Raw genomic sequence first — 230,686 nt, forward strand, 5'->3', positions numbered from 1 at the left:
ATTCATTTTCAAGAAAAAGGGAAATGCAGAATTTAATGGTATTTCACAATAATTTCATAACGCTACATAAGGTTGTAAATACAAAAAGTGTAGGCAAAATCACTAAATGATTTGCCTACACTCTTTTTTATAGTTTACTAGATTATTTAACAAATATTAATTCTACGGAGAGGTTTAGGAGGATAACCGTATGAAGTAAAGCGAACATTAAACCTTGCTTATCTAATTTTTTCATTAAAATTCTATCCATATTAACCACCCCATCAAAATATTTTTTCTAACTTGTGTCAATTATATGACAATTTCATTCAAATTGCAAATAATTTTGAAATTTTTGTGAATTATTTATTGTAGGATGGAGTTTTCCGCATCCATGCATTATTTTTTCAAATCTGTACATATTACGAAGTGTAATGTTGTATCACATTTTTTAGTCATCTAAAAAGGAGTTGAGCAATTATGATGAGTTTTATTTGGTATTTAATCATCGGTGGGATCCTCGGTTGGTTAGCCGGTGTCATTATTGGTAGAGATGTTCCTGGCGGTATTATTGGGAATATTATTGCAGGGATTATTGGATCTTGGATTGGAAGTGCGATTCTTGGGAACTGGGGCTGGCAAGTTTCTGATTTCTATGTCTTCCCTGCCCTTCTTGGAGCAATCGCTTTAATCTTTATCGTTAGTCTTGTGATGCGATCAATGAAAAAATCAACTTCATAAAAGTAAAAAGAAATCAACGTGCCTTTTTCAAGGTGTTGATTTCTTTTATTTTACTTCATCAATCGTTTTTGATTCGTCGGTTGCGAGGATTAATTGTTCTAATTCATCACTAACATCTTCGTATAAATGGTAGTAATACAAAATATCATCTACATACTCTTCACTATGGTTGTAATTATAAATTGCTTTCTTTAATTCCCCTTTGGACACGCCTGCTTTTGCTAAGTAATTGGCCGCACTAAAAATGGCATCTTCAATATCATAAGGATCTGCAATGCCGTCTTGATTGGCATCTACCCCATACCCGCCATATTTTTTAATGATTTTCGGGTTTGTTTTTTCTTCCTCAGGTATTTCTCCTTCTCCCAAACCACTACACGTTGGATGACCCCAACCGACAAAGGTACACGGCATAAATTGCATATGCCCTTCAGCACCTACTGGAGAAACAAGAGTCTTCATTGTTGAAAATCTTGTTTCAATACGGTGATGCGCTGCAAGCAATGTCCAAGGAACACCATATTTTTCTTCTGCTGCCATATATATTGGGATATATTCTTCAGGTATTTTCAAATCTAAATTTTCCTGCACGATATCCATTTCACTTTGCACAAGGTCGCTAATAAACGGGAGACTTTTTAATTCTTGCCAAGCTAAAAAGGCAAAGAAATAAATCGTAATCGATGCAGGGATTAATAATAGAATTAAAAATAATTTCACCCCAGGACTAATGAGAGGTTTTTTTTGCTTCTTTTTTGCCATTTTTTCCACCTAAGTCTAAAATAGTTACAAGGTATCATAGTTATCAATACCATAAAGTTTTATACTAATTAATTATACATCAAGGAGTGAAATTAGATGTGGAAAGATTTTAAAGAGTTTGCGATGAAAGGTAATATACTAGATTTAGCTATTGCGGTTGTTATTGGTGGCGCATTCGGTAGCATCGTTACTTCCCTAGTAGAAAATATCATTATGCCTCTTGTCGGTATGCTTACAGGTGGAATAGATTTAACGAAAAGTTTCGTATTCGGTCCAGAAGATAGTTTAAAATTAGGCGTATTTTTACAATCAATTATTGATTTCTTAATTATTTCCTTCTCTATTTTTATGGCATTACGAATCTTAACTAAATTAAATCGTAAAAAGAAAGAAGAAGTTGCTGCTGCAGAACCTGCTCCAGAAATCGATACAAAAGAAGAACTTTTAAAAGAAATTCGTGATTTACTAAAAAATCAACAATCTTAAGGGAAAAAGTGTTTAATCTTCGTGATTAAGCGCTTTTTATTTATGTTTAAGAGACTTATTTTATTGGAATGTTCACTTTTCCCCTTTTCTACTGTTGTTTTCACTAAATTAACATGTTAAATTGTATAAATAATCGAATCATTCAATATGTTTCGGCACATTGTATTATACGAGAGAAAGAGTGAGACTATTGACAAAAGCTATTGAAACGAAATTAGTTCAATTAGGAAATTTAAGCGATCCAAAAACAGGTGCAGTAAATCCTCCAATTTATATGTCTACAGCTTACAAACATGCTGGAATTGGACAATCTACGGGTTACGATTATACGCGAACAAAAAACCCAACGCGCGAAATTTTAGAAAAAGGGATTGCCGATTTAGAAAATGGCGATGCAGGCTTTGCGTGTAGTTCAGGTATGGCAGCAGTACAACTAGTTCTATCTTTATTTAAACCAGGCGATGAAATTATTGTTCCTGATGATATTTATGGTGGTACATATCGTCTATTAAAATCCTTTAGCGAAGTATACAATATCAACCCTGTTTATTTTTCAAAACCAGAAGATATTGATGGCTTAGTCAATGAAAATACGAAAGCAATATTCTTAGAAACTCCTACAAATCCATTAATGCTAGAATTCGATCTAGACCAATTCAATGATATTTGTAAAAAACATAATCTACTTTATATTGTGGATAACACGTTCTATACACCTTATTTCCAACGTCCAATTGAACATGGTGCGGATATCGTTCTTCACAGTGCAACAAAATATATTGCAGGTCATAACGATGTATTAGCTGGCCTTGTAATTGCAAAAGGACAAGAATTAAGTGATAAATTAGCATTTAACCATAATGGCATGGGCTTAGTGCTTTCACCAATGGATAGCTGGTTAGTTATTCGAGGGTTAAAAACATTACATTTACGTTTAAAACAACACGATGCAAACGCGAAAAAAGTTGCTGCGTATCTTGAAAGTGAACCACTTGTGACAGATGTATTATATACAGGTAAAGGTGGTATGCTTTCTTTCCGCGTGAAAGATCCGAATATGGTAGACCCATTCTTACAAAAAATGCAATTAATCACATTTGCTGAAAGTCTAGGTGGCGTAGAAAGCTTCATTACGTACCCTGCAACACAAACACACGCAGATATACCATATGAAGAACGTATTGCTCGGGGTGTAGACGACCGCCTTCTACGTTTCTCTGTTGGTATCGAAGAAGCAGAAGATATTATTGCAGATTTACAACAAGTATTTGATCAGTTGCGAAAAGAGTTTTAATCAATACCTATTATCATAAGGCTTAATTAATAGGATAGATGTACAAGGTGTTATACCTGTGCACATCTATCCTTTTTGTCTGACCTCATTTTTGCGAGTAGATCTTTTCTTAAATGAGTGGATGCTTAATAAAATAAAAGGAATTGGCAGAAGGATGATCATATATGCGTAGATCGCATACAATTGTTCAATTCGAAAATAATCACTGGATAAGTAAAAGGTACTAAAAAATACCACCAAAACAAATCCTGTGAACCAACTTCCTTTCCCCCATTTAGAGGTGATCTTTGTCGTTGTTAGATCATACGCAATTCGAAAATAAAGACTACATCGTATATAAGAGCCTAACGCCATTAAAAGTAAACCATAGATATCAAAGCGGTCTACAAAACCTAAACTAACAATTCGCACCGCCTCTAATGCGGGATAGATAAAATTATCAGCCTGACCTAATCCGAAAATCGTAATACTCCCAGTCATGGTTGAAAACATCATTAATGCGTTTAATAAGATGCCTATACTCCATAATAAAAACATTCCCTTTTCACGAATATTTTGGATAGGAACACATAAAAGAAGCAATAATTCATTCCAAATACTAATTAGTAGCAATGCTCCCCATATAATTGGTTCTATTCCAAATTCAAACATAGGAAGAAGCTGACTCCATTCTTTCATTCGAGTATCCAAAAATGTAACAGTATGTCCAGAAATCATGGCAATGATGGATAAAATACCTGCAGTTAAAGCAATTCTTTTGATTCCCTTTATGGCTGCATAGACAAATGCAATTAAAAACCAAACCATCAACGCCCATCGTGGTGTTTCTGGCAAAAATGAAATGTAGATAAAGTCAATAACCAAAACAAAAGAGAAAATGGTTAAAAATAAAAAATAGAAAATGAAAACTATTGTGAGCACTGTTCCGAAAAATTTCCCTAATATACTTCGAAATATATCGGAAATTTCTCCTTTTGGATACTTAACACGTAACCGATAAATAGCGATAGCAATCAAAAATGCTACTGGCAGAGATATAAGGATAGAGATCCAGCTATCTCTCCCAGCCACATCAAGCATTAATGGGAGGATGACGACATGCCCCATAATCGGAAGCGTCATTATTAATAAAAAGAGGGTCTCCCATTTCGTTAGCATATTTTATAATCTCCTTCGTTTTACCTCATCTTTGGAAAGGGTATTTAGGTTTTTTATGATCTCTTTCTACACTTTTATTGATCAGACCTTTATGCGTAATCGTAGTATGGACATCAACGCTAATTTCTGCAGTAGAAAAAATCTCATTCCATTCGGCTTGTATTGTCTTCCATTCCTTAGGATATTTTCGATAGGTTTCAATCCCTACTCCCGAAATATCCGTTTTTAATTCTTCCTGTAGCTTTTTTAAGGTTTGTTGCACGATATCTTCAATATGCTTAGAAAATAACTTTTCAACCTTACTGATCCATTCTTCATCGATATTTGATGTCGTCATATTATCAGCCAAGTTACCTTCAACATCTACTTTTACTTTTGCCTTAAGGTGTTTTCCCTGTAAGGTTGGAAGGATTTCTGTGTTCGATTTGTTGACCTCTATGGATACTTTATCTTGATCATTCCAAGTTACTGTTGTAGTTCCACCTTTTGCTTTGTTCAACAGAATATTTAGTCCAACTGTTTCCTTTGTATCAAGTCTTCCAACCATTTTGTTCGTATTAATCACAGCCGTACCTTCGATTGAGGTAATGAGTTTATCGTTTTGTTCTTTTGTTTGAATGATTGGCAAATACGCATTCGGAACGGGTCCCTCCAACAACTTAAAAAACTCAAATATTTTTACAGAAGTAAATTCAGGGTTATACTCCATTTGTTCCAATGCCGAAATTATTTCTGCTGACGAAAGATTTTCATAAAGCGTAGAAGTACTTAAGATATCGATTGGATTCGTCTTAGTAATAAAAATATTACTATTTAAACGAAACATTTGGTTCCGTCTTCCTTCGTCAAGAAGTCTAATAAAATCTTGCTTTGCTAATTCTTCGCTGATGAGCCATGCCCGCGCATGATTAAAATAGAGGCGTCGCTTTGCATCTTGTATTAATCCACGAGCTCCAGATATTAATGAATCCGCTTTTTTTTCTAAAACAATCGTTTGTACATTTCCCCCTCCTAAACTCCCCTGTTCATTTGATCCAGTTGGTTTGATAATTTCCACACTGATCATTAATTCGTCTTCTGCTTTGTCCAACCCAATTCCATGGACTAGTGCAGATTTATCGATTTCGTGACTACTCCAACAGCCTGATAATAAAAGAAGCGTTAAAATCATAAATGAACATCTTCGCATTTATTTATCACCAGTCTTTGGTAAGCTTTTTATATTGGTCGAACGTTGATTGGGTATACTTTTTAATCGTTGTTTTTTCCACCTTAACGGCAAACGGATTAGTGAATCTTTCCAATCTTTGAAATATAAAGGAGCAAATGGCGCCATGTATGGAACCCCTAATGAGGTTAAAGACGTCATATGCGTTAAAATAACTAGCAATGCAACAATTAATCCATAACTTCCAAATATACTACTAGCAATAAATAATCCGATTCTAAGCAACGCCGTCACATCGGCTATGGATGTAATAATAAAAGCTGAAATGTAGGATATCGATACAACCACAATCGTGGGTGCGCCAACAAGACCAGCTGAAACAGAGACTTGTCCAAGAATCAGGGCACCAATAATACTTAATGCTGAACCAACCTGTTGGGGTAATCGAACACCCGCTTCTCGTACAACTTCAAACATTAAAATCATCATGATCACTTCCATTGTTAAAGGAAATGGAACGGTTTCCCTTGCTTGAATGATTGGAATAATCATTTCTGAAGGGATCATCTCTTTATGGAAATTGATTGCTGTCACATATAAGGCTGGTAAAGTGATACTTATTAAAAATGAAATAAAGCGCATCAGTCGAATGAAGGAACTATAATACGGACGAGAACTGTAATCTTCTACACTTTTTATATTTTCTAAAAACAAAGCTGGGATGAATAAGCCTACAGGATCTCCATTTACTAAAATGATAATTCTACCTTCCATTAATAATGCTGCCGCTTTATCCGGGCGCTCTGTATTGCCAATGGTCGGAAAGATGGAAAATGGATGGTCTTCAATAAATTGTTCAATTTCCCCTGAATTTTTGATTTCATCCACTTTGATTTCATTGATTCTTTGTTTGACCTTTTCAACTAACTTGGGATCTGCAATGCTTTCCACATAGGCAATTGAAATATCGGTTTGACTATATTCACCCACGATCATTTTTTCAAATTTTAATGAGGGATGTGGTATTCTTCTTCTAATGAGTGCAATATTATTCGATAAGGATTCTATAAAGCCTTCATGGGAGCCTCTCACGGATCGTTCAGACTGTGATTCAGCAATTGCACGAACCTCATATCCATGTGCAACTAACATTAAACCTTCGTTAAAACCATCTATCAAAAGTAAAGTATTTCCCTTCAGGATTTGGAATATAGCTTTCTCAATATTATTTTCTTTTTTTATATTTTGAATCGAAATCTTTTTCTTTACTTGTTCCAATAATTCTCCTTTAGAACATTCAAAAGATTCATCTGATAGTGGTTCTAATACATTATTACGAATAGCATCTTCATTGATTATGCCATCTACTAAAACTAATATGGCTTTCAAAGTATTCCCCGTATGTAGTGAAATAAGAAAATGATGAAATACAACATCTTCACTTAAATCTAATTGTTTCTTTAATTGTTTTTCATTGTGATCAAGATCGAAGGAAAAAGTAGGCGATGGATGAACCTGTACTTCATCTATCTTTTTAGGTTTATTCATTTTACTAAAAAAGGATTTATTTTTTAGAAAGCTCATCTTTTACACCCTAGAAAATTTATTTGTTAAGGCTCTAACAATCGTTAGTATGTGCAGATATGGAAATCTATATATTTCTAAAATATCCCTATATATACAAAAAAACGAGAATGCACGATGCAATCTCGTTTTTTTCTTGATTAATGATGACCTGGCTCAGAGATTTCGCTTAAGGCTTCTCCTGCTTCGTTGATGTAAATGTTTTCTTTTGCTAAGTCACCAATTGCAACGATTCCACAGATTTCGCCATTTTCCACAATTGGGATACGACGGATTTGGTGTTGCGCCATTATGCGTGCACATTCATGCACATCTGTATTGGAATCACAAGTAATGACATCTGTTGTCATTGCGTCATGACAGTGTACTTTGTTACTGTCTTTTCCATCTGCTACGCAGTTTAACACGATATCACGGTCTGTAATAATCCCTACAACTTTTTTCCCTTCACATACAGGAACAGAACCGCAGTCAACGTCTCGCATAATTTGCGCAGCTCGTGTTAATGAATCATGTGGTGTACATACTTGAATATTTCTTGTCATAATGTCAGATACAGTTCTCATTTACATCATTCCTCCAATCAAATTCATCTCTCTTATTGTTGCTAATTTCATGAATTTTATTCCGAATAAAAAAACTGTTAATTAGCAAAATACTAATTAACAGTTTTCATCATTATTTTAATCTTTCTTCAATTAACGTTTCCATGTCAATGGCGATTGTATCAAATGGTACGCCTTCTTCTGATTCAGAATAGCCCGTATAGTTTTTCACGGCTACGCCATTTTCATCCACTAAATAAAAAGTCGAAGCATGAAGAACTTGATCCCCATTTTCCGGCATTTTTACGATGGTTTTAAACGAATTTAATCCGAACTGTTCAATCCAGGCTTGATCATAGTTTGTCACTAAATGCCATTTCGACTCATCCGGAACTGTATATCGGCTTAAGTATTCCGAAAGCACTTCAGGTGTGTCCCTTTTTGGATCAACTGAGAAGCCCACAATATTATAGTCTTCCACACCCCGTTCTTTTAGCTCTTCTTGAATGACTGTCATATTGTAAGTCATTGGCTGACAAATCGTTGTACAGTTCGTAAAAATAAACATGGCAAGCCAAGGTTTCCCTTTTAAACTATCCAGGGTTACGGTTTCCCCTCGATGATCCGTAACTGTAAAATCGGCAATTTCATACTCAGTATCTGCTTTAAATTTATAATTGCTACATGCGCCTAGAATGGTTGCGATCACAAGTATGCCGATAAGTCCCATTATCTTTTTCATTACGTCAACTCCCTTTTCCTCTTTCATCTTATCGAAAAGGGTTCGTTTTCACAACCTTTGAAGATGACACATCTGGAACAAATTTGTGAAGTGAAGTTTCACAATCTTATCTTTCCCCAATGGAAACAAGGGCAGTATGAATTGCTTCAAGTTTTGATTCAATTCGGTGTAACAAATAAAAGGACACCACCATTGGAAAGCCAATCTCTTGAAGGAGCATCACCCATTCCTCCATCCATTTTCCCTCCTCTTAGATAAAAAGTCGGCAACCAATACGGTTGCCGACTTTTCTTTAGACTAAATCAAATTCAGTAATAGTGCGAGCGACCATTCTTGCTTGATTGATTGCTGTCAACGCGTGGCCATCCTTATGAAACACATTTTGATTAATCACCGTTGTCATCGCAGTAGCAATTTCCGCAGGTGTTAAATTAGATTTCGGATTATTAATTGATAACGTCACCTGCTTCCCATTATCCGTATCAAATTTTAATTCCAATACTTGTGTCAAAGCCACTCTCCTCCTTTAAAATTATTGATTTACCGTTTCCGTAACAATTCTTTTCATGTCGTTTAATGGATCCTGACAAAGACTGGCAATGGCTTGTACAACTGCGAAAAGTTGTTCTGGTTGGACATTGGGACGCACGTTTTGATAAGTTTTCGAACTAAAAATTGGCTTACCAAACTCATCCATCCCTGTTTCAAATACTAGTTTTAAAGAAGCACTCTCAAAAGTATATGCTGCCATTTTCTCCCTCCTTTCATAACGATATATGCCTTTTTTCGAAGCAAAAAGAGACATTACTAGTGAAAACTTTTTTCGTTCAATTTATAATGGAAGTTAGTATGTCATAATGAGGTGAACGTTTTGCTACAAGGTTGGTTTTTATGGTTTATACTTTTTTGGGTTGTCGTACTTGTTTCTTTAATGGCCATTGGCGGATTTTTCATGTTTCGCAAATTTTTAAAGTCATTACCTAAACAAGATGGCCGATCCGATTTAGATTGGCAAAATCTATACATTGAAAAAACCGTCCATTTATGGGGCGAAAAAGAAAAAGAATTGTTAAACGAACTAGTAAGCCCCGTGCCAGAATTGTTCCGACAGGTGGCAAAGGAGAAAATTGCGGGGAAAATTGGTGAAATAGCCTTAAAAGAAAAGGCGAAAGCGATTAATCACGATATAATTATCAAAGGATATATTCAAGCAACCCCAAAACGTGATCATAAATTCCTAAGAAAAAAACTAGATGAATTAAATATTGATGTTACGCCATATGAGCATTATTTTGAGTAACTCACTACTTTAAAACGGGTCCGTCTAAAAAAGACGGGCCTTTTTAATTGCTAATTTCAAACATCACAAGAAGCGAATTATTATGATAAAAAAGTATTTTAAATACCTCATATACTTCTATAAATCAAGAAAATACATGAATTGAACCACATTTATACTGGGAAAAATATCAAAATTATAGTATTATTTAACTAATAATTTTACATGCATTTCTTTTCGAACTTTTCTTCGGACATCATCCAGAGCCCAATGAATATAACGACAATAATGGAATCGATCCGCTACAATAATTGGTTTGGCGAAGGCTTGATGGATCGCTGCTTTAAAGCTACCATTCATATCCATCACTACGATTTCCACATCTTGTTCGTATTTTTGGAGTTATGTTTTTATCGTTTGGAGTCGGCGATTTGGCAGAATATCAATGGGTTCATGTGTTTCCGCATTCGCTATAATAAGCTGATATTTTCCGGCATCTGTATCTGACTTATATTCGTCAATGGCAATCGCCTTTGGTAAACGGAATCCTTCTGGTAACGCTGCTTTTACTTGTTTGATAAATCTTCGAATGATTGTTGAAACGGAAGTACCAAGTGTCATTGCCGCATCTTTAAAAGTTTTTGATTGAACAGATTGAATAATCATCGCTTGATTCACTTCTTTAGAAAAACGTTGATAACGCTCGACAAATGGAGCTTTTTCGGCAAAACGCTTCCCGCAAGTGCATCGATAACGGCGACATCTATACATCAATTTAGTTAAACGTCCCCAAAACGATAGATGACCAATTTTCCGTGTTCGATAATCATGTACTTTTAACGTTTTTACACCACATGCTGGGCAACTATGTTCTTTTAGAGGCATCGAAACATAGACTAAAATACGATTTTCTTGTTCGATAATTTCCTCAATATTTACACCTTTTAATCCTGGTAATTCCATGTTAAAATTCATACAGCACAACTCACTTTTTTCTACTTGTTTCTAGTCAATTCAAGTATAGAAAAATAGATGATGTTGTGCATTTTCTTTTTCAAAAATTGTAGGAAAACCCCAACAATTAATATAGAACCGAAATTATATAAAGGTTAAGTTTGATAATTGATGGAGGATCTATTTAGAATAGAAATGACAATTTTTCATAAACCCCATTTACGCATAAAGGCTGTGCAGCAATTCCACTGCACAGCCCTACTTTCCTCACACCATCGCAAGGGTTTTCTCTATTTTTTTATATTGAATATACATGGCAATTCTCCATGGCCATAACATAGAGAATGCTAGAATCCAAAACATGCCGCCTAATTCTCCTACATTAAAGGAGTCTGAGAGAATCACTTTTGCTAAAACTCGAATTACTAATAACCCGACTAAAATGAAGAAAAATGCTTTGGAACGTTTCATATAAATTTCTTTATCTCGTACTTCGAATTTAGATGTTGCAATTAACACGAATGAAAAAACTATCCCTGCTAGTACTGCTTCTAATATTTGCATCGGTGGAACTCGAAATTGCTCAAAAATAAACATGAGCCCCCCAGTCGACATGGCAAATGGAGGTATCAGTATTTTCTTAGCGTTTACAGGTTTCTTTTGGGAACGTACACGAACGAACATGACAAATACACCCATAAACACCGCCATGACCGTTGAACCGATAATTAAATAATGAGAAGGTATATTAGCAATCATCGAAAGTCCCCTCCTCTTTCAATTCTACATTATAATAAAATAACGTATTGATGATACCTCATTTATAAAATAAATTCCATATTAAGCCTTCAACTTATTAAAAAAATCCTACTCTTCGAAGAATAACTTCGAAAGTAGGATACTTTTTACATACCGTATATGCCTAGAATATTATTTACAACCATTTTAAGTTGATTCGGTTCAAAAGGTTTTGTAATAAAATCCTTTGCCCCCGCCTCGATGGCATCAACGATTATTCTTTGTTGCCCGAGTGCTGTAATCATAATGATGTTTGCATCGGGAAACTCTGGAATTATCTGTTTTACTGCATCTAACCCAGACATGACAGGCATTGTAACATCCATTGTTACAAGATCGGGTTGAAGTTCTCGATATAGCTCCACAGCTTCTTTTCCATTTGCTGCTTCTCCTACAACTTCAAATCCCCACTCTTTAAACATATTTCCAACCGCTACTCGCATAAAAAGCGTATCATCTACTACTAATACTCTAGGCATCAATCATTCCCCTTTTAAAGACATGCATCATTTATTCTTATCAATGAATGTTTTATTGCGATTAGAATCCAGTAAATCCATTAAAGATAGGTAATAAGAAACGTGTAATGTATTCTAATCCATTGAAGAATAATAGAATACCTACCGCAATCATAATGTACCCGCCGATTTTAACAATTTTTTGGCTGTGCTTGCGTATCCATCCTAATTTTGAAATAAAGAACGATAGAATGAAGAATGGTATTGCAAAACCAAAATAATAAGCAAGCATATACATCATACCTGAACCAGGATTTGAACCTGCAAGTAAGATAATCGACCCTAAAATCGGACCTGTACAAGGTGTCCAACCAGCTGCAAACGCTAACCCAATTAGTAAGGAACCAAAATATCCAGAAGGTCGATTTTTGAATTGGAATTTATGATCTTTCATTAAAAAATCAATTTGAAGTAGCCCTACAATCATTAGTCCAAAAACAACGATTAATATAGCACCGATTTGACGGAGTAAATCTTGATAATTAAAGAAAAAGTCCTTTGCTATTGATGTACCAAACCCAATCGCAATAAAAATAATTGAAAACCCAATTAAGAAAAATAAGGTATGTAAAATTGCTCTTTTCTGTAACATGCCTTTTTCATTTTTCAGCTCGTCGTAACTCATACCTGTAATATATGAAAGAAAGGCTGGATAGAGCGGAAGTGTGCAGGGTGAAATAAAACTTAAAAAGCCTGCACCTAAAGCTAAAAAGACATTAATATCTGTATTCATGGTGATATTAGCTCCTTATAATTAATGTCTTCATCGTACCAAAATAATTGAAACAATGTGTAGAATTGGCTTGTGAAATTTTATTGACAAAAATGTGTTGCGAATGTGAAATTCTAATTCTAGTATAACATATTTCCTAAGTTTTGGGTGGAAAAGATTACTATATGCCTACGAAAGATTCTTCCCTTCCATACCGAATATTCCAAATCGGTTCGAATCGATTAATAATCGCATTTCTTAAATTCTTCATTTGATTTAAATCCGTCATTGGACATATTTTAAATTGTATTTTTGCCTTTGGATAAATCTCTGTAATTTTAGAATTAATATGGCAATGTGTTGCTGTCCCATCTTTAAAACAACACTTAGGTGAAATGTTTCCGATATGTTGATTAAACCTTAGTCTAAAGGCATTAGCACAAACGCCAGTAAATACAAGTTCATCATCCGCTACAATCGTATATACACCTGTTTTATTTAATAATGTTTCATTCCCTGTGACCACAAAATGTGAATAAGTTAAATCCCCATATTTATTTAAAAATAGTTGGTAGAATGAATCCCCTTTGTATTTTAAATCGTATAAAGCTTGCCCAGCAGGTACGTCTAAATACTGTTCATACTTGCCTTGGAACTGACTTTTTAACCCCTCATACCTACGATGGCGAAGTAATTCTCGCATCGTTTTTTTATCAAATCTTGCAAAAGTATCCTTGATCCCCGTTTCAAGGAACTCTACATCTAGCTTATAAAAGCCAAATTCTCTATCCCCTAATTTTACGTACATTTGTACGCTCCCCCTTGCTACTATAAAAATATATTAATGTTACATAACATATTTATATTCTACAAAAACAATCAGAATCCTCTTGAAAAACGATAGAATTTTCTATTAAATTTCAATATTTGCTACTTTATGTTCGATGTTATGTCGTTTCCTCGATTCGACTATGGTTGAAACGGTAAAAATAAGAATCGCTAACCAAATGAAACTAAAAGAAATGAATTCTATCGTAGAAAAGGTTTCATGATATAAAACTATGCCAAAGATTAATAGAGTTGTTGGTGTAATATACTGAATAAACCCGATTAAATATTGTGGCAGTAACTTGGCCCCCTTCGAAAAAAGAACAAGAGGAATTGCCGTCACTACCCCAGCTAGTATTAATAAAATATCCGTTTGCCAGGATACATGGAGGAAGGACATTTGATTAGTTGACATAATATAAATATAGTAAATTAACGCAAAGGGTAAAATAAATAATGTTTCAATGGCTAAACCTCTAGTAGCATCCAAGGTAATTTTCTTTTTCAATGCACCATATGTTGCAAAACTAAAAGCAAGTAGCATTGCGACCCATGGAATGTTCCCATAACTCACCGTTAACACAATGACTCCAATAAACGCAACAATAACTGCGACAAGTTGCATTTTCGATAAACGCTCTTTAAAGAAGAGCATCCCGAACACCACGGTAATTAGCGGATTGATATAATAGCCTAGGCTCGTCTCAATCACATGACCATTATTTACAGCGAAAATATAAATAAACCAATTACATGAAATCGCAAAGGATGCAGCTAAAAGGGCCAAAAAGACCTTTTTGTTCTTCCATATCGTTTTCAAATCTTCTATTAATAAATTCTTATGTTTGAGTATTAAAATAAATACCGTTGTAAAGACGAATGACCAAATAACCCTACTTAATAAAATCTCCATGCTATCTACTTGGTCTAATAGTCTCCAATAGAGCGGGAACAACCCCCATATTCCATATGCTCCAAATGCATAGAGAATGCCCTTTTGTTCATTCTTCATTAAGACACCTTCTTTATTTAAGTTAAAACACATTATAGTATTCTAAAAATTAGAAGTAAATGTATTTTTCTTCGATAATAAGTTAGTAGTAAAATAATAAACCATTTGAAAAGAATACGAGACTGAGAAAAAAACAAAAAATCAACCTTCCTAAGTGAAAAAGTTGATTTTTTGATATAAGAAGTTGATTTCCAATACTATCATTACTCAATCTTTTCAAAAACTCAGTTTTATTTCTCTCCTGCACATATATTATTCCACAATACCATTCTGCAATAGATACATTTTATGATATAAACCCTTTTGTGCAAGCAGTTCTTGGTGATTGCCTCTTTCTACGATTTCACCCTTATGCATCACTAAAATTTGCTCTGCATCTTGGATCGTTGATAAGCGGTGCGCGATGGCGATTGTTGTTCTGCCCTTTCTCATTTTTTCCAAGGAACTTTGAATGGCAACTTCTGTTTCGGTATCAATAGAAGCCGTTGCTTCATCTAACACAAGCACTTTGGGATTCGTTGCAATAGTCCGCGCAAATGCAATCAGCTGTCTTTGCCCACTGGATAACGTAGACCCTCTTTCCGTTACTTTCTGGTTATATTTATCTGGTAGTTGCTCAATAAATTGATCTGCTTGCACAAATTGAGCAGCAGATACCACATCACGATCTGTTAACTGTTGATCGTACAAACGGATATTGCTTTCAATCGTTCCATAAAAGAGAAACGGATCTTGCAGAACTAGCCCAAGTTTTTTCCTCAGTTCACGTTTACTATAGGACTTAATAGAATGTCCATCAATTAAAATATCCCCCTGCTCAAATTCGTAAAATCGCATTAACAGATTAATAATGGAACTTTTCCCACTACCTGTTGAACCAACTAGGGCTACCGTTTCCCCTGGATTCACTGTAAAACTAATATTTTTTAATACAGGAGTCTTCCCATCGTAACTAAAGGTCACATTTTTAAATTCAATATAGCCATCTTGTATTTCGTAAGTTGTTTGTTGTTGTGCTGGTTCGATTTCCTCTTCATCAATTAGTGCAAATACCCTTGACGCAGCCACAATTGCTTGTTGAAACATCGCTAATTGTTCCATCATTTGATTAATTGGTTCAAAAAATCGATTAATGTAGGACACAAAGGCAAAAATAACACCAACTTCAATCGCCGTATCAAAGGATGAGATTCCAAAATACGTTAACAATAACACCACGGCAACAAAATAAATTAAATCAATAACTGGCCTTAACAAAAGACTATTTAATTTTGTATTGTTCATTGCCGCCACATAATGGTCCTCATTAATTTGGTCGAATTCATCGTTGAAACGCCCTTCTTGACGAAAGGCTTGAATAATCCCCATCCCCGATAAACTTTCCGATAATTTTGCGTTTAGTTGACTTAACTTTTCACGCATGGTCATATAGACGACCGAACTATATTTTCGATAAATATAAATTACTAGGATAATGAGTGGCAAAATTAGTAATGCGAAACTTGCTAACAATGGATTTAATAAAAACATCGCAACATACATGCCTATAATTAAAAAGGCCGCTTGCACAAAGGCACTTAAAACAGAAACAAATAAATCTTTGATTGCCTCTGTATCGTTCGTGGCTCTAGAAACGATGGATCCTGCTGGCGTATTATCGAAGTAACGCATACCTAAGCGATGAATTTTCGAGAACACATCGATTCGAAGTTGCCCGATAATTTTGAGGGCGATTTCTTGGAATTTCACTAATTGAAAATAAGAAATAAACACATTCACAACTTGGATGGTGAAATATGATACTGCTAGAAACACAATCGGTTTCGTTTCAAAGTTTAATACCGCTACATGATTATCTAAAAATACTTTTATGATATAAGGACCTAGCACATCCCCAGTGACCGTTAAGACAAGTAAAAATAAGGCTAAAAAGGCTGATTTTTTATGGGGTCTTAAATAGGATAATAATCGGAAAAGTATCCTTCTTTGTTCTTTATTTGAGAAGGTTGGTTGATTATTCATCAGCCGCTCCCCCCTTTTCTACTAAACGTTCTAACTGTTGTAGTTGGTACATTTCATAATATTTGCCTTTTAACGCCATCAATTGTTCATGGGTGCCTTGCTCAACAATTGTCCCTTCTTCCAACACAAGGATGAGATGTGCATGTTCAATCGCACTTAATCGATGGGAGGTAATAATCGTTGTTGCCTCTTGTCTCTCTTCCTTCAATGCTTGTAGGATTGCTTCTTCCGTTTTCGCATCAACTGCAGAGAGAGAATCATCTAAAATGAGTAATTCTGGATTCGTTAACAATGCACGTGCAATGGAAATCCGTTGTTTTTGCCCCCCTGATAGTGATACGCCCCTCTCCCCGACAATCGTTTGATAACCATCAGAAAAGGCTAAAATATCTTGATGAATGTTTGCTAACTTTGCAACATGCTCCACTCTTTCTTTATTAGCATCGATATTTGAAAAGGCAATATTGTTATAAATCGTGGTTGAAAATAAAAAATGCTCCTGAGGCACATAGCCAATTGCCTCTTTTAAGCGGTTCATTTTATAGTCATCAATTTTATGTTGGCCGAAATAAATTCCCCCTTTATAACCTTCAAATTCTCGTAGTAATAGTTTTAAAATAGCGGTCTTCCCTGCTCCCGTTTTTCCGACAATTCCAAGGGTTTGACCTTGCTTTAATGTAAAATGAACATTTTTCAAAGATGATTTTTGTTCGCCAGGAAACTTAAACTCATCCACATTAAACACAATATCCCCTGCTGGACGAATATCAAGGGCACCTTCTTTGTCGTCTATTTCTACTGGAGTCGATAACAGCTGTTGAATCCGATCATAAGAAGCAAGTCCGCGCTCTAAAATATTAAACAATAGTCCAAAAGCAAGCATTGGCCACACGAGTAAACCTAAATACGTATTAAAAGCTACTAAATCACCAATTGTCATTTGGCCATCTACAATAAATTTCGCCCCAAACCCTAAACTAAGCAAAAAACTAATACCTACTATTAAACTGATGGTGGGGTCAAATAACGAATCAATTCGGGCAACTTTCATATTTTTTGACACGACGTTTTCAGATAATCTTGTAAAATCGTCAATGTCTTCTTCATGTTGTCCAAAGGTTTTAATTACTTTAATCCCCGATATACTTTCTTGCGTTTTATCGTTTAAATCGGAAAAGGCAGCTTGCGCAACGCCAAAGCGTTCGTGCAATAGTTTCCCGTAGTAACTTGTAGATAACGCCATAAAGGGCATTGGAATAAGTGCAATGAGTGTTAAACGCCAATCAATCGTAATAGCCATGGCAAGGATCACAAATCCCCCCGTTACGATGGAGTCAAATAGCATTAATACTCCGCCACCTGCTGTTTGTTGGACAGCTGACACATCATTTGTTGCGTGGGCCATTAAATCTCCAATTCGACGTTCTTGATAAAAGGATGAACTCATCTTCGTAAAGTGACGGAATAATTTTTCCCTCAAGATCTTTGCTAAATAATTGGAAGATCCAAAAATCATCATTCTCCAATAATATCGCATCACATACATCGCTAGGGCGACTGCGATGATGATGGCTAGCCATTTCAGTAACGATTGTACCGTTAACGTTTGTGAGCCAATCTCATCTATGACGTATCCAATAATTTTTGGTGGAATCAGTATCAATATTCCGACAATTGTTAGCATAAGAATCCCAATGATATATTCTTTTTTCCTCTCTTTAAAGAACCAATTTAACCGCAAAAAAACTTTCATGTAATCACCTTCTTCGGCTTTCAGTGAATTTGGAAAATTCAGTATAGCCAACCTATTTTAGCAAATATTGAATGGAACAGCCAAGCAATACATTTCAAATCTCGAATTAAATTTACCATTTTTTGATTCATATGATTCTATTAATTTACGTGGTAATCTTACTTTAGAATAACAAATGCGAGGGGAACTCAATGCAACGTAGACTTTTTTATACAACATGCGCGATTGCTGCCATTGTAGCGCCAATTTCAGTCCAATCTGCAGATGCAGCGACAACGAATTTTAATGACATCTCGAACTACCCCGAAGAAACACAACAAGAGATTTTAAATTTAGTAGAGTTAGGAATCATTAAAGGAACTTCACCAACAACCTTCTCACCAAAAGAATCCATTATCCGTGGACAAGTGGTCAAAATGCTTGGACGTTTTTTAGTCAATAGTGGCATATCAAGCATTCCTACTGATTGGGAAAGAAAACAATATTTCACCGACCTTTCTGTAAACAGTAAAGACCGAGAATTATTACAATACGCTGCCGTTGTAAAATCTTCAGGCGTATTTATCGGAAAACCAGATGGCTCTTTAGCAAGTTCCGAAAAAATTACACGGGAAAATATGGCCCTTGTACTCGACCGCGCAACTGAAGCCATGCGTGGAAAATCAGTAGTTGAGCTAGCCAACTATGAAGAAGGAAATATAGAAGACATATCACGTGCAAGAACGGAAACGCGAGATGCAGTGAATGCCCTAAATGTATTAGGCATATCCAACGTGACAAGCTTCAACCCTAAAGGCAATGTGTTAAGGGTACATTTTGCATCGTTCTTGACAAGAGCAATCCCTCTTATGACAGAGAAAACAATTGAATCAACGTTTACACTAAATGCACAAGATTATGGATTCTTAAGCTTTTCTGAAATAACAAACATAGACGATACTTCATTAGATGTTGACTTCTCCCCTTCTCAAATTACGATTTCTGGTGAATTTACACAAAATGAAGTGAACACATTTATTGATTGGATAGATATCAAAGGAACAGATTTATTCGGAAACGAACGATTTGTAAGTTTTGATTTTGTTTTAAACGAAGAAACTCAATTGAAGCTATTCAACGAGAAAAACAGTTCAGAAAATATCCCAGCCCAAGCATTCTTGATGGATTCATTTATTAATGTAATGGTGACATCAGCCAATCGTGAACCAGTATCATCGAATGTGAAAAGTAACGTTTATGCCATTAAAAAAGATACTGAAAATGAAATTATGGAATTGACGTTTACAGGCTTGCGAAATAACAAAACCGTTACGGAAACAGTACAGTATTATGTTGACTTTGCTGGAAATATCGTATTCAATCAAAAGGCAAATAACCATTCCTTAAATTATAATTATTACATAGCAAATAGTGGAGATGTTGTTTTTGATGGGCACCCTGTAGAAGAACAAACATTCTACTATATTCCAGTTTCATCGAATGAAAATTGGACTTTTACGGCTTTTCAAGACGCAACAACAATTGAAGAGATTTTAGCATTCTTTAAAACAAACGGAACGAAAGCTCATTTCGATTTTGATCAAAGTGAATATGTCCTTGTGATAGATGGGAACAAAAATGTTTACGGTGTGTTAGATCTTTCAAAGGAAAACGGTTTCTTTGAAAAATATACTTTTGAATTACAAGCACCAGCAAACATAACGATTAAAGAAATGTATGCGTTCGGTAATGTGATATTAAAACAACAACCGCACGGCACCATCTTAGCCACTGTTACTGGTGAAGAAGTAGAAGGCACTATCGTATTAATTATTGATGGAGCTGGAAATGAACATTACTTTGAAATTGCAAAAACAGCTAATGGCTTTGAATTGATGCCTTATAATGTGGAGCTATTCTATAAATAAGTTCAGAAACAAAAATATGAAAAAAACGAGATTGTAGGATATACATTCTCGTTTTTTGGTTCTATATTAATTGTTGGGGTTTTCCTACAATTTTTGAAAAAGAAAATGCACAACATCATCTATTTTTCTATACTTGAATTGACTAGAAACAAGTAGAAAAAAGTGAGTTGTGCAGTATGAATTTTAACATGGAATTACCAGGATTAAAAGGTGTAAATATTGAGGATATCATCGAACAAGAAAATCGTATTTTAGTCTATGTTTCGATGCCTCTAAAAGAACATAGTTGTCCAACATGTGGTGAAAAAACGTCAAAAGTACATGATTATCGAACACGGAAAATTGGGCATCTATCGTTTTGGGGACGTTTAACAAAATTGATGTATAGATGTCGCCGTTATCGATGCACTTGCGGGAAGCGTTTTGCCGAAAAAGCTCCATTTGTCGAGCGTTATCAACGTTTTTCTAAAGAAGTGAATCAAGCGATGATTATTCAATCTGTTCAATCAAAAACTTTTAAAGATGCGGCAATGACACTTGGTACATCTATTTCAACAATCATTCGAAGATTTATCAAACAAGCAAAAGCAGCGTTACCAGAAGGATTCCGTTTACCAAAGGCGATTGCCATTGACGAATATAAGGCAGATACAGATGCCGGAAAATATCAGCTTATTATAGCGAATGCGGAAACACATGAACCCATTGATATTCTGCCAAATCGCCGACTCCAAACGATAAAAACATACCTCCAAAAATACGGACAAGATGTGGAAATCGTAGTGATGGATATGAATGGTAGCTTTAAAGCAGCGGTCCATCAAGCCTTGGCCAAACCAATTATTGTAGCGGATCGATTCCATTATTGTCGTTATATTCATTGGGCTCTGGATGATGTCCGAAGAAAAGTTCAAAAAGAAATGCATGCCTATGATCGTAAAAAGTGTAAGCGAATGCGATTTGTTTTACATAAAAATTCTGCCAAACTATCAGATGATGAGCGTTGGTATTTAAATCGCTATCTAAGTTTATCACCTGAATTGAAAAAGGCATATGAATTAAAAGAAGCGTATAAACAGTGGTTTACACAAGCGAAAGAAGAAAACAATATTCAGAAGATTAAAGAGGGGTTAGAAGCATTTTACCGCAAGGTAGAAGAAGCAAGTATCCCTTCATTTAAAAAACGTATCCAAACACTAAAAAACTGGCAAATAGAAATCTTGAACAGTTTTGTATTTGATTATTCAAATGGCTTTTTAGAAGGAATTAATAATAAAACAAAAGTGCTCAAGCGAAATGCTTATGGATTCCACAAATATGAGCACTTTAAAGCAAAAATTTTATTAGGTCACATGTATAAAAAAATAGGGTTGCATGTTGGATAAGAGAGCGAAGCGAGCCGCGACCTGCCATCTATTCCTTACTCGCTACGCTTCGGAAGAAATAGATGGCAGGAAAGTTACCGTACAAATAGATTTTCTTGTTCTCTCATGTCTTACCCCAACATTTGACAAAGGACCCGTTTTTTTACTATTTTCTTTTATCCCAGCCTACTTCCCTTTGAATGAAAAAGATTGCAAACAAACTCTATCTTCTAGAATTTGTCTACAATCTAATGTTTTACGTTGTTACTTTTAATACCGTTTTAATTTTTTGGATAATGCCACCACTACTATACGTTAATACGCTTCGTTTGTAGAATGAAAGGCTTAACATGTACACAACTACAACCGTAGTAATCAGTACGACAATTGATAGGATCGGCTCGATTGGTGAAATGTCGGTAGCTCCAATACGCATCGGCATGACCATTCCTGATGTTAACGGAATGTAAGAGAACACTTTAATTAATAATGTGTCTGGGTTGCCCATTCCTGAAAGCATTACATAAAAGCCGATTAACGGAATCATGATAGCTGGTGTCATTACTTGAGAAGCTTCTTCCGGTTTGGAAACAAGGGAACCGAACAATGCCCCAATAATGAGATATAAGAAAATTGTTAGGAACAAGAACCCTAAAATATATAATACAAACCCAAAGGAAAGTTCATTAATGGTTGATTGAACAAACTCAAGCTTTTCCCCGCTATCCGTAAATCCAAGGTAAGCAAATAATACTGCGATTATAATACCTATTTGAGTTAGTGCTACTAAGAACACGCCAAAGATTTTCGATTGTAAATGGGTACTTGGTTTTACACTTACCAGTAACATCTCTAATGCACGAGAGCCTTTTTCGTTTGCTACATCCGTTGTAATCATAGATAAAAAGGCCATGATGAAGAAATAAATTACAATCCCCGCTACATAAGAAGCAAACATGCCCGCTTCTTTTTGATCTTCACTTTTTCCATCAGCTACCTCTTCATTTAAATTCGTCATTGTAATAATTGGTTCAGAATTTAAAATTTGGTCTGCTTCTTGCGCCGTTAAATTCAGTTGACCAATGCCGTAAATTTTCCCAGCATATTGAAGAAGGGATGAAATAGCAGATTGATCATTTAATTTCAGTGGCGTATACGTTGCAATATCTGCGCTCAAATTGTTATTTTCTTCTGTCACATGGATAACAGCATCTAGTTTTTCTTCTTTCAGCTGTTCATATAATGCTACCATTTCGCTATTTGGGAATGAATAATTTACATCTTCACTGGATGCAAAAATCGGTTCCAAATCAACGGCTGTTTCATTGACGATTGCCACTTCAATTGCTTCCTCATCCACAAAAATTGCTTTAATGTCAGACCAAAACATTACCACCGTAATTATCCCTATGTACAATAAGGTCATCAGAATAAATGTTTTGGAGCGTATTTTTTGGAAATAGAGTTGTTTTAATAGTATCGAAAATTTACGCAAGATCCCCACCTACCTTATCTTTAAAGATTTCATCGAGGGATAAATAATCTAAACTAAATTTCTCAATATAATTCCCATTTGAAACAAAGTCGAATATTGGTTTTGCATAGGATTCATCGACCAACGTAATAACCACTTCATCTCGTTCTCTTTTAATCTCTTTTATCCCTGACAATCTAGAAAATTCTTCTACAGGTAGCTCCGTGCGAATCGTCAATTTCGTCTTCCCATATTGTTTTTTCAAATCTAGCAAACTTCCGGAGAATAGTGATACCCCGCGCTTTAATAAACATAGATGGTCACATAATTCTTCTACATTATCCATTTGGTGACTGGAAAATAGAATTGTCATACCCTTTTCTTTTAACAACAAAATCGCATTTTTTAATAAATCACGATTCACAGGGTCAAGCCCACTAAATGGTTCGTCTAAAATTAAAAACTTTGGTTTGTGGATGAAACTTGCAATTAATTGAACCTTTTGCTGATTCCCTTTTGATAACGTTTCAGCCTTTGCATTTCGTTTTTCCTCTAAGTCAAAACGTTGAATCCAGAAATCTATTTCCTTTTTCAATTCAGAACGATTCATGCCGCGAAGCTGACCAAAGAAAAATAGTTGTTCTTCTACTTTCATTTGTGGAAATATCCCGCGCTCTTCTGGTAAATAGCCAAGCCAATCACGGTTCACCTTTTTAATCGGAACTCCATCCCACGTAATTGTTCCTGAAGTTTGGTCTTGTAAATCTAAAATCATTCGGAAAGTGGTCGTTTTTCCCGCACCATTTTGACCAATCAATCCAAATATTTCCCCTTTGCCAATGGTGAAATTCAAGTCATTTACGGCTGTGAAATCTTTATATTTCTTCACCACATGTTGCAATGATAATGTCATAGCCCTTCTCCCTTCTAATCATTAAATAGATCTAAATTCTTTTTCAATTGACCTATTTTCTTTCCTACTTTTACTAATGGGATGAAAAGTAAAATGGCTGCTAAGAGGTTTAAACTGCCAAGAATCACTCGGAAAACAGATTCTTCTCCAATATTTGAAATGGTAAAATAGAAATTTAATAGGAAGAAAAAGAAGAACCATAAAAAGATGCGTTTCATATACGCTAATTTTGATGATGTATCACTATAAAGCTCAAATGGACCATCTGCAGTTGCTTTTCTGAAATACGCCCACATTCCACGAGTTTTCACAAGTTCCACACCTGATTGTTGCAAAAATTCGAGGTAATCTTTAACTTGCCCTTTTGCTCCTAAACTACTTACCATCTCATTACGGTAAATGTATTGCCCTGGTGCACCTTTTTCAAATTTATAATAGCCAATATTAAAATCCGTTAAGTGCCATCCTTCTTTTGCCATTTCATTTACCCATTTTTCCTCTTTTTCATAATCTAAAAAGAAACGAAATCTTGAACACTTTTCATTCATTTTTCACTACCCCCTGTTATACGGATACCATTGTCAAAAAGTTCCCTTAATCTTAAAATTTCGTATTCAATTACTTCTTTGCCTTGTTCTGTAATGATATATTCCTTTTTCCGCCCATCTTCTTCAAAGGCTTTAATCCATCCACGATCGAGCAAGGTTTTAATTGCCCCATAAATGGTACCAGCTCCTAATTTCACGCGACCATTCGTCATTTCTTCCGTAAATTGAATCATGCCGTAACCGTGTCGTGGTTCATATAAAGAAAGCAAAATATAATAAACGCCTTCTGTTAACGGTGCAAGCTCTTGTTTCATGAAAATTCACCCCATTTTTATATCGACGTATAATATAATGACTAACGATATATCGTCTATTGATATATATAATATATCAACAGACGATATAAATAGCAAGATGTAAATTGTAAAAAAATGAAAAAACCGGTAATCATATGGTGATTACCGATTTTTTATGTTCTATATTTTTTTCGTATCCAAATAAGGAGCAGAGTTAAAACGATGTAAATAATAATGACAACTACCAATGTTATCATTCGTTCTGCATCCGACCCATCAGCAAATAACACCGGACCTAAACCAAAAAATGTCACCGCTGCATACAGAACAAGAAAAAGGATGGAGATGATCCACTTCATGCACTATCCTCCTAAGGTTAGGCTTTCTATATTACATGCTCGTTTTGTCTCGAATGATTTTAAAACTGCCGATACCTTTTGCAAGGACCTTGCCATCACCAGTATAAATTTCTCCTTCTGCTTGTGTAATGCGGTAGCCAAGTTGGACAATTCGCCCTGTTGCGTAAACTGTCCCAGCAGAAATTGGAGCTAAATAGTTAATATTTAAGTTAATCGTTGCACAGCTAGCCTGCGTTTTTGCCCGAATAAACATTGCAAGCACTTGGTCAATCATGGAAGCATAGATTCCACCATGTAAAGTATCATTGCTGTTTAGAAAGTCTTCACGTATATCAAGCTTTAAAATAACTCGATCTTCTTCAAATGCGATGATATCAAAGCCGATATATTTGAAAAACGGCATTTCCTCAAAGCTTTTTTGAATGTCTAGTATTGTTGTTCCCATGATGTCACCTCAAAAATTATCATAAAAAATTTTAACCTGCAATTTTAGTTGGCTGCAACGTTTCCTTTAAAAATGAATTGACTGCAACAATTGTTTTCTCAATTTCTTCCGAAAAGACTTCATTTTTCGTAAAGAAACTATGAACAAGACCCTTCGCAACTAATTGATTGACTGGTACATTGGCATTTTTTAATTTTTCCCCATATGCAATCCCTTCATCACGTAACACATCATTTTCAGCCACAATAATCATTGCTGAAGGAAGACCTGTCACATCCCTTGCTTTTAATGGTGCTACATAAGGATGTTCTTTTTCTTCTTTGTTATTTAAATAATATTTCCCAAACCATTGCATATCTTTTCGTTCAAGTCCAAATCCTTCTGCAAATTCTTGGTATGAAGCTGTATCATAGCCTAAATCCGTCACTGGATATAGTAAAATTTGTGAAGCAATCGCTGGACCTTGTAAATCTTTCGCCACGAGTGTTACAACAGTAGCAAGATTCGCACCGGCGCTATCTCCCATCACGGAAATTTGATGTTTTATTCCATTAATTAATTTTGCATTTTCAACAGTCCATAAAAATGCATCATAGGCATCATGAACTGGAGTTGGATATTTAAATTCAGGAGCAAGTCGATAATCAACAGATACAACAACGGATTTCGTAATAGCTGCTAATTGTTTGCAAGAGCGATCACTTGTTTCAATGCTATTGATTACCCATCCTCCCCCGTGATAATAAATGATGACAGGAAAAGGACCTTCTCCAACTGGTGTATAAATTCGTATTTTTATTTTGCTTCCATCACGTACTTCAATGTATTCATCTTTTATATTCGCAATTTCAACTGTATTTTGATCATCTTTTACTAAACTTGATGCTCGTAAATCACGTACTTCTTCTGGTGTCATAGTATGGATTGATGGTTGTTTATTAACAGTTTCTAAATATTGACTTGTTTTTAACAATAAATTTGGCAAACCAATCACTTCCCAATGTTTTGAATTCTTATAGATTTAGTATGTTTTAATACTAACTGATTCACTCGGAATTAGCAAGGGAGAAAAAAAGATTTAGTAAAAAATCATGAAATCCAGAATATTATATACTTTTTTGGCGATTTTTGGGTAATTCACTCTACTTGTGATTATTGCTAGAAAATAAAAAATTATGAATTACTCAATAGGCATCTACCTTTTATTTAGTAATTAGACCGATTTTCCTCACAATCTTTCTAATAATAGGTAAACCAACTAACTCTACTATTATTTATTTCATATTTTATTAATGCAACAAATATTAACTAAGGAGGAGAAATTATGCGCAGAAAAAATTGCGGTTGCGGTAGCAGAAAGCCTATCTACTGTCCACCAAACGTACATCCAACACAAGTTGCACCAGCACGCGTATCACCTACTCAAGAAGTAGTTAAAACAAACGTATTCCATACAGTGGTGCCTCACGTTCATCCTACTCACACTCGTACAGTTAATCGTCATTATATTCATAACCAACACTACTTCCCACAAACACAATCTGTTGAGAATGAATATATTCAAACTCAAAGCAACAATCGAGGCAATGTATCCCCAATGGGTCAAGGTCCTATGAGCCAAGTTAGCCCTATGAGTCAAGGTCCTATGGGTCATGGGCATGGTTGCGGTTGCCGCCCTTGTCGTAGAAGAAGAGGGTGGTAATAAAAAAATTACCTACCGTTTTTGACGGTAGGTAGTTTTTTTGTTATATAAGGATCGGGTTAGCTCCTCGACAACTTCAGAATAGTCTTCAAGGACAAAAAGCGCCCTTTTGCCGATTATTCCAGTTGTTGTCGGAGCTAAACGAACGCGCTCCGCTTTTCTTTTGTCTAGCTCCGCGCGTTAGCTCCTCGTCAACTTCAGAATCGTCTTCAAGGGCATAAAGCGCCCTTTTGCCGATTCTTCCAGTTGTTGTCGGAGCTGAACGAACGCGCTCCGCTTTTCTTTTGTCTAGCTGCGAACGCTAGCTCTTTCGGTCACTTCAACTTCCTCCTACGCGTGTAAACACGCTTGTCGGAAGTCTCCGCAGTACAAGGATGTACAAGTGCCGACAATGCCACGTGATGTGGCGTTTTTCTCGGCCAGTTTCTTTCACGGCTGAACGAACGCGCTCCGCTTTTCTTATTAAACTCGTTTTAGTTTTTCGTATTCTAACTGCAATGCTTCAATACGTTTTCTTCCTTCTTCACGGTTGCGGATGGTTTCGACTTGGATTTGTTTTGTTTCTTGAATTCCAGACATGATGGTTTGCCATGTTTTTTCTATTGTTTCAATTTTTATGCTCGGGTTTCCAGCTGAGCGTGCAATGTTTACGCTGTTTTGACGGATATTTTCCGCATTACGAATGAGCATTTCATTCGTCCGTTTATCTAGTTCATTCATTGAATCTGCCACTAATTTTTGGCGTTGAATTGTCACCGCATGGATTAGCCCTTGTTTGAAAATCGGAATCGTTGTCACAAAGGCAGAATTAATCTTCCCAATTAAATGGTTGTTCCCTTGTTGAATCATACGAATTTGTGGGGCTGCTTGGAACGAAACTTGTTGAGCCATTTCTAAATCATAGCGGCGTTGTTCTAACAACTCGATTGTACGGTTCAACGATTCTAGCTCCATAATCGCCTCTTGATCGCCTTCATTCGCTCTTTGATCTAAAATAGGAATTTGAGGTCGCAGTTGATCTAACTTTACTTCAATGGCAGCCACATGCTCACTTAAACTTTGGAAATAGTTTAAGTTTTGCTCATACATTTGCTCTAATTCCATTGTATTTTTCTTCATTTCCAACTCATATTTTGTGATTTCGTTATAGATCACATCTACTTCTTTATTCATCGTGTCGTATTTGGATAAAATCCGTTCCAGTTGCTCTTTCCCTTTATTGAACAACTTTTTCAAAAAGCCGCCCTTTTTCTCTTCTTTGAAATCTTGTGGGTCAAAGCGGTCCATAATTTTATTCAAATGGTTAATCAGTTCACTCGATTTTTCCAGCTTACTAGACTTAATGGAAGCCAACATGCGATCTGAAAACTTGGATATCGCAGTTGCCGTTTCCTTCCCAAATTCCAGAACAGCAATTTGATTTTTATGGTCAATTTTTTCTGCCAACGCTTGTACTTGTGGCTCTTCTTTTAACATTAATTGACGTTTTTTTATTTGTGACATTTCCTCTTGGGATACAAGTTGTACAGGTTGAGGAACTGGTTCTAATGTTGTACTCATTGGTTCAGTTTTTTTTGCATCTAAATCATCGAATAATGGATTTTTTATATCAGACATGAAAATCCTCCGTTCATTCTATTTCTAAATATTGTTATCTTCATCTTATACATAATTCACACATTCGGTCTATATAAAAACATACGAATTAAACAGTAAAAAAGTTTCAGTCAAAAAATAAAAAGCCGCAAACTAATCAGCGGCTTCCAAAAAATTTATTTTTTCGATTTTAACAATTGATTCGATAACAATAATCCAATTCCGCCAACTGCGATAAACAGTAATGCCCGTACTAACAAACTTAAATTTCCTAAATCGATAAAGATTAATTTACAAATTGCAACGCCAAGTATGGTATACCCAAACACGCGAACAATTTTTAATTTACGCTTTGTACTCATCCAAAGTGAGATCGTTGCCGTAACAAACAATAAAATCGTTTTCGTTGCAACAATAGCGATGTAATCAATATATCCGTCGTAAATGAGTTGGTTCAACACACCATAAATCACAAACATGGTGCCAAGGATTCCAAGCATTAGTAACCCATCAATATTAATTTTTAATCCTCGTATCCACTTGTTATATAAATAGCCTTCCTCATAAACATCTGACAGAATACCGATAATGACACACGCATAAACGATTCGAACGATTAGATTCAACCACATCTCCATCCCATCAACATAATGGGTTGGAAGAAGATTTAACGTAACGATTCCAAACGTAACAATGAGAACGTATCGTAAAATCCGTCCAACGATTCGTTCTGGAAGGAAAAACGATCCAAGCATCACAATAACTAATACTAAACATGAAAAATACGGGAACCCATATTCTGAAAAATAAGTACCATCGAATTTCACAATATAAATAAAGAAATATAGTACGATAATTATTGGGTAGAAATCATCAACAAAAGTGATAGCACTTTTCCCAATTGATTTCCCTTTTATATAAGCAAATATCACAACTAAATAAATTAAGATTAATAGATAATTTAAATGTTCGACACTCCAAAATGGTTCTACATCATTAATTAGAATATGTCCTAGAATCAATATCATAAATAATAGACTATACGTAATTTTCATTAGCATCGCACCGAGTCGTACCGCTAACATAATTCCTATAAACGTAGATAGTGGTAAGAGGATATTACCTAGTTCCGGTGATAGCTCTAACGCAAGTAACATGTTGAAAAATGCCAATAAAGCCAGTGTTCCAACCACATCGACAATTCGTTTTTCTCCCCGCTTATGGATGTAAAACGCGAAACTACCATAAATAATGGCTAATACAATAAATGCAATAAAAGAATACTCTGGAATAAAGTGAATCAATAAAAGTGTCAGCCCACTTAAACTAAACAACATTCCTTCATGTAATGCTCTGAATTTACCCGCTTCAAAAGTCTTCAACCAAACCGCAAGTAATACCGCATTTAAGATGACATAACTAATAAAATAGTAAACTTCCCCTTGTTCATTCAAACTATAAATGATTTGTAGTGCAATGATGGAAAAGAAATAGGCCACATATAGCGCCACTCTTTGACGATGTTTGATAAATACCCATTGCATTGCACCAAATAAGAGTAATACGTATAAAAGAATTATGACATTATTAAATTCCATGTACTCCAGTAAATAAGGTAGCAATAATGAAGTGAAAATAATAAACACTGATAACACTTCATTTTTCTTGAAGTAAGATATGATAATTCCGTACGCAATATAAAGTATCGCTATGAATAACGCAACATATAACCCGATTACTTCATACAAGATGGCCCCTGCAGCTGTCGTCAGACTTCCAATCATAAACGATCCACCGTATAACACAACGGTCAACACTTGTGAGCTATCCTGTTTCCTTTTTTCAATTAATGTAGCTATCACGATTAATCCAATGGAAAGGAAGTATGCCAAAATAATTTTAATCGTATTGGAGAATAATCCATAATCACTGATCAGCTTTAATCCCCATAAAACACCTAGGACAAGAATGAGCATAAAGATTTTTGGTAATGCCCAAACAACCATTTCCTCAAAACTACGAGACTTTTTCGGAGGCGTTTCTGGTTTCTCTTGTACTACTGGTTTTAAAATGGTTTTGGGTGATTCCTGCTTATCCCCCCGTTCTTGAGCAGCAGCCTTATTCAGTTTTACTAAATGGTTTTCACTCGTTCCATTTTCGATGACCTGTTTGTTCTGCCTTAGCTCATTCAGTTCAAAACGAAGCGCACGTACTTCTTCCTCTAAACGGGCTATTCGCTTTTCGGTTTCTTGATCCATTATCGAAACCCCTTTTTCTTTTATTTGTACCTATTACTATTTTATTTTAATTTTGCCAAATATAATGTAGTACTAAAAAGCTATTTAAATACAAAATGCCCCGGAAGTATCACTACTTCCGAGGCATTTTTTAAATATTACTTAAAGTAATGTGCACCAACGATAATTAGTAGAATGAATAATACGACAATTAATACAAAATCAGTGTTGTGTCCTTTAGAATAGCCACCATGTGAATTACAATACATGATTTACTCCCCCTTTATACGAGATATTACAATTTATGTTTTTTCACTATAAAGAACAGGGACAAATGACTTAGTTTTTCTTACTACATGACAGAAAATTCTATGAAGACTTCTCATAAAATTTAAATGCATCCATTCCGAGTTTCCCCGAAATGGATGCCCCTTTTAAACATTAACAGTATTTTCCGCCACCATTGAAGTTATAGTAAGCACCAATGATAATTAAAAGAATGAATAGTACTACTAGTAAAGCAAAACCATTCCCTTGACCATATCCATAGTCATTTCCACAGTAACCCATACATAAAACCTCCTCTCTTTGAATACATTGTTAATTTATGATTCTTTCTGAAGGGGGTAGGGGACAAAAGTTTAGTTTTTGTAAAGTTTATTATTTCGAATAATGAGTGCTTTCGTTTCTTCCTTAATAACTACCTCCTGTTACTAATAAATGCAAATGCTCATTTTTGACGTATGACAAATGTTTATTTTTTATTTGCTTTTTGAAAAAATAAAAAGAACCGTAGTTTAATAGTAGGTTCCTCTGTTCTATTCAGTTCCTTACTACAACCAATCTTTCACATAGGCAACTAAGCCAATAACGGCTCCAATTGAAGCACCTAAAAACCCATAGATTATAAGATTATTTGAAGTCTTCTTTTCATTCTTTGTACCATTCATCCGAACCACCTCAATACATATACGAAAAATTTAGGTTTATGTTTCATTTTTTACTAGTAGAGATAAACATAGATGCATCTTGGTTCATAAAAATGTTTTGACCATGGAAAAATGTCTTTATTTGAATTGAATGAAATCCAACCTCTACTAAGATACTTTTTAGTTCATCATGGGCAAATCCATTGTGCACTTTGGGATGGTTTATTTTTTCATTCTTATCAAAATCCACGATGATGAGCTGTCCACCCTCATTTAGGATGTGAAACAATTGTTGTAAAATGATTTTCGTATTAGGAATGTGCAGTAGGACAAGGGACATTAATATAATATCTGCCTTTAATTCCGGTGTTTCTTGCGTAAAATCTGAATAAAGTACCTTTGCATTGGATATTCCCCTGCGCGAAATTTTCCCTTGAGCCACATCTAGCATTTGTTTTGATGAATCAACTAACAATACTGATTCAACCAGATCTGATATTTGTAAACTAACAAGACCTGTACCACTTCCATAATCGATGAAAGATTTGGACCCGCAATTTTGTAATTCCGCTCTAACTTCCTCTGCAATCACATTCGCTAAAGCGATTCTATCTTTTGTGTCATATCGTTTTGCCATTTCTTCAAAAACGTTCTGTTCCATACCCATCCCCCAATTATTTAATAAAGAAATGGTACCACACAAAGTTTAAAGGATACTAAAAAATCCCCACGTTTTTGTAGGGATTGTTGAATTACTCATTTTCCAATACTGCTGCGCTTAGTACGTCCTCATAATCTTCATCATAAACAATGTTATAGATTTTCCACGTATCATCTGCAGTTTTCTTTAGATATGCTGTTCCTGACATATCAACTGTCATGTCAAAATTCATATCTGGTGCTGTCATCACAACTTGAACTTTAAGATTATCGATTTTCACTTCAGCAAAACGTTTATTGAGTGTAGTCACTGTGCTTGTATGTTCACCTACTTGTTTTGCTGTAATAGTACCTTCAAATTCCTCAGAATCTTCTTGTAGTGTCAGCGTATCAAGTGAAAGTGCTAGATAGTAACCCATTGTTGTTTTACGATATAACGTTTTTAACCCATTAATATCTTGTTGATCCGTTAATAAAAACTCTTCCGTAATATTACTGTTCACAACTTGAGTAACGACTGATTCGTCTTCAGCTGTACCAAGTTCTAAATGCAATGCACGGTCAATCATTAATACAGCTTGTGAACGCTTCGCAAAATCATTTGGCTTAAATTCTGTACCATACCCTTTTATGATGCCAACTCCTGCAGCTTTGGCAATTGCTTCATGTGCAGAGTTTTTCGTTGTTACATCTTTGAACGTTTTCATTGGTGCCGAGAAATCAACGGTTGGTTCAAAAGCACGGTAGATCATTGAAGCCATTTGAGCACGGGTAATTTTCTCATTTGGTTTAAATTTGCCATCAGGTTTACCAATAATAATCCCATTGCTAGTGGCAGTTTGTACATAATCATAATACCAATCACTTGATTTTACGTCTGGGAATGATTTTGTAATGTCACCGGGTTTTAAATTCATGGCGTTTACTAAAATTTTTGTAAATTGCGCACGCGTAATCGTATTACCAGGCTTTACAAGAATCGAAGTATATTCATAGATTTCTCCATCTTCTTCATAAACTTCTGTTTCCTCATAACCTTCAATAATATCAGTATACAAAAAGCGTTCAAGCTGATTGTACGCCTCATGATCTTCATAAACATCTTCCATAAAATATTGGTCGATGGATTTGTCTGCGGCAAACGCAGGAGAGACGGAAAAAATTCCGAACGAAAGTATTAGAATGAATAAAATACGTACTAATTTCAAATGGTTTAACACCTTTCCATATAATTTATCTTACTCGAGAATCTTACTCGAAATATAGATAAATGAATATAACAAAAAATATGGAAAGTATGGGAGTTTGCTAGAAGAAAAATTAGCTTAGAACTTCGCTTTTATTTATTCGATGAATACCGTTTTAACGCTATTTTCTACTGAGTTTCGTCTTCATGAGCCTTATGAATACCATTTTAATGCTCTTCTCATCTAAGTTTTGCTAACATGAACGCTTTGAAGGTCGTTCTTCCCAATTCCAGCCGGGTTTTTTTCTTCACCTGGCTTATGAAGACAATTCTCGCTGTTTTCATCGATGTTTTGTCCTTCATCAGGCATATGAAGACCATTTCTTGCCAATTTTAACTGAGTTTTGTCCTTCATCAAGCTTATGAAGACCACTTCTTACCAATTTTAACTGAGTTTTGTCCTTCATCAGGCTTATGAAGACCATTTCTCGCCAATTCCAGCCTCGTTTTGTCCTTCAGCAAGCTTATGAAGACCATTTCTCGCCAATTCCAGCCTCGTTTTGTCCTTCATCAAGCTTATGAAGTCCATTTCTTACCAATTTCACCGAAGTTTTGTCCTTCATCGCAGTTGCCCAACTAAAAACCCAGTTCCAAATCCAATTCCCCGCGCGCTCACCATCACTAAATACCCCTACTCCCCCTCAATCACAAATTCAAATCTCGTATCAAATTGAAATTCCCCATCACGAAATGTTCGCTCAACAAACGTGACTTTATTTTCATTATCCACTAATACAACAGTCGAATTCCTTGTTCCATAGTTCGGCATTTTGATAAACATCGCAGAAAGTCGACGTTCCAGTTCTAGTCCCACCCCTGTATCCGGTAACAGGTGGTCTTCTGCGATTTCAGAATCTGCCACAATCCTAAATAAATCTTCAACATTAATATCAGTGTTTTGCGAAACGTACTCTTCCAACTTCGACTTAGCTTTCTCCACTTTCGGCCAAGGTGTATTTAACGAGCAATTACTCAGGCTATGAGTGCCCGGTTGGATCGTATTCACTTCATCTAAGCGATTATTATAGTGAACAAATTCCCCTCCGTCCCAAAGCAATACATTATATCCACCATATAATGATCGATTTGCTCTTAGATTTTCAATAAACGCACCTATATCCTCACTACCTGTTAAAAAGTTCGTGACGATTTCTCCCCTCGATTTCGGTTTTGCCCCTTCTTTTGGATCGCGGAAATTTGTCACCGCTGCAAATCGCCCATTTTTTGCGATTCCTAGCCATGTCCCCATTTGCAATAAATCACGCCCAGCTAATATAGACGGTTGATCATCCCAAAAATGCGCGGCTTTTGTTGGACGTGAATAGGCTTCATCACGATTAGCTACAAGTATGAATGGATATTTTGGATGTAGATTGTAATGAACGTTAATTAAACACATAAACATTCCCCTTAGTCATTATTTTTAGCATCTAATTTTTCTACGATTTCTCGCAAAATGGCATTCCGTTCCCTCTGTGCTGAAACAATACTTACCATAAACCAGATTATAAATAGTGCGGGAATTACATAAAAAATAAACGCTATGATCATATCCAAATAAGTTACCCCCAATTTCATTTTTCTTTAAAAAACGAACAACCATTAAAAATTTACTATCCACTTAAAAAAATGAAACCAAAATACGAACAATTGAGTTATAATAGTTTTAATCATTCGTGATAATAGATTCTTATTATCTAAAATTGTATCAATTTCTCCCGAAAAAAGTAAAAATAAAATCGAAATATCAAATAATTCATCATTTTTTAAATTTTTACGAGCGAAATGGTAGAAAAGGGTATATAATCAATCTATATTACATCTTCAAGGAGTGTTCGATTTGAGTACAACAACAAAACGTGCCTATAACTTTAATGCAGGTCCATCTGCTTTACCATTAGAAGTTTTAGAAAAGGCACAACAAGAATTAGTGAATTTTAATAATACTGGTATGGCTTTAATGGAAATGAGCCACCGTAGTAAAGATTATGAAGCTGTACATAACGATGCAGTTGCTCGCTTAAAAGCTTTATTTGCGATTCCAGATAACTATGAAGTATTGTTCCTACAAGGTGGAGCTAGCCTTCAATTCACAATGATTCCAATGAACTTCTTAACACCAGAAACAACTGCTAGCTACGTGTTAACTGGTTCTTGGTCTGAAAAAGCTTTAAAAGAAGCTAAACTTTTTGGACAAACTGCTCAAGCTGCTTCAACAAAAGAAAATAACTATCGTAATATTCCTTCTCTTGAAGAAATCAAATTTAACGATACTGATGCATATGTACACATCACTTCAAACAACACAATTTACGGTACACAATGGAAAGAGTTCCCTACTACAGGTGAAGTGACATTAGTTGCCGATATGTCTAGTGATATTTTATCTAGACCAGTGGATGTAAGTAAATTCGGTATTATCTATGCTGGTGCACAAAAGAACCTAGGTCCATCTGGTGTGACTGTAGTCATTATCCGTAAAGACTTACTTGAAAAAGCGAACACTAACATTCCGACAATGTTAAAATATACAACGCATGCTGATGCAAACTCTTTATACAACACTCCTCCAACGTTTGGTATTTATATGTTAGGTGAAGTTTTAAAATGGGTTGAAAATAAAGGCGGATTAGAAGCTATCGAAAAACAAAACGAAGAAAAAGCAAAAGTAATTTACGATGCTATCGATAACAGTAACGGCTTCTATTACGGTCATGCAACACCTGAATCTCGTTCATTAATGAACATCACATTCCGCGTTGCTGATGAAGAGTTAGAGAAAAAATTCCTTGCTGAAGCAAAAGAAGCTGGATTCGTTGGACTAAACGGTCACCGTTCAGTTGGTGGTTGCCGTGCATCTACTTACAACGCAGTACCATTCGAAGCTTGTCAAGCACTTGCAAACTTCATGGTTGAATTCCAAAAAAATAACCAAAAGTAAAATGAAAACACCTTGTCTCTTTTGAGGCAAGGTGTTTTATTTCGATTCGTTAGCTCACCATCAATTTACGTAGCAATGTAATAAAAAAGAAGAGAAATCCCACCCAAGATTTCTCTTCTCACAGTTTTATAATTTTTTAGCCATGTCTTCAATTTCTTCTGCAAAGTCCGTTAAATGCTGAATCGTTTGCGAAATTTCATTAATACTTGAAGTTTGATTGTCCGCAATTTCTAATGTTTCTTTAACGATTGTCGCAACTTGACTTACTTTCACTTTTAATTGGTCGAGTAAATTGCGAATTTCGTTAACAGAATCTGCACTTTGGTCTGCTAATTTTGTAATCTCTTTTGCAACAACACTAAATCCTCTTCCGTATTCACCTGAACGAGCAGCTTCAATACCTGCGTTGAAACCTAAGATTCTCGTATTTTTTGCAACAGAGTTAATCATTTCTAATATTTTCGTTGTATTCTCAACTTGCATGCTCATTTCACTTTGGGCTTCTGTTAAATGTTTGATATATGTACTAAATTCACTAGCGGATTCCGCTAATTGTTCAGTAGAAGCCGATATCTCTTCAGAAGAAGCTGCAAAGTGCTCCGCAACCTGCAATAATTTTGATTGATTTTTTGTACTTTTACTAACCGCAATTGCCCCGATTACTTCCCCGCGATCTCCGTGAATTGGTACTATCATTGCTTGAAACGGATCACCGTATAATTCTGCAGGAACGTTTACAGTTTTTACTTTATTTGTACGAATGACCTCCATAATTGGTTCGTGACTCTCAAGTTTTCTACCTTTTGAACTTTGAACGGCAATTTCTTTCGATAATAGTTGTTCAATTACTGTTTCGCCATCTGTAATGGAAATGTCGACATCTTCTGTAAACAGTTGTTTAATTGTTGGTGCTTGTTTTACGAACCATTGTAATGTTTCATGTACTTCTGTTTTTGTCTCTAAACTCATTAAAAATTCCCCTCTCAAATCAACCTGAACAACCTATTCGCTAATATTATAACACCAATATCGTTTCCAGAAACTCTCATTTTGGTAATATTTTTTGAAAAATTTCCCCTTTCTTCTCCACAAAAAAGCGCCTCCTCTAATGAAGAGACACTCATAGACCTATATTGAGGAATGGATATAACCTTTTATATCATCACGCATTTGATTAACATTGAATAATAATCCAGGGCAACTTTTCGTTACTCCATCAAGTTCACGATGACCGATTACTTGGTGCGGCTCCAAATTATACAATCTCATAATGTGATGACATAATTGAAGGAACGAGGAAAATTGCGATGATGTTGGAAGTTCAATATCAAAGTCTCCTGTTAAACAAATCCCGATTGAATTTCGATTATGCCCATATGCATGAGCACCTACGTGAAACCCTCGTCCTTCAACGATTGTCCCATCTTTTTCTATAAAGAAATTATAGCCAATACCACTCCACCCACGAACTTTTTGATGAAATTCATGACATTCTTCAGCATTCATTTGTGTTCGAGATGTGTGATGAACGATGATTTTCTGTACTTCATCTAAATCTTCTAATGGTTCAATAAAATAAAAATTTTTCTTCACAATTTTCAAATTTAATTCACACCTAAAAGTCAAATTTGCAGTCTTCATACGCCAATTTCTTAAGTTTTATACATTCTAGCATTATTGTAGATTTCTTAAAACCAATTCGTTTATCAAAGGCTTTATTCAAACCGTTTATTCTCGATTTAATCTCTATCGCTTTTTCCATAAAGTCAATTGCAAGAATGGTTTCATTTCTCAATGCATAAATCAGTGCTTTATTATGCAAAATATCCCCAACTCTTATATGGTTTTCGCCGTAATAATTTTTATAATATTCCTCTACTTCATCTAAAATACTGATTGCCTTCTCAAAATGTTTATCTTTAGCTGTTAAAATCGCTAAATATGTTTGTGCTTTATGCCATTCTAACTTTTGTGAAGATAGATGCTCTTTTATAATGGTTAACACTTCATCAATTAACTCTGTTGCTAACTCATATTTCCCCATCTCTTGATAACAGCTGATTAGATTATTTTTCGCTAGAACAATCTTTTCATAATTCATGTTTACTTGACTTAAACGAATTTCTAATGATCGTTTATAGAGCTCTTCTGCTTTTTCATAATCACCGTTATCTTGATATAGTTTTGCCAATCCATTTGCAGATAATGCAACTGCTATATTATCCCCTTCCCCACATAGTCTTTCTCGGATATCCAGAGATTTAATGTATAACTCTTCTGAACGGTCCTTCTTACCTTGTCGATGATATAAAGTGGCTAGTCCATAATAAGATTTCGCAGTATATAAATGGTTTTCACCGTAGTAATTTAATCGTAATTGTAGTGCTTCTTTGAACAAACGTTCAGCTTCATCATAGTTAAGTAATTCCCACATATGAACATAGGCTAAATCATAAATTAAAATCGGTAAGTACTCCAATTTAATTTCATCTTTAGACTTCTCCAAATCATCAATTAACGTTTCAAGCATTGGCAAAGTTAAATAGTTTTTTCCACTATTTAAGAATTTTTCATCTAATTTACGGAACCAATCAATAAATTCTTTTTTATTAAATTCTTTCATTCCAACTAATTGATAACCGTGATAGAACGCTTCATGTAATATAGAACTAGCATAATTAGGGTCAGAATAAATTAAATCTTTATGTAATTGATTCTTAAAATACATATGTAAGAAATTATGTCCTTTAGACAGTTTTTCTTCAGATTGCGTATGTTTTAAACATTTACGCATAAGTTGGTGCATCTCCCATTGATTTTCACCTATTTCACGAATGAAAGAAAATTGTGTGATATTCTGATGGTTTTCTTCATTCATAAAAATTCTAAAATTCGAAACGACTGCATGAAACAATGAGATATTCCATGTATTTGCTAAAGCTAAGTATTCTAATAATTGTTTTTCAGAGTTTGTTATATATAACAATAATCGCTTCACTAATTTTTGTGGTGTTTTTTGATCAATAAAGTCACTCACTTCTGGTTTTCGACCGGAATCTTTGATTTGTTTATATAAATCAATTGCTAACGTAATACTAAATGGATGTCCACCAGAGTTTTCATAAATAACATGTTGAATTTCAGAATCCCCTACACCCAGTGAGGAACATAAATGAAATGTCTCTGTATCACTTAAGTTATCTAATGGAATTGGAATAATTAGATCTTTCCATTCATCTTCATATTGAATCCAATCAAGGGGTTCGCGCCCTGTAATAACCCAAACAGAATATGGCATTGCTTCAACAAGAATACGAATCCAATGATCCACATCATAATGCTCTCTTTTTTCTTCCCATAAAGCCTCATACGCGTCTAAGAAAAAGATAAAATGACTGTGATGTTTTTCAATATAAGCACGAATATCTTCAGCAAAAATATATGGCAACAGTTCGAATAGTTCTATGTTATCCATATTCTTAAAATCTTCAATCATCTCTCTTCGGGACGCATTTAATAGTTTGTCCATTCTACGGTATACAAGTTCAATAATTTTTGGAATCGAAATCATCGTAACCCCTGAAGTTGCAGAAATGATTTCCATAATAATCGAACTTTCCTCGATAAATGGAATCGATTTTTCATTAATAACCGTTTTAGGATCGATATTTTTCAAATAGATGACATAGGCGATATCAAAAAGCGTAAATGGCATTTTATATTTTTTCCCTAGCTCTTGTCTCATGAAAATTAGAGCTTCTTCCATTGTGCGATGCTTCTTAATTTCAAAATTAATCGATGTAAAACGATACTTTGACAACGGGTTGATTCTTCTTTGTAATTCCTTTGAAAATTCAGTCTTCCCTACACCACCAATTCCGTAATAAGAAAAGATGCGATGGTCTTCAAAGTCATGCATGGATAATTCCTGCATAAATTCAGACACTTCATATTCTCTTCCGACAAATCTTGCTTTCTTCTTTTTGTCTAACATTGCTTTTAAACTAGACATACGACCTCCAAAATATACAATAATTGGAATTATTGTTTTATCATAGCATAATTTTCCTTTTTTCTTCTTCATAAAAAACTGCCCTTGATTGAAATCAAGAGCAGTTTCATTAATTAATATGCGCGGCCGAACCAAACTGTGTGTTGTGCTTCTTTGCCACAGTTAATGCATGTATGTTTTTTCGTTGGTGGGTTGAATGGAATGTTACGTGTTGTGAATTTTGTTTCTTCTTTCACGTTTGATTCACATGCATCATCTCCACACCATCCAGCAAGTACCCAACCAGGGATTGTGCCGTTTTGTTCAGATGTAGCTAAATGTTCGTGTAATTGAGCTAATGAATCGATATGTGTATGAGAGTTTGCATCACGGAACGCTTTTGCTTTGTCGTAAAGACGTGTTTGCATCACTTCAAGTTCTTTTTCGATAGCTTCTACAACTTCACCAAGTGCTACTGTTTGTTTATCTTGTTCGTCACGAGCTTTTAATAATACTTGGTTGTTTTCTAAGTCACGTGGTCCAAGTTCAATGCGTACTGGTACACCTTTTAATTCCCATTCATTGAATTTGTATCCTGTTGATTGATCAGAATCATCAAGACGTACACGAATGCCTTTTGCTTTTAATGCAGCAAAGATTTCGTCTAATTTTTCAATGATTGCTGGGTTCTTTTTCCATGGACCAACAGGGATTAATACAACTTGGGTTGGTGCGATTTTTGGTGGTAATACAAGACCTTGCTCATCACCATGTACCATGATAACAGAACCGATTAAACGAGTTGACGTTCCCCAAGATGTTGTATGAACGTGAACGTGTTTGTTTTCTTTGTTTAAATATTTAATATCAAAAGCTTCTGCAAACTTTGTACCTAAGTAGTGAGAAGTTCCGGCTTGCACTGCTTTACCGTCTTTCATCATCGCTTCGATTGAATACGTATCAACCGCACCAGCGAAACGTTCAGATGGAGTTTTTTGACCATCATAAACAGGAATTGCAAGGAATCCTTCAACAACTTCTTTGTATATATTTAACATTTGCATTGTTTCTTTACGTGCATCTTCTTCATCAACGTGAGCTGTATGCCCTTCTTGCCATAAAAACTCAGACGTACGGATGAATGGAAGAGTTTTCTTCTCCCAACGGAAAACGTTTGCCCATTGGTTAATTAATACTGGAAGGTCGCGGTAACTTTTAATCCAGTCTGAATACAAATGACCAATCATTGTTTCAGAAGTTGGACGTAATGCAAGGCGTTCTTCTAATTTCTCCCCTGCTGCTTCTGTTACCCATGGAAGTTCTGGTGAGAAACCTTCAATATGATCTTTTTCTTTTTGGAAGAAAGATTCAGGAATTAACATTGGGAAGTACGCATTACGGTGTCCAGTTTCTTTAAAACGACGGTCCATCTCGCCTTGGATGTGTTCCCATAACTCATAGCCGTCTGGTTTAAAGGCGATACAACCACGTACTGGTGTATAATCCATTAAATCAGCTTTTTGAATTGTGTCGATGTACCATTTTGAAAAATCATTTGTTTGTTGAGACATTCAATTTCCTCCTAAATATATTACAACTTGACGGATCCGTTCTAAACGGTAGATTCGAGCTCGCCTCGTGATATTCTTTCTTATTATTTGGATTCATTTTCCTAAAATAAACATAAAAACCAAATAAAAAGCACAAAGAGCCCTCATATTAAGGACGCCTCTGTGCGAATAAACGTGGTACCACCTTAGTTCGGTAATAAAAAATATTACCCTCCTACGTTAGTAACGATAACGACTCGGCAAGTTTTTGCTCGCATCTCCGTGATAGGTTTCAATAAGAAGTGGTGATATAGCTCTCAGCAACTGCTACATTTTCTGTGTCACAATTCTTATTTACTTGGTCACATCATTGATTCCATATTTCTTATAATGTATCAAAAAAACGGAATAAATTCAATGATTGTGGTAATTTTTCTAAGTCTTATTTCAAACTGAAAATTCCAAATCAACCAAATATTAAAAATTATTTTTATTTAGAGAAATTCCTCTAAATGGTCCTATAATCTATTTAGCATTTAATCGAAAATTTAAGGAGGAATATTCTTGAAAACATCCATACGATGGAGAATTATTGCCATTGTACTAGTCATTATTGTGCTTGGACTAGGATTACTTTCATCAATTAGTTCATACATAATTTCATCCAAGTCTGAAGAAAGTGTCATTGAATCGAGTGAAGTGGTTGTAACAGGATTATCCAACAACATTACAACATTCTTAAATGGATATGAAAATAGTTTATTAAAACTAGCAAATTCACCTGACACAATAGAATTTTATAAAAAATCTTCTACATACAACGATGCACAAGATCGAATCTATCGTGCTGGATTAGCAGACTACTTATCAATTTACAAAGCCGCTTCAGGAATTTATTTTTCAACGGGCGACTATACCATCATTGAACCCCATTTTGAAGGGATAAACGATATCGACATTAAATCACGAGATTGGTATAAAAATGCGATTGATAACGAAGGTCAATTCGTCTGGTCTGAACCATATATCGACTCAGTATCAAATCATTATGCCATCACAGGTTCTGTTACTGTAAAAGATGGTAATCAAGTAATCGGTGTACTTGGTGTCGACATTCAATTAGAACAATTAACGGAAATGGTTTCATCAACAAAACTTGGTTATAATGGCTATCCACTGATTGTTGATGAGAAAGGTACAGCTTTAGTGCACCCTACCCAATCCGGGGAAAACTTACAATCATTAAACTATGTCAATAAAATGTTAAGTGATACGGTGACGACGAATCATTTCAATGACGAAATCGATGAAAAAGAATCCGTAATCGTCTTTAATAAAATTCCTGACCTTGGTTGGTACGTGGGAGCTGTATATGATGTCAAAGAAGTACAAGGGTTAGCGCGGGATATGGTACAAGTTATAATTCTCATTGCCGTTACAATATTAATCATTACCTTTGTCATTCTTTATTTCTTAATTACAAGAACATTAAAACCGATTCATCATCTCGGTGAATTAATGGAAGAGGTCGCGCAAGGTGATTTAACCGTTCAAATTGATATCAATTCAAAAGATGAAATTGGTCAACTTGCCAACTACTTTAATGCCATGGTGCAACAAATGAAATCGATTCTTACGATTGTTCAAGAATCATCTAACCATGTAGAAGAACGCTCACAGCAACTAAGTGCATTAGCAGAAGAAACAAGTGCATCAAGTAATGAAGTGGCAAAGGCTGTCAATGACATTGCTATTGGTGCAACGAGTTCATCTGAAAATGCCGATGCCGTCATGGAATCCTCTGTAAAACTTGGAGATAGAATTAATGGCATGCAGCAACAATCCAATGCCCTTCATGATATTACAATCCAAGCTGGTAAATTGAATATTATCGGGGAAGAAAAAATGGAGAACTTGCTAGACTCCTTTGACCTATCAAAACAAGATTTATTAAATATGGCGCAAGCTGTTCAAACATTAGAAGTAAAAGTAGAAGCAATTGGTTCCGTTATGAATACAATTTCTGAAATCTCCTCTCAAACGAATTTATTAGCTTTAAATGCGAGTATTGAAGCTGCTCGTGCGGGAGAACATGGGAAAGGATTTGCGGTAGTAGCTGAAGAAGTTCGTAAATTAGCAGAACAATCGAAAGTCGCAACGGAACAAGTAAAAACGACGATTCAAGAACTTCAATCAGAAGCCCAAGTGGTGACATCACAAATGAGTGAAATGCAAACGACTTTCCAAAATCAAGGTGTCGTTGTGGAAGAAACCGGTATCCTATTTGGCAATTTAACGGAATTAGTAAACAACATGGAAGAAACCTTTAAAAATGTATCAACCGAAATTGAAGGCATTATTAAATACAAAGATCGAGTTGTCGCTACGATTCAACAAATGACCATCACAGCGCAATCAAGTGCCGCTGCTTGTGAAGAAGTGAGTGCATCTAGTGACGAACAACTACATGCTATTCAATCCGTTGCCCTTGCATCGGAAGAACTAAACAGCTTAAGTACAGAACTATCCATTGCTGCAAGTAAATTTAAATTATAAACAAGAAAGCCACGTGTTGTTGTTCACAACCGTGGCTTCTTATCTTCATCTGTATTCCCATTTTGAGAATTGAACAGCTTGCCGATTTTTTCTTCTAAGAAGTTGGAACGTTCAAATATAACGGAACGTAAGTATTCCATTTGACGGACAATCTTTTCGATTAACCCTCCGTTATTTTCCACATGCTCAACAACGGTTTGTTGGGATTGTTCAATTTGAGCAATCTTTGCTAGCAGTTGCTCGTTTATTTCGATTTGTTTATCTAATTTCCCTTGCATAACATCATTATTCATTACCAATTCTTCAATTCGTTTTAGCATGGCATTGTTCAACACTTCAAATTCATGTAATAAATCAACAATACTATGCTGTTCATCCGCAATTACATCGACCCTTGTCACCACTTCTCGCTGTGAAAAGGAAATGCCATTGACTTCTCCGGTTAAGCTTTGTTCCAATTGTTGATTGATGCCATTGACTTCTCGGAATAGATTTTGTTGTAACTGGTTAATGATGTTTACATTTTCTTGCAAGTTGTTTTGTGATTGATTAATCGTATTGACTTCTTGCATTAAGTCTTGTTGGGATTGTGTAATGCCCGTTACTTCTTGAATCAGATTTTGCTGTGATTCGCTCATGGCATCAATATTTTCTTGCAATGTATTTTGTGATTCATTAATCGTACTTACTTCTTGGATTAAGTCTTGTTGGGATTGTGTAATGCCCGTTACTTCTTGAAGTAGATTTTCTTGGGATTGATTAATAGTCTCTACATTTTCTTGCAAAGTATTATGCAATTGACTTATCGTATTGACCTCTTGAAACAAGTTTTGTTGGGATTGCGTAATGCCATTGACTTCTTGGAGGAGATTTTGTTGGGATTGGTTAATAGTGTCTACATTTTGCGTCAAGTTCACTTGCGATTGACTAATTGCAGTTACTTCTTGAGATAAGGTTTGTTGGGTTTGCGTAATGCCGTTTACTTCTTGAAATAAATTTTGTCGATTCTGTTGCTCATTATTCCAAACTTCTTGAAAAGTTGTATTTTGATTTTCGATAGTATTTAACATATTCATTGCTTGCTGTTCGAGTTGTTGTTGTAGTTGTCCCCACTGTCTCGTTTGCTGTAAATTCCACTGTACTTGTGTATTAAGATTACGAGAAACAGTTTGCTTTAATTCTTCACTTAACTTCAATTGCTGTTCTAAAAATTCTGCCATTGAATCCCTTCGAAACTCAGCTTGATTCGGTGCAAAAAGTTTATTTGAATTTCTAAACACTTCTGGGTGCTCCTCATTATTAATATATAACCCCATTATGAATACACCCCCTTTGTCGCCTTAATAGTTTATGCGAGAAAAGGTAAAGGGGGTACACGGGTCTAAATATCAGTCTTGCTTGATCTGAGCATTCAGTTCCTTTTTCATCAGTTCAATATTTTGTTCGTGACAACTTTGAAGTTCACTTAAATAGTTATAACCTTGGAGAAGATTTTGACTATCCTTCCCTTTTTCAATCGCTTCACGTAATTCCTTAATATATGTCAACGAAACCATTTTACGAAACTTTATCTCTTCCACAATATCTGTAATATGACCATGACCTGGTATTAAATAGTCAATCAGATGGCGTTTTAAAATGGCATCCGTTTTAAGTAAAGTCGCTTCATATTTTGAGCTACTATCGTAAATAAAAGGAAATTCAATGTCTGACAAATAATCGCCTGTAATCCAAATGCCCAATGGTTCGATGATGCAGTAAATTCCATCGTTTGTGTGCCCTTCTGCTTGATAAAACGTTAAAAAGGTATCACCAATTGTAACAAACTGCCCATCTTCATTTATCTCAATATCTACGGACGGATATAGGATTGGATGTGGTCGGTCAAGGTAGTACTGGTCATCAAATTTTCTCATTTGTTTCACAATATCTTCTATATCTTCTCTTTGTGCAAAAGCACTACTTGCAATGACGGTTGCATCTTGGAAAGCTCCATAACCAATGACATGATCCCAATCAGAATGGGTGAAAATGACATAGATTGGTCGGTTGTCTCTGATGCTATCTACATGTGCGCGGATTGCTTCAACTTCAAAGGGTAATAGATTCGGATCTACCACAATGATACAATCATTTGTTTGAATGACTGTAGAAGTTGTTTTATATAAAAGACTTTGGAAAACTGTGAAATTACTATTTTGATATTGAATCAATATATTTCACTCCAATCCACTTATTCTTAAATATTTTACCCGAAATAATAGAAAATGTATAACTTCAATATCTTGAAAATTATGTACACTTTTGCCGAATACACGCATTTATTAAGGTTAATCGTTTATTTAAGTGAAAAACTCTATTAATAACGGGCAAATTTCTATTAGCTAGCTGTTTTACTCTATTATATTCATATAACTTTTAAATACTTGAGTCATTTCTATTATTTTTTTATACGTTTTCTATTAATTTCTCATAAATTTTGATTAATCCTTCTAAAATTTCTATTCAATTTAAAAATCCAGTATCCTTGACTAATTCAAGAATACTGGACCTAGACTACTCTTTTAATCGAAACATTTTTACAGAAATTTCAAGTTCCTCTGCCATTTTTGTAGATTCAACAGAGCGATGTGAAATATCATGAATACTTGCCGTTGTTTCTTGGGCTGCAGCTGAAATGCCCTTCAATGTATCTTCAATTTCGTGAATTGATCGCGTTAACTCATGAATCATTTCAACGATTGTATCAGATTTCTCTGTTTCAGAAGATAATAAGTTAGAAATATTTTTAATATCATGAACCGTTTCAGAAACCGCATTCGAAATATTGTGAAGTGCATTCGCCGTTAATTGAACCGTTTGTGTACCTTTTTCAATAAACTTCCCATTTTCACTGGAAGAAATCATGACATTGCCAATGCGTTCCATAATATCTTTTACTAGTTTCTCAACTTCTGTTACTTCTTTGTTCGATTGTTCTGCAAGTTTACGTACTTCTTCGGCAACAACAGCAAATCCTTTTCCATGCTCCCCTGCTCTAGCCGCTTCAATGGATGCATTTAAAGCCAGTAAATTTGTTTGGGAAGCAATCGATGAAATTGCTTCAGTTATCGTTTGAATTCTCGTAGCAGACTCGACTAAATGTTGAATCGTATTGCTTACTTCTTGGGAACCAGTACGGATTTTTTCCATATCCGCGCTAATTTCTTGTGCACGTTTTTCCCCTTCAATGGCAATTTTCATTGTTTCATTCGAATTAACTACCGTTTGATCAGCTCGAGCTTTCATACTTTGTAGATTATCCGCTAAGGACGTTAAGACATTCGATGCATTATCTGCATTATGCATTCCATCTCGCATCGCACCTGTTACATCTTCTATATGATCTGCTACCGATTGAACAGCCGAATTCATTTCTGTTAATGTACTTGCGGTTTCTGTTGCATTCGTTGTTAATTGATTAGAAGTCGAACGCATTGTCGAGATGATAGATTGTAAATTAGATGCTGTTTGATTTAACGTTCTAGATAAATCCGCGATTTCGTCTTTCCCTTTAATCGTTGTTTCAGAAACTGATAAATTTCCGTCAGCTAATCGTTTTGCTTGTTCGATTAATTGTGAAATTAGTTTTGTTTTACGATAAATTAATAATCCAGTAATCATTGAAGCTACTAACATTGGAATAATACTAATTAAAATTCCTTGACTAACGACTTCCCACGTTCTTTCTGTTACGATATCTGCATCAAAATCGATGACATTGATGGCGATAATTTCTTTAGATGGGTCGTGGTCTTTATAAATTGGTGCATAACCCGATAAACGTTCCATCCCTGCGTAATCATAAGGTTCTGAAAAAGTTGGGTGGCCCATTTCTAACAACATCGAAATTGCTTTTTGGTCTACGTGGAATTCATCACCAATATTAATCCCTTTTTCTTTTAAGTTATTATCAAGGGCGATGACGTTCCCATTTAAATCTAAGATATATTGCGTTTCAAAAATTTCTTTATGATCGATTGTCCAATTTAATTGTTCACTAATACTTTCTTTTGCTGCCATATCATTATTTAGTGCACGATCTAACACAGTCGGATCAATTAATCCTGTTGTGATATTGGCACAACCATATGCTTCAACACCAGCAGCTTCGTACAATTTATCGTACGCAGTATAATATGTAGCGGCAGAAGTAATTGCAAGCATAACTACTAAAATACCTGCAATGATTGTTCCTAATTTAAACGTTAAAGTCTGAAAAAATTTCATTTCTCGTACCACCTTCTAAAAGAACCCCTGTTATATTAAAAAACTCTAATCTATCATACTATGAAAAGAAGTATCGAGAAAGAATGTTTGGATATTTCTCCAGAATTTTATAATAAATTTGTCATCTATTTGTCAAGGTTGCGTCTGAAATACATTTGAGACGAAACCTTTGTGACTGTCGCTTCGCTTTCGTCACAGATATATTGCGACGAGGATGGTGACATTTTAATGTGACCACCACAGGAGCAGATTCTTTGAAAAGAGGATGGTGATATTCTAATGTGACCGCCACAGAAGCACACTTTCCGAAACAATGATAGTTACATCTTGATGTAAAAGCATGACAAAGGGCTATGCAGATAACCTACCTTCTACACAGCCCTACTAATTTAATCTTTAAAATCTCTCATCCGGTCTAATATTAAACCGTCCGACTTATCGTTCTCACCAACGACAAAATCTTTCATATATTGCTTTAAATATTGTCCAAAATTTGTTTGGTGATTTAGTAGAAGTTCATCTACATAATGGGCACCTTTTGGAATATCATCTAGCAACAGCACCGATAAAGAGGCATAAATTCCACAGGCTACTTGAAAATACGTAGCATTCATTTGAAACTTATCAAAAATCTCTATATTTGTTAAAACATTGTACATGTACTGTTCCTTATCTGGATACACCATTAAAACCCCACATAAATCTTCCCCTACTAATTCTCCATCAAGGGGATTCAACACCTTCATTTCGAAGTCCCAAATTTTATCAACATCATCGATATTGGAACGAATGAGTTTCGTTGTGTGTTCATTCACTTTGTAAATAAACCCACTTTCCAAATTCAATAATTTCCCTAATGTGTAGACTTCCTCATGGGGCATTAAACAACCGTAAAACTTGATATCTCCCAATCTCACTTTGAATTCAAGATCGTAAACATTTTCATAAAGGAATAGCGGAGTTTGACCCTTCATAAACATCGGGTAGCTTAGAATGGCTTCATCGAGGAAACATTCAGGGGACCAAGTAGTATAAACTACATTTTCTTTTGCCAGAGTTTTATCTTTGAAAAATGAATTATCGTGTTCCACTATGAAACATGCTAATGGTGTTTCATTAGTTGGCTTATTTTTAAACAATTCTGTCGCCATCCATTGCACAACTCCTGGATTCATCCCAGAGCAAAGAATGGCTTTTGAATTTGTAATGAGATGTCGTTTACCTTCAATCCAGTTCAATCGTTCAATAAGACCAAATCCAGCAAATTGATCTTCATTTTCATCGATATACGGATTTTCCAAGGCAGAGTTTACATAACTAATCCCTAAACTGTTACAGGCTTTCATCATTTCAACTGTATCAGCCCAAGAAACATCGATAACCAAGGATGTTTTCGTATTCTTGAGATGTTGAATGAACTTATCTTTATCACTTAAATCTAGTTGATGAAATACAAACCTCTGTTTTAAATTAGGGAAAAGTTGAAAGTAGAGTTGTTTGTCCACTGACTTCATATCTATCAAATGAAGTTGGCAATTGGTGATGATTGGATGAATTGGGTCTGTTACATCTACAGCGGATTTGTTCAAAATAGCGAGTATTGCTTTGGCAACACCACCTGCGCTACCTAAAAGAGTAAGAACACTAGTACGATTTGTCATATGATTCACCTCGCCTTCTACTTAAAGCATATGAAGTTTAATAGAGTATGCTTAGGTAGAAAACTATTAGGGATATGATTAGCGCCTAGTCAAAAAATAATATTATGGACTTGGGTTAAAATCCAAGTAAAAATACAACGGCACTCATGAATGTTTAGCTCATGAGTGCCGATTTAGAGGTTGGGACATAAGTGGATCGTTTCAACTTTTACTTGTAGTTTTTAGTAATTAAAATATTATAGTAGTATTTTTTAGTTGTTCGAAGAGGAGGCCACGACTCCTGCGGGAACCGCACTAGCCGAAAATCCATTTTTGCCGGGCAATTGCCGGCAAAAATTAGTTGAGGCAGTGCCCGCGGAAAGCGTTGGCCGGAACGGAGAACAACGTTTTTATAGAAATCACTATTCCCTAACCTTGATAGTTTATTTTAATAGATTAATCGTTTCTCTACGGTCCGCGCTTTGACAAATGGCTGAAATTACTGCAACCCCATCAGCCCCAGCAGCAAGTACCTCAGATGCATTTTCTGTCGTAATACCGCCAATGCCGACAATCGGGAAATCTTGATAATCTCTTCTTGCTTTGGATAAAAACGACACGCCCGCAGCAGGTTTTGCATCGGCTTTTGATTGTGTTTCATAAATCGGACCAATGCCTACATAATCTGCCCCACCTTCCACAGCTACCTTCATTTCCTCGTCATTATGAACAGAAACGCCAACAATTTTCCCATTAAATTGTTCTCGAATTTGAGCTATTGGTGCGTCATCTTGTCCAACGTGAACGCCATCCGCATTTATCTTCAGTGCTAATTGCACATTGTCATTAATAATAAATGGGACGTTATATTCTTTACATAATGCTTGGCAAGCATGGGCAAATTTTTCTAGGGACTCGCCAGTTAAGGCATTTGCTCCTTTTTCTCGTAATTGAAAGAATGTAATACCTGACTTCAGTGCATCTTCCAAGACGACTAATGGCTCATCCTTACAATTTTCTGTACCCATAATAAAATACACCGCTAAATCACTACGCTTCACTTACCGTCACCTCATAATCTTGATATGTTTGATAAGCAAAATGATTTGTTGGACCGTGACCATGTCCTAAATTCAATGGATGTTCAATGGCAAGTTGGACAAATTTTTTCCCTTCAACGATAGCTTCTTGTAAAGAAAATCCTCTACCTAAAAATGCCGTAATCGCAGCGGAAAACGTGCATCCTGTTCCGTGGGTATGTTTAGTATAGATTCGTTTACTTTGCATTTTAAATGAACTGCCATTCGCAAGGAACACTGTATCTGTCGCAAATTCGTCATTTTCAAGGTGGCCACCCTTCATCACGACACATTGCAAACCTTTTTCTAGAATACATTCTGCAGCAGCTTGAATATCCGATTGTGTCTTGATTGTCATCCCAGTAATCACTTCAGCTTCAGGAATGTTTGGCGTTAGTACCGTAGCAATCGGCAACAATTTTGTTTTAAGTGCATGTACTGCCTCTTGTTGCAATAAACTCGCGCCACCTTTTGCTATCATCACAGGATCCACGACAACTTGAACTTCCTTATTTTGGATTTCTCCGGCTACTCTTTCAATGATGTCAGCTGAAAACAACATTCCTGTTTTTAACGCCTTTACATCAAAGTCATTGAAAACTGAAGAAAGCTGTTGTGTGACAAATTCAGGTGTTGTCGGAAAAATTCCATCTACCCCGAGCGTATTTTGAGCCGTTAATGCTGTAATCACAGACGTTCCAAATACTTTTAACTCTTGGAAAGTTTTTAAGTCGGCTTGAATGCCTGCTCCTCCACCACTATCAGAACCCGCAATTGTCATTACAACGTCCATTTCGATACACTCCTAGAAATTAAATGTAATTGATTTAAGATATTTTCTTGGAATGAACCAAGAAGAAGCTGGAAACTGACACCATCTGCAACACGTTTGTAGTCGGATAAGGTTGCTTTTAGATTTGATATTGGATCCCCTTCAAGAGATAGTGTTGCAGCACAAATGGCACTTAATAAGCAGCCTGTTCCTGTTACTTGTGTCATTAATACATGTCCACCAGAAATCCAATGTTCCGATTCACCATCTGTTAAATAATCAGACGGCCCAGTAACAATCACCATACAATTGTATTTTGAAGCAACTTCCTTAGCCGCCGCTTGAACGTCGATTTCACCTTCTCCACTATCTACACCCTTCGCTTGCCAACTTACTCCAGCAATCGCAGCAAGTTCACCAGGGTTACAACGGATTAATTGAATATCAACTTCTTCTAAAATTTTGGCCACAGCTTGCTTACGGAATGAAGTTGCCCCGACCCCGACAGGATCTAGTACAACTGGAATATTCAATTCATTAGCCTTTTTCCCAGCTTTAAGCATAGATTCTAGCGTTCTAGTATTTAACGTTCCAATATTTATTAAGAACGCATTCGCAATTGAGACCATCTCTTCCACTTCTTCTACTTCGTCAGCCATCACAGGAGATGCCCCAATCGCCAATAATCCGTTTGCTGTGAAATTCGCTACTACATAATTTGTAATACAATGTACGAGTGGATTTTTTTGACGGATTTTATACAAAGCCATATTCTTTTACCTCCTGCTCCCAATTTTCTAATGTCCACGGCATTTCCCAAAACTTCCATTCATAATAACAGCTTTTTAAGAAGTGGGATTTATAAATGTGAACTTTTTCTGGGTGTAATTCTGCATATCGATTCATCATTGCTTTTTGATTTTCAACGGATTCTTTAAACTCGGGATTACTATACATGGCAATCCACTCTTCATATAACTTAACGCCTGGTTTAGCATCTTTATATTTTTCACCAATTTCCTGATACAGCCATGGACATGGGAACATTGCCGCAAATGCTTCTGCCACGTCTCCGTTATGCACAGCATTATACATATGACTTACATAGTTATAAGCAGCTGGAGCTGGTTCAAATTGTTCGATTTCCTCTTCGGATACTTCTAATTCGTTAAAAACTGTACGATGCAACTCAAGTTCTGCTTCATTGATAAAACGCGCGGAATTTAAAAAGTAAGTAATTTCATCATTTGTATCTGCTTTTGAAGCCGCAATGGCTAATATTTTCGTATAATGCTTTAAATAATAAGCATCTTGTAATATATAATACTTAAATTTCTCAATTGGTAGAGAACCGTCTACAATCCCTCTAACAAATGGATGGTTGAAGCTTCCTTCCCAATACAAATCAGTTTCTTTACGAACTTCTTCACAAAATGTCATCTTTCTTCCTCCTCTAATGGACGTAGGAAAACAAAAAGCGCCCTACTCATACGATGACTGAGTGGGCGCCTATCTTCCTAAATTGCTCCCTACATCGAATTACAGTTAGTTAGCAATTAGAGATATTTGGCAAAGAAAATGCCCTCCAAAAAATGGAGCGCTTAACATGTACAGGTAATAATAAGCATAATAAAAACTATGCTAAAATTGTACTTGCTCCCTACGATCGTATTAACGAACAGGTTCTAAGGGTCAGGTTTTAACCTTCTCAGGCACGAGTGCCCCCCCTGCAAATATTCTAATTATTTCTCATTCTAGCATAGTTTTCTTATTATTCAAGTTTGATTTATATTATTTAAATTACAGATTCATTACGTTCGGAAATAGCTTAGTTTTCGTGCTGAAATTGAGCTTATTTGTTCGGGAAATACACTTTTTTGTTCGGGTAATAGTCCATCTGGTTTGGGAAATTTACTCTTTCGTGCGGGTAATAATCCGTCTTGTTCGGAAAATCCCCCGTTTCGTGCGGGAAATAAACCAAACCTTCCCCCCACATCACTTTTTCAAACAATGCATCGCTTCTTCCGCCTCATCCCACGGAACAGAATAGCCTTTCCCCTTTGCACAAAAAATACTGGATGACGTATATTCTGGATCTGCCTCTTTCCGATAGCCAATCTTTTCAATCACTTCATCGGCATTGTGACAAAGATCGTATCCGTCAAATTGAAGAGACAGTGCACCCTTACCATTCGTATATGCCGAAAAAATTGTACTATAATTCATAAATGTTGAAACAGGCGCCCTTCCAATGATGGTCACTTGGTTTTCCGTCATTTCTGGAGCTTCAAAGGTACCACTTGCTTGTTGAATGTCCGTCATCATCCGTCCTAAATGGGTCAAATCTGCCTTCATCTTAAAGCGATAATACGGCTCTAATAAAACATTCTCCGCCTGTTCAAGACCTTGACGAAGTGCACGGAAAGTGGCTTCACGGAAATCTCCACCTTCTGTATGCTTATTATGAGCACGCCCCGTCAGCAACGTAAAACGAATATCTGTAATCGGATATCCGGTAAGTAATCCATGATGGTCGCGTTCAAACAAATGCTTCTCGATTAACCGTTGATACCCAATCGATAAATCATCGGCATGGCAAGCATTTTCAAAAACAATCCCACTACCTCTAGGAGCTGGCTCCATTTTCAAATGAACTTCAGCGTAATGCTTCAAAGGTTCAAAATGCCCATAACCGGTTACCGTAGTTTGAATCGTTTCCATATATAAAATTTTCGGATCTTCGAAAGTGATATCCATGTTAAAACGTTCTTTCGCCACTTCAACTAATACTTCTAGTTGAATAACACCCATGACGTGGACATGAATATCCTGAAATTTTTCGCTCCATACCACACGTAAAGTAGGTTCTTCTGCCTCTAACATGCGGAAATAGCGTAAAACTTCTTTAATATGTTCTGTTCCGGAATATACTACTTTTGCTTGCAACGTTGGCACAAGTTCAAATTCATCTCGAGCAAAATCTCCACCAAGAACATCTCCAATTTTCGCTGAAGACAATCCTTTTACTGCAAAGATTTCACCCGCTTCAACTTGTTGTGCTGTCTCGAATTTATTCCCGTTATAAAGTCGGATTTCCGTAACTTTTTCAGTCTCTTCTCCCACATTAATTTCATCTCGTACATGTAATGTGCCGGACACAGCTTTAATAAAGGTAATTCGTTGATTTTGTTCATCGTGACGAATTTTATAAACTTTCCCTTGAAACGGACCATTCTTGTCATAACTTGTATCCGTTAAAATTGATAGTTGTTCGAAAAATTCCTTCACACCAATATCTTTTAACGCTGAACCTGCCATGCTAATAAATGCCTGCTCGTTTTGAATCATGTCCTTTAATTTAGAAAAGAAAGCTAAAGAATCAACTTCCCCTTCCATATACTGCTCTAGTAGCTCTTCATCGCGTTCTGCAATCCATTCCAGAACATTTTCCGGTAACGAGTTTTCAGTTAACGTCTCCGTTATCAAAAGAGCATCTTGTGAAAATTCTTTGCGGATTTCCATCATTACGTTATCAACGCTAGCACCATCACGGTCAATTTTATTAATAAAAATAAACGTTGGAACGTGGTGTTGTCGTAACAAGTGCCAAACGGTTTCTGTATGCCCTTCAATGCCATCTACTGCACTAATTATTAAAATGGCATAATCCATCACACTGATGGCACGTTCCATTTCAGGGGAGAAGTCGACATGTCCTGGTGTATCAATTAAAGTATAAGTATCGCCATTAAAGTGGATGCGTCCTTGCTCAGCAAAAATGGTAATCCCCCGTCTCCGCTCAATACTATGATTATCTAAATAAGCATCTTTGTGATCCACTCGTCCTCGTTCTTTAATACTTTGTGTATGGTAAAGGAGCTGCTCTGAAAAGGTAGTTTTACCAGCATCGACATGAGCAAGTACCCCAATCGTTTTAAACATAAAAATCCTCATTTCTTCTATTTCATATAGTTTATTGTAACAAGGATTCCATATGTGGGAAATCAACAAGTTAGTAGACATAATATAATTATCTATTAATCTTCAAATTAAAATATATACAAAACGAAACGTATCGTTTTATAATTGAGTAAACTTTCCAATTTTGAGAGGATACCATAATGAAAATTTCCAAATTAGATACAGGAATTGGTGCAGTACAATGGTTTATTTTTTTACTCGCCAATTGTTTAACCATCCCGATTATTGTTGGGCAATTGTTTCAACTTTCACCAGAAGACATCTCCGGGTTAATGCAAAGAACATTTTTTATTGTTGGCCTCTCTAGTTTATTATCCGGGTATTTCGGACACCGCCTCCCTATTTCAGATGGCCCTGCCGGTATTTGGCTTGCGGTCTTCACTTTAATGGGGCAAGTGGCAATGATTGAGGGGATAACAAACCTCAGCAATTCTTTACAGTTATTAGAAGGTTCGATGTTACTAGCGGGAATCATTTTATTGATAGTTAGCATTACCGGTTGGATGGAAAAATTACTTTCCTACTTTACACCATTAGTCAATGGCGTTTACTTAACTATCCTTGGTTTTCAATTATGCGGGATATTTTTAGAAGGAATGTTTGATGTAAAACCAACGTCAATATCAATCGAAATGGGCGTAGTTCTTCTTTCGTTCAGTACGTTTCTCCTTGTTCTTTATCTTGGTGTTTGGGGAAAAGGTTGGTTAAAAAGTTATGCGGTACTCATTGGCATTGTGATTGGTTCTATATTTTTTGTTATTTTTTATGGGTCTCATCCATTTCCGAAAAAAGACGCAATTTTTTCCTTACCAGAAGTTTTTGCTTGGGGAACCCCTAAAATCGATGGGAGTATGATTGTTTCGGCAATACTCGTAGCCATCGTGTTAATCTTAAGTATTATTGCAAGTATCGCAGCAATGAAACATGTATTAAGTATGCAAAGTGCAAATGGTACTCGTAAGGAAGGGACTCTAAAAAGTTCCGGTTTGATTAGCGGAGTTAACACTATCCTGTCAGCTGTTTTCTCTGTGGTCGGGGTTGTTCCTTATACAGTAACGGCCAGTTTTGTTCTATTAACAGGACAAAACCGTATGAAACCTTATTTTATTGCGAGTTTCTTGCTGGCATTTATCGCATTCTTCCCTGCAATCTATTCGTTTTTTGCAATGTTACCTGGCCCGATTGCAAATGGTGCAATGCTTGCTTCCTATACAACGATGGCGGGAATTGGTATAAGTACGGTATTAAAAGAACCCCTCGATCAAAGACGACTAACGATTTTGAGTATTTCTTTATCTTTAGGAATTGGTGTCATGTTTTTACCGGAAGTTGTCATTTCAGCATTTCCTGGAGTTTTACAATATGTAATTAGCAATGGCGTGATGGTAGGATTACTAACTGCTCTAATTTTTGAACACGTTTGGAAGACGAGTGAGGTGTGAAGATGAAAGTTGGAAGACCGCGAAGTGAAGCAGCCAAAAAAGCGATATTACAAGCAGTTATTCAATTACTAGAAGAAACTTCCTATTCTGATTTAACAATTGAATCCATCGCGAATGTTGCTGGCGTAGGAAAAGCAACTATTTATCGTTGGTGGACTCATAAAACCTTTTTAGTACTGGATGCCTTTTTATTAACGGTGGAAACAAATTTAAAATTCCATGAAAATACAACATTCCGAGAAAATTTTAGACAACATTTAAACACCCTTTCAGCCATGCTAAACAGTTCTTTAGGGCGAACGATTGTCTCATTAGTTGCTGAAAGTGGAGCCGATTCCGAATTAGCGAACAAATTTACTACGGAATATTTAAAACCTCGCCGAGAGCAATCACGGAAGCTGTTACAAACAGCAATTGACAATGGTGAAATACAACCCTCTATCAATTTAGATATTGTCTTAGATATGTTTTATGGTCCTGTTTACTTTCGAATATTAATTTATAAAAAGGATGTTGATTCTACTTATATCGACTCTTTAATTGAGCAAGTGATGAAAGGAATCACTTCAATGTACTAAGAATTTGTTGTATCGGGGTTTTCCCTGATGCAACTTTTATTGTTTTACGAATGGTTGCGTCATTTTCTAAACAAGCTAAAATAAATTGTGCAATATCTTCTTTTGAAGTTTCTTTATTCTTTATGTTAGAACCAATTTCAACCAACCCTGTTCCCTTTTTATCAACAAGAGTACCAGATTTAATAATTGTAAAATGACTTCCCGATAACTTTAGCCATTTTTCAATATAATATTTTTTCACGAAAGTTGATCGAAAATAAAGTGGTAATGCTTGGGTTTCAAACGTACTAACATAAATGATTCGTGAAACACCTGCATAGATTGCTGCATCCACCAGTTTTAACATTTCATCTATTTCAGTCAGTGTCTCCTTGTTCTTTTCATCAAGGCTACCAGTAATTACAAGGGCATCAATATTTCTGAGTAGCTTTAGAATTTTTGTCAATTTTTGGTTCAGGTCGAATGTTAATGTTTCAACTCCCATATCAGTAAAATACGCCTTTTGCACACCATTATTGACTAAAGCAACAGCCGAATGATCGTTGCTTTCAACTATGTATTTAATCAAGTACCTCCCTAATTGACCATTTGCACCAACAATGAGAATGTTCAATTGCCGCACAACCTTTCTGTCATTTTAAAAAGGGCTGTGTTAACTCTTTAACACAGCCAGGAATCATTTAAGTCAGAGGTTCGTTTTTCATTCTTTGAATTTGATGTTTACGACGCTCATTTTTTTCTTGTAAATTTTCTAACTCTTCTTCCCCAGCAAACTCCATGCTGATTTCGGCTTCACGCATATTATCCAATGTATTTTCAATCATTTCTTCTTTACTCACAAATTTTTTCGGTCTGCCAGCAATTTTTTGTGGGTTTTGTTTCATCCTAAAAACCTCCCTAAAATCATTTTCAAAATACAATTTTAGTTTGGTATTGTTTATAACATTTATACTTAAACAGAATTTTTTCGAGGGAAATGTGAATAATAAAGTGGCATAACTTTTGTGAGGAGGATTCATCAATGAATATTCAAAGAGCCCAAGAAATAACACAGTCCGGAGAAATTCCAAATATTATATTTAATGGTAAACGAGTTTATATTCAACATGTAGATCCAGACAAAAAGACAGCTCGTATCTATCCCCTTGATGATCCTGAAAAAGAACAAGAAGTATCGGTAACTGACTTAATTGAGCACTAAAAAATTAGGAGAAGGACTTTCAAAATCCTTCTCCTTTTAAATCATTAAAATCTCTCGAATATCATCCACGGTTAAAGTTGCCTCTCCTGGTTCGACAATACTAGAAATTAAATCTTTCTTCTTATTTTGTAGCTCATTAATTTTTTCTTCGATAGTTCCCTTAGCAATCATTTTAATGACTTGCACTACATTCTTTTGCCCCATTCGATAAGCTCGATCGGTTGCTTGTTGTTCAACGGCAGGATTCCACCATAAATCATACAAAATAACTGTATCTGCCCCCGTAAGATTAAGCCCGGTACCTCCTGCTTTTAATGAAATCAAGAATACATCTCGCTCCCCTTCATTAAATCGATGACAAAGTTCTACTCGTTCTTCTGAAGGAGTTTGTCCATCAAGATAAAAGTAGTTTTGCCCATTATTCGTTAATTCTCTCCCAATCATTTGAAGCATTTTTGTAAATTGGGAAAAAATTAAAACACGTCTACCCGACAATCGAGATTCTTCAAGGATTTGTAGGAGCTGTTCATATTTAGCAGAACTTCCTTGATAGCCATCTACAAACAGAGCTGGATGACAACAAACTTGTCGCAACCGTGTAATTCCAGCTAATATGCGAATGCGACTTTGCTGAAACGTATCTTGATTCAGGTGCTTCAACGCATCATATCGTAATCTTGATAACAGTGCGGCATACAGCTTTTTTTGCTCTACTTCTAGCTCTGATAAAACAATCGTTTCCTCTTTTCCAGGTAACTCCGTGAGCACATCATTTTTTGTTCGGCGAAGTAAAAAAGGTCGAATTCTCCGCGCAATATACTTTCGTGGCAAATTACTAAAATCCTCTAACTTTTGGAACAAATGTGGAAACACAACATGGTAAATGGCCCAAAGTTCTTCCAATGAATTTTCGATAGGCGTGCCAGTAAGCCCGAAACGGTTCGTAGCCTGGATACTTTTTACTACTTTAAAGGTCTGTGTCATTGGATTTTTAAAGTTTTGAGCTTCATCATAAAACACCGTATGGAAATTCTGCTTTTCATACCACTTACGATCTCGTCTAAGTAATGGATATGAAGTAATCACAACATCAATGTTCTCAAGTTCCTTTTGAAGTTGTTCCCGTTCATCCTTTTTTCCATCGAGAATGATTGCTTGAAATTCGGGTGCAAATTTCGAAAGTTCACCGAGCCAGTTATAGGTTAAAGAAGATGGACAAACGATGAGTACTGGTTGTCCTGTTTTGCGAATGCTCTCAAGCTCTGAAACAATAAACGTAATACTTTGTAACGTTTTGCCAAGCCCCATATCATCAGCTAAAACGCCGCCAAATCCGTAATGAGCCAAAGCCTTCATCCATTTGTACCCATGTTTTTGATAATCCCTTAAAATCCTATTTAGACTTTCTGGCACTGCAAAATCTAGTTTCTCTGGATGAAGTAATTGGTCAACAAAGTCCCGAAAAGACTGCTCTGCCGTAAAAACATCACTTTCTTCAATCAAATCCAAAAACTTTAAACTTTCCGTTATGGGCATGTTAAACATTGCCCAATAGTCTGTCTCTTGTTCAGGAATGGTATTTAAAAAACGATGAATTTCTTCCATTTCTTTCGTTTCTAACGATAAAAGTGAGCCATTTGGCAAACGGTAATATTTTTGTTTAAATTTTAATGCTTTTAATATTTCTTGGATTTGCTTATCTTTAATGCCATCCATTTCAAACTTAAATTCAAGCCAATCCGTCCGTTCTTTTTGAACCTTTACACGAATTTTAGGAAAAACATGTTCCTTTACAATCCGTGTCCGAACTGCAGTCGTCATGTAAATTTGTGTGAGCGGATGTAATTTTGGAAGAACATGATATAAAAAATGATATTCTAGTTCTTCATTTTGCATATAATAGCCGCCTTCTGTAATCGTAAAGCCACTTTCTTTCATGATTGAAAGAATTTCTTCTTCCTTCTTCAAATCTCTCAAAATCATTTGTGGAAATTCACGATTTTCCAACGGCTGAATCATAATATTTTCATAATGAAACTCAATACTTGCAAGCAAACGATTTTTTAAGCGATCCAAATACAATTTCGCAACAAGAGGTGTTTTCCCTATCTCAGCTTGAACCGCGCTCGATATTTGAAATTCCCCTATCCGATTTATTTTGGGAACCACATTAGTTAGAAAATACTCCAGTTGATTTTTTTCGATAACAAGTTGATCATTAGGAATCAATTTCACTAACTCTGTGAAACGTTCAAAATCCTCTTTTTGTAATATATATAAATTCCCGTACTGTAACACGCAGCCATAACTATGAAAAACGGTTAAAGCCTCATATCCCTTTACGCTCAAACAATAGTTTTCTTTTGTTTTATCAAGCTGAAACAAAATAGGAAGGGGGCCATCGATGACAGATATCGGCTGATGCTGAAGTGAAAAAATCGAAGTGTTTTTTATTAAAGGAAGCAAACGATCAAAGGAGGATGGCGGAATCATAACCACATAAGGATTTTCAAAGTCAATTTCATCCTTAATGATCTGATGTAATATTGATAATACTTCATCAACTTCCTTCGAAAAATAGTGAATCGTTGGGTCATATGTAAAATGTGAAGCAATGTGAAACACTTCTCTTTGTAACAATTCCCGTACATTAATAGCAAACCCATCAATGAACATCTCTAATGCAAAGAAAGTATCGTTCCCCTTACGAATCAGCTTCAATATAAACTGTCCATCTAATTGTTCCCTTGTCTCAAAAAATTGTTGATGTCCCCTTTTTTGTTTCGGTCTCTTTTCAAAAAGAGACATAAATTGATAGGTTACATCATGTTGCTGTTCTTTTAAGGCAATTAACGTAGCTGCAACATGTTGACAAGCTTTTTTGAAAGTTAATAAGGATGAACAACTACAACTTGATTGGATATTCCCATTTTTGTTTTGTAATGTGACATGGAAATCCTCCACCCCATGAACAACCGATTCACAAAAATCCGTCTCATTTTTTAAGATCTGCACTTTGTTTCCACGAAAAAAAGAATCCCCTTTTTTATAGGAGACGGTACCACACAGTTCAATAATTCGTTTTTGAGTAATTGTTACTTCCATGAATTCCGCCCCCCTTCCATTTAATCGTGATTTAATGCAACAGCAGATTTAACTAATGAGGAAAAAATGTCTTTTTGAATATCTTGCAAACTGTTTATTTGTATATGTCTCATTAATTTTCCTGTACCTTGTAAAAAGTGACCCCACTCTTTATTTTTCAGTTCAATTCCTCGATGAAAACCTAAATTTACATGGGTTTTCGCCGGTTGGATATAACAGACAAGTCCGTTATATGTATAGTTTGGCATAGACCATTTAAATTCTTCCTTTAAATAAGGCGAAGAATCTAAAATGATTTTGCGTAATTCAACCGTAATCTCCTGTACTTCCTCAGGTAAATTATCGATGAACTGATCCACAATTTCAATTGTCCGTACTTTGTTTATCATTAAACTTCTCCTTTAGAAAGTAATTTCATTATATGAAAAAAGCGATTACTACCCATTGTAATCGCTTTTTAAGTTATTACCCAGTATTTATCTTTATTTTTCTAAGAAAACTTTATTCTACTTTTTAGGTACAATGTTTGCTCAATACTATTAACATTAAAACAATCACACTTTCACAATACTACAATATTTGATTGTAATAAACAATTATTCATCTTAAAAAAAAGCATTTCTCAAAACTGAAAAATGCTTTCGACTCTTATTGCAGTTCGATTTGTCCCGTAATATCCACACCCTTTAATGCTTGTGTAGCAAGACGATCTGCTTCTTCGTTTTGTTTCCGTGGCACTAGCTCAAATTCTGGTGTAATGCCTAGGGACTTTAATTTTTCATCAATGCGATCCGCCCAACTTGCTAATTCCTTTTCATACGCTGGCCATTCCCCACTCATTTGATTAATGACTACCTGGGAATCACCAATAAACTTCACTTTTTGATGGTGAACATCTAATAAATCCAATTCCACAACGCTTAAATGTAATGCAGCATATTCTGCCTCGTTATTCGAAACCAAACCTTGAGCTGGAGCGTTGCGGCGTAGTCTGTAGGATTTCCCATTTTGTTCGTAATAAATTACCACACCAAGGCCAGAAAAACTCGTTTGTATATCAAAACCACCGTCAAAATAAACACGTACATTATGCGGTTCTGTTTCCACTTCTTTAATATATTTCTTTAATTCCTTCGCCATCCACGTACTATCGTATTGGTCAATAAACGTTATATTTTTTACACGTCCGGTTTTTTCAAGATCTTCTGCAATCGCTAATGCATGAGCAGGTGGCATTTCATCAGAGCGAAATACTGTTTCTACTCCATTTTTCGATTTATAAGTCCATTCAATTGTTATATTCATGGAAGGTCCTCCTTTTGGTTCCACGTTTCATACCTTTAAGTATAACCTCCCCCATGTCGAGATAGTACGTAAATTTAATCGCTCCCTGATATCTTTGTATAAAGCCAATCGCTTGCTTGGCTTGAAATAAATCGTTCAAATGAACTTCTGTTATATAAATAAATATCTTTTAAAAGATGATGAACATTCTTCCACGTTAAAATACTAACACCACTTAACCGAGTAATTTCCGTAGTACGATGAGGCAGTTCTTGTAAGATGGATTTCTCGGATTCACGATATTGGTTGACTAAAATTTGTCCATAAGGCGTATAGAAAGTATCTAAAAATAACAAAGAAAAATAAAAATCTCGTTGTTTTGTATATTGCAATCCAACATCGATGTTTCGAATGATTGGATTGTTTTGTTGAGTATTCATTCGAATATCGCTTTTATATTTTGCTAGCATACACCAAACGAAATCATTCGTTTCAATAATGATATCTATTTCATAATCCAATTCTGGTATTGAAATATCTCGTGGAGGGGGTACACGTTTCCATAAATGAATTTCAAGTCCATCTACAGTATATGGAAAGTCTAATTCAAATGCTTTTTTAAAGAGTTGCTTTACCCAAAGATGCGGATTAATTTGTCGTAAACTTCGAAAAACATTCCAAACCATTGCATCTTCCATACTTTCACTACCGTCATGTCGAAATCTCCTTGTCCCCCATTGGACAATTTGCGGATCATATTTATCAATGATCAGTGTGTTTCGAAATTGATTGATAGCATCCCGATTCGTTTTCAACTAATCTCATTCCCCCTCCCTTACTATTCATTATACGCACCTAAAATCTTGAAATACGAAATTGAATGGAAAAGATGAAACTTTCAAAACCTAACTAACGTAAAAGAAGTAACTAAAAAATAAGAGGAGTAACTATACTTGGAAACTAAAGAGCAGCTTTCATCATATTTACTGGAAATCGAAAAGTGGGAAAAAGACCAAAAAGGGTTATTTTTTTGGGAAAAGCTTGGCCGACTACCCTTTAAGCTATTAGATAAAATCACACCGAAATTTATTCAAGAAAAAATCGGAGTCCTAGTCAATGAACTGGGTAGCTACATTCAAACGGGCGGAAAATATTTAATAAGTGAACAAGCTATGTTGAAAAAAATTGAAAAGAAGACTTCCGTACCAATTGAAACCCTCGAGGATGTTGGGAATTTACCAATTGAAAGTATGATATCATTAAGCACAAACTTGCAGAGTAATCGTGCGAAATTTGCAACGGTACAAGGTGCTTCAACAGGTTTTGGCGGGTTATTTACGTTAGCTATTGATATCCCCGTAATTCTTGGAATAGCTTTAAAAACATTACAAGAAATTGCGATTATCCATGGCTATGACCCAAATGAAAAAGAAGAACGAGTGTTTATCGTAAAATGTTTGCAATTTGCATCTGCAGATATCGTTGGGAAAGAAGCCATTTTAAAGGAACTTTCAATGAAAAATGATAAGAAAGATAAATCACAGGATATGATTAGTCAGTTAAAAGGTTGGCAAGAAGTGTTCTTTACTTACCGAGATCATTTTGGATGGAAAAAGTTATTCCAAATGGTTCCGATTGCGGGCATGATTTTTGGAGCAATTGCCAATAAAGGTATGATTGAAGATGTATCAGAGGCGGGTATCATGCTTTACCGTAAACGCCGCATTTATGATAAAATGCACCAATTAGACGAGGCAATATACGAATAAAAAAAGTAGGGGCAGTCATTGTGGCCGCCCCTTACATTTTTCGTTTATTCCGTTCAGAAACAATAAGCATCACTAAGAAAATTACTACAAAAAGGTAAGCAAACACATCTCCAAATCTTGTATAAAACGTTTGCTTCTCTAAAGTAAACGTACCTCCTACGATATATTGACGTGTATTCACATCACTCATCGCAGTCATTTCCCCATATGGTGTGATAACTTGAGCAATCCCTGAAGTGGAACCAGAACCAATGGCAAGATGATTTTCTACCGCGCGGAATACGGCATCACTTGCTGCGAAATATGGAAATCGTTTATCTCCATAAAAATCATCATCAGCCGGAATCATCGCGAGTTGAGCACCGTTTTTTGCATAGTTTCTTAAAATCGTTGGATCATGGCGGTCCCAACATACGGCAAGGGCTACTTTTCCTAAAGGAGTTTCGTACACGGTATAATCTCTTGGACCTGGAGAAAATCCGTAACTTTCTTCACCCCATAGTGTAAAGATTTTTGGTGTTTTCCCAATTTCTTCCCCATTCGCCCCTACCATATAGGCTGTATCATACATCGTGTTCTTTGTTTCCCAAACTGTATCTGCAATTAGGTTCGTATTTAATGATTTTGCTAAAGCCCGATATTGATTAATGAGCTCCGTATCGTTTAAGTTTACAAATTCATTTTCTCCCCACACGATAAAATCAGCATGTTTTTCTTCAATAATTTTTTTGGATAAGTCTTGATTAATCTCAAATATTTTTTCTTTCATTTCGTATGTATCTGCTAAATATCCATCCCCTGCTGTTTGCCCACTCCCTAATGCAAGGACTTCTTCGTCTTGATTCACAAGGTCGACTGTTGCACCAATTGTAAAGGGTTGTTCTTTTAGCTCTTTATCATTTTCATTCATGATAACTGTACCTATGATGAAATTTACGATGGGCAATGCTAATAAAGAATACGTGAAAATTCGAATATTTTTAGACGAAAATTGATTTTTTATGATTTCAGCAATAACAACGTTCGTTAATAAAATCAAGAATGACAAACCAATAAACCCTGTTACAGATAAAATTTGCAAAGTTTCGGGAATCATCCATTGTGATTTAGAGATAACCTCAATCCACCATGTTTTTGTAAATGGAATTATTGTTTTCAGCCATTCAAAAACACTAAATGTAATCGGCATGGCAAATATCCCGTACCAGCGATTGATTCGAGTTTGCATATCTAGACCCATCTTTAAAAAAGCACCGTAGAAAAGTCCAGCACCAATCATAATGAGGTAGCCCCAACCTGAAAAAATCGCGGGATACCAAATATGTGTACCAAATGACCAAATAATACAGGTCACATTGATTAAGAGATATTGTTGCAGAGAGGATTTGTTTTTTAATGCAATCAATAAAGGAACTAACCCAAACCATGCTAAAATACCAACATTATAGCTCGGCATACTTAAAAACATGAGTATACCCGAACAGATGGCTAATAAATAAGAAAATACTAAACTTCTCATTGTTCATTCCTTTCGGCAAATCTTTAGGTTAATTTTTACATAAATATCCTTATTTTACTAGAAAAAATTAAAGGAAAAAGCGAACTTCGGTTCAATTCACGAAGTTCGCTTTATAAGGAAGGTTTTTCTTATTGTCTAGCTACGAACGCTAGCTCCTTGACAACTTCAGAATCATCTTCAAGGGCAAAAAGCGCCCTTATGACGATTCCTCCAGTTGTTGTCGGAGCTGGGCGAGCGTTCTTCGCTTTTCTTATTGTCTAGCTGCGAACCTAGCTCTTTCGGACACTTCAACTTCCTCCGTCGCGTGTAGACACACTCGTCGGTAGTCTCCGAAGTACACGGAAGTACGAGTGCCGACAATGCCACGTGATGGGGCGTTTTTGTCGGCCAGTGCCTTCAAGAGCTGGGCAAGCGTTCTTCGCTTTTCTAATGAAACACGATCGTTTTATTACCTTCCACAATAACACGGTTTTCTAAATGCCATTTAACCGCTCTTGCTAGTACACGGCGTTCAATTTTACTACCGATCTTCTTTAATGTTTCTACATCATCACGGTGGTCTACTCGCTCTACGTCTTGTTCGATGATTGGCCCTTCATCTAAATCATTTGTTACATAGTGTGAAGTTGCCCCGATTAGTTTTACACCACGTTTATGTGCGCGGTCATACGGTTTTGCACCAATAAATGCTGGTAAGAATGAATGGTGAATGTTTATAATACGATTTTCAAAATGACCAACAAAGTCCGGTGTTAAGATTTGCATATATCTTGCTAAAATTAATAAATCTACATTATATTCTTCCATTAACTGAATTTGTTTTGCTTCCACTTCTTTACGAATATCCTTATTTGCTGGGATGTAGTAGAACGGAATTCCATATGACTCTACAATTGGTCTAGCATCTTCATGGTTACTAATCACAACAACAATATCTGTATCTAAGTCACCATTTTGCCATTCCCACAGTAACTCACGTAAACAGTGCAATTCTTTAGATACGTAAATAGCTGTACGTTGACGTTCTTTACGATAATAGAAATCATATGTCATATCATAGTCCTTAGCGATTTGAACGAACTCTTCTTCCATTTCTTTAGCTTTTGCTTGAAGGTTATCACAGTGATATTCCAAGCGAATGAAGAACTTTCCATTTTCTGGGTCACTTGAATATTGGCTTGACTCAATGATGTTTGCATTATGTTTATATAAAAATGTTGATAATACAGAAACAATCCCTGGTTTATCAGGACATTTTACTAATAAAATTGCGCGGTTATCTAATTTAGAATCTTTATTTTTTAATGCGATATTTCCTTGCTCAAGTTGCATTACAAATTACACTCCTAATCTCTATTTCTAATAGATTTAATTATCTATTATTTTCTGACAATGAGCAACATTTTTCCGTAGTAAATTATTGCTACATAATTAATATGTAAAGTTCTCATATTAACATCAGCGAAAGGAGATGACAATATGAACAATAAAAAGGATTTTGACGAATACTCAAATTACGATGACCGTCAACTTCATAATAATAAAGCAGAACAAAAAATTGGTCGTACGAAAGAAGAGTTTGGAGCAGAACAGAATATTCAAGCTCAAAAACAATCATCGAAAAAGAGAAATTATTAATATTGTGGAAGTCAAGTTTGATATACATCAAATTGGCTTCCATTTTTAATTCCGTTCACAAATCGTTCGATAGTGCTTAATTCTTATTTTTAATTAATAACAAAAATATTGAAAATGATATTTATGCATTAATAAGAGAAATTTTGATTTAAATAGATATTTTTTATTTGTTTAATTTTACCAATAACTAGTTCTAATTATTTATTTATTTTATTTGTGTCATTAAATTGAATAAAATGTGAACAATTTACGAACTTTATGTTACAATGTTGTTAACAATAGAAGCGAACTTAAGGAGGTTTACTACATGTATAAATTTTTTATCACCCTATGTGCAACGATTCTAACAATTGGATTAACACTTTTTGGATTAAGCTTTTTCACTGAAATTTCCCATTGGATTGGTATCGAAATGGTAAAAGGTAGTGTATTCCTCTTCATTATTGGAATGTTCATCGTTATGATGGAAAATGACTTTATGAAAGAAAATGGACGAGCATAATAGTTATTTCAAGTAGGTTCTCAAAAATAGAATCTACTTATTTTTTTTGAAAAAAATAAAAAGCACCATATCAAAGTGCTCTTAAAGAAACTATATCGAACTAATCGGGTGAAAAACATTAATGACAAATTGAACTTTACTTTCCGCTAACGCAAGCGCCCTAACCAAACATGCATGTTGAGCAGTTAAAGCAAGTTCTGAATTTGCAGGGACAACTTCTTCAACAATCACTTCAGAATCATCTTCAATACTTACTAACACATCATTTTCTGATAAATTCCGTGCAATGATGGTCATTAATATTGGTGAACGCATTGGAGTTTCAGGTGCAGCATAAATGAGCGTATAATCTTGGCGAATGGTTGAATCATCTAACTCAATTTCAATCTCTACTTCTTGTTCACCATTATCCATTGATTCATCTTCATCTTCTAATTCATCCACCTCATCATCAACTTCTTCGATGATAACTTCTTCTATTATTAATTTTTGTGCTGCTCCAACAATTGCATTTACACAAAAAGTTTGGCTTATGATCAGTGAATTATGATCACGAATAACCTCACTTTCGATTTGTTGTTTACAGTCTTTTTCTAAATTTTCTTTTGAAGATTGCTGCTCACCCATATTTATAGCCCCCCTTCCTCTAATAAATGAAAAGAGCGCTAATGTTGTGAGGGCAAATGAATTAAATGGCATTTAGAACAACTGGATTCAAAAGCATGTCTTTGATAAAGCTGCACAAAATATTAATACGGAGGTGAATGGCAATGAAAAAGCACGGAAGAAACTCTGTTCGTAAAATGAAAAAACCGAAAAAGAAAAATAATCGTGAAGAAATTTCACAAGAATTAAACTTTGAAAAAGCGCTTAAGAAAATTGAATATCAAGACAATAAGATTAATGATTAGTTTGGAATATTTTTGGAATCTTATACATGAAAAAAGCCCACGAGTTTTCGCGGGCTTTTAATTATTTTATTAGTCCAAGATGATTTAATGGCCACACTCGAACATCTACTGTTCCTAACACTTGCTCTTCAGAGACAAATCCAACATTCGGGTCACGGCTATCTCTACTGTATCGGCGATTATCCCCTAATACAAAAAAGTGTCCGTCCGGTACAACGGTTTCGTTCAACGTTTCTTCCAAAGTAAAGTCCTGTGTTAACGTCCCATTATCAATTAATTCATCTTTATATTTATCTAAATATGGTTCATCATATTTTTTCCCGTTTACATAAAGTACATCGTCTTTATAAGCGATATGGTCACCAGGTAGACCAATAATACGTTTAATATAGTTATCTTCTTCAGTGGCTTTAAAAACAATCACATCGAATCGATTATACTCTGTTAACTTTGGTCCAATTTTATTGACCACAACCTTGTCTCCATCTTCAAAAGTTGGCATCATTGAAGCACCCTGAACTTCTGTTGGCATAAACAAGAAAAATGGAACTGCCCACGCGATTACAATACCGATAAGTATCGCTTTTATCCATTCCATTAATTCATTTTTTTTCGTTTCTTTTTCCAATACTAACCACCTCAAATTCTTTGTCCTAATTATTTACGTTTAGGATGCGTAAAAGTTCCAATTAATTCTATATATATTTTAAAGCAAACTTGTTAAGGATGATATTAAATACTTTGCATTTTCTAAAAATAAAAAGGAAACCCAGTATTTCGGGTTTCCCATTTGATTTCACTTACCTATTTTTTTGTTCATTTGTACACTAATTATTGTTGTGTACCACGTAATTGACTTTCCGCCATTTGTACAAGGCGTTTTGTGATTTCCCCACCTACAGAACCGTTTGCACGTGAAGATGTATCCGGTCCAAGTTGTACTCCAAATTCTGATGCAATTTCATACTTCATTTGATCCAATGCGTTTTGCGCACCTGCTACTAATAACTTATTATTGTTATTGCTGCTTGCCATATTGATTGCCTCCTTTAGAGTATTTTTTTCACTGATTGGTTTATCAGTGTGAGTTTAGATTGGTTTAAAATCGAAAAATTAAACATAGAAATTTTTGGCACGCAAAAAAGACCCTCACTATCATTATGAGCGCCGATTAAATCAAAACCATATGTATGAACATATACTACTTCAAAATATCATCATGTGCAAGTAATATGCTTTTAAAAAATGACCTCCAATCAATGAAAAAATGAATTTGATAGGCGATTATCTGTTATATATCAGATAAACCCATCATATATTTGTTATATAATAATTAGGAGGTTATAAATTAAATGATAACTGAAAAAGAACGTCAAAACATGGTACATTTCTTAGTAACTTACTTTGGAGTAAATCCTAATGAACTTATAACAATAACTGATCGTATGTTAGAAAAAACATATGAATTTGCATATCAAAGATTGGAAATGGAAAATCAATTATAACGGAAGTGTCTGAAACTTTCTTTGAGGCACTCACCAATCATCTCAGATAAATTTTTAACGATATGAGAAGAGGGCTGTTCAGTTCTACCTACTGAACAGCCCTTTTTGACCTTATTTGATATTCGGTAATGGTTGAGAATTATATACTCGAGAGTTTTCTGGAACAGATTGCGTTAACCAAATATTCCCACCGATTACTGAGTTTTTGCCTATTGTTGTATCTCCACCAAGAATCGTTGCGCCTGCGTAAATAACAACATTGTCTTCAATATTTGGATGGCGTTTAATACCTTTAATCGGATTTCCATGTTCATCTAATGGGAAACTTTTCGCACCTAATGTTACACCTTGATAGATTTTCACATTTTTACCGATTGTACAAGTCTCGCCAATTACAACACCTGTACCGTGGTCAATAAAGAAATATTCGCCAATAGAAGCACCGGGATGAATATCGATCCCTGTTAATCGATGCGCATATTCATTCATGATTCTAGGAATAATAGGTACATTTAAATTATATAACTCGTGTGCAATTCTATGTATGCTTATTGCTTGAATTGACGGATAGCTATAAAGAATTTCTTCTGTAGAAGTTGTTGCTGGATCTCCATTATAAGCTGCTTGAATATCTGTTTGTAACATTCTACGTATTTCAGGGAATTTTTTAATCAAACTAATAACTATCTCTTCAGCTTTTCGTTTACTATCTGCTTCATTTAGCGAACTTTCATTAGCAAGGACTTTTTCGATTAACTCACTTAAATCAATTGAAGATTTTCTCAAATTATTACCAATGCTAATATTTATTTTTGTTTCGTCACTTGAATATTTATCACATAAACATGGGAAAAGAGCAGAACGGAAATTTTGCAAAATTTTATAAATTGTTTCTTGCCCTTCAAACCCAATCGATTTTTCAATTGAGAAATAATTATTATGAACATCAATTAGTTCACTTGCAATATTTGGAACTTCACTATTTAGCCATTCTTTTAACTTCACTATTGCTTCCCCCTTTATAAATTCTTATTTTACCAAATAACTTTCCCTTTTCAATTATTTTAAAACTTAGTTTAAAAGATTTTGAATAATTTAGCTAATTTTCTGATTTCAATAAGAAGAATTACTAGACATAAATATGTAAGTTGTATTCTTTTTCAAATAAAAAACGCAACCTTAAAAATTCTGAAAAGGTTGCGCAAAGTAATTTATCGTTTTTTTCCTCTTGCTCTATCTGCTCGTTTAAAATCTTTTTGGTATAATACTTCTTGTGTTTTTGTTAACTGGTTATCTTGCACTGTTAACTGTTGATGTGGCTGTTTGTTTTTCAACTTCAACACTCCTCTTAATATAGAATCAAGTTTAGTGTTCCCTTTTCACCTTCCGCTATGCAGATCAAAAAGTTTGGGAAATAAATTGTCGACTACAAAAAAGTTTTCGCCAGCATATTTCATTTCCCACCAAAATACGTCAAAACATACCCCAATTAGCTAAACAAAAATTCCTGTCTTTTTCTATTTCCCATTGAAAAATACCATTAAATGCACCCGTGATAACAATTTTAATATTTTTGTAATATTTGAAATAAAACGACAACATTTTTATTTTCGATGATTTATAATACAAACATCAACTACCGATTGATAAACCATATTGAGAAGAGAAGGAGTATATATGATTAATTTCATTATTAAAAAAACACTTATACTACAAATCGAACTCAAAAGAAAAAGTATGTACAAAAAGGCAAACTTGTTAGGTTTCACTCACCCAGATGTGGTGAATTTTAGTCAGGAATTGGATACGTTACTAAATAAATATAGCAAGATCGTTTAGTTTTAATATGGCGTCTTGATAATTTTTAGACGCCTCCTTTTTATTAAGTGGCAGAAAACCAATAATACTGCTACAATCATAAGTTGAAGTATCGTGTAATTTAAAGGAGAACTACAACTTAATGAATATTGTCTTAACAACGCTTAATGCGAAATATATCCATACAAACTTAGCCCTTCGTTGTTTAAAAGCTGCTGCTCAACCTGAGTTTGACCCAACTATCGTGGAATATACAATTAAAGATCCTGCTTTCAATATTGTTTCAGATTTATATCAATACAAACCAGATGTAATTGGCTTTAGCTGCTACATTTGGAATATTGAAGAAACGATTCGTGTCATTCGAATGCTTCGTGCCGTTTCACCAAACATCAAAATTGTACTTGGTGGGCCTGAAGTTTCATACGATGTCCATGAATGGTTGCGACGTGTTGAAGAAATCGACTTCATCGTTATGGGTGAAGGAGAATTCTCATTCAAAAAATTATTAGAGCATTTACAAGGTGATATTCCGCTAGAGGAAGTTCCTGGGATTTGCTACTTACAAGATGGACAAGTTAAAATCCATGCCCAACCCGCAAAAATTGACCTACGTGAGCTACCGAGTCCATTCCGTTTTAAAGAAGACCTCCCTCACCTAGGGAAACGAATTCAATATATCGAAACAAGTCGCGGGTGTCCGTTCAGTTGTCAATTTTGCCTTTCTTCTATTGAAGTAGGCGTTCGTTACTTTAATCGTGAAAAAATTAAAGATGATATCCGTTATTTAATGGCAAATGGTGCAAAAACAATCAAATTCGTGGACCGTACTTTTAACATTAGCCGTAGCTATGCGATGGAAATGTTCCAATTCTTAATCGATGAGCACGTACCAGGTGTTGTATTCCAATTTGAAATTACAGCAGACATCATGCGCCCAGAAGTTATTCAATTTTTAAATGACAATGCACCAAAAGGACTTTTCCGATTTGAAATTGGTGTTCAATCGACAAATGATTTAACAAACGAACTTGTTAAACGTCGCCAAAACTTCGAAAAATTAAAACGTACTGTAACAATGGTGAAAGAAGGCGGCAAAATCGATCAACATTTAGATTTAATTGCTGGCCTTCCTGAAGAGGACTATAACAGTTTCCGTCAAACGTTCAACGATGTATTTGCGATGCGACCAGAAGAATTACAACTTGGATTTTTAAAATTGTTGCGTGGAACTGGACTTCGAATTGAAGCTGAAAAGTACGGTTATACGTATGTAGATGTTGCGCCATATGAAATTTTTGCAAACAATGTTTTAACCTTTGATGAAATTATTCGAATAAAACATGCTGAGGATGTTCTTGAAAAGTATTGGAATGACCATCGTATGGACAATACGGTTGAATATTTAGTGACAGAAGGCTTTGAAACCCCATTTGATTTCTTCCAAAATTTTGGTACGTATTGGGAAGAAAAAGGTTGGTCTCGTATCGGGCATCAATTAGAGGATTTATTTAGAAGGCTTGAGGAGTTTTTAGCAACGCAGTCACATATTAATCTGCCTGTTGTACGAAGTTTGATGCAGCTGGATTATTTAGCAAGACAGCAATTCCAACCGCGTAAATTGTGGTGGGATGAACGCGTTTCATCAAGTGAGCAAAAGGAGATATTCACTATGTTAAAAGAGAATCCTCTTTTAGCTGGTGAAGAGTATGCAGAGTTGAATGTGACGGAGAAAGATTTTTATAAGCATTCATTACTTGTTCCATTTGCGATTGATTATGCTAAGTTTGCAAATGGTGAGATTGTGGAAAGTAAAGGGATTTTATTAACGTATTTCCGTAATGGCAAAACTCCTATATTTGCTACGTTGCAGTTGAAACCTTAGTTATTTTAATATTTATTCAAATATAGTACGTATAGTTTAGTGAGAGGACTTCGCACACAAGCCGCAGAGCCAACTTGTTGTTGTCTCTACGACTTGTCACTGTGCTTTTGTAGAGTCCTCTCACTTTAATATTTTGGCTACTAAAAGTTCTGGATTTTTTGCGCGGCTTACAGTGGTAGGCCGCGTTTTCTAATTTAATAGCCACCCAAAATTTTACTTAAATATTAAAAGTGAATCCCTCGGCAAAATTTTTATTAAAATAAATTCAAAAATGGTTCGTACTGTTTTGTGAGAGGACTTCGCACACAAGCCGCAGAGCCAACTTGTTGTTGTCTCTACGACTTGTCACTGTGCTTTTGTAGAGTCCTCTCACTTTAATATTTTGCATACTAAAACTTCGGGATTTTTTGCGCGGCTTACAGTGGTAGGCCGCGTTTTCTAATTTTATTTGCCTCATAAATTTTTGCTTAATTATTTAAAGTGAATCCCTCCGCAAAATTTTTATTAAAATAAAATTCAAAAATGGTTCGTACTGTTTTGTGAGAGGACTTCGCACACAAGCCGCAGAGCCAAATTGTTGTTGTCTCTACTACTTGTCTTTGTGCTTTTGTAGAGTCCTCTCACTTTAATATTTTGGCTACTAATTCTTCTGGATTTTTGCGCGGCTTACAGTGGTAGGCCGCGTTTTCTAATTTTATTTGCCTCATAAATTTTTGCTTAATTATTTAAAGTGAATCCCTCCGCAAAATTTTTATTAAAATAAATTCAAAAATTGTTTGCACTGTTTAGTGAGAGGACTTCGCACACAAACCGCAGAGCCAACTTGTTGTTGTCTCTACGACTTGGCACTGTGCTTTTGTAGAGTCCTCTCACTTAAAATTATACCTACTAAATTTTCTGGATTTTTTGCGCGGCTTACGTGGTAGACCGCGTTTTCTAATTTTTTTGCCTCTCAAAATTTTGCTTAATTATTTAAAGTGAATCCCCCCGCAAAATTTTTATTAAAATAAATTCAAAAATTGTTTGCACTGTTTAGTGAGAGGACTTCGCACAACAAGCCGCAGAGCCAACTTGTTGTTGTCTCTACGACTTGTCACTGTGCTTTTGTAGAGTCCTCTCACTTTAATATACTGGCTACTACATTTTCTGGATTTTTTGCGCGGCTTACAGTGGTAGGCCGCGTTTTTAATCTAATAAGCTTCTTAAAATAAAAAAATGTACAATTCACTTTTGATTAGAATTGTACATAATAAATATTCTTTTGCCATTACTAAGAACGTGGGATTAGCATGACTGCTACCCCTACTAAGCAAATGGCTGCACCGATCCAGTCGAATAGGTCTGGGGTTTTTTTATCGATTCCCCATCCCCATAATATTGACAACACGATAAAGACACCGCCATAAGCTGCGTAGACTCGACCGAAAGATGGGAATGTTTGGAACGTAGCAACTACACCGTAAATTGCGAGTGCTAGTCCACCAAATACTCCCCAATAAAATGGTTTGCCTTCTCGTAACCATAGCCAAATTAAATAACCGCCACCAATTTCAGCGACGCCAGCTAAAATAAATAAAATTGCTGCATACATCAACAAATACACTTCCTCTTAGTACTTTTCATTTAGCGTACATGAAATGCATTAAGTGGAGAAGTGTTTATTATTTTTTACTGGTACTAATGGCCATATTTTGACTTCTGCCCTTTTGGAAAAATGCAATATTGGCTTATACATTAGTGGATCAATTTTATATTTTGATAGTAAACTGTTCTCATGAAATTCTGCATTTGCCTCATAAATCACCCATGATGGATGGACTATATTGCATTGAAATATTTTCCCTTTATTCAATGTGTAAAAACAATATCTTTCAAGCAACCATTCCTCCAACGATCCTTTTTTTGGATTAAATGGTTTTTTCTTATGAACATAATGACATGATAACTGCTCACCTTCAAACCTTATCCCGTCAACGCCCTTCCACATTTTTAGATTTTCCTGCATATATGGTAAACGAAAAAAAGGTCTCGCCAGTTTTGGAGCAAGAAAATTCCCGGCACCCAGATAAAAGAAATAAATACCCGGTTTGTCTTTTCCTTTTATATAGGTACGTAGATTATACCCTGGAAATTCACTTGTCCCAGGAATTGGTGGCAACCCTTTTCCACGTAAATCTCGAATATAATAAGGTACAATAGACACCCACCCTACCCCATCATAGGTATCTAACGCAAGTTCACAAGGAATCAACGGTTCGAGAACTTCTTTTCTTACAGGGTAATGGATGAATAAAGAGTTTTCCCAAGTTTGTTTCATAATCCATGGTATTTTCGGCAACTGCAACTTACGACTATTGTATACGTTACGCTCTATCACCCTACGTCCCTCACTTTAGCATTAATACTACACATTTTTGCCAAAAACTACGGAACAATACAAGTGATTTCGAATTCATAATATATCAAAAAACCACGAAAAACTCGTGGTCTATTGTTTGAGCTATTCAAAATGTTTCTTCTTCACCATAACCTAAAACTACCACTTTCGTTTTCGTTTGATTAGATAGGTAATCTTTTAATTCTTTATCTTTTTCAATCATATTTCCAACAACTGGGAAAGCTTGGAGCAATCCATTTAATATGTCTTTGGAAATGGCTGATTGTTCACTCGGGAATGTGTGACTTGGAATAACGTAGTCAACATCGAGTAATTTTTCCACTGCATATGCTGCTTCTCTTGGACCCATTGTAAATTGTCCTGATGAAGAAAGTATTGCAATGGATGGTTGATATAGATCTTGAATCAATTTCATATCGGACATAATCATTGTGTCGCCTGAATGATAAACTGTTCGATCTCCTGTAAATTCGAGTACATATCCAGCAGATTCTCCTGCATAAATCGGCATCCCTTCCAATTCACCATAACTTGAAGAATGTCTAGCTTGTACCATTGTTGCTCTCATATCATCAAAATCAAAACTTCCTCCAAAGTTTAATGGATAAACATTATTAAATCCTTTTTTACCTAAAATTAACGCCAATTCATATTGGGCTAAAACTAAGCAATCTGGGTTTGCCTTTCGTAATTTATCTAAACCACTACTATGATCAAAGTGACCATGTGTCAATAATACCCCTTTGATGGTGGATAAAAATTCTTCTGTCTGGTACTCACTTGGACAACCTGGATTCATGTCAAAGAAAGGATCGATTAAATAACGATTCCCCTTTTTACTTGTTAACACATACATTGCATGACCTAATCGTAATATTTTCACTTTAATCCCCCGAATCCCTTAGATTATTTTGAGTGATAGATTTTTTTCACTGAATTCTCTTTTGCTTTTCGGTACCTCTATCCTAGTGAAAATCATATAAGGATATCTGCCCAGATAAATTTATGTTGCTTATTTGAAAAAAATAACAATTAATTAAATCTCACTTCTTTTTGGTTAAATTGGAGAAAAAGAGCAAGTACTGCTCATTCGATTGCAGAATCTTAATCAAACTGTACAAAATAAAAAAGGACCACAATTTTGGAGACAATAAGAGGTATAATAAACGTACATTGTTACTAGGAACGAGGAAAGTTTGTGAAAGAATATTATTACGATAAATTATTGAAGATTAATACACGTCAAAAAAAAGTGGAAGTTAATCATTCTGTGTATTACCACCCATATGAACCTACACCCTACAGTGCGTTAGAAGAATTATTTAAACACTATCCAATAAAAAGCAGTGATACATTAGTAGATTTTGGGTGTGGGAAAGGACGTTTAAATTTTTTTACGAACTATTTATTCCATGCATCGTGTATCGGAATTGAAATGAATCAGAAATTTTTAGATGATGCATTCGATAATTTAAAAAATTATCAATATCATGCTGGGCAAATTCAGTTTGTTAATTGCTATGCTGAAAAATATAAAATCGAAGCTGAACATAATAAGTTTTATTTTTTCAACCCATTTACAGTTCAAGTGTTTATGAAAGTGGTGAATAATATTTTACGATCCGTAGAAGCTGCTCCACGTGAAATTGACATCATTTTATATTACGCTTCCGATGACTATCGATATTTTTTAGAGACCAGCACGAACTTCGAACTAGTACAAGAAGTGCCCTTGCCGGTTTTATATGATAAAAACCCTTTTGAACGATTTTTAATATATCGTTTGAACCAATTTTAGACAAAAGAAAAACCGTTTCCTTTAGTTAAGTGTTACCAGCACCTAACGGAAACGGTTGTTCGTTCGAATCACTTGTATTCTATATATTATTATAGAGTAATATATTAATATTTGCAAGTTCTTTTTCAAAAAAATTTTATTGTGCTATAATTCATAATTAGGCATCCTTCTTGGTTGTCTATTTTTTATTTCTGTTAAGGATATACTAACCTTAAGGAGGCTGGAAATATGGAATTAAACAATGTATATATTGAACTTTGTGATAAAGAGACAGAGGAAACATTATCAAAACCAGATGCTTCATTTTTAAGTAAACCAATCACTTATTTAAAGGAACACCAAAATGAATTTCTTTATATCGAATCATCATCCTTTGAGACATTTAAAACAGATTCACTATCCCTTGAAGTCGATGATGTTTTTAAAACGTATATGGTGTTACTTGGCTTAAAAGTCCAAAAAAAGCATGCATCTACTATTAAATCATTCTTAAATGAAAACTTGCATGGAGGAGAAATTAAAAATTTCAGCGCAATGTTTTCTGGAGATGAAGGATTATGGGATTTAAACATTCCAATAGATATGATAGAAGATTTCCAAGAGACGATGACAATTGAAGAAACACTGTCTATCACATCTAATTTTATGACTAAATTATTATCTGCCCTTGAGCAAAACAACTAGAATTGAGGAGAAACGACCTGAACATACAGAAGAAACCTACTTACATTTATACCTATGTACACCATCATGATGAACATGATCTTTGTAGAATGGAGATGCGTTCATTTTTCGGTTTCGATACCCAAGCAAATTTTCTAATTAGTGATATAAAGGTTGACCCAAGTCGTAGCCCTTTCATTGAGGAACGACTTGAAGTTTTATTTGAAAGTAACGAACTTGGCGAAATTTCAAACTTTGCTAAAACTGTTCAAGTAAGTTCCACTTTTAAAGTAATCAATTTAAACAAATTTGATATTGGGGATACAAAAAAAATCCCCCATCCAGAACGTCGAAAAATAGAACGCGAAGTGGGATTGAATATAGATGGTGAACCTGAACTAGATCATCCTGATAAAATTTTTGGTATTCTTTTATTAGAACAAAGATGGTATTTTGGAATTTATGAAAAAAGTGAATCGGTTTGGCGTCAACACGTACATAAGCCCAATAGTTATTCCACAGCTCTAAATACTCGCGTAGCTCGAGCTGTTGCCAATATTGCTGCTCCAAAACCTGAGAATCTTCGAATAATCGACCCTTGTTGTGGAATTGGTACGGTTGTCGTTGAAGGCCTTTCAATGGGAATGAACATTGTTGGACGAGATATCAGTCCCCTAGTTTGTGTTGGGGCAAGGGAAAATATTAGCTATTTCGGTCTTGAAAGCAACATTACGAAGGGGCCGATTGCAGAAGTAACTGAACATTATGATGTTGCCATAGTAGACTTACCCTATAATATTTATTCACATATAACGGATGATGAACAATTCGATTTAATCCAAAACGCTCGCCGTATAGCGGATAAAGTCGTATTTGTAACGGTCGAACCAATCGATGAATTTGTTATTAAAGCAGGTTTTATTATTAAAGATCGTTGTATTGCTAAAAAAATGCAATTTGAACGACAAATATTGTTATGCCAATAATCCAAGCTCCCATTTTTGGGGGCTTTTTTATTTTAGTAAAACTAAAAAACCGAAAACAATGTAAAATTGCTTTCGGTTAACTTTTATTCTTGTGGTGCAGTATTTGCTTGTTTTTCTTTTTCAGCTGTGTTTAAACACCATACGAAATTATCCCATGCTGAGAACCAACCAACAAAGATTTCAGATGAATCATCCCAGCGTACATCAAATTTCTTTTGACCATCTACGTCAATTAAATACAATTCTAATGTTGGATCTGCTTTACTTACAGCAAGTCTCATTCCATTTTTTAATTCTTCTTCTGTAAAAACAACATCTGCTACAGAACGTACTTGTGCTTGTTCAAATACCGGTTTGTTTGTAATTCTGTAATTCATATTAAACCTCCAATAAAACTGTCGTGTAAAAGGATAAAACCTGTCCTTCTTTTGTACCATCATAGATATATAAAAAGTATACCCTATAATCACTGAGCAATGAAAACAACCATAAAAAATGTTGTTACGTTAACCCAATCATTTAATTACTGCCTTTTTAACTATACCTATTAATCTACAATTTTTCTACACTGTATTCTAAATATTTTTCGATTTATTAATTATATCAAAATAAGGTTTCAACACAATTATTTTAACTTAATAAATTTGCGTGATTATAGCTGGTTTTATCTTGATTAAGATGCGGGAAGTCAGAAATGTTATAAATCAAAGTGTCGGATAATATGTAATTTTCAATAAGATTCAATTGTGTACTTCCAATGAGAGGCAACAAAAAAGATTTAATATTTATACAAAATTTCAGATTAATCTCATTTTTTATCTATACACTTAGTGGGCAAAGGAGGAACTTGTATGTTAAAAAAAACAGTAATCTTAATGCTTTTCTTGCTTGGAGGTAATTTTTTCAGTCAGTATTTTGTCAATGCTGATGCAGATGATCATCACAAACACGAAAGATACAAAGAACATAAACACTATGAGGATTTCGATGATTATGAAGACCATGAAGATTACGATGATGATCATCATGATTATGAAGAATATTACGATTACTACGAAATTCCTATACAAAATAGCACCTGGAATATTTGGTTAAGAGAAACGTCCATCACAAAAGGCGAACTTCCCTTTACAGAAGCTAGAAAAGTTTTACTAAAGTGTGAAAACAGTTCGGATGAATTACTTTCCTATGTTATACCAAGTGAAAATGAATTGTTCGTAGCAGGACAAGATATTGCACGTTTATTAGGCGCAGAATCAAGATTTTATCCGACTAGTCAAATATTAGAGCTGACGACTATTGATACTGAATTGATCTTCCGTTCAGGTACAAACGTAGCGTATGAAAATAATATAAAAACACCTATTCCAGCAAAAGCATTTTACATGAATCAAGACCTTTATCTTCCTATAAGCGTGATATCCAATGGACTTGGATTTATTGCTGAATGGCAAGACGATACTTTAATCTTTAAAAAATTCAATAACTAGAGGTGACAGAAATGAATGATGATAAAAAGGCTAAATGGATAGTTGGCTCATCCGGTGTCGTGCTATCTGCTATCTTATTAACACAAATAAGCAATACTACTGAAAATACTGAGACAAAAATAACCACTTTCAATGAAAACCAACTAGAAAATATGTCATCACGAGAAAAACAACTAGCTCAATTAGATTGGTCCAATTTTGAAATAGTCATTCCGTCACAATCATTTCAAAGTGAAAGAAAAACGAAGAAATCGTAGAAGGAGTTGGTACAGTGGATACATTAACTTTACAGGTAATGAATACAGAATTTTACATCTCTCTTTCGTCTAACTCAAATACACGATGGAAGGATCATGTCACTAATTGGCTTCAAACAATAGAAAAACAATGGTCTAGATTTGACGATAATAATGAATTATCAAAGATAAACAAATTACGTATTGGTGACACTTTAACAATATCAGAAGATTTATACGATTGTTTATACAAAGCACATTGTTACTATCGTTTAACAGATGGATTATTTTCACCATATTTAAAAAAACAGATAGAATCTCATGGATATCAAAAATCCTTTCCATTTCAAAAAGTGGATAAAACTTCTGAAAAATTTGAGAAGCCCCTTCTTAACCCAATCATTTTCTTGCCGAATAAAAGGATTTTAAAAATCACAAATGAGGAAATTGACTTAGGAGGCTTTGCAAAAGGATATATCGTTGAAAAAGTGGCAAATTGGTTAAAGTACAATATTTCACAAGAATTTGGAATTGTCGATGGTGGTGGAGATATGAAGTTATGGTCCAACTGTGAAAAAGAATGGATTATTGGGATTTCGGACCCATTCAAAGAAGACGAGGAAATCACTTCTATTAAAATTAAAAACGGAGCGATTGCCACTTCTAATCGAGTATATCGAAGTTGGCAGATGAACGGAAAACAAAAGCATCATTTATTGAACGGTCAAACTGGAGAAATAGCAATATCCCCAATCGTACAAGCAACAGTTGTCACAAATAGCCTTTCGGATGCTGAAGTAGCTGTAAAACTTTGTTTTCTCCAGAACAATTTAGAACACCAACATTGGTTGGAAAAACATCACATTTTATCCGCTCGATTTATTATTAGTGAAAATGAACAACCAGTTTGGATTACACCTAGGGGGAAAACATATGTTCATTAGTAATTGGGAATGGATAAGACTACTTGGATTTTTAGCCTATTTTAATTTTACTATTTCAATCGTATTTGGACTTCTTAGAAAATCAACAATTATAAAAAAGAATAAAAATTTAGTTTTTCATATTCATCAAGTTGCTTCTTGGATGGGTTTATTCACTCTAATAGGCCACATGTTACTGTTAATACTTGATAAATTTGAGCCATTCACAATTGGCGAACTCCTAATACCGTTTAAAGCTGATTATGAGACTGTTTTTTCAACGTTGGGTACCATAGCTTTCTATCTATTTTTATTTGTTATTTTCAATTCAGATTTATGGATACGAAAATTAGGATTTTCATTATGGAAAAAGTCTCATTTCCTCGTATTCCCAGCTTGGATATTCTCTTTACTTCATAGCATTTTTCTTGGAACAGATTCAGAACGTCCAATGATTACTGTTTTCTACGGAATTTCGGTATGTGCCGTTGTTTTACTGTTACTTTTAAGAGCATTTTCACATCAAAGATTATCTACGCATAGAGAAAAAGGCGTGTCCTAATTTTTTAGGATACGCCTTTTTCAAATGGCAATCGAATAGAGAAGGTTGAACCTTTTCCTAATTCACTCTCAACCGTAATTTTTCCTCCGTGAAGTTCAGTAATTGCATTAGCAATCGACAACCCTAAGCCTGTTCCATCACGTTTACGCACTTCATCACTTCGATAAAATCGGTCAAATATGTTCGGTAATTCTTCCTTACTAATTCCTACCCCTGTGTCTTTCACAGAAATAACAATGTAGTCATCATTATTTTTCTTCAATGATAAGGTTATTTCTCCCTCTTCTGTGTATCGAGATGCATTATCTAAAAGTATATAAACCAGTTGTTGTATTTGTGTGCGATCGCATTCAAATTCGATACCCTTTTCAATCGTACATTGAAGTCTGATTGAATCTGGAAGAGTTCTCTCAAATTTTGAACCAATTGAAGTTAGTAATTCAGAAAGTTGAATGATTTCCTTTTGATTAGACCAATTTTTTTGATCATACCTTGCCAAAAATAATAGTTTTTCCAGTAATTCCTTCATTAATATAGATTCATGTTTTAAATCTTCAACTAGCTCCTTTCCAAAACTACTTAAATTCTCCCCTTCATCTTCGTCCAAAATGTCCAATGAACTGTAAAAGATACTTAAAGGAGTACGTAATTCGTGGGAAGCATCTGAAACAAACTTCATTTGCTTGTCAAAAGACTTTCTAATCGGAATCATAGCTTTTCCCGCCATAAAGTAACTGAGGAATGCAATAAAAATTGAAAAAATAACAGTTAAAACAATCAATAACAAAACCATATTCTTTATGAAATGATATTGTGAAGTAATGTTCTTTCCTAAGATCATATAGCCATCAATCTTCTGTTTGTTTGATATAGGCTTTGACAATAATAAAAATTGTTGTCCTTCAAACTTTACTCTATTAATTTGACTATCCTTTATAACTTCAGTACCATAAATTTTTTCAATTTCACGAGATAATCCTTGATAAGACTCATCACCATGGACTAATTGATGGTCTGGTGTATAAATGTAATAAAAGTAAGTACGATTTGGTTCGTAGAATAATTTAAACTGATCATTGAAATGCTTGTATAAATCATGTTTTTGTTCATGATAATAACTCTCTAATTCCTCAATTTGCCCCTGCTTTACTAAATGGACAATTGAAAAGTAAAGTATCAGAATAAAGAAAAGAAAAAATAAGAAAAAACAACTAGCATAAAATAATGATAATTTTTTTCGTGTTTGATTAAACATTGTCTTCTCTCACTCGATAACCGATGCCACGCACATTTTGAATAATGGAACATTTACGGTCCTTATCTATTTTTCTTCTTACTAATTTTACGAGGGCATCGAGGGCGTTATCCGAAATTTCAGCTTCGAAGCCCCAAACATGTGAATAAATTTGTTCCCGCGTTAAGACATGCCCTTTATTAATGAACAAGTATTCTAATAGAAGAAACTCATTTTTTGTTAACGGAATTTCCTCGTCTCCCCTTTTTACTATCCGAGAATTTAGTTGCAATACCAAATCCCCAATAACAATCGTATTTTCAACGGGTTTATCCTTTCTCCGAAGAACTGCCCGCATTCTCGCTAATAATTCCTCTGTTTTGAAGGGCTTAATGATATAGTCATCTGCTCCAGCGTCCAATCCTTCGATAATATTTTGGCAGCTATCCTTTGCAGTAAGCATTAAGATTCCACCTGAAAACCCGTTTTCCCTAAGTTTTTTACAAACTTCGATACCCGATAATTGTGGCATCATCCAATCTAGAATTAATAAATCATAATCCTCAAATAGCGTATATTCATAAGCTTCTTGTCCATTATCAACAGCATCCACTTGGTGGTATTGTTTCTTAATCATATGAACCATATTTTTTTGTAACCGTTGATCATCTTCTGCTAAAAGTATTTTCATACAACATCCTACTTTCGTGATTGCTTAGATAGTCTTATTATAGGTTATTTTTTCCATTAACTAATCAAGTATTTTTGTAAAATAATTAAAAAAAGCAAGAACAATTTCAGAGTATTTTCAGTTTCCATGTGAACGTTAAAAATAAAAAAGGAGTTATGATTATGCCATTACATCCATTAGTTGTTCATTTTCCAATTGCTTTACTTTTTGTTGCTGCCATTATCGAAGTAGTAAATGTTTTTGTTAAGAAAGAAACATTGAACAAATTTGGCACATTATTAATGATTATAGGGATTGTTACAGGTGTTGGAAGTTATTTAAGTGGTGAGAATGCTGAACATTTTGCAAAAAATGCTTGGGGAAAATCCGTTCACGAAACAATTGAACTGCACGAATTTTATGCAGGGTTATCGTTATTAGTATTTTTTATCCTTTTATTATTAAAGTTGATTTTCAAACATTCAATACTTAAAGAGATTAAGTGGTCAAAAGGTGCGATAATAAAAGGAGTTTCTTCTATATTAATAGTACTGCTTTGTATTTTTGGGATAACTGCTTTAATCATAACAGGACATCTAGGAGGAAAAGTTGTCTATAATCAACCTTCTCAATCAATTGAAGTAAATTTTCAAAATGAATAATAATAAAAATACCCGATTAGTTCATCAACACTAAGCGGGTATTTTTTCTTTCTAGAATCAAGTTCCTCGAATTATCACACAAATTCTAAAAAAAACTTATTTTTCTTTATTAAATATGTTATTCTAGTATAAGTAAATAGATTTTCTCGTTTATTATACTACATATAACCTTTTCATTCGCCAAAACCCTTGCCATTTTGTATAAATTCCCCTTAACTCAGTATCTACTTCCATTTCTACCAAGGAATTTCCACAAAAACTCATTATATTCGAATACCTTTCTATGAATAAATCAAGTATAAAGCCTTACTATTTTCCAAACTAATGAATAATTTGTGAAACCGCTTTTATTTGCGACAACTTTATATCTTTTTTATGAACAAATTGTGAATTAAACACTATATTCATAGTGGAAATATGTCTATCTTACATGAAGTTATATAAAATAAATTAGCATAAAGGTTTTCGAGAACGGTCTTACATGACGAATTTGCTCGAGACAAGAAAGGAGCATCTTTATGAAAAGAAAGTGGTCACTATTAGCTTCACTTACAGCACTTGTAGTTTTTCTAACAGGATGTGAACCATTATTAGTTTTAGATCCTAAAGGTCCACAAGCGGCACGACAAGCTAGTGACATAATGCTGTCAATTTATATTATGGCAGGAATTGTAATCGTTGTTATGGCAATTTTAGTGTATGTTTTATGGAAATATCGCGCTTCAAAATTACCTGCAGATTATGAACCGCCTCATGTAGAAGGGAACATTTGGGTAGAAGCAATTTGTGTAGGTATCCCTGTAATAATAGTTGCCGTTCTATCATTTGTATCGGTAAAAAGTAACTATATTGTAGAATCCACTCCACAAGGATATGAAGATCAAGAACCACTAGTTGTTTATGCTTCATCATCTGATTGGAAATGGCACTTTAGCTACCCTGAACAAGGAATTGAAACAGTAAACTATCTTTACATTCCAGCAGATCGTCCAATCGAATTTAAGCTTTACTCATTTGGATCAATCACAAGTTTTTGGATTCCACAACTTGGTGGACAAAAATATGCAATGGCTGACATGGTTACGACATTACATTTAGCAGCGGACGCACCTGGTGAATTTGTAGGTCGAAATGCAAACTTCAGCGGTAAAGGTTTTGCTGAAAATACATTTAACGTAACAGCAATGACTCAAGCAGATTTTGACGAGTGGGTTGAAGAAGTACATGAAACAGCAGACCCAATAACAGAAGATGAATTTGAAACATTATTAGAACCTGGTCACCTTGGTCAAATGACATTCACAGGAACACATTTAGACTTTAGTCCTGCTCCTGAACATAACCATCATTCAGAAGAAGATTCATCTGAACATGACCAACACGAAACTCACGAAACACACGAAGAAACAGATCATGCTCATCACTAATTTTTCGTTACGAGATTTATAGATTAGTAATTTCTCTTGAAAGGAGATATAAGGAATGGAATTCTTTCAACGATTCGCCATACCTCATCCAAGTCCAGCGATTTACGCTTCAATGGTTGCTATTGCATTAGTTTCAATTGGGATTGTTGTTGGTTTAACATATTTCAAAAAATGGGGTTACTTATGGCGTGAGTGGTTAACGACTGTTGACCATAAGAAAATCGGGATTATGTATTTACTTTCTGCGATTCTCATGCTTTTCCGTGGTGGCGCAGATGCCATTATGATGCGTGCTCAGTTAGCTACACCTGAAGCTAAACTGTTAGATGCACAACACTATAACGAAATCTTTACAACTCACGGGGTTGTTATGATTATCTTCATGGCGATGCCTTTTATCTTCGCCTTCATGAACTTAATCGTTCCATTACAAATTGGGGCACGTGACGTAGCGTTCCCTCGTTTAAATGCACTAAGCTTCTGGCTATTCTTCTTTGGTGCAATGTTATTTAATATTTCATTCGTTGTCGGTGGTTCTCCTGACGCTGGTTGGACTTCTTACTTCCCTCTTGCTGGGAATGATTTCAGTACTTCCGTTGGTACGAACTACTACATGATTGCGATTCAAATTTCTGGTATCGGTTCCTTAATGACTGGTATTAATATGATTACGACAATTTTAAAAATGCGTGCTCCTGGCATGAAATTAATGCAAATGCCGATGTTCACGTGGTCTGCGTTTATCGCAAACGTAATTATCGTATTCGCCTTCCCTGTATTAACAGTTGCGTTAATCATGGGTACAACTGACCGTTTATTCGGTACAAACTTCTTTACTACTGGTAACGGTGGTATGGACATGCTTTGGGCAAACTTCTTCTGGGTTTGGGGACATCCAGAGGTATATATCTTAATCTTGCCTGCATTCGGTTTATATAGTGAAATTATTTCAACGTTCTCAAGCCGAAACCTTTATGGTTATAAATCAATGGTTGCATCGATGGTTATTATCTCCCTACTATCATTCTTAGTATGGACTCACCATTTCTTCACAATGGGTCAAGGTGCACTTACAAACAGTATTTTCTCTATTACAACAATGGCTATCTCTGTTCCTACAGGGGTTAAGATATTCAACTGGCTATTTACAATGTGGAAAGGGAAAATTCGCTTTACCGTTCCAATGCTTTACTCAATCGGATTTATCCCACTATTCGTAATTGGTGGGGTTACAGGGGTAATGCTTGCGATGTCTGCTGCGGACTATCAATACCATAATACAATGTTCTTGGTAGCTCACTTCCACAACGCAATTATTCCTGGTGTAGTATTCGCGATGTTAGCTGGTTTAACATACTACTGGCCAAAATTCTTCGGCTTTATGTTAAATGAAAAAATCGGTAAATCGACTTTCTGGTTATTATCAATCGGTTTCGTACTTGCCTTCTTCCCAATGTATATCACTGGTTTAGACGGTCAAGCGCGTCGTATGTACACATATTCTGAAGCAACAGGTTTCGGTCCATTAAATATGGTTTCATTCTTTGGTGCTGGTTTAATGGCACTTGGTTTCGTAACAATCGTATGGAACATCTACTATAGTTTCAAAAACTCACCACGTGATATTGGTAGTGACCCATGGGACGCTCGCTCTTTAGAATGGGCAACTCATACTCCAGTTCCTGTTTATAACTTTGCTAGAATGCCACAAGTTAATTCAAGTGAAGCATTCTGGGATTCAAAGAAAAAAGGACACCAATTATTCAAAGGTGAATATCAAGAAATTCATATGCCGAATAACAGCGGTGTACCGTTTGTAATGAGTGCTATTTTCTTTGTTGCTGGTTTCTCATTTGTCTTTGCATTATGGGTACCTGCAGTAATCGCATTAATCGGAATTTTCATCTGTATGGGTCTACGTTCATTCGAATTAGATCACGGATACCATATCCATGTTGAAGAAATCGAAGAAACGGAAAAAAAATTGGGAGGTGCTAAATAATGAAGATCGATCACTCACAACCTTTAGAATATAGCACTGATCAAAATCAATTAAATATTTTAGGCTTCTGGATATTCCTTGGTGCCGAAATTATGCTGTTTGCTACACTTTTCACAGCCTATTTCACATTAGCAGGTCGTACGGGTTCTGGCCCTACTCCTGCTGACATGTTTGAAATTACACCGGTATTAATTGAAACATTTGTGCTTTTAACAAGTAGTTTCACGATTAGTCTTGGAATTCATGCAATGAGACTTGGTCGTAAAAATGCGATGCTTGCATTTTTCGGTATTACCCTTCTTCTTGGTTTAGGATTCCTTGGAGTAGAGATTTATGAATTTATGCACTACTACCACATTGGTGCAACATATCAAACTAGTGCATTTACATCTGCTTTAATGACAACATTAGGTACGCACGGTGCCCACGTAACTTTAGGGTTATTCTGGGGAACATTCATTATCATTCAAGTAATCAAACGTGGATTAACACCACAAAATGCAAATAAAGCATTTATTTTCTCACTGTATTGGCATTTCTTAGACGTTGTTTGGATTTTCATCTTCAGCTTCGTCTATCTGAAAGGAATGATGTAATATGAAAGAATTATTCCCTGCTAAACAGGTGATGGGCTTTGTCTTTTCACTCGTTCTAACTGTAGTTGCCCTATTAGTGTATTACACTGATATGTCCTTTACAGTAGGTATGACAGTTTTATTAGTAACCGCTTTTGTTCAAGCATTTTTACAGCTAGTTGTGTTCATGCATGCTGGCGAATCAAAAGATGGCCGTTCCATCTATACAACTATTTTCTACGGTGCAATCATTGCAATCGTTACTGTATTTGGATCATTACTAATCTTAATTTGGGATATGTAAAACCAAATGCGAAAGCGACCTCGAGATACTGAGTGCTGTAGCTAGATATAAAAACTAAAAAGAGCCGGACTAATTCGTCTGGCTCTTTTTTCATCTCCAAAAATACCTAAGTCTTCTCAACTCTTCTCTTACTACTCTCATGTTCAAACAACTGCATAAATAAACCGAACATATATAGAAATATCCCGCTTTTGACTAATTCAATCCCAAACCATATTGAAACGCTTACAAAGAAACTTAAAACAAGAAGCACAACCCCAGCAATGGCAACAGTTGCAGCAAGGTATCTAAAATAATTGAACATCTTCGGTCACTCCCTGTTTTGCTCGTTTTTGGATTGTCTAGCTTTCTATTAATATATGAGAGTTGTTCACAAAAAAGTCACAACTTTAAGGTAAATTATTTTACTTCAATAAACTCCCCTTCTAATTAAAATATCCGCAACTCATTAAGTTTACATAATATTATTATTTAACAAAATGTATATTTTTTTAGAAAAAGAAAAAACTACTGCTGATTAATTATGTTTCCTAACCTTTATCAAATTATCAATAATTGGAGGAATATATTTTGACTATGATGAAAGAAGTTCCTGAATCTAAAGTGGAAGCTCCAATAACTGCGAACGCAAATGAAAATCCCTATGAAATTGTAAAGTCCCTTCTAAAAAATTCCGTCGAAGCATTGGGATTAACAGAGGATGTATATCGATTACTTGAAAAACCTATTCGTGTATTAGAAGTATCCATCCCTGTAAGAATGGATGATGGAACAATCAAAAACTTTACGGGCTATCGCTCCCACCATTCGGACATTCTGGGCCCTGCTAAAGGTGGAATCCGTTTCCATCCAGAAGTAAACATTGATGAAGTCAAGGCACTTTCCATGTGGATGTCTCTGAAATCCGCTATTCTAGGTCTACCTTTTGGTGGTGGTAAAGGTGGCGTGATTGTTGACCCAAGAGAATTATCAAAGTGTGAATTGGAAAACTTAAGCCGTGGCTATATCCGGGCCATCACACCAATCATTGGTCCAGAAAAGGATATTCCGGCTCCTGATGTGAATACAAACCCACAAATTATGGGTTGGATGCTCGATGAATATGATCGTTTGCGTGGATATAATGTACCTGGTTTTATTACAGGAAAACCAATTATAGTTGGTGGTTCACAGGGTCGTGTTGAAGCAACTGGACGTGGCGTAGTGATTTCCATTGCAGAAGCTGCGAAAAAGTTAAATATTCCATTAGAAAGTGCAATTGCTGCTATCCAAGGATTTGGAAATGTGGGTAGTATGACTGCAAAATTCCTACATGAGCTTGGAGTTAAAATTATAGCAATTACCGATGTTAAAGGCGGTATCTATAATGAAAACGGCATTGATATACCTAGCTTGAGACAACATGTCGCTGAAACAAAATCCGTTGTCGATTTCCCTGGTGCAGAAAGCTTCGACAGTGATAAATTGTTTGGTTTACCAGTTGATTTCTTAGTTCCAGCTGCATTGGAAAATCAAATTACAGAAAAAACTGCTCCTCAAATACAAGCAAAAGTTGTTGCTGAAGCTGCGAATGGACCGACTACCCCAGAAGGTGATCGGATTTTAAATGAAAAAGGAATTTTCGTCATTCCTGATATTCTATGTAACTCTGGTGGTGTAACGGTTTCTTATTTTGAATGGGTTCAAAACAATATGGGTTATTATTGGAAAGAAGAAGAAGTAAATACAAAATTAGAAGAAAAAATGATTTATGCTTTTGAAGACGTACACAAAATGCATGAGGAAAAGCAAGTGAATATGCGTGAAGCTGCATATATCGTAGGCGTTGGACGAATTGCAGAAGCCTTCCAAGCTCGTGGTTGGATTAATGATTGGTCGATGCCATTTAAATGTAAAGCTTAAAGTTAATAAGCATTCGCGTAATTGAGCGCGAATGCTTTACTTATTTTTGAGCAAGTTCTAATATTATATCGGCCGCTTTATTCACACCACCAGCATTTCTGAAATTTTCCGAAAGCCTAACAGCATTCTCTTTGTATTTTTCGTTTGCGAAAATTTCCTCTACCGCGCTAACAAAATGTTTCTCACCAATTCCTTTTAAATAAACTCCTGCTCCAAGCTCTTCCACCCTTTTTGCTACGAGCTGTTGTTCGCTATGGAACGGATATAAAATCATTGGCACTCCGAAATACAAACTTTCATTTACACTATTCATTCCACAATGTGTAACGAAAACATCTGCCCTTTGTAAAACTTCAATTTGATTTACTCGATTTTTCACGGTGAAGTGGTCAGGAAGGTTTCCGAGTGAGGCAATGTTCGTTTGTTCTCCAACAGACATTATAATTTCATAGCTACTATTAGAAAAAGCTTGAATACATTTTAAGTAGAAATTTTCATTTTGATTAAGTACAGTACCTAAAGATATATAGACAACCTTCTTATTCTTTTTTGGAATCATCTTTTCAGTAAATTCAATAGATGGACCTACAAAATTAAACTTTTCAGAAAAAGTCTCTGCCATAGGTTGAAAATCTTTCGTAGTATAAACGATGGTATTCGTATTATTATCATTTTCAATTAGGGAGACAAAATTATCGACTTCATACCCGTGACTTCTTAGTAATTGTATTTTTTTATTAATCTTTGGCATCCCAAAAATCATGTTAAATATTTCTTTTATTCCTCGTTTCATTAATTTAGCTGTATGTTTATTAAATGCAAAAGAAGTCGTTGAGCAAATATAAGGAATGTTTAACTTTTTGGCAAATAGTTTCCCCCAAACACATAACGAATCACTAACCATACAATCTGGCTGTAGCTCTTTTAATTCAGCACACACTTTTTGATCCATTGCAATAGTAGTATCTACAAGCATCTCTATCAAAGATGTAAAATCTTTTCCTGCTTTTTTAGCAATTTCTTGTTCTGTGATTGGTGGTAAAAATTCATCACATGAAACAAACTTTGCTCCCGCGCCTTCGATTTTCGTTTGAAACTCGTTGAAGGAATAATAGCAAACCTCATTACCTCTTTTCACTAAATCAGCAACAACCGGTATTGTTGGGTTTGTATGACCATGGGCTGGAATCGAAAAAAATACTATTTTACTCATCTACATCCCCTTCTGCTTTTGTGTTTCGAACTATTTCAGCAAATTCTAGAATTTGTTCGCTTTTTAAAATAGCAAGTCCCATTGTTTCATCTTCACCCAACACAATTAATTTATCACCTGGTTTGATGCGATAGCGTTCCCTCGCCTGTTTAGGAATGACAATTTGCCCGCGCTCTCCAACCTTTACAACTCCGAAAAAGTGCTTTCCCTTAGGTCCTAAATGTTGTATTTCTTCTTCCGACATATCCCTCGATAATTCATCTAATGTAATCTGAAATAGATCAGCTAGTAATTTACACTTTTCAATATCAGGTAAAGCTTCTTCACTTTCCCACTTTGCAATCGTTTGGCGAGATACATTTACTTTTTCGGCAAGCATCTCCTGACTTAGTTTACGTTTTTTACGCAATAATCGTATATTCATACCAATCATGTCGATGACAACTCCTTATATTGCTTACTATATAAAACTTTCCCTTGAATTTCTATCAAGATTCAAATACATTTTATGTTAAAAATCGTGGCAAAATGAAATACATAAATTTCTTAATTTACGGAGAAGATGTACTTAATAGAAAGGAGAAGCAAATATGGATGATAAAAATACACTGTTTAAAATGTATGCCATGTTAAATTCCATGCAAAGCCAACTAAACCAATGTAAATCCTATTTAGAAAATATTATGGAAGAAAAAGGTTTTGACTTTAGCACCATTTTGGAAGATTATGATGTGTTTGCGCCTCAAGAGGATGATCAAATTCACTAATCCTATAATGTGCTGTAGAAATACAGCACGTACTTTTAAAGGGAAATTAATTAATTTCATACTATATATTGGTGAAAGTCCTATTAAATAGTTTAATAAATACATATGATAAGCTTAAATGGACTTTTGTAAGAGATTACCACAGGAAAAGGAGGGTTGCGAATGTACTACTTCTATCAACCGCAGTATTTTCACTCTCCATATCACCCAATGGCTTATCGACCAATACTACAAAGACCAAATATGAATCATAGATTTGTACAACAACCAATGAATCAACCCAATCCAAGAAATCAACAAAACCCAGGAAATCAAAATCCATATCCCGAAGTAGACCCAAATCAGTTATACGATTCCGCAAACGAAACAAAAAAATTAATGAAAGATGCTAGTATAGTGCTTGAAAGACTATCTTCATCGAAAGATTTTGATAAACAATTAATGGACCACGCACAACAATCTCAAAGTGAAGAAGTGAAAAAATTAATTAAATCGATTGGCATCGAATCGGATGTAGATATTCTTTATACACCAGATAGTTTACGATTAGAATTTATATCCCAAATTGCAGATTCCGACTGCTGTAAACTATCCATTGTTCTAAAATGGCGATAAATGATAAAAGCAACTAACTCTTTTAGGTAATTGGTTAGTTGCTTTAGTTAGTTTTTGAGTCTTTCGGTTAACTTGAGATTGAATACCATTTCTCCTTAATTACACTTAATTTTTTGCATTCATCACTAGAATGAATACCATTTTCACTTCTATTTTTACTGATTTACGTATTCATCACTAGTATGAATTCATTTTTTCACTGTTTTCCCTCAAAATTTTGCATTCATCACTAAAGTGAATACCATTTTCCCTTTGATTTACACTGATTTTTGTATTCATCACTGGTATGAATACATTTTTTCACTTATTCCCCTTAAAATTTTGCATTCATCACTAAAGTGAATACCATTTTCCCTTTGATTTACACTGATTTTTGTATTCATCACAGGTATGAATACATTCTTTCACTTATTCCCCTTAAAATTTTGCATTCATCACTAAAGTGAATACAATTTTTACTTCAATTTCCACTTATTTTTGTATTCTTTGCTTGTATGAATACAATCCCTCTTTAAACTCCCTCTAAATTTCGTATTTTATCCGCTTAATCCACACAAATAATAAAAAGCGCTAATCTTTAAAAGATTAACGCTCTCATAAATCCTAAATTAAACCGATTCAGACTTTGGATCTTGTCGAAGTTTCCAGTTGCCTAAACCTACAATCAGTACAAAAAATACAATCGAAATAAAACTTGAAAGTGCCATTACTAAGCCCATGGCGATGGCAGGATTTCCACCGATTCCTGTCAACGGTGCAACTGTTCCAGCAATCACATATTGAAGAACTCCGATTAACGCTGCAGCACTTCCAGCAATTTTCCCCTGGTTTTGTAATGCTAATGATTGACCCGTTGTACTCACAATACCAATACTCGCTACCGCTAATAATAATGGTGGCAATATGAATACTAAACTAGCTTTTAATATAAGTAACAACAGTAAGACACTCGATGAAACGAATGCTAGTAAGATACCTGTTACTAATAATTTTGATTCCCCAAAACGTCCAGCGACTCTACCCGTAACTTGTGCTGCAATTGAAATGCTCACGCCATTTGCAGCAAAAATGAGACTGAATGTTTGAGGACTTGTTCCATAAACCTCTTGCAATACAAAAGAAGAACCAGAAATATACGCAAATAATAATCCAAAAACACATGCTAACGGTAGTGCGTATCCGATAAAACTACGGTCTAAGAATAATTGTTTAAATGTGATGAATGTCTTTTTAACTCCACCTTCAGTTCGTAATTCTTCAGAATGGGATTCTGGTAAACTCGTTAGAACTAAGATAAACATCACTACACCAATGACACTTAAAATAATAAACACAGCATTCCAAGGAGCTAAAAGTAAAATAATCCCACCTAAAATCGGTGCAAGAATTGGCGCAACACCATTCACTAACGCTAACAATGAGAAGAATTTCGTCAATTCGATACCAGAATAAATATCCCGAACAATCGCACGGGATAGAACAACCCCCGCAGCACCAGAGAATCCTTGAATAAATCGTAGTAAAATGAAGCCCCAAATCGACGTTGAAAATGCACATAATAATGAAGCAATACTATAAATAATTAAACCGATTAGTAAAGGCTTTCGTCTTCCACGTACATCACTTAAAGGCCCAATAATTAATTGTCCCGATGCCATTCCAACTACAAAAAAGGTTAAACTCAGTTGTACAAGGGATGGCGTTGTGTTAAATTGTTCTGCTATAAGTGGAAGAGCAGGTAAATACATATCTATCGATAATGGTGCAAATGCAGCCAATGAACCTAAAATTGCCGCTAGTTTTAACCGTTTCGTTTTAATTGGTTGATGATCCACAGAATCCATTCTTTAAACCTCCTTCAAAACAATCAATTAAGTTGATTGATTAAGTTTCTAATAACCTCAGATTTATCTAATTGCTTACTATCACAATATTGATGTAGTTTGTTGTATGTATCTTCATCTAACCGAACATGAATGGAATGCTTTAACTTCTCACACTCTGGCTTTTTTGGTCGACCTCTTCTAATTTTTCTTACTCCTTCTTCATCGCGCCAAACTGTTATTAAAACAAAGCCATCTTCTTCAATCGATTGTTGAAAATTATTTTCTTCCCATAGTTTTAAAGCTTCATTGATTCGTTGATTGATAAATTGTACTCTTTCCTCCCCTTCCAATCCCCGATTTTTTGCTTTTTGATTCATCTTTTTTTGAATATAATCTTTATATTCCTCAAAAGAAGTAAAAGTTAGCTCCTTCATATTCATCCTCACTAATTTTTGTTCTACAAAAAATAATAAGAAACTTTTTGTTAATTAGCAATCTTATTTTTGCAAAATTCAAACTTTCATATTTTTAATAAAAAAATTAGAAAAGCATTTTAATATACAAACAGATAGATTTTTTATACGATAACAGTGGATTGAACAAAGGGAGGAAAAAAGATGAATACGAATAACTTACTCTCACCTTTTACATTGCCAAATGGCGTTGAATTAAAAAATCGTATTATTATGGCTCCAATGACAAACTGGTCCTCTAATCCAGATGGAACAGTAACAGAAGATGAAGTGAAGTATTATGCACGACGTTCAAGTGGGGTTAGTATGGTAATTACAGCTTGTACGAATGTCACAGCTAACGGCAAAGGATTCCATGGTGAGTTTGCTGGAGATCGGGATGAAATGATTCCTAGTCTACGAAAAATAGCAAATGCTATTAAAGAGCAAGGGGCAAAAGCTGTTCTTCAAATTTTCCATGGTGGAAGATTATGTCCACCTGAGCTTGTTCCAAATAATGAAATTGTTAGTGCAAGTAATATCCCTGCTGAAGGTTCTTCTAATATTCCAAGAGCTTTAACAGAGTCGGAAGTAGAAGAAATTATCGAAGCATTTGGTGAAACGACTCGCCGCGCAATTGAAGCAGGTTATGATGGCGTTGAAATTCATGGTGCAAACGGCTATCTAGTTCAACAGTTTTTCTCACCTCATTCTAATCGACGAGAAGATCGATTTGGGGGAAGCCTGGAAAACCGAATGACGTTCCCTTTAGCGCTTGTTGATAAAGTAAAGAGTGTCGTGAACCAATATGCAGATTCATCCTTTATAGTTGGCTATCGTTTTTCTCCTGAAGAAAAGGAAACTCCAGGAATTACAATGGCAGATACCCTTAAACTGGTAGACGCTTTAGCGGATAAAGGCCTTACGTATTTACATGTTTCCTTACATCACTTCTTCTCTACTGCAAAACGAGGCATCAATGATACATCGAAAAAACGTATTGAATATCTTCTAGAAACAATAAATGATAGGGTTCCATTAATCGGCGTTGGTAAAATTCAAACTGCGGATGATGCCCAAAAAGCACTAGATACTGGTGTTCCACTTGTAGCCCTTGGAAGAGAACTCATCATTGATCCAGATTGGGTACAAAAAGTGGCAGAAGGAAAAGAAAATGAAATTATTACGAAATTGAATAAAGACATGCAAAAGCAACTTGTCATTCCAGATCCTTTCTGGAAAGTCATCATGAATACACCAGGTTGGTTCCCTATTGCATAAATGCTTGAGGCCCTTTTTTATAAGGGTCTTTTTTATGTACATAATTATTCAAAAAAATACTCATATTAGTCGAGAAAGGAGATGGTACAATGCGAAAGAAATTTAAGTTAAAGAGAAACCCTTTAGAGGTAGCAAACAATACAGTTCGTTTAAAACCAAATGAAGAATTTGGGTTAATGACTGTATCACATCCTAATAAAAACAATTCAAAAAAGTTATCCCTTGAGGAAGTCATTAATAAAATGGACGAAAATCAAGGTGGTATGGCTTAATCTTTCGGTGAGTCTTTTTGAACTCACCTTTTCTACATAGAAAAACCCCGAAAAAATTTCGAGGTTTTATATAGTTAACGATTTTTACGTCTATTATGTTTTTGTTCTTGGTTGGCAAATTCATCACGATTACGGCTACGATTAAAATCAATTTCTTCGCCGAATTCTTCACGATTGTTGTTAAATTCCGCTTCTAGACCAAACTCTTCATGGTTATTCGCAAATTGATTTTGTTTATTTTTTCTTTTCACCATCTTCAATTCACCTCCACGCTCATTATTGTGAGTCAGCAGGTTAATTTTATACACATAAGTATCGTTCCGTTTCAAAAGAAAAACGTTAATCCCTTTGTGGAATTAACGTTTTTGACCAACATATTAATTTTTATTTAAAGTCGCTTCATATAGATCAATAATTTCTAAGAACCTTTCTGCTTCTCTAAATGTATGGTCAGCCAGTAAAGGGTGAATGTTACTCTTAATTCGGCAAGCTTCAATTAATTCTCGAGCCGTTTTCTTAAAATCTCTAAGAGACTTAACGGATACCCGGTTCTGGTCTAAGAATTGACTTAAAATCGGTTTCGTTTCAGATTGAGGGCGCATTGAATCAAGATCCATCGCCTGGAACAGCAATTGATCAAAATCATGACTAAACTCCCTTGCTTGGTCTACTAATTTTCGTTCAGAAGGGTCTAAAAGATGTCCAATAAATTTTGCATGGTCAGCCATTATTCTTAAGAAGAACACATTTTCCTTAATGATCGCATCTGGTCTTGGTGCCAATATCCCTTGATTTAGTTCTTTTAAGCGATTAGCAAAATACGCTGCTTCCCTACTAATATGATCAACTAATAATGGGTAATTATTGCTAATAATCTCACAGCGCAATGTTAAGCCTAATACTTTCCGTTTAAATGCCCAAATATTGACCGCATGTTGATAAACCTCTGTATTGAATGCTTTAACCTGTTGAATATCAGAGTTCTGGGAAAACTTACTTAACTTCTCCTCAACCCTTTCAAAAACGTTAATATAATGCTGTGCTTCTGCTACTAAATTCTTTTGATCATGTGTAAAGCCTAATGACAAAAATAACGCGTGCTCTTTCATAATTCTAGACCAAAATTGAATTTCATCTAATGACCTTGCAACAATTGGATTAGACACAAAATCCCTCCTTGTATCAACTCCCTACATGTATATGTAATATTTTTCAAAATATATTATTTTTAAAATAATAATTTTTAAATTTTGAACAAAATATTTTTTGAAATAATCCCTATAGACGAATTAGAATAGTTCAACTTGAGTACTTTTTTTACCACTATATATTATTTCAAAATTACTTCCTTCAATTATTTTCTGTTTTATACTTTTGAAGCAATGATTAATGTTTAGCAACCCTAATGTTCAAACCACTATTAGTTACTTTTACGGAAAAAATATTGTGAAGACATGATCTATCCAATTACAAATACGCTATCATTATTTATCTTAACGAACAGGTACTTATATTTTCTGATTATTTCGAAGATAGTTTGCTAGACTTAAATTGGTGGTCTTGGTATATTGTCAATAGAAAGAGGAGGGAATTCATTTGGGTAGTCAATTAATTAAAAAACAATTCGCAGTTACTAGAAAAAACATTTTGAGTTTATTAGAAGGTGTTTCTCCTGAAGTGCTAGACGTTGTTCCAGAAGGATTTAATAACAATATCCATTGGCAAATTGGGCACATTTTAACAGCTGGTGAATTGTTCCTGTTTAATGGACAAAAAAATCTACCAGAAAACTACGGCCAACACTTTGCAGGTGGGACAAAACCAGCTGATTGGACAAATGATGTGCCTTCAGTTGAAGATATTCTAGTAAAATTACAAGAACAACTAGAACGCATCAACCAAATTTCCGATGACTCATTCGAGATTGAACTGGAAAAACCGTTTATCGGCAATAAAACAGTTGGCGAATTAGCTGCTTTCGGTGCATTCCACGAATCATTACACTTAGGTCAAATTCAAATTTTAAAACGTTTAATCGAATCACAAAAATAACCGCCCTGTTTAACAAGGCGGTTTATCTTTTAACAAGTAATTTGTGGTTCCCTATTAAGTGGTTCTAAATCGATTTCAAATCCTAAATCTTCTAACATTTTTTTATCTTGTTCCCCAGGTTGTCCTTCTGTTGTTAAATAGTCCCCTAGGAAAATAGAGTTTGCTGGATATAAACTTAATGGCTGTAGTGTACCGAGATTTACTTCACGACCACCTGAAACGCGTATTTCCTTTGAAGGATTCACAAATCGGAATAAACTTAACACTTTTAAACAATAGCGGGGATTTAATTCCCTTGTTCCTTCTAAAGGTGTACCATCAATGGCATTTAAGAAATTCACTGGGATAGAATCGGCATCTAAAGCACGTAAACTTTTCGCCATACTGATGACGTCTTCTTTTGATTCTCGCATTCCGATAATTACACCAGAACATGGAGAGATTCCCGCTTCTTTTGCTAATTCAACAGTATTTACGCGGTCTTCATAAGTATGGGACGTTGTAATATTACTATGATGATTGGCAGATGTATTAATGTTGTGATTATAGCGGTCTACACCCGCTTCTTTTAATTTCTCTGCTTGGTCTGGTTTTAAAATTCCTAGGCACGCACAAATCGTCATTTCAGGATGTTTTTCTTTAATTGTTTTTACTGAATCTACAACAATATCAATCTCTTTATTTACCGGTCCACGTCCACTAGCAACAATGCAATAAGTTCCTACATTTAATGATGCAGCGCGCTCAGCTCCTGCCACGATTTCTTCTTGTTTCATCATGGCATACTTTTCTACAGGTGCTTTGGAAACGATTGATTGTGAGCAATAGCCACAGTTTTCTGGGCAAAGTCCTGATTTTGTATTAATAATCATATTCAGTTTAACTTTATTGTCGAAAAACTTACGGCGTATTTTATAAGCTGCATGAAGAAGTGGCAATAGGTCTTCATCTGGACTATTTAATATTGCCAATGCTTCCTCATCTGTTAACTCATAGCCTTCTAAAACTTGTGTAGCTAAAGCATCGTAATTCATCTCGTTTTCCCCACTTTCAATACTTTTTGTATGCGGTAGCCGAAAATTCCCGCAAAAATAGCTAATATTAAATCTTTAGGTAGCGGTGGCATCATCCAAAGCCAGGCCATTGAATAAGAAAATCCATCTGGAGCACCGAACCATAACATATATGCAGCATACATCCAGTTAGTGCCAAGTAGATAACTTACTAATGTTCCAATTATCGCTGCAGTAATAAACATTGTTTTTGTTGGTCGTTTTTCTACCATTTTGCCAACTAAAAATGCTACTAAAATAAACGTTACAATGAATCCAAAAGTAGGACTTAAGATTTGGGAGAAGCCGCCACTAAATCTTGCAAAAACCGGAGCACCTGCTAATCCAATTAACATATAAACTGTCACGGAAATCGCACCTAATCTACTACCTAAAATAAGTCCTGCTAAAATTGCAAAAAATGCTTGTAATGTAATCGGTACCCCACCGATTACCATAAACGGTGCAAATGAAGTAATATTTGCGCCAATCATCATAAGTGTCGCAAAAAGCCCACAATATACTAGCTCCACCGTTCTTAATTTTTGTTTTTGTTTTGGTTTAGATTGAACAGTCTCTGTTGTCATGCATCCACCTCAAGAAATTAATTTTGTATATTAGTAATTCTAAAGATTACAAATATTTATGTCAACCTATTTTTATTTTATGTTAACTTAAAACCAAAACTTGTATTAATTTAATAGACATTACCTTTCCATTGAATAAATGGTTTACCTATCGGGTAGCCTTTTGAAAGATACTTTAAGGAGGATTTTTATCATGTTTGAGAAAAAACTTGCACTTCACGAAACGATGGAATTTCATGAAGTGATTAACTTTATGACAACGAGTTTATTAAAATCAAAATTAAGTCAAGGTGTCGTTTTTGATGATGATTTACGAGACTTGTTAGAAAAAAACGTTAAACTATCAACTCCTGCCTTAAAAGCCATGATTAAACTTTACGAAAAATCAGAGCTAGAATATTAATCGGAGGAATTCAAATGGAAGATTATTTAGATCCTATTAATTCAATCAATATGCCGGAGTTAACAGATTCTGGAGTGGCATTAGAGTTACTGTTATCTTTAAAAACCGGTGTCCGTACTCTTTCCATTGCACTTACTGAAACGGCTTCCCCTGCCCTACAAAAATTATTGAGAACCCAACTCGATGTGTTAATTGATTTATATTTAGAGACTTCAGAACTAATGAAGAAAAAAGAATGGTTAAAACCTTATGAATTATCTCACCAAAAAGAGCTGGATATCAAAGCAGCGGAAAACGCCATCAGTATTGCCAGTCTTGACCTATTCCCAAAGAACATGAACCGAAAAGGAATGTTCCCAACTCCACCAAAAAAATAATAAAGGAAGATAAGAATGAAGGCAGTTACGTTTCAAGGAATTAAAAACGTTGAAGTAAAAGAAGTAAAGGACCCGAAAATAAAAAAAGATGACGATATTATCATTAAACTAACTTCCACGGCAATTTGCGGTTCAGACCTTCACCTATTCCATGGGATGATCCCAAACTTAGGAAAAGATTATGTGGTTGGACATGAACCAATGGGAATTGTCGAAGAAGTTGGAAAAGGTGTTTCGAAGGTAAAAAAAGGCGATCGTGTCATCATCCCATTTAATATTGCATGTGGGGAATGTTGGTATTGTAAACATGAACTAGAAAGCCAATGTGACAATGCCAATGACAATGGAGAAATGGGTGCCTACTTCGGATATTCTGATACAACAGGCGGTTTCCCCGGAGGACAGGCGGAATATATGCGTGTGCCTTACGCAAACTTTATCCCATTTAAAATTCCAGAAAACAGTGAAGTAAAAGATGAAAGCTTAGTTTTATTGGCCGATACAGCCACAACTGCCTATTGGAGTGTGGATAATGCAGGGGTAAAAGCTGGTGATACAGTTATTGTTCTTGGTTGTGGTCCTGTTGGTTTATTGGCACAAAAGTTTGCATGGTTAAAGGGTGCAGAAAGAGTCATTGCCGTTGACTATATCGGTTACCGATTAAAGCATGCGAAACGGACAAATAAAGTTGAGGTTGTGAACTTTGAAGATCATGAAAATTGTGGTGAGTATTTAAAGGAAATCACAAAAGGCGGTGCCGATGTGGTCATCGATTGTGTTGGAATGAGTGGCAAAATGACTCCTTTAGAGTTTCTAGCTAGTGGCTTAAAACTCCAAGGAGGTGCAATGGGTGCCCTAGTCATCGCAAGTCAGGCCGTTCGAAAAGGGGGCACAATTCAAATAACAGGTGTGTATGGTGCTCGTTATAACGGGTTCCCACTTGGTGACATTTTCCAACGCAATGTAAACATTCGCACTGGTCAAGCACCTGTCGTCCATTATATGCCTTACCTTTATCAACTCATTGCAGAAGGTAAAGTGGACCCAAGCGATATCATTACCCATGTCATTCCGTTAGACCAAGCAAAAAGAGGGTACGAAATTTTCGATACAAAACAAGACAATTGCATTAAAGTTATTTTAAAACCATAAAAAACTTGAGCAGGAGTATTCAAAAATAATTACTCCTGCTCTTCATCAATTCAATATCTTCAACACTTTATCCAACACTTCTGAATTATGCACAATGACGAGATGTAGTTTTTTTCTCGTACGATTGATATTTTGATAAAGCATTTTTGTTGGTTGATAATACGGTTTTCTACCTTCTTCTTTCGCTGATAATTTCCGATTATCTTTGTAATAGAATAATTTATCAATGACTGCCACAACATGGTCATATTCTTTTCCGGATACATCTCTACGGTATCCTTTATGAGAGTGGTCATTATCCGGTTGGTCAATATATCCAGATCGCGTGTAGTCAATAATCTTCCACCCCTCTTCCCTCATAAATTGCAAATAGTTTCTTGCAAACTTTTTAGAAGAAAAATATTGAATCGAAACATTTGTATACTTTTGAATATCAGAAGTTCGAGCTAAGTCAAATAAATTATTGATAAATGAAGAAATCTCTATATTATGGCGAATAATGGTTGTTAATTCATACTTCACTGGCTTTAACTGCTCATGGATGAGTTTTGGAATATTATTATTAATTTCAAAGGTTGTCAGTACTTGATCAGGGTCTAATGAAAAAATACACTTAATCTTTAAATCTGTTATTAACTCGATCAATTTGAAAAACTTATTTTTATACAATCGCTGTGCTTCATCAAAAATGATTAAATCGTACTGAGAGAAATCATAGGTTAACTGCTTTGCTTTATTAAAATTACTAATCGGTTCTATCGGCCATTGATAATCATTAATTAATTTCTCATGTCCTTTATTTAACCTTCCACAGTTGAAAATGAGCACTTTCTTATTATTTTTCATAAATTCTTTTGCAATGTCATACGTTAAAAGCGTTTTACCAGTACCCGGTCCACCTTCTATGACGATAAAACTTGTCTTATCAGTTGGAATTAAATTTAATATTTCTCGTTTATATGTACTTTGCTGAGCACTAAGGAAATATTTATCCTCCATAAAACTTTCCGGTGAGTTAAAAGGAGATACTAAATAATTCGTTGGATCAAACACATCGTCTAGATTATCGATATGAATAAATGTTTGTTCTTGTAGTCTTTCTATCAGAAGTGGCATTTCTACTTCTTGTAGTTGATTCAAATCTGTTAAAAAGTACAGTTTCTTAGTAGATGAAATGAATGTAAAGTTATAAACTTCTTTATCGAGAAATTTTAAATAATATTGATTTTGTACGAGCTGTCGAAGTACCTTTTCTTCACTACTTTCACGTTTCAACTCAATATTAACAACACTCTTTTCCCCAATTCGTAATAAATCAAATTCTTTGCCAATCCGGTTAATCATAAAGCCAACATAAAAATTATGAAAAGTAGTGAATTGGTCTGTATGTTTTTTCATTTCCTCTACTAACGATTTGAGATCATCTATTTCACTAATACGGATTTTCGGATTCATCCCAAATTGCGTCACGTACTTCGAAAAGTTTGTTAAACTTAAATCCATTCTAGCACTCAACAGGGATAATAAATTTATTGCCTTCACGATATATGCTCCTTTATCACTACTGGTACAGTCTTCCTTAAATTATAAATTAATATTTTTATTTTTGTGAACCGATTTATACATTGTCTCAAACTAAGAAAAAAACTGCCTAAAAAGAAGGCAGCAAAATATGAATTTATAATGTTAAATACTCTTTCTTTTTTCCATAATTAGTTACTTGATTACGTCCATTATTTTTGGACTCGTATAGCGCTTGGTCAGCCATTATATACATGTCAGACGGCTTTAAGTTTTCTGTTGGTGTAATTGTAGAAACTCCTATACTAACGGTCACATATTCATTTGTTAGTGATGTTTGATGTGGAATTCTTAATGCCAAAATAGCAGCACGAATTTCCTCTACCACTTGTAAGGTTTGCTGTTTATTTTGATTGCGTAACAGCACTACAAATTCTTCTCCTCCAAGTCTTGCTACATAACTGTTTGGCTCTTTATTAAATTCTTTCAACTTTTTAGAAATCCTTTTTAAACACTCATCACCTTTTAAATGACCATATGTATCGTTATAATCTTTGAAATAATCAATATCTAATAGAATAAAAGACAATGGTTCTGTAGTTTCTAAAGATTCTTCCCATACATTAGTAAATACATCATTAAAAAACCTTCTATTATAAAGTCCCGTTAATCCATCAAAATTTACTTTCTCCTCTAAAGAATGGATATTTGATGATAATTCAGTACGCATGACGCCAACATTTCTTATTAAATCAGCAAGTTCGTCCTGTTTATTATAAATTGGAACTTCTTTTGTAAAATCATGTTCTGTATAAGATTGTACACAGCTACTTAGCTTAATAATCGGTTTAATTAATGCTTTTAGAATTCTAAAATTAATCAATAGGTTCACTAACATAATAACAATAATTGTTGCTACTAATATAATTAATGTCATATTAATTCGATACTTCATTGTATTTCGAACAATCGTCCGCTCTTCATCAATACTCTTACTAAATTCAAAGAAATTATTTCTAAAATCATCCGAGGCATGTTTGGCATCATCTAATAAATTTATATTAAGATTTTCTCCATTACGCCCTTGTTCTACAAATATTTCAGCATAAGTTGATTGCCAATGCTCCCCAAGCTGTATAATTTCTAATGCTTTGTTTTGTAATTTTTCAAAACTTTTCGTATTACTCAATAAATCGGCAGAACTTTTAGAAAACTCTGCCTGTCCTAAATAATAAGGTTCTAAAAATTCCTCATGGTTCGTTAAACTATACCCCCTTTGACCAGTTTCCTGATCAATGATGGATCGGAATAGTTGGTTAGCAGATACGTCAATAGTATCTAATATACGTTGACCTTTTATATTCGCATCTAAGGCAAAACGAATGGAAAAGGTGAGTAGTATAACGACTATAATAATTAATATCGCTGAAAAAATAATTGAGTTTAATAGCTTATTCCCTAATTTTCCAAGTGAGTGAAATTTCATAGATTTTATCACATACTTTCCTAGAAACATAATTCAATATGCTTATTTTAACATAGTAAAAAATAATCTACTATTGATTAAAAAACATGAAGACCTAAACACTAAGTTCAGGCCTTCATTTTTATTATTTTTTCGCTTTTCGATATTCAATAGTAGCAAATTGTTCTCTTGATAATGGACGGTTTGGATACTTCCCATTCAATAGTCTCTCATTTATTGCCCATTCCCAAGCTTCTTTGTGAGTTGCTGAAGCTTCCCGTTCGTTTAAGCCAATCATTGATTCAAGTGTTTGAATCCGCTTAGCTTGTGCTTCAATTAATTTTTTTAACTCTTCGTATTGCGCCACGGTTAATTCTCCTTCCTTCGTGGTTTTCTTTAATCCAAGGTATTTTGCAAGTGCTTGTGCAATTTGAGTACCCGCATTTGCTAATACTTGGTTATCCCTTAACTTTTTTATGTCAATTGTGCTGTCCATAAATCCGCCTTCAATTAAAATGGCCGGCATTGTTGTTTCCCGAACAATGTGTAAATTGGCCCTTTTAATTCCCCTATCGCGCAAACCGTATGCGAGTACTACTGCAGGATGGATTGCATTTGCTAATGCCAAACTTCCTGGTTTTGGACTAGTATAAACAAATGTCTCCACACCTGTATGGTTACCCCATTGTCCTGCCAGAGCATTGTGATGAAAAGAGATATAATAGTCTGCTCCCCATCGATTTGCGCCATTTGTTCGTTCTAATAATGGCACATCCCTCTGGCCAGTTGGATCATCAAATCGACGTAACTCCACCCCACCATATTGAGAAAGTTCTTTTTGGAATGCAATGACCACTTGATTATTAAATGACCATTCCCTTTCTCCATCTGGTGTGCGTTTTCCTGGGGTATTAATACCGTGTCCTGCATCAAATCCGATTTTTACCATAATTTTCTATCACCCCTCAATTAATATATTCGAAAACATTTGTTGTATATGATTTATATATCTCTGTTCTCATAAAAAAGCCCCTAAAATCTCAAAAAAATTATCAATAATATTAGGAATCTTGAAACATTCTCATGCTTAACAATGCACTTTCTATCTTTAACATTGGAATTAATTTCCTCATTATACAGTTGTATGATTATATGACTAATATCGAATTATCATAAATTTCTTGCATATAATCTATTAACTATAATACAAGAGGTGATTCTATGGATTATAAGAAGGCCTATGAAACATTCCTGAAAATGGCTTTTGAAGAAATTGACTATCCCGCCGCTCCTGTCGTATATAAGTTATCTGAGAATCAAAAGCTGACTATTGAATATATTCGTGATTTAACAAATCAAGTTCAAAATCGAATCATGCAGCTAAAACTAGTAAATATTACAATGAAGGAAGATGAGTATCGGAAAGAATTGGAGTTATTTAAATTAAACTTTTTAAAGCAATGTCTTCAATCACCTCAAGTTGCGGAATTGGCTAGGTATACACACAACAAATTAAAACTATCAAAATTTATCAATAAGCATAAAAAAATGGACGATTATATGGACATATTAGATAATGCAAACTCTCATATGCATACAATTCGTATCATTCTGCAAGAACTATGGGTTTCAAAGGAAGTAGATCTAGTTATATAAATCTTTTTAATGCTGACACATAAGTGATTTTTCGAAAAGAATAGTAAATAAACATAGATTCTGGGCACGCAATGGAACGTACATGAAAAACTCAACATTTTTCTTAAGTGAAAAATATTGAGTTTTTTGTTTTGTCTCATTTCCGTTTTATTTTCATGTTCACAATTCATTCAAATCCAATGAATTTACTTTATTTTCTGAAAAAAATCCCCCTTTTCAATTTATTATTTGCTAATATATCAATAATAGAATGTTAAGGAGGACTTTTATGGCTGGATTAGAGAATAAACGAATCGCATTACTTGGCACTAGAAAAATTGAAGAACAATCAGCAATCATCGTACAACTTGGTGGTTCTGCAGTACACCGCCCTGCTCAAGGGACAATCTTTTTTGATGCAGCAGTAATCGAACCAGAAATTGATAAAATTATTAATGGCAAATTCCAATGGGCAATCTTTACAACAGGTATTGGTTTTGAAAAATTATTTGAGATTGCAAAAGACGCAGGAAAAGAGGACTCCTTACTCGCTGCATTACAAAATTTAAAAATTGCCATTCGTGGGTATAAAACGGCCAATGCATTGAAAAAAAGAGGATTAAATCCTATTGTTCGGGATGATGATGGAAGTATTGTTGGACTCATTCGACAACTAGAAGCACAACAACTATCAAACCAATCGATAGCTGTTCAACTATATGGTGAACCTCATTCAGAATTAATTGATTGGTTAATTGAAAGAAATAATACGGTGCAAGAAATATTACCGTACGAACATATCCCGCCACAAACAGAAGTGTTAGAAAAATTATTAAACGAGATACTTTCCAACGAACTGGATGCTGTTAGTTTCACAAGTACACCTCAAGTAAAATATCTATTCAAATATGCAGTTGCTCAACACAAAAATAAAGAATTGCTCGAGGCATTTGAAACGAATGTTATTGCATTATCAGTTGGTAAAGTAACAGGAAAAGTTTTAAAAGAATATGGTGTCAATCGTGTTATCATGCCGCAAGATGAAAGAATGGGTAGTGCACTCATGACATTAAATAAATATTATAAAGAAGTTGAAATTTTTTAAGGTCGTTCCAACTTATTCTATATCTCCTCCCTCGACATAAAATGAATAAAGTGAAACTTCAATCAGTCGGTACCCTTCACCGCCACGGATTGACTAGTTGAACTTATTTGTTTTCGGCACTGTCCGTGATTATCCTTGAGGAGGAGCGATGAATTATGTATGCTGTTCACTTTTATGAAAAAAATAACCTGATATTAAGTCAATTACTTAATGAAGTACCATTAGAAGGAGCAGCAATTAAAATTAAAGGACGAAAAGGGACAGTATTATCAGTTACCGATGTAGATGGATACAGATACCATGTCGCTGTTGAGTTGGAAGTTAAGAAGAAACAAGCACCAGTGCTATCTGCTCTCGATAAAAAGAAAAGACGTTAAACATAAAAACACCATTGAAAATGAAGCTTCATTTTTCAATGGTGTTCTTCTTTAAATCCTCAATAATCCAATCTGCAGCTCGTAATAGATCTGTGCAAACGGCATCTGCCAGTTCATCGTGATCACCTAGGTAAACACATTTAGTCCCTGCTTTTTTCCCAGCCATAATATCTGTATCTGTATCCCCTACCATATAAGATTTTGAAAGCTCTACCTCATACTTTTTAGCAAGATCCTCAATCATCTTACTTCCAGGCTTTCGACATTCACAGCCAGCTTTTGGTTTATGGGCACAATAAGCGACATCATGTATAATGGCCCCGTGTTTTTTCAGCTCGCTCACCATGTGCTCATGAATCTTTACAAGCTGAGCTTCCTTCATAAACCCAAGCCCAACTCCACCTTGATTAGTCACAACGAAAATATAATCAAACGAAGCATTTAACTTCTTAATTGCCTCTGGAACGCCAGGTAAGAAATATAAATCACTTTTTTTATTCACAAATTTTACGCGTGCAGATAGTACTTCATTTATGACTCCATCTCGATCTAAAAATACCGCTGTTTTCACTTCTGTGTCACCTTTTCCCTTTTCTCTACATTTTCAACTGACTCTTCTTCCATTAGCTCGAATGGTTCTAGTTTTGTACGCTTACTCTTTATTCTTTCAACAGCCAATTTACATAACGTTACTAGTTTTTTCCCTAAATAAGTGAAGTCATCTTTAATTTCAGGTCCTTGTTCAATTACATCAATAATAATTGTTTCAATAATAGCAAAAATCCATACCGTAATAAGTGCAGTTAATACAAGTAAATCAAAAATAATGGAAAAACCTTCTACTGGATAATCGATATTAAATAGTTTCACTAAATAAAGGCATATTCCAACACTTAACGAAATGGGAGGCGTATATAGTATATAACTATAAGAGATTTTTTTTCCTATAAAATTCAATATTAAACTTAGTATTGCCATAATTAAAATCACAATTAAAAGATATCCCATTTAACCACCACTCATTTTCTAAATTTTGGATACAATCGCATTTTTACCTGAAATAGGAAAAGTTATTCCAATTTATAAAAGGGTATAGTAAACACTTTATGCAAACATCTATTTTAAATAGACTAATGGAATTTAAAAAATCGGGAAGAATATATTCGAAAAGAAATGAAAGGAGTAATACTATGAAGGGAAAAAATAAATATTGGGTGTACTTTTTAACACCAATTTTAGCTTTTGGCATTTTTGGAGCACAAGCGACTCCAATTTTGGCTCATGACCATAGCTTCCATGATAATTATGACAAGCTTGATAAGGAGAAAAAGCAACAAGTAGACACAATATTAGAATCTTTAAAAACTGATTTAGAAAAATGGGGATTAAAACCACCACAACATCATCATGATTTCCTTGATAATCTTGATGAGGAAACGAAGATGAAAGCAAAGGACATCTTCAAACAAGCCGAAGAAGGTAAAATATCTAAAGAAGAAGCAGATAAACAACTTTCTGAACTGGGAATTGATACAAAGAAAGATAAAGAACACTGTAAAGCCTTTGAAAATTTAAATGAAGAACAAAAGAAACAAGTGAAAGACATCTTCAAACAAAAGAAAGATGGAACTATTACCGAAGAACAAGCAAAAGAGAAGCTAGCGGAATTCGGAGTAGATTTACCAAAAGACCCTATGCGTGAAAAATTTGATAAGCTTGATGAAGAAACAAAAGCTAAAATAAAAGAACGCGTAAATGAAGCGAAAGCAGAGTTCGAAAAAATTGGAGTACCTTTCCCAAAAAAATATGAAAAGTTAACGGAATAAATATATTGGAGGTGTCCAAAAAGTAATAATTTTTTGGACACCTCTATTCTTTCTTGGTAAATATCTCTTATGAATTATTGCTCCTGCGGTAGTCGAAATAAATTCCCACTATCCTCGTCGCAAAGGAGTTGTCTCAAAATGACTTTTCAGACAACTCCTTTTCTTTTACACAAAAAATCGATGGTGACAAATGTTTTCACCATCGATTTCTCATTATTTATCATCCGTATATAATTCACGGGCACGTTTTCTATCTTCTTCAGTAAATTCAGTTTCTTCACCAAATTCTGTTTGATAATTCATATTAGTATAGGCATTACTATTGCGTGTATCGTTTGTAACTGTATCAACTTCATCTTCTTCAAATGCTCTAAATAATAATGGAATACATAAAAGACCACTGATTCCAACAAGTGTATAAACCGTTCTGGATAGGAAAGTATCTTGTCCTCCGAATAACGTAGCCACTAGGTCAAACTGAAATAAACCAATAAGTCCCCAATTTATTGCACCAATAATGGCTAATACTAATGCAAGCCGGTAAATAATTCCCATGTAATAACCTCCAAATAATATTTTTTGGTAAAGTACACAACTTAACATTTTGTGTGCTCATATTTTTTGCGGTTTGTTGGCATTTATACATTTCATGATGAATATCTCTCTACATGGTTTCATATTCTAAAAATAGTTTGAAATTCTATGCGCAAAATCCGTTTGCCTAGATTTTCTCAAATGGAAGGGAAGAAAAATTGTGATTGTTAAACAACGATACGTAAAGAAAAACGAGGTTATTTGGTGTAAGGAAAACGATTCGAGTACTGAAGTTTTAAATTTATTGAATGAATCTGGCTATAGATGTATTCCCATTTTAGATGAACAAGGGAACAAATTTATTGGCAATGCCTATAAAGTGGATATTTTAGAACATAAACTGGAGCATGGAAATGAAAATGTTCCGATTTCTGAATTAGCCGTTGATCAAGATGGCACAATTCATGAAGAAAGCTCCTTCTTCGAAATTTTCTTTACCATTAAAAGATTGCCTTATCTTGCTGTCATTGATGATAATAAGAATTTTACCGGTATTTTAACGCACTCGAAAGTATTTGAATTACTTGAAGAAGCATGGGGATATAAAACTGGCAGCTGTGCCTTAACCATTGCACTACCTGATACTGAAGGCATATTAGCTAAGATCCTTAAGAGCATAAAGAAAAAATCAGGAATTCATAGTGTTTTCTCCATGGATGATGATAAATACTACTTACGAAGAATTATCGTAACATTAGCAAAAGGCGCAACATCAGAAACAGTTAAAGAAATCGAAACCCTCCTAAACAAAGCCGGTGCTCAACTCATTGACATAGAAGTTTTTAATCAAGAAGGTTTTGAATAATATGACAACAATAAGAAGTGGTTAGAAAATAAGTAGATTTTTTTAATCTTACGGATGCATTAGAAACAGAAATTCCTTTGAAAATTGATTGGAATGAAGGACAACTCTGCGGGAACAGCAAATTTGTTTACGACAAGTGCGTAAGCAATAGGAGCAAAGTGGACGTCTCAAAAAAGTTTTCAGACGTCCACTTGCCCGCGAAAAGCGTCGGCTAGAACGGAGAACAGCGACTCGAGAAAAAAACAGGTACTCATAAGATTCCATGAGTACCTGTTTTCATTTAGCTATTTATTAAAATTTATTAATCCAACTCAATCTTATAAACATCACGATTATTTAACTGTTGAATCGGACGGTTATTTTGTAAGAAAATCGAGCTAAATTGATTAATTTGCTCATTTGACATTTCAATCGGTTGCTCTAATACGAACCAATTCACCCCTTCAGTACAAGGCGGCGAAGTTAACGAACCAACATATTGATACACATTTTTCTCTTCTGGTAACAGCTGATCTAAATTAATCGGGTTCTTTAAAACTTTCACTGCTTCTGCCCCATCTTTTGGCATATTCGCCCACATCTCTGCTAGCTCTTTATTCTCTTCTCCACTTTCAATAAATAATCCAATAATGGCCATTTTCCCATCTTTTGTTTCATGGAATAAATGTGCTTCCATATCAAAATACTGCCCATTGATTTGATGTTCACTTGGGGAATGGAAATGAATGCCCGTTAACTTATATTCTTCATCATTGATCATTAATGAATTATCTGGTGTTGTTGAGTTTGCTTCAATTGTATGACCATTGTTCTCGATTTCAAACAATGCCTTTTCATAATTCAATTTTACTTCTTCATCAAGTTCTTCCTTGGCAGTATTTGAAACTTCGATATTAATTGGTGATTGCAACTCACCCCTACCGCAAGCTGCGTAATCAGCACTCACATTCATCCATTGTTGAGGTCCAGTTTCACCATCATAAGACCAATTTACTGTGAGTTGCTCTTCACTTTCGACTGGTGCTTGTTCTGTTGTATCCATTGTATAATAGGCTACTAGTGCTAAAACGATTGCAAATGTTACGTATGCAATAACATAGTTCTTTTTCATAATCCTTTCTCCTTTAATTGCTCTTTACTATCAAATTAGCCAATTTACGCTCCTTTCTATTCACGTTTTTAAAAATAAAAATGGAGGAATCTCTAAAAGTGAGACTCCTCCTGCTAGTTCTATTTCAAATAAAAAATACCACCATTAATAATTTCCACTTTAATTCTAGGGTTAAATCTTTCTTCTAAGCCTTTTTTCTCGATTTCATATATTTCTGGTTTTTCCTCTCTATCTTGATAAAAATAATTTAGTACTTCTAACTCCTTCTCAAACCTATTTTTCGCTTCCTCTGCCCAAGAGTGATCATCTTGTGTGATGAGGTTCTGTATCATCAAATCTAAACGTTCCAATGCTCTACTTGGCTTAATGATGTATTGCAGACAGAATGCTTTTTCTGGCATTTCATTTGTTAAATTCATATCGCAAATCGACTCATGAAAATTGTCTTCGATAACTCCATTGATTAAGTTAATACCTAAGGAATGAATCGTTTCTTTTGTTTGGTCACAGTAATAAGATACTTTATAATTCATACAAAAATATGGGGTTAACGTTGTTTGATTTTGTGTATTATCGACTTGCTCATACATTAAAACAAAGGACCCTAGATCTTTGGTTGCTTTAAAGATTTGATTTAATCGCCCTGAACCATAATGAATAATTTCCCCCATAAACTGATTTTGTATCTGGGTTCGGTCCGTGATTAACGTCAGACGTGCAGGATTCGGTTCACTATTTGTTGCTTCAATATACTTCCAATAAAATGGACGATTCATAATTCGTTTGTCCATATCAATTGTTAATTGGACGGTTAATTGAAATCCTTCATCTGAAACAATTTCACAATTGGTTTCTTTAAAAAATGTTTTTAAATAGTCGTGAATTTCAGTTGCATACATAAAATTTCCTCCTTTCTTGCTTATTTAGTGAGTTGACCATTATGCTTTTTTCTCTAAAATATCATCTAAATCGCCAACAACTTTTTCGAAAACATCAATTTTATCATTTAATAAATCAAGGATTTTTTGTTCAATTGTGTTTTCAATGGCGAGATTGTATATATGAACATCTTCTTCTTGTCCTAGACGATGAACACGTCCAATTCGTTGTTCTAGTTTCATCGGATTCCAAGGTAAATCATAGTTTATAACATGATGACAAAATTGTAGGTTTATCCCTTCACCACCTGATTCCGTTGCGATTAAAACTTGGGCTTGTTCTCTAAATAATTGCTTCATCCAATCCCGTTTACTCTTGCTATACTTCCCGTTAAACAGCACACTGGAGATTCCCTTCGTATGCAAATACCATTGTAAATAACTTTGTGTTGCACGATATTCTGTAAAAATAATAACTTTATCGTTTGCTTTTTCTATAATTTCTAATACTTTCTCAGCTTTGGCGTTAATTTCTAGTTTCATTAATTTTTCAATGATTTGTTCAATGTAATCGATTTCTTCTTTCGCATTAATTTTTTGAAGCATTTTGTTTAACGTTAAGAATGTCGCCTCTTTACTACTACACATTTCTTTTAAAAGTGTAACCATTGTAAAAGAGCTAGCGAATACGGAAGAAACAGATTTTAGTTCACAAAGCATGTCATAAACTTCTCGTTCTTCATTTGTAAATTGGATTGGGATAGTTTGAACTTTTCGGGTTGTCCATTCAATTCCAGTATCTGATCGGCGATTTCTGACCATTACTTGATTAACCAGTTCTTTTAAATATTTTTCTCCTTCAATACTGCGTTTTGTTGCTGCGAAGGATTCTTGGAATGTTTCATAATTACCTAAATGACCTGGTTTTAATAAAGAAACAAGATAGAAAATTTCAAACACATCGTTTTGAATTGGTGTAGCTGTTAATAATAAACAAAACTTCTTTTTTATACTTTGCACAAATTCATAGATTTGGGTTTTATGATTTTTTAATTTATGTGCCTCATCAATAATAATCATGTCATAATCTTGTTCATAGATTTTTTCACGGTGTGGACTTTTTTTAGCTGTATCCATACTCATGACAACGACATCATATTGTTCGATTGGTGTATTTCTACGATAACTAATTGCTGGGATAAAAAAGCGTACATTTAGTTCTGTCACCCATTGATTTTGAAGGGAAGCAGGAACTAAAATCAGTGCCTTTTTCACAAGACCTCGTATCATATATTCTTTCATGATTAATCCAGCTTCAATTGTTTTCCCTAAACCAACCTCATCGGCTAAAATAGCTTTCCCATTCATTTTCTCGATGACTGTTTGTGCAGCTTCAATTTGGTGTGGTAACAATTGAAGATTTGTTAGAAATTTTGGCGCCTGCAATCCTGTAAATTCAGGAATTAAATTCATTTTTTCTACTTCATAACTCATTTTATATAGAGTCCAACTATCCCACGGACCATCATTGTTCACACGTTCAATAAAATCTTCCCGCCAATTTGACGACCTTTCAATAATCAATGATGTCACCTCGCTTTTTGTACCTATTAGATTGTCCAAAATCGTAAAACATATAATTACGAATTATATTAATAGGTACATTGGTGAATTGATTGTATGAAAAATCGAAAGGTACGCATCATTTTATTAATAATTAGTAAGGAGCCAACTAAATGAAGAATGGTATATTGATTGGCGTTGTTATTGTGGGAATCCTAGTCATCTTTTTCTTTGGGGATTTTTCGTCAAAGAATCATGAAGAACAGGAGTTTCTAGCATTTCAACAATTTTTAAATGATGAGTTTTTCCCCATCTCAAATGATTGTTTTGATCATTTAAATCAAGCTGTTGACGAACTATATGCTTTTACCTTTTCAGACTGGTATTTTAACGGTGATGGTAGGGATGAAAATGGCATTTTGCAGAGTGATCTTGAACAAATTGAAGATGATGTATTATTATACGAAATTAAATATAATCAAGCGTTAGCATTAAAAAAGAATATTCTTAATCAAATTGAATCATTAAAAGAGACACTTCAATTACTATCTAATGCACCCTCAGAAGAGGATGAAAAATCCTTTGAACGATTTCGATTAAAGTTAATTACAATGATCGAAATACTCTCTACTGAAATGGACGAGATGAATAAATTACTTGAATCCAACCAATAAAAAATCGCGGCTAAGTTTATAAGCCGCGTTAATAATGGTTATTCCGATTCTGCTACTTTTTTTACCCTTTCGACAAACTGCACAACAACTTTATTAGAAGCAAATTTTAGCAAAAGTTTTAATATAGGTTTTAAAGGCTTGTTCGTTGTAGTGTAGACAAAGTGGGTTGTGGTATTTTGTCAATTTTCTTTAATTCATAAAGAGCAGTAATGTCAAACATGTTGGCAAGATTAAAACCTATTTTCACCCTTTTTTCGTTAGCCGTTTCAAGATATTCTAACGTCTCAACATCATACTCTTGAATTCGCTTGCCTTCACGATATGCTTGACGATAAATTGTACCGATCTTTTCTTCTGTTACATGAACCGGTTCATGTCTAACAACTTGGGGCATGATTTTTTGCATATCCTCCAACGATCCATTAAATAGCTTCCAAACCTTTTCAATAGGTGCATTGATTTCAATTTCCTTTGTCCAACTTTTCATACGACATCCCTCCAAAAAGCTAAATCACTATTTTTAAAAACTACAATTCCGTGGTGCTTTCTTCTTGTTCGCCGCTATTCAACCAATTGAGAAGTGGTTCTTGGAACTTTTTCATCAACATGCCTAAAATCTTCCCTATAAAATAAGCAGAAATTAGTGTGCCAATACCTACGGAACCAAATGATTGTATACAAATTAAACAAACGATTAGTGATATACCAACATTAATTAAATCACTTGTAATTTTTGCTTTCGGAAAATGCATTTGAAATCGATTGCTAATTGCATAAGTTAGGGAATCATAAGGCATTAATGGTAATTTCACATTAAAATAAGCAAGTAATGCAAATGCCACAATGAATAAGCTAATAATTAAAAAGATACTCCGCATGATGATTGTTTCTGGTGTTGGTAAGAGACGTACTAAAAATAAAGAAAAATCCATGTAAAAGCCAAACAAAAAAGAGATAAGCAATTGTAAACTAAAATCTCGTAAATCGAATCGTTTCGTTAAAAATACTTGTAAAACGATAAATAATATATTTGATACGACAGTCATAACCCCTACTGACAATCCTGAAACGAGTGCCAACGCATATGGTAAAGATGACACCGGTGAAACACCTAGGGATGCTTGGATTGAAAATGACACACCAATTGCTAATAAAAATAAACCAATGACATACAATGCAACCCGCTTCATTGTATTATTTAGATGGTTCATAAAATCCTTCTTTCTCTAATAAATTATTTAATATCCTACCTCTTATTTTAAATCAAACTAACAAATTAAGGTTATTAAATATTAAGATATTCCAAAAAAGAATAGATTTTATGATTGATCGAATACATTTTCAAAAAAATATAATATTTTTATTGAGCCATAATGAAAGGTTAATAAAAGCAATACTAATAATCTAATTGCAAATCGAACCATTTCTTTCGTATTGTTAGAATTTAAGTGACATTTTAGAGAAATTTGTTCACTATTTTTCAATTTCAAAATAAATTAAAATTACTTCCCTCGTTCTAGGAAATTATAAATCCCTCACAAAAAAAGATATATCGAGATAGTTTTTTTAAGACAAATGTTATAAAATTGACCTTTTCAAAATTGACATATTATATTATCTAAATTTTCAGATTTCAACACCTTTCGATGCATTGTCGAAAGGTGTTTGGCGATTTATACAAGTTTTCCCTTACCTTTGTCATAAAAAAAAACAAGACTTGATTATTTATCAAACCTCGAGACACTAGATAAATACTGGGTTTCTCAACCACTTTTAGCACAGATTTTTTATTGAAATTAATTTTGGTCTTTAAAATATGTTAAATGTGACAAAATTACGAACTTCTTGATTTGAGTCATAAACCGACATTTTTTTCACTTGTAATGAAGTACAATAACATAAGTCATAGCAGAAAATTTACTATTATACAAAATCTTGGGGGAGAATTTTTAAAATGAAAAGTAAATTTTACAAACAAGTATTAAGACTACTAATTGAAATGAAAAGAAAAGATATGTACAAAAAAGCACATCATTTCGGTTTTACTCACCCTAAAACAGTAACATGTAGTCAAGAACTCGATGCTTTACTTAATTTATATTCTCATAAAGCAGCGTAACAATTTTAGCAATTGTTTATATATATTTTTTTGTATTTATTTATACTGGTGTTCAAAAAGTTAATTCTTTTTGGACACCCTTTTCTTTTTTATGTAATATTTCTCCTGCGGTGACTGATTACCATCCTCATCGCAAATTATCAGTCATAAATATTCTCTAGCATAATAAAATGTTAGGTACAAAGATGACAAAAGGAGCGTCTATTGAGTGATTTTCAGTAATGAAAAATTGCAATTTACGATTATGACGATAATCCTCTCTTGGGCAGGATTAATAATTTTAATGAGTATGTATTTTACAATTCCATTGACCGACATATTGATGAACACGTTTCATGTTAATGAAACAAAGGCCATTTGGATTGGCAGTATTTTTTCTTTAACTTACGCATTATGCTGTTTGATTTATGGCCCATTATCCGATCGGTATGGCAGAAAGATTTTTTTAATATTTGGAATTTTTATACTAACCATCGCCACATTTATTTGTGCATTTATCAATAACTACACATTACTACTTATCTTTCGTATCCTTCAAGGTATTGGTGCAGCAGCATTTGTACCCATTTCCCTCGCCTATATTGGGGATGTCTACCCTCTTGAAAAGCGAAAAAGTGCATTTGGTTTTATGACTTCAGGATTTCTCATTTCCAGTGTCCTTGCACAGCTATTTGCAACACTCATACAAAAATACTTGGGGTTAAATTGGATCTATATTATCCTAGCAATACTATATTTGATAACTAGTATCCTTACAATCACTCTTTTACCCAAAGACTCTGCTAATAAACATAAAAATTCTATTTTTTTAAACTTTCTTAACATAAAGAATTTATTATTCAACAAACAACTATCAATATCATTTTCATTTTCCTTTATATTATTATTTTCTTTAATCGGAATGTATACCATTTTAGAAGCCTTTCTTCTTGCACCTCCCTTCTACTTTACGGAACAACAGGTATTCTTAGCCCGCGCTGTTGGTTTAATAGGAACGGTTATGTGCATTCTTGCAGGGAAAATTTCGGATAAGTTTGGGGAAATCCAATCATTTCGTACTTGTTTAGGTATTGCTTCAGTCGCATTATTTTTAATGGCCATTACCCCAAACTTATTAACCATTGTTTTTAGTCTATTATTCGTGGCAAGTATCTCACTCGTTGTACCGATTAATATTACACTCATAAGTCAACGTGCTGCCAATCAAAGAGGTACAGCATTACTTTTTAACGCGTTTATTTTGTTTATAGGTGCAAGTATTGGACCAATGTTAGCGACAAAATTAATGCAAGTTAGCAATGCATTTGTTTCTTTTTCAACATTTAGCGGCATTTTACTGCTAGGTTGCCTAGCTTCACTCTTTTTAAAGGAAAACAAAAGTGCGCCCGAATAAAGAGCGCACTTTCATTTATTTTAATTAAATTTTAGTTTTTTCAACGTGCTAGGTTGTTCTAATTGTAATATTTCTTTTTCTAAGTGATCACATTGATTTTCAATGATACGAAACACATCGTACAAAATGGCATTGTATAAAATTGGGGAAATCGTATCTTTAATAAAATCAAGTAATCGTTGCGCTTCTATCTCTGATATCTTCTCTTGTCTCTCTTTTAAATAAAAAGATTGAATCTCGGAAACCAACCATTGTATTTGTTCATTCGGCATTCTATTTAGCACTCATCTCACTCCAAATAAAATAAAGTTATGTATTTATATTTTTTTGATAATATCTTCCCATTTTTCCTTAGCAACTTTTTGATCAAAGGTGCTTAGTAACCGATAATTTTCGTCATCTAAAATACGATAATGTTTACTTAGTAAATTTTGCTGTAATTTAAAACCACGATATTTATAAAGATTTTTCCACCAAATAACGCCTCCAAAGGTTTTTTCTGTAGGTCGAATGATCACATCATGTATTGTTAATTCTACTAGTTCTAATGGGTCATCACCTAACTGTTTCTTTAACGTTTTACTATCTTGGAAAAGAGCACAAATTGCAATCGTCGTTGTCCAATTAGCAAGACATTTCCCCTTTTCAATCTGAATAAGCGTTTTCTTTGAAATCCCAAGAATCTCTGCCATCTTTTCTTGAGTGAATTGATATTCTGTTCGCACTAATTTTAGATTGTCAGACGCAATTTGAGCAATCAACTCTCGATCCATTTCTATATAACACCTCAAAACACGTTATTCTGTACTACCCTTTATATCGTATAAGTTTGGAAATATTATACAACCCAAAGCATTTATTTATTACTTTCTATTAATTAGACTCTTCAGACAGGAAAAAGGTTACATTTTTTATCTAAAAACTTAATTCATTTCTAAATGAATTGAAACTATGAAGAGAAAAAGATGAAACCATTTTAATTGAATTAGCTACTCTGGTGTTGTAACAGCTGAGGTTGAAACATTATTACGTAAAAACCACAACTTAATAACTCCAACAGCTGTTTTATGGGGGCTGGAATATGCACAAATTGTGGTAGAAAGGACATACGATTGGGTAAAAATTCTAAAGGTAACCTCCCAACTGGAGAACAACTATTAAAACGAAAGGCTTATCGAGATTTCTTTAGTTATGTTTCACCATCTGCTAATGAGAAATGATTTTAAACAAAATGATGCTGCTATATTACCTTACGATTGTGTTATTGGAAATTATATAAAAGAAAAAATAAAAATAGTTGGGGACAACCTTTATAGCTAAGCGTGTCCCAACCATTTTTATCGATTAATTGGATTGTCTTCTCCAATCCTACCAGAATAATTCTTGGCTGCTTTTACAAAAACAAATTCCTCCTCAGGATATCGATAACATGTTAACTTACCACCAAATACTACACCTTGATCTATATTAATTGTATTGTTCACAATTAATGGCTCTCGTTTTGGATCGTGTCCCCATATAATCAGTAAGTCCCCTTTATGTTCTTTATACCATTCTTTTCGTATCGGTTTTCCCTTTTCATCCATCCCTGCAACATCCCCATAACGGCAAAAGTTTTTAATTCTATCATTTTCTTTGCCTATAAAATCGTCACGAATACCAGCATGTGTACAAACAACTCGCGCTTCACCATCTACCGTAAAAATATAATGGGAAGGTGCGTTTAATAATAACTCTTTTATCTCTTCTTTTAATTTCTCCGTTTCTTTTTTACCCTCTAATTTTTCAAATTCTTGAAACTCTTCTTCCACATTTTCATCACCATGGCTAAGTTTGACCTTTCTTCCCATTAACCATCTTGCAATTTTCCATCCATGGTTACTGTCTATCATATAAGCAAGCCCCGCATTTACATGGTTTAAAAAAAATTCCATACATTTGATAGATTGTGGGCCACGGCTCATAACATCTCCAAGAGACACAATCTTACGTCCATCTGGATGGATATATAAACCGTTATTAAGTTGATATCCTAATTTATCTAGTAATTCAATAAATTCATCATAACAAGCATGGATATCTCCAATAAAATCAATGCCTTTGCCTACCTCAATCTTCATTACCTCATACTCCCTTCTATCTCCTAGTATGTAATGATTGAACCATTTTCAATATGATGTAAAATATTTTTTTCATTTCACTAGGTACTTTCCTATTTTTTAACTAGGTCAATCTCCCATTTCTTACTTCAAAATAGGCAAATCACTATTAACTATCTAAGATTTATTTTTAAAAATAGACAAACAACTATATCAATTTTTCACCTGTTCATATCCTATAGTCAGAAGTTGATGGATTTTCAACTTACTTATCAATCATGTTGAAAGGAGGTTTCTAAATGGCAAATTGGGAATGTAGATTCTGTCACTGTAAAAATGATGATTCAAAAAAGAACTGTAAGAAATGTAATTACTACCATTCACCTAAAGGGGAGGGAAGATACATGAGTAATCGATACGATCATGACGCTGATCTCCTTCAGGATGCAGATATGCTGTCATTAATTGATCAAGAGTCCAACGAAGTAATTTGGATTAAAGACTCTATTAACGTAACTGTTCAATCAACAGATACTCAAGCATCTATTTCTCTTCAAGCGGCATTACAATTAGCAATTGCTTTAATTATTAGTATTACAGTTGCTGATTCTGAACGTGGAAATGAAATCACTCAGGACCTATTACAACATTTTGAAAGTGAGCAATTAAATAAACAAAAAATCTTAGTGAGAAATTCAAAAGATGTAAACATTACAACAACTGACACAGATATCTCTGCACATATTCAAGCATTACTACAAGCTTTAGTCGCATTAGTAGTGAAATTAGACATTGCTTAATTTTAAAAAAGTGAGGTGAAAAAAATGGCAAACGAATGGAGAGCTTTAGATTATTGGGATGGAAAAAATGACCTGAACAATGATGCCGACGCTTTACAAGATGCTACTGAAAAAGCGAAAACAATACAACACTCTCATGAATGGATTATTGTAAGAGACTCCGAGTATGTTAATGTCCAAACAACAGATACGCAAGTTGCTTTATCTTTACAACTTGGAATTCAAGCAGCCCTAGCAGCAGTAATTAATATTACACTTGGTGACACTAATCAAGGTAAAAAAGTAGCACATGATTTGAAACAATTCATGAGAACAAGACAACACAATTCACAAAGAACAATCATCGAAAACTCCAAAGAAATTCAAGTAACAACAACTGATACTGACATCGCAGTAAACCTACAAGCAATGATTCAAATTCTAGTTGCTTTAATTGGTCAACTAGATGTCTTATAATATCAGGATTATAAATAAATTTATTTAAAATCTCCTTTAGTCCTGTTCTCCCCACGCAAACGTATACTTTGCGTGGGAATTTATTTTAACTATTTGTATCTCATGGAAAGACTCGTGCATATTCTGATGGTTAAAGAAGTTTTAAAAGGGGTGAAATATGTGAGTAATGAAAATTCTCCAAAGGGAATTCCTAATAAAGTAGTAGACCTTTTAGTAACAAATATCCTACGAAAAAATGGTGTTAACATAGAACAAGCAAAAAATAAATTATCTGAAGAAGATAAACAAGCTCTTAAAGAAATGGTAGAAGATTTAAAGGCGCAAGTAGATGAATTTGTAAAACAAAATTCTAAGAAATAAGTTTTATAAAAGCGCCTTTTTTTAAAGGGCGTTTTGTTATGAAAACCACCATTCAAAAAGTTTAGCAATGGCTATCAAAGGAATCCCCACTAACATCAGCCCAACGAAAAAATATATTATAGGTTTTAGAAAATCTAATATAGCACCTACCAAATCATCTATAAAATTGAACATAACCACACTCCTACAACACGTATATTTACTACATTAACATCTAATCCATTAATTTAGAAAGGCTTAGCAGCAATAGGAGCCGTCTGAAAATTACTTTTGAGACGGTAGCATTTTGATGCGACAACCGCAGAAGAACAATTCTATATTAGATATTTATTACAAAGAAAGACTGTGTTAAAAGTCATTTTACTTTTAACACAGCCCCCTTCCTATCTTCTAAAAATCAAATCGAAACGTATCATCCGTTATTGGAGCTACTTTTGCTTTTGCATAAGTAGACCCCTTTTGTGAAAAGAAATCATACGTAGTCCCTTCATTTCGTATCCCATTCATCACAATTTGATTCACTTCTTCTTCTGGGAACATCGTATCTAACCCCAAATTCATTAAGGCTTTGTTTGCATTATATCGAATATAAGCCTTTACCTCAGGACATAATCCTGTCTCTGCATAGACGTCATTCGTATAATTTAGTTCATTTTGATAAAGTTCTAAGAGTAGTTCATACCCCCATACTCTTAACGTATCTTGTACTTCAGAAGAAAACTGCTGAAACAAATTTTGCGCGAAATATCCCACTGCTACCCCATGAATGGATTCGTCTCTTAAAATGAGTGAAATAACTTCTGCACTATTCCGTAAAAATCCTTGTCCACCTAAGTAGAGCGGATAGAAAAATCCGGAATAAAATAGGAACGATTCGAGCATAACAGACGAAAACATCGCTTTCCAAAGAGATTCTGAATCCCCTTCTTGAATGGAAGAATACACTTCATTAATACGTTCAGCCTTGTATTGTAAAAATTCATTCTTCTTCACCCATTCAAAAAGCTCATCAATTTCATCATTTTTGCATAATGTTGTAAAAATATAAGAATAGGATTTTGCGTGAATGGCTTCAAATGCACCGAATGCTGTTAAAACTGCTTTTTCTTGCAGGTCTTGCGTATACTTTGCTATTTCATTCATCCCTACATTCGTTTGAACGGTATCCAGCAATGTTAAACCCGCTAACACCTTTTTATATGTGTCTTGATGTTCAAAATCTTGCCATTGCTTTACATCTTTACTAACGGCAATTTCTTCTGGAAACCAAATTTGCTTCCATTGTTGCTCCCAAAACACTTGAGCAAGTTCACTAGTTGGTCGATTCCAATTAATTGCTTGGATTGGTTTGTTTTTCATACTCTCATACACACTCCGAAACTATATTTGACAAGCAATACATTCTTCAATGGTTTGCAAACGCTGACGAACATAATAGATTGTTTTAATCCCTTTCATCCATGCATAAATATAAACTTTTGCCAGTTGTTCGGTTGTCCATTGATCGGTTACATATAAAGTTAAAGAAATCCCCTGGTCGATATGTTTTTGCGCTGCTGCATATAAATCAATCATTTTATACGGATCGATGTTGTACGCATCCACATAGTAATCCATATTTTCGTTATTCATAAACGGCATTGGATAAATCGTACGACTATCTGCATAATCCCGCACTTCTACTCGTTCCGTAATAGGCGCAATCGAAGCTGTACATGAACGGATATAACTAATTGAACCAGTCGGAGGAATTGCTAATCGGTAGCTATGGAACAATCCAAATTCTTTAACTTGATGGGACAACTCTTTCCACATTGCTGACGAAATTATTGGCACATGACCTAATGCCTTTTTTATTTTATTTGTCGGTTCTCTATCTTCTTTTGAAATATAAGCAGTAAAATATTCACCTGTTGCATAATCGCTTTTCTCAAACCCATAAAACACTTCTCCACGCTCCTTTGCAATCTGCACTGATGTTTTAAGAGAATAGTAGTTTACTGCTTCCATGAAACAATCGATAAACTCGATTGCCTCATGAGAACCATATAAGATTTCTTCTGAGACGAGATGGCCATGTAAATTCATGACACCTAGTCCTACTGAATGCATCATTTGATTTGCCTTTGCAACGGATGGTACATTTTTTATGTTTGTCATGAGTGAAACGTTAGTTAATAAACGCATGGAAGTATCAATTAATCTTTCAAAATCATTCACTTTCGTAGCAGCATGAATATCAATGGAACCAAGATTGCATGATACATCGAGACCATACTCATTGGGTTCGTCTTGATCAGTAATGTTACTCGTGTGTTGAACTTGTAAAATTTCTGTACATAAGTTGGACATTTTCACTCGTCCAATAGCTTTAAGTGGATGCACATCATTCACATTGTCATCAAAAATTTCAAAGGGATAGCCAGATTCAAACTGTGCTTTTTTCACTTCTGTATAAAGCTTCCGCGCATTCAGTCGCTTTAGTTTCCGGATATTTGGATTATCAAGCAATTCATAATACATTTCTGTTATCGAGATTTCAGACATTCTTTTACCATATTCTCTATAAATATCATAAGGACTAAATAAAACGATATCTTTATCTCTTTTCATTAACTCAAAAAATATATTTGGAATGATAATACCTGTGGATAAAGTAGCTAGACGAATTTTATCATCGGCATTTGGTTTTTTTGATGAAATAAAGCTTTCGATATCCCCATGGAATATATTTAAATAGGCGACCCCCGAACCATTCCGTTGTCCAAGTTGATTGGAGTAACTAAAGGAATTTTCCAACAGTTTTGCTACCGGTATGACCCCACTTGCTCGGTTTATGATTCCTTTAATCGGGTCGCCTAATGGTCGTAAATCTGTTAAATTAACCCCAACCCCTCCACCTAGTCGTGAAAGTTCTAAACAATAGCCAATATTTTCAGCGATGCTATTCATCGTGTCGTCCATTGATAATTTAAAACAACTAACAAGCTCTCCCCTTGCCTTTTTCCCACTGTTTAATGCAGTTGGTGTGGCTGGTTGGTAAGCTTCCATAATTGCTTCTACTGCTCTTTCTGCAAGTTCTTTATCTCCTTGCGCTAAATAGAGAGCGATAATAACAATACGATCTTCATATTTTTCTAGTATTTCTTCCCCATCTCTACTTTTCATGGCATACGCGTCATAAAACTTGCTTGCACTCATAAACGAAGGAAACCGGAAGTTATATTCATAGGCTTTTTTATACAATTTTTTAATAAAATTTATATCGTATAAATCCAAAAATTCACGTTCATAATATCCTTCATCTACTAAATATCGAATCTTTTCTTCTATATCAATAAAATAACGTAAACGCACATTTACGTACTCTAAAAAATAACGTCGGGTTGCTTCTCGATCTTTTTCTAATTCTAATAAACCTGTTCGACTATATTGATTCAGCACTTCATTATTTAGTTTCAAGTATGATTTCATTCAAAACCCTCATTTCATAAAACAGTTGGATAGCTTCGTAGTCTGCAGGATATCCGCGCAAGTCAATTTTTCTAACTAATGGAATGGTGTAAAGGGATGCAATTTTATCTCCTGCAACGCCAAAATTATTACCGAAATTTCGATTGCCACTGACAACAACACCCTTACAATGTTGAGCATTCCTCGCTAAAAACCTCGCAACTTTTTCAGGTATTTGTCCTAATCCATCGGTATAGGTCATTAATAAATATGGTTGTTGTAGTACTAAACCTTCTTTAATTTCTTGTTTATCGCCGTTTAATTTTGAGGCAATATACCGAACATTTCCGGTACGACTTGCAAAGACAATCACGAAATACTCAGCTCGATTTTGCTCATTATGTCATTGAGATTACCAGAAAATAAACCATCCATTTCGATTACTGGTACGGTTAGAAAACCGGCATCAAGTATCTTTTCTTTTGCGCATTCATCATGGTCGATGTTAATAGTTTCAAAGGCTATTCCTGCTCGTATGAGTTCTGATTTAATCCATAAGCATTTTGGACATACTGTTTTTGTATAAAGTTTCATCAATTTAATCCCTCTCCTTTTCGTAAAGGGGAAATAAAAAAAGCTACCTCTTCGAAAAGAGATAGCAATAAAATGGAAACGATTGATGTAAAAATGGTACCGTCTCCATTTCTCAATCCCCGAAGAAATGTTTTGAGTGTTTTTACTTGGCAGGTCTCCTGGCTTCGCTTCATCCGCGGATTCCCTTCCCATGCAAAATGCACAGTGGTAATTGAATCTTCGTCAGCTTTACAGTTGCGGGGACAGCGCCGGAATCTCACCGGCTTCCCTATTAAACTACATGTAGTAGTACCAATTAAAAACGAACACAATATATAGTTTTTATTACTGATGTTAAGTGTATCAGAGTTAGTTACCTCTGTAAATGGTATTTTAGGTATATTATAGTGAACAAATTGAAAAGCATAAAATTTTCATCAATGCACACCTTAACCATTAGGAGGTGAGCAGCTTGAGTAGAAATAGAAATAATAAAAAAACGCTGAATGAACGAAATCATAATCCATTTGAAACTTATAAACACTTACACAGAAACACTACAAGTCATCAAGATAACCCAGAAGATAACACGGCAGAAATTGCAGAAGAATTTGATTCTAAAGTAAAGAATAAAAACAATGCAACAAACCACGATAAAGATCAACAATCGAATAAAAGAGAATAGTTTAGAAAAAGGTGAGATCTTTGTGCTCGCCTTTTTAATTTTGAATATTCTCCTCTATAAAAAAAATCGCAGCTACCTTTGTTAGTAGCTACGATTCCACTATTTTATAAACGAATTGTCCACCCAAAAGTATCTTCAATTTTTCCTGTTTGAATGCCAGTTAATGTATCATATAACATTTGAGAAACTTCACCGATTTCGCCATTGTTAATGATATATTTTACTTCTAAATATTTTAACTCGCCAACTGGTGAAATAACCGCTGCTGTCCCTGTTCCGAAAACTTCTTCTAAAGTTCCGTTATTGTGAGCTTCTACAACTTCATCAATAGAAATACGGCGTTCTTCAACCGGAATATTTTTTGATTTTAATACTTGGATCATTGAGTCACGAGTAATACCAGGTAAAATACTACCGTTTAATTCAGGAGTAATAACTGTTCCGTTAATTTTAAAGAAGATGTTCATACTACCAACTTCTTCAACATAACGGTTTTCTTTACCATCTAACCATAATGTTTGAGAGTACCCTTCACGATCTGCAATTTCTTGACCTTTTAGTGCACTTGCATAGTTACCACCAGTTTTCGCTTCACCAGTACCACCTTTTACGGCACGAACAAATTGTTGCTCTACCATAATTTTTACTGGGTTAATTCCCTCTTTATAGTAAGAGCCTGATGGAGACATGATGATTATAAATTTATAATTTTTTGCAGGATGTACTCCTAAATGTTCTTCTGTTGCAATAATAAATGGACGGATATAAAGAGAAGTACCTGGAGCACTTGGTACCCATTCACGGTCCACATTCACTAATTGTTTTAAAGCCTCTAATGCATACTCTTCGTCAATTTTTGGAATACATAAACGATCATTTGAATGATTAAGACGAGCAAAATTACGTTCTGGACGGAATAATAAAATATCATTATCTACCGTTACATAAGCTTTTAACCCTTCAAATACAGATTGTCCATAGTGGAAAATCATTGCAGATGGGTCAAGGGAAATTGGTTGATATGGAATAATACGACCATCATGCCAGCCAATACCTTCTGTATATTCTAATACAAACATATGGTCAGTAAAGTAATTTCCGAAACCAAGTTCGTCTGCAGCAGGTTTTTCTTTAGGATTAGTTGTTAATTGTGTTGTAATGTCTAACATTGTGTAGCCTCCAATTATTAAATGAGAATTCAGAAAACTAAATATCACGCTTATTGTGAACTTCCGTTATCAAATTATATTACTTTACTATTTTACTTTAAATTCCGAAATAAAACATCACCTATTCATACGAATATTGCAAATTTTTGCTCAATACGGTATGGAAGGAGAAGTCTGAAAAGATATTTTGAGACTTCTCCTTTGTGGCTGTCACTAACGTTTTCGCCACAGATAAATTGTAGCTGTCACTAACGTTTTCGCCACAGATAAATTGTGGCTGTCACTGACGTTTTCGCCACAGATAAATTGTGGCTGTCACTGACGTTTTCGCCACAGATAAATTGTGGCTGTCACTGATGTTTTCGCCACAGATAAATTGTGGCTGTCACTGACGTTTTCGCCACAGATAAATTGTGGCTGTCACTGACGTTTTTGCCACAGATAAATTGTGGCTGTCACTGACGTTTTCGCCACAGATAAATTGTGGCTGTTACTGACGTTTTTGCCACAGATAAATTGTGACTGTCGCTTACGCTTTTGTCACAGATAAATTGCGACGAGGATGGTGACAACTTGTTGTGACCACCGCAGGAGCACAATCTATGTGTTACGAGTGATGATATCATGGTGTGACCACCGCAGAAGCACCACTACTTAAATAAAAGTATCAAAAAAGCTGTGAAGAAGAATACTCTTCTACACAGCCCAATTCATAAACTCTATAACGGCATCAACTTTATATTTTCATAAGATTCGATGTATTCAATCATTTGTAGCCATGCCTTTGGTTTATTCGGAAGTACTTTATAATAATCTTTTAGAAAATCAACAATTAAACTTGCTGGAATTTCCTTCACATTTTCGTCCGTTGGCATAAAGCATAAATCCAGACCTTTAACCGCCTCTCCATCATTTTTCCAAGAGGGATGTAAGTATGGGAAGTCAAGACGTTGATAACCTAGATGGGATAGTACTTCGCGACGAACGTATGGATTCATCGGCTTGATACCACCGAAATCAAAATCTTCCTTAAAGTATGGATTATAAATTTCTGCAAACATTCCAAATAATACTTTGCCATTGTCTTTTGCAAGTTGATGTAAATCTTGCTCGCGGTTTTTGGCTAAAAAGCGTCCAAGTGATAAACCTGGTTGACCGATAATCGTGAAATCTGTCATCGCGATATTCCACTGAGGATAATAACGATATTCAGTTGCCCCTACTACTTCCCCTTCATGAACAGCAACAAATACACGGATACTTGGATCTTCTATTGGTTCTTTCCATAGCTCAAATTCTAGTACTTCTTCTGGTGGGAACACCTCACCTAATAATTTGTGCATACTAGCAAATAGTGGATCTTCAATGCTCGTGATTCTAATATAATCCATAGTGTATCTCTCCTTTTAACCCTAATTACCATATTGTAGCATATCTTTCTATCATTCTAGTTCATATTCGCTCTATCGATTTCTGCAGTATGGATAGATAAATTATTCATATTAATAACTGCTTTCAACTTCTTCAAAACATTTATTCCAAGAATTCCATCTATTGCAAAACCATAGTCCATATCTCCAAATTCGACCTGAATATGCTTAACACTTTGATTCCCCACTTTTATAGCATCGGCTACTTTAGAAAAGACATATTCAAATCCACCAACACCATAAATACGATATATCGGGTCATGATCTTCGGCTACAATACCAAAGGATGCAGCTACATCGGACGAAATCAACGTAGAAGCTGAACCGGTATCAATTAAAACACGGTTTAATGTTAATACCTTACCTTTTATCTCTACTTCCATATCTGTTAGTAATAAACCGTTTTCTAGTACCAACTGTTTCAATAGTAGACACCTACCTAATTGTACGGGTTTTCCCTACTATATGCTCGTCCACCACTCTTAAATACTGTGTTATAAATTAAAAAAACTTTGCCAACATGATAGCAATGTCATAATATTCTTGGATATAATTTAGAATCTAATTCGTTTAAATAAGGGATTTTTCCTCTCGTGTTGTAGATTTCATTTAAGTTAATATCACACAGTAATATTTCCTCTGAAAGTCTAGAACATTCATGTACCAATGCACCCTTGGGATTAATTAGCTTCGTTTTCCCACAACTCCCCTCCCCTACTGAATTTCGTATTGTCAAAACTTATATATATAAATCGCTAATAATCGTTGGTTTTATAGTCTTTTACGCAAAAAAACTTGCCACCCCCTGGATTTTGGTGTTAGTTGAGGTTACCACACACAAAACTACCCAAAAAGGAAGTGACAAGTTTGTACCCTCAATTATTAGCGTATTTAATTGAATTTATCAAGTACCAAGAAAAAATAATTAAAATATTAATGGTGATAATATTTGGTAAGGCTGTTGGAAGTGTGCGTCCTGAACAGCCAATTAATAAAGAATACCGCAAGTTACAAGTTGATAAGTTACCCATTCTGTATCAACCTGAAAAAGCATCCTTTCAGGATTTACTAATCGCCTACTTCCATGAACATGGCAAAGAATTAAAGCCTGTAAGACGACACGCCAAGTCCAAATCAAAAGTACCTGAAAACCTCTGTTGTCCTAAGTGTGGTGCACCTTCCTCGTATTTGTATGCGAATAATGGTGCAAAAGGACAATATCAATGTAAGGTATGTGATTGCTTATTTAATCAAAAAAGTCGCTATCAGAAAGAGGCTATTCTTCGTTGCCCCCACTGTATGAAGACCTTAGAGAAAATTAAAGAGCGAAAAGATTTTCACATTTGGAAGTGTAAAAGTAATCAGTGTTCCTATTATTTATCCAATATAGGTCGAATGAGTAAGGAAGAAAAGACCCGATTTAAACAAGATCCACAGGCGTTTAAAGTGCGTTATATTTATCGTGAATTTTTGTTTGATTATCAACCTTTATCTCCAGCATCACCAGTAAAACCACGTGTAGATTTATCACGGATTCATACGTCATCCCATACACTTGGATTGATTTTGACATACCATGTGAATTACGGTATTTCAGCACGGAAAACAGCAGCGATTATGCAAGACATACATAATGTTTCCATTTCACATCAAACGATATTAAATTACGTGAACAGTGTCTCCATCTTGATGAAGCCCTTCGTTGATGGTTATCCTTATGAACTGTCCGATCAATTTTGTGGCGACGAAACGTATATTCGGGTTAATGGGAAATGGCATTACTTATTCTTTTTCTTTGATGCGGCGAAAAAAGTTATTCTCTCTTACCGTGTTTCGCCTAATCGCGATACATTGTCTGCCATTAAAGCAATCGATGATGTTTTACAAAAGTTCAAGGAGATTCCCGAAAACCTGAATTTAATCGTGGATGGCAACCCCATTTACTTATTAGCACAACACTTTTTCGCACAACATGACATTTGGTTTGATGTGACACAAGTGATAGGCTTAACGAACGAAGATCCAGTGTCAGCCGAATATCGTTGGTTGAAACAAATTATCGAACGTCTAAACCGGACATTTAAAGGGCATTACCGTGCGACAACAGGCTTTGGTTCCGAAGCTGGCTCGGTATCGTTTGTGACGATGTTTGTGGCCTATTTTAATTTCCTTCGACCGCATGCAAAGCTGGAAAAGCGTGTGCCGGTCATGATTCCAGAGTTGGACCAGATGCCACATATGCCAGCACGTTGGACAAAACTGATTGAACTGGCCCAATTGGAGTTAACGAAATAACCGCAGCCTACTTTTTTTAGCAGAGCCCTCAAATAACTACATACGAATGACAATCGGCGTAGCGAACTCTTGACAAACCGAATGGAGAAAAGGTTAAAATTGGTATTTGGCGAGGGTTATTTGGTGTGCCTACTTTTTCCCCTTCGCCCTCAAAAATATGGGCGCAACCTTTTCGGAATGTTTGTCAAGAGCGATTGTCCCCTCGTTCGGAGAGTACTTATCGCCCAATACCTTGTGTTTTTCAATTTTTCATAGAAGTTTTGACACTACCCTGAATTTACACCTAAAACAAATACTGTATTATCAACTGCTCTTGCTGGAAGTTGAATATCCCATCTTTTTTCTGACCCAAAGCTAAAAACAGACGGTATAATGATGATTTCTGCCCCACGCAATGTTAGGATTCTGCAGGTTTCAGGAAACTCCATATCATAACAAATCAGGGTTCCAATTTTACCAACAGACGTTTGAACAGGTACCAACTCCATTTTCCCTGGCTTAAAAATAGTTTTTTCCTTATTCCAAAGAAAAGACTTATGATAGATTTTCAAAATTTGTCCGTTCTTCTCAATGATAGCTACTGCAATAAAAAGATCATCTTCAATTTTATCAATGAACGGAACGACAAGGACCACTCCATATGTTTTGGCAATCTGTTGACATTCCTCCACAATTGCTTTAGATGGCTGTTGTAATTTAATGACTGTTTGTGTTGTTAAATGATATCCTGAAGACCAAAGTTCAGGTAACACAATTAGGTCTGCCCCTTTTCGTATAGCGTATAAAATATGTTTAAAACCATTCAATTTATTTTTTTCTATTTGACCCGAAATGGAGCACATCTGTATAGCTGCTATTTTCATTAATCCTTTCGCTCCTCATAATTTACGTACAACTATTTTACCCAGCACAACGAATAATTAGAAAATCCCTTAATCATATTACAAACTACTACCTTTTAAAATTTTCGAACATTCTATAAATTCTATTGACAAAGTTTCAAAACTATTGCATATTAAAAGAAATTTAAGATTTGGTGGAACGAAGACTAGTATGTGGAATACCATTTGAAAAGAGAGCGATGTTCATCGGCTGCAAGACATCGTACAAATTGGCCCGCAGAACCTACTTCGCTAGCTTCTAGCAAAACTAGACGCAGACTCAAGCGTTATGAGAACAAAGTGGGACTTGGCAAATGCAAGTTCAATCTAGGTGGTACCACGGAAAAGTAACCTTTTTCGCCCTAATTTATAGGGCGAGAAGGGTTTTTTTATTTTAGGAGGATTTTAATGGAGAAAAAAAGAATTGTCGTTAAAATCGGTAGCAGTTCATTAACTAACTCAAAAGGCGAAATTGACCATAATAAATTAGAAGATCATATCAATGCGCTTGCGAAATTAAAGCATGCAGGTCACGATGTTTTACTTGTTTCATCTGGAGCGGTAGCAGCTGGCTTCCGAAAACTCGGTTACCCATCACGACCTGTCACATTAAAAGGAAAACAAGCAGCTGCTGCAGTGGGGCAAAGTCTTTTAATCCAGTATTATTCAGAGCTTTTTTCTTCCCATAACATTACTGCTGCACAAATCTTACTGACTCGAACGGATTTCTCGAAGAAAGATCGCTACAAAAATGCCTATGCAACTTTTACGGAATTGCTCGAACGTAACATTATTCCAATCATTAATGAAAACGATACAGTTTCAATTACCGAATTAACTTTCGGTGATAATGATATGCTCTCTGCTTTAGTAAGCGGACTCGTTCACGCAGACCAATTAATTATTCTAACAGACATTAACGGCTTTTATGATGACAACCCAATGAAAAATCCAAATGCCAAACGGATTAACCACCTATCAGAAATAACAGAAGAAATGTTGTCATTTGCTGCTGGATCTGGTTCAAAGGTTGGAACTGGAGGTATGCAGTCCAAACTATTAGCTGCCCGCACTGCCATTCAAGCTGGTGTAAAAGTATTCATCGGAAATGGTAGTGGTGAAAATAAATTAGTTGACATCTTAGAAGGTCATGGGGATGGAACATATATAGGAAGCGAACAACAAATGATTCTTCCTAATCAAAAACAATGGATTAGTCTTACTGAAGTATCAGGAAAACTTTATATTGATGAAGGTGCAAAACAAGCCATTTTGATGAATGGGAAAAGTTTATTACCAGCTGGCATCTACAGAATTGAAGGCGCCTTTCATAAAGGGGATGTCGTGGAAGTTTATTGTAATTCCACACTATTAGGCCGTGGAGAAGTAATGTATTCCAGTGATGAACTAGAATGTGCACTTGGAAAACGTTCTGATGAAATTGCTGTAAAATCCATTGAAGTGATTCACCGAGATAAATGGGTAAAAGCATAATAAATATAGGGGGTATTCGTATGACAAACATCGTAATAGAAAGTGAAGTTCGTAAAAAAGGAAAATTAGCAAAAAATGCAAGCTACACAATGAACGTAAAAACTACTGCAGAAAAAAATGATGCTTTAGTAAAAATCGCAGAACAACTGTTAATCGACCAACAATTCATTATTGAAGAAAATAAAAAAGACTTAGCAATTGGCAAAGAAAAAGGGTTACCTGATTCAACACTTGATCGAATTATGCTTAATGAATCTCGAATTCAAGCGATGTCTACAGCCATTCATCAATTAGTAGAGCTAGAGGATCCAGTTGGTGAAAAATTAGAATCAATTACAAAGGAAAATGGATTACTTATTGAAAAACGCCGTGTTCCAATTGGTGTAATCGGTATGATTTATGAAGCGCGTCCAAACGTAACGATTGACGCAGCAACACTTAGCTTGAAAACTGGTAATGCGGTGATTTTACGCGGAAGTTCTTCTGCAAAGTTTTCAAACATTGCCCTTGTTTCAACAATTCACCGTGCGCTTGAGAAAACCGAGATTCCTTTAGAAGCTGTCCAATTAATAGAAGATACTTCCCATGAAACTGCTAAAGAATTATTTAACCTAACTGAATATTTAGATGTATTAATTCCACGTGGTGGTAAAGGATTAATCGATTTAGTCGTACGTGAGTCATCTGTGCCTGTTTTAGAAACAGGTGCTGGCAATTGTCACGTTTATGTAGATAATAGTGCAAATTATGATATGGCACTTAACATTATTCTAAACGCAAAAACTCAACGTCCTTCTGTATGTAATGCTGCAGAAAGTCTACTTATGGCTGAAGATTGGTTCAAGGAGCATGGTGTTTCCCTATTAAAACAACTTTCAGAAGTAGGGATTACAATCATCGGTGATGAACATGTTTGTAACGTCTTACCACAAGCTACTCTCGCAACCGAAGAAGACTTTGCAGCAGAGTATTTGTCACTTACGTTAAGTGTGAAAGTTGTTGACAATGTATACGAAGCAATCAACCATATTAATACTTACGGTACAAATCATTCAGAAGCCATTATCACAGAAGATCAAATGGCTGCAGATGTCTTTTTAACAAGTGTCGATGCAGCAGCAGTTTATCATAATGCATCTACTCGTTTTACAGATGGCTTCGAGTATGGCTATGGCGCTGAAATCGGAATTAGTACACAAAAATTACATGCGCGTGGTCCAATGGGATTACCTGCATTAACTTCAACAAAATATTTTATTCGTGGAAATGGTCAAATCCGAAAATAGAATAACAAAACAAAAAAGTAGCACTAAACGTTCAGTTTAATGTGCTACTTTTCTTATTCAAATTAATCCTTAATTTAAATTAACGATTACCTTCTTCACTAGACTTCATGCATTGATTTAATATGCTCTAGATTTAGCAATATTGTATTCCCTCGAGCAGTACGAATCTCAATCATTTTATTATTCATATTCACTAACTTACCTATATGATGCGATTGTTCACCTAGGTTAAACACCACTAATTTATTTTTCATTTTTTCAATTTGGCGTTCAAAGCTAGCTTCAAATGTTGTTTTTGAACGATTTTTTAGCTCTTTATCCGTTAAATCAAAGGGACGTTGTTGATCCAGAAAAGGTATTAACCATTTTAAATGTTGTTTTGAAATGTATAGTGTTTTATAAATCGGCGAGTGGAAGATAAAATAATCACTCATAACATTATATATTATTCCATGAATTGGTTGCCTATTTGCAAAATAAATTTCAGTGTAAAACCCTTTCGCCAGGTTAAGCATTTCATCAAAAGTTAGTACTTTTTCATCATTTCCATTCAGATAGGTAGGTAAAATTGAAGGTCTTTGAATAGTGTCCATTTCATCCTGTACTACAGAAATATTGTCTACATGGTTCATTGGTATATAGACAAAATCATCGCCATCAAAAAGAACAATTATTTCATCATTAGATTCTATTAAAGTACCTCTAAAATCTGATTTTCCTACCAAATCTACTTTGACAATTTCTTTTTTAAATTGATTAAATACGTTGTTCAAACTCTCCCTCCTATCTGTTCAGAGAGTTTTGCAAGAACATTACTTATCTACGACGACGTCTTCTTCCACCTGAGCTATTTTCAGATTCGTTGTTATCACTTTCTTCGTTATTTTCTTCACCTGAAGAAGATGTTCCACTGATAATTATATTGCGAAGGTGGAACATAGATACGTAGATAATTTCTTCCTTAAAAATGATTGTTAGATAATCGTCACATACTTCGTTTAATACACCTTCTAATTTTTCAGGATTAATTTTTACCCAACGTCTACCTATTTTACAAAGTACACCTTTTAAATTATCCTCATCGAATAATCCTTCTAAGCCTTCTGGAACCGTTACACTTGATGCACCTTGATCTTTTGAATCAAGTGTAATACTTTTTACATGGTGTGTTGTATAAAGAATGACACCATCTTTTTTCGTTAATAGAACAAAGTAATCGTTACCTGCCTTGAGCAATTTTCCAACAGCCGCATTTGGTCCACCACGATCGACTCTAATGACCTGCCCTACCATTGTATCAAGTAAAGCTTTATTCATATCGACATAACCCTCCTATTTGTATTGTCTTGCTAAATATATGTGCTTTTATCCTATAATGAGATGTCATTAGCCTAGTTTTATAAAATTTACTAAGTTTTTTTGGATAAATGCAAAACAATAGTGATTAAAAAAAATAGTACAAATCATAATTGATTTGTACTTATTAAATAGTATATTCACGGGTTAGTCGATGGTTACTTAAGGGCATTGCTGACTATCGATCCGTCTCGGTGAACTTAATATTGATCACTTCTTCTGTTTGATTATTGAATGTTATATCAACAAATACACCGAATTCATGATTATCATCAGCTCTTAACCATAGCTTAAATTTTTCGACTGTATTTTCTGTGCCAACTTCTCGACCTATGTGAAGATAATCAACGACATTCGCATTAGGGTATTTTTCCATGACGTTTTGCATCGCCATTCTTCCCCATTTTGCATACTCGGGAGCAATTTCTTGAGCACTTGTTATTTCATCACTTGGAGGAGGTGTCATTATCTTGCCAACAACTGCTGTACCTATAATAAGCAATACGGAAACTGCAATTTTCATTTTCATCAACAGAAAACCTCCTTTTCTATAGTGTTTTCTGAACAAAGGAAGATATTCGGATAATCGTTATGTAAGTATTAACAGTGTATGTTATTTTTACGTTTATGCTAAATATACTTAATTTACTTTTTACTTTTATTTTTTATACAAAAAAACTGTCCCGCGACTCCGAGACAGTTTCATTTGACTTTATATGTTGCATATTGGATATAAAGTTTTTATTTTATTCGGTTACCCTCTGGCTTATGAATAAAATGCGTCAAGTCTATTGTGCATCACTGTGCAGCATTAATAGATGTTTTGGTTAATTTGTTGATACAAGCGTTTTAGCTTTGTCGATTTGAATGCGAACTTGATCGAATCCAGTTCCACCTAAAGAATGACGACGACGAACTGCAGCTTCAGGCTTTAATACGTCATAAACATCCTCTTCAAGTAATTCACTTTCCTTACGCATATCTTCAAGCGGTAAATCTAATAAGAAGATTCCACGTTGGATACATGTAAATACAAGTTTACCTGTTACTTCATGAGCTTCACGGAATGGCATACCCTTCGTTGCAAGATAATCCGCAAGTTCTGTCGCATTTGAGAAATCACTATGAACTGCACTGTGAAGACGTTCAGTGTTTACTGTCATCGTACGAACCATACCTTCAAAGATTTTTAATGCACCAAGAATTGTATGAACTGTATCGAACATACCTTCTTTATCTTCCTGCATATCTTTGTTATACGTTAAAGGAGTCCCCTTTAACACTGTCAATAATCCCATAAGATTGCCGTATACACGACCAGTCTTGCCACGAATAAGCTCTGCCATATCAGGATTTTTCTTTTGAGGCATAATCGATGAACCAGTTGAAAATGCATCGTCTAACTCAATAAATTTGAACTCATCTGTAGACCAAATGATAATTTCTTCAGCAAAGCGTGATAAATGTGTCATTAATAATGAAGAATTTGATAAAAACTCTACAATAAAATCACGATCACTCACTGCATCCATTGAGTTTGGATATACTTTACTGAAACCTAATAATTCCGCTGATTTTTCACGATCGATTGGGAAAGTCGTCCCAGCCATTGCTCCAGCACCTAATGGTAAAATATCGATACGTTTCATTGATTCGTTAAAACGTTCTTTATCTCGTTCTAACATCCAAAAATAAGCCATTAAATGATGTGCAAAGCTGATAGGTTGTGCACGTTGTAAATGCGTATATCCTGGTGCAATCGTTTCAATGTGTTGCTCGGCTTTTTCTAAAATCGTCTTTTGGAAAGCTTCGATTAATTCAACCACTTCAACAACACGTTTCTTTAGGAACAAGTGCATATCTGTTGCAACTTGGTCATTACGGCTACGGCCAGTATGTAATTTACCTCCAACCGGACCGATTAAATCTGTTAACATTTTCTCTAAATTTAAATGGATATCTTCGTTTGCTACATGGAACTCGAGTTCTCCAGCCTCTGCCTTCTTTTTTAACTCTGCTAAGCCAGCAAGAATTTGTTCTACTTCCTTAGAATCTAAAATTCCCTGTGCTCCTAGCATTGTTACATGAGCAACACTACCTTCAAGATCTTCCATTACTAATTGTTGGTCAAAACCAATGGATGCTCCAAATTCATCAACCCAAGATTCCGCTGACTTTTGGAAACGTCCACCCCATAATTTCGTCATAGGACACACCTAACCTTGTGTCAGGCTACTCTTAACAAGTAGCCTGTTATTTCAAAGATGATTATTTTTTAGCTAATACTGCTTTGTTTTTATTTACTTCTGATGCTACTACTGTTGGAAGACCCCATAGTTCGATGAAGCCAACAGCTGATGCATGGTTGAATTGGTCTGCTTTAGAATAAGTAGCTAATTCTTCACTATAAAGTGAGTTTGGAGATTTACGTCCTTCTACAATCGCATGACCTTTGAATAATTTCACACGTACAGTACCGTTTACGTATTTTTGAGTTTCTTTTAAGAAGCCTTCAAGTGCAACGCGGATTGGGTTGAACCAAAGACCATCATAGATAACTTCAGATAGTTTGTGCTCAATAATTGGTTTGAAGTGAGCTAATTCTTTCACTAATGTAATATCTTCTAATTCTTTGTGTGCAGTTAAAAGAACTTTTGCACCTGGGATTTCGTATACTTCACGAGATTTAATACCTACTAAACGGTTTTCAACGTGGTCGATACGTCCAACGCCATGAGCACCTGCAACTTTGTTTAATTCTTGAATTAGGTCAGCAAGTTTCATTTCTTGTCCATTTAATGATACTGGTTTACCTTCAACGAATTCGATTTCGATGTATTCTGGAGTATCAGGAGCGTTTTCTACAGAAACTGTTAAACCATAAGCTTCTTCTGGTGGTGCTACCCATGGATCTTCCATTACACCAGCTTCGTTTGCACGACCCCATAAGTTTTGGTCGATTGAGAATGGAGAATCGATTGTTGCTGGAACTGGTACACCATGTTTTTGAGCGTATTCGATTTCTTCATCACGGCTCCATCCCCACTCACGAACAGGAGCTAAAACTTCTAAATCTGGGTTTAATGCTTTAATTGAAACTTCGAAACGAACTTGGTCATTACCTTTACCAGTACAACCGTGTGCTACTGCATCTGCGTTTGTTGCATTTGCAATTTCAACTAATTTTTTAGAAATTAATGGACGAGATAATGCAGAAACTAATGGATATTTTTGTTCGTACCAAGTGTGACCTTGTAATGCAACTAATGCATACTCTTCTGCAAATTCGTCTTTTGCGTCTACCATATATGATTCAATTGCACCAACTTGAAGTGCTTTATTTTTAATAAATTCAAGATCTTTACCTTCACCTACGTCAAGACATACTGCGATTACGTCCCAACCTTGTTCTTTTAACCAAGGGATTGCTACAGAAGTATCAAGCCCACCTGAATATGCTAAAACTACTTTTTTATTTGCCATTGTCGTGTGCCTCCGATGTTTCATTTATGTATTTTTATACATGTTGAGTAAAAGTTTATACACGAATATTACCATGTAATAAAACGAAATACAAGTGTATTTAAATAAAAAATTTGACTTTTACAATTAGTATAAAAACATAGATATTTATAATGTTTACTTCGACTCGTTCATGTATCATTTTTTATTGAAAAAACTACTTCCTAGCTTTTCAACTAATGCAGGTGCTATTGCATAAAGTTTACTTGTGACTGACATATATCTTGGAAGATTTACTTCTCTTACAGGTTTATCAATCGTTTTTATCACTTCCTTTGCAACATGCTCGGGTTTTAATAAAAAACGTTCGATAGATGCTCGATAAGTATTTGTCGAATCCGCCTTTTTTATAAATGGCGTATCGATTGGTCCAGGAAAAACAGTGGTCACTGAAATATTAAATGGAGCAAGTTCCATCCTTAAGCCATTGGAAAAACCTGTAATTGCATGTTTTGAAGCAGCATATACACTTGCTTTTTTTGTTGCAACCTTGCCTGCTTGTGAACCAATAAAAATAATATGACCGTTCTTTTGGGCAATCATTTTTTTCGCAAATCGATTTGCTAATAAAATGGGTGCTTTCACATTCACATCAATCATTGAACTAATTTCGTCATCTGTTAAATCAAAGGCATTTTGAAAATACCCTACTCCAGCATTTAAAATTGCCACATCTATAGATGGAAGTAGATTAAAAACGTCTTCAATTTCTTCTAATTCTGATAAATCCGCTTTTAAAACATGTACACCTAATTGAGCTAAGCTTTGCAATGCATTTTCATCACGACCTGTACCATATACAACAAATCCTTTTTTTAAACAGTTTTCTGCAATTAGTCGTCCAATACCACTTGTTGCCCCAGTTATAAAGATACTTTTATTTTTCATAATAAAATGGATAATCCTTTCTCAATGTTTCCATAATACATATTATTGATTGTTAGTAAAAAAGGATGTCCCACTAGAGACATCCTAAATTCGATACTTATTCTATTCCTAATAATTTATACATTTCGTCCTTTGACAATAAAAAATCTGCCAATGTATAACCATCTAATACTTCGAGATAAGCTGTTAGAGCTTCCTTTAATGCAAATTTTAATCGACAAGCAGGAGAAATTTTACACATATTACTATTACTATCAAAACATTCAACAATGTGAAAATCTTCTTCTGTATGTCTTACAACTTGACCGATGTTGATTTCTTCTGGTTTTTTATTTAAACGAATGCCGCCTCCACGACCGCGGATTGTTTCTATTAACCCCAATTGACCAAGATCGTATGTAACCTTCATTAAATGATTTTTAGAAATATGATAAGTATCCGCAATCTCTTGGATAGTTGACAATCGATCTTCACCTTTTATTCCAAGATAAAGCAATACACGTAACGAATAATCTGTATATAAAGTTAAACGCATATTCGACACCACTCTTTCTTCTTACATTATAACATTTTTTTGAATAAATAACCGATATTGAAATTGTACATTATTAGATAGTTATTAAAAGATGTATTTTACATACTACATTTGTGTCTATTTTGTTAAAGATGTATTTATTATATTGCTTTTAACCTTTTCTGGATTTATAGTAAGTCATGTAAGCGTTAACTAAATCTTTCAAAACTTAAAAGGACGTGATTTTATGTTATCTCAACAAACAATCGACATTATCAAATCAACAGTACCAGTACTAGAAAAATACGGAGTAACGATCACAAAAACATTTTACAAAAACATGTTTGCTGAAAACCCACAATTATTAAACTATTTCAACCACGCAAACCAACAACAAGGCCGTCAACAAACAGCTCTAGCAAATTCTGTATATGCAGCAGCTGCTCATATCGATAACCTAGAAGCAATCGTACCGGCTGTAATGTTAATTGCACATAAACACCGTGCGTTAGGTATCTTACCTGAACATTATCCAATCGTTGGTCAAAACTTACTACGAGCTATTAAAGAAGTTCTTGGAGATGCTGCAACTGATGAAATCATCAATGCATGGGCAGAAGCTTATGGAGTAATCGCTGATGTATTCATTTCAGTGGAAGAAGATTTATATCAAAAAGCAGAAGCGAATGGCGGATGGCGTTTATTTAAACCATTTAAAGTAGCGAAAAAAGTAGCTGAAAATGATGAAGTTTCTTCATTCTATTTAGTTCCAGAAGATGGACAACCATTACCAGAATTTGAACCTGGTCAATATGTAACAGTACGTGTAAAACCAACTGGATCAGAGTATTTTGCTAACCGTCACTATACTGTATCTCAACCTTCAAACAACAATGAATATCGTATTTCAGTTAAACGTGAAGACGAAAATACTCCAGCAGGTGTTGTATCAACATTCCTTCACAACGAAATTAATGAAGGCGATACAGTTGAATTAAGTGCTCCAGCAGGTGGATTCACTTTAGTAGAAAACAATAATCCGGTATTATTTGTAAGCGGTGGTATTGGTGTTACACCATTAAACACTATGCTTCAAACAATGGAACTTGGACGTAACGTTACATTCTATCAATCAGCACGTAACAACAAATCAGTTGCTTTTAAAGAGCAAATTGAAAAGAAAATTGATGAACTAAACGGCACATACCGCATTCACTATTCAGATGAATTAGGCTACATCAAAAAAGAAGACTTAGCTCCATTCATCCAACCAAATACTGAAGTTTACGTGTGTGGTCCAGCTCCATTCATGGAATCAGTAATTTCAATTGCTAAAGAATTAAATGTATCGAACGAAAACATTCATTATGAATTCTTTGGTCCATTAATGACTGTTAATGCTTTACAAAAAGCTTAATTTAATTACTCTCTATACTCATTGATCATATCCCTATCACAATAAAAATAACCCCCATAGCAGGACTACACCCACCTGCTATGGGGAATTTTTATGTTAAACGAGAATAGTATAAAACCCCTTCAATAAGTTCAATTTTTACGGCCCCTACATTCTCTAAATAGTCTAAATATCCAATTGTTTTCGACAAAGTTAGACCCAATTGTTCTTTAAACACTTGTGCATATAAAGTCATTGTTAATTCAAATACGTTCTTTGGTGTAGATAGTAGTTCCAATACTTCCATTGCACGATGTTTATCTTTTTCTATACGAATTGAAATAAGTTGATTAATATTAACTAAATCCCCACCATGCCCCGTATATAGTTTAGAGATATTTAAATCTTTTAGTATTTCTAAGGAGTTATGATATTGAACAAGGGATTTTGGGCGATCGAATGATAGATCGATTGGTGGCTCAACTAATGGATTTGATGCAATATGCTCTAATAATAAATCCCCACCAATTGCTTCATTTGATTTTTCATCTACAAAGATTAAATGGCTTTGAGCATGGCCTGGTGTATAATAAGCCTTTAATCCGGGATGGCCAGAGATCTCTTCTCCATCTTGAATATATTTCGTTAATGGTGTCGTACCTAACATTTCCAATTCATCTCTTACTTGAACAATTTTTTCAATATAACGTTCTGGAACCCCTTGTAATCTTAACTGCTTTCTGTAAAACTCATTCCGATAATGAATAAATTCTGGTGTTTGTTTCAACCAATGGTCCACATATTCATGACCTAATATCTGTGCCTGAGGAAATGCATCTACCCACCCAGCATGATCAGGATGATGATGAGTTAAGATGACCTGTTCGACATCTTCCATTTTATATCCAGCTTCATGAATTCCAGATTTCAATGCCTCAAAGGTTTCTTCTGTCTTCGGTCCAGCATCGAATAATGTAAGACAATCCCCTTTTAGTAAAAAAGCATTTACATCTCCTACTGGATATGGAGTTGGTAAAATAATTTTATGTATATCCATGGTATAACCCCCTAATTAAGTCCGAACTTATTCTCATATAATGAATTGCTGTTCATATTTTATCCCTTTTTATCTAATTCGTCACGACTTTATATTGACAGAAATAAAAAGAGTGAATATAATTTCAATAATTCAAAATATTTTTTTAAGCGATGATGAAGCCAAGTAAATGAATTTACGGTTTAAGAGAGTGCTGCATATGGTGTGAGTAGCATAACCCACTAAGTTCATTGAACCTACTTCGGAGCTGCTATGAAAACATAGCCGTATTCTCTGCGATAATGAGATTAATGAGTTGTGCCATAGTATTTGGCAAACAAAGGTGGTACCGCGGAAACTACAAGCGTTTTCGTCCTTAGTTTTAGGACGGAGCGCTTTTTTATTTCGTCCTTTGAATAGTTGAATTGTTACAACATACACATCTATTAATGGAGGGAATTTCATGCAAAAAATCTTATTTGTTGGTGCTGGGTCAATGGCAGAAGCTTTAATTCATGGTTGGGTTGAAGAAGAAGTTGTTCCAGCTCATCAGCTATATGTCACTAACCGTTCAAATAATGAAAGATTAGAATATTTACAAAATCAATATGGTGTTAACATCTTAAAAGAACATAATGAAATCTATAATATGGATTTAATTATCCTCGCAATGAAGCCAAAAGATGTTAAAGCAGCTTTTGATACAATTAAGTCTTTTATAAAACCGGAAACAGCCATTTTATCTGTAGTAGCTGGAATTGCCATTGAAACTATTGAACAAGGATTAGGAAGTAGACCAATTGCACGGGTAATGCCAAACACTTCTGCTGCAATTGGAATGTCTGCTAGTGGAATTTCCTTTAACGAGCAAGTAACACAAGAGCTTAAAACTTTATATTTACAAATGCTAGAAGCAATTGGTATTGTCATCGAAGTTGATGAAGATAAATTACATGCAATTACAGCACTTTCAGGAAGTGGTCCAGCATACTTGTACTATCTATTAGAAGCTTGGGAATCTGTTGGTCTTGAATTTGGTTTATCGAAGGAAGTTGTACGTAAGCTAATGGTTCAAACGATTGCGGGGTCAGCTGCAATGCTCCAATCAGTGAAGGAAGAACCTGATGTTTTACGGAGAAAAGTAACAAGTCCAGGTGGTACAACGGAAGCAGGAATTCGTGCTTTAGAAAATAATCATTTTACTGAAGCAATTTCCGCTTGTATTAAGAGTGCTGAGGCAAGATCCCGCGAATTAGCTAAAGGTGAATAGCTATTTCTAAAATAGCGAAATTATCACTTTTCTATTATCTCCTTACTATTCGGAATATTCTAAATATCCAGTAATATTTCCTAGGAAATGCATCATTTCGCTATTTGTCCTTGTCGAAAAAACGCATATCTTGATATAATTCATATCAAATTTTTACACAAATCAACATAATATAAGTAAAAACGCGTGCGAATTGTTGAAAATTGCGCACGCGTTTTGTTTTTATTCTATTATTTTGAACTTCTCGTAGTAGATTTTCCATCAAGCAATCAATATTTCCGGGTGATAATATTGCCAAACTACTACTAAGCTTTTATAAAACTCCTGCTTTTATTCTCTTAATAATTGAATATGTTGTATATATCGCCATTGGTCCAAGTACTACAGCAATAATTAGCCATAAATTTAATGCATTTGCAGCCTTTAAATTTGCATAGTTTGTTGTTATATAAATAATTACTCCAAACAATAATATGTAACTTAGTACATTTGGAAATATTACTAAAAGACGTAACACAGCAGGATTCATTTTCGGTTGATTCATCATATCCCTCCCCATTCTCTATCATAAACGAATATTACTCGAAAAATCTATATTTTTCTATAATATTCCGACTATAATTGATATCGATTAGAGAGAGAATTGGTTCTTATTTATAATTTATATTTCCCTGTCGTTATTCGAATGCTCGCTAAAGTCTTCAAAACTTTCTTCATTTCATCCGGTCCTGTATATCTTTGCTAAAAGAAATGTAAATTAACTTAGCAAAAATTTTGGTTCTTTTTTATTCTGCACAAAAGCATTAAAAAAAACACCTAAAAAAGGTGTTTCTACCATCAAAATTTGTTATTCTTCTATTATTTTTTCATCTTTCCAAAGATAATGAGAAAAATCTTTTGAAATGAAAGTATTTTCGAATACTTTCCTTGCGTCGATTAATAATTTTTGTAAATCTTCTGCAAGAAAACGGGCACTTATATGATTTAAAATCAAATTTCTTGCTTTTGCTTCCTTTGCGATAGTAGCTGCTTCAATATTAGTCGAATGTCCATAATTCGCTGCTAAGTGAGTGGTAGAGTGATCAAATGTCGCCTCATGGACAACAATATCTGCATTTCGGCTTAATTCAATCGCACTTTCACAATATTTTGTATCCCCTAATATCGTCACAACAAACCCCTTCTTCGGTGGTGAAGTGACATCTTTACTATAGACAACCGTACCGTCCACTAATGTTACATCAAATCCATTTTTTAATTTTCCTAACAGAGGCCCTTTTGGAACATTCAATTCCCTAGCTTTCTCAATTAATAATTCACCCGGTAAAGGTTTTTGTTCAATCCGATATCCAAAGCATGGAATCACATGTTCAAGTTCTTTTGCTTTTACAATCATTTGTTCATCTTCAAACACAATGCCGTCCTGAACTTCTACATATTCAATTGGATACGTGATATGTGTATTTGAAATGGCAAAAGTATTTTCAACCCATTCCTTTAACCCTTTTGGACCGTATAATGTTAGCGTATCTTCTCCCCCAAGAAAAGATCTGGAACTTAATAAGCCTGGTAATCCAAAAATATGGTCACCATGTAAATGGGTAATAAAAACCTTTTCAATTTTACGTGGTCGAATCGTAGTATGTAATATACGGTGTTGCGTTGCTTCTCCACAATCAAAAAGCCAAATCGTCCCTCGCTCTTCCAACAATCTTAATGCAAGTGCACTTGTATTTCGCTCTTTGGATGGCATTCCCGCGCCCGTACCTAAAAATTGTAGTTGCAATGATTGTACCTCCGAAGTTGACTATAATATTTATTCCTTTAAATCTTCTAAAAAATCCTTACTAAAACTCGTTTTTGAAGCAAAGCTTTGTTTTTTACCCATCTCTACTCCCTTTTTAAGTATACCTTTACCAAATTTCCGTTCCATTTCATCAATAAGTTCGTAGATTGGTTCTTGTTTTGCATATTCTTCAAAATTAAAAATCGACAGCTGCTGAACAGATTGTTTTCGATCTATAACATTAGAAACTGTTATACCTAACAGTCGAACTGGCTCACCATTCCAAGCTTTATGAAAGAGGTTAAAGGCTTCCTCAAATATATCTTCTTTTTGATATATAGGGTTTTGAAACGTTTTGCTTTTTGAATGATTATTCCAATTAGCATCTCGAATTTGAATGCTAATTGTAGAACCACAAAGATTTTTTACCTCTAATCGCTCCGCCACTTTACCTGCCAGCATTTCAAAGATTTTTTCTAATTCCTTGATATCTGTTTCATCAAAGGGAAGAGTTGTGGAATTCCCTACACTTTTCGTTTCATAAATTGCTTCTGGGTCCACTATTCTGCTGTCTTCCCCATTCGCTCTCGCTCTCAGCCTAACACCATTTTTCCCTAATTGTTGTCGTATGACACTTTCTTCAATTTTCGCTAGGTCACCTATCGTTTTTATATTAATGGAATTTAGTTTTTTCGCTGTACTTTCTCCAACACCATGCATCTCAATAACAGGTAATGGCCACAACTTGCTCGGCACATCCCTTTTCCTTAAAACAGTGATTCCCATTGGCTTTTCCATATCAGATGCTGTTTTCGCTAAAAATTTATTCGGTGCTATCCCAATTGAGCAAGGCAAATCTAACTCATTAAAAATACGAAGTTGAATTTCTTTCGCAATATCGAGAGGATGACGCTCTTTAGATAATTCGGTAATATCCATATACCCCTCATCTATGGATACAGGCTCGATCAATTCTGTGTAGCTTCTAAGGATGGTAAACATCGCTTTTGATGCTTGACGATATTTCGGAAAATCTGGAGGTAATAGAATCAGTTCTGGACATTTTCGTAAAGCCTCTCCCACATTCATGGTTGTATAAATGCCTTTTGCCCTTGCTTCATAAGAACTTGTAACAATAATTCCACGGCGTTCTTTAGGATTTCCTGCAATGGCAATCGCTTTCCCTTTTAATTCCGGATTATAGGATTGCTCAACAGAAGCATAAAAACTATTCATATCTACATGAAAAATTATCCGAGCCTTTGACATGTTCTTTCCTCCAGAAATGTAACCTCGATAGTTGTTACTAAATTTTATCATATTCTACAGGTTGTTTCCTTTTTACAATGGCTCTGTTTAATGAAACTGTTGTTTTTTGACCAGAACATATGTACTTGTTATAATTAATGTAATTATCAATTTGGGGGTGCTTAATATGAAAGTTTCTGATATTATTCGTGAAATTCAATTATTATCTGCACACGATAAAGAACGTGTCTTAAATCATCTTAAATACTTGATAACACCTATGTTCGATACAAGACCTGTTTTCCAAGAAATAAATGAATCTAAAACAAAGGAAGGTTTAGTGTGTTCTCATTGTCAAAGCAACAATGTTATTCGTTTTGGCAAATTTGAAGCAACTAATGGATTGCGAAAAATTAAGCGTCAACGGTATCGTTGTAAAGAATGTACAAAGACATTTACCGAAACGAATGCAACACCTATTTACCGTTTAAAGAAGGCGAATCGTTGGTTAGAGTTTATTGAATGTATGCTGTTAGGTTTAAGCCTTCGTGAGTCTGCTAAAAGAATGAAAGATATTTCTCATACAACTCTATTCTTTTGGCGACATAAAATACTGTCTGCTCTTGCTCAAATTGATATTAATGTATTCAATGGGATTGTGGAAATAGATGAAACGTATTTCCTGTTTTCAGAGAAAGGTAGTCGTCACATTCAAGGACGTAAGCCTCGTAAACGTGGAGGAAGTTCTCAATATAGAGGGATTAGTAAAGAACAAGTGTGTGTTTTAGTTGCTCGTGACCGAACGAAAAATACTTTCGTTGGGGTGCTTGGTCGTGGTCGTATTCAAAAATCCCAATTAGGGGGTATAATTTCTCCAAAATTGAACGACACAAATATTCTTTGTACTGATGCGTGGAGAGCATTTAAAACCTACGCAACTGAAATTGGTTTACCTCACTATCGCTTTAAAACAGGTTTGGAAAGAACTAAGGGGATTTACCATATACAAAATGTAAACAATTATCATCAGCGTTTAAAACAATGGATATTACGGTTTAAAGGTGTTGCGACGAAGTATCTGCAACACTATTTGGCGTACTTCAATTTCTTAGACATACTATCATTTTCAACGGATAGTCATAGTATTCGAAAATTTGCTGTGGAAAGTTGTATTCATCCGATTAATAAAACGAATTCAAACATTTCTTTCGGAGCAGTTAGTTAATTTAAAAATTAACAATTCAAATGAAACTAAATTATTAATCATCCGTATAATTAATATAAGAACACATAGGAGGTGGCGAAATGTCTAAACACAATAAATTTATAAAAGAACAAGAGAGATTACAGCAAGAAGAACAAAAAAATCATCCTACTGGAACATTTAATGATTCTTTTAATCAAACTCAAAGTGGTATGCCTAACACCAGTGGAATGACTTGGAAAGAAATAGGCGGTTTGATATTGTTTTTATTAATTATTTTTGTAGGTTACAGTATTTACAAATTCTTTTTCAATTAATTTCATAATTTCTACGAAAGGAGGTTCGTTCAGATTGAATCTCTTTTATTTTTACTATAAAACAACAGTATGCTGTAACAGAGCCTTTACAATAAAAAGTATTCGACAATAATTTTCGCTAAGTTCTAATCTTCGACAGAAAGTCATAATGTATTACAAAGAGAGATGGAAGGTTTGGAGAAGGGACAAGATTTGAATAAAATAAAACATACTAACATTAGTAGTACAAACCAAGGCCATGGTTTGTGCTACTATTTTTTTATAGTAGAAGTGAAGGAAAGTCGAACAGCTCCAGGGACGTATGAGAGTCCGTAAAAAAAACCGGCTAACTTCACATCCTTATATGAATCAGTTTAGTATGTTGGGTCCAAGAGATCGTGTATAAGAAAGTGGAATCGATAAGGCAATGTGAGGACTTCTATGATTGGCTAAAAAGGAGAATAGAATGATGAATCATGTCATTGCGTTAGATGTGAGTAAAGGGAAAAGTTCGGTAGTTATGTATAATCAATATCGACAATGTGAATATGAAGGTGAACTAAATCATACCCGAGTTGATTTTGAACGATTACATAATCGTATTGAAGAAATAACGAAGTTTGATGGACAAGCACCTGAAATTGTCTTTGAAGCAACTGGTGTCTATTCGAAATCGGTAGAAGCATTTTTAAAAAATCATGGTTATACATATAGTCGGATGAACCCGCTTGAAGCGAACCTACAAATGGCAAAAATGCGACGTCATAAGACGGATGTAAGTGATGCACACGAATTAGCGAAAACACACTTTAAAATGGAGCGTGAAACGACATACGTTCAAGAGGATTATTATGAACAGATGCGAGCTCTCACACGTTATTACGATGAAGTGGATGAAGAAATAATTTTACTTAAAAGTCGGATGCATGCGATTTTGCATATGAGCTTCCCAGAGCTTGAAAAACTCATTACACCAAGTTCTGCTTTATTCTTAAATATCGTGCAGCTGTATCCACATCCAGCACTTGTATTAGCCCATTCAAAAACAGTAATTAAAAATCATTTAAAGGCAAATACAAAAAAGAACCTTTCACTTACTCGTGCAGAGAAAAAAGCAATTGAGCTAATCGAAGCAGCGCAAAATAGTTATCCAGCCATTAAACCGACAGATGTTCGATGTGATCAAGTAAAGGATTACGCCATACGGATTGCAGAATTGAAAGATAAAAAAGAAGCGCTTGTCCAACAGATGAAGACGTTATCAAAAGAACGTCAAGAATATCTTGTATTACGTTCTATTCCTGGTGTGGGCGATTCAACCGCTTGTCGTCTGATAGGTGAAATCGGTGATATTCGCCGTTTTAAAAATGCGAAACAATTAAATGCATACGCAGGAATTGATATTATGCGTTATCAATCTGGCAACACACAATATCGGGACCGAATCAATAAGCGTGGGAATAAACATTTGCGAAAAATTTTATATTTCATGATACAAGGGATGCTTATGTTAAAAGAAAAACCCAATCATTTTGCGGATTACTATTATAAATTAAAAAAGCAACCTCAGAGAAAGCCTCATAAGGTTGCGATGATAGCTTGTGTTAATAAATTTTTGAAAGTGACCTTTCAGTTATTAACACGAGGAATCCTATACGATTATGAGTCCGCACTACCAGCTCAGAAATCGTAATAAAACGTAATACAACTATATCATATAGACCTTTCGAAAAAAATAAAAATCGTTAGGTTTTTTCGGCATGAAAAAATTAGTTTTAGAAGGGAGGGGTACCCCTCCCTTCTAAAACTAATTCATTAAAATAAAAGAAATAACTTAAATATACTTGACTAATCGTAAGAAAGGAGTTGTATTAAATGGGTGCAAAATGGATTAAGTTTGCTGTCATTTATTTAATTATTGGCATTGCATATGGCTTATTCATGCATTATACCATTCAACTTCAATGGAAAACATTGCACGCACATATTCTTGTAGTCGGTTGGCTATCCACAGGTCTTATAGGAGTTATTTATTCTATTTATAAAGATGCTGCAAGAACAAAACTAGCAATGTGGCAGTATTATTTACACAATATTGGGCTACCAATTCTTTTGGTTGGGATGTTATTTGTCCCTATATTAAATAGTATTCCGATGTGGCTATTTGAGCTTTGTGTTACTGGTGGCGGTCTAGCATTTGCGCTTTCTATCATACTGTTTATTATTAATGTGTTTAAGAAAGTTGCTTAAATGAAATATCCCCTTCTCCATTTATGATCTCGCATGTAGCGGGATCTTTTTTATTGCACTGAACGCTGTAAAACTTGTATCTCTTTAGGTTAAAAACTAAAGGTTTTAGAACTTTTTACATATTTATATGGTTACAGCATCACTAAAATCTTTTTGGAGGGACACTGCCAAGAAATCCAACAAACAACTTTATATGTTATAACAGAAATGGGAGATTTTATGCAACCATTAGCGATTATTACTATCATTACATTTCTTGTGACCTTAGGATTTATCCTATGGAGACCTCGAAATATTAATGAAGCAATTCCTGCAACAATTGGTGCTTTTATTATCATTATTTGTGGAACTGTGACTTTCCCAGATTTACTCTATATTACAAAAACAATTAGTGATGCTGCAATTACCATTATCGCAACGATTGTAATGGCAATTGTGTTAGAAAGCTTTGGATTCTTTAATTGGGTTGCAGAGAAGCTGGCAGAGAAAGCAAAAGGATCAGGCATTCGATTATTTTGGTATGTCAATTTCTTGTGCTTCCTGATGACGCTTTTCTTTAACAACGACGGAAGTATATTAATTACAACACCGATACTAATTATGCTATTAAATAATATGGGGCTAAAAAACCAACAAAAAATACCATACTTACTATCAGGGGGGTTAATAGCAACAGCATCGAGCGCTCCTATTGGGGTAAGTAATATTGTCAATTTAATTTCACTAAAAATTGTAGATATGAGTTTATATTCACAAACAGCTATGATGTTTGTACCAGCTACGATAGGACTTTTACTACTTGTTGGACTCCTCTACCTATATTTTAAAAAAGCTTTACCAAAACACGTACCTTCACAAGTAACAGGAATGACGCTCCCTTCCTATCATCCAATTAAACAAGGTTCATTCCAAAAAACAAAGAAGGACCGCGATAAATTTATGCGAAATGTCCTTCTATTTGTTGTTATCGTTCGCGGAAGTCTTTTCATTGCGTCATTCTTCTCCATCCCAATCTCTGTAATGGCAGTTTTAGGCTCTCTAGTCTTACTTGGCTGGAGATGGGTAAGTTTAAAAATTCCCCCTGTAGATATGCTAAAAAAAATCCCATGGTATATTATCGTATTTGCTTTTAGTATGTATGTCATAATCTATGGGTTAACAAATATTGGATTAACAGACTGGCTCATTGCAACAATGAGTCCTATTGTTCAAGGAAGTCTATTAAATACAAGTGTATTAATGGGCATTGTCCTTTCTGTTTTATCCAATCTATTTAATAATCACCCAGCATTGATGGTCGGAACCATTACACTAACCAATTTAGGTCTAGACCCTCTTTCATTAAAAGTAGCCTACTTAGCCAACGTAATCGGAAGTGACATCGGTTCCCTACTACTCCCAATAGGAACCCTTGCAACTTTAATGTGGATGCATATTTTAAGGGAAGGCAAAATAAAATTTAGTTGGTGGCAATATATTAAAGTCACAATTGTTGTCATTCCTCCAACAGTGATATTCACATTAATACTCCTATATTACTGGGTTACTTGGTTATTTTAATGTTGAAATGACTACTGATAGACACTCTATGGGGTTATTACGGGGAAATAGTAAGCTGCCTCCAAGGTATTCATGAACAGATATAAAATAGAAAACTAGTACGACACTCTTTATTTTGTCCCTCAAAAAAAGAGAGTTTAGTAGTAGGGCTGTGTAGAAAGACTTTCTGCACAGCCCTTTCTAAAATATTAATACTCCTGTGGAAATCACAATAAGTTGTCAACATCTTCTTCGCAAGTGGGCAACTCAAAAATGTTTTTTCAGATGTCCACATCTATCTTAAAACTTAAAATCTACCCAACTCTTTACTCTTGGGATATTTACGTGTTGATTGTAGGATTGATCCTTTACAAACACTTTTGTCGGTACATCACTTAAAGTTTCAAGAACAGCAGGCTTATCGTCAAAATAATAATCTAATTGAAGCTCTTTAATAATTTTTATTTTTTCATGGTCCTGCATTCCACAGTAAAAATGTGAATTAATCACTGGGAACCCTTTTTGAACAACCCAGTCTCTTGTGTTCGGACAATATTTTGCTGGTCGAGAAGTAATATAAAAGACTTCATGACCATCTTGAACAAGTTTATTTACAAATTCAATTGCTCCTTCAAAGGCAGGACAATCAGTAAAGTATACCTCTTCAAGTAAGCTATTCCACATTTGACTCCCTTGTTCTTTATCTAACCCAAAGGCTTCATGAATTTCAAGCGTTTTAAGCTCTCGGAAAATTTCTAAGCTGACATTTTGATTTAATTTTTTATTGTATATATGAAAGGCATGTTCACGTAAATTAATTAATGTATCATCTATATCAAAACCAAATCTCACTTTTCTACTCCCTTTATGAATAAAGAACAAATTGAGTAGCAAAAGTTTGCTCTTTTTCAATTTGAATCTTTTGTAATTTTTCTACTTCTTTTTTACGTTGTGTTGCGCAATTTAATATATCTAAATCTGTTATACGATGGTGTGCTAATAAAGTTGCTAATGTGTCTGCATCTTTAAGGGCACTATTTAATCCAAAAGCTCCTGTTGGCGTCATTGTATGGACTGCATCACCAATTAATGCTAGTCCCTCTTTTCCCCACTCCTCTGAAAAATTACTATGCACATCTAACAACACAAAATCGTTCCAAGATTTGATATGTTCGTTTACAGTTTGTTTAAGTTGTGGGAATGCTTTAATTAATTTTTCAATAAAAGGTGTGAAAGGTTGTTTTCGCAATTCAGGGTAAGAACCTTCTCGAATATTCCAACCGATTTGAATAAACCCTTTTGCTTGGGTAAATAGAGAAAGCTGCATTTCATCAATTAAAGCCATCTTAATAGATGGTTCCCAATTTGGTGGTGCAGGAATTTTAGCCCATAGCAAGTCATACCCATGCTTACGAACTTCTACATCTATTCCCGCTTTTTTACGAACTGTAGAGTAGCGGCCATCCGCACCAATTGTTAATAAAGAATGAATGATAATTTCTTTCCCATCTTGAACAGCTTTAACACCTGTATAACTGCCTAACTCATTTTTTAATAAATCCTTAACAGTTGTTCCAGTCATTAACGTGAAGTTCGGATATTTTTTTGCTTCATTTATGAGTACTGTTAACAGGTGTGCTTGTGGAACATGGATGCCTAAGTGCCCTACCGCTAGATCAGGATAAATCGTTTTAAACAGTTTTCCATTTTCCCAGTACTCTAACGTTTCCATTTTTAGCATCCCGAGTTCTTCAATTTTCGTAAAAAGGTTATGCTTTTTTAAAATTGCTTCCCCTTCTTCATTTAAATGTTCTCCTCGGAATTCTTTAAATACTTCTTTATGTCGTTCAAGTAAAACGACTTCCATACCTTGTTTCGCTAATAAATAAGCAAGCAATGCTCCGCCTGGTCCGGCCCCGACTATACAAATATCTGAGTTCATTTCCATTTTATTCACCTGACTTTGGATAAGCGGTAACGAGTAAGTCCACTCCGATTTGTTCAATTTTCTCAAATTCAAGATCGAGCGCTTCATCCATTGTATCCACATCTGGTCCCGTAATTGGGGATTTAGAATTTCGACCACCGATTAATTTTGGAGCAATATAAACAAGGAATTTATTTATTAATTTTGCCTTTAAAAATGAAGCATTGATTTCTGCTCCACCTTCTACTAATAGATCTGTAATTCCTAGTTTATATAATTCATCAAGCATTTCCTCTAAGTTTAGGCCATCTTGATTTGAAACTTGTACAATCTGAATTCCTTTTTCTTTTAGTTGCGTAATTTTTGCAGGGTCAGCATTTTTTCCACATACAACGATCGTCGGTGCTACCGATGTGTCAGTTACTTGAGCAGTTAAAGGAATTTTTAGTTCGCTATCTAAAATGATACGTGTAGGGTTTTTCCCCTGTTGGTTTGGGAGTCGTGTCGTAAGTGCTGGATTGTCTGCAAGAACTGTACCAATACCAACTAAAATTCCATCCACTTCATTACGTAATTCATGTACCTTAAGTCTAGCCTCATCGCTTGTAATCCATTTTGAGTGTCCAGTATGCGTTGCGATTTTTCCATCTAATGTCATGGCAAACTTCGATGTAACAAAGGGACGATTCGTCAACATATTATGGATGAAACGTTCATTTAATTTTCTAGCTTCTTTTTCGAGCAAGCCAACCTCTACTTCTATCCCAGCATCTCTTATAATTTGGATTCCTCGTCCAGCAACAGAAGGATTTGGGTCCATCGTTGCAACTACCACTCGACTAACTTTAGATTCCTTCACTAAATTGGCACATGGTGGTGTTTTACCATAGTGAGAGCATGGTTCTAATGTGACATATAAAGTTGCGCCTTCTGCATGATGTCCCGCCATATTGAATGCGTGTACTTCTGCATGGGGTTCACCCGCTTTTCTATGTAGGCCTGTCCCAACGATTACCCCATTTTTTACAAGAACTGCCCCAACAACAGGATTCGGGTTTGTATTTCCCTTTGCTGAAGCAGCTAAATCTAGTGCTAACTGCATATAGTCTGTATCTGTCTTCATACCATTACGACTCCTTAGACGATTAATTGCTGTTCTGGAATATGTCCAGATTTCTTCACCTTTGTTTCAAGGTAATGGCGGTTTGTATCCGTCACTCCACCCCATAAAGGAATATGATCGTGAGCAAGTAATCCATGTTCTTTTAATGCTTTAAGTTTTTTCGGATTATTAGTAATTAACGTTACCGGTTTTGAACGTAAAGCTTCTAATACAGTAATGGCTTCCTCATAATTACGTGTATCATCTTCAAAGCCTAACGCGTGATTTGCCTCAACCGTGTCGAAACCTTCCTCTTGTAGTAAGTACGCTAATGATTTTGAAAATAACCCGATTCCACGGCCTTCGTGATTAGCTAAATAAAAGATTGCCCCACAACCATGGTCTGCAATCATTTTCATTGATTCATGAAGCTGATAGCCACAATCACAACGCTGACTACCAAAAATATCACCAGTATGGCAAATGCTATGCATGCGAATGATGGCATCATCACGATTTTCAAAATCTCCATATATCAAAACAGAAGACTGTTGTTTAGAAGCTAAATCTAAATTTACAATCGCATCTAAAATTAATTCTTTTGTAGCATATTGTTTATCAATATTTAACCATGTATACCATTGAAAAGTTGTTTGGAACTCACCTTGTTTAATTGGTAAATTCACTGGGCCAACTATACAAATATTTTCTTTATCATTAAATGGAACAATGTCCATTTTGTTTTTTAAAATCTCTTTTGTTTTCGAAAGATTCCCCATACCATCATCACCCATCTAGTTTTAATTATGACTATAATATTTTACGAAATTAGTTACTTTTTGTAACCAAGTATAATTTGATAAGTGATTGATGTCAATTCACTTATATTCCTACTTTTTTACTAAACTTTAATTCTTCGTAACATAATAATAGCTTAAGTAGATGATGAAATCAAAAATGGTGTACCGGGTACATAAACAATTCTGACTATTCAATACAATTTATAATTATGCAAAAAGGCTCTGCAATCTTGAGTTGCATAGCCTTTAAGTTTCAGTATTTGAGTTTTGCGAAATGTGTGTATACATCTTCCAACGTTTCACAACCAATTTCAATTGCTTTATTGATATAAATGCTCCATATTTTCGCGGTCATTTTTGCATCTGCTAACGCATTATGACGGTCAATGATAGGTATTTTATTATGTTCACAAAGGCTCTCTAATGAGATATTTTGAAAATTGGATTCGATAATTCTATAAAGAAATGATGTATCAACAATTCTATGTTTTAAAGGTGTCTTAAAAACTTTATTAGAAAAATACTGCATGAAATTTCGTTCATGGGATGCGTGATGTGCAACAAGTGTTGCATCTTGTGTAAATTCAAAAAACTTAATCATTACATCACCAATATTAGGAGCAGAACGTACTAAGTCATCTGTAATCCCAGTTAATTCTACTATATCTTTTGGAATGGTTTGATCAAAATAAATAAGAGAATAAAACTGTTCCTCCTCAATAATCCTTGACCCTTTCATTTTGATTGCACCAATAGAAAGAATCGAATCTTTTTCTGGAATAAAACCCGTTGTTTCAATATCAAACACTACAACATTTAATTCTTGCAAGGGAACTAACATAGCATTCTCTTTATTTATTTCTTTTTGTAAATGACGTAAGTAGGCCATTTGTTGAGAATTTTGGACGCTCCCACCTACACCAATTCGTCTTTTCTGTACACTTCTTAACAACTGCATAAAAGGTTCAAAAGCCATATGCTAAACACCCTTTTTTTCTAGTGTCATTTCTATAACATGATCGTGTAAACGTTTTCCACTCTTAATAATACTTTTTAGCTCTTTTCGTTCGTCTTTTGATAACTGCTTTATATTTAAGTAATGCGTGTTGTCATAATCTTGAATGTTTTCGATAGATAATCGATAGTTTAATAATTTTTCAAAATGAATTTCACTATTATGAAGTAGCTCTTGGTATTCTGGTTTTGCTTGTAATTTTCGAATTCTTTCTATAGTAGAAGTTTCGTAAATTCCTTCTTCAATTGACAGAAGTCGTATTGAGTTTACATAAGGTAAAAATGCAGCATATTTAATATTTATACACCCTTGATATATACCATGTTGCTCGACAATAAGCCGTCCCATTGGAGTTATCACATTTTTTACATGTTTAATATTTTCCACTAATCTACGTAAAAGCTCTGGATGTTGAAGTTGATAATTGTAAATAGTGCTCTTTAATTTGTGTATTAACTCTACATTTCCCGCTAATACCCTGGCATCATAAAAAATTTGAAGATAGCGGATTACTTCCCAAGAACCAATTTCCATCCAATTTATTAGTTGTTGCTCCCAATTTTCTAAACTTTTTCGCCAAATTGAATTGGAGCTCATAATTTTCCCCGTACAGAACGGGTAACCTACAGCATCTAAACCAAATGAAACTTCCTCACCAAGCGCTTTAAAATATTCGTCGTTTTCACTAGTTGAATACTCATAGACAAGCCCATGATCTTGATCACTGATAGCGCCTTGTTCAAAGCGTCCCCCGCTCCCTGTAATAAACCAAGCAAAATCACAAGGTGGCGACTCCATTAAATTTTGCTTCGCCACTTCCAAAACTTTTAACATAACCTCATCATGAAATTGATTAAGAGCGGTAGTATCTTTTAAAACATGAACAATGTTTCTATCCTTCCATACTTTTATAGATTCATAATCTCGCATACGAACACTTCCTTTTTAAATTAGGGAGCTGGCAAATCGAATTGAGAACGATACATTCCCACACGATAACAGAAAAGATTAGAAACTACTATGAAATATTTTCTATTAAAATAAAAGCCTCTTATCCTTGTAAGAGGCTTTTATATTTCAATGTTTAATTATGAAAACTTTTCTTTCGTTGCTGCTGTTGATAATTTTGCTTCTTCTAATGCCATTTGTTCTGGATAACCGTAGCTACCATGTTCACTAATATCTAAGCCCATGATTTCCTCTTCTTCAGTAACACGAAGGCCACCCATCAGTTTATCCATAATTTTTAATACAACGAAGGATACAACAAATGCATAGACACCACTTGCAACTACACCTAACGTTTGAACACCTAATTGCTCTAAGCCTCCGCCGTATAATAAACCTGGTAGACCCCAATCCGCACCTGATGATAATTCAGGTAAAGCAAATAATCCATTTGAAAGTGTACCCCAAACCCCTACAGTACCATGTACAGATAATGCAGCGATTGGATCATCAATTTTCATTTTATCGAATAATTTCATACTGAATACTACCATGATACCGCCGATTAGACCGATAATAACTGCTGCCCAAGGAGCTACGAAACCACATGAAGCTGTAATTGCAACTAAACCTGCTAATGCACCATTTAATGTTGTAGGTACGTCTGCTTTACCAGTAACTGCCCATGCAGTGAACATTGCTGCAACTGCACCAGCTGCTGCTGCTAACTGTGTATTTAAGATAACATATCCTAAGAATCCATCTGCAACACCGAAAGTACTTGCTCCGTTAAATCCAAACCAACCTACCCAAAGAATTAATACACCTAAAGTTGTATATACTTGGTTGTGCCCTGCTAAAACATTTGAAGAACCATCTCTGTTATATTTTCCGATACGAGGTTTAAGAATCATTGTTGCTGCTAGAGCTGCCATGGCACCTGTTAAGTGAACTACTGTTGAACCAGCGAAGTCTTGTTTTCCGTGTTCAGCTAACCAGCCACCACCCCAAATCCAGTGTGCAACTACTGGATAAATAACTGCCGAGAAGATTACTGCGAATATTACATAACTAGATAATTTTGCACGTTCCGCAAAACCACCAAATGCGATTGTTAACGATACAATTGCAAACATTACTTGGAATGAAAAGTCTACTGCTGGAGTAAGTCCTCCATCTGCAGCTGATGCGTCACCATAGAAGAAATTTGATAAACCGATAAATGCGTTACCTTCACCATATATGAATCCATATCCTACTGCCCAGAAAACTAAAGTACCGATACCCGCTGTAAAGATTGTTTTACCAGCGATGTGACCAGCATTTTTCATTCTTGTTGAACCTGCTTCAAGTAAAATGAATCCACCAATCATGAAGAACACTAATATGGCACCAATTGCCACCCACAGGTTATCCATTAAGACTTGCACTGCTTCCATAAAATCCTTCTCCCTTCACTCTTTAAGTACATGTCACTTTATATTATTATTGGATGTTATAAAATGTAACATGTTTTTATTTACATTTATTGTACCTTAAATTAATTACATGTCAATATACGAGAAATACATTATTTTTCCAATATTACGAACAAAAAGACGTCTGAAACCCTGTAATATCAGGCATTTTAACTATTTTGACAGCTTTTTGACGAACTTTTATCACCTTATATAATTATTCGATTGAACTAATAGTTTAATTAGATTATTAAGGAATGACTCTATGAATAGATACACCATGTAACGTTTCATTACATTAAGAAATTACATTTCATGTTCACATCACCACCTTCTACCATTAAAATAAAAGGTAAGGAATTTTATGGTTTTCAGCATAGTGGAAAGGTGAATAAAAATATGTACAATAAAAATATTATGTATCCTCAATTAGAAACCCCTAGAATCCAACTTCAATTATTAACCCTTGATCATGTAGAAGAAGTATTTTCCCTTTTCTCAGATAGTGAAATCACTAAGTTTATGGATATCGAACCATGTAAAACTTTAGAGGAAGCAGAAGAAATCATTCAATTTCATATTGATGATTCTGGCTGTAGATGGGGCTTATTTGAAAAAGAGAGTAGCCAATTTATAGGAACAATTGGTTTTCACTATTTACGTAAAGCTGATGAATTTATAGCAGAGGTTGGGTTTGATTTACATAAAGCGTATTGGGGAAAAGGATTTATGACAGAAGCAATGAAGGAAGTAATCTCATTTGGTTTTTCCAGTATGGGGTTAGATATAATAGATGCGACTGTGGATCCTAAAAATGAGCGCTCAATTCATTTAATGAAAAAACTTGGGTTTAGAGTTAAACCTGAATTAAAGGACGGCCTTCTTTACTTTTATTTAAAAAAATAAAAAATAGGGCTCCGATACCGGAAGCCCCATTCTATCTTAATATGTTAAGCTGCCTGCCACAATTAGTCCTACAGCGATACCCACTGCAAATAAACTAAATCCAACTGCTTGATTGCCTTCTTCAACTTTCTTTGCCAAGTTTGTTTTTGGAGTTAAAATATATTCAATAATTAAATACACTACAATTTGAGCAACAATCCCAACTACGCCCCAAATAAATGCATCTAGTAAACTAATACTATTGCCCCAAACAGTATAAATTGTGATTCCTAGCCCAATTACTTTTCCCCATAATTTGTAGGCAACAGCAACATTTCCTTGTTTAATAAGTTTCCATTCTGAAAACTTTGTTGTAAAAGCAAAAGCGATTAATCCAATAACAAGCAGTAACAATCCTGTTCCTACGTAAGCTAAAAAATGTAAAAAACTATCTATTGATATAATGTCCATGACTATTCGTCCCCTTTCACTAACCCGACCGGTAAAAAATACGATTCATTATCGGTAATCTGTGCTCCCGCGCGTATACCAATGGCACTTGCTTCACCATTAATATAAAAACTACCAAACATATAATGGGCAGATTTCTTCCCTTGTTCTGTATGTATCTGTGTTGTCGGTAACTCAATGAATTGCTGATAAACCTGTAAAACGTCTTGATAAGTCTGATTTTTTGTTGTATCAATTTTCTCTCCAGAACCATTAAAAATTTCAACAGTATCTCCTTCTCTTCCAAAGACAGGTTTTCGAACATAAGGAATACCTTGACTAATAAAGAAATCATCATCTAAATAGGTTGGTAAAAAATATGATTTAATCCATTCCAATTCTTCGCTATTCAAAAATGGATGTTTCGCCTCATATAGACCCCAAATAACTGCCATTACAGCCTTCGATTGACATAAAAAGGCGGAAGGTGGATTTAGGATGGCTAATTGATTGTCTTGTACAAACTTTAATAGTATTCGACCAACATTTTCATTGCTAATAGGATCTCTATCATCTATTAAATGTTCAATCGGATAAGTTTGTCGGTACAATAAATCGATTTTTCTACCTTCCCTGTCATACAAGCCCGGTTCTATTAACATTTCCCCCTCTTGCATTACAGGGGTATCCATTAACCTCAACTCATTTAAACTCAAATATTGACTCTCTCGCCCAAATAATCGTTGCAAATACAATGTTGTATAGCGGTCTTCCTCATGATCGCCATGGGAAGAAAAGACAATATTTGGTCTGCTTTTTATATTGAGAGAATGAAGGGATAGATTTATCGCTCTTTGAATAGCCTGCACCAGTTTAGCTTCATAACCCCTATTTGGATCCTCTACACCGAAAGCTTCACACACTTTGCCATTTACATTAAATGATTCTTTAATAAACGTGGGTGTATCACTGTTGTATTCTAGTAATTTAATTTCCTCATGATTCACAATTAAATCCATTCGAGCGATCACACTATCTATTTGAATTGGACAGTATCGAATAAACTCCAATGTTTCTTTAGGAAACCCTAGCTGAAGCAATGTTTCATCCGGCACTTGTCGTAAAATTTTCGCAGTTTTTTTATAGATTGACCCAATTCTTTCTGTTGCAAGACGAATATTCTCTAATGTTTTCTGGGAGATATAATGTACATCAAAGAGGGCATATTCTGTGTCATATAAATCATGCCAAAATTCATCTATTTGCTGATAAAACTGTTGCCTCTTCTTTTTAAAAGCCTCCATCTTATCCTCCAAATCCACCTTTTATTCCACTACCTATACCAGATTTATAATTAGAATAATAGGATTGATAACTTGAACTATTTTTTAGTTCATTCTTTGATTTATAAAAAGCTCCGCCATGGTAATAACTTCGTGCATAGGATGAATTATCATCATCACAGTAATATGTACCTGTTTCTTTATCCCAATCCCAATCGTCACAATCATAGCCTGTTGGTTCAGGAGTTCCATTTTCCCCACAAGCGGTTAACGTAACTAACGAAACGGAAAGGACACCTATCATCATTTTCTTTGTATTATTTAACATCAATTTCACCTCCACAATCAACACTCATAACCTGTTGAACTAACATACAGAATATAAGTTTTTCGGTCTTCATCAATTTCAGCAGAATCCCGTTCCCACTCTTTTTCATCGTAATATGTATATACACTTCCTATCACACTTAAAATATCAAAATGATTATTATAGTGCTTCATCGTAATCAAGGGATGGTTTTTTCGAGCATTTAATTCCCGAATTTCTAACGAAACCGTGCTTTTTGTCATTTCTATTTTCTCTAATGGCGGCTCTTCTTCATAGATTTCAACAAAAATAACAAAAAGCTGGTTTTCTATTCCCGATGATAGTTGTTTATATGTCGTTCCATTTTTAACAAAAAACTCACATTCCCTACGAGCTAATATTTCTCCTAAATCGATATCAGGATAATAATAAATTGGCTCAAATTCATTACTTCCCTTTTTTAAGCGATACTCTAAAATGGCATTCTCAAACTCCATACCGTTCTCCCCTTTTTATTTATACATCAAATACGAATAATCTTACATATTAGTTTCAATTTTTGTAAAGGTTCCCCTATAAATTGAGAAATTAGTATTGAAAACAAAAAAAGGCACTAGGAAATAAACCCCTAGTAGCCTAACTTACTAATTTAATATTTTCACTTTCACCGTTTTACGTCCCCATGCCATTGCTTGGTCATAAGAAGGAATAAATACATCAATTTTATTTCCTTTAATCGCACCGCCAGTATCACCAGCCACCGCTTCACCATATCCTTCAACCCACACTTTTGATCCTAACGGAATAACATTCGGGTCAACAGCTATTACTTTTTGATTAGGATTTGCACGTAAATCAATTCCAATTGCAGTTTTTCCAGAGCAACCTTCACAATAGGCAGTATAAGCCGTTGCAGTTACAGTCATTTCTGCAATTGCATCCAGATTAACTGGTTCTGATTTTACTTCTTGTACAATTTCCTCTTCAACTTTTGGTGTGTCAACAGCTTTTTCTTCAGATACTTGTACTGTTTGATTATCAGATACATAAGGTTGTTCCTCTTTCACTGAAGGTTGCTCTTGAACTACTGATGGTTCAGAAGTAACGTCCTCTACTTCCACCAGATTACCATTATCTTCAAGTACTAACTGTTCACCCGGATGTATTAATGAATCCGTTTTCTTATTCCAACTCATTAAATCCTCTAATTTAATATTATGCCTTTGTGCAATACTATATAGATTATCTCCTTTTTTCACCTCATAGGTATCTATTTGAACAGTTTTATACTGTATCATTTCAGTATATAAAGCTTTATCGTAAAAGAATGTATCTGCTATTTCATTAATCACTTTTTTATATACACCTTCACCAGATAGCGTGATAGTGCGTTCCATTTCCATCGCTTTTGCGTTCGCTGTAAAAGTTATTGCAATGAATAATACTACCAACATGGATAATGTTAATTTAATTTTCATAACTTTTCCTCCTAAAATGGATGTTAATAGTTTTTATGTTTTAAATGTTCAGACTATCCATGAAGTTTATGTTTTGATAAGTAAATAGAATCTAACTGTAATATTCGTAATATTTGTAATAGTTAAAAAATAAAAAGTTTTGCTTAATAAATCAGCCTTTATTAAGCAAAACTTTTTAAATTTTCAATATATGTTCGAACCTTTGCATATAAATTTCACCGTTTAATTAAGATATTCGTTTTCACAACTTGGAAATATATAAATTCCTTGGATTTGCTCATAGTTGTAGTATTTTTGAACAAATTTCGCTTGGTATAAGTATTCCATTAAACAAATTTCATTTTCATCTGCATCGCAAAGAACACCCGAGACACTCAGCCCATTTTTAAATGCAACGCCAATCGGCTGACCTATTAACAGTTTTATTTTATCAAGCATCGATTAGCTCCCTCCTTCACTTAGTTTATGAAGGAATTGTAAACGCTTTTGTACGAATGCCTTAAAAAATTGGAGGTGTCCAAAAAGTAATAATTTTTTGGACACCTCTTTTCTTTCTTGATAAATATCTCTTATGAATTATTGTTCCTGCGGTGGTTGTCACCATCCTCGTCGCAAAGAATCTGTCTCAAAATGACTTTTCAGACAACTTCTTAGTAGTTTATTCTTTTTTTGTACCTCTCATTAATTTCTCAAATCGTTCCATCATCGGATCTTTCTTTGGAGTAAATTTAAATGGACTCTTTTCCATACCAAATTCCGTATTCGTTTGTGTATAAATTCCTAACGATTCTCCTGCAGATGCTGTTGGATCATTAATAATACTTTCTCTCGGACCATCAAAATGCGGAGTTGCTTGGGAATGTTGATTTTCTGTATCTTTTGGCATAAGGTCATCTCCTTTGTAGTTAATATGACGAGAGAGTTGTTATTTTATTCAATTCTGATGACCTCATGTATATAAATATTTCAAACATTAGAGGATAAACTAAAATAATAAACACAATTTTATAAAATTCTTTTGACATCCTATTGAAAATAGGGTAAATTACCAAAGGGCGAACATTTCGCATTCAATTTAAAAAAATATTCGTGATTTCGAGGTGCTTTTTTATGGATAACGTATTTGATTATGAAGATATTCAATTAATTCCTAATAAATGTATTGTAAACAGTCGTTCTGAATGTGACACTTCTATCGTGTTTGGTGGACATAAATTTAAATTACCAGTAGTACCTGCAAACATGCAGACTATTATTGATGAATCAATTGCTATTAAATTAGCTGAAAACGGTTACTTCTATATTATGCACCGTTTTAATCCAGAAACTCGTGCAGAATTCATTAAAGATATGCATTCACGTAACTTAATTGCATCTATTTCTGTTGGTGTTAAACCTGAAGAATATACATTTATTGAGCAATTAGCAATTGAAGATTTAGTTCCTGAATTTATTACAATCGATATTGCTCATGGTCATTCAAATGCAGTAATTGATATGATTAAACATATTAAAACTCACTTACCACAAAGCTTTGTTATTGCCGGAAATGTTGGTACACCTGAAGCGGTGCGTGAGTTAGAAAATGCTGGAGCTGATGCAACAAAAGTTGGAATTGGACCAGGTAAAGTATGTATTACGAAAATTAAAACAGGTTTTGGTACTGGTGGATGGCAATTAGCTGCTCTTCGCTGGTGTGCGAAAGCTGCAACAAAACCTATTATTGCTGACGGTGGTATTCGTACTCACGGTGATATTGCAAAATCTGTACGTTTTGGCGCTTCTATGGTCATGATCGGTTCATTATTTGCTGGCCATGAAGAATCACCAGGACAAACAATCACAAAAGACGGCAAAACATATAAAGAATACTTTGGTTCAGCATCTGAATTCCAAAAAGGCGAAAAGAAAAACGTTGAAGGTAAAAAAATGTACGTGGAATATAAAGGTTCATTAATGGACACTTTAACTGAAATGGAACAAGATTTACAATCATCAATTTCTTACGCAGGTGGTACGAAACTAGACGCTATCCGCACAGTGGATTATGTTGTCGTGAAAAACTCTATCTTCAATGGAGATAAAGTATACTAATACAAATAATGAAAGAAAAAGGGGACGTCTGAAAGTTGAGACGTCCCCTTTCTTCGCTTCCGCTACGGATAATTGCTAGGAGATATTTATAATAGAACAAGGAGGTATCCAAAAATCCCCACTTTTGGACACCCCCTTGTTTCTTTTTTAATTTCACTTTAATTCGCATTTTCACACCTATGCTTTTCTAAATCGTTTTAAGAAGGATTGAACCCGTTCATTTTTAGAATCTACCAATACTTCATTTGCTGTTCCTTGCTCAGCAATAACTCCTTGGTCAAGAAATAGGACTTTGTCAGCAATATCTAGTGCAAATTCCATTTCGTGAGTTACTAAAACCATTGCCATATCATCATTTTCAGCGATATCTCGAATAACCTCTAGTACTTCCCCTACTAATTCTGGGTCAAGGGCAGAAGTTACTTCGTCAAATAACATAATCTTTGGTCGTATAACTAATGCGCGGGCCATAGCAACACGTTGTTTTTGTCCACCAGAAAGCTGTGATGGATAAAAATCTAATTTAGTTCCTAAACCTACCCGTTCTAACATTTTAATTGAACGTTCCCGCACTTCATCTTTGTTTTCCTTTTTCACATGAATCGGTGCTGCCATACAATTCTCTAAAATTGTCATATGGGGAAAAAGATTAAAATGCTGGAATACCATTCCGATATCTCCGCGCACTTCTCTTATATGTTTCTCATTCGCCTTTACTAGTTGTCCATTCTTCTCCATTTTCCATAGGTTTTTTCCATTTACAATGATATCGCCGGACGTTGGTTCCTCCAATGTCATTAACATTCGGATAATTGTTGTTTTTCCTGAACCACTTGGCCCGATGACCGCAATTTTTTCTCCTGGACGAATTTCAAGATTGATTCCTTTTAACACATGAGTATCACCAAAGGATTTTTTTACATCTAGATATTTTACAATGGGTTCAGTACTTAATGATACGGAATTCTTTTTATTTTCAGTTAATACATTAGACAATACGATCACTCTCCTTTAGGTTCATGTCAGGAATACTTTTTTTCTTCGCCTTTTCTAATAATGCATTTTTGTCAAATCTAGTATTCATTTTCACTTCTAATTTTTTTATCAATATTGAAGATGGATAACTTAATAGTAAGAAAATAATACCGACAATTGTTAGTGGCTCTAAATAAGCAAAGTTTAAAGCACCATAGGAATTTGCCATCGCTAAAATTCCTGTTACACCGATGATTGATGCTAACGGAACCTCTTTAAACATGATGATAAAGTAGTTTCCTAACATAGGAATTGTTGGTGGTATTGCTTGGGGTAGAATGATTCTTCTCCATTTATCCATGGTAGAAAAATTCAAAGCAATTGATGCTTCCCATTGGCCTTTATCAACACTTTCAATCCCTGAACGATAGATTTCTCCAATATACGTACTATAATGGATACCAATGGCTAGTATTGCACATGTAAACGGTTCTAACGTTACACCTATGACTGGTACTACTGGTAGTGCATAATAAACGAAAAACAATTGAACTAAAGGTGGAGTTGAACGAATAAATTCCATCACCCAAGTGACAATCGATACAATGAGTTTATTGGGGATTCGTCTAAAGAAAATCCATACAAAACCGAAAAGCAGAGCAAATCCAAAACAGGCAAATGTTAAACCAACCGTCACACCTAAACCTTGTAGTACTATTGGTAAAGCATCGAAAAATGTTTCCCACCTGAAATTATCACCCATTAGCTCACCACCCCTTTCTTCGCAATTGTTTCTCCTTTTCTAGTTAACCAAATAAAAGGCAATGCTAGAATGAAATAGATAAATAATACAATGACATAGATTAATGGTGCTTGTGAGAGATTCGTACTTCTCATGATGTCTCCATAATATAAAATGTCACGCATTCCAATTAATGAGACAAGTGATGTTGCTTTCATGATTTGGATTGTGTAATTACCGAACTCCGGAAGCATCATCCGTACTGCTTGGGGTAAAATAATAAGTCTCATTCGTTGATAACGAGACATATTTAATGCAATGGCTGCTTCTGTTTGCCCCTTATCAACTGCTAAAATCGATCCACGTACTACCTCAGATAAATAGGCTCCATAATTAAGACCAATGGCGATTACTCCTGTCCACCAGTTTGAACCTAATTGAATACCAAAAAGCATCGGGATGGCATAATAGAGCCAAAATAATTGCACGATTAATGAAGTTCCTCGAAATACCTCTACATAGACTCCTGTAGCCTTGTTTAATATGACATTGTTTGAAACTCTAGATAACCCAGCGACAAAAGCGACTATGTAAGCGATTATTGCCGAAGCTAATAAAACAGAAATTGTAATACCTAGACCTCTTAATAGTTGTGGAGTAATTTCAATTATGGCACTAATAATGATCATCCCCTTCTCCAAAGTAGTAAGTATAAATTAGAATATAGGGACAAGTCTTTTTAGATTTAGCTTGCCCCTTACTTATTTACCTAGCTTTGACCACCACATACTTGTTCTGTTGTGATTTCACCCACTTCAACCATGTTGCTAATTGAACTAAAACCATTTGCTTCTAAAATTTTTGCGATTGTACCGTCTTCTTTTAATTGTTGTAACTTCTCATTATAAGCATTACGTAATTCTTCATTTTTTAAGTTAAATGCTGCTGCACCATAACTTGGTACACCTTCTACATCTGGTTGTTCAAAAGTTTCAACAAACTCTAATTCATCCGTTGCAGCAGATTGAAGAGCCATTTTCACTGTCATTTCAGTTCCTGTTGTCGCATCCGCACGACCTGCTTGAATTGCAGAGAATGTAGCTGGAATATCTGGTGCAGTGATAATTTGATTTGGATTTACTCCCTCTTTTTGTAAAAATTCAATTTCAGTTGTTCCTTCCATCACGACTACCTTTAATTTTGGATTTGCCGCAATATCCTTATAGCTTTGAAGATTATGAGGGTTACCTTTTGCAACGATTAAACCTTCCCCATATTGCATTTCTGGTTCACTAAATAATACACGTTCACAACGGTCTGGTTTAATTGCCATACCTGCAGTGATTACATCAAACTGTCCTGCTTGCACACCTGGGATTAATTGACTAAAGTCTGATAACTGGGCTTCTACTTTTTCAATTCCCAATTCTTTAAATACAGCTTTGGCAATATCAACGTTTGCCCCTTTGATTTCACCATTTTCTTCATATGCATATGGCACCTCATTAGCAAAACCAATTTTCACCGTTCCAGATTGTTTTAATTGTTCAAGTTTGCTAGAACCTGCTGCGCCATTCGTTTCTGTTGTTTCATTTTCTGAACCACCACATGCTGCTAATATAATCATGGCTAATACTGTGATTAAAGTGATTGATAGTTTTTTCATCCGCAACCCTCCAAATTGTGTGATTAAAAATTCGATCCAATTTTAAAACATACAACTTTTTGTTCAGTCATTTCTTGGATAGCAAAAGCTACACCTTCTCTACCAATTCCTGATTGTTTCATTCCACCAAAAGGCATGGAATCAATTCTAAAATCGCTACTATCATTGACCATTATGCCTCCAAACTCCATATCCTTGATTGCGCGGAATGCAAAATCAAGATTTTTCGTAAAGATCCCTGCCTGTAGTCCATACATGACATTGTTGGATTTTTGAATTGCTTCATCTAAATCTCTTATACTATCTAAAATAACAACTGGGCCAAAAATTTCTTCTTTAGCTATTTTACTTTCTGGATGAACATTTGTAAGGATTGTTGGTTCATAGAAAGCACCATTTCGCCTACCACCACAAAGAAGTTTTGCACCTTCTTGTAACGTTTCCTCTACAAGATTTTCAATTCGAATCGCTTCTTTTTCAGTGATTAATGGACCCATATCTGTCAGCTCATTAAGCTTATCGCCCATACGTAATTGTTTTGTTCGTTCAACTAATAACACTTCAAAAGTAGAATAGATTTCTTCATCTATATACACTCGTTGAACACCTAAACAATTTTGACCTGCTGCCCAAAATGCGCCAGATACAATTGAATCCACAGCATCTGGAATATCCGCATCACTCAGTACAATGCAAGGTGAATTTGAACCAAGTTCCATACTTAACTTTTTTATACCCGCTTTAGATGAAATGATTTTTCCCGCCTCATAACCACCAGTAAAGGAAATCATTCGAACTGCTGGATTTGTCACTAATTCATCGCCAATATCACTTGAATGACCTGTTATAACTGTTAATACTTTTTTCGGTAGTCCCGCTTCATGAAATGCTTCTGCTAGTAACAATGCACTTAATGGGGTGAGGGTTGAAGGCTTAATAATGATCGAGTTACCAGCAGCTATCGCTGGGCCTAATTTATGCGCCACTAGATTTAAAGGATCATTAAATGGAGTAATTGCAACAATTAATCCAATTGGTAGTCGTTGATAAAATCCAACTCGATTTTCATTTCCAGAAGACTGATCAAAGGGAATCGTTTCTCCATGAAGTCTTCTTGCTTCTTCAGCGCTGATACGAATTGTTTGGATACAGCGCCGAACTTCTTTTTCAGCTTCACGGATTGTTTTACTACCTTCTGTTGCAATTGTTCTTGCAAAAAGGGATTGTCTATCTTCAATCCAATTTGCAACTTTATTTAAAATGGAGATTCGTTCATAGGTTGGTAGATTTCTAGCAATTTCTGCACCTTTAACTCCTTCATTTATCGCAAGGATTGCATCTTCTTTACTTGCAGCAGGAATTTGTGCAATAATCTCACCATTTTGTGGATTTTCCACATCAATTGTTTTTTCTCGAGAAACCCATTCACCAGCTAAAAACATTTTCCTTTTTAAAAGCGTTTGTTCCATTTACTCACTCCTCCCCTAAAGTTGTTTTCTATGGATATTAATAAGATCAATTAATATTGAAAAACCCGTTTCAACTTTTCCTGCTCCAGCACCAATTAAAGTAATAGGACCAGCCAAATCGCAATGATACGTAATTGCATTTGTTGCATCTGAAATACATGCTAAAGGATGATCTAACGAAATCATTTCAGGTTTAACAGAAGCAATCACATTTCCATTTTCTTTTTTAAGTTTTGCGATTAATTTCCATTTTTTCTGATTTTGTCGAGCTTGCTCAATGTCTTTGGAAGTTAAATCGGAAATGCCAACCCTTTCAACTTCGTGAACTTTTAATGGATGATTCATTACAACATTCGCTAAAATGACAACTTTGTATAAAGCATCATAACCTTCCACATCACTTGTTGGGTCAGCTTCTGCATAACCTAGTTTTTGGGCTTCATGTAGTGCCTCATCATATGAGAGGCCATCTTCCATACGTGTTAACATATAGTTAGTCGTACCATTTAAAATCCCTTGAATTTCTATTATGTCATTTCCTGCTAGAGAAGTTACTGGCATTCGTAATGAAGGTGTCCCACTCATAACAGATCCCTCATAGCCCCAACGGACATTCCGTTTCTCAGCTAACTCTTTTAGTTGGGAGTAAGCTAATGCAACTGGTCCTTTATTGCTCATAATGACATTTTTCCCATGTTCAAATGCACATTGACAATGATCAATTGCTGGTTGTCCTGTTTTTACATCCGTAAAGGTAACTTCAACGATTGTGTCAGCATTTGTTTGCTTAATCGTTTCAAAACTATTTAACCCCCGAATTAATCCCTCTTGTTCAGGATAATCATCGAGCTTTCCAGTTTCTTTAACTACCGTTAATAAATCCTCTATAGATAAACCATCCGGATGGTACACAGAACCTTTCATCATGTCACTTACCGAAACAATGGTTGCATCCAGTCCATACTGTTGCTCTAGTACTTGTTTTTTATTTTTAAGAATTTCAGCAAATCCTTGCCCCACGACACCAAAACCTAATAATGCTATACGATGTTTCATGACTCATTCCCCTACCTTCGTCATATAACCACATTTTCCCCATTTACATATTTTTGAGGAAGGTGCGCATTTCCAAGTAAAAATTCAAGTATTGTTTGAGTTAAAATCGCTGTACCAATTGGTAAACATTTTTCATCAATATCAAATATCGGTGTATGAAGATCGCGCTTGATTCCATCAGGGTAAGCACATCCTAGGAAAAACATAGATCCAGGGACTTTATAGGTCATATGGGAGAAATCCTCTCCACCTAACCCAAATGGAATATCCATGATTTCCATGTTCGGATACAATTCGGAAACAACTTCTCTTAACACTTTATTGACTTCAAAATTATTAAATAAAGCTGGTTCCCCATGAGAAACGTTCAATTCAAATTGGCCACCAAAGGCTTTAACGATTGAAAAAGCATTTTTTAACCTTTGTTCTAATTCTTTGCGAACTGTTGGCGTATAGCTTCGAAGGGTACCTTGTAAAAATACTTCCGTAGGGATGACATTACTCGCTGAACCAGCTTTTAGTTCCCCAACGCTTATCACCGCTGCATCTAATGGAGATATATTTCTAGCAACAATTCCATGGATTGCTTGGAGTACAGGTCCTAACATCCAAATAGGATCTGTTCCTAAATGTGGGTATGCTCCATGTCCGCCAGTACCGAAGATTTTCCCTTGAAATACATCCACATTTGCCATACTGTATCCATCATGGATTCGTATCGTTCCTACTTCATGTTCCGGATCCATATGTAGTGCTATAATGCAGTCCACATCATCAAGGGCACCTGCTTCAATAAGATATGGAGAACCGGTTTTTCCAAAAACATCAGTATTTTCTTCAGCCGGTTGGAAGATGAATTTTACTGTCCCTTGTAGTTCCGTTTCTTTCCATAGCTCTCCTAGGATGGTTGCTACCGCCAAACCTATTGAAGTATGGGCGTCATGCCCACAAGCATGCATGACGCCTTCATTTTTCGAAGGAAATGAATGGGAAGTTGCTTCGACAATCGGTAGAGCATCCATATCTGCACGAATGGCTATGGTTGGTCCGTCACCTCTAGAAAGGGTGCCGATGACCGCTGTCTCGACCCCAACACCCTTTTCAACTTTCATCCCTTCGATGTTCAATAACTTTTCATATACAAATTGTGAAGTCTCATATTCTGCAAAACTCAGTTCTGGATTAGAATGAATATGTCTTCTCCAACTGATGATTTCATTTGTCAATTTTTGAACCTTTGAAAGGATATTCACTTCCATCTGTTTCACCTTCTTATTTTCCGACTGGTACAGTGTGTTCTTTTAAAATAGCAAATGCTTGTTCTAGGTCTTGAATTAAATCTTCTGTATCTTCAATACCTGCTGAAATACGTACAAGTCCATCTGCAATACCAACTGCAGCACGTTCTTCTGGTGTACATTCAATATGACTTGTCGTTCTTGCAGGACCATAAGTTGTTTCAACAGCACCTAAGTTTGCAGCACGGTTAGCGTATTTTAATGCAGGAAGTAAAATTTTCACCGCATCCATACCACCTTTTACTGAGAAGCTCAGCATTCCACCGAAACCTTTCATTTGTTTCTTCGCAATATCATGATTTACATGCGTTTCTAACCCTGGATAGAACACTTCATCAACAAGCTCTTGTTGTTGTAAGAAACGTGCGATGGCGAATGCATTTTTCTCTTGTTGTTCTACACGTAGTTTTAATGTTTTCATCCCACGTAATAGTAAATAAGCTGACCATGGATCCAATGTTGCACCATTAATTTCACGATAGTGATAAATTGGTTCAATCAATTCTTTTGATCCGCAAATAACTCCACCAAGTGCATCCGCATGACCACCTAAAAACTTCGTTGCACTATGAAGAACTAGATCCGCACCAAGTTCAAGTGGTTTTTGATTAATTGGTGTAGCAAAGGTATTATCTACTACAACAATTGCCCCTACTTCTTTCCCTTTTTTGGCTACTCTTTCAATATCAGTAATTTTTACTGTTGGGTTTGTAGGTGTTTCTAAATAAAGAATTTTACAGCCCTTTTCAATTTCTCTTTCAATTTCTTCGTGATTACCTGTTTCACATAGCACAATTTCAATATTCATTTGTGGTAAAAATTCAGTGAAAATTTTATTTGTACCGCCGTACGTATCTTTAATCGAAACAATTCGATCTCCAGGTCTTAAGAATGTATAAAACGTATTACTAATTGCTGCCATACCTGTAGAAAAACTTGTTGCTGCTTCTGCACCTTCTAAGATTCTCACTTTTTCTTCAAAAGCTTGAACTGTTGGATTCGTATTTCGCCCATAAATATGGCCAGCCTTTTTACCAATTGCCACATCATACCATTCGTCCATATCATCATAAGTGTAAGCAACACTTACTACGACTGGAACTTGTGAAGCTCCATGTACTAATACTTCTTTTTCTCCTGACCATACTGCTTGTGTACCAACATTAATTTTTTCGTTACCCATAAAATATCCCTCCAATTTTTAATTAAAAAACTTTACTTGTTACTAATTGTTCATAGGCAAAACGAGCAATGACTGTATCTTGTACCCCTGTCCCGGTTAAGTCACAGACAGTTATTTGCTCATTATTTGTTCTTCCAAGTTGTGAACCAGTAATAATTTCGCCCAGTTCTACAATGTTTTTATCATCATCTAAAATTCCATTTTCTTTTGCGTGATGTAGCTCCCCTAAACGGAAACATTGAGATTTAACATCACAAACAATCAAGTCAGCTTTGCTAAAGATGTTTTCATCCAGCTCTTGCTTATGCTCTGCATCAGAACCCATTGCCGTTATATGAAGTCCTGGATGTAACCACTCCGCCTTTATTAACGGTGAAGTAGATGGAGTAGTTGTGATTACAATTCCACTCATTTTGACCACTTGCTCTGGGCTTTTAGCAACAATAACCTTTTTCCCTAATTTTGTTTCCATCTCTACTGCATAGTTTTTTGCTGCTTCTTCATTTCGCCCATACACATAAATCGTGTCAAATTGTCTAACTAATGAAAGTGCTTCGATTTGGTATCTTGCTTGAGTACCAGTACCGATTACCCCAACACTTTGAACATTTTGTTTTGCTAAATATTTTGCTGCAACAGCACCAGCTATAGCTGTTCTTACATCGGTTAAATAGCCATTATCAAGCAAAATTGATTCAGTTAATCCTGTTTTGGTACTGAAAAGCATCATCATGCCACTTAAACTCGGAAGACCAATGGCTGGATTATTAAAAAACCCTGAAGATACTTTGATTGCAAAGGTGTCTAAGCCTTTTATATAAGCCGTTTTCACATCAATTTCTCCATTGTTTTCCGGAATATCAATGCGCATAATCGGCGGTAATGTCACCTTCCCATTTGCTAATGCCGCAAAACCTTCCTCGATAATTTCAATTGCTTTTGAATTTACACCGACAAATTGACGAATCTCTTCTTCTTGGAAAATTTTCATAGCATTCACCAATTAGTAAACTTTCGTTGCATTTTTCACAAATAACTTTCTTGGGAAGTCAGCAAATACCTCAATGCCACTCTCAGTAACTCGGAAGGATTCACTCAACTCAACACCATATTCATCTAGCCAAATTCCTGGAATACAATGGAACGTCATATTTGGTTCTAGAATTGTTTTATCTCCTGGTCGTAAGCTTGCAGTATGTTCGCCCCAATCAGGAGGATAATTCAGTCCCATTGAGTAACCGATACGCGATTCTTTTTCGAATCCACTTTTGGCAATCGTTTTGCGCCATACTTCCTCAACTTCTTCACATGTAACACCTGGTTTAATGGATTCTAGCGTTGCATTTAAACCTTCAATCACCACATCTGCCAAATACTTTACCTTTGGATCTGGTTCTCCAATAAAAACTGTTCGTGATAATGGAGAATGGTAGCGATTGTAACAACCTGCTAATTCCAAAATAACTGGAATACCAGATTTATATTTTTCATCTGTCCAAGTTAAGTGCGGAGTGGACGTCTTTTCACCAGATGGTAACAGTGGCATAATCGCTGGGTAATCCCCTCCAAACTCTACCGTCCCACTAATTTGAGCGTGCATAATTTTTGCCACTACATCACACTCACGAACCCCTTCTTCGATTGCATCGATTCCAGTTTGCATTGCATTTTCTACAATTCTTGCAGCTTTCTTCATATATTCAATTTCTTTATCTGATTTAATAATTCGAACATAATTTACTAATGAAGTCGCATCCACAAATGAAGCGAGAGGGAGCCCTACTTTTAGTTGTGTATAACATTTTGCAGTAAAGTAGTACGTATCCATTTCAAGACCAATCGTTGCATTCGATTGTCCAATCTCCTTTAAAATGTCACAAACAAAATCCATTGGGTGTCTTTCGGTAGATTGAACATAATGATCTGGGTATGGAATAATGTGATTCTCATTTAACCAAGTTGTCACTCTAGCTCCATTTGCATCTTGGCCACGTCCAATCCAGAATGGCTCTTCTTCATCTAAAAGTACTATTAGACACTGATGAACATAAAATGACCATCCATCATAACCAGTTAAATAGTTTAAATTAGCTGGGTCAGTTACTAGCAACACATCAATTCCTTTTGCTGCCATTTTTTCTTTAGTTTTTCTTAATCGTGTTCTATACTCTGATAATTCAAATACAGCCATTCTCTAAACTCCCTTCTTTATCCTCATTGCAATTAATGATTTGTTAAGAGAATTATAAATTTATAGATATTTGCGAACAATCTGTCAACTTGTATGAAATTATTAGACAATTTTCACTTCTGAAGTTTTTTGTAATTTTTTCTACATTTTTCTCATAATTCAAAAAAGAATATGTTAGAATACATAACATACAAAAAAGAAAGGGGTAATCGAGTTTATGGTAGAGATTTTAAAAGAACTTTCAAAAGACAATAAGAAAATTACATTGCAAAACGTTTGGCAGGCAAAAAGAAACATAGCTTCCCATATTAATAAAACTCCTTTAATCTTTTCTCCAAAACTATCAAATAGTACAAATTCAGAAATTTATTTAAAGTATGAACATTTACACGAAAGCCGAGCTTTTAAAATGCGCGGTGCTTTTAATGCAATTTGTAACTTAACCCCTACTCAAAAATCCTTAGGTGTCACAACATTTTCAACGGGAAATCACGGTTTTGCTGTAGCATTAGCTGCAAAAAAATTAGGAATCCGCGCAGTAATTTGTGTATCTAAACATGTACCAAAAGCAAAAATTGAAAAGATTAAAAGTTTAGGAGCACAGTTAGAAATCTATGGGGATGGGCAAGATGATGCAGAACAACGTTGTTATGAACTAGTAAAGGAACAAGGTTTAACGGTTATCCCTCCCTTTGATCATCCAGAAGTAATTGCTGGCCAAGGAACAATAGCCCTTGAAATCCTTGAAGACTTACCAGATGTAAATTGTGTACTTGGAGGTTTATCAGGAGGCGGTCTACTTTCAGGGATTGGGTTAGTGATGAAATCTACGAATCCAGACATAAAGGTAATCGGTTTATCAATGGAAAAAGGAGCAGCAATGTTTGAAAGTTTAAAAAAAGGAGAACCCGTTTCAGTAAATGAGGAACCTACTCAAGCAGATAGTTTACTAGGAGGGATTGGGGAAAATAATCAATATACCTTTAATATGGTTCAACAATTTGTTGACCAACCTATCTTAGTCGAAGAAGAAGCAATCAAAAAAGGCATGGCTTATTTATACAAAGAACATAACATCATTGTAGAAGGTGCTGCTGCAATTGGAATTGGAGCAATTTTAAACAATGATGTTTCAATAGTTGAAAATACTAAAAATGTCATTATTATTTCTGGATGCAATGTTGATTTAGATGCTCATGCAAACGCTATAAAAGCCTATTTATAAATTTCTTTTACACATCAGGGGGTATCATTATGCAATTTACTATAAGAGATTTATTATCCATTCCTTTACTATCATCTGCAAAACTATTATCAGCAAATAATATTATTTCATCACAAGCAATCGAATCAGTTACCGTTATGGAAATTCCAGTTGAAGACTTCATAAAAAGAAACGAACTCGTTTTAACTACTGCCATAGGTTGTGGGAATAATCCTGAATTATTCCTCACATATGTTAAAGATGTTCACTCTTCAGGTGCTGCAGCAATGGCAATTGCCGTAGGTGGACATGTCCATTACATCCCAGATGAAGTAATCAATTATTGTAAATCTGTTAATTTTCCATTAATTGAGCTTCCTTGGGAAATTCGCTTTTCAGATATTCTTAAAATTATTTTGGAACAGTTAAATTGCTGGGAGCAACAATCAATTAATAAAGCTGATACCCTCCAAAGAGAACTTTTAAAACTCTATTTAGATAATCACCCTATCGACGAAGTTATAAAGTTTTTATCAAAAGAATTTCAAATGGATGTTGAATTAAAATGTAAAGAACAAATTGAAAATAGCAATAGTTTAAACGAAATCTCTGAGTTAATAAGCACTGACCAACCTGACATTATACGATACGATAATGGAAAGTTTTTGCAAATCGTTCCAATCAGTCCGTTATTAAATCAGGATCCATTCATAATTCTTTTTAAATCCAGAAAATTAAATGCAAAACCCATCCCTACATCAATTTTAAATTGTATCGTCTCAATTTTAACCTTATGGATTCAAAAAAAAATGACTACGATGATTTCTAAGAATAAAGAAAAGAATGAATATATTAAAAGCCTTTTAAACGGTAGTTGGACAGAAAAAGAAGCCTTCATCAATCAAGGGAAAAAACTTGGATTCGAAGTGAATCTTCCTTATATTTGTGTTGTTGGATTTCCTGAAAAACTAAAAGAGTTTTATATACTTCATAAAAAAGAATCTATTCAAGAAATAGAAAAAGATTTTAAAAGAACTTTCTCAGAAATCATAGAGAACATTAGTAAAAAATTAAAGAAGCGTGTTATTTACACGTACCAAAGGGATTTGGTTATCATTTTCCTAGAATGTGATTTTCAAGAGGCAAATCATGAAGTCAATTACTTCTTAGATTTAATCGATACCTTTGTAGAACAAAACCATATACCTTCTATTTCGTGGGGTATTGGAGAAAACTATACTGGTAACTTAACGTTTCATCTAGGTTTTAAAAACGCTCGCACTGCCCTTGAGATTGGAAGAAGTCATAAGGGACCTGGCACAAGAAACACATTCGCAAGTACAGGCATCTATCGATTATTGATTTCAATATCCAATAATTCGATGTCAACGGAATTGATGCATTCTACAATAGGTGCAATTGCTACGTATGATAAAAATAACGGTTTGGATTTGATAGATACACTCTCATCCTATATTTATCATCAAGGGAATGTTAGTCAAACAGCGAGAGCGCTATCACTCCATCGACAATCTTTACTATATCGATTACGTAAAATAGAAGCGTTAACGAATCGATCATTAAACGATCCTGATGATATTTTCTTACTCCAATTTTGTTTAAAATTATGGTCTGTTCGTTTTGAAAATAACGAATCATACGCTATTGCAGAATAATTAAAAACCTATTCTATAAGGAGAAAATGTGCAATTCAATATGTTTGAATTATACATTTTCTCTTTTAAGTTTTTGACCTTAACGTTTGTTTTAAGATTTAACCTCTTCTACCAACTTCTTATACTCTTCATACCATATCTCCCATTCCTTTTCAGGGACATCATCAGGTAGGTCATTTACAAGATTGCTAAAGCGCAGCAAACAAACATGCCATCCAGCTAAATCATTAGGAGTATGATCCGTTAGGTTATTAATAAATTCTGTCATTACGAGTTTCGAGCCTTGATCTGACGGTAGGACTTCAAAGCGAACAATATCCTCTCCCCATTCAAATTCAAGGACTGACCCTTCTACATAATCTGTTATTTTAAATTTCTCAAACTTTCCAGAACCATCATTATAGTTAAAATTAATATTTCCACCCTTACTTAAATCCGTTATTTCAAGATGATCCATCCAATGTTTAAAATTTTCGTTGTTAACTAAAAGTGCCCATACGAATTCCACAGGTTTGGAATATTGCCTTTCGTATACTGCGGAAAACCCATTATCATTTTTTAATAATTTTGCTAGCATACTCCCAACTCCCTCTTCATCTATCGCTTTATTTTACACATATTTGGGACAGAAAACAAAATAAGACGGTTATCAAAAAGATAACCGTCCATGTTTTCATTAAGCTAAATATGCTTCTTTAATTTCTTCATTTTCAACTAATTCTGACCCTTTGCCACTTAAAACAATTTCACCATTTTGAATTACATATCCTCGATGAGCAATACTTAACGCTTGGTAGGCATTTTGTTCAACTAATAAAATTGTTATGCCAGAAGAATTCAATTGTAAGATAATATCAAAAATCTGTTCTACTATAATTGGGGCTAGTCCCATGGATGGTTCATCTAACATTAAAAGTTCCGGATTCATCATAAGGGCACGTCCAATAGCCAGCATTTGTTGTTCCCCACCACTCATAGTTCCACCTTTTTGGTTTAACCGTTCCTTTAATTTAGGAAAGTGAGTAAAAACTTGTTCCATTCGCTCTTGAATGACATCTTTCCCTTTCACTGAGAAAGCGCCCATTAACAAGTTTTCTTTAACGGTTAAATTGGAGAAAATTCTTCTCCCTTCTGGTACATGAGCCATCCCCAGTAATGTAGTTTGGTGTGGAGGTTTATTCGTAATTTCTTTTCCTTTATATTGAATTGTCCCTGTTTTAACTTTTGCTAAACCACTAATTGATTTGAGAGTTGTCGATTTTCCAGCACCATTACTTCCAATTAAGGTCACAATCTCCCCTTCATCAACATGAAGACTGATTCCTCTTAATGCCTGAATTGCTCCGTAGTATGTTTCAATATTGTTTACTTGAAGTACTGTCATTCTCCTTCACTCCCGTCTTAATGAACTGCTGCAGAACCTAAGTAAGCTTCAATTACTTTTGGGTTTGTCCGAATTTCTTCCGGATTTCCTTCAGCAATTTTTTCTCCATGGTCAAGCACAACGATATGTTCTGAAATTTCCATTACGAGTTTCATATCATGTTCGATTAATATCACCGTTACATTAAATTCTTGACCCATTCTCTTAATTACTTCTGTTAATTCTCTTGTTTCCTTTGGATTCATCCCGGCAGCAGGTTCATCAAGTAAAAGTAATTTGGGCTTTGTTGCGAGTGCACGGGCGATTTCCAATTTTCGTTGAGCTCCATAACTCAAATTGTTTGCTTTTTCATTTAGTAAATGATCCAACTCAAAATATTCTAATAATCGATAGGCTTCCTTTTCAGCTGATGCTTCTTCTTTTTTCGTAAAAGGTAAGTTTAATAGAATACCGAGTAAATTTGTTTTTAAGTGGGTATGCATTCCAACTAACACATTTTCAATAACAGACATTTCGCCAAAAAGTCGTATGTTTTGAAACGTTCGTGAAATCCCCTTTTTTGCTACTTCGTCTGGTTTTAAACCTACGATCGATTTCCCGTCTAATTTTATATCACCAGAAGTAGGTTGATAAACTCCTGTAATCATATTAAAAAAAGTCGTTTTCCCTGCTCCGTTAGGTCCAATAACTGCTGTAATTTTACCTTCTTCAACGGTCATCGTAATATCTTTATTAGCTGTTAATCCTCCAAACTGTTTCGTTAAGCTATTTACTTCTAAAATCGTCATTGTGATCCCCCCTATACTTGAACCTTATCAATTGGAACTGAATCTTTTTCTGTATCATTGTTCAAATGATCTGGACGGTGATCTTTCAATTTTTTCACATCAAAAATTTTGTTTTTTGCTGGAATTAATCCTTTAGGTCGATAAAGGGCAAACACAACAAGTAAAGCTCCAAAAATAAATTTTTGCATTTTTGCTGGGCTCAACGCATCCGGAATGGATAAAGCACCAGATAAACTTAATTGATTTAACCAGTTTGTTAGTTCTGTTAATACTTGTAGATTTAAGATTGTGATAACAGCTGCACCAAGAATAACTCCAGGCACACTTCCCATTCCACCTAATACAACCATTACTAAAATTGTAAATGACTCCATTAATGTAAAACTAGTTGGATCGATAAACGCTTGTTTTGCTGCAAAGACGACTCCCATAATCCCTGAAAATGAAGCCCCAAGTGCAAAAGCTAGCAATTTTGTCTTTACTAATGGAATTCCCATAGCTTGAGCTGCAATTTCATTTTCACGAACCGCTTTCCATGACCTTCCTAGTTTTGAATGCTCCAAACGTAACACTGCAAAAATCGTAAACATTAAAATAAATAACGTGACAAAGTAGAATTGATTTGGAAATGATAGAGTTATTCCAAATATTTCTGGCGGAGTAACAGATGCAATACCCATTGCACCATTCGTAATATTGATTGGACGATCGGCATTATTAAAGATGATTCGGATAATTTCACCAAATCCTAACGTTACAATCGCTAAGTAATCTCCCTTAACGCGCAACACTGGAACGCCAATAAGAACTCCTGCGATAGCCGCCATAATTCCACCAATGATTAAGAATCCCCAGAAACTCTCTCCTCCTAGAGGGAAATTTCCAAAAGGCATAAAATTACTTGCTTGTTTCGTTGCAAAAATACTATAACTATATGCTCCTACCGCGAAGAAAGCAACAAATCCTAAATCTAGTAATCCCGCCATTCCAACAACGATGTTTAACCCTAAAGCCATTGAAATATAAATACCAACCATCGTTGCAACTTCCATATACGATTGGAAGGCAGGTCCACCGCTAGATGCGAACGGAATAAGAATAAATAACAAACCAAGAGCTGTAATCCACTTCGTCACATTCTTTAAAGACATATAATGAAGAATTAATAATGACGAAAGTAAAAGTAAAAACGAAACAACTGATTTTTGAGAAAAATAGAGTGCTGCAGAAGTGACAATGATAAATAATGAAAATAAAATTACTTGCAACCATTTATTTGAAAAATACGATGCTAATTTTGCTTTCATATTCGCCACCTACACTTTCTCTGCAGTAGGTTTCCCAAGTAAACCTTCTGGCTTGAATATTAGTACTAATATAAGAATGGCAAAGGCAAATACATCTTTGTATTCCGCTCCAAATACGCCGCCTGTTAATAGTGATAGATTAGCAGAAGCAAACATTTCCATTAATCCTAATAACATACCACCTAACATGGCACCACGAATATTTCCGATACCACCCAATACCGCAGCGATAAATGCTTTTAATCCTAAAATAAATCCAATATAAGGGTCAATTGTTCCGTATTGTACAGCAAATAGAACACCTGTTGCTCCACCTAATGCTGAACCGATAAAGAATGTAATGGAAATAACTTTATTTACATTAATTGACATCAAGGAAGCAGTTTCACGATCAAGTGCAACGGCCCTCATTGCTGTTCCCCATTTTGTTTTATTAACAAAATAATCTAGTGCAACCATTAGAACAATTGCAACACCTAGTACAATTAGAAAAGAAGTTTTGATTCTAGCATCAAAGAAAATGCTTGAAATAGAAGAAGCTTTTAATGTGATTTGCTCAGAAAAAAGAGATGGTCCTGTAACAATATAGTTTCCGTTAAATAGTTCCGCAATAAAACGTACAACGTCTTGCAAAATAAATGAAATACCAATGGCAGTAATTAATGGGATTAGTCGAGGAGCATTACGTAATGGTCGGTATGCAACCCTTTCCAATCCAACGCCTACTAATCCAGTAATACTTGCCGTTAATACTAAAACAATAATTAATAGAATGAATTGTGGGATTTCAGCAGCCCATCCCATTCCCATAATTAATATAAAGAAGGCTGTACCAATAAATGCACCGGACATAAAAACTTCGCCATGGGCAAAATTGATTAGCTGTAAAATTCCGTATACCATTGTATAGCCAAGAGCAACAACCGCATAAACAGCACCGAGCGTGAGTCCGTCTACTAATACTTGAGGTAAACTCTGTAATACTTCTTGAAGCATATAATCCCTCCCTAATATAATGCATGAATACTCTAGGTATAGAAAAAGTGTTGAGAGCTAATCCCAACACCCTTTCACTCACTATTGGCCTACTTCTCCTACTTGAACTGGAGGGTAGCTAGCTTCTTCAAATTTATAAAGGAAGATTTTCGCGTTCACATTATCACCTTTTTCGTCAAAGGAAACGTCTGTTAGTGCACCTTTATAATCTTTTACAGCTCGAACAGCTTCTGCTACTTTATCTTTTGATGGAAGTTCACCATTATTCGCTTTGATTGCACTTTCCAAACCTGTTAAAAATACACCCATTGAGTCGTATCCATAAACAGAGAAGCCTTCAGGGTCTTTATTAAATTTCGCTTTATAGTCTTCTACGAATTTTTTACCAGATTCTGTTGCTGTGCTATCCCCTGCTACAGATGTAATATACGTATTTTTCACTGCTTCACCAGCAATATCTACTAATCCAGATGAGTCCATACCATCTCCACCCATGAACGGAACATCGATTCCTTTATCACGAGCTTGTTTGATGATAATACCACCTTCAGAATATAGACCACCGAAGAATACTAAGTCCGGTTTTTTATTCAAAATTTGGTTTACTACACCATTAAAGTCTTTCTCACCAATTGTAATACCTTCATAACCTACAATTTCAGCACCTGCTTCTTCAGCCGCAGCAATAAAGGCATCAGCTAAACCTGTACCATAAGCCGTTTTATCTTGAATTACAAAGATTTTCTTTGCACCTAATTCATTAATTGCATAATTAGCACCAGCAGGACCTTGGAAATCATCGCGACCAACGATACGGTTTACTGTTTTTAAGCCGCGCTCAGTAATTTCCACAGCTGTATTTGCTGGAGAAACCATTGCAATGCTATATTTCTCATAAACTTCTGAAGATGGGATTGCTACACCTGAGTTATAGTGACCAATAACACCGTAAATTTGTTCATCGGCACCTATTAAGTTAGCATTAGATACACCTTTTTTCGGGTCACCTTGATCATCATATGGCTCTAGTTGAAGCGTATAGCCCAGTTCTTCAAATTTCGCTTGTTCTTCTTCTAACTTTAATTGAGCACCAAGTTTGATTGCCTCACCAATGATTGCTGATCCACCAGATAATGGGGATTGAGTCGCAATTTTTATAACTTTTGTACCTTCAGCTGGCTCGGTATTCGTTGGTGTCGTAGAAGATGATGAACTACTCGATCCTGAATCTGATGAACATGCTGCTAAAATACCAATCGATAATACACCTGAGAGAAGAACACCAAATGTTTTGTTCAATTTCATAGTAAACCCCCTATTTCTTTTTCTATTTTCTAGTACTAAATTCGCACTAGTTCTATTTAAGTATAGTTTTGGAAGTAATTTAACACATCAAGTTTGTCAGAAGTTCTAACATGATTTTTTTATTTCGACACTTTTATACAAAAATAGTATCGAAAATTGGATTTTGACTATCATTATGTTAAGAAAATTTACATGTTTGCCTATTAATATATTGTCACAGCCTTCAAATAAATGTAAAATGATAGAAAAAGTTATCAGAATCTTTCGAAAAGAAGGTGTTTGCAAATGCCGAACAGCGATTATCGTAGTAAAAAAGTTATATCTATTGGAACGGTAAGTGAATTAACAGGACTTTCTGAAAGACAAATACGCTATTACGAAACGAGAAAACTCATTTTTCCAGAAAGATCAAAAACAGGTATACGAAAATATTCTTTTTTAGACATTGAAAGATTAATCGAAATTGCAAATCACCTAGAGGAAGGAGTATGGACACAAGAGATACGAAAGGAATTAAAACGGAGAGAGCAATTAAATATGCAAGAGGTTTCATCATCCCTACTTTAAGTAAAATAATAAAATCGCTAAATCAATTATTTTCAAAAAGTAAAAGGACTTAGTTAATCTAAGTAAACTAAGTCCTTTTAAATACCTTATAAGAGATTCTACAATAGCCTCTTAACAAAAAAACGGACAGATGATTTGTTGGTAATCACCTGTCACATTAAAGTATGTAATGAATCCTTTTTTATTTGTTAGAAAAATTCTAGTTGATTCTTTTTTCCTCAGCACCCCAAAATACTTTTAATTCACGAATCGGATATATTCGAAATTTCGATTCTCCTAGTATCGCATCCATTGAAATTAAACCAAAATGGCGGCTATCAGAGCTTCTTAAACGATTATCTCCTAAAACAAATAGATAATTTTCAGGAACTTTACTCTCACCCGTTAATTCTTCTAAAGTAAAGTTTTCTGTAATTCTTTTTTGAAATGGATTATCCGTGCTTCGATTTACATAAGGTTCTTCATATTCAATCCCATTTATAATCAATATGTCATCCTTCATTTCTACTGTATCACCAGGAAGACCAATTACTCGCTTTATGTAGTATTCATCTTCATAGGGTGCTTTAAAAACGACATGATCAAAACGGTCGATATCACTTATTTTACTAATAATAATTACATCTTGATTTTCGTATGTAGGCATCATTGAGGCACCTTTAACAACAAGGGGAGATACAACAAACTCTCGGCAAAAAAATGCAATGATTATGCCAAAAAATATTGCCACTAACCATGATTGAAATTCACTTTTTGGTCTAGACTGCATATAATTTCCCCCCTCATTTGTACCAATTATTAATATTTTATAATAAAGCGTTAATAAAAAGAAATATTGTCAGAAAATTTTAATGCAAATGTATTCTATTTGTAACAAAAGATATTTTTTCCAACTTTAACAAATTAGTATAAATCTATTATTTCGCCTACTCAAATATGAATCCTGTTATTTTATTTGTTCTTTAGCTTTTAATGCAAGCCATGTTCTATTTTGTTCTACTTGAACTGATACAGGGTGATTGTAAAATTTAGATAAGGTCGCTTCTGTTAATAAATCTTTCGATGGACCTTGAGCAAAAACTTCACCTTTCCTTAATAAAAGCGTATGAGTAAAACATGGCAATATCTCTTCAACATGATGGGTGACATAAATTAAAGTTGGGCAATCTGCTTTAGCCGAAAGTGTATTAATTATTTCTAGTAATTCTTCGCGAGCAAGAAGGTCTAATCCGTTACAAGGTTCGTCTAAAATTAGAATTTTAGGATTTGCCATTAATGCCCTAGCAATTAGTAATCGTTGGCGCTCTCCCTGGGATAAAAAACCATATTCTTCATCTTCTAAATGTTCACAACCTAATAATTGCATGAAATTTAACGCTTGTTGAACCTCTTCTTGTTCAACAGCCTGCCATAATCCAATGGAAGCAAACTTTCCACTTAATACAACACTCAAACCTGTCTCATAATCTTTAATTTTATGTTGTAACGAACTACTAACCAACCCAATTTCTTTTCGAACATCCGGAATATAAGATTTACCAAAAACATTTCCTAGTACTTCTACAGTCCCATATTGAGGGAAAATGTAACCATTGATAATATCTAAAATTGTCGTCTTACCAGAACCATTTAATCCAAGAATGGACCAGTGCTGACCTTTTTCAACTTTCCAGCTTACATTTTTTAAAATATCTTTTTGATTTCGATAATAACGTACATTTTGTATTGAGATCATTTTTACACCTACTATTTTAATAATTGTTCAATATATTGTTTCGTCTCTGGCCACTCATCTTTTGTGATACTATACATCACCGTATGTCGAATCGTACCATCTTTGCGAACCATATGATTTCGTAAAATTCCTTCCTTCTTGGCACCAATTCGTTCAATTGCCTTTTGAGAACGGAAATTTTCATGATCTGTCTTAATTTGAACTCTATTCCATTCTAAAACTTCAAAACAATAACTTAGTAGTAAATACTTACAATTTGTATTGATTGCAGTTCTCCAATAACTAGGAGTTAACCAAGTGAAGCCAATTTCTCCTCGCTTATGTTTTTTATCAATATCCATTAATTTAGTAGAACCAATTATTTTATTAGTTTGACCATCAATAATGACAAGTGGGATTTCGGTACCAGTTTCTTTTGTTTTTAATGCACTTTCAACATACTTTAAAACATCTTCCTTACCATTCACATTAATAGACATATGCGTCCAAATTTCAGGATATTTTGCTACTTCATAAATCGCATCAACATCTTCTAATTGCATCGGTCTAAGCTTTACAAGACTATTCTCTATCAACATTTTTACTCCCCCTTACTACTAACTATTTTAATACAACATAGTTAATATTTTTTAATTATTTGAAAATAAAATAAAAACATTCATAAAAAAATCCTCTTTCCTATTTAGAAAGAGGACTTGTACTTTTTTTGATTAAATTTTTCTGTAATTGTTCTAACGTTTCTTTTATACCAGGAGCACTATTGACTAAAGGGATGTCGCAAATAGGTATATTTTCTTTTCGCTCTGCGGCATAGGCCATCCCTTCAATTGCTAATAATATTTTCGCTAGTTGTTCTTCTTCTATTTTATGCGTCTTAGATCGAGAACTTTTTTCTAATAAAAATGATATTTCTTGTATTGAATGAATAATTGGCCAGTAATATTCCAAAGCTTTTTTATCCTTTGGAATTTCACCGGTTGCAGCATCATAAACCGTTTTCAGATTCTTAATATTTGTATCCATTTTATTAAACTCAATATTTTTCCCGTATTCTTTATAGATTTTTTTATTAGAAAATACTACATAAAAAACTTGAGCTTGACTTCTTAGTGTTTTCGAAATGAGATGTGGTAATCTACTTGATGCAGATTTTCTACCTATTACCCAAACTCCAATAAGTCCAATTGCAACGCCAATAAAAACATCAATTAATCGTGTAGTGGCAAAATAGAAAAAAGAATAATCTCCTACAGTACCAGCTTCAGCCATAATTAATGCATTCGGAGTAAAAAATAATGCAGCTAAGCCATAATTTTTTACAATAAACAACTCAGTTACAAAGGTAAATAATGCCACAAAAAGTGCAATAAAATAACCTGATGGATGAAAAGCTAAAATAACACTGGCAAAGAGAATTCCAAAGATTGTACCCAAACTTCTTTGAATGGCGCGATGGAATGTTGCAACTACGGTTATACCTGACATAACTGCTGCACAAGACAACGGTACCCAAAATGAGCGATTAAAATGAAATTCATAGGCAATAAAAGCAGCAATAAAAGTAAAAATTCCGAATCGTAAAGCATTGATTAAAATAATCGAATTTTTATCAAAAGCACCTATTAATACACGTTTTACATTCGGTGTAGCAAAATGAAATTCTTTAATAGTAGTGTTAGAATCGGATAAATACGCTTTTGCATTGGAAAGTTCGTTAATAAGCAATAATGTATGTTCATTCGGTCTGTCTATCTGCGGTAATTGAATAAGTTTCGATGCACTTTCAAGATCCTTTGAATCTAATACTCGTGCAATCATCCTCAATGTACTCTTTCGAATGTTGAATGTTGTTTCCTTCTACAATACTTACGTACATTTTATTTGCAATATTATTCAATACATATAGCTGATTATATAATTTTGATTCATGCCAAGATAAATAGGCAGAAGCTTACGTTTGGCTCGTATCTTTTATACTATTCATTACTTGGTGTTGTGCATCATTCATTTTATCAGTGCCTAGTACTTCTAATAGCTGTGCTAAAGCGATATACGTTGATTTTACTGCCCTTTTTTCTGGTCCATGAGGATTAAAAAACCAACCTACCATGGCGATACACCATGATAAAGCACCACTCATTAATATTAAGCCAGCACGTATAAAAGCTTCTTCGGGTGCGATAGGCATACCCGTAGTCATCGCAAATATTAATACAAAAAAGATTGCAGAAGGACCAATAAAACGAAAGGCCCCAAATAGAAAAATGGCTGTGGCACCAATCACCCCCATAGTGATGGCAGAGATAATTGGATAAGGAGCTAAAATTGTTCCTAAAAATACTGCAAGGGTGATCCCAAGTACAACCCATGCTAATTTTTTAGCAAGTTGAGCATATGGAATTGGAAAAACATATAGATAAGTAAACCCACCTAATGCAGCAATTAATCCATATTCTAAATTTCCCAATAAAAGCAACACTAATATTGGTATCCCGGAAGCAAGCCCCGCTAAAAAAGCTTTTAACCAAGGGAAAGGTTTTTTATCCACCAATAACGCTTGTTTAAAAATCGAAGGTGATTTGACTGTTTCGTTCATAAATATCTCCTAAAAACTAATCCATATCTATTCTTTATAAATTGAACAATGTTCGTGTGATTCAATTATTGGTCAAAATATGGTATATGATAACACAAAGTGAGGAAGTCGAAATAAATTCCTCATAATTCATGTTAAAATAGTGATTATGGAGGAATTAATATGACCGAAACAATAATTTACTGGGATTCATTTACATATAAACATTGGAAAGTTTATTTGGCTGCAACAAATAACGGTCTTTGTTTTCTAGGTACACACCATTCTTCCTACGACGAACTAGTAAAATGGTGTAAAAAGCAATTTCCAAATAGCCGTATACTCGAAAATAGTAGTCAGCTACTACCTTATGAAGAAGAACTTGTTGAATATTTCGAAGGCAAAAGGAAAAATTTCACCTTTTCCTTTGATATTAGAGGAACATCATTTCAAATGGATGTTTGGGAAGCTTTAAATCAAATTCCTTATGGACAAACGAAATGTTACTCAGATATTGCACAAATGATTGGTAATCCAAAAGCAGTTCGAGCTGTTGGAACTGCCATTGGTAAAAACCCATTATCGATAATTATCCCGTGTCATCGTGTCCTTGGTAAAAATGGTACTTTGACAGGATACAGTGGTGGACTTGATGTAAAAGAATTGTTATTGCAACATGAAGGCATTCCATATAAAAAATAGAATAGGCTAAGACATAAGTAGGTACAAAAATTTAGCTATAAAAATATAAAAGGGAAGAGTCAAGCTGTCGGCATTCGCCTTTTGCTACTACTAGAGCTAGCCACGAGGATGCTTGAGCTATCCCTAGATGCATGTCCACGTAACGGTAATCAGTTTTCATCAAACAAAAAAGTACTATTTTCCATATAAGGAAAAATAGTACTTTAATTTTGTTCCTGACCTGTTAATTATTCGATAATGTATCCATTTTCATCACGAACTTCAATTGGTGTTGAGTTTTTTGGTTTTCTAACAAAACACATAATTGCTGCAATAAGAAGTAGAATACCAGATAAAGAAATAATTCCAGATAATACACATCCTATAATAAATAATATCCCTGCTAATTTCGGATTAGCATTTACTTTTATTGCTCCGACAATAGCTAAGACAATACTAATAAGTCCTAACACTACAAATACCCAACCAATTGTACTAATAAAATCGATGAATTCTCCCATAAAATTAACACTGTCTGCAATTTCTTGCTCTGTTAATCCGGATTGAGCTAATGAATTTTCGATTTCTATGTTGACTTGTGGATCATTTACAACCATCTTACTACCAATTAACATAAGGATTAAAATACCTACAGAAATAATATTTAACACTACAGAAATAATACTTAATGCTTTTTCACCTGTTCTCTTCATACAGACCACCTTTTAAAATTACTTTTACAAACTCCAACCAACCCAGAAACAAAGCAACCCGCCTAAAATATTTACCAATACATACAAAAAACTTTTTACTAATTGTTTTTGGTTTACAAGTTTCACAACCTCAAAAGAAAAAGTTGAGAAAGTCGTAAATCCACCGAGCATTCCAATAGTAAAAAATGAAAGTGCAATTTTGTTGTCTATCTCCCACACATGTGTTAAGCCAATGAAGAAAGATCCTATTAAATTGACAAGTACCGTTGCCCAATAAGAAGGAGTTGCCATCTTCGTTATTAGAATTTGAACACTATATCGTAATGTAGCACCTAATCCTCCACCAACTGCAACCAGTAGCCAAATCATGTCTCTTTCCTCCGAACTAATAGATAGCCGATAAACGCTGCACTTACACTAGCTAACGTCATCCCAAAGATATATGCAGTACCTCTAAACGACTCTTCTAGTAACATATTAAAAGAAGTCTCAGAAAATGTAGAAAAAGTCGTAAACGTCCCTAACATACCCGTGGTAAAAAACAATTTTAGTTTACTTTCCTTTTTTTCAAAAAATCCATTGAGACAACCTAAAATAAAGCTTCCTAGCACATTTACAATCCATAACATAACCGTTGTACCAACAACAAGTTGAATTTCATACCGAATGATTGCCCCTATCATTCCACCTAAAAATACTTGAATAATATTTTGCAAAATCTGTTCCCCATCTTTTATTTAATTTTTTTCTGTTGATAAATCCCGATAATGATTACGCTGGTAATCACCAATAGAAATATAGGCATAAACCCTACTCCAAGAGATTGAATATCCCCTTTCGAAACTCTTACGATTTGAATAATTAAGTAAGCAAACAACAATAAACAAATATTTTTTACAACATTTAATAATTTTCTACTTTGAAGATAAAACTGTTCAACATTTGTTTCATTCAGTCTCTTAGGGTAATTATGCATATGGGGGGCTTTTTCTAAAAGACTCATTAACACAAATTGAAATGTCCCGATGATTGGTAATATAACTATCTCGTACTTTGAGCCCCATCTGTCAACATCACCACTTGCATTAAAATGGCCGGGAATTTGCTCTGGTATAACATTCCAATTAATAAGAACATATAATACAGATAACACAAATAAACCAAAACCAATTATATCACTAATTTTTTCTAATTTTGTTTTTGGGATATGAAGTATTGGACGATACGGTAAATTATTATTCAAAAACATCTCCTCCCTAGTTTACGAATACAATCTTCCTCTATTGAATACGAATACTATAATTTAAAAGTTTCATCATTTGGGTACACTTTACAAAGGATATCTAGTCAGATTGGAGATTGGTACCATGAGTATAGCGAATATACTAGATTTTTTGCATAGTTTGGATACCGAGCTTTTTGAATACATCGAGCAACTAGGGGTTATGATTTATTTAATTTTATTTTTAATTGTCTTTGGAAAAACAGGATTTGTCATTTTAACGTTTCTACCTGGGGATTCTCTTGTTTTTGCCAGTGGAACGATAGCTGCGATGGATCGTTTAAATCTGTTTATTTTATTAATTCTCTTCTTTTCTGCAACATCACTAGCAGATAGTAATAACTACTTCATTGGAAGAATATTAAGTAAATCGTCATTAAATCAAAAATTATTTTTGAAAATTATTCCTCCAACATCTATTGAAAAGGCAAAGGAATTTTTATTAGAGTATGACCGAGTTGCCATTACCTTTTCACGATTTATTCCGCTTATGCGAACAATGACGCCATTTATCTGTGGCTTTACAGGTCTGCCATATAAAAACTTTGTGCGTTATAATATTATCGGCGCTTTTATTTGGACATCAATTTGGCTCGGGACGGGCTATGCACTTGGTAATATATCATGGATTGAAAATAACCTTCTTTTTACATTGTCTTGTATTACGATGATTATGTTCATTCCAAGTATTTACGGCTTCTTTATTCAGTTCCGTAAAAAACATATTAATAATGAGGAAGCATTAAAAGAAGAAGCTAATCGAATCGACTAGCTTCTTTTCTTGTATTAAAATATCCCATTATTTAAGCGTTTACGTTTTTTTCATTTTCGAGCATCTTATGTAAATACTCGATAATTTCTCGAATTCCTTCTAATGAATTCACTAATATTTTCGGGTCTACACATGTAATCATACGATGCTCTAAGTTTGCTACAGCTGTAAAATAGCGAGTCTTCGAATAATTTACAAGACCTACTTGTTGAATTTCCGATGGTGAAAAGTTCAAGATTTCCTTAGCTTCATCTACAACTAGTGCATAGTTTACAATGTCCGTATTTAATACAATCATTCGGCACTGTTCCCCAATACTTTGTCTATTGTATAGAATTCGATTAAAATCAATCACTGGAATTAATTCTTCACGAACTCTAGAGAAGCCTAATAAATAATTTGGTAAATGCGGAATTGGAGTAATACGACCTAATTTCTCTATTGATACGACTTGTTCAACAGGTAACGCATATTCTTCATTTCCACAACGAAATATAACAGTTTTTTCAAACGTCATAACTTCACCTCTCATAAAAGAGTTATTTTGCAGAACATTTTACTATTTCAACTAATAAATCGGCTAATTTTTCTAATTCTTCAATAGGCATTCGTTCATTTGTTGTATGAATTTCTTCATATCCAACAGAAAGGTTTACAGTTGGAATTCCAAAACCTGAGATGACGTTTGCATCACTTCCGCCACCTGATTGACCAAGCATCACTTCTCGGCCAATGTTTTGAACAGCTTGCATTGCGACTTGTACCACTTTATCCTCTTTTGTTACAGAGAAGCCTGGATACATTAATTTTACTGAAACTTGCGCACTGCCACCTAAATCTTTAGACACCTGTTCAAATGTTTCTTTCATATGTGCGATTTGTTGATCAAGTTTTTCTTTCACAATTGAACGAGCTTCAGCTAATATATAAACTTCATCACAAACGATATTTGTTGCTTTTCCACCTTCGAATCGGCCAATATTTGCCGTCGTATCTTCATCAATTCTACCGAGATTCATTTTTGCAATGGCTTTAGAAGCAAGCGTAATGGCAGAAATCCCTTTCTCTGGTGCCACTCCAGCATGAGCTGTTTTCCCGAATATTTTTGTTTCAATTTTCGCTTGGTATGGTGCTGCAGTTACGATGCCACCTACTTTTCCGTCACTGTCCACAGCAAAACCGTATTTTGCGATAATATGTTCAGGGTTTAATTCCTTTGCACCAGCTAATCCACTTTCTTCACCTGCAGTAATAACGAATTGGATTGTGCCATGTTCAATATTTTGTTCCTTTAATCGACGTGCCATTTCAAATAATGCTGCCATTCCCGCTTTATCATCGGCACCTAAAATTGTTGTTCCATCTGAATAAATGTAGCCATCTTCACGAATTTCTGGTTTAATGCCTACTCCAGGTACAACAGTATCCATATGCACTGTGAAGTAAATAGGCTCCACATCTAATGTTCCTTTTAATGTTGCAATAATGTTGCCCGCTGCATGACCGTTACGAGTATGAGCATCGTCTTGAAAAACTTCAAATCCCATTTCCTCTAACTTTTTCACTAAAATAGGTGCAATTACTTCTTCATGTTTTGTTTCTGAATCAATTTGCACCAATTCTAAAAATTCGTTTACTAAACGGCTGTTCATATTGTAAAACTCCCTTATTTGTTAATACTTCCTTATTTTACGCCTCTATATGAAGGAAAACAACCATGTTACATTGCAATTCCCAGAATGTCTTTTTTCTTTTGGTCAATCGTTTCGTATTCACTTTTCACGATTTTCTTCTTCTCTGCTAATTTATTCATCGTATTTCGAACATCAGATAACACTCTTGAGATTTGTTCCTGTGAAGATGATATTTTTGAATGTACAGACCATGCCGAAAAAATATCATCAAAAAAATAATCTGCAAATCGAACAAAGCCATCTGTATTTACATCGAGATGCCTAGTACTCATCTCTTGAATATCTAATAACTCATTCTTAAATCTTTGTAACGCCATTTGTGCTTTATGAATAGCCGATTCTGATTCATTTAATTTTTCATATTTTAAATGAGTTGCAATTAGTCCACCACCAAGGAAGGTATCCCAAGTTGAATAATTACTAGCAGATTTCAAAGAGTCTAACGCCGAATAGAGTGCATTAATTGCTTGATTACCAGCATCTTCCGCTTCCTCGATTTCCTTCTCTAATCGTTTACAATTATTTTCGTTCTCCTCAAGTTTTGCTAATTCGTCCGCTAATAACGGATGATGATTATTAATCCATTTTCTCTTCTCATTTGTAAGATTTTCATACTCTTTCATCATTGTCTGTTCATCTTTTTGTGCAATGTTATTTTTTATCTTTTCTAAATCGCTTACAAGATCTCTTTTCATTAAAAACGTTTCATTTAATCGAAGCTCGATTGTAGCCGCTTTATCAATTTTATTGGCACGAAGCTCATCTTGTTTTCCTGTCCAATTCCGAAATAAATTAATAAAACTAAAATGTTCTAATTTTTCTAATCTTTCGCGAATCTCTTTTAACTCATCTTCATAATTCTTAATTTCGTCCTCTATTTTTTCTAGCTGAGCAGAAATAACAGTTTTCTGGTTTTTAAGTTTTTCTAAGTTCTTAATCTCTAAAAATATCTCTTCTTGTTTTTTTGTCAATATTTCAAAGTCCATGTTCATTCCCCCTATCTATTCATACGGATGATGTTGGAAAAATGATTCAAAAAAAATAAGAGTTATCCAAATTATTGGACAACTCTTTTTGCAAAGTATTATAGAGGAATATTTCCGTGTTTTTTCTTCGGTCTTGATTCTTCTTTTTTATCTAACATATCTAATGCTTGAATTAATTTAATACGAGTATCACGTGGGTCGATTACATCATCAACCATACCACGAGATGCTGCTACATAAGGATTAGCGAATTTTTCTTTGTATTCTTCAATTTTAGCCGCGCGAGTTGCTTCTGGATCTTCAGATTTTGCAATTTCTCCAGCAAAGATAATGTTTGCTGCACCTGCTGCACCCATAACTGCGATTTCAGCGTTTGGCCAAGCGAATACTAAATCCGCACCAATTGATTTAGAGTTTAATGCAACGTATGCGCCACCGTATGCTTTACGAAGGATAACTGTAATTTTTGGAACAGTTGCTTCAGAGTAAGCATATAAGATTTTCGCTCCGTGACGGATGATTCCACCATGTTCTTGTTTAACACCTGGGAAGAAACCAGATACGTCTTCAAATGTAATGATTGGAATATTGAAAGCATCACATGTACGAATGAAACGAGCCGCTTTATCTGAAGAGTCGATATCTAATCCACCAGCTAATGCTTTTGGTTGGTTACATACTAAACCTACAGATTCCCCACCGATACGTGCAAAACCTACAACGATGTTTTTCGCAAATTCAGCTTGTACTTCCATGAAAGAACCTTCATCGACAACTTGCTCAACTACTTTACGTACATCGTATGCTTTTGTTGGTTCAATTGGAACATAATCGATAATATCTGGACGATAGTCATCGCCTTCAGGTTTTGGATATTTTGGCGCTTTTTCTTTATTACTTTGTGGTAAATAGCTTAATAATCGACGAATTTGTTCAATTGATTCATGTTCAGATGGTGCGCGGAAATGTGCATTACCACTAATTGAGTTATGTACTTTTGAACCGCCTAAACCTTCAGAAGAGATTTTTTCTCCTGTTACTGTCTCAATTACTTTTGGACCAGTGATGAACATTTGTGAAGTTTTATCAACCATTAAAATAAAGTCTGTAATCGCTGGAGAGTAAACCGCTCCACCTGCACAAGGTCCCATAATAACTGAAATTTGTGGAATTACACCTGAATAAATTGCATTACGATAGAAAATATGACCGTATCCATCTAATGAAAGTACCCCTTCTTGAATACGAGCACCACCTGAATCGTTAATTCCGATAAATGGTGTACCATTTTTAGCAGCTAAGTCCATTACAGCAGCAATTTTCTTCGCATGCATTTCACCAAGTGCACCGCCAAAAACTGTGAAGTCTTGAGCAAATAAATAAACGTTACGTCCATTTACTTTACCAAAACCAGTAACAACACCATCTCCAGGTCCAACTTGTTTGTCCATACCGAAGTCAGTAGTACGGTGTGTAATGAAAGGATTAATCTCTACAAAAGTACCTTCGTCTAATAATAATTCAATACGCTCACGTGCAGTAAGCTTTCCTTTTTCGTGTTGCTTTTCAATACGTGCATCGCCACCACCAAGTTCGATTTCACGCTTTCGGTCATACATTTCATTAATTTTATCGAACATATCCATGATTACTTTTCCCCTTTTCCACTTTTATCGCATAGCTCGTATAGAACTCCGAATGAATCTTTTGGGTGTAGGAATGCAACTTCTGCTCCTCCAGCACCTGGTTTTGGTTCGTCTGATAGAATACGTACACCTTTTTCACGTAACTCTTGCATTCTCTCACGAATTCCTGTTACTCCAAAGGCAACATGCTGAATTCCTTCTCCGCGCTTTTCGATATGGTTATAAATTGCGCTGTCTTCACTTGTTGGTTCCAATAACTCAAACTTTACATTTCCTGCATCTATAAATGCCACTCTCACATTTTGAGATGGAACTTCTTCAATTTTTAATAATTTTAATCCTAGGACTTCTGTATAATATGGAATACGTTCATCTAGGCTTTTCACAGCGATACCAATATGATCCACTTTTTCCATTGTAACACCCCTCCTGTTATAGTACAAATCTATTTTAACGAATTTAAAAACAACTCGCTACATACTTGAGAAAAATTTCAAATTTGATAAACTAAATCTAAGAAAAAAAGGAGAGTACGAGCATATGAGTAATAAAAAATTTCAGAAAATAGTTGTATATTGTATGATAGCCATCATGGTTATTTCAACTTTAGCTTTTGGTCTATCATTCTTCTAAATTCAACTTTATTGCGATTACTGCTACGTGGTAATCGCTTTTTTCTTTTTAATCCCTTTAAAGGATTGTTTAATCTCTAAATACTCATCCATTTCTTCAATAAATTGATATAGTGATGCCATGGCAAGAAATTTTTCATGATTTTCAGGTAATGGCATTTTAGCAAACTCTTGTTTTACTATATCCAATTTGTCTCTAAATTTTTTCGCCGTATTTCCTGAATGGACGTTGATTGATAACTCCTCCATAAAATCTGCAACAAGTTCTGCTTGTTGTACCATAACAGGCAAAGTAGTAATCTTTGGTAACACCCGCTCAATAATTTCTAGCTGCTTTTCACGCATATCAAAATATAAATAATATTGATTTTCTTTTCTGGCTAAATGATTTTCAACATCTTTGAAGGCGAGGGATTTTGCTTTATTTAGCAGATTAACTGCTTCAATAATCTCTTTCCCGTCCCAGGAGGTATCCCCATTGCGCAAATATTTGACAATTTCAGAAAATATAGAACAGTATAATTCCTCAATTTGATTAATGTAATGATCCAATTGTTTTTGATAATCACCCATATACATATTCACGGCAAGTCCCGTTCCAAAACCAATTGCCATTAAAGATAGCTCATTCCATAATAAATCAACCGTAAAATTACCTTCATTATAAATGTGCATCATAATGACAACACTTGAAACAAATCCGTCTGAAACTCGTAATGATACAATAGTTGGAATAAACACTAATAACATTAAACCTAGTACAATGGGATAATAGCCAAACGATTCTAATGCTACAAAGGCAAATATCATGCCGATAATACTTGCAACCACTCTCGTGTAAACGGCATGCACAGATTTCTTTTTAGTCGTTTGTACGCAGAGAATCGTTAAGATCGCTGCTGAACTAAAAAAATGTAAGTCAAAATAAGCTGCTAGGAATAATGCGATAGATGCACCAACAGCAGTTTTTATAGTTCGATAGCCAATTTTAAACTTTTTAATAAAAGTTCCCCCTTAATTGACTGTTACATCGTATATATAAGAAAGAACATGTCCTTAAAGAATAAACTTTAAGGACGTGTCTTTACTAAATGTTAAACTTCTTCACAAAACTCTTCAAAGTTTGCTTGTAGATTAGTAATAACAGACATTGGGTCATGTCCTTCAATTTCATGACGTCCGATATCAGCTACTACTTTCCCATCTTTTAATAGAACAAAAGATGGAGAAGAAGGAATATGATTATCACCAAAGAAATAACGTGCTGCTGCAGTTGCTTCTTTATCTTGACCAGCAAATACTGTAACTAAATGATTTGGTCTTTTATCATAATGAATAGCATTGGCTGCTGCTGGACGAGCAATTCCACCTGCACAACCACATACTGAATTCACCATTACTAATGTAGTACCAGGACGTGCAAATGCTTCTTCCACCTCTTCAGGCGTACGCAGCTGCTCATAGCCTGCAGCCTCCATTTCAGCACGTGCTGTTCTTTTAATTTCCTCCATAAATAAATCATAATCCATGTTCATAATTTATCGCTCCTTTCAACTAATCATTTTAACATAAAGACCCTAGTTTATATGATAAAAACACTTCTTTTCTATTTAGGAAAATAACTTTAATACGCCTTGTGTTACTGTAATTTCCCCTTTTAAAATGGCATTTTCTAATGCTTTAACCTGAGTCTTTTTATCGCGATCATTGAAAAATGAGTCGATTAAATGATCAACAATCATGGATTGGAACCATTCACGGGTTTGTTCTAATCTTCTTGTTTCCCAATAGGAAGACTCTTTGATCGTCGTTTCGAACTGACAAATCATCTCCCAAGCTTCTTTTAAACCTGTTTTTTCAAGAGATGATGCAGGAAGTGCTTTACTCATCCAACCAGGTGTTGCAGGTTGTAGGAAGTGTAAAATTTGCATATATTCACGCACCGTTTTTCTAGCTTTTGGAATATTATCACCGTCACTTTTATGAACAATGATTCCATCCGCTAACTCCATGATGCCCTTTTTCATTCCTTGCAGTTCATCACCAGCACCTGTTAACACTAGAAGTAAAAAGAAATCTACCATTCCCCGTACAAAGGTTTCACTTTGGCCAACACCAACTGTTTCAATTAGGATGACATCATAACCAGCTGCTTCACAAATAAGCATCGTTTCACGTGTTTTTTTATGAACCCCACCTAAAGTTCCTGCACTTGGAGAAGGTCGTACAAAGGCGTTTCGATTACGACTTAGTTCTTCCATCCTTGTTTTATCACCTAAAATACTCCCTCCCGAAAGAGATGAGCTTGGGTCAATGGCAAGAACAGCGACTTTTTTCCCCATATTGCAAAGCATTGAACCAAAGGCCTCGATAAATGAGCTCTTTCCTGCTCCTGGTACTCCCGTAATTCCGATTCGAATACTGTTCCCTGTATACGGTAAGAGTTCTTGCAATAAATTTTGGGCCTGTTCTTTATGCTCAGGATTAGAACTTTCGATTAGTGTGATTGCTTTGGAGAGTGAAGTACGAGCACCTTCTCGCACTTCACCTGCCAATTTTTGAATGTCAATTTGTTCTTGCTTTTTTTTACGAAACTTTTTTGGTGTAACTTTCATTCCGTCATGGCCACCTTCAACACCAGGCTTTACTTCTAGAGCACTCCTCTCTGGCATTGAATTACGTCCATCCATTATTCAGTCACTTCCTCGTAACCTAATCGTTTGTAGATCTCTTCAATAATTTTCATTGCTGAAACTGGGATTACAGTACCTGGACCGAAAATCGCTACTGCTCCAGAATCATATAAATATTCATAATCTTGTGCAGGAATAACTCCACCAACAATAACGATGATGTCTTCACGTCCAAGTTTTTTCAGTTCTTCAACTAGTTCTGGTACTAATGTTTTATGTCCAGCCGCTAAAGAAGACACACCCACACAATGAACATCATTTTCTACAGCCATTTGAGCTGCTTCTTCTGGGGTCATGAATAATGGAGAAATGTCAACGTCGAAACCTAGGTCGGCATAACCAGTAGCAACTACTTTTGCTCCACGGTCGTGTCCATCTTGTCCCATTTTTGCAACAAGAATACGTGGGCGACGTCCTTCATTTTCAAGGAATTCTTCTGTCATTTGTTTTACTTCTTGGATTAGTTCTTCATCAGAGAAGTTTGAAGAGTATACTCCAGAAATAGAACGAATAATTGCTTTATGACGTCCTGATACTTTTTCAATAGCATCAGAAATTTCACCTAGTGATGCACGAGCGCGAGCAGCATCTACAGCAACTGCTAATAAGTTTTCTTCACCTGTTTCAGCTGCAACTGTTAGTCTTGCTAAATGTTTTTGCACTTCTTCTTCATTACGATTTGCTTTTAATGCATCTAAACGCTCGATTTGTTTTTGACGAACAAGTGTGTTATCGATATCTAAGATTTCAATTGGTTCTTCAACATCTAATAGATATTTATTTACACCAACGATAGTTTCTGATTTAGAATCGATTTTTGCTTGGCGTTTTGCTGCAGACTCTTCAACTTTCATTTTTGGTAAGCCTGTTTCGATTGCTTTTGCCATACCGCCTAGTTCTTCGATTTCTTCGATTAATGCCCATGCTTTTTCAGTAAGTTCATCTGTTAATTTTTCAACGTAGTATGAACCACCCCATGGATCGATTACTTTAGTCATTCCTGTTTCTTCTTGTAAGAATAATTGCGTATTACGAGCAATACGTGCTGAGAAGTCTGTTGGTAAAGCAATGGCTTCATCAAGTGCGTTTGTATGAAGTGATTGAGTATGACCCATTGCAGCAGCGTTCGCTTCAATTAATGTTCGTGTAACGTTATTGAATGGATCTTGCTCTGTTAAAGACCATCCAGATGTTTGTGAGTGAGTACGTAACGCTAATGATTTAGGATTTTTCGGGTTAAATGTACTCATCATTTGTGCCCAAATACGGCGTGCAGCACGCATTTTTGCAACTTCCATATAATAATTCATTCCGATTGCCCAGAAGAATGATAAACGTGGAGCAAAGGAATCAATATCAATACCTGCTTTTAAACCAGTACGTACATATTCAAGACCATCAGCTAATGTATAAGCTAACTCGATATCGTTTGTCGCACCAGCTTCTTGAATATGGTAACCAGAAATTGAGATTGAGTTAAATTTCGGCATAAATTTACTTGTATATTCAAAAATATCTGCAATGATTTTCATAGACATTTCTGGTGGGTAAATGTATGTGTTACGAACCATATATTCTTTTAAAATATCGTTTTGAATTGTACCTGCAAGCTTTTCAGGTGTTACCCCTTGTTCTTCTGCAGCAACAATGTAGAATGCCATTATTGGTAATACTGCACCGTTCATTGTCATAGATACTGACATTTGATCAAGTGGGATACCATCAAATAAGATTTTCATATCTTCAATTGAGTCGATTGCAACCCCAGCTTTACCAACATCCCCTTTTACACGAGGATGGTCTGAGTCATAACCACGGTGAGTCGCTAAGTCAAATGCTACAGATAACCCTTTTTGACCCATCGCTAAGTTTCGGCGATAAAAAGCATTTGATTCTTCAGCAGTCGAGAAACCTGCATATTGACGAACTGTCCAAGGACGAGCAACATACATCGTTGGGTAAGGACCACGCGTATTTGGTGCAATCCCTGATACGTCATTTAAATGTTTCACATGCTGAATATCTTCTTTATTATAAAATTCTTTTACTTCAATACCTTCATTTGTCATGAATGTTTGAGTAGGTGTAAGTTTTTCGTCTAATAATACTTGTTCAATATTAACTGATTTAAAGTTTGGTGTTGTCATTGTTGTGCCCCCTTCACACTTTCAAGTACCTCGTTTAACTTTTCAACGATATTTTGACCTGCAAAAATAAAGCCGTTTAGTCCGTTTTCTAACCATGCTGATTCTTCGTCTTTATATTTACCTGCAGCATCTAAAATTAAGTTTTCAGGTTTAACTGAAAGTAGTGTTGGCACAAGTTCTTTTGTATCCTCATCTTTTGCAGCTACAATCACATAATCGTAATTTGCATTTTGTAGCCATTCTTTCGCAGCATCAACAGTTATAATTTCTCCTGATTGTTCTGGAGACACACCTGCTGTAGCAAAGAATCCTGAAACAAAGTCTGCACGCGGTTTGAAATCTTTTAATTTTCCGAAAGTTAAAATTGCAATTTTAGGTTGTGTAGCACTATATTTTTCACGTAACTGTTCAAATGGAATTGCTAAACGTTTTATTGATGCGAATGCTGCGTTAGTTTCCGCTGGTAATTCATCAACCGGATTAGCATATATGTTTGTACCGATTAACGATTGTTTACGTGTTTGTACAGCTTTTAATCGATCGTTATATACTTTTTCAAGACTTTCTTGTAATTTGCCAGATTCAACATAAGCATCAAATCCACCGTTTTCTTGGATCTCTAAGAATAATGCCCAAGCTTTTTCTACAAATTCTGCAGTTAAAGTCTCAAGGAAGTACGAACCGCCTGCTGGATCTAATACATTCTCAACTTGTGACTCTTCTTTTATCACTAATAATACGTTTCGTGCAATACGGATTGATTTATCAGTAGGTTTTGATAGAACATCATGTGGATGTACTGTAAAGAAATCTGCCCCACCGATTAGTCCAGAGAATGCTTCATTTCCTGCACGTAGTAAGTTTACATAAACATCTAATTTTGAGTAACTACGTAATGAGTTTTCTGCCACAACAGGAATAGCAACTGGATTATTAACGCCATATGCAGCAGCAAATGCTTTCCATAATACTTTAAACGCACGAAGCTTAGCAACTTCCACAAAGAATTGTGTATCAATCGCAAAGTTTACAAAGAAGTTTTTCGAGAATTGTTCGAAATCACCGTCTTTAATTTCCTTTGCAGCGATTGCTAATGCGATAGCTAGTTCTTGTACTGCATTTGCACCTTCATAATGATATGTAACAGTATTCGCGCTAACTGTACGAACATTTTCAAAGCCATCTAATTCGATTGGTGACTCTGTAATAATAAATCCTTGTACTTTTTCTTTATTTTCAATTTTATTAAAAACTTGTAAAAGGGAGTCGTTTTTATTTTGAATAATAAATTTGAATGGGTTTTGGACTAAATATGTCGCTAATTTTTCTAAGTTTGTATCGTTCCATTCGAAATTTGTACGAGCATCAATTGTTAAACAATTATTTCCTCGTTCAATGCTATCTTCTAGATTCGAGAAAAATTGTTCTGATGTGTCACCATAAATTTGCTGAGCAGCTTGTAAGCCCTCTGAACTTTTAAGTGAACGAATTGTTGCAATTTGCTTTTCTAACTCATCACCAATTTTGTCTACTAATGTTTCTTGTGTGTAAAGTGGAGATAGAGTTACATCTTCTGCAAGTTTTGTGAAAAGAGATTCAAAAGGTTTCCCCTTTAGAGCCTTAATTGCTTCTTCTTTCCATTGTTCATAACTTGCTGTCTGAAATTGAATATCTTTCATTTTAATTGACATAAGTTCGCTATTCAGCTTCCCCCTTTAAAAAATATAATATTATTCTACATTACAAAGCCTTCGCAATAAAGCAAAAAAATAAACGGAAGCCTGATATTTAAGGCTTCCGCTATGATTTAAAAAATCGAATTCGCATTATAATTTGTTTTTTCGACGATATCTTTCACTTTATTTAGAAATTTCCCACAAATCAATCCATCTAAAATTCTGTGATCTAAAGATAAACATAAATTTACCATATCACGTGCTGCAAACATGTTATCATGCATGATTACCGGTCTTTTTACAATTGATTCCACTTGTACAATAGCAGCTTGAGGATAATTGATTATTCCCATAGATTGTACAGATCCAAATGACCCCGTATTGTTCACCGTGAAAGTACCACCTTGCATATGTTCAGGTCGAAGTTTTCCTGAACGCACAAGGGTTGACAATTCATGAATCTCTTTCGCTATACCTTTCACCGTTTTGTCATCTGCATTTTTTATGACAGGAACAAATAACGCATCATCTGTTGCCACAGCTATGGAAATATTTATATCCTTTTTTTGTATGATTTTATCGCCAGCCCAAACAGAATTCATTTGTGGAAATTCTTTTAAAGCTTGTGCAATTGCTTTTACGAAAAAGGCAAAATATGTTAAATTATAACCTTCACGTTTTTTAAATTCATCTTTTATTTTATTGCGATATGCAACAAGTTCTGTTACATCCGCTTCTATCATCATCCATGCATGAGGTACTTCTTGTTTACTTCGAACCATATTATTTGCAATGGCACGACGAACGGATGTAACAGGAATTTCTATGTCTTGAGAAGATGAAATTGGCGAAATCTTCGTCTCTTGTAAATTATCAGTTTGTTTGTCCACTTTAGATTGTTGTGGAACTTCTTGTGGCACTACATTAGTAGCTGCTTTTTGCTGTTTTGTTGAGTGTCCAGCTTCGAGATAGTTCAATACATCTTTTCGTGTAATACGACCTTCTAAACCAGTTCCTTTAATTACTTGAAGATCAATATTATGTTCTTGTGCGAGTTTTAAGACAGCTGGGGAGTAGCGCTTCTTTTGAGGTGATGCATTCGTAGGTTTCTTCATACTACCCGCATTTAAAATTGCTGCACTTATGTTCGATGTTACTTGTTTCTGCTCTTCTTGTTTTGCTTCTTCCACTTCTATCGTACACACGACTGCTCCAACTGGAAGTGTTTCTCCCTCATTTGCTATCAGTTCAGTAATAACACCAGAAAAGGAAGAAGGTATTTCTGCATTTACTTTATCTGTTACAACTTCAGCTAGTGGGTCATATTTATTTACTTTATCCCCTGGTTTCACAAGCCATCTTTCTATGGTGCCTTCTGTAACACTTTCTCCTAACTGAGGCATTAATATTTGTTGATTTGCCACCTAAAATACCCCCTACTTGAGCTAGAATGCTGCTAAATCTCTCATTGCTACTTCTATTTTTTCAGGATTAATCATGAAATATTTTTCCATTGTCGGAGCATAAGGCATTGCAGGCACATCTGGACCAGCAAGGCGCTGAATTGGTGCATCCAGTTCAAACAAACAATGTTCTGCAATAATGGCCGCTACTTCACTCATGATACTTCCTTCTTTATTATCTTCAGTAATTAACAACACTTTTCCTGTTTTACTAGCTGCTTCAATAATCGATTCTTTATCTAGTGGATAGATAGTACGTAGATCTAGAATATGTGCTTCAATTCCATCCATTGCTAATCGTTCTGCAGCTTGGAGGGCAAAATGTACTGCAAGACCATATGTTATTACAGTAATATCATCACCCTGCCGTTTAACATCTGCCTTTCCTATCGGTACGATATAATCTTCAGTCGGAACTTCCCCTTTGATTAATCGGTAAGCACGTTTGTGTTCAAAGAATAAAACAGGATCCTCGTCTCGTATTGCAGCTTTTAATAAGCCCTTCGCATCATATGGAGTGGAAGGTATAACGATTTTTAGCCCTGGAGTTCCTGCAAATAGCGCTTCAACCGATTGCGAATGATAAAGGGCGCCATGGATTCCACCACCAAAGGGAGCACGGACAACAATTGGACAGCTCCAATCATTATTTGAACGATAGCGTATTTTAGCTGCTTCAGAGACAATTTGATTTACTGCTGGCATAATAAAATCTGCAAATTGCATTTCTGCAATTGGGCGCATTCCTACCATTGCAGCACCAATTGCCACACCTGCAATCGCACTTTCCGCTAAAGGAGTATCAAGGACACGATATTCTCCAAATTGGTCATAAAGCCCTTGTGTTGCTTTGAATACCCCACCTTTACGCCCAACATCTTCTCCAAGAACGAATACACCTTCATCTCGTTCCATTTCTTCCTTCATCGCTAGATTAATCGCTTCAATATAAGAGATTACTGCCATTACCTTTCATCTCCTTCCCAGTATACGTACTTCCTCGCATGCTCTGGAGCTGCATAAGGGGCATTTTCTGCGTAATCTGTTGCTTCATTTACAATTTGCATAACACGTTCATTCATAGTTGCTAGCAACTCATCTGTTGCAACCTTCACATTCTTTAAATAGTTTTCAAATAAAATAATCGGATCATTTGCTTTCCCTTCTGCGATATCTTCAGCAGAACGATATTGTCTGTCATCATCATCAGAAGAATGCGCTGTTAAACGGTAAGTAACCGTTTCAATTAAACTTGGACCCCCACCAGTTCTTGCACGATCAGCTGCTTCTTTTACGACTTTATACACTTCTAATGGATTTTTACCATCAACTGTAACCCCTACCATGCCATAACCAATCGCTCGATCTGATACTTTTGCACAGCCTAATTGCCGTTCAACAGGTACTGAAATTGCATATTGATTATTTTCTACCATGATGATGACAGGCAATTTATGGACACCTGCAAAGTTTGCTCCTTCATGAAAATCACCTTGGTTTGTAGAGCCTTCACCAAGAGTTACAAAGGAAATATAGTCTTTATTTTGCATTTTCCCAGCCAATGCAACACCTACAGCATGCGGAACTTGTGTAGCCACAGGAGATGAGCCTGAAAGAATTCGATTTTTCTTTTGACCAAAGTGTCCAGGCATTTGTCGGCCACCGGAGTTCGGATCTTCTGCTTTTGCAAATGCAGATAACATTAATTCTTTTGGTGTCATGCCAAAATGAAGTACAACTCCCATATCTCGATAATATGGAGCGATGTAATCTTTTGTATTATCAAGAGCAAATGCAGCCCCTACCTGAGCCGCTTCTTGTCCTTGGCAAGAAATTACAAATGGAATTTTCCCTGCACGGTTTAATAGCCACATTCTTTCATCTAGTCTTCTTGCCATTAACATTGTTTCATACATTTTTAACACTTCATCATCTGACAATCCTAATTGTTGGTGATGTAATCTCTCATTTGTCATTCATTCATCCCCTTTCAAAGCAATAACGATTACTTTGCATGCAAGACTAAAAAATTATGAAATGATGTAAAATCTTAAATGCATTCTTTCAATGATTCCGTAATAAATTACCCTTGTACTATTAATATCTATTAATCATCTATACTGAATTATGATATTTAAAAATGAATTGCTCTTCCGTCAACTGCTAGTGCCGCTTCCCCAATTACTTCACTTAAAGACGGATGAGGATGAATCGTTTCACCAATTTCCCATGGTGTTGCATCTAGCAACATAGCTAATGCTGACTCTGAAATCATATCGGTTACATGCGGTCCTACCATATGCACACCGAGAATATCATTCGTCTCTTTATTCCCAATAATTTTAACGAAACCTTCAGATTGTCCATACACTAAAGCTTTTCCAACAGCTTTAAAGGGGAATTTGCCGATTTTTACAGCATGTCCTAATTGAATTGCTTCCGATTCTGTTAAACCAACACTTGCCACTTCAGGATTACTATAAATACAACGAGCCACATTTTTATAATTAATACTTTTTACTGTTCCATGAACAATATGTTCAATTGCTGCTAGCCCCTCATGGGAAGCAATATGGGCCAGTTGCATTCCTCCAATAACATCCCCGATTGCGTAAATATGTTTTTCCTTTGTTTGAAAGTTTTCATTAACTTTAATAAAACCGGAATCACTTTCAATTTCTGTATTCTCTAATCCAATATTTTGGATATTACCAGTTCTTCCAACAGCGATTAATACTTTTTCTGTATGGAATGTCGTTTCTTTATCCTCTATGTTTGCAATAATTTCAACGGTGTTATCTTCTTTAGATGTGCAACTTTGTAGTTTTGCATTAGTTTGGATTGTAATACCTCGATTTTTTAATAACTTCTCTACTTCTTTAGCAATCTCTAAATCTTCTGTTGGTAAGATAGAATTCCCATATTCGAGAACGGTTACTTCTACACCAAAGTCATTTAACATGGATGCCCATTCAATTCCGATTACTCCCCCACCTACAATCGTCATGGACTTCGGTAATTGCTCCATTTGTAATGCATGATCTGAAAATAAAATATGTTTTCCATCAACATCAATTCCATCTAAACTTCGAGGTTTTGATCCAGTTGCGATGATTACATTTTTGGGAATAATCATTTCATTGTCAGAACCATCATTCATCTCAACGGAAATCGTACCGGGCATTGGTGAAAAAATTGAAGGACCTAGTATTCTACCTGTCCCATAAAAAACATCGATTTTCCCCTTTTTCATTAAACCTTTTACACCCTGATGCAATGTATCAACAATGGTTTGTTTGCGTTTCTGTACCGCAGAGAAGTTTAATGTTACCCCTTGAATTTCAACACCATAATTTTGAGCATTTTGTGATTGTCTATATACTTCCGCACTACGTAACAATGCTTTACTTGGAATACACCCTTTATGAAGGCAAGTCCCACCAAGATTTTCTTTCTCTACAATGGCAGTTTTTAAACCTAATTGGGATGCGCGGATTGCTGCTACATAGCCACCCGTTCCACCACCTAAAATGACAACATCGTACTCACGAGCCAAACATACCCCTCCTAGCAAGTAGGGGCTGAGTTAAAATGACTTTAAACTCAGCCTTGTTTAGTAATAAATTTCAACTTTAGAATAGTGCTCCTACAGTGATCACAATTTATTTGCAACGAAAGCAAGAGCGACAGTCCAAAATTAATTACTTTTAGACATCCCTTTTTATCTTCCATTCAATATGTTTTTTCCGTTTCGTAAAAATTGTTTTCTAGATTTTGATACTCGGGCAATACGTTCTTCTGCTAATCGATTTGCCGCTAAGTAAGTAGGGATACCTTCTTGTTTTGAGATTTCGAAAATTTTTGAAATGCTATCATAAATCGTTTCTACGCGTTTCATCGCACGTTCACGATTATAACCGTATAATTCATCCGCTACGTTTATAACACCACCAGCATTGATAACATAATCAGGTGCATACGCAATGCCAAGTTCATGGATAATCTGACCGTGTTTCGAATCCTTTAACTGGTTATTCGCAGAACCTGCAATAACTTTTGCTTTTAGTTGTGGAATAGTTTCGTCATTTATAATTGCACCTAATGCACAAGGTGAGAAAATATCAACATCTTGTTTGTAAATGTCATCTGGATCTACCGCTACCGCATTAAAATCTTTCACAACTCGTTCTACTGCTTTTTTATTAATATCTGTTACAACGAGTTTTGCACCTTCTTTATGGAGATATTCACATAAAGTATATGCAACGTTTCCTAGCCCCTGAACTGCAACTGTACGCCCTTCTAGATGATCAACTCCAAATGCCTCTTTCGCTGCTGCTTTCATTCCAAGGTAAACGCCATAAGCAGTTACAGGTGAAGGGTTACCTGATGAGCCAAATGTAGGAGAAATACCTGTTACATAGTCCGTTTCTTCATGAATAAGGTCCATATCTGTTACTGTTGTTCCTACATCTTCTGCTGTAATATAACGACCATTTAAGCCTTGAATAAAGCGGCCCAATGCTCTAAACATTTCTTCGTTTTTATCCTTGAAAGGGTCACCAATAATGACCGTTTTTCCTCCGCCAAGATTTAACCCTGCTGCCGCATTTTTATATGTCATTCCCCTTGCTAGTCTAAGAGCGTCTTCAATTGCTTGATCCTCTGTTGCGTACGTCCACATTCTTGCTCCACCTAATGCTGGCCCAAGTGTTGTGTCATGTATCGCAATAATTGCTTTTAAACCAGATGCTTTGTCCTGACAGAATACTAGTTGTTCATAATCATACTTTTCCATATAATTAAAAATTTCCATGATGCAGTCCCCTTTCATAAGAAAGCGTTTTCTTTCTGTAAATTAAAAAGAATTAGCTAAAAAAATCATTAATTCCCTAACAATTCACTAGCTTATTTTTACAATACTTTCTATTTCGAGAATAAGCAACTATAAAAGATTAAATTATTGTATTAGCAATATTCTGATTATTAACATTATTCTATCTTATGTATTTTTTTATCGTTTCTTGACTTTCTTTAGGACAATTGTAAAATGAAAGTAGTTGTTAGGAGGGTACATAGAATGGCAAGAATGCTAGCTTTTATCGTATTGCTCATCCCTGCAGTTATGGCTGGGGCAGGAATAAAATTTATGAGAGATACTTTATTTGGAAAACTAATTTCACCTTTCCCTTGGTTATGGTTACAATTTATAATTGGCATTATTTTCTTTTTAATTGGTCTTGGTTTTTTTGCAGGTTTTTTATTACACCGCGATCGAAAAAACGGAAAGGTTGCTCCAAAATTTCAGAAACAGAAATAAAAAACAGACGTTCAAATGAAAGGTTTTTAATCCCCTACTTTTTGAACGTCTGTTTATTTTTTACTGACTTTTTTTGCGACTTTATTAGGATAATCTGTAATCCACCCAATAACTGCAGGATGGGGGTCAGATAAAAATGGTTCTATACCCACTACACTATAAAATCGTATCCGTTTATTCGCCTTTTTACATAAATCCAATAAGTCATGTTTATAGTATCTTTTATGAGCATGAATAGCGTCATAGTGAATGTTTGGACTTAATTGATTCCAATTAAATTTTTTTGTAATGATGAATGCCGTTTCAAAATCAGGTCGTTGCATTTTTACATTTTTGATTAATTCTTCATGAAAGGAAGAAAAATGACTACCTTTTGGCAGCTGAATTCGCCTCAAAAACTGGTTTAACACTTCGACATTATTTATCAGTGTTTCTTTTAATTCGATATTTAGAGGCATTTGATTTTCCATTGCCCAATGAACAACCTCTTCTAAAGTAGGAATTCGCTCCTTCGATAATCTTCTATAAAAATGTTTTCCTAACGGATATGATTGGAGTTCATCATAAGTACATTCATTTATTTTTTTCCTTTTTCCAGTCAATCTGAATAAGTCAATATCATGGAAAACGACAAGAACAGAGTCTTTTGTACATTGAACATCAAGTTCTATCCCATCTGCACCCATTTTCTTTGCTTTTTCAAAAGCTTTAAGTGTATTTTCTAACGCATAACCGGATGCACCGCGATGGGCAAAAATGGATATGTTCCTTGTCATTAAACATTCAACTCTCCATATTCTAAAAGGAATGTACCTTGCGTTGTTTTGTTAAGCAAGGATGATTTTGAACCAATTTGAATATATGTCCCTGGATAGGCTTCTTTTTTAACTACAATTTCTTCTTTTCCGACATTTTTCAAATCGTGCATTAGTTCTTTTATTTCACGGTCTAGTTGTTTTGCATATTCTTTCTTTTTTTCAATTTCTTGTTTAATTTGGTTTAGTCCTGCAGCTTGCTGTCGATTAAGGTTTTGTTTATATTCACCAATCAGGTTAATTTTCGTAGTTAATTGAACGATTTCCTCTTGTGTTGCTTTTAATAAAGATGCCTTTTCTTGAATCAATTCATAGGCTTTATGTTTACTTAAACTTTCAATAATAAGTTCAGTTCTTCTTTCCAGATGATTACCTGCAATTGCAGTAACAATTGTATTTTTAGCAACGGCTTTTCCGCCAATGATTTTACCTTTCCGTTCATCAAGTAATACAGAATTACCAACTAAATATGAGCCTAAAGAATAGAAACCAATAACAATATCCTTTTTGGCGAAAAGTTTAGCATCATTAACATGCTTTACAAAAATACTACCTCCAGCTTCTACCTCTGTTTCCCCAACACCGAAGATGCCACCTTTAATAAAGACATCACCTTCTAATGATTGGATTAGTTTCGCTCCAGTTATCCCTTCTTCGCCTTCTATTGAAATATCACCTGTAGCAACAACAGAAAAACCATTCATTACCGTACCTCTAATTGTAACAGAACCATCAAATTTAATATTCCCTGTTTCAACCCCAACATCACCATCAATAGGTAAATGGCGATTGACTGAAATAAGACCTTGTCTTTCTTCTAGTACACCTCGAGTAGTCGCATATAATACGATTTTGCCATTTTCCTCTACTTCTTTTGCCGAGTTTTTATCATATTTTAACTGAGTGTCTTTACCGAAAGGAGCAGGTACAGCTTCACCATAAACGTTTATTCCATCGATTCCTGGTTTAGCTGGGATTTTTTCACCTAACCAATCTCCTTTTTGAATTTCGAAGATAAAATTAAGATCAAAATAATTTGCCTTACCATCTTCTTGAATCACAGGTTTTCGATCAGGTATTTCTAAATATTTTATTAGCGCATCTTCACCGGGAATAGGTGCTGTGCCTTGAGCAATTAAACTTGCCTTTCCTGGTACTAACTTATTCAGATCAATTTCAGTTATTCCATGAACAATTTTATTTTCTATAAGGGTATTTTTAATTTGGGCAATAAGTTCGTCCTTCTTTTCACGAATTGTTTCTAATGTTTCGTATACGATTATCGAAGCCGACATTTTGTCTTTAGAAACTTCAACTTCTATACTTGGAAGCCAAACTCCAATTTCAAACTGGTCATCGATTGTATCTAATGCACTCTTTAACAATGCAAAGTTTGTTAGTCGAATACGTGGGTATGTTCTTAATATTTCATCAAGTCTTTTTAGTGGAAATCCTTTTCTAGTTGTTCTGAGGAAAATTTTACCATTATCCTCAATAATCATTAGATAGTCATTATTATATACAATCACCCAAATCCCTCCCTTTAACTAGTATATCGAACGATTGGTGTTTTGTTTAGAGACCTTTCTCACATTCCATTATGTTTTTTCCAATTTTTTAGCAATAGATGAAAGTTTGCCTAAAATAATTTTAGCGTAAGTATAAATACTACCACTAAGAGTGTGTGGCAGTAAATGATCCTTACGCTAAATCATTTATAAAATACTTATTCTTCTTTCTTCCTTGGTTCTTTATAGGTCAGTGCTTGATCACTATCCTTCACACCGGATGTGGTTGGGTCAATAATAACCCCAAGCATTGCTAAAACAAGTAATACCGTTTCTACCGTTTGCTCTATTTGCGAACTAATTAGTGTAATATCCACGCCAAATATATCAGCTACTTGATTAGCTAATAATAACAACGCCGAAACAATCGCTATCCAAAACTGTCTATGTCTTAGTCTAACTTTCCAGTTGATTTTCATAATTTCACCCCCAAACATAACTTCTTCTTACTATAATATTCGAGAGTAAATTACTTGAAATAAATAGAATGCCTAACAATATTACTGTTCTAATTTTGAAATTTGTTAGATGCGCTCATTGTGATGAACTCAGAACAGGTAGTTATTTGTTTAATTTTCACGATTCAAGGTCATAGTGATAGCATAATAGGTTATTTTACTAGTTTTTCATTGGTAGATTTTTGAGTAAAAATGAAGAAAACTAAACTAATTATTGCAGAAAAGAAAAAAGACACCTTCCTTTATTGGTATGAGTATACCAATAAATGAAAATGTCTTTTAAAATAAGTATTTATAAGTTCAAAAGGAATTTTCTCGATTATCGATTTTCATGATACCTTCAAAAGTAAATTTTAGTTACTATCAGGAAGCTACCAATTCAATTCGAATTTTATCAGCAATCATTGCAATGAACTCAGAGTTAGTAGGTTTTGATTTTAAATGGTGTACTGTGTATCCAAACATTTGAGAAATCGATTCGTAGTTGCCACGGTTCCACGCTACTTCAATAGCATGACGAATTGCACGTTCAACACGTGAAGGCGTTGTACTGAACTTCTTTGCAATTTCTGGGTATAAAATTTTTGTAACCGAACCAAGTAGCTCAATATCGTAGTAAACCATTTGGATTGCTTCTCTCAAATATGAATAGCCCTTAATATGAGCAGGAACACCGATTTCTTTAATAATGCTTGTAATTGTAGTGTCAAGTTGTCTTTGATTTACTTTAGCTTGTCCTTCAGGTTGAAGGATGCTTTGTTTTTTTTCATTTTCTGATTTTTGACCAGCACAATGTAAGATTTTTTGTACGAGTTGATCAAATTCAAATGGCTTTAACATGAAGTAAGAAGCCCCATAAGTTACTGCTTGTTTCATGACATCCTCTTGTCCAAAGGCAGTTAGCATAATGACTTGCGTTTTAGCCAATCTTTCGTCACTATACATCGCTTCAAGAACTCCTAATCCATCTAAATGAGGCATGATGATATCTAAAAGTAATACGTCTGGTTGAAATTCTTCTAACATTTTGATACATAGTTTACCATTTGATGCAGTTGCAACAATCTCAATATTTGGATGATTTTCGAAGTATTGTTCCATCGTTCTTACTAAATCTCTGTTATCATCGGCAATAGCCACTTTAACTTTCGGCAAATAAATTCCTCCTTTGATTGGAATTACTATTTTCTACTAAATTTTAGGGCTTCTACGCAATTTATGCCATAGATTTCTTATACTTGACAATTGTATTTTCGACATATCTTAGAGAAAACCTTTCAAAATTTTTAAAATAATGAGGATGTACGATACTTTCATGGTAAATCGACAAAATTCTATATGTATTAAACAATTTACACACATCCGACACATTTAATTTTAATAAAAAAACTAAGAAAAGACTATACTTTTATTTAAAGTATAGTCTTTTCTTCCCTATTAAGGTTGTTTCTTTAACATTTCATTTACGGTAATTGCAGCACCTTTTGTTGGTTGTTCGACAAACATATGCGTTACTGCCCCAACAAATTGTCCTTTTTGTATAATTGGACTACCGCTCATTCCTTGAAGAATTCCGCCTGTTTTCTCCAATAATTTTTTATCTGTCACAATAAATTGAAGGAAATTATCTTCAATTTTTATAATATCTATGTCGAAAGCTTCAACTTGCGAACCTTCAATGGCTGTATAAAGTTGCGCTTTACCTAATTCAATATCTTCAACATGCATAATATCAATTGGTTTACGCAAACTTTGTTTTAAATTGCTTTCCCAATTCCCAAAAATACCGTATGAATCGTTAGACTTAATACTTCCTAAACGAATATCATTTTTTTCAATTACTGAAATCTTGTAGCCTGGATTTCCTGGGCTACTTTTCTTAATTTGTTCAATGGAGGCTAAATATATTGATCCATTCGTAAATTCAGGTGGTGCATTAAGTACACTATCAATTATTTGATGCCCTAATGCTCCGTACTGCTTTGATTCCGGATCTATAAAGGTTAATGTACCTATACCATCTGTTTCATCTTTGAGGAACGGCAAAATATTATTCGCCTGTTCATTCGTCAAAGAAATTTCTCGTTGATCTGATTTTTGTTTTACCGAAATTGTTAAATCTTTGGCATCTAACCGTTGTTTTAACTTCTCTACGGAAGAAACTTGTTCACCGTTTACTTTTGTAATAACGTCACCTTTTTTTAGCCATTGACCATTCGGTAGTAAAACATCATGTGCAACGTATACAAATGGCAATTGCAGCTGTATTCCGATTGATTCACCCATCGGTATTAATTTTTTCGCGGATGCATATGCACTTGGCGAGAAAATTAATACACTAAGTAAAATCAACGTCAACAGATTACGCAAATGGCATCTCATAGTCCACCTCCTTTAAGATTTGTACATTTACTATGTGTCAGTTGTACAACATTAATGAGAGGTAAATATTTGTCGTGTTACATCCTTTTTAAAAAAGCAGCCTCATTAGCGAGACTGCTTTAAATTAAATTACGGGATTAAGCAAATACAAAATTACTTACACCATGCTTTTCATTTCTTGTTTTCGTATGCTAGCAAGATCCAACAATTCAGAGGCATGTTGTAACGTCAACTCTGTAATTTCAGCACCACTCATCATTCGACTTACTTCTTGAATCCGATTTTCTACATCAATATTTGATACAGATGTGTATGTTCGATTTTGATCAACATGTTTTCTTATTAAGTAATGTTGATCTGCCATCGCCGCAACTTGCGGTAAATGGGATATACATAGTACTTGGGAGTGAATTGAAATTGCAGCGATTTTTTCTGCAATTGCTTGAGCTACACGACCGCTTACCCCAGTATCCACTTCATCAAATATGATTGAAGTAACTCCATTTGAAGAAGAGAAAATAGTCTTTAACGCGAGCATAATTCGAGATAATTCTCCACCTGATGCAATCTTTGGTAATGATTTCGGTGGTTCACCAACATTTGTTGATATATAGAATGATACATAGTCTTTCCCATTCGTATCAAAACTATGTAGATTTTCGAAATTAACAATAAATTTGGCTTTTTCCATATGTAAATCACGTAATTGCTCCATTATGGCATCACTTAATTTTATTGCACAGCGTTTTCTTATGTCAGAAAGTTTTACTGCAATACTTTCTAATTCACTTTCCATCTCTTGTAATTTTTTTTCGTTATTTTGAATAGCCTCATCATGATTTTGCAGTTGGAATAATTCTTCTTTAATTTTTTCAAAATAAATTAAGATTTCTTCAACAGTAGACCCATATTTACGTTTCATTGTCTGATATTGAGCTAATCGTTGTTCTACTTCATTTAATCGTTCTGGATCAAATTCTAACTCATCCAAGATATTTTTAACTTGATAAGCAGCATCCTGTAGAGCGTAAAATGCATTTGAAACTGCGTCTTGTGATTCTTGGAATTGCACATCTAATGAAACGATATCTGTAAGTGCAGTCATTGCATCACCTACATAATCGAGGCCTTTATGTTCACCAGAGATGGCTTCATACGCAACATTTGCCCGTTCAAAAATTTTGTGGAAATTTAATAATCGACGGCGTTCTTCTAGCAATGCTTCTTCTTCATTTATTTTAAGGTTTGCATCTTCAAGCTCTTTTATTTGAAACTGATATAAATCAATCCGTTGTGCAATACGTTGCTCATCTAAATTTAATGACTGTATTTCTCTTTTAAATTGACGATAAGCTTCGTACTTTTCCACATATTTCTCTTTTAATTTATTAATGTCATGACTTGCAAAATAATCTAGTAAATTGATATGTTGCTTTTCGTCCATTAACTCTTGACTTTCATGTTGACCATGAATATCAATTAATGTACCACCAATTTCTCTTAAGATGGATAATGGAACAAGTTTACCGTTTATACGACAGACACTTTTTCCATTATCACTGATATCTCGGCGTAGTATAATCGTTCCTTCTTCACTTTCTAGACCTGCATCGATAAGTTTTTCAAATATGGGATGATTTTCATTCGTTATATTAAATAAACCCGTAAGTTCAGCTTTTTTTGCACCATGACGTACAAACTCGTAAGAAGCTCGTCCACCTGCAAGTAAATTAACTGCATCAATAATAATGGATTTACCTGCTCCTGTTTCACCAGTTAAAACAGTTAAACCATCAGAAAAGTTAATCGTTAACTCATCAATAATTGCAAAGTTACGAATACTAAGCTCTCTTAACAAAAAGTCCACCTCAAATTTTTGTAAATCTTATAGTAAATCTAAAATACGTTCTTTCACGTTTTCTCGATCTTCTTCCCTACGACAAATAATTAAAATTGTATCGTCTCCTGATAATGTACCCAAAATTTCTGGCCATTCTAATAAATCTATTAAAACCGCAATTGCATTACCATTACCCGGTAATGATTTTAACATTAAAAAATGCGATACACCATCAATACTAACAAATGCGTCTGATAATGCACGTTGGAGTTTTTGAAGCGGGTTAAAGCGTTGGTCTGCAGGTAAGCTATATTTATAACGGCCATCTGGTAGTGGAACTTTAACTAAATGTAATTCTTTAATGTCTCTCGATACTGTAGCTTGTGTTACGTTATACCCAGTTTCTTTTAAAGCATCTACTAATTCATCTTGTGTTTCAATTTCATTATTTGTAATAATTTCTCGGATTCGCATATGACGTTGACCCTTCATTCCGTTCACCTCTTATGAATATTTATGTATAATTATACTATCATCACAATTTAAAAACTACAAGAAAAATGGGCAACTCGATAACGAGTTACCCATTATTTCATCATAATTTATACATAATTTTATTAATTTTATTTTTTTAGTTCATCGTGTGCTGCTTGAACAACTTCTTTAAATTGAGTAAATGGTTCGATCGTGTTATCAATTGGGTTCACCAAATGGAATAAAAACTCAATATTTCCTTCCCCACCTGTTATCGGTGAAAAAGAAGCATCTTTTACAATAAAGCCGTTTTTTGTAGCCATAGATGCAGTGTCCTCTAACACTTCTAAATGAACTTTAGGATCTTTTACGATTCCTTTTTTCCCTACATTTTCACGACCTGCTTCAAATTGTGGTTTAACAAGTGCTATAACATCCCCGCCTGGAATTAGAATCGTTTTTAACACGGGTAAAATTAACGATAAAGAAATAAATGACACGTCAATTGTTGCAAATTCTGGTAACCCTTTTCCAAAATCCTCTGGTTTGGAATAACGAAAGTTCGTTTTTTCCATAACAGTGACACGTTCATCATTGCGAATTTTCCATGCTAGTTGATTTGAACCAACATCCAGGGCATAGCAATGTTTCGCTCCATTTTGTAATGCACAATCGGTAAATCCACCTGTAGAGGAACCGATGTCTAACATTAATTTACCTTCTACCTTGATGTCAAATACTTCCAAAGCCTTTTCAAGCTTTAGACCACCACGACTTACATATTTTAATTGAGAACCTTTTACTTGAAGAGGAGCATCGACAGGAATTTTTTCTCCAGCTTTGTCGATTCGTGTTTCGTTTAAAAAAACTAATCCAGCCATTATTGATCGTTTCGCCTTTTCACGAGTCTCACATAGCCCTCTCTCTACTAGTAAAATATCGACACGTTCTTTTATTTGCTTTGTCATACTTGCTTCGTTCCTATTGTAGAATTACTTTTTACTAACTTTTGAATACGAAGAACTGCTTCTTCTTTTGTTAGATTAATTTCATCAAGTAATAAATCTACGCTTCCTTGTTCAATAAATTGATCTGGTATACCCATTCTGTCAATATCTATATCATAATAATGGTTTTCACTTGCAAACTCTAATACAGCGCTTCCAAAACCACCTTGAAGAACCGCCTCTTCAATAGTTAGAATTGGCATATTTTTTACCATTAGCTCATGTAGCATATCAGAATCTAATGGTTTGATAAATCGAGCATTAATTACTTTCACATTAATTCCTTGTTTTGTTAGTTCATCAGCAGCGGCCATTGCCATTGGAATCGTTGTTCCAAATGTTAAAATAACGGCATCTTGACCATCTTTTAAAACTTCCCAACTACCAATAGGAATTGTTTTTAATTCATCATCAAGTGGTACTCCAATTCCATTACCACGAGGATAACGGAGTGCAATTGGACCATCGTTATATTCGAGCGCCGTTTTTACCATATGTTGACCTTCATTTTCGTCTTTTGGCATCATAAGGACGATATTTGGAATGTGGCGTAAAAAGGCAATATCAAACACACCTTGATGCGTTTCACCATCAGCACCAACTAAACCAGAACGGTCTATTCCAATAAATACATTTAAATTTGGACGCGCAATGTCATGTAAGACTTGGTCATATGCACGTTGTAAAAATGTAGAATAAATTGCTAAGTAAGGTTTCATTCCTTGAGTTGCTAAACCTGCTGCCATTGTCGTTGCATGTTGTTCGGCGATTCCAACATCAAAGAATCGATCAGGGAAATCTCGTTGGATCCCTTCCATTTTAGAACCGACTGGCATTGCTGGTGTTATTGCAACGATACGACGATCATTCTTCATTAATTTACGAACAGATTCGGATATTAAGCTACTCCATGCTGGACCTTGTACATTTCCTTTAACGAATGCCCCAGTCTCCATTTTATATGGACCTGTTCCATGCCATGTGCCAACAGTATCTTCCTCAGCCGGTTTGTAGCCTTTTCCTTTCTTCGTTATAACATGAACGATTACTGGACCAGTCGCTTTTTTCGCATGTTCTAACGTTTTTTCTAACGCTTCGAAATCATGTCCATCAATAGGTCCTAAATATTTAAAGCCCATTTCTTCAAAGAATACACCTGATACAACTAAATATTTCAAACTGTCTTTCACTCGTTCAGCAGTACTTGCTACTTTTCCGCCTAATACTGGAATTTTTTTCATTAGTGATTCTAGTTCTTCTTTTGCTTTAGAGTATTCTTTTGCAGTACGAAGGCGACCTAAAATATTATGGAGGGCACCTACGTTAGGAGCAATTGACATTTCATTGTCGTTTAATATAACAATCATATTCGTTTTTTCATGGCCAATGTGATTTAACGCTTCAAGTGCCATACCACCTGTTAACGCGCCATCACCAATAATCGGTACGACATAATTGCGTTCTTTTTTAATATCTCGAGCAATTGCCATACCCATTGCAGCAGATAACGAAGTCGAACTATGACCAGTTTCCCATTCATCATGTTCACTTTCCATTCTTTTCGGGAAACCGCTTAACCCTTTAAATTGACGTAACGTATCAAATTGACTTGCTCGTCCAGTTAGGATTTTGTGCACATACGCTTGATGCCCTACATCCCATAAAAATTTATCCTTTGGGCTATTGAAAGCTTTATGCAAAGCAATTGTCAACTCGACAACGCCAAGATTTGGACCAATATGCCCCCCTGTGATTGAACATTTTTCAATAAGAAAAGAGCGAATATCTCTTGCTAGAATTTCCAGCTCTCTTTTATTCATATTTTTCAAAAAGGATGGACTAGTTATTTTGGTTAAATCCATCTCTCACACACCTTTTCATCTAAGTATTAAATAAAGTGAACCATAATTAATTAGTTTTCGAAGTGCAATGAAATGCAATATTAATATACATGTTTAACTTATTGCTTTTAATAAAAGTCCATTTATAAAATGATTTTACTATTATAACAGTGCAAACTATAATTCAAAAGTTTTTGAACCGATTTAGTTATGTCTTTTTACGATATATTGTGCAAATTCTTCTAAGATTGCTGTATTTTTATCAATTTTTCTAAGAGCTGTAATTGCGTAATCATAGTGTTCTTCTAATTTTTGTTTAGCACCTTCTAAAGTCAGTAGAGCTGGATAAGTACTCTTATGACTTTCAACGTCTTTTCCTGCTGTTTTACCTAACTCTTCAGTTGTACCAACGATATCTAATATATCATCTTGGATTTGGAATGCTAAACCAATATGATGTGCATATTCAACTAGTGCCGATCTTTCTTCTGTCGTTGCATCAGATAGGATTGCTCCGGACTCTATACTAAAACGTAATAGAGCACCTGTTTTATTGATATGAACATTTTCTAGTTCAGGTAGGCTTAAACTTCGGTTTTCACCATCGATATCTAGTACTTGTCCACCTACCATCCCTTCTGCACCAGCAGCAACACTTAATAAATTGATTAGTTCGATCTTCTTCTCAGAAGAGACATTTTCCATCCTAGCTAAAACACCAAAACTTAATGTATTTAACGCATCTCCAGCAAGGGTTGCGAGTGCATCTCCAAATATTACATGGTTTGTTGGTTTGCCACGACGCATGTCATCATTATCCATGCTAGGAAGATCATCGTGAATAAGTGAATATGTATGAATCATTTCCACTGCCGCACCAACTACATATGCTTCATTTTTTTTATTATGAAACAAATCACAAACAGCTAATACAAAAAGTGGACGAATTCTTTTTCCACCAGCTTCTAAAGAATATAACATTGATTCTTTCAGTTGAGCTGGAGCTTTAATTGTTCTAACTAATTCATAAAGCACTTCATCTAGCTTCGGTAAATTCTCATCAATAAATTGTTTTAAATTCATTAGTTGTTGTCCACTCCATTATTTATTGGTTCAAAGTTTTGCTTTTCACCATTTTCATTCACTATAGATATTAACTGTTTTTCAGCATTTTGCAATTTGTCATGGCAAAAATGAGATAATTCCATTCCTTTTTTATATAAATCAATTGCTTCCTCTAATTGCACATCACCTTGTTCAAGTTTACGGACAATTTCCTCAAGTTCTTGCATAGCATCAGCAAATTTTTGTTCATTTCCCATGGATTACTCTCCCTTATCCATTATTTTTGTAATGGTAGCTTGCGCTTCACCATCATGATAGTGTATTGAGATTTCTTCACCTTTTTCAATTTGTGATATAGATTTAATCACTTTATTATTCTTGTAAGAAACACTATATCCTCTAGACATAATTGCCAAAGGATTTAATGCTTCTAAAGTGCGAATAGCAGAGAGGTAGGAATCTTTTTTCTTATTTAGAACTGTCATTATCGATCTTGTTAAACTATTTGTCGTTTGTTCTAATTGTTTACTGTAAAATTGTATATCATTTTTAGGTGAATGTAATTTAATTGCTGTATCTAATTTTTGTAATTCAGCTGATTTCTTCATTAAAAATAGTTGTGACGCTCTCCCAAGTTGGATGTCCATTTGGATTAGTCTTTCAGTAAAAGGACGATATAGTCGCTCTGGTGTTGCTAATGGGTATGCTTTTTGAAGCTTTGTTAACCGACTACGTTCGTAGGCTAATTTTGAACTAACCATTTGGTGTAATTGCGACCGATTTTGTAAAATTCGCTGAACTAATTCATGTTGGTTTGGTACAGCTAATTCTGCTGCTGCAGTCGGTGTTGGAGCACGTAAATCTGCAACAAAATCTGCAATTGTTGTATCTGTTTCATGTCCTACCGCGCTAATTATCGGTATTCTACTCTCGAATATAGCTCTTGCAACAATTTCTTCATTAAATGCCCATAAATCTTCAATGGACCCACCACCACGACCTACTATTAAGACGTCACAGAGCTTTTGTTTGTTCGCTAACTGTATATTTTGCACAATATTTGGTGCAGCGTTTTCCCCTTGAACAATTGTAGGATATATAACGATTTCTGCTAAGGGATAGCGACGTGTAATGGTTGTGCAAATATCACGAATGGCTGCTCCTGTAGTAGCTGTTAACACACCCACCGTTTTAGGAAATTTAGGTATTGGCTGTTTGAAATTCGGATTAAATAAACCTTCCTTGTTTAATCGTTCTTTTAGTTGATTAAAAGCTACGAATAGTCCACCTACTCCATCAGGTTCCATAGAATGTGCATAAAGTTGATAAACACCAGAAGCTTCATAGACACTCACTTCGCCACGAATAAATACTTGCATACCTTCTTCAGGTCTAAATTTTAACTTACTTGCATTCATACGGAACATCGCAGCTGTGATTCGGGCAGTATCATCTTTTAGTGTGAAATAAATGTGGCCTGAAGTATGG

244 protein-coding genes, 1 pseudogene, 2 riboswitches and 2 other annotated features (1 of these 249 running past the window's edge) are annotated in these 230,686 nt (G+C 34.9%); of the genes and pseudogenes, 71 read left to right on the forward strand and 174 right to left on the reverse strand.

Annotated features, from left to right (window positions below):
- The first annotated feature begins 459 nt into the window (after positions 1-459).
- The gene (locus NKR20_RS09395; RefSeq protein ID WP_121215439.1) at positions 460-720 is read left to right on the forward strand and encodes a GlsB/YeaQ/YmgE family stress response membrane protein; all 261 of its coding nucleotides are present in this window, start codon (positions 460-462) and stop codon (positions 718-720) included.
- 45 nt (positions 721-765) lie between these two features.
- On the opposite strand, the gene NKR20_RS09400 is transcribed toward NKR20_RS09395, so the two are convergent.
- On the reverse strand, positions 766-1,482 hold the full coding sequence (locus NKR20_RS09400) for a lytic transglycosylase domain-containing protein (protein WP_253425887.1): 717 nt from the start codon (positions 1,480-1,482) through the stop codon (positions 766-768).
- A 96-nt stretch (positions 1,483-1,578) separates the two neighbouring features.
- Between NKR20_RS09400 and mscL the strand changes: the two genes are divergently transcribed.
- The gene (mscL, locus tag NKR20_RS09405) at positions 1,579-1,968 is read left to right on the forward strand and encodes a large conductance mechanosensitive channel protein MscL (RefSeq protein WP_121215437.1); all 390 of its coding nucleotides are present in this window, start codon (positions 1,579-1,581) and stop codon (positions 1,966-1,968) included.
- Between the two features lie 190 nt (positions 1,969-2,158).
- Positions 2,159-3,262 (forward strand): methionine biosynthesis PLP-dependent protein, encoded by a 1,104-nt coding sequence (locus NKR20_RS09410; RefSeq protein WP_121215436.1) that lies wholly within the window; start codon positions 2,159-2,161, stop codon positions 3,260-3,262.
- 66 nt (positions 3,263-3,328) lie between these two features.
- Here NKR20_RS09410 and NKR20_RS09415 read toward each other — a convergent pair whose 3' ends face one another.
- The 8 genes from NKR20_RS09415 to NKR20_RS09450 all read right to left on the reverse strand — a co-directional run bounded on the left by NKR20_RS09415 (position 3,329) and on the right by NKR20_RS09450 (position 9,210).
- Positions 3,329-4,420, reverse strand: coding sequence for a GerAB/ArcD/ProY family transporter (locus NKR20_RS09415; protein ID WP_253425889.1), 1,092 nt, complete (start codon positions 4,418-4,420; stop codon positions 3,329-3,331).
- Positions 4,421-4,445: 25 nt separating this feature from the next.
- On the reverse strand, positions 4,446-5,609 hold the full coding sequence (locus NKR20_RS09420) for a Ger(x)C family spore germination protein (RefSeq protein WP_121215434.1): 1,164 nt from the start codon (positions 5,607-5,609) through the stop codon (positions 4,446-4,448).
- Positions 5,610-7,172 carry a spore germination protein gene (locus NKR20_RS09425; RefSeq protein ID WP_121215433.1) on the reverse strand — a complete coding sequence of 521 codons (1,563 nt, stop codon included), beginning with the start codon at positions 7,170-7,172 and terminating at the stop codon, positions 5,610-5,612.
- Positions 7,173-7,312: 140 nt separating this feature from the next.
- On the reverse strand, positions 7,313-7,738 hold the full coding sequence (locus NKR20_RS09430) for a CBS domain-containing protein (protein WP_121215432.1): 426 nt from the start codon (positions 7,736-7,738) through the stop codon (positions 7,313-7,315).
- 112 nt (positions 7,739-7,850) lie between these two features.
- Positions 7,851-8,459 carry an SCO family protein gene (locus NKR20_RS09435; protein ID WP_121215431.1) on the reverse strand — a complete coding sequence of 203 codons (609 nt, stop codon included), beginning with the start codon at positions 8,457-8,459 and terminating at the stop codon, positions 7,851-7,853.
- 106 nt (positions 8,460-8,565) lie between these two features.
- Positions 8,566-8,694: a YvrJ family protein gene (locus NKR20_RS09440; RefSeq protein ID WP_121215430.1), complete on the reverse strand. Its 129-nt coding sequence runs from the start codon at positions 8,692-8,694 to the stop codon at positions 8,566-8,568.
- 57 nt (positions 8,695-8,751) lie between these two features.
- Positions 8,752-8,970, reverse strand: a complete 219-nt coding sequence (locus NKR20_RS09445; RefSeq protein WP_121215429.1) for a DUF2922 domain-containing protein — start codon at positions 8,968-8,970, stop codon at positions 8,752-8,754.
- 21 nt (positions 8,971-8,991) lie between these two features.
- A complete protein-coding gene (locus NKR20_RS09450; protein WP_121215428.1) occupies positions 8,992-9,210 on the reverse strand; it encodes a DUF1659 domain-containing protein in 219 nt (72 codons plus the stop codon).
- Between the two features lie 120 nt (positions 9,211-9,330).
- Here NKR20_RS09450 and NKR20_RS09455 point away from each other — a divergent pair, with 120 nt between their 5' ends.
- Complete coding sequence (locus NKR20_RS09455) at positions 9,331-9,759, forward strand: DUF2621 domain-containing protein (protein ID WP_121215427.1); 429 nt, start codon at positions 9,331-9,333, stop codon at positions 9,757-9,759.
- Positions 9,760-9,942: 183 nt separating this feature from the next.
- Here NKR20_RS09455 and NKR20_RS09460 read toward each other — a convergent pair whose 3' ends face one another.
- The 9 genes from NKR20_RS09460 to NKR20_RS09500 form a co-directional block, all read right to left on the reverse strand.
- On the reverse strand, positions 9,943-10,119 hold the full coding sequence (locus tag NKR20_RS09460) for a transposase (RefSeq protein WP_253425894.1): 177 nt from the start codon (positions 10,117-10,119) through the stop codon (positions 9,943-9,945).
- Between the two features lie 21 nt (positions 10,120-10,140).
- Positions 10,141-10,713: a transposase family protein gene (locus tag NKR20_RS09465; RefSeq protein ID WP_253425897.1), complete on the reverse strand. Its 573-nt coding sequence runs from the start codon at positions 10,711-10,713 to the stop codon at positions 10,141-10,143.
- Between the two features lie 246 nt (positions 10,714-10,959).
- Positions 10,960-11,451 (reverse strand): CcdC family protein, encoded by a 492-nt coding sequence (locus tag NKR20_RS09470; RefSeq protein ID WP_253425900.1) that lies wholly within the window; start codon positions 11,449-11,451, stop codon positions 10,960-10,962.
- A 146-nt stretch (positions 11,452-11,597) separates the two neighbouring features.
- A complete protein-coding gene (locus NKR20_RS09475) occupies positions 11,598-11,969 on the reverse strand; it encodes a response regulator (RefSeq protein ID WP_121215424.1) in 372 nt (123 codons plus the stop codon).
- A gap of 61 nt (positions 11,970-12,030) precedes the next feature.
- Positions 12,031-12,741 carry a cytochrome c biogenesis CcdA family protein gene (locus NKR20_RS09480; protein ID WP_253425903.1) on the reverse strand — a complete coding sequence of 237 codons (711 nt, stop codon included), beginning with the start codon at positions 12,739-12,741 and terminating at the stop codon, positions 12,031-12,033.
- A gap of 160 nt (positions 12,742-12,901) precedes the next feature.
- The gene (locus NKR20_RS09485) at positions 12,902-13,528 is read right to left on the reverse strand and encodes a GIY-YIG nuclease family protein (RefSeq protein ID WP_121215422.1); all 627 of its coding nucleotides are present in this window, start codon (positions 13,526-13,528) and stop codon (positions 12,902-12,904) included.
- Between the two features lie 105 nt (positions 13,529-13,633).
- The gene (rarD, locus tag NKR20_RS09490; RefSeq protein WP_253425918.1) at positions 13,634-14,560 is read right to left on the reverse strand and encodes an EamA family transporter RarD; all 927 of its coding nucleotides are present in this window, start codon (positions 14,558-14,560) and stop codon (positions 13,634-13,636) included.
- 252 nt (positions 14,561-14,812) lie between these two features.
- The gene (locus NKR20_RS09495) at positions 14,813-16,582 is read right to left on the reverse strand and encodes an ABC transporter ATP-binding protein (RefSeq protein WP_253425932.1); all 1,770 of its coding nucleotides are present in this window, start codon (positions 16,580-16,582) and stop codon (positions 14,813-14,815) included.
- Entirely contained in the window at positions 16,575-18,335 is a 1,761-nt protein-coding gene (locus NKR20_RS09500; protein ID WP_253425948.1) for an ABC transporter ATP-binding protein, read from the reverse strand. Before NKR20_RS09500 ends, NKR20_RS09495 begins: the two co-directional genes overlap by 8 nt.
- A 191-nt stretch (positions 18,336-18,526) precedes the next feature.
- On the opposite strand from NKR20_RS09500, the gene NKR20_RS09505 reads away from it, so the two are divergent.
- Positions 18,527-20,242, forward strand: coding sequence for an S-layer homology domain-containing protein (locus NKR20_RS09505; protein WP_253425951.1), 1,716 nt, complete (start codon positions 18,527-18,529; stop codon positions 20,240-20,242).
- Positions 20,243-20,418: 176 nt separating this feature from the next.
- Positions 20,419-21,627, forward strand: a complete 1,209-nt coding sequence (locus NKR20_RS09510; protein ID WP_121215853.1) for an ISL3 family transposase — start codon at positions 20,419-20,421, stop codon at positions 21,625-21,627.
- A gap of 235 nt (positions 21,628-21,862) precedes the next feature.
- Here the strand turns inward: NKR20_RS09510 and NKR20_RS09515 are convergent, their stop codons facing one another.
- From NKR20_RS09515 to NKR20_RS09545, 7 genes are all read right to left on the reverse strand, one after another.
- Positions 21,863-23,110, reverse strand: coding sequence for an ABC transporter permease (locus NKR20_RS09515; protein ID WP_366519714.1), 1,248 nt, complete (start codon positions 23,108-23,110; stop codon positions 21,863-21,865).
- Positions 23,094-23,993, reverse strand: a complete 900-nt coding sequence (locus tag NKR20_RS09520) for an ABC transporter ATP-binding protein (protein WP_253425954.1) — start codon at positions 23,991-23,993, stop codon at positions 23,094-23,096. Before NKR20_RS09520 ends, NKR20_RS09515 begins: the two co-directional genes overlap by 17 nt.
- 14 nt (positions 23,994-24,007) lie before the next feature.
- Positions 24,008-24,541, reverse strand: coding sequence for a DUF2812 domain-containing protein (locus NKR20_RS09525; RefSeq protein WP_253425956.1), 534 nt, complete (start codon positions 24,539-24,541; stop codon positions 24,008-24,010).
- On the reverse strand, positions 24,538-24,855 hold the full coding sequence (locus NKR20_RS09530) for a PadR family transcriptional regulator (RefSeq protein ID WP_121214962.1): 318 nt from the start codon (positions 24,853-24,855) through the stop codon (positions 24,538-24,540). The genes NKR20_RS09525 and NKR20_RS09530 overlap by 4 nt, the downstream gene beginning before the upstream one ends.
- Before the next feature lie 155 nt (positions 24,856-25,010).
- Complete coding sequence (locus NKR20_RS09535) at positions 25,011-25,196, reverse strand: DUF6954 family protein (RefSeq protein WP_253425959.1); 186 nt, start codon at positions 25,194-25,196, stop codon at positions 25,011-25,013.
- A gap of 31 nt (positions 25,197-25,227) precedes the next feature.
- Positions 25,228-25,641: a PaaI family thioesterase gene (locus NKR20_RS09540; RefSeq protein ID WP_121214964.1), complete on the reverse strand. Its 414-nt coding sequence runs from the start codon at positions 25,639-25,641 to the stop codon at positions 25,228-25,230.
- A 31-nt stretch (positions 25,642-25,672) separates the two neighbouring features.
- Positions 25,673-26,626 carry an alpha/beta hydrolase gene (locus NKR20_RS09545; protein WP_253425962.1) on the reverse strand — a complete coding sequence of 318 codons (954 nt, stop codon included), beginning with the start codon at positions 26,624-26,626 and terminating at the stop codon, positions 25,673-25,675.
- A gap of 339 nt (positions 26,627-26,965) precedes the next feature.
- On the opposite strand from NKR20_RS09545, the gene NKR20_RS09550 reads away from it, so the two are divergent.
- A complete protein-coding gene (locus tag NKR20_RS09550) occupies positions 26,966-27,343 on the forward strand; it encodes a CotD family spore coat protein (RefSeq protein WP_121214966.1) in 378 nt (125 codons plus the stop codon).
- Positions 27,344-27,805: 462 nt separating this feature from the next.
- Here the strand turns inward: NKR20_RS09550 and NKR20_RS09555 are convergent, their stop codons facing one another.
- The 9 genes from NKR20_RS09555 to NKR20_RS09595 all read right to left on the reverse strand — a co-directional run bounded on the left by NKR20_RS09555 (position 27,806) and on the right by NKR20_RS09595 (position 35,568).
- Positions 27,806-28,960 carry a toxic anion resistance protein gene (locus NKR20_RS09555; protein ID WP_121214967.1) on the reverse strand — a complete coding sequence of 385 codons (1,155 nt, stop codon included), beginning with the start codon at positions 28,958-28,960 and terminating at the stop codon, positions 27,806-27,808.
- Between the two features lie 155 nt (positions 28,961-29,115).
- Positions 29,116-31,197 (reverse strand): DUF2339 domain-containing protein, encoded by a 2,082-nt coding sequence (locus NKR20_RS09560; protein ID WP_253425965.1) that lies wholly within the window; start codon positions 31,195-31,197, stop codon positions 29,116-29,118.
- A gap of 137 nt (positions 31,198-31,334) precedes the next feature.
- On the reverse strand, positions 31,335-31,445 hold the full coding sequence (locus NKR20_RS09565; protein ID WP_121214969.1) for a YjcZ family sporulation protein: 111 nt from the start codon (positions 31,443-31,445) through the stop codon (positions 31,335-31,337).
- Between the two features lie 172 nt (positions 31,446-31,617).
- On the reverse strand, positions 31,618-31,746 hold the full coding sequence (locus tag NKR20_RS09570; protein WP_121214970.1) for a YjcZ family sporulation protein: 129 nt from the start codon (positions 31,744-31,746) through the stop codon (positions 31,618-31,620).
- Positions 31,747-32,169: 423 nt separating this feature from the next.
- The gene (locus NKR20_RS09575; protein ID WP_253425968.1) at positions 32,170-32,766 is read right to left on the reverse strand and encodes a class I SAM-dependent methyltransferase; all 597 of its coding nucleotides are present in this window, start codon (positions 32,764-32,766) and stop codon (positions 32,170-32,172) included.
- A gap of 91 nt (positions 32,767-32,857) precedes the next feature.
- Positions 32,858-33,973: an S-layer homology domain-containing protein gene (locus NKR20_RS09580; protein WP_253425971.1), complete on the reverse strand. Its 1,116-nt coding sequence runs from the start codon at positions 33,971-33,973 to the stop codon at positions 32,858-32,860.
- Between the two features lie 222 nt (positions 33,974-34,195).
- Positions 34,196-34,366 (reverse strand): hypothetical protein, encoded by a 171-nt coding sequence (locus NKR20_RS09585; RefSeq protein WP_253425974.1) that lies wholly within the window; start codon positions 34,364-34,366, stop codon positions 34,196-34,198.
- A gap of 276 nt (positions 34,367-34,642) precedes the next feature.
- Positions 34,643-35,410, reverse strand: coding sequence for an NRDE family protein (locus tag NKR20_RS09590; RefSeq protein WP_253425977.1), 768 nt, complete (start codon positions 35,408-35,410; stop codon positions 34,643-34,645).
- A gap of 11 nt (positions 35,411-35,421) precedes the next feature.
- Positions 35,422-35,568, reverse strand: coding sequence for a hypothetical protein (locus NKR20_RS09595; protein WP_170148435.1), 147 nt, complete (start codon positions 35,566-35,568; stop codon positions 35,422-35,424).
- 283 nt (positions 35,569-35,851) lie between these two features.
- Between NKR20_RS09595 and serC the strand changes: the two genes are divergently transcribed.
- Entirely contained in the window at positions 35,852-36,952 is a 1,101-nt protein-coding gene (serC, locus tag NKR20_RS09600; RefSeq protein ID WP_253425980.1) for a 3-phosphoserine/phosphohydroxythreonine transaminase, read from the forward strand.
- Positions 36,953-37,078: 126 nt separating this feature from the next.
- Here serC and NKR20_RS09605 read toward each other — a convergent pair whose 3' ends face one another.
- From NKR20_RS09605 to proS, 4 genes are all read right to left on the reverse strand, one after another.
- Positions 37,079-37,921, reverse strand: a complete 843-nt coding sequence (locus NKR20_RS09605; RefSeq protein ID WP_121214976.1) for a methyl-accepting chemotaxis protein — start codon at positions 37,919-37,921, stop codon at positions 37,079-37,081.
- 159 nt (positions 37,922-38,080) lie between these two features.
- The gene (locus NKR20_RS09610; RefSeq protein ID WP_253425983.1) at positions 38,081-38,554 is read right to left on the reverse strand and encodes a peptidoglycan recognition protein family protein; all 474 of its coding nucleotides are present in this window, start codon (positions 38,552-38,554) and stop codon (positions 38,081-38,083) included.
- A 13-nt stretch (positions 38,555-38,567) separates the two neighbouring features.
- The gene (locus NKR20_RS09615; RefSeq protein ID WP_253425986.1) at positions 38,568-41,036 is read right to left on the reverse strand and encodes a tetratricopeptide repeat protein; all 2,469 of its coding nucleotides are present in this window, start codon (positions 41,034-41,036) and stop codon (positions 38,568-38,570) included.
- A 41-nt stretch (positions 41,037-41,077) separates the two neighbouring features.
- Positions 41,078-42,514 (reverse strand): proline--tRNA ligase, encoded by a 1,437-nt coding sequence (gene proS, locus NKR20_RS09620; RefSeq protein ID WP_253425989.1) that lies wholly within the window; start codon positions 42,512-42,514, stop codon positions 41,078-41,080.
- Between the two features lie 147 nt (positions 42,515-42,661).
- Positions 42,662-42,873 (reverse strand) — a binding site (T-box leader).
- Positions 42,874-43,057: 184 nt separating this feature from the next.
- Between proS and NKR20_RS09625 the strand changes: the two genes are divergently transcribed.
- Positions 43,058-45,049 (forward strand): methyl-accepting chemotaxis protein, encoded by a 1,992-nt coding sequence (locus tag NKR20_RS09625; RefSeq protein WP_121214980.1) that lies wholly within the window; start codon positions 43,058-43,060, stop codon positions 45,047-45,049.
- A 23-nt stretch (positions 45,050-45,072) separates the two neighbouring features.
- Here the strand turns inward: NKR20_RS09625 and NKR20_RS09630 are convergent, their stop codons facing one another.
- The 9 genes from NKR20_RS09630 to NKR20_RS09670 all read right to left on the reverse strand — a co-directional run bounded on the left by NKR20_RS09630 (position 45,073) and on the right by NKR20_RS09670 (position 56,751).
- Positions 45,073-46,365: a hypothetical protein gene (locus NKR20_RS09630; RefSeq protein WP_121214981.1), complete on the reverse strand. Its 1,293-nt coding sequence runs from the start codon at positions 46,363-46,365 to the stop codon at positions 45,073-45,075.
- Positions 46,366-46,437: 72 nt separating this feature from the next.
- Positions 46,438-47,262: an MBL fold metallo-hydrolase gene (locus NKR20_RS09635; RefSeq protein WP_121214982.1), complete on the reverse strand. Its 825-nt coding sequence runs from the start codon at positions 47,260-47,262 to the stop codon at positions 46,438-46,440.
- A 343-nt stretch (positions 47,263-47,605) separates the two neighbouring features.
- Positions 47,606-49,318, reverse strand: a complete 1,713-nt coding sequence (locus tag NKR20_RS09640) for a methyl-accepting chemotaxis protein (RefSeq protein ID WP_121214983.1) — start codon at positions 49,316-49,318, stop codon at positions 47,606-47,608.
- Between the two features lie 389 nt (positions 49,319-49,707).
- Positions 49,708-50,979, reverse strand: coding sequence for a saccharopine dehydrogenase NADP-binding domain-containing protein (locus NKR20_RS09645; RefSeq protein ID WP_121214984.1), 1,272 nt, complete (start codon positions 50,977-50,979; stop codon positions 49,708-49,710).
- A 422-nt stretch (positions 50,980-51,401) separates the two neighbouring features.
- The gene (thiE, locus tag NKR20_RS09650; RefSeq protein ID WP_366519715.1) at positions 51,402-52,019 is read right to left on the reverse strand and encodes a thiamine phosphate synthase; all 618 of its coding nucleotides are present in this window, start codon (positions 52,017-52,019) and stop codon (positions 51,402-51,404) included.
- On the reverse strand, positions 52,009-52,830 hold the full coding sequence (gene thiD, locus NKR20_RS09655; RefSeq protein WP_253426005.1) for a bifunctional hydroxymethylpyrimidine kinase/phosphomethylpyrimidine kinase: 822 nt from the start codon (positions 52,828-52,830) through the stop codon (positions 52,009-52,011). The genes thiE and thiD overlap by 11 nt, the downstream gene beginning before the upstream one ends.
- Complete coding sequence (gene thiM, locus NKR20_RS09660; RefSeq protein ID WP_121214987.1) at positions 52,818-53,579, reverse strand: hydroxyethylthiazole kinase; 762 nt, start codon at positions 53,577-53,579, stop codon at positions 52,818-52,820. Before thiM ends, thiD begins: the two co-directional genes overlap by 13 nt.
- On the reverse strand, positions 53,566-54,249 hold the full coding sequence (gene tenA / locus NKR20_RS09665) for a thiaminase II (protein WP_121214988.1): 684 nt from the start codon (positions 54,247-54,249) through the stop codon (positions 53,566-53,568). The genes thiM and tenA overlap by 14 nt, the downstream gene beginning before the upstream one ends.
- 200 nt (positions 54,250-54,449) lie before the next feature.
- Positions 54,450-54,547: riboswitch (TPP riboswitch) on the reverse strand.
- 257 nt (positions 54,548-54,804) lie between these two features.
- Positions 54,805-56,751 (reverse strand): elongation factor G, encoded by a 1,947-nt coding sequence (locus NKR20_RS09670; protein WP_253426008.1) that lies wholly within the window; start codon positions 56,749-56,751, stop codon positions 54,805-54,807.
- A gap of 179 nt (positions 56,752-56,930) precedes the next feature.
- Here NKR20_RS09670 and NKR20_RS09675 point away from each other — a divergent pair, with 179 nt between their 5' ends.
- Both NKR20_RS09675 and NKR20_RS09680 read left to right on the forward strand, forming a co-directional pair.
- Positions 56,931-58,232 carry a purine/pyrimidine permease gene (locus tag NKR20_RS09675; protein WP_253426011.1) on the forward strand — a complete coding sequence of 434 codons (1,302 nt, stop codon included), beginning with the start codon at positions 56,931-56,933 and terminating at the stop codon, positions 58,230-58,232.
- Positions 58,233-58,234: 2 nt separating this feature from the next.
- Positions 58,235-58,810 carry a TetR/AcrR family transcriptional regulator gene (locus NKR20_RS09680; protein ID WP_253426013.1) on the forward strand — a complete coding sequence of 192 codons (576 nt, stop codon included), beginning with the start codon at positions 58,235-58,237 and terminating at the stop codon, positions 58,808-58,810.
- Here the strand turns inward: NKR20_RS09680 and NKR20_RS09685 are convergent.
- Together NKR20_RS09685 and NKR20_RS09690 are read right to left on the reverse strand one after the other, a co-directional pair.
- Entirely contained in the window at positions 58,794-59,432 is a 639-nt protein-coding gene (locus tag NKR20_RS09685; protein ID WP_366519716.1) for an NAD(P)H-binding protein, read from the reverse strand. The two genes, NKR20_RS09680 and NKR20_RS09685, sit on opposite strands and share 17 nt — an antisense overlap.
- A 58-nt stretch (positions 59,433-59,490) precedes the next feature.
- Entirely contained in the window at positions 59,491-59,694 is a 204-nt protein-coding gene (locus NKR20_RS09690) for a small acid-soluble spore protein Tlp (protein WP_121213703.1), read from the reverse strand.
- Positions 59,695-59,831: 137 nt separating this feature from the next.
- On the opposite strand from NKR20_RS09690, the gene NKR20_RS09695 reads away from it, so the two are divergent.
- On the forward strand, positions 59,832-60,011 hold the full coding sequence (locus NKR20_RS09695; protein ID WP_253426020.1) for an H-type small acid-soluble spore protein: 180 nt from the start codon (positions 59,832-59,834) through the stop codon (positions 60,009-60,011).
- 36 nt (positions 60,012-60,047) lie between these two features.
- Here the strand turns inward: NKR20_RS09695 and NKR20_RS09700 are convergent, their stop codons facing one another.
- The 4 genes from NKR20_RS09700 to NKR20_RS09715 all read right to left on the reverse strand — a co-directional run bounded on the left by NKR20_RS09700 (position 60,048) and on the right by NKR20_RS09715 (position 65,215).
- Positions 60,048-63,116: a DEAD/DEAH box helicase gene (locus tag NKR20_RS09700; RefSeq protein WP_253426023.1), complete on the reverse strand. Its 3,069-nt coding sequence runs from the start codon at positions 63,114-63,116 to the stop codon at positions 60,048-60,050.
- A gap of 20 nt (positions 63,117-63,136) precedes the next feature.
- On the reverse strand, positions 63,137-63,505 hold the full coding sequence (locus NKR20_RS09705; protein ID WP_170148382.1) for a DUF1801 domain-containing protein: 369 nt from the start codon (positions 63,503-63,505) through the stop codon (positions 63,137-63,139).
- Between the two features lie 259 nt (positions 63,506-63,764).
- Entirely contained in the window at positions 63,765-64,421 is a 657-nt protein-coding gene (locus NKR20_RS09710; RefSeq protein ID WP_253426025.1) for a ribonuclease H family protein, read from the reverse strand.
- A 74-nt stretch (positions 64,422-64,495) separates the two neighbouring features.
- Positions 64,496-65,215: a hypothetical protein gene (locus tag NKR20_RS09715; protein WP_253426028.1), complete on the reverse strand. Its 720-nt coding sequence runs from the start codon at positions 65,213-65,215 to the stop codon at positions 64,496-64,498.
- Between the two features lie 138 nt (positions 65,216-65,353).
- Here NKR20_RS09715 and NKR20_RS09720 point away from each other — a divergent pair, with 138 nt between their 5' ends.
- Positions 65,354-66,169, forward strand: a complete 816-nt coding sequence (locus tag NKR20_RS09720) for an EcsC family protein (RefSeq protein ID WP_253426031.1) — start codon at positions 65,354-65,356, stop codon at positions 66,167-66,169.
- Between the two features lie 31 nt (positions 66,170-66,200).
- Here the strand turns inward: NKR20_RS09720 and NKR20_RS09725 are convergent, their stop codons facing one another.
- The gene (locus tag NKR20_RS09725; RefSeq protein WP_253426034.1) at positions 66,201-67,688 is read right to left on the reverse strand and encodes a nitrilase-related carbon-nitrogen hydrolase; all 1,488 of its coding nucleotides are present in this window, start codon (positions 67,686-67,688) and stop codon (positions 66,201-66,203) included.
- Between the two features lie 426 nt (positions 67,689-68,114).
- Positions 68,115-69,020, reverse strand: a complete 906-nt coding sequence (gene purU, locus NKR20_RS09730) for a formyltetrahydrofolate deformylase (protein WP_121213710.1) — start codon at positions 69,018-69,020, stop codon at positions 68,115-68,117.
- A 147-nt stretch (positions 69,021-69,167) separates the two neighbouring features.
- On the opposite strand from purU, the gene NKR20_RS09735 reads away from it, so the two are divergent.
- Together NKR20_RS09735 and NKR20_RS09740 are read left to right on the forward strand one after the other, a co-directional pair.
- Positions 69,168-69,326, forward strand: a complete 159-nt coding sequence (locus NKR20_RS09735; protein ID WP_253426037.1) for a hypothetical protein — start codon at positions 69,168-69,170, stop codon at positions 69,324-69,326.
- Positions 69,327-69,633: 307 nt separating this feature from the next.
- Positions 69,634-69,828, forward strand: a complete 195-nt coding sequence (locus tag NKR20_RS09740; protein WP_121213711.1) for a hypothetical protein — start codon at positions 69,634-69,636, stop codon at positions 69,826-69,828.
- Between the two features lie 90 nt (positions 69,829-69,918).
- On the opposite strand, the gene NKR20_RS09745 is transcribed toward NKR20_RS09740, so the two are convergent.
- Complete coding sequence (locus NKR20_RS09745; RefSeq protein WP_121213712.1) at positions 69,919-70,455, reverse strand: hypothetical protein; 537 nt, start codon at positions 70,453-70,455, stop codon at positions 69,919-69,921.
- 143 nt (positions 70,456-70,598) lie between these two features.
- Between NKR20_RS09745 and NKR20_RS09750 the strand changes: the two genes are divergently transcribed.
- Positions 70,599-70,739 carry a hypothetical protein gene (locus NKR20_RS09750; protein WP_170148384.1) on the forward strand — a complete coding sequence of 47 codons (141 nt, stop codon included), beginning with the start codon at positions 70,599-70,601 and terminating at the stop codon, positions 70,737-70,739.
- 61 nt (positions 70,740-70,800) lie between these two features.
- Here the strand turns inward: NKR20_RS09750 and lepB (NKR20_RS09755) are convergent, their stop codons facing one another.
- Together lepB (NKR20_RS09755) and NKR20_RS09760 are read right to left on the reverse strand one after the other, a co-directional pair.
- The gene (gene lepB / locus NKR20_RS09755) at positions 70,801-71,367 is read right to left on the reverse strand and encodes a signal peptidase I (protein WP_301285915.1); all 567 of its coding nucleotides are present in this window, start codon (positions 71,365-71,367) and stop codon (positions 70,801-70,803) included.
- A 203-nt stretch (positions 71,368-71,570) separates the two neighbouring features.
- Positions 71,571-71,774: an alpha/beta-type small acid-soluble spore protein gene (locus NKR20_RS09760; protein WP_121213713.1), complete on the reverse strand. Its 204-nt coding sequence runs from the start codon at positions 71,772-71,774 to the stop codon at positions 71,571-71,573.
- 317 nt (positions 71,775-72,091) lie between these two features.
- On the opposite strand from NKR20_RS09760, the gene NKR20_RS09765 reads away from it, so the two are divergent.
- Complete coding sequence (locus NKR20_RS09765) at positions 72,092-72,244, forward strand: BH0509 family protein (protein ID WP_121213714.1); 153 nt, start codon at positions 72,092-72,094, stop codon at positions 72,242-72,244.
- A 111-nt stretch (positions 72,245-72,355) separates the two neighbouring features.
- On the opposite strand, the gene epsC is transcribed toward NKR20_RS09765, so the two are convergent.
- Together epsC and NKR20_RS09775 are read right to left on the reverse strand one after the other, a co-directional pair.
- Positions 72,356-73,249 carry a serine O-acetyltransferase EpsC gene (epsC, locus tag NKR20_RS09770; RefSeq protein ID WP_121213715.1) on the reverse strand — a complete coding sequence of 298 codons (894 nt, stop codon included), beginning with the start codon at positions 73,247-73,249 and terminating at the stop codon, positions 72,356-72,358.
- Between the two features lie 206 nt (positions 73,250-73,455).
- Positions 73,456-73,545, reverse strand: coding sequence for a YfhE family protein (locus NKR20_RS09775; RefSeq protein WP_101918860.1), 90 nt, complete (start codon positions 73,543-73,545; stop codon positions 73,456-73,458).
- Between the two features lie 376 nt (positions 73,546-73,921).
- On the opposite strand from NKR20_RS09775, the gene NKR20_RS09780 reads away from it, so the two are divergent.
- Both NKR20_RS09780 and NKR20_RS09785 read left to right on the forward strand, forming a co-directional pair.
- Positions 73,922-74,083 (forward strand): aspartyl-phosphate phosphatase Spo0E family protein, encoded by a 162-nt coding sequence (locus NKR20_RS09780; RefSeq protein WP_121213717.1) that lies wholly within the window; start codon positions 73,922-73,924, stop codon positions 74,081-74,083.
- Between the two features lie 121 nt (positions 74,084-74,204).
- The gene (locus NKR20_RS09785; protein WP_253426040.1) at positions 74,205-75,947 is read left to right on the forward strand and encodes a B12-binding domain-containing radical SAM protein; all 1,743 of its coding nucleotides are present in this window, start codon (positions 74,205-74,207) and stop codon (positions 75,945-75,947) included.
- 1,270 nt (positions 75,948-77,217) lie between these two features.
- On the opposite strand, the gene NKR20_RS09790 is transcribed toward NKR20_RS09785, so the two are convergent.
- From NKR20_RS09790 to NKR20_RS09800, 3 genes are all read right to left on the reverse strand, one after another.
- A complete protein-coding gene (locus NKR20_RS09790) occupies positions 77,218-77,538 on the reverse strand; it encodes a YnfA family protein (RefSeq protein WP_253428101.1) in 321 nt (106 codons plus the stop codon).
- 51 nt (positions 77,539-77,589) lie between these two features.
- Complete coding sequence (locus NKR20_RS09795) at positions 77,590-78,264, reverse strand: YqjF family protein (protein ID WP_253428102.1); 675 nt, start codon at positions 78,262-78,264, stop codon at positions 77,590-77,592.
- 187 nt (positions 78,265-78,451) lie between these two features.
- Positions 78,452-79,228, reverse strand: a complete 777-nt coding sequence (locus NKR20_RS09800) for a metal-dependent hydrolase (protein WP_253426043.1) — start codon at positions 79,226-79,228, stop codon at positions 78,452-78,454.
- Positions 79,229-79,543: 315 nt separating this feature from the next.
- Here NKR20_RS09800 and NKR20_RS09805 point away from each other — a divergent pair, with 315 nt between their 5' ends.
- The 3 genes from NKR20_RS09805 to NKR20_RS09815 all read left to right on the forward strand — a co-directional run bounded on the left by NKR20_RS09805 (position 79,544) and on the right by NKR20_RS09815 (position 81,792).
- Positions 79,544-80,143, forward strand: a complete 600-nt coding sequence (locus tag NKR20_RS09805; RefSeq protein ID WP_121213722.1) for a methyltransferase — start codon at positions 79,544-79,546, stop codon at positions 80,141-80,143.
- 228 nt (positions 80,144-80,371) lie between these two features.
- Positions 80,372-80,827 carry a hypothetical protein gene (locus NKR20_RS09810; RefSeq protein WP_253426046.1) on the forward strand — a complete coding sequence of 152 codons (456 nt, stop codon included), beginning with the start codon at positions 80,372-80,374 and terminating at the stop codon, positions 80,825-80,827.
- A gap of 17 nt (positions 80,828-80,844) precedes the next feature.
- Positions 80,845-81,792: a TRM11 family SAM-dependent methyltransferase gene (locus tag NKR20_RS09815; protein WP_253428103.1), complete on the forward strand. Its 948-nt coding sequence runs from the start codon at positions 80,845-80,847 to the stop codon at positions 81,790-81,792.
- Positions 81,793-81,875: 83 nt separating this feature from the next.
- Here the strand turns inward: NKR20_RS09815 and NKR20_RS09820 are convergent, their stop codons facing one another.
- Positions 81,876-82,169, reverse strand: coding sequence for a hypothetical protein (locus tag NKR20_RS09820; protein WP_121213725.1), 294 nt, complete (start codon positions 82,167-82,169; stop codon positions 81,876-81,878).
- Positions 82,170-82,667: 498 nt separating this feature from the next.
- Here NKR20_RS09820 and NKR20_RS09825 point away from each other — a divergent pair, with 498 nt between their 5' ends.
- Genes NKR20_RS09825 through NKR20_RS09840 form a run of 4 tightly spaced genes read left to right on the forward strand, consistent with a single transcriptional unit; the run spans position 82,668 to position 85,003 of the window.
- Positions 82,668-83,282 carry a copper amine oxidase N-terminal domain-containing protein gene (locus NKR20_RS09825; RefSeq protein WP_253426050.1) on the forward strand — a complete coding sequence of 205 codons (615 nt, stop codon included), beginning with the start codon at positions 82,668-82,670 and terminating at the stop codon, positions 83,280-83,282.
- 11 nt (positions 83,283-83,293) lie between these two features.
- Positions 83,294-83,539, forward strand: coding sequence for a hypothetical protein (locus NKR20_RS09830; RefSeq protein WP_253428105.1), 246 nt, complete (start codon positions 83,294-83,296; stop codon positions 83,537-83,539).
- A gap of 14 nt (positions 83,540-83,553) precedes the next feature.
- On the forward strand, positions 83,554-84,462 hold the full coding sequence (locus NKR20_RS09835) for an FAD:protein FMN transferase (RefSeq protein WP_253426053.1): 909 nt from the start codon (positions 83,554-83,556) through the stop codon (positions 84,460-84,462).
- A complete protein-coding gene (locus NKR20_RS09840) occupies positions 84,452-85,003 on the forward strand; it encodes a ferric reductase-like transmembrane domain-containing protein (RefSeq protein WP_253426068.1) in 552 nt (183 codons plus the stop codon). Before NKR20_RS09835 ends, NKR20_RS09840 begins: the two co-directional genes overlap by 11 nt.
- Positions 85,004-85,007: 4 nt before the next feature.
- Here NKR20_RS09840 and NKR20_RS09845 read toward each other — a convergent pair whose 3' ends face one another.
- On the reverse strand, positions 85,008-86,258 hold the full coding sequence (locus NKR20_RS09845; RefSeq protein WP_253426071.1) for a sensor histidine kinase: 1,251 nt from the start codon (positions 86,256-86,258) through the stop codon (positions 85,008-85,010).
- A complete protein-coding gene (locus NKR20_RS09850; RefSeq protein ID WP_121213730.1) occupies positions 86,251-86,928 on the reverse strand; it encodes a response regulator transcription factor in 678 nt (225 codons plus the stop codon). The genes NKR20_RS09845 and NKR20_RS09850 overlap by 8 nt, the downstream gene beginning before the upstream one ends.
- Positions 86,929-87,089: 161 nt before the next feature.
- On the opposite strand from NKR20_RS09850, the gene NKR20_RS09855 reads away from it, so the two are divergent.
- From NKR20_RS09855 to qoxD, 5 genes are all read left to right on the forward strand, one after another.
- Positions 87,090-87,569 (forward strand): DUF2231 domain-containing protein, encoded by a 480-nt coding sequence (locus NKR20_RS09855; protein ID WP_121213731.1) that lies wholly within the window; start codon positions 87,090-87,092, stop codon positions 87,567-87,569.
- Between the two features lie 518 nt (positions 87,570-88,087).
- Positions 88,088-88,996, forward strand: a complete 909-nt coding sequence (qoxA, locus tag NKR20_RS09860) for a cytochrome aa3 quinol oxidase subunit II (protein WP_211330870.1) — start codon at positions 88,088-88,090, stop codon at positions 88,994-88,996.
- A 55-nt stretch (positions 88,997-89,051) separates the two neighbouring features.
- Positions 89,052-90,998 carry a cytochrome aa3 quinol oxidase subunit I gene (qoxB, locus tag NKR20_RS09865; protein ID WP_121213733.1) on the forward strand — a complete coding sequence of 649 codons (1,947 nt, stop codon included), beginning with the start codon at positions 89,052-89,054 and terminating at the stop codon, positions 90,996-90,998.
- Positions 90,998-91,594 carry a cytochrome aa3 quinol oxidase subunit III gene (gene qoxC / locus NKR20_RS09870; protein ID WP_253426073.1) on the forward strand — a complete coding sequence of 199 codons (597 nt, stop codon included), beginning with the start codon at positions 90,998-91,000 and terminating at the stop codon, positions 91,592-91,594. Before qoxB ends, qoxC begins: the two co-directional genes overlap by 1 nt.
- Before the next feature lies 1 nt (position 91,595).
- On the forward strand, positions 91,596-91,877 hold the full coding sequence (gene qoxD / locus NKR20_RS09875) for a cytochrome aa3 quinol oxidase subunit IV (RefSeq protein ID WP_253426076.1): 282 nt from the start codon (positions 91,596-91,598) through the stop codon (positions 91,875-91,877).
- Positions 91,878-91,983: 106 nt separating this feature from the next.
- On the opposite strand, the gene NKR20_RS09880 is transcribed toward qoxD, so the two are convergent.
- Positions 91,984-92,181, reverse strand: a complete 198-nt coding sequence (locus NKR20_RS09880; protein WP_121213736.1) for a hypothetical protein — start codon at positions 92,179-92,181, stop codon at positions 91,984-91,986.
- A 272-nt stretch (positions 92,182-92,453) separates the two neighbouring features.
- Here NKR20_RS09880 and NKR20_RS09885 point away from each other — a divergent pair, with 272 nt between their 5' ends.
- The gene (locus tag NKR20_RS09885; RefSeq protein WP_301286013.1) at positions 92,454-93,779 is read left to right on the forward strand and encodes a Glu/Leu/Phe/Val family dehydrogenase; all 1,326 of its coding nucleotides are present in this window, start codon (positions 92,454-92,456) and stop codon (positions 93,777-93,779) included.
- A 40-nt stretch (positions 93,780-93,819) separates the two neighbouring features.
- On the opposite strand, the gene NKR20_RS09890 is transcribed toward NKR20_RS09885, so the two are convergent.
- Together NKR20_RS09890 and NKR20_RS09895 are read right to left on the reverse strand one after the other, a co-directional pair.
- Positions 93,820-94,992 carry a macrolide family glycosyltransferase gene (locus NKR20_RS09890; RefSeq protein ID WP_253426079.1) on the reverse strand — a complete coding sequence of 391 codons (1,173 nt, stop codon included), beginning with the start codon at positions 94,990-94,992 and terminating at the stop codon, positions 93,820-93,822.
- On the reverse strand, positions 94,985-95,425 hold the full coding sequence (locus tag NKR20_RS09895) for a helix-turn-helix domain-containing protein (RefSeq protein WP_121213738.1): 441 nt from the start codon (positions 95,423-95,425) through the stop codon (positions 94,985-94,987). Before NKR20_RS09895 ends, NKR20_RS09890 begins: the two co-directional genes overlap by 8 nt.
- 157 nt (positions 95,426-95,582) lie before the next feature.
- Here NKR20_RS09895 and NKR20_RS09900 point away from each other — a divergent pair, with 157 nt between their 5' ends.
- Both NKR20_RS09900 and NKR20_RS09905 read left to right on the forward strand, forming a co-directional pair.
- Positions 95,583-95,759 carry a hypothetical protein gene (locus NKR20_RS09900; RefSeq protein WP_253426081.1) on the forward strand — a complete coding sequence of 59 codons (177 nt, stop codon included), beginning with the start codon at positions 95,583-95,585 and terminating at the stop codon, positions 95,757-95,759.
- 162 nt (positions 95,760-95,921) lie between these two features.
- Positions 95,922-96,374, forward strand: a complete 453-nt coding sequence (locus NKR20_RS09905) for a YuzC family spore coat inner layer protein (RefSeq protein ID WP_253426084.1) — start codon at positions 95,922-95,924, stop codon at positions 96,372-96,374.
- Between the two features lie 608 nt (positions 96,375-96,982).
- Here NKR20_RS09905 and NKR20_RS09910 read toward each other — a convergent pair.
- The gene (locus NKR20_RS09910) at positions 96,983-98,218 is read right to left on the reverse strand and encodes a multidrug effflux MFS transporter (protein ID WP_253426087.1); all 1,236 of its coding nucleotides are present in this window, start codon (positions 98,216-98,218) and stop codon (positions 96,983-96,985) included.
- A 23-nt stretch (positions 98,219-98,241) separates the two neighbouring features.
- On the reverse strand, positions 98,242-98,634 hold the full coding sequence (locus NKR20_RS09915; RefSeq protein WP_121213741.1) for a hypothetical protein: 393 nt from the start codon (positions 98,632-98,634) through the stop codon (positions 98,242-98,244).
- 183 nt (positions 98,635-98,817) lie between these two features.
- On the opposite strand from NKR20_RS09915, the gene NKR20_RS09920 reads away from it, so the two are divergent.
- On the forward strand, positions 98,818-99,933 hold the full coding sequence (locus NKR20_RS09920; protein WP_253426090.1) for an NADH-dependent flavin oxidoreductase: 1,116 nt from the start codon (positions 98,818-98,820) through the stop codon (positions 99,931-99,933).
- A gap of 89 nt (positions 99,934-100,022) precedes the next feature.
- Complete coding sequence (locus NKR20_RS09925; RefSeq protein ID WP_121213743.1) at positions 100,023-100,205, forward strand: hypothetical protein; 183 nt, start codon at positions 100,023-100,025, stop codon at positions 100,203-100,205.
- 74 nt (positions 100,206-100,279) lie between these two features.
- On the opposite strand, the gene NKR20_RS09930 is transcribed toward NKR20_RS09925, so the two are convergent.
- Both NKR20_RS09930 and NKR20_RS09935 read right to left on the reverse strand, forming a co-directional pair.
- On the reverse strand, positions 100,280-100,459 hold the full coding sequence (locus tag NKR20_RS09930) for a hypothetical protein (protein WP_121213744.1): 180 nt from the start codon (positions 100,457-100,459) through the stop codon (positions 100,280-100,282).
- Positions 100,460-100,582: 123 nt separating this feature from the next.
- Complete coding sequence (locus NKR20_RS09935; protein WP_253426092.1) at positions 100,583-101,371, reverse strand: DUF2935 domain-containing protein; 789 nt, start codon at positions 101,369-101,371, stop codon at positions 100,583-100,585.
- 430 nt (positions 101,372-101,801) lie between these two features.
- Here NKR20_RS09935 and NKR20_RS09940 point away from each other — a divergent pair, with 430 nt between their 5' ends.
- On the forward strand, positions 101,802-102,257 hold the full coding sequence (locus NKR20_RS09940; RefSeq protein WP_253426095.1) for a DinB family protein: 456 nt from the start codon (positions 101,802-101,804) through the stop codon (positions 102,255-102,257).
- A gap of 29 nt (positions 102,258-102,286) precedes the next feature.
- Here the strand turns inward: NKR20_RS09940 and bioB are convergent, their stop codons facing one another.
- Positions 102,287-103,291 (reverse strand): biotin synthase BioB, encoded by a 1,005-nt coding sequence (bioB, locus tag NKR20_RS09945; protein WP_301285916.1) that lies wholly within the window; start codon positions 103,289-103,291, stop codon positions 102,287-102,289.
- Complete coding sequence (locus NKR20_RS09950; RefSeq protein WP_253426098.1) at positions 103,288-103,896, reverse strand: biotin transporter BioY; 609 nt, start codon at positions 103,894-103,896, stop codon at positions 103,288-103,290. Before NKR20_RS09950 ends, bioB begins: the two co-directional genes overlap by 4 nt.
- Before the next feature lie 193 nt (positions 103,897-104,089).
- Here NKR20_RS09950 and NKR20_RS09955 point away from each other — a divergent pair, with 193 nt between their 5' ends.
- From NKR20_RS09955 to NKR20_RS09965, 3 genes are read left to right on the forward strand one after another with little or no spacing between them, the layout of a single operon-like run.
- Positions 104,090-104,299 carry a spore coat protein gene (locus NKR20_RS09955; RefSeq protein WP_121213749.1) on the forward strand — a complete coding sequence of 70 codons (210 nt, stop codon included), beginning with the start codon at positions 104,090-104,092 and terminating at the stop codon, positions 104,297-104,299.
- A gap of 14 nt (positions 104,300-104,313) precedes the next feature.
- Positions 104,314-104,676 (forward strand): spore coat protein, encoded by a 363-nt coding sequence (locus NKR20_RS09960; RefSeq protein WP_121213750.1) that lies wholly within the window; start codon positions 104,314-104,316, stop codon positions 104,674-104,676.
- A 15-nt stretch (positions 104,677-104,691) separates the two neighbouring features.
- A complete protein-coding gene (locus NKR20_RS09965; RefSeq protein ID WP_253426101.1) occupies positions 104,692-105,828 on the forward strand; it encodes a zinc-dependent alcohol dehydrogenase in 1,137 nt (378 codons plus the stop codon).
- A 45-nt stretch (positions 105,829-105,873) separates the two neighbouring features.
- Here the strand turns inward: NKR20_RS09965 and NKR20_RS09970 are convergent, their stop codons facing one another.
- The 3 genes from NKR20_RS09970 to NKR20_RS09980 form a co-directional block, all read right to left on the reverse strand.
- On the reverse strand, positions 105,874-107,370 hold the full coding sequence (locus NKR20_RS09970) for an ATP-binding protein (RefSeq protein WP_121213752.1): 1,497 nt from the start codon (positions 107,368-107,370) through the stop codon (positions 105,874-105,876).
- 136 nt (positions 107,371-107,506) lie between these two features.
- Positions 107,507-108,835: a diguanylate cyclase domain-containing protein gene (locus tag NKR20_RS09975; RefSeq protein WP_253426119.1), complete on the reverse strand. Its 1,329-nt coding sequence runs from the start codon at positions 108,833-108,835 to the stop codon at positions 107,507-107,509.
- Between the two features lie 124 nt (positions 108,836-108,959).
- Positions 108,960-109,763, reverse strand: coding sequence for an N-acetylmuramoyl-L-alanine amidase family protein (locus tag NKR20_RS09980; protein WP_253426123.1), 804 nt, complete (start codon positions 109,761-109,763; stop codon positions 108,960-108,962).
- Between the two features lie 272 nt (positions 109,764-110,035).
- Here NKR20_RS09980 and NKR20_RS09985 point away from each other — a divergent pair, with 272 nt between their 5' ends.
- The 3 genes from NKR20_RS09985 (at position 110,036) to NKR20_RS09995 (ending at position 111,931) form a co-directional block, all read left to right on the forward strand.
- Positions 110,036-110,470, forward strand: coding sequence for a hypothetical protein (locus NKR20_RS09985; RefSeq protein ID WP_121213755.1), 435 nt, complete (start codon positions 110,036-110,038; stop codon positions 110,468-110,470).
- Positions 110,471-110,738: 268 nt separating this feature from the next.
- Positions 110,739-111,554: a uroporphyrinogen-III synthase gene (locus NKR20_RS09990; protein WP_170148387.1), complete on the forward strand. Its 816-nt coding sequence runs from the start codon at positions 110,739-110,741 to the stop codon at positions 111,552-111,554.
- 155 nt (positions 111,555-111,709) lie between these two features.
- Positions 111,710-111,931, forward strand: a complete 222-nt coding sequence (locus NKR20_RS09995; protein WP_253426127.1) for a hypothetical protein — start codon at positions 111,710-111,712, stop codon at positions 111,929-111,931.
- Positions 111,932-111,959: 28 nt separating this feature from the next.
- Here the strand turns inward: NKR20_RS09995 and NKR20_RS10000 are convergent, their stop codons facing one another.
- A complete protein-coding gene (locus NKR20_RS10000; protein ID WP_253426130.1) occupies positions 111,960-112,502 on the reverse strand; it encodes a D-glycero-alpha-D-manno-heptose-1,7-bisphosphate 7-phosphatase in 543 nt (180 codons plus the stop codon).
- On the reverse strand, positions 112,499-112,801 hold the full coding sequence (locus NKR20_RS10005) for a hypothetical protein (RefSeq protein ID WP_253426133.1): 303 nt from the start codon (positions 112,799-112,801) through the stop codon (positions 112,499-112,501). The genes NKR20_RS10000 and NKR20_RS10005 overlap by 4 nt, the downstream gene beginning before the upstream one ends.
- A gap of 320 nt (positions 112,802-113,121) precedes the next feature.
- On the opposite strand from NKR20_RS10005, the gene NKR20_RS10010 reads away from it, so the two are divergent.
- Positions 113,122-113,757, forward strand: coding sequence for a hypothetical protein (locus NKR20_RS10010; protein ID WP_253426137.1), 636 nt, complete (start codon positions 113,122-113,124; stop codon positions 113,755-113,757).
- A gap of 213 nt (positions 113,758-113,970) precedes the next feature.
- On the opposite strand, the gene NKR20_RS10015 is transcribed toward NKR20_RS10010, so the two are convergent.
- Complete coding sequence (locus NKR20_RS10015) at positions 113,971-114,312, reverse strand: DUF378 domain-containing protein (protein ID WP_121213761.1); 342 nt, start codon at positions 114,310-114,312, stop codon at positions 113,971-113,973.
- 199 nt (positions 114,313-114,511) lie between these two features.
- Here NKR20_RS10015 and cbpA point away from each other — a divergent pair, with 199 nt between their 5' ends.
- Entirely contained in the window at positions 114,512-115,156 is a 645-nt protein-coding gene (cbpA, locus tag NKR20_RS10020) for a cyclic di-AMP binding protein CbpA (RefSeq protein WP_253426140.1), read from the forward strand.
- Positions 115,157-115,457: 301 nt separating this feature from the next.
- Here the strand turns inward: cbpA and NKR20_RS10025 are convergent, their stop codons facing one another.
- The 3 genes from NKR20_RS10025 to NKR20_RS10035 all read right to left on the reverse strand — a co-directional run bounded on the left by NKR20_RS10025 (position 115,458) and on the right by NKR20_RS10035 (position 118,729).
- Positions 115,458-116,267 (reverse strand): carbonic anhydrase, encoded by an 810-nt coding sequence (locus NKR20_RS10025; RefSeq protein WP_253426143.1) that lies wholly within the window; start codon positions 116,265-116,267, stop codon positions 115,458-115,460.
- A 119-nt stretch (positions 116,268-116,386) separates the two neighbouring features.
- Positions 116,387-117,166 (reverse strand): YqhG family protein, encoded by a 780-nt coding sequence (locus tag NKR20_RS10030; protein WP_253426146.1) that lies wholly within the window; start codon positions 117,164-117,166, stop codon positions 116,387-116,389.
- Between the two features lie 39 nt (positions 117,167-117,205).
- Positions 117,206-118,729, reverse strand: a complete 1,524-nt coding sequence (locus NKR20_RS10035; RefSeq protein ID WP_253426151.1) for a DEAD/DEAH box helicase — start codon at positions 118,727-118,729, stop codon at positions 117,206-117,208.
- Positions 118,730-118,881: 152 nt separating this feature from the next.
- Between NKR20_RS10035 and NKR20_RS10040 the strand changes: the two genes are divergently transcribed.
- Entirely contained in the window at positions 118,882-119,382 is a 501-nt protein-coding gene (locus NKR20_RS10040) for a hypothetical protein (protein WP_253426154.1), read from the forward strand.
- A gap of 130 nt (positions 119,383-119,512) precedes the next feature.
- Here NKR20_RS10040 and NKR20_RS10045 read toward each other — a convergent pair whose 3' ends face one another.
- On the reverse strand, positions 119,513-119,869 hold the full coding sequence (locus NKR20_RS10045) for an SRPBCC family protein (RefSeq protein ID WP_366519718.1): 357 nt from the start codon (positions 119,867-119,869) through the stop codon (positions 119,513-119,515).
- 40 nt (positions 119,870-119,909) lie between these two features.
- Positions 119,910-120,593 carry a YczE/YyaS/YitT family protein gene (locus tag NKR20_RS10050; protein ID WP_121213766.1) on the reverse strand — a complete coding sequence of 228 codons (684 nt, stop codon included), beginning with the start codon at positions 120,591-120,593 and terminating at the stop codon, positions 119,910-119,912.
- A 743-nt stretch (positions 120,594-121,336) separates the two neighbouring features.
- On the opposite strand from NKR20_RS10050, the gene NKR20_RS10055 reads away from it, so the two are divergent.
- Both NKR20_RS10055 and NKR20_RS10060 read left to right on the forward strand, forming a co-directional pair.
- Positions 121,337-121,501: an aspartyl-phosphate phosphatase Spo0E family protein gene (locus NKR20_RS10055; protein WP_121213767.1), complete on the forward strand. Its 165-nt coding sequence runs from the start codon at positions 121,337-121,339 to the stop codon at positions 121,499-121,501.
- 208 nt (positions 121,502-121,709) lie between these two features.
- On the forward strand, positions 121,710-122,894 hold the full coding sequence (locus NKR20_RS10060; RefSeq protein WP_121213768.1) for an MFS transporter: 1,185 nt from the start codon (positions 121,710-121,712) through the stop codon (positions 122,892-122,894).
- 20 nt (positions 122,895-122,914) lie between these two features.
- Here NKR20_RS10060 and NKR20_RS10065 read toward each other — a convergent pair whose 3' ends face one another.
- From NKR20_RS10065 to prpE, 3 genes are all read right to left on the reverse strand, one after another.
- A complete protein-coding gene (locus NKR20_RS10065; protein ID WP_121213769.1) occupies positions 122,915-123,178 on the reverse strand; it encodes a DUF2164 family protein in 264 nt (87 codons plus the stop codon).
- Positions 123,179-123,211: 33 nt separating this feature from the next.
- Complete coding sequence (locus tag NKR20_RS10070; protein ID WP_121213770.1) at positions 123,212-123,667, reverse strand: helix-turn-helix transcriptional regulator; 456 nt, start codon at positions 123,665-123,667, stop codon at positions 123,212-123,214.
- 564 nt (positions 123,668-124,231) lie between these two features.
- Positions 124,232-125,014, reverse strand: a complete 783-nt coding sequence (gene prpE, locus NKR20_RS10075; protein ID WP_121213771.1) for a bis(5'-nucleosyl)-tetraphosphatase PrpE — start codon at positions 125,012-125,014, stop codon at positions 124,232-124,234.
- A gap of 383 nt (positions 125,015-125,397) precedes the next feature.
- Between prpE and NKR20_RS10080 the strand changes: the two genes are divergently transcribed.
- The 3 genes from NKR20_RS10080 (at position 125,398) to NKR20_RS10090 (ending at position 126,609) form a co-directional block, all read left to right on the forward strand.
- Positions 125,398-125,793, forward strand: coding sequence for a spore coat protein (locus tag NKR20_RS10080; protein ID WP_245987468.1), 396 nt, complete (start codon positions 125,398-125,400; stop codon positions 125,791-125,793).
- Positions 125,794-125,817: 24 nt separating this feature from the next.
- Positions 125,818-126,249: a spore coat protein gene (locus NKR20_RS10085; RefSeq protein ID WP_121213773.1), complete on the forward strand. Its 432-nt coding sequence runs from the start codon at positions 125,818-125,820 to the stop codon at positions 126,247-126,249.
- A gap of 159 nt (positions 126,250-126,408) precedes the next feature.
- A complete protein-coding gene (locus NKR20_RS10090) occupies positions 126,409-126,609 on the forward strand; it encodes a spore coat protein (RefSeq protein WP_245987470.1) in 201 nt (66 codons plus the stop codon).
- Between the two features lie 390 nt (positions 126,610-126,999).
- Here the strand turns inward: NKR20_RS10090 and nrdF are convergent, their stop codons facing one another.
- The 4 genes from nrdF to NKR20_RS10110 are packed head-to-tail and all read right to left on the reverse strand — an operon-like array spanning position 127,000 to position 130,656.
- On the reverse strand, positions 127,000-127,968 hold the full coding sequence (nrdF, locus tag NKR20_RS10095) for a class 1b ribonucleoside-diphosphate reductase subunit beta (protein ID WP_121213775.1): 969 nt from the start codon (positions 127,966-127,968) through the stop codon (positions 127,000-127,002).
- 21 nt (positions 127,969-127,989) lie between these two features.
- The gene (nrdE, locus tag NKR20_RS10100) at positions 127,990-130,083 is read right to left on the reverse strand and encodes a class 1b ribonucleoside-diphosphate reductase subunit alpha (RefSeq protein WP_121213776.1); all 2,094 of its coding nucleotides are present in this window, start codon (positions 130,081-130,083) and stop codon (positions 127,990-127,992) included.
- The gene (nrdI, locus tag NKR20_RS10105; protein ID WP_121213777.1) at positions 130,058-130,435 is read right to left on the reverse strand and encodes a class Ib ribonucleoside-diphosphate reductase assembly flavoprotein NrdI; all 378 of its coding nucleotides are present in this window, start codon (positions 130,433-130,435) and stop codon (positions 130,058-130,060) included. The genes nrdE and nrdI overlap by 26 nt, the downstream gene beginning before the upstream one ends.
- Positions 130,432-130,656, reverse strand: a complete 225-nt coding sequence (locus tag NKR20_RS10110; RefSeq protein ID WP_121213801.1) for a glutaredoxin family protein — start codon at positions 130,654-130,656, stop codon at positions 130,432-130,434. The genes nrdI and NKR20_RS10110 overlap by 4 nt, the downstream gene beginning before the upstream one ends.
- A 131-nt stretch (positions 130,657-130,787) precedes the next feature.
- Positions 130,788-130,967, reverse strand: a riboswitch (cobalamin riboswitch).
- 140 nt (positions 130,968-131,107) lie between these two features.
- Here NKR20_RS10110 and NKR20_RS10115 point away from each other — a divergent pair.
- Positions 131,108-131,320: a hypothetical protein gene (locus tag NKR20_RS10115; RefSeq protein WP_121213778.1), complete on the forward strand. Its 213-nt coding sequence runs from the start codon at positions 131,108-131,110 to the stop codon at positions 131,318-131,320.
- Positions 131,321-131,424: 104 nt separating this feature from the next.
- On the opposite strand, the gene NKR20_RS10120 is transcribed toward NKR20_RS10115, so the two are convergent.
- From NKR20_RS10120 to NKR20_RS10130, 3 genes are all read right to left on the reverse strand, one after another.
- The gene (locus tag NKR20_RS10120; protein ID WP_121213779.1) at positions 131,425-132,489 is read right to left on the reverse strand and encodes a branched-chain amino acid aminotransferase; all 1,065 of its coding nucleotides are present in this window, start codon (positions 132,487-132,489) and stop codon (positions 131,425-131,427) included.
- A 719-nt stretch (positions 132,490-133,208) separates the two neighbouring features.
- Complete coding sequence (locus NKR20_RS10125) at positions 133,209-133,880, reverse strand: GNAT family N-acetyltransferase (RefSeq protein WP_121213780.1); 672 nt, start codon at positions 133,878-133,880, stop codon at positions 133,209-133,211.
- Between the two features lie 56 nt (positions 133,881-133,936).
- Positions 133,937-134,344, reverse strand: coding sequence for a retropepsin-like aspartic protease (locus NKR20_RS10130; RefSeq protein WP_245987471.1), 408 nt, complete (start codon positions 134,342-134,344; stop codon positions 133,937-133,939).
- Between the two features lie 442 nt (positions 134,345-134,786).
- On the opposite strand from NKR20_RS10130, the gene NKR20_RS10135 reads away from it, so the two are divergent.
- Positions 134,787-136,214 carry a DDE-type integrase/transposase/recombinase gene (locus NKR20_RS10135; RefSeq protein WP_253428046.1) on the forward strand — a complete coding sequence of 476 codons (1,428 nt, stop codon included), beginning with the start codon at positions 134,787-134,789 and terminating at the stop codon, positions 136,212-136,214.
- 266 nt (positions 136,215-136,480) lie between these two features.
- Here NKR20_RS10135 and NKR20_RS10140 read toward each other — a convergent pair whose 3' ends face one another.
- On the reverse strand, positions 136,481-137,077 hold the full coding sequence (locus NKR20_RS10140; protein WP_253426156.1) for a nitrilase-related carbon-nitrogen hydrolase: 597 nt from the start codon (positions 137,075-137,077) through the stop codon (positions 136,481-136,483).
- Between the two features lie 426 nt (positions 137,078-137,503).
- Here NKR20_RS10140 and proB point away from each other — a divergent pair, with 426 nt between their 5' ends.
- Positions 137,504-138,589 carry a glutamate 5-kinase gene (proB, locus tag NKR20_RS10145; protein ID WP_121213782.1) on the forward strand — a complete coding sequence of 362 codons (1,086 nt, stop codon included), beginning with the start codon at positions 137,504-137,506 and terminating at the stop codon, positions 138,587-138,589.
- A 20-nt stretch (positions 138,590-138,609) separates the two neighbouring features.
- Positions 138,610-139,875, forward strand: a complete 1,266-nt coding sequence (locus NKR20_RS10150) for a glutamate-5-semialdehyde dehydrogenase (protein WP_253426159.1) — start codon at positions 138,610-138,612, stop codon at positions 139,873-139,875.
- Between the two features lie 98 nt (positions 139,876-139,973).
- Here the strand turns inward: NKR20_RS10150 and NKR20_RS10155 are convergent, their stop codons facing one another.
- The 7 genes from NKR20_RS10155 to NKR20_RS10185 all read right to left on the reverse strand — a co-directional run bounded on the left by NKR20_RS10155 (position 139,974) and on the right by NKR20_RS10185 (position 146,176).
- Positions 139,974-140,648 carry a DUF2642 domain-containing protein gene (locus tag NKR20_RS10155; RefSeq protein ID WP_253426162.1) on the reverse strand — a complete coding sequence of 225 codons (675 nt, stop codon included), beginning with the start codon at positions 140,646-140,648 and terminating at the stop codon, positions 139,974-139,976.
- A gap of 43 nt (positions 140,649-140,691) precedes the next feature.
- On the reverse strand, positions 140,692-141,192 hold the full coding sequence (locus NKR20_RS10160) for a hypothetical protein (protein WP_121213784.1): 501 nt from the start codon (positions 141,190-141,192) through the stop codon (positions 140,692-140,694).
- 217 nt (positions 141,193-141,409) lie between these two features.
- Positions 141,410-141,760 (reverse strand): DUF3889 domain-containing protein, encoded by a 351-nt coding sequence (locus tag NKR20_RS10165; RefSeq protein WP_342768791.1) that lies wholly within the window; start codon positions 141,758-141,760, stop codon positions 141,410-141,412.
- A 298-nt stretch (positions 141,761-142,058) separates the two neighbouring features.
- The gene (gene argH / locus NKR20_RS10170) at positions 142,059-143,438 is read right to left on the reverse strand and encodes an argininosuccinate lyase (protein ID WP_253426165.1); all 1,380 of its coding nucleotides are present in this window, start codon (positions 143,436-143,438) and stop codon (positions 142,059-142,061) included.
- Positions 143,439-143,499: 61 nt separating this feature from the next.
- Entirely contained in the window at positions 143,500-144,714 is a 1,215-nt protein-coding gene (locus NKR20_RS10175; protein WP_121213786.1) for an argininosuccinate synthase, read from the reverse strand.
- Between the two features lie 177 nt (positions 144,715-144,891).
- Positions 144,892-145,641 carry an SDR family NAD(P)-dependent oxidoreductase gene (locus tag NKR20_RS10180; RefSeq protein ID WP_121213787.1) on the reverse strand — a complete coding sequence of 250 codons (750 nt, stop codon included), beginning with the start codon at positions 145,639-145,641 and terminating at the stop codon, positions 144,892-144,894.
- 97 nt (positions 145,642-145,738) lie between these two features.
- Entirely contained in the window at positions 145,739-146,176 is a 438-nt protein-coding gene (locus NKR20_RS10185) for an Rrf2 family transcriptional regulator (RefSeq protein ID WP_121213788.1), read from the reverse strand.
- Positions 146,177-146,402: 226 nt separating this feature from the next.
- Here NKR20_RS10185 and hmpA point away from each other — a divergent pair, with 226 nt between their 5' ends.
- Positions 146,403-147,572: an NO-inducible flavohemoprotein gene (gene hmpA, locus NKR20_RS10190; protein ID WP_121213789.1), complete on the forward strand. Its 1,170-nt coding sequence runs from the start codon at positions 146,403-146,405 to the stop codon at positions 147,570-147,572.
- A gap of 91 nt (positions 147,573-147,663) precedes the next feature.
- Here the strand turns inward: hmpA and NKR20_RS10195 are convergent, their stop codons facing one another.
- Positions 147,664-148,608, reverse strand: a complete 945-nt coding sequence (locus tag NKR20_RS10195) for an MBL fold metallo-hydrolase (protein WP_253426180.1) — start codon at positions 148,606-148,608, stop codon at positions 147,664-147,666.
- A 143-nt stretch (positions 148,609-148,751) separates the two neighbouring features.
- Positions 148,752-148,968, forward strand: a binding site (T-box leader).
- An 82-nt stretch (positions 148,969-149,050) separates the two neighbouring features.
- On the opposite strand from NKR20_RS10195, the gene proC reads away from it, so the two are divergent.
- Complete coding sequence (gene proC / locus NKR20_RS10200; RefSeq protein WP_121213791.1) at positions 149,051-149,857, forward strand: pyrroline-5-carboxylate reductase; 807 nt, start codon at positions 149,051-149,053, stop codon at positions 149,855-149,857.
- A 313-nt stretch (positions 149,858-150,170) separates the two neighbouring features.
- On the opposite strand, the gene NKR20_RS10205 is transcribed toward proC, so the two are convergent.
- The 3 genes from NKR20_RS10205 to NKR20_RS10215 form a co-directional block, all read right to left on the reverse strand.
- On the reverse strand, positions 150,171-150,401 hold the full coding sequence (locus NKR20_RS10205) for an acyl-phosphate glycerol 3-phosphate acyltransferase (protein WP_121213792.1): 231 nt from the start codon (positions 150,399-150,401) through the stop codon (positions 150,171-150,173).
- A gap of 303 nt (positions 150,402-150,704) precedes the next feature.
- The gene (rnz, locus tag NKR20_RS10210) at positions 150,705-151,643 is read right to left on the reverse strand and encodes a ribonuclease Z (protein ID WP_121213793.1); all 939 of its coding nucleotides are present in this window, start codon (positions 151,641-151,643) and stop codon (positions 150,705-150,707) included.
- 30 nt (positions 151,644-151,673) lie between these two features.
- Entirely contained in the window at positions 151,674-152,912 is a 1,239-nt protein-coding gene (locus tag NKR20_RS10215; RefSeq protein ID WP_121213794.1) for a DNA polymerase IV, read from the reverse strand.
- 166 nt (positions 152,913-153,078) lie between these two features.
- On the opposite strand from NKR20_RS10215, the gene NKR20_RS10220 reads away from it, so the two are divergent.
- The 5 genes from NKR20_RS10220 to NKR20_RS10240 all read left to right on the forward strand — a co-directional run bounded on the left by NKR20_RS10220 (position 153,079) and on the right by NKR20_RS10240 (position 158,201).
- The gene (locus tag NKR20_RS10220) at positions 153,079-154,116 is read left to right on the forward strand and encodes an IS1595 family transposase (protein WP_253426183.1); all 1,038 of its coding nucleotides are present in this window, start codon (positions 153,079-153,081) and stop codon (positions 154,114-154,116) included.
- Positions 154,117-154,196: 80 nt separating this feature from the next.
- The gene (locus tag NKR20_RS10225) at positions 154,197-154,412 is read left to right on the forward strand and encodes a DUF6366 family protein (RefSeq protein WP_253426195.1); all 216 of its coding nucleotides are present in this window, start codon (positions 154,197-154,199) and stop codon (positions 154,410-154,412) included.
- Between the two features lie 448 nt (positions 154,413-154,860).
- Entirely contained in the window at positions 154,861-156,084 is a 1,224-nt protein-coding gene (locus NKR20_RS10230) for an IS110 family RNA-guided transposase (protein WP_121216054.1), read from the forward strand.
- A gap of 182 nt (positions 156,085-156,266) precedes the next feature.
- Positions 156,267-156,641, forward strand: a complete 375-nt coding sequence (locus tag NKR20_RS10235; protein ID WP_253426198.1) for a hypothetical protein — start codon at positions 156,267-156,269, stop codon at positions 156,639-156,641.
- 207 nt (positions 156,642-156,848) lie between these two features.
- On the forward strand, positions 156,849-158,201 hold the full coding sequence (locus NKR20_RS10240; RefSeq protein WP_253426201.1) for an arsenic transporter: 1,353 nt from the start codon (positions 156,849-156,851) through the stop codon (positions 158,199-158,201).
- A gap of 279 nt (positions 158,202-158,480) precedes the next feature.
- Here the strand turns inward: NKR20_RS10240 and NKR20_RS10245 are convergent, their stop codons facing one another.
- The 7 genes from NKR20_RS10245 to NKR20_RS10275 all read right to left on the reverse strand — a co-directional run bounded on the left by NKR20_RS10245 (position 158,481) and on the right by NKR20_RS10275 (position 165,411).
- Positions 158,481-159,032 carry a 5' nucleotidase, NT5C type gene (locus NKR20_RS10245; RefSeq protein WP_121215866.1) on the reverse strand — a complete coding sequence of 184 codons (552 nt, stop codon included), beginning with the start codon at positions 159,030-159,032 and terminating at the stop codon, positions 158,481-158,483.
- Between the two features lie 13 nt (positions 159,033-159,045).
- Positions 159,046-160,128 (reverse strand): FAD-dependent monooxygenase, encoded by a 1,083-nt coding sequence (locus NKR20_RS10250; RefSeq protein WP_253426218.1) that lies wholly within the window; start codon positions 160,126-160,128, stop codon positions 159,046-159,048.
- A gap of 1 nt (position 160,129) precedes the next feature.
- Entirely contained in the window at positions 160,130-161,230 is a 1,101-nt protein-coding gene (gene ribD, locus NKR20_RS10255; protein ID WP_253426221.1) for a bifunctional diaminohydroxyphosphoribosylaminopyrimidine deaminase/5-amino-6-(5-phosphoribosylamino)uracil reductase RibD, read from the reverse strand.
- A gap of 14 nt (positions 161,231-161,244) precedes the next feature.
- Positions 161,245-162,003 (reverse strand): GTP cyclohydrolase II, encoded by a 759-nt coding sequence (locus NKR20_RS10260; protein ID WP_419095287.1) that lies wholly within the window; start codon positions 162,001-162,003, stop codon positions 161,245-161,247.
- Positions 162,004-162,262: 259 nt separating this feature from the next.
- Positions 162,263-162,985 carry an exonuclease domain-containing protein gene (locus tag NKR20_RS10265; protein WP_121215870.1) on the reverse strand — a complete coding sequence of 241 codons (723 nt, stop codon included), beginning with the start codon at positions 162,983-162,985 and terminating at the stop codon, positions 162,263-162,265.
- Between the two features lie 3 nt (positions 162,986-162,988).
- Positions 162,989-163,954: a DUF294 nucleotidyltransferase-like domain-containing protein gene (locus NKR20_RS10270; RefSeq protein ID WP_121215871.1), complete on the reverse strand. Its 966-nt coding sequence runs from the start codon at positions 163,952-163,954 to the stop codon at positions 162,989-162,991.
- Between the two features lie 158 nt (positions 163,955-164,112).
- Positions 164,113-165,411, reverse strand: a complete 1,299-nt coding sequence (locus tag NKR20_RS10275; protein WP_121215872.1) for an ammonium transporter — start codon at positions 165,409-165,411, stop codon at positions 164,113-164,115.
- A 417-nt stretch (positions 165,412-165,828) separates the two neighbouring features.
- Here NKR20_RS10275 and NKR20_RS10280 point away from each other — a divergent pair, with 417 nt between their 5' ends.
- Positions 165,829-166,335, forward strand: coding sequence for a GNAT family N-acetyltransferase (locus NKR20_RS10280; RefSeq protein ID WP_253426224.1), 507 nt, complete (start codon positions 165,829-165,831; stop codon positions 166,333-166,335).
- Between the two features lie 36 nt (positions 166,336-166,371).
- Here NKR20_RS10280 and NKR20_RS10285 read toward each other — a convergent pair whose 3' ends face one another.
- From NKR20_RS10285 to NKR20_RS10315, 7 genes and pseudogenes are all read right to left on the reverse strand, one after another.
- Positions 166,372-166,785, reverse strand: coding sequence for a DUF350 domain-containing protein (locus NKR20_RS10285; protein ID WP_253426227.1), 414 nt, complete (start codon positions 166,783-166,785; stop codon positions 166,372-166,374).
- A 2-nt stretch (positions 166,786-166,787) separates the two neighbouring features.
- Positions 166,788-168,068, reverse strand: a complete 1,281-nt coding sequence (locus tag NKR20_RS10290) for a glutathionylspermidine synthase family protein (protein ID WP_253426229.1) — start codon at positions 168,066-168,068, stop codon at positions 166,788-166,790.
- 1 nt (position 168,069) lies between these two features.
- The gene (locus tag NKR20_RS10295) at positions 168,070-168,375 is read right to left on the reverse strand and encodes a hypothetical protein (protein ID WP_253426232.1); all 306 of its coding nucleotides are present in this window, start codon (positions 168,373-168,375) and stop codon (positions 168,070-168,072) included.
- A gap of 17 nt (positions 168,376-168,392) precedes the next feature.
- The gene (locus NKR20_RS10300) at positions 168,393-168,851 is read right to left on the reverse strand and encodes a hypothetical protein (protein WP_253426235.1); all 459 of its coding nucleotides are present in this window, start codon (positions 168,849-168,851) and stop codon (positions 168,393-168,395) included.
- 147 nt (positions 168,852-168,998) lie between these two features.
- Positions 168,999-169,286, reverse strand: a pseudogene (locus NKR20_RS19595) (3D domain-containing protein); the annotation flags it as partial.
- Positions 169,287-170,054: 768 nt separating this feature from the next.
- Complete coding sequence (locus tag NKR20_RS10310) at positions 170,055-170,270, reverse strand: hypothetical protein (protein ID WP_121215761.1); 216 nt, start codon at positions 170,268-170,270, stop codon at positions 170,055-170,057.
- Positions 170,271-170,490: 220 nt separating this feature from the next.
- Positions 170,491-170,718 (reverse strand): hypothetical protein, encoded by a 228-nt coding sequence (locus NKR20_RS10315; protein WP_121215760.1) that lies wholly within the window; start codon positions 170,716-170,718, stop codon positions 170,491-170,493.
- A gap of 224 nt (positions 170,719-170,942) precedes the next feature.
- On the opposite strand from NKR20_RS10315, the gene guaC reads away from it, so the two are divergent.
- Positions 170,943-171,926 (forward strand): GMP reductase, encoded by a 984-nt coding sequence (gene guaC, locus NKR20_RS10320; RefSeq protein ID WP_121215759.1) that lies wholly within the window; start codon positions 170,943-170,945, stop codon positions 171,924-171,926.
- A 177-nt stretch (positions 171,927-172,103) separates the two neighbouring features.
- Here guaC and ehuA read toward each other — a convergent pair whose 3' ends face one another.
- From ehuA to NKR20_RS10370, 10 genes are all read right to left on the reverse strand, one after another.
- Complete coding sequence (ehuA, locus tag NKR20_RS10325; RefSeq protein WP_301285918.1) at positions 172,104-172,922, reverse strand: ectoine/hydroxyectoine ABC transporter ATP-binding protein EhuA; 819 nt, start codon at positions 172,920-172,922, stop codon at positions 172,104-172,106.
- Positions 172,915-173,664, reverse strand: a complete 750-nt coding sequence (gene ehuD, locus NKR20_RS10330; RefSeq protein ID WP_253426252.1) for an ectoine/hydroxyectoine ABC transporter permease subunit EhuD — start codon at positions 173,662-173,664, stop codon at positions 172,915-172,917. The genes ehuA and ehuD overlap by 8 nt, the downstream gene beginning before the upstream one ends.
- The gene (locus NKR20_RS10335; protein WP_121215756.1) at positions 173,664-174,332 is read right to left on the reverse strand and encodes an amino acid ABC transporter permease; all 669 of its coding nucleotides are present in this window, start codon (positions 174,330-174,332) and stop codon (positions 173,664-173,666) included. Before NKR20_RS10335 ends, ehuD begins: the two co-directional genes overlap by 1 nt.
- An 80-nt stretch (positions 174,333-174,412) precedes the next feature.
- On the reverse strand, positions 174,413-175,309 hold the full coding sequence (gene ehuB / locus NKR20_RS10340; RefSeq protein ID WP_253426270.1) for an ectoine/hydroxyectoine ABC transporter substrate-binding protein EhuB: 897 nt from the start codon (positions 175,307-175,309) through the stop codon (positions 174,413-174,415).
- 23 nt (positions 175,310-175,332) lie between these two features.
- A complete protein-coding gene (locus tag NKR20_RS10345; protein ID WP_121215754.1) occupies positions 175,333-176,778 on the reverse strand; it encodes an aldehyde dehydrogenase family protein in 1,446 nt (481 codons plus the stop codon).
- A 15-nt stretch (positions 176,779-176,793) separates the two neighbouring features.
- The gene (locus NKR20_RS10350) at positions 176,794-177,834 is read right to left on the reverse strand and encodes a homoserine dehydrogenase (protein ID WP_253426285.1); all 1,041 of its coding nucleotides are present in this window, start codon (positions 177,832-177,834) and stop codon (positions 176,794-176,796) included.
- Between the two features lie 20 nt (positions 177,835-177,854).
- Positions 177,855-179,093: a M20 metallopeptidase family protein gene (locus NKR20_RS10355; protein ID WP_253426288.1), complete on the reverse strand. Its 1,239-nt coding sequence runs from the start codon at positions 179,091-179,093 to the stop codon at positions 177,855-177,857.
- Between the two features lie 13 nt (positions 179,094-179,106).
- Complete coding sequence (locus NKR20_RS10360) at positions 179,107-180,315, reverse strand: cystathionine gamma-synthase family protein (protein ID WP_121215751.1); 1,209 nt, start codon at positions 180,313-180,315, stop codon at positions 179,107-179,109.
- A gap of 22 nt (positions 180,316-180,337) precedes the next feature.
- Entirely contained in the window at positions 180,338-181,306 is a 969-nt protein-coding gene (locus tag NKR20_RS10365) for a cyclodeaminase (RefSeq protein WP_253428111.1), read from the reverse strand.
- 12 nt (positions 181,307-181,318) lie between these two features.
- Entirely contained in the window at positions 181,319-182,506 is a 1,188-nt protein-coding gene (locus tag NKR20_RS10370; protein WP_253426303.1) for a M24 family metallopeptidase, read from the reverse strand.
- Between the two features lie 217 nt (positions 182,507-182,723).
- Here NKR20_RS10370 and eutB point away from each other — a divergent pair, with 217 nt between their 5' ends.
- A complete protein-coding gene (gene eutB / locus NKR20_RS10375; RefSeq protein WP_253426307.1) occupies positions 182,724-183,731 on the forward strand; it encodes a hydroxyectoine utilization dehydratase EutB in 1,008 nt (335 codons plus the stop codon).
- Between the two features lie 29 nt (positions 183,732-183,760).
- Positions 183,761-185,386 carry a PucR family transcriptional regulator gene (locus NKR20_RS10380; protein ID WP_253426308.1) on the forward strand — a complete coding sequence of 542 codons (1,626 nt, stop codon included), beginning with the start codon at positions 183,761-183,763 and terminating at the stop codon, positions 185,384-185,386.
- A 91-nt stretch (positions 185,387-185,477) separates the two neighbouring features.
- Here NKR20_RS10380 and NKR20_RS10385 read toward each other — a convergent pair whose 3' ends face one another.
- The 6 genes from NKR20_RS10385 to NKR20_RS10410 form a co-directional block, all read right to left on the reverse strand.
- Positions 185,478-185,963, reverse strand: a complete 486-nt coding sequence (locus NKR20_RS10385) for an SRPBCC domain-containing protein (RefSeq protein WP_253426309.1) — start codon at positions 185,961-185,963, stop codon at positions 185,478-185,480.
- Between the two features lie 99 nt (positions 185,964-186,062).
- Positions 186,063-186,770 (reverse strand): ABC transporter ATP-binding protein, encoded by a 708-nt coding sequence (locus tag NKR20_RS10390; protein WP_121214807.1) that lies wholly within the window; start codon positions 186,768-186,770, stop codon positions 186,063-186,065.
- A 17-nt stretch (positions 186,771-186,787) separates the two neighbouring features.
- A complete protein-coding gene (locus NKR20_RS10395) occupies positions 186,788-187,558 on the reverse strand; it encodes an ABC transporter ATP-binding protein (protein ID WP_121214808.1) in 771 nt (256 codons plus the stop codon).
- 11 nt (positions 187,559-187,569) lie between these two features.
- Positions 187,570-188,865 (reverse strand): branched-chain amino acid ABC transporter permease, encoded by a 1,296-nt coding sequence (locus NKR20_RS10400; RefSeq protein ID WP_121214809.1) that lies wholly within the window; start codon positions 188,863-188,865, stop codon positions 187,570-187,572.
- A gap of 9 nt (positions 188,866-188,874) precedes the next feature.
- Positions 188,875-189,861, reverse strand: coding sequence for a branched-chain amino acid ABC transporter permease (locus tag NKR20_RS10405; protein ID WP_121214810.1), 987 nt, complete (start codon positions 189,859-189,861; stop codon positions 188,875-188,877).
- A gap of 81 nt (positions 189,862-189,942) precedes the next feature.
- The gene (locus NKR20_RS10410) at positions 189,943-191,166 is read right to left on the reverse strand and encodes a branched-chain amino acid ABC transporter substrate-binding protein (RefSeq protein ID WP_121214811.1); all 1,224 of its coding nucleotides are present in this window, start codon (positions 191,164-191,166) and stop codon (positions 189,943-189,945) included.
- A gap of 285 nt (positions 191,167-191,451) precedes the next feature.
- On the opposite strand from NKR20_RS10410, the gene NKR20_RS10415 reads away from it, so the two are divergent.
- Entirely contained in the window at positions 191,452-191,733 is a 282-nt protein-coding gene (locus tag NKR20_RS10415; RefSeq protein WP_121214812.1) for a MerR family transcriptional regulator, read from the forward strand.
- A gap of 199 nt (positions 191,734-191,932) precedes the next feature.
- On the opposite strand, the gene lepB (NKR20_RS10420) is transcribed toward NKR20_RS10415, so the two are convergent.
- From lepB (NKR20_RS10420) to NKR20_RS10440, 5 genes are all read right to left on the reverse strand, one after another.
- The gene (gene lepB, locus NKR20_RS10420; RefSeq protein WP_121214813.1) at positions 191,933-192,502 is read right to left on the reverse strand and encodes a signal peptidase I; all 570 of its coding nucleotides are present in this window, start codon (positions 192,500-192,502) and stop codon (positions 191,933-191,935) included.
- 177 nt (positions 192,503-192,679) lie between these two features.
- The gene (locus tag NKR20_RS10425; RefSeq protein WP_253426310.1) at positions 192,680-193,468 is read right to left on the reverse strand and encodes an ABC transporter ATP-binding protein; all 789 of its coding nucleotides are present in this window, start codon (positions 193,466-193,468) and stop codon (positions 192,680-192,682) included.
- A gap of 11 nt (positions 193,469-193,479) precedes the next feature.
- Positions 193,480-194,046: a GNAT family N-acetyltransferase gene (locus NKR20_RS10430; protein ID WP_253426312.1), complete on the reverse strand. Its 567-nt coding sequence runs from the start codon at positions 194,044-194,046 to the stop codon at positions 193,480-193,482.
- A 100-nt stretch (positions 194,047-194,146) separates the two neighbouring features.
- On the reverse strand, positions 194,147-195,286 hold the full coding sequence (locus NKR20_RS10435; protein ID WP_253426314.1) for an FUSC family protein: 1,140 nt from the start codon (positions 195,284-195,286) through the stop codon (positions 194,147-194,149).
- A gap of 133 nt (positions 195,287-195,419) precedes the next feature.
- Positions 195,420-196,064, reverse strand: a complete 645-nt coding sequence (locus tag NKR20_RS10440; protein WP_253426316.1) for a YccS/YhfK family membrane protein — start codon at positions 196,062-196,064, stop codon at positions 195,420-195,422.
- A 162-nt stretch (positions 196,065-196,226) separates the two neighbouring features.
- Here NKR20_RS10440 and NKR20_RS10445 point away from each other — a divergent pair, with 162 nt between their 5' ends.
- The gene (locus tag NKR20_RS10445; protein WP_253426318.1) at positions 196,227-196,745 is read left to right on the forward strand and encodes a methylated-DNA--[protein]-cysteine S-methyltransferase; all 519 of its coding nucleotides are present in this window, start codon (positions 196,227-196,229) and stop codon (positions 196,743-196,745) included.
- Positions 196,746-196,972: 227 nt separating this feature from the next.
- On the opposite strand, the gene NKR20_RS10450 is transcribed toward NKR20_RS10445, so the two are convergent.
- From NKR20_RS10450 to NKR20_RS10465, 4 genes are read right to left on the reverse strand one after another with little or no spacing between them, the layout of a single operon-like run.
- A complete protein-coding gene (locus NKR20_RS10450) occupies positions 196,973-197,437 on the reverse strand; it encodes a DUF4064 domain-containing protein (protein ID WP_253426320.1) in 465 nt (154 codons plus the stop codon).
- A 24-nt stretch (positions 197,438-197,461) separates the two neighbouring features.
- Positions 197,462-197,806, reverse strand: a complete 345-nt coding sequence (crcB, locus tag NKR20_RS10455; protein WP_253426338.1) for a fluoride efflux transporter CrcB — start codon at positions 197,804-197,806, stop codon at positions 197,462-197,464.
- Complete coding sequence (locus NKR20_RS10460; RefSeq protein ID WP_121214820.1) at positions 197,803-198,153, reverse strand: fluoride efflux transporter FluC; 351 nt, start codon at positions 198,151-198,153, stop codon at positions 197,803-197,805. Before NKR20_RS10460 ends, crcB begins: the two co-directional genes overlap by 4 nt.
- Positions 198,154-198,170: 17 nt before the next feature.
- Positions 198,171-198,680, reverse strand: a complete 510-nt coding sequence (locus NKR20_RS10465) for a DUF1648 domain-containing protein (protein ID WP_253426341.1) — start codon at positions 198,678-198,680, stop codon at positions 198,171-198,173.
- A gap of 124 nt (positions 198,681-198,804) precedes the next feature.
- Between NKR20_RS10465 and NKR20_RS10470 the strand changes: the two genes are divergently transcribed.
- Positions 198,805-199,491 (forward strand): VTT domain-containing protein, encoded by a 687-nt coding sequence (locus NKR20_RS10470; RefSeq protein ID WP_253426343.1) that lies wholly within the window; start codon positions 198,805-198,807, stop codon positions 199,489-199,491.
- 31 nt (positions 199,492-199,522) lie between these two features.
- Here the strand turns inward: NKR20_RS10470 and NKR20_RS10475 are convergent, their stop codons facing one another.
- The 5 genes from NKR20_RS10475 to mce all read right to left on the reverse strand — a co-directional run bounded on the left by NKR20_RS10475 (position 199,523) and on the right by mce (position 204,233).
- Positions 199,523-200,008, reverse strand: a complete 486-nt coding sequence (locus tag NKR20_RS10475; RefSeq protein ID WP_253426346.1) for a chemotaxis protein CheW — start codon at positions 200,006-200,008, stop codon at positions 199,523-199,525.
- A 22-nt stretch (positions 200,009-200,030) separates the two neighbouring features.
- Positions 200,031-201,143, reverse strand: a complete 1,113-nt coding sequence (locus NKR20_RS10480) for a M20/M25/M40 family metallo-hydrolase (protein WP_253426349.1) — start codon at positions 201,141-201,143, stop codon at positions 200,031-200,033.
- 68 nt (positions 201,144-201,211) lie between these two features.
- A complete protein-coding gene (locus NKR20_RS10485; protein WP_253426352.1) occupies positions 201,212-202,171 on the reverse strand; it encodes a hypothetical protein in 960 nt (319 codons plus the stop codon).
- A gap of 98 nt (positions 202,172-202,269) precedes the next feature.
- Positions 202,270-203,817: an acyl-CoA carboxylase subunit beta gene (locus NKR20_RS10490; RefSeq protein WP_121214826.1), complete on the reverse strand. Its 1,548-nt coding sequence runs from the start codon at positions 203,815-203,817 to the stop codon at positions 202,270-202,272.
- Positions 203,818-203,819: 2 nt separating this feature from the next.
- The gene (mce, locus tag NKR20_RS10495; RefSeq protein ID WP_121214827.1) at positions 203,820-204,233 is read right to left on the reverse strand and encodes a methylmalonyl-CoA epimerase; all 414 of its coding nucleotides are present in this window, start codon (positions 204,231-204,233) and stop codon (positions 203,820-203,822) included.
- A gap of 124 nt (positions 204,234-204,357) precedes the next feature.
- Here mce and prli42 point away from each other — a divergent pair, with 124 nt between their 5' ends.
- Positions 204,358-204,450, forward strand: coding sequence for a stressosome-associated protein Prli42 (prli42, locus tag NKR20_RS10500; protein WP_153062698.1), 93 nt, complete (start codon positions 204,358-204,360; stop codon positions 204,448-204,450).
- Between the two features lie 23 nt (positions 204,451-204,473).
- On the opposite strand, the gene NKR20_RS10505 is transcribed toward prli42, so the two are convergent.
- From NKR20_RS10505 to NKR20_RS10550, 10 genes are all read right to left on the reverse strand, one after another.
- A complete protein-coding gene (locus tag NKR20_RS10505) occupies positions 204,474-205,451 on the reverse strand; it encodes an aromatic acid exporter family protein (RefSeq protein ID WP_253428113.1) in 978 nt (325 codons plus the stop codon).
- A 92-nt stretch (positions 205,452-205,543) separates the two neighbouring features.
- A complete protein-coding gene (locus NKR20_RS10510) occupies positions 205,544-205,984 on the reverse strand; it encodes a BrxA/BrxB family bacilliredoxin (protein WP_121214829.1) in 441 nt (146 codons plus the stop codon).
- Between the two features lie 75 nt (positions 205,985-206,059).
- Positions 206,060-207,139 carry a methylmalonyl Co-A mutase-associated GTPase MeaB gene (gene meaB, locus NKR20_RS10515; RefSeq protein ID WP_121214830.1) on the reverse strand — a complete coding sequence of 360 codons (1,080 nt, stop codon included), beginning with the start codon at positions 207,137-207,139 and terminating at the stop codon, positions 206,060-206,062.
- Positions 207,139-209,289 carry a methylmalonyl-CoA mutase gene (gene scpA / locus NKR20_RS10520; protein WP_121214831.1) on the reverse strand — a complete coding sequence of 717 codons (2,151 nt, stop codon included), beginning with the start codon at positions 209,287-209,289 and terminating at the stop codon, positions 207,139-207,141. Before scpA ends, meaB begins: the two co-directional genes overlap by 1 nt.
- Positions 209,286-210,980 (reverse strand): methylmalonyl-CoA mutase family protein, encoded by a 1,695-nt coding sequence (locus NKR20_RS10525; protein WP_253426365.1) that lies wholly within the window; start codon positions 210,978-210,980, stop codon positions 209,286-209,288. The genes scpA and NKR20_RS10525 overlap by 4 nt, the downstream gene beginning before the upstream one ends.
- Before the next feature lie 116 nt (positions 210,981-211,096).
- Positions 211,097-212,368, reverse strand: a complete 1,272-nt coding sequence (locus tag NKR20_RS10530) for a dihydrolipoamide acetyltransferase family protein (protein ID WP_301286017.1) — start codon at positions 212,366-212,368, stop codon at positions 211,097-211,099.
- Positions 212,369-212,410: 42 nt separating this feature from the next.
- A complete protein-coding gene (locus NKR20_RS10535) occupies positions 212,411-213,394 on the reverse strand; it encodes an alpha-ketoacid dehydrogenase subunit beta (RefSeq protein WP_121214834.1) in 984 nt (327 codons plus the stop codon).
- Positions 213,394-214,404, reverse strand: coding sequence for a thiamine pyrophosphate-dependent dehydrogenase E1 component subunit alpha (locus NKR20_RS10540; protein ID WP_121214835.1), 1,011 nt, complete (start codon positions 214,402-214,404; stop codon positions 213,394-213,396). The genes NKR20_RS10535 and NKR20_RS10540 overlap by 1 nt, the downstream gene beginning before the upstream one ends.
- Before the next feature lie 158 nt (positions 214,405-214,562).
- A complete protein-coding gene (gene lpdA, locus NKR20_RS10545; RefSeq protein WP_253426382.1) occupies positions 214,563-215,984 on the reverse strand; it encodes a dihydrolipoyl dehydrogenase in 1,422 nt (473 codons plus the stop codon).
- A gap of 165 nt (positions 215,985-216,149) precedes the next feature.
- Complete coding sequence (locus NKR20_RS10550) at positions 216,150-217,244, reverse strand: Leu/Phe/Val dehydrogenase (protein WP_253426385.1); 1,095 nt, start codon at positions 217,242-217,244, stop codon at positions 216,150-216,152.
- A gap of 264 nt (positions 217,245-217,508) precedes the next feature.
- Between NKR20_RS10550 and NKR20_RS10555 the strand changes: the two genes are divergently transcribed.
- The gene (locus tag NKR20_RS10555) at positions 217,509-217,748 is read left to right on the forward strand and encodes a DUF2627 domain-containing protein (RefSeq protein ID WP_121214838.1); all 240 of its coding nucleotides are present in this window, start codon (positions 217,509-217,511) and stop codon (positions 217,746-217,748) included.
- 53 nt (positions 217,749-217,801) lie between these two features.
- Here NKR20_RS10555 and NKR20_RS10560 read toward each other — a convergent pair whose 3' ends face one another.
- From NKR20_RS10560 to xseA, 12 genes are all read right to left on the reverse strand, one after another.
- Entirely contained in the window at positions 217,802-218,524 is a 723-nt protein-coding gene (locus tag NKR20_RS10560; RefSeq protein WP_253426399.1) for a glycerophosphodiester phosphodiesterase, read from the reverse strand.
- Positions 218,524-220,092, reverse strand: a complete 1,569-nt coding sequence (locus NKR20_RS10565; protein ID WP_253426403.1) for a FapA family protein — start codon at positions 220,090-220,092, stop codon at positions 218,524-218,526. The genes NKR20_RS10560 and NKR20_RS10565 overlap by 1 nt, the downstream gene beginning before the upstream one ends.
- A gap of 197 nt (positions 220,093-220,289) precedes the next feature.
- Entirely contained in the window at positions 220,290-220,550 is a 261-nt protein-coding gene (locus tag NKR20_RS10570) for a phage holin (RefSeq protein WP_253426406.1), read from the reverse strand.
- Positions 220,551-220,952: 402 nt separating this feature from the next.
- A complete protein-coding gene (gene spo0A / locus NKR20_RS10575; protein WP_253426413.1) occupies positions 220,953-221,744 on the reverse strand; it encodes a sporulation transcription factor Spo0A in 792 nt (263 codons plus the stop codon).
- A gap of 282 nt (positions 221,745-222,026) precedes the next feature.
- The gene (locus NKR20_RS10580; protein WP_121214842.1) at positions 222,027-222,971 is read right to left on the reverse strand and encodes a SpoIVB peptidase S55 domain-containing protein; all 945 of its coding nucleotides are present in this window, start codon (positions 222,969-222,971) and stop codon (positions 222,027-222,029) included.
- Between the two features lie 157 nt (positions 222,972-223,128).
- Positions 223,129-224,829, reverse strand: coding sequence for a DNA repair protein RecN (recN, locus tag NKR20_RS10585; protein ID WP_253426427.1), 1,701 nt, complete (start codon positions 224,827-224,829; stop codon positions 223,129-223,131).
- Positions 224,830-224,856: 27 nt separating this feature from the next.
- Positions 224,857-225,303: a transcriptional regulator AhrC/ArgR gene (gene ahrC / locus NKR20_RS10590; protein WP_121214844.1), complete on the reverse strand. Its 447-nt coding sequence runs from the start codon at positions 225,301-225,303 to the stop codon at positions 224,857-224,859.
- 131 nt (positions 225,304-225,434) lie between these two features.
- Entirely contained in the window at positions 225,435-226,253 is an 819-nt protein-coding gene (locus NKR20_RS10595) for a TlyA family RNA methyltransferase (protein WP_253426431.1), read from the reverse strand.
- Positions 226,250-228,154 (reverse strand): 1-deoxy-D-xylulose-5-phosphate synthase, encoded by a 1,905-nt coding sequence (gene dxs, locus NKR20_RS10600; RefSeq protein ID WP_253426436.1) that lies wholly within the window; start codon positions 228,152-228,154, stop codon positions 226,250-226,252. Before dxs ends, NKR20_RS10595 begins: the two co-directional genes overlap by 4 nt.
- Positions 228,155-228,337: 183 nt before the next feature.
- The gene (locus NKR20_RS10605) at positions 228,338-229,216 is read right to left on the reverse strand and encodes a polyprenyl synthetase family protein (RefSeq protein ID WP_121214847.1); all 879 of its coding nucleotides are present in this window, start codon (positions 229,214-229,216) and stop codon (positions 228,338-228,340) included.
- Positions 229,216-229,455, reverse strand: a complete 240-nt coding sequence (locus NKR20_RS10610) for an exodeoxyribonuclease VII small subunit (RefSeq protein ID WP_121214848.1) — start codon at positions 229,453-229,455, stop codon at positions 229,216-229,218. Before NKR20_RS10610 ends, NKR20_RS10605 begins: the two co-directional genes overlap by 1 nt.
- 3 nt (positions 229,456-229,458) lie before the next feature.
- Positions 229,459-230,686, reverse strand: partial view of an exodeoxyribonuclease VII large subunit gene (xseA, locus tag NKR20_RS10615; RefSeq protein WP_121214849.1) — the 3' portion only. 119 nt of this gene lie beyond the right edge of the window; only the last 1,228 of its 1,347 coding nucleotides appear in the window; its start codon lies off the right edge, out of view; it ends in the stop codon at positions 229,459-229,461.

The organism is Ureibacillus endophyticus, from assembly GCF_024159215.1.
Lineage (GTDB): Bacteria > Bacillota > Bacilli > Bacillales_A > Planococcaceae > Ureibacillus > Ureibacillus endophyticus.

Bases quoted from the DNA above. Each gene is read 5' to 3' on its own strand.
- scpA (WP_121214831.1), bottom strand. From the start codon at position 209,289: ATGACAACACCAAACTTTAAATCAGTTAATATTGAACAAGTATTATTA.
- NKR20_RS09420 (WP_121215434.1), bottom strand. From the start codon at position 5,609: ATGCGAAGATGTTCATTTATGATTTTAACGCTTCTTTTATTATCAGGC.
- NKR20_RS10160 (WP_121213784.1), bottom strand. From the start codon at position 141,192: ATGAATAAAGCTTTACTTGATACAATGGTAGGGCAGGTCATTAGAGTC.
- mce (WP_121214827.1), bottom strand. From the start codon at position 204,233: ATGGAAAAAGTGGATCATATTGGTATCGCTGTGAAAAGCCTAGATGAA.
- NKR20_RS09845 (WP_253426071.1), bottom strand. From the start codon at position 86,258: ATGTTTAATCAAACACGAAAAAAATTATCATTATTTTATGCTAGTTGT.
- NKR20_RS10205 (WP_121213792.1), bottom strand. From the start codon at position 150,401: ATGAATCAACCGAAAATGAATCCTGCTGTGTTACGTCTTTTAGTAATA.
- NKR20_RS10055 (WP_121213767.1), top strand. From the start codon at position 121,337: ATGAAAAGTAAATTTTACAAACAAGTATTAAGACTACTAATTGAAATG.
- tenA (WP_121214988.1), bottom strand. From the start codon at position 54,249: ATGACATTTTGTGAAGAAGTTCGTAAAGAAACTGATTTGTATTGGGAA.
- NKR20_RS10425 (WP_253426310.1), bottom strand. From the start codon at position 193,468: ATGATCTCAATACAAAATGTACGTTATTATCGAAATCAAAAAGATATT.
- NKR20_RS10345 (WP_121215754.1), bottom strand. From the start codon at position 176,778: ATGGAACAAACGCTTTTAAAAAGGAAAATGTTTTTAGCTGGTGAATGG.
- proC (WP_121213791.1), top strand. From the start codon at position 149,051: ATGCAAAAAATCTTATTTGTTGGTGCTGGGTCAATGGCAGAAGCTTTA.
- NKR20_RS09465 (WP_253425897.1), bottom strand. From the start codon at position 10,713: ATGAATTTTAACATGGAATTACCAGGATTAAAAGGTGTAAATATTGAG.
- NKR20_RS10395 (WP_121214808.1), bottom strand. From the start codon at position 187,558: ATGACGATTTTAGAAGTAAATAGCTTAACGAAACAGTTTGGAGGATTA.
- NKR20_RS10220 (WP_253426183.1), top strand. From the start codon at position 153,079: ATGAAAGTTTCTGATATTATTCGTGAAATTCAATTATTATCTGCACAC.
- NKR20_RS09615 (WP_253425986.1), bottom strand. From the start codon at position 41,036: ATGAAGAAGAAAAAAGGAAAATTATGCTATGATAAAACAATAATTCCA.
- NKR20_RS09555 (WP_121214967.1), bottom strand. From the start codon at position 28,960: ATGTCTGATATAAAAAATCCATTATTCGATGATTTAGATGCAAAAAAA.
- NKR20_RS09780 (WP_121213717.1), top strand. From the start codon at position 73,922: ATGATTAATTTCATTATTAAAAAAACACTTATACTACAAATCGAACTC.
- NKR20_RS10070 (WP_121213770.1), bottom strand. From the start codon at position 123,667: ATGGATCGAGAGTTGATTGCTCAAATTGCGTCTGACAATCTAAAATTA.
- NKR20_RS10270 (WP_121215871.1), bottom strand. From the start codon at position 163,954: ATGCGAGATTATGAATCTATAAAAGTATGGAAGGATAGAAACATTGTT.
- NKR20_RS09415 (WP_253425889.1), bottom strand. From the start codon at position 4,420: ATGCTAACGAAATGGGAGACCCTCTTTTTATTAATAATGACGCTTCCG.
- NKR20_RS10290 (WP_253426229.1), bottom strand. From the start codon at position 168,068: ATGGAGGCTTTTAAAAAGAAGAGGCAACAGTTTTATCAGCAAATAGAT.
- NKR20_RS09995 (WP_253426127.1), top strand. From the start codon at position 111,710: ATGTATGCTGTTCACTTTTATGAAAAAAATAACCTGATATTAAGTCAA.
- NKR20_RS10400 (WP_121214809.1), bottom strand. From the start codon at position 188,865: ATGAAAGCAAAATTAGCATCGTATTTTTCAAATAAATGGTTGCAAGTA.
- NKR20_RS10180 (WP_121213787.1), bottom strand. From the start codon at position 145,641: ATGAAAAATAAAAGTATCTTTATAACTGGGGCAACAAGTGGTATTGGA.
- NKR20_RS10215 (WP_121213794.1), bottom strand. From the start codon at position 152,912: ATGTCAAAGGCTCGGATAATTTTTCATGTAGATATGAATAGTTTTTAT.
- NKR20_RS10110 (WP_121213801.1), bottom strand. From the start codon at position 130,656: ATGAAACTTTATACAAAAACAGTATGTCCAAAATGCTTATGGATTAAA.
- NKR20_RS10050 (WP_121213766.1), bottom strand. From the start codon at position 120,593: ATGAACCATCTAAATAATACAATGAAGCGGGTTGCATTGTATGTCATT.
- ahrC (WP_121214844.1), bottom strand. From the start codon at position 225,303: ATGAAGGGTCAACGTCATATGCGAATCCGAGAAATTATTACAAATAAT.
- NKR20_RS10550 (WP_253426385.1), bottom strand. From the start codon at position 217,244: ATGGAAATTTTTAATTATATGGAAAAGTATGATTATGAACAACTAGTA.
- ehuD (WP_253426252.1), bottom strand. From the start codon at position 173,664: ATGGGTGATAATTTCAGGTGGGAAACATTTTTCGATGCTTTACCAATA.
- NKR20_RS10125 (WP_121213780.1), bottom strand. From the start codon at position 133,880: ATGGATTATATTAGAATCACGAGCATTGAAGATCCACTATTTGCTAGT.
- NKR20_RS09825 (WP_253426050.1), top strand. From the start codon at position 82,668: ATGCTTTTCTTGCTTGGAGGTAATTTTTTCAGTCAGTATTTTGTCAAT.
- NKR20_RS10595 (WP_253426431.1), bottom strand. From the start codon at position 226,253: ATGACAAAGCAAATAAAAGAACGTGTCGATATTTTACTAGTAGAGAGA.
- NKR20_RS10415 (WP_121214812.1), top strand. From the start codon at position 191,452: ATGCCGAACAGCGATTATCGTAGTAAAAAAGTTATATCTATTGGAACG.
- NKR20_RS09630 (WP_121214981.1), bottom strand. From the start codon at position 46,365: ATGGGGTTATATATTAATAATGAGGAGCACCCAGAAGTGTTTAGAAAT.
- NKR20_RS10430 (WP_253426312.1), bottom strand. From the start codon at position 194,046: ATGTTGATAGAGAATAGTCTTGTAAAGCTTAGACCGATGCAATTAGAA.
- NKR20_RS09430 (WP_121215432.1), bottom strand. From the start codon at position 7,738: ATGAGAACTGTATCTGACATTATGACAAGAAATATTCAAGTATGTACA.
- NKR20_RS09690 (WP_121213703.1), bottom strand. From the start codon at position 59,694: ATGAAACAAAACCCACAAAAAATTGCTGGCAGACCGAAAAAATTTGTG.
- NKR20_RS09530 (WP_121214962.1), bottom strand. From the start codon at position 24,855: ATGAAACAAGAGCTTGCACCGTTAACAGAAGGCGTTTATTATATTTTG.
- NKR20_RS09750 (WP_170148384.1), top strand. From the start codon at position 70,599: ATGAAAAAGCACGGAAGAAACTCTGTTCGTAAAATGAAAAAACCGAAA.
- NKR20_RS10405 (WP_121214810.1), bottom strand. From the start codon at position 189,861: ATGCTTCAAGAAGTATTACAGAGTTTACCTCAAGTATTAGTAGACGGA.
- NKR20_RS09925 (WP_121213743.1), top strand. From the start codon at position 100,023: ATGCGAAAGAAATTTAAGTTAAAGAGAAACCCTTTAGAGGTAGCAAAC.
- NKR20_RS09485 (WP_121215422.1), bottom strand. From the start codon at position 13,528: ATGTACGTAAAATTAGGGGATAGAGAATTTGGCTTTTATAAGCTAGAT.
- thiM (WP_121214987.1), bottom strand. From the start codon at position 53,579: ATGGCTTTGTATAAAATCCGTCAAAAAAATCCACTCGTACATTGTATT.
- NKR20_RS10535 (WP_121214834.1), bottom strand. From the start codon at position 213,394: ATGGCAGTAATCTCTTATATTGAAGCGATTAATCTAGCGATGAAGGAA.
- NKR20_RS09900 (WP_253426081.1), top strand. From the start codon at position 95,583: ATGGATGATAAAAATACACTGTTTAAAATGTATGCCATGTTAAATTCC.
- NKR20_RS09760 (WP_121213713.1), bottom strand. From the start codon at position 71,774: ATGGCAAGCAGCAATAACAATAATAAGTTATTAGTAGCAGGTGCGCAA.
- NKR20_RS10380 (WP_253426308.1), top strand. From the start codon at position 183,761: ATGCAATTTACTATAAGAGATTTATTATCCATTCCTTTACTATCATCT.
- NKR20_RS10580 (WP_121214842.1), bottom strand. From the start codon at position 222,971: ATGAGATGCCATTTGCGTAATCTGTTGACGTTGATTTTACTTAGTGTA.
- NKR20_RS10360 (WP_121215751.1), bottom strand. From the start codon at position 180,315: ATGGGTAACGAAAAAATTAATGTTGGTACACAAGCAGTATGGTCAGGA.
- NKR20_RS09535 (WP_253425959.1), bottom strand. From the start codon at position 25,196: ATGAAGTGGATCATCTCCATCCTTTTTCTTGTTCTGTATGCAGCGGTG.
- NKR20_RS09905 (WP_253426084.1), top strand. From the start codon at position 95,922: ATGTACTACTTCTATCAACCGCAGTATTTTCACTCTCCATATCACCCA.
- ribD (WP_253426221.1), bottom strand. From the start codon at position 161,230: ATGAAGACAGATACAGACTATATGCAGTTAGCACTAGATTTAGCTGCT.
- NKR20_RS09910 (WP_253426087.1), bottom strand. From the start codon at position 98,218: ATGGATTCTGTGGATCATCAACCAATTAAAACGAAACGGTTAAAACTA.
- NKR20_RS09795 (WP_253428102.1), bottom strand. From the start codon at position 78,264: ATGAAACAAACTTGGGAAAACTCTTTATTCATCCATTACCCTGTAAGA.
- NKR20_RS10540 (WP_121214835.1), bottom strand. From the start codon at position 214,404: ATGACAAATGAGAGATTACATCACCAACAATTAGGATTGTCAGATGAT.
- NKR20_RS10410 (WP_121214811.1), bottom strand. From the start codon at position 191,166: ATGAAATTGAACAAAACATTTGGTGTTCTTCTCTCAGGTGTATTATCG.
- NKR20_RS09975 (WP_253426119.1), bottom strand. From the start codon at position 108,835: ATGAAATTTCACTCACTTGGAAAATTAGGGAATAAGCTATTAAACTCA.
- NKR20_RS09565 (WP_121214969.1), bottom strand. From the start codon at position 31,445: ATGTATTGTAATTCACATGGTGGCTATTCTAAAGGACACAACACTGAT.
- NKR20_RS09855 (WP_121213731.1), top strand. From the start codon at position 87,090: ATGCCATTACATCCATTAGTTGTTCATTTTCCAATTGCTTTACTTTTT.
- NKR20_RS09700 (WP_253426023.1), bottom strand. From the start codon at position 63,116: ATGGAAGTAACAATTACTCAAAAACGAATTATTGAACTGTGTGGTACC.
- NKR20_RS10085 (WP_121213773.1), top strand. From the start codon at position 125,818: ATGGCAAACGAATGGAGAGCTTTAGATTATTGGGATGGAAAAAATGAC.
- NKR20_RS10310 (WP_121215761.1), bottom strand. From the start codon at position 170,270: ATGCTTGATAAAATAAAACTGTTAATAGGTCAGCCGATTGGCGTTGCA.
- NKR20_RS10385 (WP_253426309.1), bottom strand. From the start codon at position 185,963: ATGCTAGCAAAATTATTAAAAAATGATAATGGGTTTTCCGCAGTATAC.
- NKR20_RS09550 (WP_121214966.1), top strand. From the start codon at position 26,966: ATGCGCAGAAAAAATTGCGGTTGCGGTAGCAGAAAGCCTATCTACTGT.
- NKR20_RS10165 (WP_342768791.1), bottom strand. From the start codon at position 141,760: ATGAAAATGAAAATTGCAGTTTCCGTATTGCTTATTATAGGTACAGCA.
- rarD (WP_253425918.1), bottom strand. From the start codon at position 14,560: ATGAAGAATGAACAAAAGGGCATTCTCTATGCATTTGGAGCATATGGA.
- NKR20_RS09645 (WP_121214984.1), bottom strand. From the start codon at position 50,979: ATGACAAATCGTACTAGTGTTCTTACTCTTTTAGGTAGCGCAGGTGGT.
- NKR20_RS10150 (WP_253426159.1), top strand. From the start codon at position 138,610: ATGACAAACATCGTAATAGAAAGTGAAGTTCGTAAAAAAGGAAAATTA.
- NKR20_RS10195 (WP_253426180.1), bottom strand. From the start codon at position 148,608: ATGGATATACATAAAATTATTTTACCAACTCCATATCCAGTAGGAGAT.
- argH (WP_253426165.1), bottom strand. From the start codon at position 143,438: ATGACGAAATTATGGGGTGGACGTTTCCAAAAGTCAGCGGAATCTTGG.
- NKR20_RS09670 (WP_253426008.1), bottom strand. From the start codon at position 56,751: ATGTTTAAAACGATTGGGGTACTTGCTCATGTCGATGCTGGTAAAACT.
- NKR20_RS10230 (WP_121216054.1), top strand. From the start codon at position 154,861: ATGAATCATGTCATTGCGTTAGATGTGAGTAAAGGGAAAAGTTCGGTA.
- qoxA (WP_211330870.1), top strand. From the start codon at position 88,088: ATGAAAAGAAAGTGGTCACTATTAGCTTCACTTACAGCACTTGTAGTT.
- NKR20_RS10315 (WP_121215760.1), bottom strand. From the start codon at position 170,718: ATGCCAAAAGATACAGAAAATCAACATTCCCAAGCAACTCCGCATTTT.
- NKR20_RS10335 (WP_121215756.1), bottom strand. From the start codon at position 174,332: ATGATCATTATTAGTGCCATAATTGAAATTACTCCACAACTATTAAGA.
- NKR20_RS10525 (WP_253426365.1), bottom strand. From the start codon at position 210,980: ATGTCAATTAAAATGAAAGATATTCAATTTCAGACAGCAAGTTATGAA.
- NKR20_RS09435 (WP_121215431.1), bottom strand. From the start codon at position 8,459: ATGAAAAAGATAATGGGACTTATCGGCATACTTGTGATCGCAACCATT.
- thiD (WP_253426005.1), bottom strand. From the start codon at position 52,830: ATGGACGTTGTAATGACAATTGCGGGTTCTGATAGTGGTGGAGGAGCA.
- NKR20_RS09575 (WP_253425968.1), bottom strand. From the start codon at position 32,766: ATGGAACAGAACGTTTTTGAAGAAATGGCAAAACGATATGACACAAAA.
- NKR20_RS09695 (WP_253426020.1), top strand. From the start codon at position 59,832: ATGAATATTCAAAGAGCCCAAGAAATAACACAGTCCGGAGAAATTCCA.
- NKR20_RS10445 (WP_253426318.1), top strand. From the start codon at position 196,227: ATGACCGAAACAATAATTTACTGGGATTCATTTACATATAAACATTGG.
- meaB (WP_121214830.1), bottom strand. From the start codon at position 207,139: ATGGATGGACGTAATTCAATGCCAGAGAGGAGTGCTCTAGAAGTAAAG.
- NKR20_RS09510 (WP_121215853.1), top strand. From the start codon at position 20,419: ATGAATTTTAACATGGAATTACCAGGATTAAAAGGTGTAAATATTGAG.
- NKR20_RS09895 (WP_121213738.1), bottom strand. From the start codon at position 95,425: ATGATTGGTATGAATATACGATTATTGCGTAAAAAACGTAAACTAAGT.
- NKR20_RS10080 (WP_245987468.1), top strand. From the start codon at position 125,398: ATGAGTAATCGATACGATCATGACGCTGATCTCCTTCAGGATGCAGAT.
- prpE (WP_121213771.1), bottom strand. From the start codon at position 125,014: ATGAAGATTGAGGTAGGCAAAGGCATTGATTTTATTGGAGATATCCAT.
- NKR20_RS09965 (WP_253426101.1), top strand. From the start codon at position 104,692: ATGAAGGCAGTTACGTTTCAAGGAATTAAAAACGTTGAAGTAAAAGAA.
- NKR20_RS09830 (WP_253428105.1), top strand. From the start codon at position 83,294: ATGAATGATGATAAAAAGGCTAAATGGATAGTTGGCTCATCCGGTGTC.
- NKR20_RS09525 (WP_253425956.1), bottom strand. From the start codon at position 24,541: ATGAATGAAAAGTGTTCAAGATTTCGTTTCTTTTTAGATTATGAAAAA.
- NKR20_RS10120 (WP_121213779.1), bottom strand. From the start codon at position 132,489: ATGTTAGACATTACAACACAATTAACAACTAATCCTAAAGAAAAACCT.
- NKR20_RS10250 (WP_253426218.1), bottom strand. From the start codon at position 160,128: ATGGAAATGAACTCAGATATTTGTATAGTCGGGGCCGGACCAGGCGGA.
- NKR20_RS09765 (WP_121213714.1), top strand. From the start codon at position 72,092: ATGATAACTGAAAAAGAACGTCAAAACATGGTACATTTCTTAGTAACT.
- purU (WP_121213710.1), bottom strand. From the start codon at position 69,020: ATGCAACTTGAGCAAGGAAATATCGCATTAAAAAATAAAGATTCTAAA.
- nrdF (WP_121213775.1), bottom strand. From the start codon at position 127,968: ATGAAAAACAAACCAATCCAAGCAATTAATTGGAATCGACCAACTAGT.
- NKR20_RS09680 (WP_253426013.1), top strand. From the start codon at position 58,235: ATGAAAGTTGGAAGACCGCGAAGTGAAGCAGCCAAAAAAGCGATATTA.
- NKR20_RS10605 (WP_121214847.1), bottom strand. From the start codon at position 229,216: ATGAATTTAAAACAATTTATTGATGAGAATTTACCGAAGCTAGATGAA.
- NKR20_RS10280 (WP_253426224.1), top strand. From the start codon at position 165,829: ATGTACAATAAAAATATTATGTATCCTCAATTAGAAACCCCTAGAATC.
- guaC (WP_121215759.1), top strand. From the start codon at position 170,943: ATGGATAACGTATTTGATTATGAAGATATTCAATTAATTCCTAATAAA.
- NKR20_RS09785 (WP_253426040.1), top strand. From the start codon at position 74,205: ATGAATATTGTCTTAACAACGCTTAATGCGAAATATATCCATACAAAC.
- lepB (WP_121214813.1), bottom strand. From the start codon at position 192,502: ATGCAGTCTAGACCAAAAAGTGAATTTCAATCATGGTTAGTGGCAATA.
- NKR20_RS10475 (WP_253426346.1), bottom strand. From the start codon at position 200,008: ATGACGTTTGAAAAAACTGTTATATTTCGTTGTGGAAATGAAGAATAT.
- NKR20_RS10040 (WP_253426154.1), top strand. From the start codon at position 118,882: ATGAAGAATGGTATATTGATTGGCGTTGTTATTGTGGGAATCCTAGTC.
- NKR20_RS09590 (WP_253425977.1), bottom strand. From the start codon at position 35,410: ATGTGTTTAATTAACGTTCATTACAATCTACATCCAAAATATCCATTC.
- NKR20_RS10365 (WP_253428111.1), bottom strand. From the start codon at position 181,306: ATGAAAATTTTCCAAGAAGAAGAGATTCGTCAATTTGTCGGTGTAAAT.
- NKR20_RS09540 (WP_121214964.1), bottom strand. From the start codon at position 25,641: ATGGGAACAACAATACTAGACATTCAAAAAAGCTTTGAGGAAATGCCG.
- NKR20_RS09470 (WP_253425900.1), bottom strand. From the start codon at position 11,451: ATGATTGCTAATATACCTTCTCATTATTTAATTATCGGTTCAACGGTC.
- qoxB (WP_121213733.1), top strand. From the start codon at position 89,052: ATGGAATTCTTTCAACGATTCGCCATACCTCATCCAAGTCCAGCGATT.
- proS (WP_253425989.1), bottom strand. From the start codon at position 42,514: ATGTCTCAACAAACAAATGATTTTTCAAAATGGTACATCGACACAATT.
- NKR20_RS10045 (WP_366519718.1), bottom strand. From the start codon at position 119,869: ATGAAAAGTTGGACAAAGGAAATTGAAATCAATGCACCTATTGAAAAG.
- NKR20_RS10285 (WP_253426227.1), bottom strand. From the start codon at position 166,785: ATGGACATTATATCAATAGATAGTTTTTTACATTTTTTAGCTTACGTA.
- NKR20_RS10175 (WP_121213786.1), bottom strand. From the start codon at position 144,714: ATGGCAAATAAAAAAGTAGTTTTAGCATATTCAGGTGGGCTTGATACT.
- NKR20_RS10485 (WP_253426352.1), bottom strand. From the start codon at position 202,171: ATGGACTTTGAAATATTGACAAAAAAACAAGAAGAGATATTTTTAGAG.
- NKR20_RS09930 (WP_121213744.1), bottom strand. From the start codon at position 100,459: ATGGTGAAAAGAAAAAATAAACAAAATCAATTTGCGAATAACCATGAA.
- NKR20_RS09425 (WP_121215433.1), bottom strand. From the start codon at position 7,172: ATGAGCTTTCTAAAAAATAAATCCTTTTTTAGTAAAATGAATAAACCT.
- crcB (WP_253426338.1), bottom strand. From the start codon at position 197,806: ATGATTTGGCTACTGGTTGCAGTTGGTGGAGGATTAGGTGCTACATTA.
- NKR20_RS10530 (WP_301286017.1), bottom strand. From the start codon at position 212,368: ATGCCTCAGTTAGGAGAAAGTGTTACAGAAGGCACCATAGAAAGATGG.
- hmpA (WP_121213789.1), top strand. From the start codon at position 146,403: ATGTTATCTCAACAAACAATCGACATTATCAAATCAACAGTACCAGTA.
- NKR20_RS10355 (WP_253426288.1), bottom strand. From the start codon at position 179,093: ATGGAAGTGAATATCCTTTCAAAGGTTCAAAAATTGACAAATGAAATC.
- NKR20_RS09395 (WP_121215439.1), top strand. From the start codon at position 460: ATGATGAGTTTTATTTGGTATTTAATCATCGGTGGGATCCTCGGTTGG.
- NKR20_RS10295 (WP_253426232.1), bottom strand. From the start codon at position 168,375: ATGTTAAATAATACAAAGAAAATGATGATAGGTGTCCTTTCCGTTTCG.
- proB (WP_121213782.1), top strand. From the start codon at position 137,504: ATGGAGAAAAAAAGAATTGTCGTTAAAATCGGTAGCAGTTCATTAACT.
- NKR20_RS09950 (WP_253426098.1), bottom strand. From the start codon at position 103,896: ATGACAACAGAGACTGTTCAATCTAAACCAAAACAAAAACAAAAATTA.
- NKR20_RS10490 (WP_121214826.1), bottom strand. From the start codon at position 203,817: ATGGATATGTTCGATAAAATTAATGAAATGTATGACCGAAAGCGTGAA.
- NKR20_RS09440 (WP_121215430.1), bottom strand. From the start codon at position 8,694: ATGGAGGAATGGGTGATGCTCCTTCAAGAGATTGGCTTTCCAATGGTG.
- NKR20_RS09605 (WP_121214976.1), bottom strand. From the start codon at position 37,921: ATGAGTTTAGAGACAAAAACAGAAGTACATGAAACATTACAATGGTTC.
- NKR20_RS09955 (WP_121213749.1), top strand. From the start codon at position 104,090: ATGTTTGAGAAAAAACTTGCACTTCACGAAACGATGGAATTTCATGAA.
- prli42 (WP_153062698.1), top strand. From the start codon at position 204,358: ATGAGTAATAAAAAATTTCAGAAAATAGTTGTATATTGTATGATAGCC.
- NKR20_RS10240 (WP_253426201.1), top strand. From the start codon at position 156,849: ATGGGAGATTTTATGCAACCATTAGCGATTATTACTATCATTACATTT.
- NKR20_RS10480 (WP_253426349.1), bottom strand. From the start codon at position 201,143: ATGAACAGCCGTTTAGTAAACGAATTTTTAGAATTGGTGCAAATTGAT.
- NKR20_RS09570 (WP_121214970.1), bottom strand. From the start codon at position 31,746: ATGGGTTACTGTGGAAATGACTATGGATATGGTCAAGGGAATGGTTTT.
- NKR20_RS09520 (WP_253425954.1), bottom strand. From the start codon at position 23,993: ATGACATTATCATTGCAACATGTGGTGAAGAAATATAAAGATTTCACA.
- NKR20_RS09790 (WP_253428101.1), bottom strand. From the start codon at position 77,538: ATGTATGCAGCAATTTTATTTATTTTAGCTGGCGTCGCTGAAATTGGT.
- NKR20_RS10260 (WP_419095287.1), bottom strand. From the start codon at position 162,003: ATGGGTGATGATGGTATGGGGAATCTTTCGAAAACAAAAGAGATTTTA.
- NKR20_RS10350 (WP_253426285.1), bottom strand. From the start codon at position 177,834: ATGAAACATCGTATAGCATTATTAGGTTTTGGTGTCGTGGGGCAAGGA.
- NKR20_RS09495 (WP_253425932.1), bottom strand. From the start codon at position 16,582: ATGAATAATCAACCAACCTTCTCAAATAAAGAACAAAGAAGGATACTT.
- NKR20_RS09915 (WP_121213741.1), bottom strand. From the start codon at position 98,634: ATGAAGGAGCTAACTTTTACTTCTTTTGAGGAATATAAAGATTATATT.
- NKR20_RS10015 (WP_121213761.1), bottom strand. From the start codon at position 114,312: ATGGGAATTATTTACCGGCTTGCATTAGTATTAGCCATTATTGGTGCA.
- NKR20_RS10435 (WP_253426314.1), bottom strand. From the start codon at position 195,286: ATGATTGCACGAGTATTAGATTCAAAGGATCTTGAAAGTGCATCGAAA.
- NKR20_RS10390 (WP_121214807.1), bottom strand. From the start codon at position 186,770: ATGACAGTACTTCAAGTAAACAATATTGAAACATACTACGGAGCAATT.
- NKR20_RS09745 (WP_121213712.1), bottom strand. From the start codon at position 70,455: ATGGGTGAGCAGCAATCTTCAAAAGAAAATTTAGAAAAAGACTGTAAA.
- NKR20_RS09705 (WP_170148382.1), bottom strand. From the start codon at position 63,505: ATGATAAACAAAGTACGGACAATTGAAATTGTGGATCAGTTCATCGAT.
- NKR20_RS09735 (WP_253426037.1), top strand. From the start codon at position 69,168: ATGAACAATAAAAAGGATTTTGACGAATACTCAAATTACGATGACCGT.
- NKR20_RS10370 (WP_253426303.1), bottom strand. From the start codon at position 182,506: ATGGCTGTATTTGAATTATCAGAGTATAGAACACGATTAAGAAAAACT.
- NKR20_RS09675 (WP_253426011.1), top strand. From the start codon at position 56,931: ATGAAAATTTCCAAATTAGATACAGGAATTGGTGCAGTACAATGGTTT.
- NKR20_RS10450 (WP_253426320.1), bottom strand. From the start codon at position 197,437: ATGAAGAGAACAGGTGAAAAAGCATTAAGTATTATTTCTGTAGTGTTA.
- NKR20_RS10030 (WP_253426146.1), bottom strand. From the start codon at position 117,166: ATGTATGCAACTGAAATTCACGACTATTTAAAAACATTTTTTAAAGAA.
- NKR20_RS09920 (WP_253426090.1), top strand. From the start codon at position 98,818: ATGAATACGAATAACTTACTCTCACCTTTTACATTGCCAAATGGCGTT.
- NKR20_RS09450 (WP_121215428.1), bottom strand. From the start codon at position 9,210: ATGGCAGCATATACTTTTGAGAGTGCTTCTTTAAAACTAGTATTTGAA.
- NKR20_RS09810 (WP_253426046.1), top strand. From the start codon at position 80,372: ATGGAATTAAACAATGTATATATTGAACTTTGTGATAAAGAGACAGAG.
- NKR20_RS09850 (WP_121213730.1), bottom strand. From the start codon at position 86,928: ATGAAAATACTTTTAGCAGAAGATGATCAACGGTTACAAAAAAATATG.
- NKR20_RS10265 (WP_121215870.1), bottom strand. From the start codon at position 162,985: ATGGCTTTTGAACCTTTTATGCAGTTGTTAAGAAGTGTACAGAAAAGA.
- NKR20_RS09640 (WP_121214983.1), bottom strand. From the start codon at position 49,318: ATGAAATTTTTTCAGACTTTAACGTTTAAATTAGGAACAATCATTGCA.
- NKR20_RS10440 (WP_253426316.1), bottom strand. From the start codon at position 196,064: ATGAACGAAACAGTCAAATCACCTTCGATTTTTAAACAAGCGTTATTG.
- NKR20_RS09560 (WP_253425965.1), bottom strand. From the start codon at position 31,197: ATGGATCAAGAAACCGAAAAGCGAATAGCCCGTTTAGAGGAAGAAGTA.
- NKR20_RS10300 (WP_253426235.1), bottom strand. From the start codon at position 168,851: ATGGAGTTTGAGAATGCCATTTTAGAGTATCGCTTAAAAAAGGGAAGT.
- NKR20_RS10470 (WP_253426343.1), top strand. From the start codon at position 198,805: ATGAGTATAGCGAATATACTAGATTTTTTGCATAGTTTGGATACCGAG.
- NKR20_RS10555 (WP_121214838.1), top strand. From the start codon at position 217,509: ATGGCAAGAATGCTAGCTTTTATCGTATTGCTCATCCCTGCAGTTATG.
- NKR20_RS09725 (WP_253426034.1), bottom strand. From the start codon at position 67,688: ATGAGAAGTTTAGTATTTTCTTATTTATTAGCCATCTGTTCGGGTATA.
- NKR20_RS09710 (WP_253426025.1), bottom strand. From the start codon at position 64,421: ATGAATATAACAATTGAATGGACTTATAAATCGAAAAATGGAGTAGAA.
- ehuB (WP_253426270.1), bottom strand. From the start codon at position 175,309: ATGAAAAAACTATCAATCACTTTAATCACAGTATTAGCCATGATTATA.
- eutB (WP_253426307.1), top strand. From the start codon at position 182,724: ATGGTAGAGATTTTAAAAGAACTTTCAAAAGACAATAAGAAAATTACA.
- dxs (WP_253426436.1), bottom strand. From the start codon at position 228,154: ATGGATTTAACCAAAATAACTAGTCCATCCTTTTTGAAAAATATGAAT.
- NKR20_RS10275 (WP_121215872.1), bottom strand. From the start codon at position 165,411: ATGGAAGCAGTGCAAGTCTTAATGGATAACCTGTGGGTGGCAATTGGT.
- NKR20_RS09505 (WP_253425951.1), top strand. From the start codon at position 18,527: ATGCAACGTAGACTTTTTTATACAACATGCGCGATTGCTGCCATTGTA.
- nrdE (WP_121213776.1), bottom strand. From the start codon at position 130,083: ATGAAATCATACTTGAAACTAAATAATGAAGTGCTGAATCAATATAGT.
- NKR20_RS09890 (WP_253426079.1), bottom strand. From the start codon at position 94,992: ATGAGTAAAATAGTATTTTTTTCGATTCCAGCCCATGGTCATACAAAC.
- NKR20_RS10225 (WP_253426195.1), top strand. From the start codon at position 154,197: ATGTCTAAACACAATAAATTTATAAAAGAACAAGAGAGATTACAGCAA.
- mscL (WP_121215437.1), top strand. From the start codon at position 1,579: ATGTGGAAAGATTTTAAAGAGTTTGCGATGAAAGGTAATATACTAGAT.
- NKR20_RS10610 (WP_121214848.1), bottom strand. From the start codon at position 229,455: ATGGGAAATGAACAAAAATTTGCTGATGCTATGCAAGAACTTGAGGAA.
- NKR20_RS10510 (WP_121214829.1), bottom strand. From the start codon at position 205,984: ATGAACATGGATTATGATTTATTTATGGAGGAAATTAAAAGAACAGCA.
- NKR20_RS09980 (WP_253426123.1), bottom strand. From the start codon at position 109,763: ATGGTAAAAATCGGATTTGATGCAGGACACGGTATTAATACCCCAGGA.
- NKR20_RS10560 (WP_253426399.1), bottom strand. From the start codon at position 218,524: ATGACAAGGAACATATCCATTTTTGCCCATCGCGGTGCATCCGGTTAT.
- NKR20_RS09740 (WP_121213711.1), top strand. From the start codon at position 69,634: ATGTATAAATTTTTTATCACCCTATGTGCAACGATTCTAACAATTGGA.
- NKR20_RS09500 (WP_253425948.1), bottom strand. From the start codon at position 18,335: ATGAAAGTTTTTTTGCGGTTAAATTGGTTCTTTAAAGAGAGGAAAAAA.
- qoxD (WP_253426076.1), top strand. From the start codon at position 91,596: ATGAAAGAATTATTCCCTGCTAAACAGGTGATGGGCTTTGTCTTTTCA.
- NKR20_RS09840 (WP_253426068.1), top strand. From the start codon at position 84,452: ATGTTCATTAGTAATTGGGAATGGATAAGACTACTTGGATTTTTAGCC.
- NKR20_RS10235 (WP_253426198.1), top strand. From the start codon at position 156,267: ATGGGTGCAAAATGGATTAAGTTTGCTGTCATTTATTTAATTATTGGC.
- bioB (WP_301285916.1), bottom strand. From the start codon at position 103,291: ATGAATTACGATGCTTTAGCTACACAAGTTTTAGAAGGCTATGAGTTA.
- NKR20_RS09480 (WP_253425903.1), bottom strand. From the start codon at position 12,741: ATGAATACAGATATTAATGTCTTTTTAGCTTTAGGTGCAGGCTTTTTA.
- NKR20_RS10140 (WP_253426156.1), bottom strand. From the start codon at position 137,077: ATGAAAATAGCAGCTATACAGATGTGCTCCATTTCGGGTCAAATAGAA.
- NKR20_RS09880 (WP_121213736.1), bottom strand. From the start codon at position 92,181: ATGTTCAATTATTTTAGATACCTTGCTGCAACTGTTGCCATTGCTGGG.
- NKR20_RS09400 (WP_253425887.1), bottom strand. From the start codon at position 1,482: ATGGCAAAAAAGAAGCAAAAAAAACCTCTCATTAGTCCTGGGGTGAAA.
- NKR20_RS09585 (WP_253425974.1), bottom strand. From the start codon at position 34,366: ATGAAGGACAAAACTCAGTTAAAATTGGCAAGAAATGGTCTTCATATG.
- qoxC (WP_253426073.1), top strand. From the start codon at position 90,998: ATGAAGATCGATCACTCACAACCTTTAGAATATAGCACTGATCAAAAT.
- NKR20_RS09885 (WP_301286013.1), top strand. From the start codon at position 92,454: ATGATGAAAGAAGTTCCTGAATCTAAAGTGGAAGCTCCAATAACTGCG.
- NKR20_RS09820 (WP_121213725.1), bottom strand. From the start codon at position 82,169: ATGAATTACAGAATTACAAACAAACCGGTATTTGAACAAGCACAAGTA.
- NKR20_RS10010 (WP_253426137.1), top strand. From the start codon at position 113,122: ATGAAGGGAAAAAATAAATATTGGGTGTACTTTTTAACACCAATTTTA.
- NKR20_RS09985 (WP_121213755.1), top strand. From the start codon at position 110,036: ATGGATTATAAGAAGGCCTATGAAACATTCCTGAAAATGGCTTTTGAA.
- NKR20_RS10185 (WP_121213788.1), bottom strand. From the start codon at position 146,176: ATGCGTTTAACTTTATATACAGATTATTCGTTACGTGTATTGCTTTAT.
- NKR20_RS09990 (WP_170148387.1), top strand. From the start codon at position 110,739: ATGGCTGGATTAGAGAATAAACGAATCGCATTACTTGGCACTAGAAAA.
- NKR20_RS10570 (WP_253426406.1), bottom strand. From the start codon at position 220,550: ATGAAAATCAACTGGAAAGTTAGACTAAGACATAGACAGTTTTGGATA.
- NKR20_RS09960 (WP_121213750.1), top strand. From the start codon at position 104,314: ATGGAAGATTATTTAGATCCTATTAATTCAATCAATATGCCGGAGTTA.
- NKR20_RS10025 (WP_253426143.1), bottom strand. From the start codon at position 116,267: ATGAAAAAGAACTATGTTATTGCATACGTAACATTTGCAATCGTTTTA.
- NKR20_RS09475 (WP_121215424.1), bottom strand. From the start codon at position 11,969: ATGCCTAGAGTATTAGTAGTAGATGATACGCTTTTTATGCGAGTAGCG.